Annotated in this window: 200 protein-coding genes, 9 tRNA genes and 7 pseudogenes (2 of these 216 running past the window's edge); 91 read left to right on the top strand and 125 right to left on the bottom strand. The window is 44.1% G+C overall.

Going from position 1 to position 230,686, the window contains the following annotated elements; translation table 11 throughout:
- The 4 genes from gldJ to purD form a co-directional block, all read left to right on the top strand.
- On the top strand, positions 1–863 hold the 3' portion of the coding sequence (gene gldJ / locus AXF12_RS02360) for a gliding motility lipoprotein GldJ (protein WP_449384833.1). The gene continues 790 nt to the left of window position 1, outside the view; 863 of the gene's 1,653 nt are visible here — the last part of the coding sequence; its start codon lies beyond the left edge, outside the window; the stop codon is at positions 861–863.
- Positions 864–977: 114 nt separating this feature from the next.
- Positions 978–1,517, top strand: a complete 540-nt coding sequence (locus tag AXF12_RS02355; RefSeq protein WP_066428035.1) for a class I SAM-dependent methyltransferase — start codon at positions 978–980, stop codon at positions 1,515–1,517.
- Positions 1,518–1,548: 31 nt separating this feature from the next.
- A complete protein-coding gene (gene nadE, locus AXF12_RS02350) occupies positions 1,549–2,334 on the top strand; it encodes an NAD(+) synthase (protein ID WP_066428034.1) in 786 nt (261 codons plus the stop codon).
- A gap of 30 nt (positions 2,335–2,364) precedes the next feature.
- Complete coding sequence (gene purD, locus AXF12_RS02345) at positions 2,365–3,639, top strand: phosphoribosylamine--glycine ligase (protein ID WP_066428033.1); 1,275 nt, start codon at positions 2,365–2,367, stop codon at positions 3,637–3,639.
- Here the strand turns inward: purD and AXF12_RS02340 are convergent.
- The 11 genes from AXF12_RS02340 to AXF12_RS02290 all read right to left on the bottom strand — a co-directional run bounded on the left by AXF12_RS02340 (position 3,634) and on the right by AXF12_RS02290 (position 10,335).
- Positions 3,634–4,464, bottom strand: a complete 831-nt coding sequence (locus AXF12_RS02340; protein WP_066428032.1) for a restriction endonuclease — start codon at positions 4,462–4,464, stop codon at positions 3,634–3,636. The two genes, purD and AXF12_RS02340, sit on opposite strands and share 6 nt — an antisense overlap.
- A gap of 41 nt (positions 4,465–4,505) precedes the next feature.
- Complete coding sequence (locus AXF12_RS02335; RefSeq protein WP_066428031.1) at positions 4,506–6,275, bottom strand: aminopeptidase P family protein; 1,770 nt, start codon at positions 6,273–6,275, stop codon at positions 4,506–4,508.
- A gap of 234 nt (positions 6,276–6,509) precedes the next feature.
- Positions 6,510–6,583, bottom strand: a tRNA-Trp gene (locus AXF12_RS02330).
- A gap of 76 nt (positions 6,584–6,659) precedes the next feature.
- A complete protein-coding gene (gene tuf, locus AXF12_RS02325; protein ID WP_066428030.1) occupies positions 6,660–7,847 on the bottom strand; it encodes an elongation factor Tu in 1,188 nt (395 codons plus the stop codon).
- Positions 7,848–7,910: 63 nt separating this feature from the next.
- Positions 7,911–7,982 (bottom strand) — tRNA-Thr (locus tag AXF12_RS02320).
- A gap of 72 nt (positions 7,983–8,054) precedes the next feature.
- Positions 8,055–8,127 (bottom strand) — tRNA-Gly (locus tag AXF12_RS02315).
- 7 nt (positions 8,128–8,134) lie between these two features.
- A tRNA-Tyr gene (locus AXF12_RS02310) sits at positions 8,135–8,216 on the bottom strand.
- A 36-nt stretch (positions 8,217–8,252) separates the two neighbouring features.
- Positions 8,253–8,326 (bottom strand) — tRNA-Thr (locus AXF12_RS02305).
- 227 nt (positions 8,327–8,553) lie between these two features.
- On the bottom strand, positions 8,554–9,285 hold the full coding sequence (locus AXF12_RS02300) for a tRNA threonylcarbamoyladenosine dehydratase (protein ID WP_066428029.1): 732 nt from the start codon (positions 9,283–9,285) through the stop codon (positions 8,554–8,556).
- A 13-nt stretch (positions 9,286–9,298) separates the two neighbouring features.
- A complete protein-coding gene (gene rpiB / locus AXF12_RS02295) occupies positions 9,299–9,730 on the bottom strand; it encodes a ribose 5-phosphate isomerase B (RefSeq protein WP_066428028.1) in 432 nt (143 codons plus the stop codon).
- Between the two features lie 44 nt (positions 9,731–9,774).
- Entirely contained in the window at positions 9,775–10,335 is a 561-nt protein-coding gene (locus tag AXF12_RS02290; protein ID WP_066428027.1) for a Crp/Fnr family transcriptional regulator, read from the bottom strand.
- A gap of 390 nt (positions 10,336–10,725) precedes the next feature.
- On the opposite strand from AXF12_RS02290, the gene AXF12_RS02285 reads away from it, so the two are divergent.
- The 17 genes from AXF12_RS02285 (at position 10,726) to AXF12_RS02230 (ending at position 34,958) form a co-directional block, all read left to right on the top strand.
- Positions 10,726–11,211 (top strand): hypothetical protein, encoded by a 486-nt coding sequence (locus AXF12_RS02285; protein WP_066428026.1) that lies wholly within the window; start codon positions 10,726–10,728, stop codon positions 11,209–11,211.
- A gap of 12 nt (positions 11,212–11,223) precedes the next feature.
- The gene (locus AXF12_RS02280; protein ID WP_231909864.1) at positions 11,224–12,396 is read left to right on the top strand and encodes a DUF2062 domain-containing protein; all 1,173 of its coding nucleotides are present in this window, start codon (positions 11,224–11,226) and stop codon (positions 12,394–12,396) included.
- Between the two features lie 325 nt (positions 12,397–12,721).
- Entirely contained in the window at positions 12,722–17,578 is a 4,857-nt protein-coding gene (locus AXF12_RS02275; protein WP_066428025.1) for a fibronectin type III domain-containing protein, read from the top strand.
- Position 17,579: 1 nt separating this feature from the next.
- Positions 17,580–18,089 carry a hypothetical protein gene (locus tag AXF12_RS02270; RefSeq protein WP_066428024.1) on the top strand — a complete coding sequence of 170 codons (510 nt, stop codon included), beginning with the start codon at positions 17,580–17,582 and terminating at the stop codon, positions 18,087–18,089.
- Positions 18,090–19,186: 1,097 nt separating this feature from the next.
- The gene (locus AXF12_RS02265; RefSeq protein WP_169792824.1) at positions 19,187–22,015 is read left to right on the top strand and encodes a T9SS type A sorting domain-containing protein; all 2,829 of its coding nucleotides are present in this window, start codon (positions 19,187–19,189) and stop codon (positions 22,013–22,015) included.
- Between the two features lie 77 nt (positions 22,016–22,092).
- Positions 22,093–22,857, top strand: coding sequence for a hypothetical protein (locus AXF12_RS02260; protein WP_066428022.1), 765 nt, complete (start codon positions 22,093–22,095; stop codon positions 22,855–22,857).
- 182 nt (positions 22,858–23,039) lie between these two features.
- The gene (locus AXF12_RS12485) at positions 23,040–23,537 is read left to right on the top strand and encodes a carboxypeptidase-like regulatory domain-containing protein (RefSeq protein ID WP_236853732.1); all 498 of its coding nucleotides are present in this window, start codon (positions 23,040–23,042) and stop codon (positions 23,535–23,537) included.
- A complete protein-coding gene (locus AXF12_RS12480; protein ID WP_236853729.1) occupies positions 23,531–24,043 on the top strand; it encodes a hypothetical protein in 513 nt (170 codons plus the stop codon). The genes AXF12_RS12485 and AXF12_RS12480 overlap by 7 nt, the downstream gene beginning before the upstream one ends.
- Before the next feature lie 132 nt (positions 24,044–24,175).
- Positions 24,176–24,841, top strand: coding sequence for a hypothetical protein (locus AXF12_RS12475; protein WP_231909866.1), 666 nt, complete (start codon positions 24,176–24,178; stop codon positions 24,839–24,841).
- A complete protein-coding gene (locus AXF12_RS12470) occupies positions 24,822–25,811 on the top strand; it encodes a SusC/RagA family TonB-linked outer membrane protein (RefSeq protein WP_231909867.1) in 990 nt (329 codons plus the stop codon). The genes AXF12_RS12475 and AXF12_RS12470 overlap by 20 nt, the downstream gene beginning before the upstream one ends.
- A complete protein-coding gene (locus AXF12_RS12465; RefSeq protein WP_231909868.1) occupies positions 25,812–26,165 on the top strand; it encodes a hypothetical protein in 354 nt (117 codons plus the stop codon). It begins immediately after the preceding gene.
- Between the two features lie 13 nt (positions 26,166–26,178).
- Entirely contained in the window at positions 26,179–27,114 is a 936-nt protein-coding gene (locus tag AXF12_RS12460; RefSeq protein ID WP_231909869.1) for a RagB/SusD family nutrient uptake outer membrane protein, read from the top strand.
- 51 nt (positions 27,115–27,165) lie between these two features.
- A complete protein-coding gene (locus AXF12_RS12455) occupies positions 27,166–27,726 on the top strand; it encodes a hypothetical protein (protein WP_231909870.1) in 561 nt (186 codons plus the stop codon).
- A gap of 3 nt (positions 27,727–27,729) precedes the next feature.
- Complete coding sequence (locus AXF12_RS02245) at positions 27,730–28,686, top strand: substrate import-associated zinc metallohydrolase lipoprotein (RefSeq protein ID WP_231909871.1); 957 nt, start codon at positions 27,730–27,732, stop codon at positions 28,684–28,686.
- 76 nt (positions 28,687–28,762) lie between these two features.
- Complete coding sequence (locus AXF12_RS02240) at positions 28,763–30,559, top strand: DUF4302 domain-containing protein (RefSeq protein ID WP_066428021.1); 1,797 nt, start codon at positions 28,763–28,765, stop codon at positions 30,557–30,559.
- A 156-nt stretch (positions 30,560–30,715) separates the two neighbouring features.
- Positions 30,716–33,214, top strand: coding sequence for a zinc-dependent metalloprotease (locus AXF12_RS02235; protein ID WP_082752957.1), 2,499 nt, complete (start codon positions 30,716–30,718; stop codon positions 33,212–33,214).
- A 532-nt stretch (positions 33,215–33,746) separates the two neighbouring features.
- The gene (locus tag AXF12_RS02230; protein ID WP_066431683.1) at positions 33,747–34,958 is read left to right on the top strand and encodes a Bcr/CflA family multidrug efflux MFS transporter; all 1,212 of its coding nucleotides are present in this window, start codon (positions 33,747–33,749) and stop codon (positions 34,956–34,958) included.
- 81 nt (positions 34,959–35,039) lie between these two features.
- Here the strand turns inward: AXF12_RS02230 and AXF12_RS02225 are convergent, their stop codons facing one another.
- The 15 genes and pseudogenes from AXF12_RS02225 to AXF12_RS02155 form a co-directional block, all read right to left on the bottom strand.
- Complete coding sequence (locus AXF12_RS02225) at positions 35,040–37,196, bottom strand: glycoside hydrolase family 97 protein (RefSeq protein ID WP_066428020.1); 2,157 nt, start codon at positions 37,194–37,196, stop codon at positions 35,040–35,042.
- 184 nt (positions 37,197–37,380) lie between these two features.
- A complete protein-coding gene (locus tag AXF12_RS02220) occupies positions 37,381–39,120 on the bottom strand; it encodes an endo-dextranase (protein WP_066428019.1) in 1,740 nt (579 codons plus the stop codon).
- Positions 39,121–39,193: 73 nt separating this feature from the next.
- On the bottom strand, positions 39,194–40,627 hold the full coding sequence (locus AXF12_RS02215; protein ID WP_066428018.1) for a SusE domain-containing protein: 1,434 nt from the start codon (positions 40,625–40,627) through the stop codon (positions 39,194–39,196).
- A gap of 22 nt (positions 40,628–40,649) precedes the next feature.
- Positions 40,650–42,137: a RagB/SusD family nutrient uptake outer membrane protein gene (locus AXF12_RS02210; RefSeq protein WP_066428017.1), complete on the bottom strand. Its 1,488-nt coding sequence runs from the start codon at positions 42,135–42,137 to the stop codon at positions 40,650–40,652.
- 19 nt (positions 42,138–42,156) lie between these two features.
- Entirely contained in the window at positions 42,157–45,192 is a 3,036-nt protein-coding gene (locus AXF12_RS02205; protein WP_066428016.1) for a SusC/RagA family TonB-linked outer membrane protein, read from the bottom strand.
- A 430-nt stretch (positions 45,193–45,622) separates the two neighbouring features.
- Positions 45,623–47,284, bottom strand: coding sequence for a DUF6377 domain-containing protein (locus AXF12_RS02200; protein ID WP_066428015.1), 1,662 nt, complete (start codon positions 47,282–47,284; stop codon positions 45,623–45,625).
- 159 nt (positions 47,285–47,443) lie between these two features.
- On the bottom strand, positions 47,444–48,346 hold the full coding sequence (gene porN, locus AXF12_RS02195; protein ID WP_066428014.1) for a type IX secretion system ring subunit PorN/GldN: 903 nt from the start codon (positions 48,344–48,346) through the stop codon (positions 47,444–47,446).
- 11 nt (positions 48,347–48,357) lie between these two features.
- The gene (gene porM / locus AXF12_RS02190) at positions 48,358–49,941 is read right to left on the bottom strand and encodes a type IX secretion system motor protein PorM/GldM (protein WP_066428013.1); all 1,584 of its coding nucleotides are present in this window, start codon (positions 49,939–49,941) and stop codon (positions 48,358–48,360) included.
- A gap of 38 nt (positions 49,942–49,979) precedes the next feature.
- On the bottom strand, positions 49,980–50,651 hold the full coding sequence (gene porL, locus AXF12_RS02185; RefSeq protein ID WP_066428012.1) for a type IX secretion system motor protein PorL/GldL: 672 nt from the start codon (positions 50,649–50,651) through the stop codon (positions 49,980–49,982).
- Between the two features lie 62 nt (positions 50,652–50,713).
- Positions 50,714–52,089, bottom strand: a pseudogene (porK, locus tag AXF12_RS02180) (T9SS ring complex lipoprotein PorK/GldK).
- 276 nt (positions 52,090–52,365) lie between these two features.
- The gene (locus AXF12_RS02175; protein ID WP_066428011.1) at positions 52,366–54,492 is read right to left on the bottom strand and encodes a prolyl oligopeptidase family serine peptidase; all 2,127 of its coding nucleotides are present in this window, start codon (positions 54,490–54,492) and stop codon (positions 52,366–52,368) included.
- A gap of 95 nt (positions 54,493–54,587) precedes the next feature.
- The gene (locus AXF12_RS02170; protein WP_066428010.1) at positions 54,588–55,160 is read right to left on the bottom strand and encodes an outer membrane beta-barrel protein; all 573 of its coding nucleotides are present in this window, start codon (positions 55,158–55,160) and stop codon (positions 54,588–54,590) included.
- A 213-nt stretch (positions 55,161–55,373) separates the two neighbouring features.
- Positions 55,374–55,447: transfer RNA gene (locus tag AXF12_RS02165), tRNA-Asn, on the bottom strand.
- A 128-nt stretch (positions 55,448–55,575) separates the two neighbouring features.
- Complete coding sequence (locus AXF12_RS02160; RefSeq protein WP_066428009.1) at positions 55,576–56,967, bottom strand: dipeptidase; 1,392 nt, start codon at positions 56,965–56,967, stop codon at positions 55,576–55,578.
- A 41-nt stretch (positions 56,968–57,008) separates the two neighbouring features.
- A complete protein-coding gene (locus tag AXF12_RS02155; RefSeq protein WP_066428008.1) occupies positions 57,009–59,315 on the bottom strand; it encodes a glycoside hydrolase family 20 protein in 2,307 nt (768 codons plus the stop codon).
- 378 nt (positions 59,316–59,693) lie between these two features.
- Between AXF12_RS02155 and AXF12_RS02150 the strand changes: the two genes are divergently transcribed.
- Positions 59,694–60,614 carry an ABC transporter ATP-binding protein gene (locus tag AXF12_RS02150; RefSeq protein WP_066428007.1) on the top strand — a complete coding sequence of 307 codons (921 nt, stop codon included), beginning with the start codon at positions 59,694–59,696 and terminating at the stop codon, positions 60,612–60,614.
- Here the strand turns inward: AXF12_RS02150 and trmB are convergent.
- The gene (trmB, locus tag AXF12_RS02145; RefSeq protein ID WP_066428006.1) at positions 60,587–61,264 is read right to left on the bottom strand and encodes a tRNA (guanosine(46)-N7)-methyltransferase TrmB; all 678 of its coding nucleotides are present in this window, start codon (positions 61,262–61,264) and stop codon (positions 60,587–60,589) included. The genes AXF12_RS02150 and trmB overlap by 28 nt on opposite strands.
- Positions 61,265–61,372: 108 nt before the next feature.
- Here trmB and AXF12_RS02140 point away from each other — a divergent pair, with 108 nt between their 5' ends.
- The 5 genes from AXF12_RS02140 to AXF12_RS02120 all read left to right on the top strand — a co-directional run bounded on the left by AXF12_RS02140 (position 61,373) and on the right by AXF12_RS02120 (position 64,771).
- Complete coding sequence (locus tag AXF12_RS02140) at positions 61,373–61,804, top strand: DUF2059 domain-containing protein (protein WP_066428005.1); 432 nt, start codon at positions 61,373–61,375, stop codon at positions 61,802–61,804.
- Positions 61,805–61,819: 15 nt separating this feature from the next.
- Positions 61,820–62,590 carry an alpha/beta fold hydrolase gene (locus AXF12_RS02135; protein ID WP_082753006.1) on the top strand — a complete coding sequence of 257 codons (771 nt, stop codon included), beginning with the start codon at positions 61,820–61,822 and terminating at the stop codon, positions 62,588–62,590.
- Between the two features lie 18 nt (positions 62,591–62,608).
- On the top strand, positions 62,609–62,956 hold the full coding sequence (locus tag AXF12_RS02130; RefSeq protein WP_066428003.1) for a phage holin family protein: 348 nt from the start codon (positions 62,609–62,611) through the stop codon (positions 62,954–62,956).
- An 83-nt stretch (positions 62,957–63,039) separates the two neighbouring features.
- Positions 63,040–63,648 carry a PASTA domain-containing protein gene (locus AXF12_RS02125; RefSeq protein WP_066428002.1) on the top strand — a complete coding sequence of 203 codons (609 nt, stop codon included), beginning with the start codon at positions 63,040–63,042 and terminating at the stop codon, positions 63,646–63,648.
- A gap of 49 nt (positions 63,649–63,697) precedes the next feature.
- The gene (locus AXF12_RS02120; RefSeq protein ID WP_066428001.1) at positions 63,698–64,771 is read left to right on the top strand and encodes an RluA family pseudouridine synthase; all 1,074 of its coding nucleotides are present in this window, start codon (positions 63,698–63,700) and stop codon (positions 64,769–64,771) included.
- Between the two features lie 38 nt (positions 64,772–64,809).
- On the opposite strand, the gene AXF12_RS02115 is transcribed toward AXF12_RS02120, so the two are convergent.
- The 3 genes from AXF12_RS02115 to AXF12_RS02105 all read right to left on the bottom strand — a co-directional run bounded on the left by AXF12_RS02115 (position 64,810) and on the right by AXF12_RS02105 (position 69,645).
- On the bottom strand, positions 64,810–65,964 hold the full coding sequence (locus AXF12_RS02115; protein WP_066428000.1) for a 5-(carboxyamino)imidazole ribonucleotide synthase: 1,155 nt from the start codon (positions 65,962–65,964) through the stop codon (positions 64,810–64,812).
- 82 nt (positions 65,965–66,046) lie between these two features.
- Positions 66,047–67,102: an endonuclease/exonuclease/phosphatase family protein gene (locus tag AXF12_RS02110; RefSeq protein WP_066427999.1), complete on the bottom strand. Its 1,056-nt coding sequence runs from the start codon at positions 67,100–67,102 to the stop codon at positions 66,047–66,049.
- An 11-nt stretch (positions 67,103–67,113) separates the two neighbouring features.
- Positions 67,114–69,645, bottom strand: a complete 2,532-nt coding sequence (locus AXF12_RS02105) for a transglycosylase domain-containing protein (RefSeq protein WP_417903574.1) — start codon at positions 69,643–69,645, stop codon at positions 67,114–67,116.
- A gap of 366 nt (positions 69,646–70,011) precedes the next feature.
- Here AXF12_RS02105 and AXF12_RS02100 point away from each other — a divergent pair, with 366 nt between their 5' ends.
- Positions 70,012–70,365, top strand: a complete 354-nt coding sequence (locus AXF12_RS02100; protein ID WP_066427997.1) for a DUF488 domain-containing protein — start codon at positions 70,012–70,014, stop codon at positions 70,363–70,365.
- Between the two features lie 64 nt (positions 70,366–70,429).
- Here the strand turns inward: AXF12_RS02100 and AXF12_RS02095 are convergent, their stop codons facing one another.
- The 7 genes and pseudogenes from AXF12_RS02095 to AXF12_RS02065 form a co-directional block, all read right to left on the bottom strand.
- The gene (locus AXF12_RS02095; protein ID WP_066427996.1) at positions 70,430–71,866 is read right to left on the bottom strand and encodes an alpha-amylase; all 1,437 of its coding nucleotides are present in this window, start codon (positions 71,864–71,866) and stop codon (positions 70,430–70,432) included.
- Positions 71,867–71,933: 67 nt separating this feature from the next.
- Positions 71,934–72,986, bottom strand: coding sequence for a SusE domain-containing protein (locus tag AXF12_RS02090; protein WP_066427995.1), 1,053 nt, complete (start codon positions 72,984–72,986; stop codon positions 71,934–71,936).
- Between the two features lie 13 nt (positions 72,987–72,999).
- Positions 73,000–74,559, bottom strand: a complete 1,560-nt coding sequence (locus AXF12_RS02085; protein ID WP_066427994.1) for a RagB/SusD family nutrient uptake outer membrane protein — start codon at positions 74,557–74,559, stop codon at positions 73,000–73,002.
- A gap of 4 nt (positions 74,560–74,563) precedes the next feature.
- Positions 74,564–77,509: a SusC/RagA family TonB-linked outer membrane protein gene (locus tag AXF12_RS02080; protein WP_066427993.1), complete on the bottom strand. Its 2,946-nt coding sequence runs from the start codon at positions 77,507–77,509 to the stop codon at positions 74,564–74,566.
- Between the two features lie 98 nt (positions 77,510–77,607).
- Positions 77,608–79,719 (bottom strand): glycoside hydrolase family 97 protein, encoded by a 2,112-nt coding sequence (locus AXF12_RS02075; protein ID WP_066427992.1) that lies wholly within the window; start codon positions 79,717–79,719, stop codon positions 77,608–77,610.
- Positions 79,720–79,947: 228 nt separating this feature from the next.
- Positions 79,948–80,369: pseudogene (locus AXF12_RS02070) on the bottom strand (hypothetical protein).
- A 349-nt stretch (positions 80,370–80,718) separates the two neighbouring features.
- The gene (locus tag AXF12_RS02065) at positions 80,719–82,806 is read right to left on the bottom strand and encodes a glycoside hydrolase family 97 protein (protein ID WP_066427991.1); all 2,088 of its coding nucleotides are present in this window, start codon (positions 82,804–82,806) and stop codon (positions 80,719–80,721) included.
- Between the two features lie 209 nt (positions 82,807–83,015).
- On the opposite strand from AXF12_RS02065, the gene AXF12_RS02060 reads away from it, so the two are divergent.
- A complete protein-coding gene (locus tag AXF12_RS02060; protein ID WP_066427990.1) occupies positions 83,016–83,300 on the top strand; it encodes a hypothetical protein in 285 nt (94 codons plus the stop codon).
- Positions 83,301–83,384: 84 nt separating this feature from the next.
- On the opposite strand, the gene AXF12_RS02055 is transcribed toward AXF12_RS02060, so the two are convergent.
- The 9 genes from AXF12_RS02055 to AXF12_RS02015 all read right to left on the bottom strand — a co-directional run bounded on the left by AXF12_RS02055 (position 83,385) and on the right by AXF12_RS02015 (position 93,450).
- Positions 83,385–83,963 carry a TatD family hydrolase gene (locus AXF12_RS02055; RefSeq protein ID WP_317045044.1) on the bottom strand — a complete coding sequence of 193 codons (579 nt, stop codon included), beginning with the start codon at positions 83,961–83,963 and terminating at the stop codon, positions 83,385–83,387.
- Positions 83,960–84,466 carry a CAP domain-containing protein gene (locus AXF12_RS02050; protein ID WP_066427988.1) on the bottom strand — a complete coding sequence of 169 codons (507 nt, stop codon included), beginning with the start codon at positions 84,464–84,466 and terminating at the stop codon, positions 83,960–83,962. The genes AXF12_RS02055 and AXF12_RS02050 overlap by 4 nt, the downstream gene beginning before the upstream one ends.
- Positions 84,463–85,119 (bottom strand): spermidine synthase, encoded by a 657-nt coding sequence (locus AXF12_RS02045; RefSeq protein ID WP_066427987.1) that lies wholly within the window; start codon positions 85,117–85,119, stop codon positions 84,463–84,465. Before AXF12_RS02045 ends, AXF12_RS02050 begins: the two co-directional genes overlap by 4 nt.
- A gap of 15 nt (positions 85,120–85,134) precedes the next feature.
- A complete protein-coding gene (locus AXF12_RS02040; protein WP_066427986.1) occupies positions 85,135–85,896 on the bottom strand; it encodes a UDP-2,3-diacylglucosamine diphosphatase in 762 nt (253 codons plus the stop codon).
- Entirely contained in the window at positions 85,893–86,354 is a 462-nt protein-coding gene (locus tag AXF12_RS02035; protein ID WP_066427985.1) for a hypothetical protein, read from the bottom strand. The genes AXF12_RS02040 and AXF12_RS02035 overlap by 4 nt, the downstream gene beginning before the upstream one ends.
- A 27-nt stretch (positions 86,355–86,381) precedes the next feature.
- Positions 86,382–86,834 (bottom strand): 6-pyruvoyl trahydropterin synthase family protein, encoded by a 453-nt coding sequence (locus AXF12_RS02030; protein WP_066427984.1) that lies wholly within the window; start codon positions 86,832–86,834, stop codon positions 86,382–86,384.
- A gap of 163 nt (positions 86,835–86,997) precedes the next feature.
- Positions 86,998–88,359 (bottom strand): OmpA family protein, encoded by a 1,362-nt coding sequence (locus tag AXF12_RS02025; protein WP_066427983.1) that lies wholly within the window; start codon positions 88,357–88,359, stop codon positions 86,998–87,000.
- 189 nt (positions 88,360–88,548) lie between these two features.
- Complete coding sequence (gene glgP, locus AXF12_RS02020) at positions 88,549–92,790, bottom strand: alpha-glucan family phosphorylase (protein ID WP_066427982.1); 4,242 nt, start codon at positions 92,788–92,790, stop codon at positions 88,549–88,551.
- A gap of 156 nt (positions 92,791–92,946) precedes the next feature.
- Complete coding sequence (locus tag AXF12_RS02015) at positions 92,947–93,450, bottom strand: TlpA family protein disulfide reductase (protein ID WP_066427981.1); 504 nt, start codon at positions 93,448–93,450, stop codon at positions 92,947–92,949.
- A gap of 205 nt (positions 93,451–93,655) precedes the next feature.
- Between AXF12_RS02015 and AXF12_RS02010 the strand changes: the two genes are divergently transcribed.
- Both AXF12_RS02010 and AXF12_RS02005 read left to right on the top strand, forming a co-directional pair.
- Positions 93,656–93,729: transfer RNA gene (locus tag AXF12_RS02010), tRNA-Gln, on the top strand.
- A 49-nt stretch (positions 93,730–93,778) separates the two neighbouring features.
- Positions 93,779–93,849 (top strand) — tRNA-Gln (locus AXF12_RS02005).
- Positions 93,850–93,887: 38 nt separating this feature from the next.
- Here AXF12_RS02005 and AXF12_RS02000 read toward each other — a convergent pair.
- Positions 93,888–94,313 (bottom strand): hypothetical protein, encoded by a 426-nt coding sequence (locus AXF12_RS02000; RefSeq protein ID WP_066427980.1) that lies wholly within the window; start codon positions 94,311–94,313, stop codon positions 93,888–93,890.
- A 215-nt stretch (positions 94,314–94,528) separates the two neighbouring features.
- On the opposite strand from AXF12_RS02000, the gene AXF12_RS01995 reads away from it, so the two are divergent.
- The 4 genes from AXF12_RS01995 (at position 94,529) to AXF12_RS01980 (ending at position 97,235) form a co-directional block, all read left to right on the top strand.
- Complete coding sequence (locus AXF12_RS01995) at positions 94,529–94,936, top strand: ribonuclease P protein component (protein WP_066427979.1); 408 nt, start codon at positions 94,529–94,531, stop codon at positions 94,934–94,936.
- Positions 94,933–95,499 (top strand): phosphoribosylglycinamide formyltransferase, encoded by a 567-nt coding sequence (purN, locus tag AXF12_RS01990; RefSeq protein ID WP_066427978.1) that lies wholly within the window; start codon positions 94,933–94,935, stop codon positions 95,497–95,499. The genes AXF12_RS01995 and purN overlap by 4 nt, the downstream gene beginning before the upstream one ends.
- A 148-nt stretch (positions 95,500–95,647) precedes the next feature.
- Positions 95,648–96,640, top strand: a complete 993-nt coding sequence (locus AXF12_RS01985) for a DUF4837 family protein (protein WP_066427977.1) — start codon at positions 95,648–95,650, stop codon at positions 96,638–96,640.
- Between the two features lie 181 nt (positions 96,641–96,821).
- The gene (locus AXF12_RS01980; protein WP_066427976.1) at positions 96,822–97,235 is read left to right on the top strand and encodes a hypothetical protein; all 414 of its coding nucleotides are present in this window, start codon (positions 96,822–96,824) and stop codon (positions 97,233–97,235) included.
- A gap of 198 nt (positions 97,236–97,433) precedes the next feature.
- Here AXF12_RS01980 and AXF12_RS01975 read toward each other — a convergent pair whose 3' ends face one another.
- Complete coding sequence (locus tag AXF12_RS01975) at positions 97,434–98,270, bottom strand: mechanosensitive ion channel family protein (RefSeq protein ID WP_066427975.1); 837 nt, start codon at positions 98,268–98,270, stop codon at positions 97,434–97,436.
- A 158-nt stretch (positions 98,271–98,428) separates the two neighbouring features.
- Here AXF12_RS01975 and AXF12_RS01970 point away from each other — a divergent pair, with 158 nt between their 5' ends.
- From AXF12_RS01970 to AXF12_RS01915, 12 genes are all read left to right on the top strand, one after another.
- The gene (locus AXF12_RS01970) at positions 98,429–100,747 is read left to right on the top strand and encodes a hypothetical protein (protein WP_066427974.1); all 2,319 of its coding nucleotides are present in this window, start codon (positions 98,429–98,431) and stop codon (positions 100,745–100,747) included.
- Positions 100,748–100,851: 104 nt separating this feature from the next.
- Positions 100,852–101,877, top strand: a complete 1,026-nt coding sequence (gene galE / locus AXF12_RS01965) for a UDP-glucose 4-epimerase GalE (protein ID WP_066427973.1) — start codon at positions 100,852–100,854, stop codon at positions 101,875–101,877.
- A gap of 202 nt (positions 101,878–102,079) precedes the next feature.
- Positions 102,080–102,153 (top strand) — tRNA-Ile (locus tag AXF12_RS01960).
- A 103-nt stretch (positions 102,154–102,256) separates the two neighbouring features.
- A complete protein-coding gene (locus tag AXF12_RS01955; protein ID WP_066427972.1) occupies positions 102,257–105,292 on the top strand; it encodes a tetratricopeptide repeat protein in 3,036 nt (1,011 codons plus the stop codon).
- Positions 105,293–105,678: 386 nt separating this feature from the next.
- A complete protein-coding gene (locus tag AXF12_RS01950; RefSeq protein WP_066427971.1) occupies positions 105,679–106,038 on the top strand; it encodes an EthD domain-containing protein in 360 nt (119 codons plus the stop codon).
- 43 nt (positions 106,039–106,081) lie between these two features.
- On the top strand, positions 106,082–107,827 hold the full coding sequence (locus AXF12_RS01945; RefSeq protein ID WP_066427970.1) for a TonB-dependent receptor: 1,746 nt from the start codon (positions 106,082–106,084) through the stop codon (positions 107,825–107,827).
- Between the two features lie 93 nt (positions 107,828–107,920).
- Complete coding sequence (locus tag AXF12_RS01940; protein ID WP_066427969.1) at positions 107,921–108,190, top strand: SemiSWEET family transporter; 270 nt, start codon at positions 107,921–107,923, stop codon at positions 108,188–108,190.
- Positions 108,191–108,574: 384 nt separating this feature from the next.
- Entirely contained in the window at positions 108,575–109,327 is a 753-nt protein-coding gene (locus AXF12_RS01935) for a type III pantothenate kinase (RefSeq protein ID WP_066427968.1), read from the top strand.
- Between the two features lie 19 nt (positions 109,328–109,346).
- A complete protein-coding gene (locus tag AXF12_RS01930; protein WP_066427967.1) occupies positions 109,347–110,621 on the top strand; it encodes a BamG family beta-barrel-assembly machinery protein in 1,275 nt (424 codons plus the stop codon).
- A gap of 14 nt (positions 110,622–110,635) precedes the next feature.
- Positions 110,636–111,976: a hypothetical protein gene (locus AXF12_RS01925; RefSeq protein WP_066427966.1), complete on the top strand. Its 1,341-nt coding sequence runs from the start codon at positions 110,636–110,638 to the stop codon at positions 111,974–111,976.
- An 11-nt stretch (positions 111,977–111,987) separates the two neighbouring features.
- Positions 111,988–112,551 (top strand): LPS export ABC transporter periplasmic protein LptC, encoded by a 564-nt coding sequence (gene lptC, locus AXF12_RS01920; RefSeq protein ID WP_394336583.1) that lies wholly within the window; start codon positions 111,988–111,990, stop codon positions 112,549–112,551.
- A 179-nt stretch (positions 112,552–112,730) separates the two neighbouring features.
- Positions 112,731–112,961 (top strand): uroporphyrinogen decarboxylase, encoded by a 231-nt coding sequence (locus AXF12_RS01915; RefSeq protein ID WP_066431680.1) that lies wholly within the window; start codon positions 112,731–112,733, stop codon positions 112,959–112,961.
- 4 nt (positions 112,962–112,965) lie between these two features.
- Here AXF12_RS01915 and brnQ (AXF12_RS01910) read toward each other — a convergent pair whose 3' ends face one another.
- The 3 genes from brnQ (AXF12_RS01910) to AXF12_RS01900 all read right to left on the bottom strand — a co-directional run bounded on the left by brnQ (AXF12_RS01910) (position 112,966) and on the right by AXF12_RS01900 (position 116,531).
- The gene (brnQ, locus tag AXF12_RS01910) at positions 112,966–114,270 is read right to left on the bottom strand and encodes a branched-chain amino acid transport system II carrier protein (protein ID WP_066427964.1); all 1,305 of its coding nucleotides are present in this window, start codon (positions 114,268–114,270) and stop codon (positions 112,966–112,968) included.
- 105 nt (positions 114,271–114,375) lie between these two features.
- Complete coding sequence (brnQ, locus tag AXF12_RS01905; RefSeq protein WP_066427963.1) at positions 114,376–115,707, bottom strand: branched-chain amino acid transport system II carrier protein; 1,332 nt, start codon at positions 115,705–115,707, stop codon at positions 114,376–114,378.
- A gap of 221 nt (positions 115,708–115,928) precedes the next feature.
- The gene (locus AXF12_RS01900; RefSeq protein ID WP_066427962.1) at positions 115,929–116,531 is read right to left on the bottom strand and encodes a hypothetical protein; all 603 of its coding nucleotides are present in this window, start codon (positions 116,529–116,531) and stop codon (positions 115,929–115,931) included.
- A gap of 448 nt (positions 116,532–116,979) precedes the next feature.
- On the opposite strand from AXF12_RS01900, the gene AXF12_RS01895 reads away from it, so the two are divergent.
- Positions 116,980–119,250 carry an NADP-dependent malic enzyme gene (locus tag AXF12_RS01895; protein ID WP_066427961.1) on the top strand — a complete coding sequence of 757 codons (2,271 nt, stop codon included), beginning with the start codon at positions 116,980–116,982 and terminating at the stop codon, positions 119,248–119,250.
- A gap of 139 nt (positions 119,251–119,389) precedes the next feature.
- Here the strand turns inward: AXF12_RS01895 and pyk are convergent, their stop codons facing one another.
- The 4 genes and pseudogenes from pyk to AXF12_RS01875 form a co-directional block, all read right to left on the bottom strand.
- On the bottom strand, positions 119,390–120,841 hold the full coding sequence (gene pyk / locus AXF12_RS01890) for a pyruvate kinase (RefSeq protein WP_066427960.1): 1,452 nt from the start codon (positions 120,839–120,841) through the stop codon (positions 119,390–119,392).
- Positions 120,835–121,305, bottom strand: coding sequence for an IPExxxVDY family protein (locus AXF12_RS01885; RefSeq protein WP_066427959.1), 471 nt, complete (start codon positions 121,303–121,305; stop codon positions 120,835–120,837). The genes pyk and AXF12_RS01885 overlap by 7 nt, the downstream gene beginning before the upstream one ends.
- 74 nt (positions 121,306–121,379) lie before the next feature.
- Complete coding sequence (locus AXF12_RS01880) at positions 121,380–122,648, bottom strand: nucleotide sugar dehydrogenase (RefSeq protein WP_066427958.1); 1,269 nt, start codon at positions 122,646–122,648, stop codon at positions 121,380–121,382.
- A 10-nt stretch (positions 122,649–122,658) separates the two neighbouring features.
- Positions 122,659–123,911 (bottom strand): annotated as a pseudogene (locus AXF12_RS01875) (sigma-54 interaction domain-containing protein).
- A 342-nt stretch (positions 123,912–124,253) separates the two neighbouring features.
- Here AXF12_RS01875 and AXF12_RS01870 point away from each other — a divergent pair.
- The 5 genes from AXF12_RS01870 to rpsU all read left to right on the top strand — a co-directional run bounded on the left by AXF12_RS01870 (position 124,254) and on the right by rpsU (position 128,466).
- On the top strand, positions 124,254–126,122 hold the full coding sequence (locus AXF12_RS01870; RefSeq protein WP_082752956.1) for a RagB/SusD family nutrient uptake outer membrane protein: 1,869 nt from the start codon (positions 124,254–124,256) through the stop codon (positions 126,120–126,122).
- A 152-nt stretch (positions 126,123–126,274) separates the two neighbouring features.
- Positions 126,275–126,520 (top strand): hypothetical protein, encoded by a 246-nt coding sequence (locus AXF12_RS01865; RefSeq protein ID WP_066427956.1) that lies wholly within the window; start codon positions 126,275–126,277, stop codon positions 126,518–126,520.
- Between the two features lie 8 nt (positions 126,521–126,528).
- Positions 126,529–126,825, top strand: coding sequence for a Txe/YoeB family addiction module toxin (locus AXF12_RS01860; RefSeq protein WP_066427955.1), 297 nt, complete (start codon positions 126,529–126,531; stop codon positions 126,823–126,825).
- 130 nt (positions 126,826–126,955) lie between these two features.
- On the top strand, positions 126,956–128,128 hold the full coding sequence (recA, locus tag AXF12_RS01855) for a recombinase RecA (protein ID WP_066427954.1): 1,173 nt from the start codon (positions 126,956–126,958) through the stop codon (positions 128,126–128,128).
- Positions 128,129–128,271: 143 nt separating this feature from the next.
- On the top strand, positions 128,272–128,466 hold the full coding sequence (rpsU, locus tag AXF12_RS01850) for a 30S ribosomal protein S21 (protein WP_066427953.1): 195 nt from the start codon (positions 128,272–128,274) through the stop codon (positions 128,464–128,466).
- Positions 128,467–128,549: 83 nt separating this feature from the next.
- Here rpsU and AXF12_RS01845 read toward each other — a convergent pair whose 3' ends face one another.
- The 7 genes from AXF12_RS01845 to AXF12_RS01815 all read right to left on the bottom strand — a co-directional run bounded on the left by AXF12_RS01845 (position 128,550) and on the right by AXF12_RS01815 (position 136,441).
- Positions 128,550–130,952, bottom strand: coding sequence for a TonB-dependent receptor (locus AXF12_RS01845; protein WP_066427952.1), 2,403 nt, complete (start codon positions 130,950–130,952; stop codon positions 128,550–128,552).
- A gap of 246 nt (positions 130,953–131,198) precedes the next feature.
- Positions 131,199–131,615 (bottom strand): CBS domain-containing protein, encoded by a 417-nt coding sequence (locus AXF12_RS01840; protein ID WP_066427951.1) that lies wholly within the window; start codon positions 131,613–131,615, stop codon positions 131,199–131,201.
- A 155-nt stretch (positions 131,616–131,770) separates the two neighbouring features.
- Entirely contained in the window at positions 131,771–133,255 is a 1,485-nt protein-coding gene (locus tag AXF12_RS01835) for a leucine-rich repeat protein (protein WP_074860939.1), read from the bottom strand.
- Positions 133,256–133,493: 238 nt separating this feature from the next.
- Positions 133,494–133,901: a hypothetical protein gene (locus tag AXF12_RS01830; protein ID WP_143325046.1), complete on the bottom strand. Its 408-nt coding sequence runs from the start codon at positions 133,899–133,901 to the stop codon at positions 133,494–133,496.
- A gap of 19 nt (positions 133,902–133,920) precedes the next feature.
- A complete protein-coding gene (locus AXF12_RS01825; RefSeq protein WP_074860941.1) occupies positions 133,921–134,334 on the bottom strand; it encodes a hypothetical protein in 414 nt (137 codons plus the stop codon).
- 11 nt (positions 134,335–134,345) lie between these two features.
- Positions 134,346–134,732 (bottom strand): hypothetical protein, encoded by a 387-nt coding sequence (locus tag AXF12_RS01820; protein ID WP_066427947.1) that lies wholly within the window; start codon positions 134,730–134,732, stop codon positions 134,346–134,348.
- A gap of 2 nt (positions 134,733–134,734) precedes the next feature.
- Positions 134,735–136,441, bottom strand: a complete 1,707-nt coding sequence (locus AXF12_RS01815) for a glutamine--tRNA ligase/YqeY domain fusion protein (RefSeq protein WP_066427946.1) — start codon at positions 136,439–136,441, stop codon at positions 134,735–134,737.
- A 235-nt stretch (positions 136,442–136,676) separates the two neighbouring features.
- On the opposite strand from AXF12_RS01815, the gene AXF12_RS01810 reads away from it, so the two are divergent.
- A complete protein-coding gene (locus tag AXF12_RS01810; RefSeq protein ID WP_231909872.1) occupies positions 136,677–137,393 on the top strand; it encodes a transposase in 717 nt (238 codons plus the stop codon).
- 34 nt (positions 137,394–137,427) lie between these two features.
- Here AXF12_RS01810 and AXF12_RS01805 read toward each other — a convergent pair whose 3' ends face one another.
- The 9 genes from AXF12_RS01805 to AXF12_RS01775 form a co-directional block, all read right to left on the bottom strand.
- Complete coding sequence (locus AXF12_RS01805; protein ID WP_066427944.1) at positions 137,428–137,994, bottom strand: hypothetical protein; 567 nt, start codon at positions 137,992–137,994, stop codon at positions 137,428–137,430.
- Positions 137,995–138,152: 158 nt separating this feature from the next.
- Positions 138,153–138,308: a hypothetical protein gene (locus AXF12_RS12225; RefSeq protein WP_159429727.1), complete on the bottom strand. Its 156-nt coding sequence runs from the start codon at positions 138,306–138,308 to the stop codon at positions 138,153–138,155.
- 33 nt (positions 138,309–138,341) lie between these two features.
- A complete protein-coding gene (locus tag AXF12_RS01800; RefSeq protein ID WP_066427943.1) occupies positions 138,342–138,704 on the bottom strand; it encodes a hypothetical protein in 363 nt (120 codons plus the stop codon).
- Positions 138,705–138,716: 12 nt separating this feature from the next.
- Positions 138,717–138,887, bottom strand: a complete 171-nt coding sequence (locus AXF12_RS12220; protein WP_159429726.1) for a hypothetical protein — start codon at positions 138,885–138,887, stop codon at positions 138,717–138,719.
- A 440-nt stretch (positions 138,888–139,327) separates the two neighbouring features.
- Positions 139,328–139,528 (bottom strand): hypothetical protein, encoded by a 201-nt coding sequence (locus AXF12_RS01795; RefSeq protein WP_066427942.1) that lies wholly within the window; start codon positions 139,526–139,528, stop codon positions 139,328–139,330.
- A 10-nt stretch (positions 139,529–139,538) separates the two neighbouring features.
- On the bottom strand, positions 139,539–139,724 hold the full coding sequence (locus AXF12_RS01790; RefSeq protein WP_066427941.1) for a hypothetical protein: 186 nt from the start codon (positions 139,722–139,724) through the stop codon (positions 139,539–139,541).
- Between the two features lie 555 nt (positions 139,725–140,279).
- Complete coding sequence (mnmG, locus tag AXF12_RS01785) at positions 140,280–142,151, bottom strand: tRNA uridine-5-carboxymethylaminomethyl(34) synthesis enzyme MnmG (protein ID WP_066427940.1); 1,872 nt, start codon at positions 142,149–142,151, stop codon at positions 140,280–140,282.
- 106 nt (positions 142,152–142,257) lie between these two features.
- Entirely contained in the window at positions 142,258–142,728 is a 471-nt protein-coding gene (locus AXF12_RS01780) for a hypothetical protein (RefSeq protein WP_066427939.1), read from the bottom strand.
- A gap of 251 nt (positions 142,729–142,979) precedes the next feature.
- A complete protein-coding gene (locus tag AXF12_RS01775; RefSeq protein ID WP_066427938.1) occupies positions 142,980–143,567 on the bottom strand; it encodes a TetR/AcrR family transcriptional regulator in 588 nt (195 codons plus the stop codon).
- A 233-nt stretch (positions 143,568–143,800) separates the two neighbouring features.
- Here AXF12_RS01775 and AXF12_RS01770 point away from each other — a divergent pair, with 233 nt between their 5' ends.
- Positions 143,801–144,967: an ATP-grasp domain-containing protein gene (locus AXF12_RS01770; protein WP_066427937.1), complete on the top strand. Its 1,167-nt coding sequence runs from the start codon at positions 143,801–143,803 to the stop codon at positions 144,965–144,967.
- 70 nt (positions 144,968–145,037) lie between these two features.
- Here AXF12_RS01770 and AXF12_RS01765 read toward each other — a convergent pair whose 3' ends face one another.
- The 12 genes and pseudogenes from AXF12_RS01765 to AXF12_RS01715 form a co-directional block, all read right to left on the bottom strand.
- On the bottom strand, positions 145,038–146,138 hold the full coding sequence (locus tag AXF12_RS01765) for an ABC transporter permease (protein ID WP_066427936.1): 1,101 nt from the start codon (positions 146,136–146,138) through the stop codon (positions 145,038–145,040).
- The gene (locus tag AXF12_RS01760) at positions 146,135–147,259 is read right to left on the bottom strand and encodes an ABC transporter permease (protein ID WP_066427935.1); all 1,125 of its coding nucleotides are present in this window, start codon (positions 147,257–147,259) and stop codon (positions 146,135–146,137) included. The genes AXF12_RS01765 and AXF12_RS01760 overlap by 4 nt, the downstream gene beginning before the upstream one ends.
- Before the next feature lie 16 nt (positions 147,260–147,275).
- Complete coding sequence (locus AXF12_RS01755) at positions 147,276–148,028, bottom strand: ABC transporter ATP-binding protein (RefSeq protein ID WP_074861072.1); 753 nt, start codon at positions 148,026–148,028, stop codon at positions 147,276–147,278.
- A gap of 202 nt (positions 148,029–148,230) precedes the next feature.
- Positions 148,231–149,169: an ABC transporter ATP-binding protein gene (locus AXF12_RS01750; RefSeq protein WP_066427934.1), complete on the bottom strand. Its 939-nt coding sequence runs from the start codon at positions 149,167–149,169 to the stop codon at positions 148,231–148,233.
- Positions 149,170–149,371: 202 nt separating this feature from the next.
- On the bottom strand, positions 149,372–149,791 hold the full coding sequence (locus AXF12_RS01745) for a nuclear transport factor 2 family protein (RefSeq protein ID WP_066427933.1): 420 nt from the start codon (positions 149,789–149,791) through the stop codon (positions 149,372–149,374).
- Positions 149,792–149,826: 35 nt separating this feature from the next.
- On the bottom strand, positions 149,827–150,357 hold the full coding sequence (locus tag AXF12_RS01740; protein WP_066427932.1) for an HXXEE domain-containing protein: 531 nt from the start codon (positions 150,355–150,357) through the stop codon (positions 149,827–149,829).
- Between the two features lie 92 nt (positions 150,358–150,449).
- Complete coding sequence (locus tag AXF12_RS01735) at positions 150,450–151,349, bottom strand: HlyD family secretion protein (RefSeq protein WP_066427931.1); 900 nt, start codon at positions 151,347–151,349, stop codon at positions 150,450–150,452.
- Positions 151,350–151,608: 259 nt separating this feature from the next.
- A complete protein-coding gene (locus AXF12_RS01730) occupies positions 151,609–152,874 on the bottom strand; it encodes a TolC family protein (protein ID WP_066427930.1) in 1,266 nt (421 codons plus the stop codon).
- A 270-nt stretch (positions 152,875–153,144) separates the two neighbouring features.
- A complete protein-coding gene (locus AXF12_RS01725; RefSeq protein WP_066427929.1) occupies positions 153,145–154,320 on the bottom strand; it encodes an ATP-grasp domain-containing protein in 1,176 nt (391 codons plus the stop codon).
- A gap of 277 nt (positions 154,321–154,597) precedes the next feature.
- Entirely contained in the window at positions 154,598–156,790 is a 2,193-nt protein-coding gene (locus AXF12_RS01720) for an outer membrane beta-barrel family protein (protein ID WP_066427928.1), read from the bottom strand.
- Between the two features lie 29 nt (positions 156,791–156,819).
- Positions 156,820–156,912, bottom strand: a pseudogene (locus AXF12_RS12715) (cyclic nucleotide-binding protein); the annotation flags it as partial.
- Positions 156,913–157,168: 256 nt separating this feature from the next.
- Complete coding sequence (locus AXF12_RS01715) at positions 157,169–158,485, bottom strand: DUF389 domain-containing protein (RefSeq protein WP_066427927.1); 1,317 nt, start codon at positions 158,483–158,485, stop codon at positions 157,169–157,171.
- A 306-nt stretch (positions 158,486–158,791) separates the two neighbouring features.
- Here AXF12_RS01715 and AXF12_RS01710 point away from each other — a divergent pair, with 306 nt between their 5' ends.
- Positions 158,792–159,637 carry a CPBP family intramembrane glutamic endopeptidase gene (locus AXF12_RS01710; protein WP_066427926.1) on the top strand — a complete coding sequence of 282 codons (846 nt, stop codon included), beginning with the start codon at positions 158,792–158,794 and terminating at the stop codon, positions 159,635–159,637.
- 176 nt (positions 159,638–159,813) lie between these two features.
- Here AXF12_RS01710 and AXF12_RS01705 read toward each other — a convergent pair whose 3' ends face one another.
- The 4 genes from AXF12_RS01705 to AXF12_RS01690 form a co-directional block, all read right to left on the bottom strand.
- Positions 159,814–160,527 carry a DUF4197 domain-containing protein gene (locus AXF12_RS01705; protein ID WP_066427925.1) on the bottom strand — a complete coding sequence of 238 codons (714 nt, stop codon included), beginning with the start codon at positions 160,525–160,527 and terminating at the stop codon, positions 159,814–159,816.
- Positions 160,528–160,608: 81 nt separating this feature from the next.
- On the bottom strand, positions 160,609–161,316 hold the full coding sequence (locus tag AXF12_RS01700; RefSeq protein WP_066427924.1) for a DUF2189 domain-containing protein: 708 nt from the start codon (positions 161,314–161,316) through the stop codon (positions 160,609–160,611).
- A 9-nt stretch (positions 161,317–161,325) separates the two neighbouring features.
- Positions 161,326–162,168, bottom strand: coding sequence for a DUF3822 family protein (locus AXF12_RS01695; protein WP_066427923.1), 843 nt, complete (start codon positions 162,166–162,168; stop codon positions 161,326–161,328).
- Complete coding sequence (locus AXF12_RS01690) at positions 162,143–162,724, bottom strand: hypothetical protein (protein ID WP_394336598.1); 582 nt, start codon at positions 162,722–162,724, stop codon at positions 162,143–162,145. The genes AXF12_RS01695 and AXF12_RS01690 overlap by 26 nt, the downstream gene beginning before the upstream one ends.
- Positions 162,725–162,920: 196 nt before the next feature.
- Here AXF12_RS01690 and AXF12_RS01685 point away from each other — a divergent pair, with 196 nt between their 5' ends.
- A complete protein-coding gene (locus AXF12_RS01685; RefSeq protein ID WP_066427922.1) occupies positions 162,921–164,342 on the top strand; it encodes an ATP-dependent DNA helicase in 1,422 nt (473 codons plus the stop codon).
- A 55-nt stretch (positions 164,343–164,397) separates the two neighbouring features.
- Here the strand turns inward: AXF12_RS01685 and AXF12_RS01680 are convergent, their stop codons facing one another.
- Genes AXF12_RS01680 through AXF12_RS01670 form a run of 3 tightly spaced genes read right to left on the bottom strand, consistent with a single transcriptional unit; the run spans position 164,398 to position 166,635 of the window.
- Positions 164,398–164,745: a phage holin family protein gene (locus AXF12_RS01680; protein ID WP_009420813.1), complete on the bottom strand. Its 348-nt coding sequence runs from the start codon at positions 164,743–164,745 to the stop codon at positions 164,398–164,400.
- Complete coding sequence (locus AXF12_RS01675) at positions 164,730–165,500, bottom strand: alpha/beta fold hydrolase (protein ID WP_066427921.1); 771 nt, start codon at positions 165,498–165,500, stop codon at positions 164,730–164,732. The genes AXF12_RS01680 and AXF12_RS01675 overlap by 16 nt, the downstream gene beginning before the upstream one ends.
- 19 nt (positions 165,501–165,519) lie before the next feature.
- Entirely contained in the window at positions 165,520–166,635 is a 1,116-nt protein-coding gene (locus AXF12_RS01670; protein WP_066427920.1) for a glycoside hydrolase family 6 protein, read from the bottom strand.
- Positions 166,636–166,818: 183 nt separating this feature from the next.
- Between AXF12_RS01670 and AXF12_RS01665 the strand changes: the two genes are divergently transcribed.
- Positions 166,819–167,535 carry an IS5 family transposase gene (locus tag AXF12_RS01665; protein ID WP_231909874.1) on the top strand — a complete coding sequence of 239 codons (717 nt, stop codon included), beginning with the start codon at positions 166,819–166,821 and terminating at the stop codon, positions 167,533–167,535.
- A gap of 87 nt (positions 167,536–167,622) precedes the next feature.
- On the opposite strand, the gene AXF12_RS12215 is transcribed toward AXF12_RS01665, so the two are convergent.
- Entirely contained in the window at positions 167,623–167,787 is a 165-nt protein-coding gene (locus AXF12_RS12215; RefSeq protein ID WP_159429725.1) for a hypothetical protein, read from the bottom strand.
- 598 nt (positions 167,788–168,385) lie between these two features.
- Between AXF12_RS12215 and AXF12_RS01660 the strand changes: the two genes are divergently transcribed.
- The 4 genes from AXF12_RS01660 to AXF12_RS12210 all read left to right on the top strand — a co-directional run bounded on the left by AXF12_RS01660 (position 168,386) and on the right by AXF12_RS12210 (position 169,823).
- The gene (locus tag AXF12_RS01660) at positions 168,386–168,754 is read left to right on the top strand and encodes a PadR family transcriptional regulator (protein WP_066427919.1); all 369 of its coding nucleotides are present in this window, start codon (positions 168,386–168,388) and stop codon (positions 168,752–168,754) included.
- 1 nt (position 168,755) lies between these two features.
- The gene (locus AXF12_RS01655; RefSeq protein ID WP_066427918.1) at positions 168,756–169,172 is read left to right on the top strand and encodes a hypothetical protein; all 417 of its coding nucleotides are present in this window, start codon (positions 168,756–168,758) and stop codon (positions 169,170–169,172) included.
- 116 nt (positions 169,173–169,288) lie between these two features.
- A complete protein-coding gene (locus AXF12_RS01650) occupies positions 169,289–169,693 on the top strand; it encodes a hypothetical protein (RefSeq protein ID WP_074861066.1) in 405 nt (134 codons plus the stop codon).
- The gene (locus AXF12_RS12210) at positions 169,677–169,823 is read left to right on the top strand and encodes a hypothetical protein (RefSeq protein ID WP_159429724.1); all 147 of its coding nucleotides are present in this window, start codon (positions 169,677–169,679) and stop codon (positions 169,821–169,823) included. Before AXF12_RS01650 ends, AXF12_RS12210 begins: the two co-directional genes overlap by 17 nt.
- A 181-nt stretch (positions 169,824–170,004) precedes the next feature.
- Here the strand turns inward: AXF12_RS12210 and AXF12_RS01645 are convergent, their stop codons facing one another.
- From AXF12_RS01645 to AXF12_RS01630, 4 genes are all read right to left on the bottom strand, one after another.
- On the bottom strand, positions 170,005–170,289 hold the full coding sequence (locus AXF12_RS01645) for a hypothetical protein (protein WP_143325077.1): 285 nt from the start codon (positions 170,287–170,289) through the stop codon (positions 170,005–170,007).
- A gap of 10 nt (positions 170,290–170,299) precedes the next feature.
- Positions 170,300–171,916 carry a DUF6138 family protein gene (locus AXF12_RS01640; protein ID WP_066427915.1) on the bottom strand — a complete coding sequence of 539 codons (1,617 nt, stop codon included), beginning with the start codon at positions 171,914–171,916 and terminating at the stop codon, positions 170,300–170,302.
- A 123-nt stretch (positions 171,917–172,039) separates the two neighbouring features.
- Entirely contained in the window at positions 172,040–172,777 is a 738-nt protein-coding gene (locus AXF12_RS01635) for an esterase family protein (RefSeq protein WP_066427914.1), read from the bottom strand.
- 144 nt (positions 172,778–172,921) lie between these two features.
- A complete protein-coding gene (locus AXF12_RS01630; protein WP_197697140.1) occupies positions 172,922–173,812 on the bottom strand; it encodes an alpha/beta hydrolase in 891 nt (296 codons plus the stop codon).
- A 211-nt stretch (positions 173,813–174,023) separates the two neighbouring features.
- Here AXF12_RS01630 and AXF12_RS12205 point away from each other — a divergent pair, with 211 nt between their 5' ends.
- From AXF12_RS12205 to AXF12_RS01595, 6 genes are all read left to right on the top strand, one after another.
- The gene (locus AXF12_RS12205) at positions 174,024–174,206 is read left to right on the top strand and encodes a hypothetical protein (RefSeq protein WP_066427912.1); all 183 of its coding nucleotides are present in this window, start codon (positions 174,024–174,026) and stop codon (positions 174,204–174,206) included.
- Between the two features lie 442 nt (positions 174,207–174,648).
- Positions 174,649–176,841, top strand: coding sequence for a ribonuclease R (gene rnr, locus AXF12_RS01615; RefSeq protein WP_066427910.1), 2,193 nt, complete (start codon positions 174,649–174,651; stop codon positions 176,839–176,841).
- A gap of 129 nt (positions 176,842–176,970) precedes the next feature.
- Positions 176,971–177,555, top strand: a complete 585-nt coding sequence (locus AXF12_RS01610; RefSeq protein ID WP_066427909.1) for an NAD(P)H-dependent oxidoreductase — start codon at positions 176,971–176,973, stop codon at positions 177,553–177,555.
- Between the two features lies 1 nt (position 177,556).
- Positions 177,557–178,036: a DinB family protein gene (locus AXF12_RS01605; protein WP_231909875.1), complete on the top strand. Its 480-nt coding sequence runs from the start codon at positions 177,557–177,559 to the stop codon at positions 178,034–178,036.
- A gap of 207 nt (positions 178,037–178,243) precedes the next feature.
- Positions 178,244–178,459 carry an antitoxin gene (locus tag AXF12_RS01600; protein ID WP_143325076.1) on the top strand — a complete coding sequence of 72 codons (216 nt, stop codon included), beginning with the start codon at positions 178,244–178,246 and terminating at the stop codon, positions 178,457–178,459.
- Positions 178,460–178,462: 3 nt separating this feature from the next.
- Positions 178,463–178,762 (top strand): type II toxin-antitoxin system YafQ family toxin, encoded by a 300-nt coding sequence (locus tag AXF12_RS01595; RefSeq protein WP_066427906.1) that lies wholly within the window; start codon positions 178,463–178,465, stop codon positions 178,760–178,762.
- Positions 178,763–178,977: 215 nt separating this feature from the next.
- Here AXF12_RS01595 and AXF12_RS01590 read toward each other — a convergent pair whose 3' ends face one another.
- The 3 genes and pseudogenes from AXF12_RS01590 to AXF12_RS01580 all read right to left on the bottom strand — a co-directional run bounded on the left by AXF12_RS01590 (position 178,978) and on the right by AXF12_RS01580 (position 180,505).
- Positions 178,978–179,307: a type II toxin-antitoxin system RelE/ParE family toxin gene (locus AXF12_RS01590; protein ID WP_066427905.1), complete on the bottom strand. Its 330-nt coding sequence runs from the start codon at positions 179,305–179,307 to the stop codon at positions 178,978–178,980.
- Positions 179,295–179,531 (bottom strand): hypothetical protein, encoded by a 237-nt coding sequence (locus AXF12_RS01585; RefSeq protein WP_066427904.1) that lies wholly within the window; start codon positions 179,529–179,531, stop codon positions 179,295–179,297. The genes AXF12_RS01590 and AXF12_RS01585 overlap by 13 nt, the downstream gene beginning before the upstream one ends.
- A 176-nt stretch (positions 179,532–179,707) precedes the next feature.
- Positions 179,708–180,505, bottom strand: a pseudogene (locus AXF12_RS01580) (aldo/keto reductase).
- A gap of 813 nt (positions 180,506–181,318) precedes the next feature.
- Between AXF12_RS01580 and AXF12_RS01575 the strand changes: the two are divergent.
- Entirely contained in the window at positions 181,319–182,011 is a 693-nt protein-coding gene (locus AXF12_RS01575; protein WP_066431675.1) for a LysE family translocator, read from the top strand.
- A 183-nt stretch (positions 182,012–182,194) separates the two neighbouring features.
- Here AXF12_RS01575 and AXF12_RS01570 read toward each other — a convergent pair whose 3' ends face one another.
- The 6 genes from AXF12_RS01570 to AXF12_RS01545 form a co-directional block, all read right to left on the bottom strand.
- The gene (locus tag AXF12_RS01570; RefSeq protein ID WP_066431673.1) at positions 182,195–182,701 is read right to left on the bottom strand and encodes an OmpH/Skp family outer membrane protein; all 507 of its coding nucleotides are present in this window, start codon (positions 182,699–182,701) and stop codon (positions 182,195–182,197) included.
- A 104-nt stretch (positions 182,702–182,805) separates the two neighbouring features.
- On the bottom strand, positions 182,806–183,321 hold the full coding sequence (locus AXF12_RS01565; protein ID WP_066427903.1) for an OmpH/Skp family outer membrane protein: 516 nt from the start codon (positions 183,319–183,321) through the stop codon (positions 182,806–182,808).
- 144 nt (positions 183,322–183,465) lie between these two features.
- Entirely contained in the window at positions 183,466–184,296 is an 831-nt protein-coding gene (locus AXF12_RS01560; protein WP_066427902.1) for a class I SAM-dependent methyltransferase, read from the bottom strand.
- Positions 184,297–184,405: 109 nt separating this feature from the next.
- Positions 184,406–184,963, bottom strand: a complete 558-nt coding sequence (locus AXF12_RS01555) for a hypothetical protein (RefSeq protein ID WP_066427901.1) — start codon at positions 184,961–184,963, stop codon at positions 184,406–184,408.
- A 52-nt stretch (positions 184,964–185,015) separates the two neighbouring features.
- Positions 185,016–185,513, bottom strand: a complete 498-nt coding sequence (locus AXF12_RS01550) for a hypothetical protein (RefSeq protein WP_066427900.1) — start codon at positions 185,511–185,513, stop codon at positions 185,016–185,018.
- An 18-nt stretch (positions 185,514–185,531) separates the two neighbouring features.
- Positions 185,532–185,879, bottom strand: a complete 348-nt coding sequence (locus tag AXF12_RS01545; protein WP_231909876.1) for a hypothetical protein — start codon at positions 185,877–185,879, stop codon at positions 185,532–185,534.
- A 183-nt stretch (positions 185,880–186,062) separates the two neighbouring features.
- Here AXF12_RS01545 and AXF12_RS01540 point away from each other — a divergent pair, with 183 nt between their 5' ends.
- The gene (locus AXF12_RS01540) at positions 186,063–186,800 is read left to right on the top strand and encodes a class I SAM-dependent methyltransferase (RefSeq protein ID WP_066427899.1); all 738 of its coding nucleotides are present in this window, start codon (positions 186,063–186,065) and stop codon (positions 186,798–186,800) included.
- A 160-nt stretch (positions 186,801–186,960) separates the two neighbouring features.
- On the opposite strand, the gene AXF12_RS01535 is transcribed toward AXF12_RS01540, so the two are convergent.
- From AXF12_RS01535 to AXF12_RS01525, 3 genes are all read right to left on the bottom strand, one after another.
- A complete protein-coding gene (locus tag AXF12_RS01535) occupies positions 186,961–187,692 on the bottom strand; it encodes a DNA alkylation repair protein (RefSeq protein WP_066427898.1) in 732 nt (243 codons plus the stop codon).
- Positions 187,693–187,791: 99 nt separating this feature from the next.
- Complete coding sequence (locus AXF12_RS01530) at positions 187,792–188,232, bottom strand: hypothetical protein (protein ID WP_066427897.1); 441 nt, start codon at positions 188,230–188,232, stop codon at positions 187,792–187,794.
- A 319-nt stretch (positions 188,233–188,551) separates the two neighbouring features.
- Positions 188,552–189,151, bottom strand: coding sequence for a nitroreductase family protein (locus tag AXF12_RS01525; RefSeq protein WP_066427896.1), 600 nt, complete (start codon positions 189,149–189,151; stop codon positions 188,552–188,554).
- 715 nt (positions 189,152–189,866) lie between these two features.
- Between AXF12_RS01525 and AXF12_RS12710 the strand changes: the two genes are divergently transcribed.
- Together AXF12_RS12710 and AXF12_RS01520 are read left to right on the top strand one after the other, a co-directional pair.
- On the top strand, positions 189,867–190,067 hold the full coding sequence (locus AXF12_RS12710; RefSeq protein ID WP_143325075.1) for a twin-arginine translocation signal domain-containing protein: 201 nt from the start codon (positions 189,867–189,869) through the stop codon (positions 190,065–190,067).
- Positions 189,973–190,983, top strand: coding sequence for an amidohydrolase family protein (locus AXF12_RS01520; protein ID WP_394336599.1), 1,011 nt, complete (start codon positions 189,973–189,975; stop codon positions 190,981–190,983). The genes AXF12_RS12710 and AXF12_RS01520 overlap by 95 nt, the downstream gene beginning before the upstream one ends.
- Before the next feature lie 54 nt (positions 190,984–191,037).
- On the opposite strand, the gene AXF12_RS01515 is transcribed toward AXF12_RS01520, so the two are convergent.
- Complete coding sequence (locus tag AXF12_RS01515; RefSeq protein ID WP_066427894.1) at positions 191,038–191,721, bottom strand: hypothetical protein; 684 nt, start codon at positions 191,719–191,721, stop codon at positions 191,038–191,040.
- Between the two features lie 119 nt (positions 191,722–191,840).
- On the opposite strand from AXF12_RS01515, the gene AXF12_RS01510 reads away from it, so the two are divergent.
- The gene (locus tag AXF12_RS01510; protein WP_066427893.1) at positions 191,841–192,323 is read left to right on the top strand and encodes an NADPH-dependent FMN reductase; all 483 of its coding nucleotides are present in this window, start codon (positions 191,841–191,843) and stop codon (positions 192,321–192,323) included.
- Between the two features lie 96 nt (positions 192,324–192,419).
- Here AXF12_RS01510 and AXF12_RS01505 read toward each other — a convergent pair whose 3' ends face one another.
- Together AXF12_RS01505 and AXF12_RS01500 are read right to left on the bottom strand one after the other, a co-directional pair.
- Positions 192,420–193,643, bottom strand: a complete 1,224-nt coding sequence (locus AXF12_RS01505; RefSeq protein ID WP_066427892.1) for a YncE family protein — start codon at positions 193,641–193,643, stop codon at positions 192,420–192,422.
- A 269-nt stretch (positions 193,644–193,912) separates the two neighbouring features.
- Positions 193,913–196,261, bottom strand: a pseudogene (locus AXF12_RS01500) (TonB-dependent receptor).
- Positions 196,262–196,450: 189 nt separating this feature from the next.
- On the opposite strand from AXF12_RS01500, the gene AXF12_RS01495 reads away from it, so the two are divergent.
- Entirely contained in the window at positions 196,451–197,362 is a 912-nt protein-coding gene (locus AXF12_RS01495; RefSeq protein ID WP_082752955.1) for a helix-turn-helix domain-containing protein, read from the top strand.
- 167 nt (positions 197,363–197,529) lie between these two features.
- On the opposite strand, the gene AXF12_RS01490 is transcribed toward AXF12_RS01495, so the two are convergent.
- Together AXF12_RS01490 and AXF12_RS01485 are read right to left on the bottom strand one after the other, a co-directional pair.
- A complete protein-coding gene (locus tag AXF12_RS01490) occupies positions 197,530–198,759 on the bottom strand; it encodes a YncE family protein (RefSeq protein ID WP_074861063.1) in 1,230 nt (409 codons plus the stop codon).
- Positions 198,760–199,004: 245 nt separating this feature from the next.
- On the bottom strand, positions 199,005–201,326 hold the full coding sequence (locus AXF12_RS01485) for a TonB-dependent receptor (protein WP_066431670.1): 2,322 nt from the start codon (positions 201,324–201,326) through the stop codon (positions 199,005–199,007).
- A gap of 353 nt (positions 201,327–201,679) precedes the next feature.
- Between AXF12_RS01485 and AXF12_RS01480 the strand changes: the two genes are divergently transcribed.
- The 6 genes from AXF12_RS01480 to AXF12_RS12445 all read left to right on the top strand — a co-directional run bounded on the left by AXF12_RS01480 (position 201,680) and on the right by AXF12_RS12445 (position 205,977).
- A complete protein-coding gene (locus AXF12_RS01480; RefSeq protein ID WP_066427891.1) occupies positions 201,680–202,684 on the top strand; it encodes a helix-turn-helix domain-containing protein in 1,005 nt (334 codons plus the stop codon).
- Positions 202,685–203,081: 397 nt separating this feature from the next.
- Complete coding sequence (locus tag AXF12_RS01475) at positions 203,082–203,864, top strand: acyltransferase family protein (protein WP_066427890.1); 783 nt, start codon at positions 203,082–203,084, stop codon at positions 203,862–203,864.
- Positions 203,865–204,140, top strand: a complete 276-nt coding sequence (locus tag AXF12_RS01470) for a hypothetical protein (RefSeq protein ID WP_066427889.1) — start codon at positions 203,865–203,867, stop codon at positions 204,138–204,140.
- Between the two features lie 20 nt (positions 204,141–204,160).
- Positions 204,161–205,063, top strand: a complete 903-nt coding sequence (locus tag AXF12_RS01465) for a DUF6268 family outer membrane beta-barrel protein (RefSeq protein ID WP_143325074.1) — start codon at positions 204,161–204,163, stop codon at positions 205,061–205,063.
- Between the two features lie 323 nt (positions 205,064–205,386).
- Positions 205,387–205,560, top strand: coding sequence for a type 1 glutamine amidotransferase family protein (locus AXF12_RS12450; protein ID WP_231909877.1), 174 nt, complete (start codon positions 205,387–205,389; stop codon positions 205,558–205,560).
- Entirely contained in the window at positions 205,561–205,977 is a 417-nt protein-coding gene (locus tag AXF12_RS12445) for a type 1 glutamine amidotransferase domain-containing protein (RefSeq protein ID WP_231909878.1), read from the top strand.
- Positions 205,978–206,606: 629 nt separating this feature from the next.
- Here the strand turns inward: AXF12_RS12445 and AXF12_RS01455 are convergent.
- The 4 genes and pseudogenes from AXF12_RS01455 to AXF12_RS12435 form a co-directional block, all read right to left on the bottom strand.
- Positions 206,607–206,903 (bottom strand): annotated as a pseudogene (locus AXF12_RS01455) (UDP-N-acetylglucosamine--N-acetylmuramyl-(pentapeptide) pyrophosphoryl-undecaprenol N-acetylglucosamine transferase); the annotation flags it as partial.
- 51 nt (positions 206,904–206,954) lie between these two features.
- Positions 206,955–207,905: a hypothetical protein gene (locus AXF12_RS01450; protein ID WP_066427886.1), complete on the bottom strand. Its 951-nt coding sequence runs from the start codon at positions 207,903–207,905 to the stop codon at positions 206,955–206,957.
- Positions 207,906–208,163: 258 nt separating this feature from the next.
- A complete protein-coding gene (locus tag AXF12_RS12440; protein WP_074861060.1) occupies positions 208,164–208,325 on the bottom strand; it encodes a transposase in 162 nt (53 codons plus the stop codon).
- A 45-nt stretch (positions 208,326–208,370) separates the two neighbouring features.
- Positions 208,371–208,634: a transposase gene (locus AXF12_RS12435; RefSeq protein WP_231909879.1), complete on the bottom strand. Its 264-nt coding sequence runs from the start codon at positions 208,632–208,634 to the stop codon at positions 208,371–208,373.
- 86 nt (positions 208,635–208,720) lie between these two features.
- On the opposite strand from AXF12_RS12435, the gene AXF12_RS11850 reads away from it, so the two are divergent.
- The 7 genes from AXF12_RS11850 (at position 208,721) to AXF12_RS01415 (ending at position 213,618) form a co-directional block, all read left to right on the top strand.
- Positions 208,721–209,251 (top strand): hypothetical protein, encoded by a 531-nt coding sequence (locus AXF12_RS11850; RefSeq protein WP_145955115.1) that lies wholly within the window; start codon positions 208,721–208,723, stop codon positions 209,249–209,251.
- Positions 209,252–209,258: 7 nt separating this feature from the next.
- Entirely contained in the window at positions 209,259–209,945 is a 687-nt protein-coding gene (locus AXF12_RS01440; protein WP_066427843.1) for a hypothetical protein, read from the top strand.
- 159 nt (positions 209,946–210,104) lie between these two features.
- Positions 210,105–210,995, top strand: a complete 891-nt coding sequence (locus AXF12_RS01435) for a hypothetical protein (RefSeq protein WP_066427884.1) — start codon at positions 210,105–210,107, stop codon at positions 210,993–210,995.
- Positions 210,982–211,611 carry an ATP-binding cassette domain-containing protein gene (locus AXF12_RS01430; protein ID WP_066427883.1) on the top strand — a complete coding sequence of 210 codons (630 nt, stop codon included), beginning with the start codon at positions 210,982–210,984 and terminating at the stop codon, positions 211,609–211,611. Before AXF12_RS01435 ends, AXF12_RS01430 begins: the two co-directional genes overlap by 14 nt.
- A gap of 1 nt (position 211,612) precedes the next feature.
- Positions 211,613–211,882: a hypothetical protein gene (locus AXF12_RS01425; RefSeq protein ID WP_066427882.1), complete on the top strand. Its 270-nt coding sequence runs from the start codon at positions 211,613–211,615 to the stop codon at positions 211,880–211,882.
- A 151-nt stretch (positions 211,883–212,033) separates the two neighbouring features.
- On the top strand, positions 212,034–212,426 hold the full coding sequence (gene rbfA, locus AXF12_RS01420; protein WP_066427881.1) for a 30S ribosome-binding factor RbfA: 393 nt from the start codon (positions 212,034–212,036) through the stop codon (positions 212,424–212,426).
- A 37-nt stretch (positions 212,427–212,463) separates the two neighbouring features.
- Positions 212,464–213,618 carry an ABC transporter permease gene (locus AXF12_RS01415; protein WP_082752953.1) on the top strand — a complete coding sequence of 385 codons (1,155 nt, stop codon included), beginning with the start codon at positions 212,464–212,466 and terminating at the stop codon, positions 213,616–213,618.
- A 72-nt stretch (positions 213,619–213,690) separates the two neighbouring features.
- Here AXF12_RS01415 and porW read toward each other — a convergent pair whose 3' ends face one another.
- From porW to AXF12_RS01400, 3 genes are all read right to left on the bottom strand, one after another.
- On the bottom strand, positions 213,691–216,204 hold the full coding sequence (gene porW / locus AXF12_RS01410; protein ID WP_066427879.1) for a type IX secretion system periplasmic lipoprotein PorW/SprE: 2,514 nt from the start codon (positions 216,202–216,204) through the stop codon (positions 213,691–213,693).
- Between the two features lie 23 nt (positions 216,205–216,227).
- A complete protein-coding gene (locus tag AXF12_RS01405; RefSeq protein WP_066427878.1) occupies positions 216,228–216,989 on the bottom strand; it encodes an acyl-[acyl-carrier-protein] thioesterase in 762 nt (253 codons plus the stop codon).
- Positions 216,990–217,150: 161 nt separating this feature from the next.
- Positions 217,151–218,200 (bottom strand): NAD(P)/FAD-dependent oxidoreductase, encoded by a 1,050-nt coding sequence (locus AXF12_RS01400; RefSeq protein WP_066427877.1) that lies wholly within the window; start codon positions 218,198–218,200, stop codon positions 217,151–217,153.
- Between AXF12_RS01400 and AXF12_RS12040 the strand changes: the two genes are divergently transcribed.
- The gene (locus AXF12_RS12040; protein ID WP_145955116.1) at positions 218,184–218,420 is read left to right on the top strand and encodes a hypothetical protein; all 237 of its coding nucleotides are present in this window, start codon (positions 218,184–218,186) and stop codon (positions 218,418–218,420) included. The two genes, AXF12_RS01400 and AXF12_RS12040, sit on opposite strands and share 17 nt — an antisense overlap.
- Positions 218,421–218,539: 119 nt before the next feature.
- Here the strand turns inward: AXF12_RS12040 and AXF12_RS01395 are convergent, their stop codons facing one another.
- Entirely contained in the window at positions 218,540–219,055 is a 516-nt protein-coding gene (locus tag AXF12_RS01395; RefSeq protein WP_066427876.1) for an NAD(P)H-dependent oxidoreductase, read from the bottom strand.
- Between the two features lie 189 nt (positions 219,056–219,244).
- On the opposite strand from AXF12_RS01395, the gene AXF12_RS01390 reads away from it, so the two are divergent.
- The 3 genes from AXF12_RS01390 to AXF12_RS01380 all read left to right on the top strand — a co-directional run bounded on the left by AXF12_RS01390 (position 219,245) and on the right by AXF12_RS01380 (position 222,484).
- Positions 219,245–220,696: a peptidase associated/transthyretin-like domain-containing protein gene (locus tag AXF12_RS01390; protein ID WP_066427875.1), complete on the top strand. Its 1,452-nt coding sequence runs from the start codon at positions 219,245–219,247 to the stop codon at positions 220,694–220,696.
- Between the two features lie 49 nt (positions 220,697–220,745).
- Positions 220,746–221,570 carry an outer membrane beta-barrel protein gene (locus AXF12_RS01385; protein WP_066427874.1) on the top strand — a complete coding sequence of 275 codons (825 nt, stop codon included), beginning with the start codon at positions 220,746–220,748 and terminating at the stop codon, positions 221,568–221,570.
- Positions 221,571–221,674: 104 nt separating this feature from the next.
- On the top strand, positions 221,675–222,484 hold the full coding sequence (locus tag AXF12_RS01380) for a hypothetical protein (RefSeq protein ID WP_066427873.1): 810 nt from the start codon (positions 221,675–221,677) through the stop codon (positions 222,482–222,484).
- Positions 222,485–222,561: 77 nt separating this feature from the next.
- Here the strand turns inward: AXF12_RS01380 and AXF12_RS01375 are convergent, their stop codons facing one another.
- The 5 genes from AXF12_RS01375 to AXF12_RS01355 all read right to left on the bottom strand — a co-directional run.
- The gene (locus AXF12_RS01375; protein ID WP_066427872.1) at positions 222,562–224,109 is read right to left on the bottom strand and encodes a RagB/SusD family nutrient uptake outer membrane protein; all 1,548 of its coding nucleotides are present in this window, start codon (positions 224,107–224,109) and stop codon (positions 222,562–222,564) included.
- 89 nt (positions 224,110–224,198) lie between these two features.
- Entirely contained in the window at positions 224,199–224,837 is a 639-nt protein-coding gene (locus tag AXF12_RS12430; RefSeq protein ID WP_066427871.1) for a hypothetical protein, read from the bottom strand.
- A 20-nt stretch (positions 224,838–224,857) separates the two neighbouring features.
- A complete protein-coding gene (locus AXF12_RS01365; protein WP_066427870.1) occupies positions 224,858–227,257 on the bottom strand; it encodes a SusC/RagA family TonB-linked outer membrane protein in 2,400 nt (799 codons plus the stop codon).
- Positions 227,258–227,515: 258 nt separating this feature from the next.
- Positions 227,516–229,018 carry a RagB/SusD family nutrient uptake outer membrane protein gene (locus AXF12_RS01360; RefSeq protein WP_066427869.1) on the bottom strand — a complete coding sequence of 501 codons (1,503 nt, stop codon included), beginning with the start codon at positions 229,016–229,018 and terminating at the stop codon, positions 227,516–227,518.
- Positions 229,019–229,030: 12 nt separating this feature from the next.
- On the bottom strand, positions 229,031–230,686 hold the 3' portion of the coding sequence (locus AXF12_RS01355) for a SusC/RagA family TonB-linked outer membrane protein (protein ID WP_066427868.1). The gene runs 1,401 nt beyond the window's last position; the window shows 1,656 of its 3,057 coding nt (coding positions 1,402–3,057); its start codon lies off the right edge, out of view — the gene reads right to left on this strand; it ends in the stop codon at positions 229,031–229,033.

Below are 230,686 nucleotides of genomic sequence, written 5' to 3'. Positions count from 1 at the left end.
ACGCTGCGAAATCGCTTAATGGTATCCGTGAATACAACTCACTACAAGGACGTAAAAAATATCCTTGGGATAGTCAATACACACGTTCGACTAAGCGCCGTACTCGTGGTGACCAGTTGGCTAACTTCAAGCAAGGTAAAGGTGATTATGGTGGGCTGGCAGGTTGGTCAGATGATAAAGGTGATATCACTGTAGCAGTAAAGACTTACCCACCTAATGACTTTGGTTTATATGATATGGCTGGGAACGTAGCTGAATGGGTAGCTGACGTATATCGCCCTATCATTGATGATGAGATCTCTGATTTTAACTACTATCGTGGTAATGTGTATATGAAACACGCTATTGATAAAGATGGTAAGCAAGTGGTGGTTACTACTGAAAATGTGAAGTATGATACTTTGCCTAACGGGAAGATCATCGCTCGTAACCTCCCTGGAAACTTAGCTACTATTCCTATTGACTCAAGTGAGACTTACTTGCGTTATAACTTTACACACTCTGATAACCGTAGCTATCACGATGGTGATAAGGCTTCAACCCGTAATTATCGTGGACAAGATGAGATGATGACAGCTGATGCTGACTATGTAAACTCAATGTACAACGCTCCTAAGCCTAAGAAGCAAGGAACTTCACCTAATGGTAAGGATTATGATACTTCTAACGATCGTACTTCACTTATTGACGACGAAGTTCGCGTATACAAAGGTGGTTCGTGGAGAGACCGTGCTTATTGGATTGACCCTGCTCAACGTCGTTATTTACCTCAGTACATCGCTACTGATTACATCGGATTCCGTAACGCAATGAGCCGTGTAGGTTCAAAGGCTAAGAAGAACCATAAAACTCCGAAAGGATAATTTTCAAAAAATATTCAATAAATTAATTGTACAGAACGTTGCAAATGCTTACATTTGCAACGTTTTTATTTTACAGTGAATAGGAACTGTAAAACACTAATTATCAATAAGTGTATGTATAAGCATTATCCTAAAAAACGTTATGACCGTACGCTGGCAATCCTAAAAAAGTTTGCTCCTGAGGGTTGTAGTGTGCTGGATTTAGGTGTTAGGAACCCTTTTTCAGAGGTGATGGAAGCCTCTGGCTATCGTGTGCAAAATACGCAAGGTGAGGATTTGGATTTAATGCCTGAGCATTTGCAAAGCTATGCTGCTGACTTTACCACGGCTTTGGAGATTTTGGAGCATTTGGTTAATCCTTTTGGAGTGTTGCAGAACGTCCCTTCGAGGAAGCTTCTGGTTACAGTGCCGCTTCGCTTGTGGTTCGCTTCTGCTTATCGCAATAACAAGGACCCTCGCGATTGTCATTTTCACGAGTTTGAAGATTGGCAGTTGGATATGCTTCTTGAGAAAGCGGGTTGGGAAATTCAGTACCGTGAGAAGTGGACCCACCCTGTGAAGAAACTGGGTTTTCGCCCCTTATTGCGTTATTTTACCCCTCGGTATTATGCCGTTTATGCAGAGCGATGTGAGTTCAAAAACTCTACAAAGTAAATAGATATAATAGATAAAATTTTAATACTCAATGGATACAGAAAAAGTAACTCAGTATATTGTGCAATGGATTAAGACCTATGTGGAAAATGCACACCTTAATGGTCTTGTTATAGGCGTTTCTGGTGGTGTTGATTCTGCAGTAGTTTCTACACTTTGCGCCCAAAGTAAATTGCCTACTTTATGTGTTGAGATGCCTATCCATCAGGCAGAAGCACACGTGAGCCGAGCTAAGGAACATATCGCTCAGCTAAAGAAGAAATACAAGAATGTAAGTGCTGTTGAAGTGGATTTGACGCCTACTTTCGATCAGTTCGTAGCTGCTATCCCTAAAACGGATAAGACTACCTACGAGATGGCGCTTGCCAATACAAGAGCACGTTTACGTATGACTACATTGTACTATTTTGCTGGGCTGGACGGACGTATTGTGGTAGGAACAGGAAATAAAGTCGAGGATTTCGGAGTGGGCTTTTTCACTAAGTACGGCGATGGTGGCGTTGATATAAGTCCGATTGCTGACTTGATGAAAAGTGAAGTTTATAAGCTTGCAGAGTATTTGAAAGTACCTAAATCTATTCTTGAAGCAAAGCCTTCGGACGGCCTTTTTGGGGATGACCGTTCAGACGAGGATCAACTGAAAGCCACTTATGACGAGCTTGAATGGGCTATGCAGTACATTAATAAACCTTCTGGAGATGAAACTCTTACCGATCGGCAGTACGAGGTACTTCAGATATACACTCGCTTACATCGTGCTAATCTTCATAAGATGACGCCTATCCCTACGTGCTTAATTCCTTCATCATATAAATAGAATTCTTTTATTAATAGATTGATTACGAAGATGAATATACTTATTTTAGGCTCCGGTGGGCGCGAACACGCCTTCGCATATAAAGTAGTACAAAGCCCTCACTGCGAGAGGTTGTATGTAGCTCCTGGTAATGGTGGAACTGCTGCGATAGCTACAAATGTAGATATTTCAACTACTGACTTTCAAGCAGTGAAAAGGCTTGTTATTGAGAAAGATATTAAGATGGTTATAGTTGGACCTGAAGATCCTCTTGTGCACGGTATCTATGACTTTTTTAAGCGCGACACATACCTCGCTGAAAATGTACAGATTATAGCACCCTCACAAGAAGGGGCTAAACTTGAAGGAAGTAAAGAGTTTGCTAAGCAATTTATGCAGCGACACAGTATTCCTACGGCAAAATACAATAGCTTTACGAAAGACCGGCTTGAGGAAGGTTATCGGTTCTTAGAGACTTTAAAACCTCCTTATGTTCTCAAGGCTGATGGTCTGGCAGCTGGTAAGGGAGTGCTGATTCTACCTTCAATTGATGAGGCTCGTACAGCTTTGCACGATATGCTCATTGAGGCTAAGTTTGGAGAGGCAAGTCATAAGATAGTTATTGAAGAATTTTTAGATGGTATTGAGCTAAGTTGCTTTGTGCTGACCGATGGTAAACATTATAAGATCTTGCCTACTGCAAAAGACTATAAGCGTGTAGGAGAAGGAGATACAGGACTAAATACAGGGGGAATGGGAGCAATCTCACCAGTTCCGTTTGTTGATGACCTTTTTATGCAGAAAATTGAAGAGCGTATTATCAAGCCTACAATTTTAGGATTGCAACAGGAACATATTGACTATAAAGGGTTTATTTTTATTGGACTTATCAAGGTTGGTGAAGACCCGTTTGTAATTGAGTATAATGTCCGTATGGGTGATCCTGAGACAGAGGTCATTCTCCCACGGATTGAGTCTGACCTAGTCAATATTTTCAAAGCCTTAGAAAAGCAAGAACTTGATAAAATGACATTAAAAATAACACCAAAGACTGCAGCAACAGTGATGCTTACCTCCGGTGGCTACCCAGAAACTTATCAAAAAGGATTCCCTATTACAGGATTAAAAGATGTAAATGAAAGTCTTGTATTTCACGCTGGGACAGCTATCAAAGATGGTAAAACTGTAACTACAGGAGGTCGCGTGCTTGCTGTAACATCGCTTGCAAATGATTTTCATAAAGCTCTTGCACAATCATATAAGAATATTGAGAAAATCCACTTTGAGAGACAGTACTTTCGAAGGGATATCGGGTTTGATTTATAAATAATTAGGAGTCTCAATTAGATGAGACTCCTTTTTTATTAATACATTATTGATAGCTTCTCTCAATTGAGCATCTGTAAAGAGTTTTTCTTTCTCTCCATACCTAAGGTACAACACAGGATCTCCTTTTGGTCTCGATACTATTTCTTCTAAACCAAAATCTTTATCTTTCCCTTCCTTTATACTTTTAACCTTATAAAGTCGGTTATTCAGCTTTACATATCCAACTCTACTAATACATAAATTCTCAAATTCATCAAATTCCTCTCCTTGGGTATTATACAGAATTACTTGTTCTCCTCCAATTTCATCATTTGAAATACCTTCTACATTTAAAAGTAAATCAAAAGCCTTTACCCCTCTTATCTTCAAGTGAAACTCTGCCGTTTTTTCTTCTTTATCATCCTCTGTTGAAGGGCGTATGTCAACAAGTTTAATTGGTTTCAAACGTTGATTACTTAAACTACCTTGCGCATATTTTTGGGCAGATGAAGTAAAGCCTGTAGCGGAGACTACAAATATCTCACTAATATTCTGAAGATCTAAAGTAGCCCCTTCTCTTTCTCTTAAGATACCTATTTCTAATTTCTTATTGCTATTATAAGTACGATCTTTAACTTCCACTAACACCTTTTCATCTTTCTCTATAAGGACATCTATCTGATATTTAGCTCCACTTTCTCCTATAAGCTCTTCATCGTGAATCACCTCCTCTTTAAAGAAAGTGTTAAATACAGCTGCTGTTATTATCTCAAGAGCTGCTCCTTTCTTTTTAGGAGAATACTCCATCAGTTCATAAAATAGTTTGTCTACTTCTGATCTCATAATAAAATAAAAACTGCTCTCTTGAGCAGTTTACTGTTAATTTACAACGGCTTTGTAATCTCCAAGAACCACGCTTTTACCTCGCCATCTAAGTCAGGGAGGAGTGCTGTGCGGCAGCGTTCGTGGTAATCGTTGAGCCATTGGCGTTCCTGGTAGGTAAGAAGCTCTGGTTTGATGCTATTTGGCAAAAACGGACATAAGGTTAGCGTTTCAAAATTGTAGAACGTACCAAAATCATTGCTGGTTACCTCTTTTATTGCCACAAGATTCTCGTGCCTGATGCCATACTGCCCTTCGATGTAGCAGCCAGGCTCATCTGAGCATACCATCCCAGCATAGAGCACCTGTGGATTCATCTCCTTGCGTATATTCTGCGGACCTTCGTGCACATTCATAAAACTGCCCACGCCGTGCCCTGTACCGTGCCCGTAGTCCTTAGCTTCCTTCCACAACGCCATTCGTGCAAAAGCATCGAGCTGTACCCCGCGTGTACCTCGTGGAAACTGCACCATCGCCAGCTGAATCAAGCCTTTGAGCACTAAGGTACTATCGCGCAAGAACGCATCGGATACCTTCCCTAAAGGTATCGTACGTGTAATGTCGGTAGTGCCTTCGAGGTATTGTCCTCCTGAGTCCACCAAGATGCTACCCTCGGCAAACACCTCTGCACTGCCTTCCTTCGGAGCCGAATAGTGCACAATAGCTCCGTTGCCTTTATAGCCAACAATACTGCCAAAACTTTCACCCACGAAGTTCTTACCTTCTTCACGGAAACCGCGTAACTTCTCGCCTATGCTGTACTCGGTCATCGGCTCTTTCCCCACTTGATGCGTCAGCCAATAGAGGAACTTAACCATCGCTACACCATCGCGCTGCATTACGGTGCGGAAGCCTTCTAACTCTGTTTCATTCTTCACTGCCTTCATCAAGTTGCCTGGTGCTGCGGCAACTGTTATCTTGTTATGCGCTTCTAAAGCCCCAAATATCGCCTGATTGGCATTCGGTGCCAAGAGGATGTTGTGCGCTTTCAAAGTCGCTAAATACGGGAAGAAATCTTCATAAGCGGCTACCTTCACTCCTGCTGCTTGCAAGTGCTGCTCTACTTCTGGGGTCAGTTTTGCCTTATCCACAAAGAGCGTAGCCTCATCCAAGCCAAGGGCTATATAGCCCACAAACACAGGATTGCATTCCACATCACTACCGCGCAAGTTCAGCGTCCAAGCCACATCGTCTAAGGCTGTAATGATGTGCAAGTCAGTCTCTGCTGCCTGCATTTTCGCCCTGATTGCCGCGAGCTTACTCACTACCGACTGCCCCGCCCATTTATCAGGGTGTACAAAAATCGTGTGTAGTGGATTGCGTTCGCGCGCTGTCCATACCTTGTCGAGCAAAGGTTTGTGTACGAGTTTTATACCCTTATTGCTAAGTTCACTTTCCAGCTGAGTATAGAGTGCGTGCGAAGTTGCCAACGCATTTACTGCTACCGTAGCCCCCGCTGGCAATTCACTGCTAAGCCACTGTGTATACGAAGGCGTATCCTCAAGACCGTCCTTAAAGAGGGTAATCCCCGAGTCTTTAAGTTCTATGGCTGCCTGCACAAAATAGCGCGAGTCCGTCCAAAGCCCCGCCTTATCTTTGGTAACCACCACAAAGCCTGCCGAGCCTGTAAAGCCCGAAAGCCAAGCCCTTTCCTGCCATTCTTTTGGCAAATATTCACTCAAGTGCGGATCCGCACTGAACACTACAAATGCATCTACACCCTCAGAAGCCATCTGAGCGCGCAAAGCTCTTAATTTTTCTGGTGTATTCATCTTTCTTAATGATTAAATGTTCAATGATTAGAACTGAGAACTGAGAACTGAGAACTGAGAACTGAGAACTGAGAACTGAGAACTGAGAACTGAGAACTAATCTACCCCGCAAAGTTACAAAGATTTTCCTCCCCAGCCAAATAAAAACACTACTTTTTTAAAATATTTTAGGGGTTAGCCTTTAGCATTCAGCACGATGGCTAAAAACTAAAAGCTAACCCCTAAAAGCGCTCTTGGCACGGGTGGAGGGATTCGAACCCCCATCAACGGTTTTGGAGACCGCTATTCTACCCTTGAACTACACCCGTATTTTAAAAAAGTTTTGAGATGTGCGCACCTCAAAACTTTTCTTATAAATAGTATAAACCTAAACCTTCTAAGTAATTAGTCAAGAATTTCAGTTACCTGACCAGCACCTACGGTACGTCCACCTTCGCGGATCGCAAAACGCAAACCTACGTTCAAGGCGATTGGGCTCAACAATTCTACTGTGATAGTTACGTTATCACCAGGCATTACCATTTCTACGCCAGAAGGCAATTCGATAGTACCTGTTACGTCAGTTGTACGTACGTAGAACTGTGGACGATAGTGGTTCTTGAATGGAGTGTGGCGTCCACCTTCTTCCTTAGACAAGATATACACCTCAGCTTTGAACTTAGCGTGTGGAGTTACTGAACCTGGCTTGCAGATTACCATACCACGACGGATATCCTTCTTATCAATACCACGAAGCAACAAACCTACGTTGTCACCAGCTTCACCGTGGTCAAGGATCTTGCGGAACATTTCCACACCTGTGATAGTTGAAGTCAATTTCTCAGCACCCATACCGATGATTTCCACTGCTTCACCTGTCTTAGCAACCCCAGTTTCGATACGTCCTGTGGCTACTGTACCACGACCTGTGATAGTGAACACGTCTTCAACAGGCATCAAGAAAGGCTTGTCGATGTCGCGCTGTGGCAATTCAATCCAAGTATCTACAGCGTCCATCAATTTCATTACGCTATCAACCCATTTAGGATCACCGTTAAGTGCACCCAATGCAGAACCTTGGATGATAGGACCATTATCACCGTCGTAACCGTAAGAGTTCAACAACTCACGCATTTCGAGTTCAACGAGTTCTAACAATTCAGGGTCATCAACCATATCCACCTTGTTCATAAACACAACAATACGTGGGATACCTACCTGGCGACCAAGGAGGATGTGCTCACGAGTCTGTGGCATCGGACCGTCAGTAGCGGCAACTACCAAGATAGCACCGTCCATCTGAGCAGCACCTGTAATCATATTCTTTACGTAGTCCGCGTGGCCTGGACAGTCAACGTGTGCGTAGTGACGGTTAGCGGTTTGATATTCTACGTGTGAAGTATTGATGGTGATACCTCTTTCTTTTTCCTCTGGAGCGTTATCGATCGAGTCGAAGCTTCTCAATTCTGAAAGACCTTTTTCAGCCAATACCTTAGTGATTGCAGCTGTCAAAGTAGTCTTACCGTGGTCAACGTGTCCAATAGTACCGATATTCAAGTGCGGTTTGGAACGATCAAATGTTTCTTTTGCCATTTCTAATAAATTTTAAATCTTAGTTATATAAATGAGTGTTAAATGTGTGTACTATACTTTTAGAGCCGATGACGAGATTTGAACTCGTGACCTCTTCCTTACCAAGGAAACGCTCTACCCCTGAGCTACACCGGCTTATAGCTTCCCTCTATTACAAATTAGAGCATTGTCCCCTATAAAAAAGGAATAAGGGGTATAGCCCCTTTGAGCGGGAGACGAGGTTCGAACTCGCGACATTCAGCTTGGAAGGCTGACGCTCTACCAACTGAGCTACTCCCGCATAATTGTGGGGAGAACAGGATTCGAACCTGTGAAGGTAAAACCAGCAGATTTACAGTCTGCCCTCGTTGGCCGCTTGAGTATCTCCCCTAAAATAATTATTAACCCTTTAAAACTATGAACTTGAGCCGGCAGAGGGATTCGAACCCACGACCCCGAGATTACAAATCACGTGCTCTGGCCAACTGAGCTATGCCGGCTTTTTTACTCCTATGAAAACACTCCGTTTTTTTCTAAGAGTGCGCAAATGTATAACTTATTTTCAAACCCACCAAATTTTTCCCATACTTTTTTTATCACTTTTTTGCTGAAATAAATATAACTTACTGAATAATAGTAATCTAAAAAGTAATAAAATTTTACATTTTTGCTGTGCTTTCCCCAGTGAGTAGCTACTTTTTAGCCCTCTCAGGTCTACTCAGCACCCCTATGAAGAGGTGCCTTTTTTGAGCAAAAAATTCACCACCACAGCCGCCGCCTGCAACCCAAAAACAGCAGGCATATAGCTCATCGTTCCGTAGTACGACTTCTTATAATTACTCCCATCGGTGCGCTCCATCGTGTCCTTCGAAACAATCTCTTCCGAATACACCGCCTTAATGCCCGAATAGATCCGCTCCTTCTTCAAGCGCTTGCGTATCGTCTTTGCCAGCGGACAGTTGCGCGTCTTCCTAATATCAGCCACCTTCACCTGTGAAGGGTCTAACGCACCACCAGCTCCCATACAACTAATCAACTTCACCTTCTTACCCTTAGCCGCTCTCATCAAGCTCAGCTTCGGACTAATGCTATCAATACAATCCACCACATAGTCATACACTGGGTCAACAAGCTCCTCCGCCCGCTCAGGGGTTAGAAACTCATTGATCACCCTAAGTTCCAACTCAGGATTGATATCCAGCAAACGTGCTGCCATCACCTCTGCCTTAGCCTTGCCGACAGTGCTTCGCAGCGCCAGCAGCTGTCGGTTGATATTCGTCATATCCACCGTGTCACCATCTACAATTGTAAGCCTGCTCACACCCGCGCGCACAAGAAACTCCGCCGCAAACGATCCTACACCACCCAAGCCTACTACCAGCACATTCGCCACCCGCAAGCGCGCGATACCCTCCTCCTTCACCAAAAGCCGTGTGCGTTCTAACCAGTCCTTCTCCATCTATATACCACCCTTACACACAACTAATCTTACCCACTCTACGCTCGTGGCGACCGCCCTCAAAGCTCGTTTCTATAAAGGTACGAACGATCTCCACAGCTTGTTCAATAGCCGTAAAACGCGCAGGAATACTCACCACATTAGCATCGTTATGCGCCCGTGCCAGTTCAGCGATCTCCTTTGTCCAACACAGCGCACAGCGTACAGCTGCGTGCTTATTAACCGTCATAGCAATGCCATTGCCACTACCGCAGATCACAACCCCCATTTCAGCCTCGCCACGCTCCAATGCCTGAGCCACAGCGTGTCCAAAGTCAGGGTAGTCCACACTCTCAGCCGTATCAGTGCCAAAGTTCTTCACCTCGATACCCCTACTTTCCAAAAAAGCCACTATCGCCTTCTTGTAATCCACCCCTGCGTGGTCATTTCCTATTGCAATTCTCATTAGTAAATTAACAAAATATATATTATAAAGGTACATAGCCCTCTCTACTTCCCTGCCCGTATGGAACTGAGTGTCTGCTGTGTAATCCCCAAATACGACGCTACGTGCCCCAGCGGAATGCGCAGTAATATCTGCGGATTTTCCTCCAAAAGATGCTCATAGCGCTCCTGAGCCGTACAGAACTTAAGCGAGTAAATCTGCTTAGCCAAACGCTTCAAAGTGAGTGTCAAAATAAAATTCATAAAGTTATTGAAGGCTATGTTGCCCTTAAAACGGTCATTCAACACCGAAAAGTCAGTAACACGCAGCTTACACCCTTCCATAGCCTCGTAGTTATAGGGAAAATACATCTTCAAAAAGATATTCTCAATAGGTGCATAGAACTGCCCTTCACCTATAAAGGTATAAGTTACATCCTTACCTTCTTTCTGGTAATAAAGGCGCGTAATCCCCTCTTCCACAAAGAATACCTTATGCGTTTGGCTCCCTTCCACTATCAGCGTCTCCCCCTTGGAAACCTCTACTTCCTCAAATAAATCATCTAAAATATCAACTATGTCAGCAGGCAACTGCTTATCCTTTTCTAAATATGTTCTTAATGTCATTATTTCTTTCTTTGCGGCACAAAAATACACCTTTTTTCGAACATACCAATCATTTCAATGAAAAATTATTTTCAATCTACACAGAACTTCCAACATTATCAGCACTTTACAAAATCACTTTTCAACCACCAACCCTTCCATAACAAACCCACAACGGAGCGAGAACGGAACAACAACGGAGTAGAACCCAGAGGTCAGAGAACAGAAACCAGAGAACAGATCTAAGGTATCTCAACTCACACTCCTCCCTCCCTTCTCCTCTCTCCCTTCTCCTCTTTACTCTCTACTCTCTGCTCCCTGATCTCTCCTCTCTAAAAAACTATCTCCTATCCATTGTTCATTATACATTAATTCGTATCTTTGCCGCTTTAATAGCAAAAAACAATCAGTATGAAACTGTATATATCCGTTGTGCTGCTCTGCCTGAGCTTCGCTGTGGGACAAGCACAGACCCTCAAAGAAGTACGCGAAGCCTACCCTAAGGCAGCCACTTCCAAAGAAAACGCCCAAGCCTTCGCAGCCTTGATGGCAAAAGCACCCACCACCGACCTGCTCTTGAGTGCCTATAAAGGCGCCTCACTGATGATCAACGCTAAGTACGGAGGCAACCGTGTGGCACTCCTCAGAGAGGGCAAACCCCTTATCGAAAACGCCTTGCAAAAGCACCCTGACAATGCCGAGCTACACCTGATACGCCTCAGCGTGCAGGTAGGGCTGCCTAAGGTAGTCCCTTATAAGAACGATATAAAAGCTGATAAAGCCTTCCTGCTCACCCATTACCCTGAGCAGAGCGCCCCTTTAAAGCAGTATATCGCAGCCTTCATTGCACAGTCATCTGCTTTTACCCCTGAGGAGAAAGCCTCCGTAAAACCCTAACCTCCTACCCTATTGACAACAACAATCACCGATACCATCGCCGCCCTTCGCCTCTGTGTGCTCATCCCGACGTATAACAACGCTCGTACCCTCAAGCGCGTTATCGACGGAGTGCTGCACTATACCCCTCATATTATCGTGGTAAACGACGGCGCTACCGATACTACAGCTGAGATCCTCGCTGCCTATTCCTCCCTTACAGTCATCACCCTTCCAAAGAATAAAGGCAAAGGCAACGCCCTAAAAGTAGGCTTCCGCCGTGCCCTTGCCTCAGGCTATGACTACGCCCTGACCATCGACTCCGACGGTCAGCACTACCCCGACGATATCCCTGTGTTTATCAACGCCCTAAAAGAGACCTCTACCCCTACCCTACTGGTAGGCAGCCGCGATATGAGCCACGAGAGCGTCCCCAAGAAAAGTAGCTTTGGGCACTGCGTGTCCAACTTCTGGTTTAAGTTCGAAACGGGGGTTGCCCTACCCGACACCCAGTCGGGTTACCGTCTATACCCATTGCACGCCTTGCCTAAGCGCTATTATAGTGAGAAATTCGAGTGGGAGATAGAGGTGCTGGTACGCGCCAGCTGGCGTGGTGTGACGCTGAAAAACGTGCCTATACGCGTGCTTTACGACCCCGAGGAACGCGTCTCACACTTCCGCCCCCTACGCGATTTTACCCGCATCAGCGTGCTGAATACCCTCTTAGTGCTCATCGCACTGTTCTACATCAAGCCACGCAACTTCTTCCGCGACTTCAAAAAAAAAAGCCTCTCGCGTTTCATCAAGGAGGATCTCTTAGAGAGCGATAGCACTGCTGAAGTCAAAGCCTCATCGGTAGCGCTGGGGGTCTTCTGTGGTATTGCTCCCTTCTGGGGCTTTCAAACGGTGATTACCATTGCATTGGCGGTCTTCTTTCGTCTGAATAAGTCACTCGCCTTTCTGTGCTCCAACATCAGCATTCCCCCGATGATCCCACTGATTGTATGGGGGTCGCTCAAGGTAGGTTCACTTGTAGTGGGTGGCAGTCTTCTGCCTCCCAAGGGCGAAATCACAAAGGAGTTCATTGCTAATAACCTCTTGCAATATCTCACAGGCAGCATCATATTGGCAGCACTGTGTGCCTTTCTCTTAGGTGGCATTGCTTATCTGTTCCTAAAAAACAGACATCACCCTCTTACCCACTAAAAATTATCTAAGTCAATTGCACAAAAATACGAGCTTATAAGGGTATAAAGTGTGTAAAAAGGTCGTTTTTTGTGCAATCATAATCCGTTGATTGTTCGTTGATTCCATACTAAACCTAATACTAACCTAATACCAACCTAATACTTTTCTTTGGAATGAACGGCAAGTGAGCCCCATATCCAGCCGAGATCAACCGTGCTTTATCGGGGAAATAGATGAGGAAGAGGCGTTATTTTCGTGCGATTGAGCTAAAAATTAACTGTTATCCATTGTACATTATACATTAATTTGTATCTTTGCCGTCAGAAAACCAACTGAGATAGCGATGTCTTCACTCAAACAATTTGTAAGTACCTTACTGCTCTTTTGCAGCCTGCTCATCTATGGACAGCAATACCCCGTAGAGGTGCACGTGGCTGCCACGCCCCCCTATGAACAGTCGCTGCGCGCCTATTGGAGCAGCCCCGAGCGCAAGATTCAAGTGCACCTGCTGCTGAAGGATCTCCACTCTGCCACTCAGCAAATCGCCCTGCGCTTCTCTTTGGAGAATATGCAAGGAGGCATCATCGCTCAGACCTCAGACTACGCCCTCCCCTACTTAGAAACCCTCACTCCCAGCCAGCGCATCACCCTTGATAATCAGCAGTTCCGACAGCTATTCGCCTTTGAGAACCTCACAGGCATCACTCAGCCTTTCTACGACAACCTCCTGCCCGAAGGCGGCTATTTCCTGTGTTTTAGGGCGTTCAACCCCGTCACTCAAATGCCTGTGTCCAACAAAGGGCGCGCCTACATACAGATACGACGCTTCTCCCCGCCTCTGCTCACCCTGCCTCATCGCGGCGAAGTGCTCAGCAAGCTAAGTGACTTTCAGCAACTACCCTTCCAGTGGACACCTCGTGACCCTGTGCCTTTCACACGCTACGAGTTTACCCTCAAAGAGGTCTGGGACTTATCCCTCAGCGCCGAAGAGGCTTTCCTCTCTGGGAGACTCATACACCAAGAGGAGACCTCAGCCACCTCACTGCTCTACGGTGTTGATAAGCCGCTACTGACTGATAACAAGCGCTATGTGTGGCGCGTACGGGCGTTTACCGACAACCCCAATGCTGCAATGGATACGCCTTCGTACTTTAAGAATGGGGGCACTTCTGAGGTGTTTTACTTCGACTATATCAGCCAGTGTCAGCCGCCGCAGATGCTCAGCGCTAAGGCTCAGAGCCACTCCGCCAACGTGCAATGGATAGGCAGCCTGCCCATAGGCAGCGAGGGTAGCTACAAGGTGATGTACCGCGAGAAAGGCAAAACGTGGCACTCGCAACTCGCCTCGCAGCCTTCCACCACCTTGGTAGGGCTGAAGGATGGCAAGAGGTATATCTACAAAGTGGGGGTGCCTTGTAACTTGCAAGGTGGCAATGTTGGAGTTTTTGGTGGGCAGGCGTATGCTTTTAGTCCTGAACAGGAGTTTAATACCCCGCAAAAGACTGACAAAGAGGGCAATGTACAGTGCGGCACTAAGCCTACAATACGCATCACCAACCGCGAGCCGCTACAAGACCCTCTCGCTCCTAACGACACTTTTATTGCAGGGGATTTCCCTGTGACTGTACTTGAAGCTCAAGGGGGTGGGGGTACTTACTCGGGCAAGGGTATCGTGGAGATCCCCTACCTAGCAAACTCGAAGGTGCTGGTGACCTTTAGCAACATCAAACTCAACACCAATAGGCAGCTCATCGACGGGATGCTGGTAACTACTTATGATAAGACGGAGAAAAACGTTAACTTCCTACAAGAAGGTGTAGGCGAACTCTTTGGTGATAGAGGTATCAAAGGACACAAAGTGCCTTTTGAGATTGACCATATTAAGGTTGATAATTCTACCCAACCACCGAGAATCACCATCATTGGTAAAACAGACCCCGCAACAGGCAATGCCCCTACAATGGAGCTACCCACAGGGCGTGACTACCAAATCGTCGACAGTGCAGGAAAGGTTTACTCTGTGGATGAAGGGGGAAATACTACCGATATCGGCAAACTAAGTTCCACTAAGTTAGCACATAAGCCTACTTATAAAGCCTCTACAGGCAAAGACGGTACACCTACACAGGTTGTCAGTGATAACTTTACTGTTCGCTGGGATTTTGAAGGTTCTAATTATGCTTATGACACTCGTGGCGAAGTGCCTTACAAAGCCTTGGTAAAGGATAAAGACGAGCACTTTAACGTGCTTATCTCTCAGAAAGATACGACTGCCTACCGCTTTGTATTCCGCAATGAAAAAGGGGTAGAGATCCCTTCAAAAGAGCTTGAAAAGGGAAAGTTTGAACTCAGCTGTAAAGGGCTTTACGACTTCGCCGACGAGCCGCTATGGGTGGTAGCTGTCCCTAAGAAAGGTGGCAAAGATGCTCAAGGGGAAGTCATCAGTCAGTGTGTATTAGTGCATCTGGCTGAAAAAGAGGTCAATGTGGTGTTGGTGCCTACCTCAAAGAGCGTTCGCATCACTGACGCTGCCCTTAAAGAGGTGAGTGCCATCTACCAGCGGGTAGGAGTGCAACTGCATTTTAGCGAGGAGGCTGTATTTGACATCTCTAAGTTCTTGCAAGATGGTAAGTTACCAACAGAAAATAAGCTGGGTGACCTCTCAACTTACAGTCCTGAGCAGAATGCTATCATCAGTGAGTTTAAGCAAAGCCATAGTGTAAAGAGTGATGCTTATTACCTCTTTATCACCGACAGCGGCAGTAGCACAGGGCAAGGGGGCTATATGCGGCTTAATGGTCAGTTTGGGTTTGTCTATGGGCTCAACCCCAAAGTGCTCGCCCACGAACTGGGACACGGCGCCTTCCAGCTCGAGCACCCCAAAGCCTCCGACCTGCTGATGAGCGCCAGTGGCGAGGGCACTGCCTTCGCATACGAGCAATGGAAGCAAATCAACGACCCTAAAGTAAAACTGTATGCCTTTCAAGGGCAAGGGGAAGGAGAGAAGTATCACATTCTATCTTTGTTAGAAAAAATTAAAAAAGGCTCAGGAAATGGAGACTTTAGTATAAACTTTATAAAAGATTATGAATGGAAAATAGATAAAGAGGGAAGTTATCCTATATCTTCGATTGACAAAATTGATTTAGATGGCGATCACATAGAAGAAAAGGTTGAAACAATTGTAAAAGGAGGAGTAGCTAATAAAGATTATATCATTGATCTCCGTATTACCAATGGACTTTATAATAGTTGTAGTATTGACTATGAGATAGGAGTAGAAAAGAAAAACTTCTTCTGTTTGGTTTTTAAGAACAAGAAAAATCAACAAGTATTTCAATTTAAAGTAGAAGATTTTAGTACCTACCAGAAGTTATTGACATACCTAAGTATGAAACTAACTGATAAGGCTCTTGCTTCTCTTATTCAAAAATACAAAGAAGAAATATTTTCGACAAATAACTGTAATGAATTAGATTACTTATTTGAGGCTATCGGAGATTCTATAACAACCAAACTGCCTAAAGAAACTGTGTGGAGAGCGCTTGTTTCTCTCTCTCAATGTTCAATGGGTGAAAGTTGGGGAACAAAAGAGGAAACAGCTGCTATAAATATTTTAAGAGGTATTGAAGATAAAGAATACCTTTACAATCAGTTATATAATCATCAGGAAGTTGTTTATGATTTATATCAGAGGATTGATGGAGATAACTTAATCACATACCTGACAATTTTAGCGGAGTTAGTTGATCATTATGCTGAAAAAACACCTGATAATAACTATTGTTATTTAGGAGTAGTCCCACCTGATAGGTTTATCACAGATATTGATGATATAGATGCTCATCATAAAAAAAAGCATATAAAATCTCGTGTGATAGATTCCTCAAAGGGGGTAGAACTTCAAATAACACCTCTAAGTGATTTTTATAAATCAAATTTATTGGATCTTGTATGTGCTTATAAGAATTATAGGAACTACGATCAAGGTTATGATGAACTCCCACTTATATATATTTATCATCTTTCTAAGAAGCAAGAGCAGAAAGAATTTTTAGAAGTTGTAAATTATTTCTCTACTTTTGCTGGATTATATGGTTCTGCTCGTATCTTATTTGCTAAGACAGTTGGAGTTATTGCTAAATCTATTGCAATAACAGAAATTTCTAACTTAGCTATTACAACCTATGTAAATAATCATCAGGAGGAACTCAGCAGATTAGGGAAAGAAGGCAAATGGATTGCTGAGAATTGGAATAAGATAAGCATTGGTATTGACTTAGCTACTTTTAGCACGGCTTTTTTAAATGATTTTGTTAGAAATGGAAGTGTGGTAAGTTCAAAATTGAATACCAGAGGTGCTGAAAAAGAAGCTAAAGAATTAGATGAAATAACAGAAAGTTTTCGTAAAGAATTAGCTAAAAGAGAGAAGATTTATGGTAATAAAGTAGAAAAAAATGCTTTAGGAAATGGAGAAAGTTTGAGTGAATTAGCAAAAAAAGTATCAAAAGAATATGATTTGCTGATCAAGAATGGATTAAAAATAGAGAAGAAGGCTAATACTATTATTTTTAGGAATAAACAAGGTGAGACTGTTGCTTCTGTTTTTAATAATAAACTCAGACCTAACAAATGGATTGCTAACTATAATTCTGAGAAATTAGGATATAAAAAAATCGGAGAAAAAGATGGATATTGGATATACTCAAAAGAAAATGGAGATATCCGCTTTGATATAGGATTTAGAAAGGAAAGAAAATTAGAGTCTAGAGAAGTAAATGATTATCTGGTAAACGGACAAAAGAAAGATTTAGATGGACAACCATATTGGGCAGGTACAGAAGTTGAAGAGATAATATTAGGAAATAATAACGAAATAATATATTTCGTAGAAAATTATAAAAATGGAATTCCTAATCCTGGTCAATATGCTTCAAAAGAAGCAATCACAACCATTAAGGAATTACGACAAAAATTAGCTGTAAAGGAGGCTTGGAAACCAACTTCAGAAATCCCTACTCTAAGAGCATATAAAGTTAAAACTCCTCTTAGAGTAAGAAGTGGGATAATTGGTCCTCAGATAGATAATGGTGTAAAATTACAAGGTGGTGGACATCAATATGAAATAATAGATTATTTAGGAAACGATTGGCAAAAATACTTAATTCCTATAGACACAAAAGGAGTAAAATTAAAATAAAATGATAGAAAAGTTTCAATATTTTTCATCTAACGGAATATTTCTAGATGTAAATTTAGATATAAATAGTAAAGAAGATTATTTATTTAAGAATAATCCAGAGACAGAAATTTCAAAGTTTTATCAAGCTCAGTCAAGCGGTATAAAATGGATATTTAATCAGAAAACAATTACTATTCACAGGAAAAATACTATAATAAGTGGATACCCCTTTCCTAATCTAGAAAAAGTTCTGATTATCTATCATAATAAAGCTCTGATATACAATCAAGATGGAAAACTACTTTTAGAAATAAATCCTCCCGATACTTATCTATCAGAATTAGCTAAAAAAATGAGAAATAAATTATATTTCAACAGTTATTCCATATATTTTCCTGCTTGGATAAAAAAAAATAATCACCTAATAATGCAAATACAAATAAACTATAATCAAAATTGGTATGAACTAAGAGAACTTGATTGTGAAACAGGATCTTTAGGAAATGTTACTGGAGAGGGAATGAGGTAGCGACCTTATAATAGAAAATGAATAGAAGTATGATTATTAATAACTTCCTAAATAGATTAGAACTATTTTATAGAAATTTTGGTGATGAATAGAAAATTAGTGATTTTTCAGCAAATCGTAACACCCAAAAGATATTAAAAGAGTATTTAATCACTCTTGAAGTAAAAGGAATTATTAAATTTATTGATGATAATAAATTTAAGATAATTAATCTCCCTTCTAAATACAAAGACTAAAAACTTTTTTACAAAATAAAACCATATCTTTAACTCATAAAGAAAATCAAAAAGATTGTTGTAATTATAGTTGTGGTATTGTCAGCTAATAACGGAACAATATCTTAAGCTTGGTAAGTTATCTTTTTTATATCTCATATCTAAGACCCTAATAACCAAACTAACTTTACATTTACAATATTTTTACAACAGCAAAGAACCTACGATATAAAATAAACTCGTACTTTTGCCCCATAAACGAAGATAAAGAAAATGAAAAAAATTGTTTTAATTATAGTTGTGCTGTTGTCAGTTAATAGCTGGGGACAATATATTAACCTTGAAAAATTAGAAAACTGCTTAAAAGATAGAATGAGAGATTTCAATTCTAATCTTTATATGAGAGGTTCTGGCTATAATATATTATTTCCTAAGCACTCTGAAAATGATGTTATATACAGATATGATGAATCAATTTATAAAGATGGAGTCGCTTTTCTTAATTTTTGTTATATAAGAGCTAATGGTATGTATCAGCCTTATGGAATAATAGGAGAATCAATGTATACTATTTTGATTGCGACTCCTTTCGGATGGGAACCAATGAATTATTCTGTTGCATACTTATCTAAAGATCCAGATATAACTGTCAAGGTATTGGGAAAAAAACCTTATTATGAGTGGGATGATATTCTCTTAGAATTTCATATTGGAAGTCGTGTTAATGGGTATAAAGCTAACTCGATATCTAATAATGTAGTAGCTGACTATATCACTTTTTATATACACGCTCCCCTGAGAACTGAGGTTATAAAAGATAATATAAGTAACTCTTATCTTCCTACTAATAAAAATATAATTCTACTAGATCGAATTCCATTAATGAGTAGTCCTTCTCCAGAAGATTTTAAGGAAATTTACAATTTCCAGTATCGTACAGAAAATGAACCAGACTGGAAAGATATGCCTTTTGAATATCATCTTAGAGATGGTAGAGTTGATGATATTTTTTATGGAGGTGATGGGTTTCGCTCTATTAGCTTTAAGATTTGTGCTAAAGATATATTTAGAGAAGAGACAGAAAAATATATTGGGAGAAACATATATTTCCGCGTAGCTTCGCATCCTTATCAAGGAGAATATATCTCTTGGTCAGAACCCGTAAAACTCACTATCGTCCCCTCTGCTCCCGAAATAATCAAAAAAGAACTCAATCAACCAAAGTGTGTAGGAGACAATGGCTCTATCACATTAACCTTTGATAGAAAACTCAAAGGAGAACTAAATCAATACAAAGCTAATAAAGAAATTATTAAAAATAATAACCCAAATTGTAGCTATATAGGTGAAGTTATGAACCTATCAATAGAGGATGATACTAATAAAACCGCTCTACCTTATCAGATAGACATCAATGAGACATTATTAACCACCAACACCCTAACACTAAATAACATTCCTTTTAAAGAAGGTACTAACAGATACAGCATTAAGTTTACTGGTACATACTACTATAAGGATACTGTTGGAGGATGCCATAGCATTACCCTCTACACCGACGGCACCAACCAATCCTACCACTTCTCCGTCACTATGCCCTCGGCACTCACAGCAACCGCCACAAGTGCCAATATCACCTGTCACGGTGCCAATAACGGCTCCATCTCCTTTAACATCGCAGGCGGCACGCCTCCCTATAGCTACAGCATTGCCAAAAACGGAGCCCCATTCTCGCCCTATACCCCTTTTAGCGATAGCTCCAATAAAATCACAAATCTTGCCGCGGGCAACTACAACGCTCATATTCAAGACGCTAACGGTTGCTCAGTAAAAGATGGCTTGGGCAACCCTATAAACTTCCACTTTACCATCACAGAGCCCCCTGCCCTATCCATCAAAGCTGGGACAGAAAATATTACCCATATTACTACCCCAAATGCAAATGACGGAGCTTATAACGCAACTCTTGAAGGCGGTAATGACAATACTTACACAGGCACCCTCACCAAGATTGGCAGTACTTATCAAAGCCAGCAAATAAGTAACGAATTTAACTTTAAAGGCCTCTCCGCAGGCGACTACCGCTTTGTTGCTGCCGACAGCAAGGGCTGTACGACCCAAACCACCTTTACCATAAAGGATTACGTCCCTATGCAAGTCACCATCACCGTCACTCAGCCCATCTCCTGCCATAGTGCCAACCCCGACCCCAACGACAAGGACGAGAACCTCAACGGTATCGGTGATAAAAACGAGAACGGCACCCTCTCCGCCTCAGTCACTGGCGGATTAGGCAATTACAAGTATCAGTGGTTCCAGCAAAAAAATGGAACTCCTATAAAGATGGAAAATAAACAAGAGCCTATTCTTAAAAATTGCTCAGAAGGTATATACTCTCTTCAAGTAAAGGACTTTTCTAACAATGTCGTCACCCAAACCGTCCAACTAAAATTCCCTGAAAAGCTCAACATCCGTGTGGAGGCGCCTCTGATGCAATGTTCACAGCCCAACAGTGGCACTGCCAAAGTCTTTGTCACAGGGGGGAATCCGCCCTACCACTACCGCTGGAGCAATGGCGATACCACCAACAGCATCAGCAACCTCACTGCTGGAAAGTACCTTATCACTGTTACTGACCATAACGGTTGCAGCACACAAACGCAGGTCATCCTCAAATTCCCCGACGCCATCGAGGTGCAACCTACTATCCAGCACAACCGTTGCTATGGCGTCGCCGATGGGAGTATCTCCCTAAAAATTGCTGGCGGCAAAGGCACCATCTCCATACAGTGGTTCGACAGCACTGGAAAACCTATCATTGAGCACCTTAGCGCCGATAAAAAGCAGTTGACAGGCTTAACCGCAGGTACTTATAAGGTCGTCCTCAGCGATGAGAGCGACTGCCCCACCGTCACCGAACTCATAGAGGTAAAGCCCGCCGCCGAAATCCCGTTTAGCTTCCCCGATGAGATAACCCTTTGCCAAAGCGACCACTACCTATACACCGTCAGCGACACCGATTTCTCTCATTGCCTTTGGGTTGATAGCACGGGTAAGGAAGTCGCCACTGGCAATACTTTCAGTGCAACCCTCGCAGGGGTTTACACCCTAAAAGCCACTTACAAAGGGAGTTGTCAGATCGCCAAGCAGTTCACCGTAAAGCAGAAAAACGAGACTTTCGAGATGGATTTCCTCGCTGCCACCACCTCTTATTACGATTACACCCTCAAACTCATCGACATCTCAAAACGCATTGACTCCGAGCAATGGCTTCTACCTGAGGGAGTTGAAATGATTTCACAGCAAAATCGTGAAGCTGAGATCCGTTTTCCCAAGGAGGGCGTTTACACCATCGGGCTTCAAGGCACACTCGGCGGTTGCACCAAGCGCGTCTACAAAAAATTCTGGACGGAGAAAGATCGGATCGGTATCGGAAACAGCGACGATTTTCACAAGCGCATCAGTGTGCTGGTAGTGCCCAACCCAGCAGGCAGAGGCACTGCCCCCTACATCAAAGTCGAGATGACCGAGAAAAGTCCTATCAACGTTCGTATATTCAACATCTTAGGACAAGAGCTCTTCAACAAAGACTTCCCCGCCGAAGAGCACTTCAAGATCCTCACCAACTCCCTTACCCTCTCCGCTGGCGACTACATCGTAATCGTCCAAGCCGATAAGGACGTCATCGCCGCCAAAATGGTCATAAATTAAACGAAAAAACAAAAGCGTTTTTTTCTCTCGAAAAAAATACGTACCTTTGTGCCATCAATTTCTTAAAACAGAACATTATGAGTGTCATACGAAAAGAAGATTTTACACACGATGAGCTTATCAAGCGCATCTTCAAAGCCTATGAAAAGGCTGATAAACAGAAGTATGCTAACCTTTTCCTCGCAAGTCTGAGCACTGGCGAGCTCAGTTGGCGTGGTGGTTTGGCAGTCCTCGCTGTAATGCAAACTTTCCCCAAACACAAGTTTATTCCTCGCGGGAAAGATGAGTTTTTACCAGGCTATTGCAAGATCTGTACCAACCACGAAAAATCATTCATCGGCACCCCTGAATACCTCGAATACTGCTTCGAGCACGAGGGTGGCATCTGGCCTGACGACCTGCTAAAGATGTACACTTTCCTGCTGAAAACAAATGCCTTAAAGGACAGAAAGCCTACCAAAGACGATTTTAGGATATTCTCACATATTATCAACATCCTCCTCAGTGCTGGTCAAATGGAAAACGTAAAACGCGATGTCTTCAGCCAGATACAACAAATAGGGCTGAAAAACACTCCCGTTTACAAACTGCATTATATCATAGATACTTTAGGCTATTGCAGCATCTTGGAAACCAAGCAACACAAAGGCTTCTTACATCAATACACCGACTTAACTACAGCTCCTAAAAAAGCCTATAGTGCAGCTTTTAGCTACCCTGTTGATTTCTGGTTGGGTAAAGACGGCGTTAATCAAGAGGCTCTGAAATTTTGGTTTGGTCACTGCAAAGAGTTGGAAGAATTCTGGACACGCTACCGCGTTTACGCTAAACCTCCGATATAGTGTAGCTCTAAATGCCTCAGTTAAAATCACTCTGAAAGAAAGGCCTTACCGTTACACCTATTTAGAAGTTGTATAAATAACAGACAATGTAGAAATATTTTTAGTAATTCTTTGCTTCGTATTATAAAATTTCGTAGCTTTGCCGAAAAATAACCGAAAGAAATATAAGGTGGAGATTACAGATGTGGCTTATGGTCCTCTTCTTGGGGCTCAGCCACTTGGCTCACGCTCAGCAACCAACCATTAGTGGGACTGTAAAAGATACCCAAGGGAAGGCATTAGCGGGCGTTACAATACATATTAAAAATACTGCGGAGAAAACTCAGACTGATTTAGATGGACACTTTTCCATCGCTGCAAAGGAAGGGGATATCCTTGTCTTTTCCCTAACAGGGATGCAATCTCAGGAGCAAACAGTAAAAGGAATAACCCTGAACGTAGTATTGCTCAGCGAGGCAGAAGCTCAGAAGCCCAAAGGAGAAGGCGTAGCAAGCACCAATATGCGAGGGGCAACCTCTATCACGGGGACTGCTAAACCCTTATGGGTGGTAGATGGCGTCATCTTAGACGACGATGTGCCATTAGACCCTGGAGCACTTTCTTCCTCAGATGCTAAAACCTTACTTGCCTCGGCATTAGGGGGCTTAGTGCTGATGACATCTCGGGATTTAGGGTGCTAAAGGATGCCTCAGCAACTGCTATCTACGGTCCAAGAGCCATCTCAGGGGTGATCGAAGTCACTACACGCAAGGGTAGCAAAGGAAGTAGCAGTATCTCTTACACAAATGAATCTACCTATAGGCTGATACCAATGTACAGCGATTTTAATATTATGAACTCGCAGGAGCAGATGGATCTCTATATGGAAATGATGCGCCGAGGGTGGTTTAGCTATGAGCAATTGGTAGGGAGTGATAAAGCAGGTGAGATGTGGCGTATGTACGACCAAATCAATTCTGCAGCCCCTGATGGCAGCTTCCTGTTGAAGAACACTCCTGAGGCGAAGGGAGAGTACCTAAGGCGTGCTTCACTGCGCAATACCAATTGGTTCAATAGGCTTTTCCAGTCTTCTATAATGCAGCAGCATTCTGTAAGTCTTTCCACAGGTACTGACAAGACTTCATACTACGCCTCTGTATCCGTACTCTCTGACCCAGGTTGGATGAAATACAGCAAGCAAGATTGATACAGTGGTAACCTCAATGCAAATTACAAGTTACACAAGAACTGGACGCTGAACGTAAATGTAAATGGCGAATACCGCGAAAAACATACCCCTGGAGACATTGATCCACTTACTGACAAAGTAAAATCATCAATGGACTTAAATCCTTATTCGTATGCGATGAATGCTTCACGTATGCTCGACCCTAAGGCACACTATCCTTATCGTTATACGCTGATGAATATCTTTGATGAGTTTGAGAACAACTACTCAGATATGAATGTAGCTGACATAAGGCTGCGTGCTAAACTATCGTGGAAGATCACTCCTAAATTAGAAGCTACTGCTTTGGGAGCTATACGCTACCAAGGAACCTCCATCATCAAGACAAAAACAGAGAACTCTAACTACGCACGTGCTTATCGCGAAATGAGTTCCAAAGGGATTATAAACCACAATGAATTCCTCTATGAGGACCCCTATGACCCTTATGATGAGAGGCGTACTGTACTGCCCGAAGGGGGCTTCCTCACCAATGTAAATAGGACGCTGAACCGCAAGGATTTCCGTGCAACACTTAATTATCACAACACTTTTGATAAGCTACACACAGTAAATATACTGGCTGGAGCAGAGGCTGACGATACCTATCGCAACAACAATTCAACTATTGATTATGGGGTGATTTATGGCTTGGGAGATATGGGCTATTTCTCTTATGAAGCTTTTAAGCAGTTGCAAGAGAAATCACAGAGCTATTATACAATTGAGCGTACTACCTCGCGCAACGTAGGCTTTTTTGGGAAATGCCTCTTATGAATTTGCAGGTAAGTATACACTCAGCGGTATTTTGCGATATGATGGCACCAACAGATTTGGCAAATCAGATTACATCCGCTGGATGCCCACTTGGAACATATCCTTAGCTTGGAATATCGCTCAAGAACCTTTCTTTAAGAAACAAAACATACTCTCAAGTATGTCTGCAAAAGCCTCTTTTGGGGTTACACCTCAATTCCCTTCTGTTACCAATTCACTCAATAAACTCATAGGCGATCTGCCTTGGCGTAGTAATGAGCGCACACGTGAGCTTGTCTTGAAGATAAGCGAACTTGCCAACCATAACCTTACTTACGAGAAAAACAAAGAGATCAACATAGGCACCCAAATGGGCTTCTTAAAAAACCGCATTAACCTTACCGCTGAATGGTATCATCGCAACAACTACAACTTGGTAGGAAATAGCCCAACACAAGGACTTAATGGGGTCATCATCCGCAAGGGAAATGTAGCAGAAATGAAGGCTTGGGGTGCAGAATTGACCTTGCAGACTAAAAACATCAAAACAAAGGACTTTGAGTGGACAACAACTTTCATCTACAACAAGAATGAGAATAAAATCACTAAGCTATACGTAGATGCAAGTGTCTCTGAAATGGTCTCAGGCAGTGGGTTCTCCAAGCAAGGCTATCCTGTGGAAGCAATTTTCTCTATTCCTTTTAGAGGGCTGACAGGTGATGGCTTACCTACTTTTGAGAATGCTGACGGCTCTACAACTATTGACGGAATTCGTATGGACTTGCGTAAAGGCTTAGACTTCTTAAAATACTCAGGCACCACTAAGCCTACTGATCAAGGTAGCTTTGGCAACCTATTCAAATACAAAGGTCTTTCACTGAATGTGCTGTTTACTTATGCCTTTGGAAATGTGGTGCGACTACCCACCGCTTTCAAAGCAAAGTATACCAATGAGTCATTATCCTTCCCTAAAGAGTTTAGAGATCGCTAGATGGTGCCTGGTGATGAGCATCGCACAAACATCCCTGCTGTGGCATCTGAATACCAAAATTTCTACAACGTGAACTTGGGACAGGCTTATAATGCCTATAACTATTCAGATGTACGTATAGGAAGAGGTGATTTTATTAGACTTAAAGAAATCTCACTCTCTTATGACTTTGATAATCAAACAGTCAAGCAGATGAAACTAAAACGCTTAGGATTAAAGTTGCAAGCTACTAATTTATTCTTGATTTACGCGGATAAAAAGCTTAATGGAGCGGATCCGGAACGGCTCGCTCTCGGAAGTTCATATATCCCAACTCAGAAACAAATCACCTTTAGCCTGCGCGTAGGACTTTAAAAATAAAATGATGATGAAAATACTAAGATATATTACCATAGCCACTATACTCCTAATACTGGGAAGTTGTGAAAAGTTCTTAGATAAGAATCCAGATAGTAGAGTGGAGCTTGATTCGCCAGATAAGGTAGCAAAACTACTGGTGAACGCCTATCCGAGTACCACTCCTGCTGTGATTGCTGAATTATCCTCCGATAATGTCGATGATATGATCAACCACCGCAGAGGAAATCTCTTTACTGAAGAACTTGTCTATTGGAAGAAAGAGCTACACGAGTATGGCACTAAAGATGGGCTACGTGAGTTGTGGAACGATCATTACTCAGTAATATACACCTGCAATATAGCAATAAATGCAATAAAGGAATCACAGAAGACGGCAAAGGATAAAGCAACACAAGATCAGCTAAAAGCCTCTTTAGGGGAAGCCCTTGTGTCGCGGGCTTATGCACACTTTGTGCTGGTAAATCTCTTTGGGAAGCCTTATAACCCTCAAACGAGTAGCACGGATTTAGGTGTGCCTTACGTAGAAATACCTCTTGAGGAATTTAAAGCTGAACTACCTCGTAACACAGTCGCAGAGGTGTACAAAAAGATTGCTGAAGATTTGCAACAGGGGCTTCCTTTGATTGACGACAATTCTTACAAGGTGCCTAAATTCCACTTTAATAAGAAAGCAGCAAATGCCTTTGCAGCTCGCTTCTATCTCTATCATCAAGATTTTGCTAAAGCAGAAGAGCACGCAACAAACGCAATTGGAGATAATCCTACACTGCGCAATTACAAAGCTTTCTCTGCTATCAGTGCAGACGATCCTCACGCAAAAGAGTATACACGTGATGATGTAGAAGCTAACTTGATGCTTATCGCAGTGGAGACCAACGGTTATGCAGTATTAGAGCAAAACTCACCTTTCCGATTCACTCACGGCAGACCTTTGGCACAGTGAGAAACCTTCCTCAGCGAAGGTAACCCTTGGGTAAACGAATACAAGGACAAAGTGTTTTACAAGGCAGATGCAGAAAAAGACCGCTATGTTTATACCAAATACCCTGTCTATCCAAATAAAACACAATTAGTGCTTTTCAATACAGAAGAAACGCTCTTAGTTCGTGCTGGGGCAAAAATCTTACAAGGTAAGAACACCGAAGGATTGAAGGATATGAACCTATTCCTTGGCAACTATTTAGAACAAGGAGATCAATTAGATGAAGCAAGAGTTGTTAATACTTACAAACGTTTGCCTTACTCGAGCTATGACACTAACACGCTTGTAAGCCGTGCAAATCAAAAGAAACGACTGTCACCTTCTTTTACTATTGCAGATGAAACACAAGAGTGCTTATTGCACTGTCTGCTGCAATGTCGCCGTCTTTTGACGCTCAATGAAGGGTTGCGATGGTATGACATTCGCCGCTATGGTATAGAGATCTATCGCCACGAGTTGCACTTAGACGGCTCTTCAAAGATCGTAGCCGTACTTACCAAAGATGATAATAGACGTACCTTCCCCATCCCAGCAGATGTGGTTGCGGCAGGTATGAAAGATAACCCAAGATAAGATATGAAAAAGATAGGATTAATATTTATTGCGCTTCTCTCTCTTGTAAGTTGCCAGAAAGAAAAGCTTAACGAAGGTAAAAAAATCATAGAGCTCGAACCTCCTAAAGATCAACAAGCAGAGTCGGAGTTGGATAGGTATCTATTTAATAAGTTTACCACCCCATACAACGTAAAAATAGTATATCGCTATGATGAGAGTGCTTTTAGTCGTAATAAGCTCCAATACGTAACCCCAATGAGTGAGAAAAAGGCTCTCGAAATAGCCAATTTAATACACTATATGTATTATGAGCCTTATTCTCTCAACGCTCCTAAGAATTTTATGCAGAACTACACACCTAAGATGCTTGTGTTAGTCGGCTCCAATGCTTATAAGCCCGGAGCAGGAACAGCTCTGCGAGGGCTCTCTACGGGTGGAGTGAAGATAGAGATGCTCGGGCTAAACTATGTAGACCCAAACTCTACTAATCCACAGGTGATCAAAGAAGACATTGATGAATCCATCCTTAGATTGCTCTATCACGAGTCATCACATATCTTAGAGCAAACGAAACTCTTCGACCCAGAATACCAGAAGTACTTGGTATCAGACTATAAAGGAGGTCTGTGGAATAAAGTATGGCGAGGGAATGATTATTTGAAATCAGGCTTTATCAGTGCTTATTCAAGTGATAATTTTCACGAAGATTTCGTTGAGCTTTTAGCTCGTTATATCATTTATTATCAAAAAGACCAATGTGGATGTGAGACTACCGATGCCACTAAGGACACTGATGGAGATGGCTTAGATGACACTGTATACTCAAAATGGAAGACAGAGATAGAGGCTAAAGGCTATATCTGGGAAGAAGAGTTGGCTACTGCTGCTAAAGGTTCTCCTACAGGGAGTAACCTTACAGGGAAGGATGTACTCTTAAAGAAACTGGACATCGTGCGCAAATATCTGAAAAATGAATAGAAGATAGACCTTGATGCACTTCGCAGAGAGATCGATCGTCGTCACGATTTATTACAAACTAAAGATTTTTCAAAATATGAAAAGTAAGATACTAAGAACAATATTATATATAAATACGGGACTATTGCTACTTGCTGGCTGTAAGCGAGAGGAAGATCCTTTGTATGGAAAAGATAGCAGCTATATAGAGCGTACCAGCCCAACACTCAGTGCTTATGGGAGAGAGTTGCGCTCTGCTGCGAATGGATGGCTACTGACGCTGTATGCAGGTAAAAATCAGCAATACGGAGGCTATAACGTCATCGTAAAGTTTGATACGCTCAGGGTTACAGCTGTTTCTGAGCTACAATTAGAGGCCAACAAGATTACAGAAGACAAATCGCTCTATTCAATCACCAGTAACCAACAGGCGATACTTTCCTTTGATACCTACAATAAAGTGTTACAACATTTTGTGGAGCCCTCTTATATATTCCCTGAAGGAAAGGGAGGAGATAATCAGATGGAAATACTTTCCTATAAAGATGGTGTTTTCACACTAAAAGGAACGCACTCCAACAACATAATGACACTGAGCCGATTCGAAGGAGATACGGATGCGTATCTGACAGCTATACAACAGCGGGTGAAGAAATTCAAAACGGTAGGGGTGAATCCTGTTACTATTGGAGGAAAAGAAGTGCAAATTGAAATACATCCGAGCAATCACCAACTGCTAATGCGCGATGGAGATACAAGCGTAAAAAAAGCCTTCATATACACTGAAAAAGGTTTCAAGCTCTACGAACCTATCACCATTGCAGGGAAAACTTTTGAGGAGTTCAACGTCTCTGATGATTACACAGAGCTAAGCACTCCTGATGGTAGCATTAAAACAGGATTGGTATACACCCTTCCTTATGATTTTTCAAACTATAGGAAAGTGCTGACTTTCTCCCCAATGGACTATAAATGTAGCTCAAACGAGAAGTTGCGCAATCTTTTTTACAGTAGTCTTAAGGCTTTAGAAAACAAAGGAAGCTTCACTGTCTCACCTGAGTTTAAGTTAGGTTATCTCCAAGATAAGGATTTTCTCTCAAGTGAATGGCGCGATAGACAAGGCATTAATTTTACAGCTTGGTATGAAAACGCAAGCTCAGAGGCCAATTATATCCTTGACTTCTTACCTGTAGGAGGAAAGCCTAATCAGGTGAACATCGTGATGGTAGAAAAGGGTATGCAGTGGAATTACTACGACTTGTTAGACCCTGTGATTGAGTATATCACACAGAATTCACCGTATGAAGTAATAGATGTTGATAGCGCTTATCAATATGAGCTCAGAAGTGTTAAGGACCCAAGTGTGCGCTTTAGAAGCTATGTATATCAGTGGACTTACCCATTGGTTTACGACTTTACCAGCCAAAAAGGTACCATAGAATTCGTCGATGGCAAGGTCAGCACGAGAATGCTTAAAGCCTTTACCGATGTAAAAACCTATAAGAAAACAACCAACAACACCGAAGTAACAAGAACATTGGACACTAAGGTTGTACTCGGAAAAAACAGTGTTAGGATTGGCAATAAGAATAGAAATAGAACAGGCTTCACCTTTACTATACATCAAACAGCGGGGGGTGTAGCCAATCTCACGGGGTCTTTCAATGTGGTGTGCATCTTGGATTTCATCACTACTCAGTGCAGTGAGAAACAACTTAACTTTGTCGATAACTACAACTACAACAACTACAATTGGAGTTCTAACAAGGAATTAGCTCCTTTGGTGGATATGTTCGTTGAAAATGCCCCTTACGAGACCCTCGATAATGGCGACGGAACACTCAAATACACCAGTGTGAAAGACAGCGAGGTATGGTTCATCGTTACAAAATAAAACCTCTCGCCACTGAAAATATCACTATGAACTGACAAAAGGCAGCTGTACATTCTTACAACTTTATTGCAAAGAAGAATGTACAGCTGTCTTTATTTTTTTGTACTTTTGCCGAAATTTTACAGCAAACCTCACATATCATAGCTACATATATCAATGAAAAACAAACTTTATCACATTACCAATCTGCGGAAATATGCGCTGCTTTTTACCTTTTTGTGCTTTACAATGAGTGCTTTAGCGCAGAAGACTGCCACAAAAGATACCATTGCTAAGGATACCCTCAAAGCAAAGCCCGTCGAAAAGACGCCTGAACAAAAGCGCGCCGAAGACTATGCTAAGCTCATTAAGAAAGCTACCCTCGAGCGAAAGGGGCTCTTCACTGTGCGCAAAGCCGACGAGCGTTGGTATTTTGAGATACCTGACTCGCTCATAGGGCGCTACTTCCTTTGCATCACACGTCTCAAGTCGGCACCTCAAGGCTTGGGTAAGTACGCTGGGGAAAGCGTCAACGAGCAGACCATCTATTTCGAGCAAAAGACCGATAAGACGCTTTACTTGCGTGCATTCATCAACAAGCAAGAAGCCGACTCTACCAGCAATATCTTCGCTGCCGTGCAAAACTCGAAGGCAAACCCCGTGGTTGCTGCCTTCAACGTTATCGGGCGAAACCCCCAAACCAAAGCACAGCTGATCGATATCACCGACTTCTTTAAGAAGGACAATAGCATCACCAGCTTCACTTCCAACTTTAAGTCGGATAAAAAGCTCACCGCCGCTGCCGACGACCGTAGCGCGCTGGACGACATCCACACCTATCCTATCAACGTAGAGGTGCTTACCACTAAAACCTATCCCACCTCTTCGGGCGGTACTTTTGCCGCTACCCTGGCAGGCGCCGTAAGCGTGGAGCTGAACGTTTCCATCGTTGTTTTGCCCAAAGTGCCAATGCAGAAACGCATCTTCGATCCGCGCGTAGGCTACTTTACCAAGAGTTATATCCACTTCTCCGACGCCCAACAACGCACCGAAACACAGGCGTTCATCCAGCGTTTCCGCTTAGAGCCGCGCAAAGAGGACGTGAAGAAATACCTCAGCGGTGCTTTGGTTCGCCCGAAGAAACAAATAGTTTTCTACATCGACCCCGCAACCCCCAAGCAATGGCAGCCGTACCTCATACAAGGAGTAAACGACTGGAACGCTGCTTTCGAGCAAGCGGGCTTCAAAGATGCCATCACTGCCAAGCCGTGGCCTAACGACCCTTCTATGAGTATGGAGGACGCGCGTTACTCCGTCATACGCTACCTCGCCTCCGAAACCTCGAATGCTTACGGGCCACGCATCAGCGACCCTCGCAGCGGGGAAATCATCGAAAGCCACGTAGGCTGGTATCACAACGTGATGAAGCTCGTCCAACAATGGTATATGGTACAGGCGGGAGCCATCGATAAGCGCGCACGAAAGATGCAATTCGACGAGGCACTTATGGGTGAACTCGTGCGTTTCGTATCCTCACACGAAGTGGGGCACGCCCTCGGACTACGCCACAATATGGGCGCCAGCTACGCTACTCCCGTTGAAAAGCTCCGCGACAAAGCTTGGGTGGAAGCCAACGGTCACACCGTTTCCATTATGGATTACGCCCGATTCAACTACGTAGCTCAGCCCGAGGATCACGTCTCGCCGAAAGGAATCTACCCACGCATCGGCGTGTATGACAAGTGGGCTATCGAGTGGGGATACCGCTGGTATGGCAATAAGTACCGTGATGCGCAGCAAGAGCAAGAGGCACTCGCTGAGCAGATTAGCGACCGATTGAAGAAAGATACACGTCTGTGGTTCGGAGGGGAAGGCACTAACGACGATCCTCGTAGCCAGACCGAAGACCTCAGCAACGATGTGATGAAGGCAAACACCTACGGGCTGAAGAATCTCCGATACGTGGTGGCGAACCTCCCCGAGTGGACAAAGCAGCCAAATGACAAGTACGAATACCTCAAAGATAGCCACAAATCAGCCGTAGGGCAGTATCGTCGCTACCTAAACCACGTTTTAAAGCACTTCGGTGGTCGCTACTCAGGGGTGATCAACTCGCCAGAAGTATACCAAGCCGTGCCGAAAGAAAAACTGAAAGAAGCCATCGATTACCTCGACAGAGAGCTATTCGAGCCACCGTTATGGCTTTATCCTGAGGTGATTATAAGCAAGACAGGCACCGATCCGCACAGAGAGATTAACGATTTCCAAACCAGTGCCATCGAGATGACACTCAGGGATCGCACCCTTTCTCGACTCGCAAACGACGCACTTCTCACGAAGAACGCCTACCCCGTAGAGCAATACTTAAAAGATCTCGCCGCTGCCGTGTGGAAACCTCTGGGCAGCGATCCGCAGAAAGCAGCCTACCGCCGCGACCTGCAAGGCTTATACGTCGAGGAATTGGGGAAGAGCATCAACCCCACAGCACCCAAGGATGGCAGGAAAGACAAACTGGTGCAGCACCAAGATGTACCGCTCTATGCACTGCAACACCTATTATATATAGAAGAAACCATTGGGAAGTTGATGCAAAAAGAGCCGTTGGGAAGCCTCAACCATCTGCACTATCAAACCCTTCTCAAAGAGATAAAAGAGATAAAAGACCCGAAGAAATAGTCTTTCGAAAACGCGTAACTTATCGAAACATCACCCCTCGATAAACGAAACCTCGAGGGGTCTTTTTTCATCCCTGCTGTGCCTCGGATAAAAACCACGTGTGGTTTGACTGAAAACCACGTGTGATTTTGATCAAAACCACGTGTGCTTTTCACCAAAACCACGTGTGGTTTTGACCGAAACCACACGTGGTTTTTTTTGACCTCTGCTTTGCTTTGAGTATCAGTACGTTATACTACCGAAAAAAGCACGTTTTCCCTGCTTTTAGGGCACGTGTGACCTGAAAAACACCCTGCTTTCGCTGCGAAACCACTCACACGTGAAAACGAAAGAAACCTCGTGATTTTACTCCTAAAACTTAGGGTGATTTGCCCTAAAATGACACCTATTATATATAGAAATTACACCTATAATATATATAGGTGTAAAGTAGAAAAAATGAATTTTATGTGTTGTATTTGCAGAAATGTTCGTACCTTTGCAGCCTCTTTTAATTAAAAACAAAGCCATCACAGGCGATAATTACACAAAAATGACGTCAGAACCCAAAGCAAACGCACTGTTTATCATCATCTTAGGAATGCTATCAATGCTCACTCCCTTTGCTATTGATATGTATTTATCCTCGTTCCCCACCATCGCCCAAGAGCTGAATGTATCGGAAGAGAGGGTACAAAGCACCTTGGCGCTCTTCACACTCGGGTTCGCCTTTGGGCAGCTCATCTGGGGACCCTTGTCTGATAGCTACGGACGCAAACGTGTGATTATCATAGGGGTAGTGATATCTGCGCTCATCTCACTGCTAATTACGCAAGTAACCCGCATTGAGCATTTCCATATCCTGCGGTTCTTTCAGGGTTTGTTTGGCGCCTCTCCATCGGTAGTGGGGGGTGCCCTCCTGCGAGATCTCTTTACCAAAAATGAGTTTGCACGCAAGATGTCGATGATAATGATTGTAACGATGATCGCGCCGCTCATTGCCCCCATCGTCGGCGGATACATCGCAGAGTGGTGGCACTGGCGTGGGATCTTCTACATCCTCTCGGCATTTGGCATCTTGGCTGCCGTGCTAGTGATGAGGCACATCCCTGAAACCCTCCCAGTAGCGCACAGGCAAAAGCTCAACCTACCGCATATTTTGCGTACTTATCGCAGCATCCTCAGCAACAAACTTGTGCTAGGTTACATCTTTTGCAACTCACTTTCGTATGCGGGGATGTTCTGCTTTTTAAGCTCAGGATCGCTGGTTTACACCAAAATCTTTGGTGTGGCGCCTAAGAACTTCGGGTACTTTTTCGTGCTGAACGTCATCGTAATGATGACAGCCACCTCACTCAACGGCAAATTCGTAACGAGGATCGGCACCGAGCGATCGCTGCGGATAGGGCTTAGCATACAGCTCTTGGCAGGAATCCTGCTGCTCATCAGTGGCTACTTTCACTTGGGATTGTGGGTTACTGCCTTAGGTATTGCGATGTTCGTCGGCTTGGTTTCGGTGGTGTCAAGCAACGCTAACGCTGCCATCTTGGAACTCTATCCCGAAGTGGCAGGCACCGCCAACTCGCTCACAGGTATGCTCCGCTTCGGCATTGGCTCAGTGGTGGGGGCAATCCTCGCCCTCTTCCCTATTGAGAGTGAGCGCCCAATGACCTATACCATATTTACTTGTATCGCTGTTGGGGTGATATCTTACCTATTATTAGTGCAGACACAGCTCCGCAAGAAGCCTGCTTTGGAGGCATAGCTGCGGTGCTTTTATAAATATTATGGGGATCTCTTGGTAGAGATCCCCATAGGTGTGTTGCCAAATTAAACATTGCTTTACTTATTTCTTCACGGGAACCAAGCGAATTGCATAGCCTCCACCCTCTACTGCGGGGATAGAAAGTTTGGTTTTATTGGTTACTTTTTGCTTCTTGATAATGTAGGCTTGAGGGTTAGTCTTGTAATCGGCACCCTTGGCATCCGCATAGATGGTGGCCTCATAACGCGTGTTAGGCTTTAAAAAGCTGAGTGCAATCTTTGAGGTGAAGCCTTTAATCCCTGTGGTGTTACCTATGAACCAATCGTCAGAGCCCTTAGCTTTACGGGCAACGGTAACATACGCACCTGGCTCGGCTTCCAAGTAATGACTCTCATCCCAATCGAGGGCAACGTCTTTGATAAACTGGAAAGCATCAGGGAAACGCTCGTAGTTCTCAGGGAGGTCGGCTGCCATTTGTAGGGGACTGCTCATCGTTACGTAGAGCGACAGCTGATTGGCGATGGTAGCATTGCAGTGCGAATGGTTGTTGGGATTGTTCTTACTGATGTCCATCTCGAATATGCCAGGGGTGAAGTCCATCGGTCCTCCTATCAAACGTGTGAACGGAAGCACCGTAGTGTGGTTAGGTTTGCTCCCACCAAAGGCTTGGTATTCGGTGCCCCGTGCCGACTCATTGCCAATAAGGTTGGGATAGGTGCGGCAAAGCCCCGTTGGGCGCACTGCCTCGTGTGCATTAATCATAATGTGATAGTCAGCAGCTTTCTTGATGGCATAGAGGTAGTGGTTGTTGATCCATTGGCTGTAATGGTTCTCGCCGCGCGGTACGATATTGCCTACGTAGCCACTCTTCACGGCTGGGTATTCGTACTTATTCATCAGGCGGTAAGCCTCGTCCATATAACGCTCGTAGTTGCGTATGGAGGAGGAAGTCTCGTGGTGCATTATCATCTTGACGCCTTTGGACTTAGCATAGCGGTGCACCTCGTCGATGTCAAAGTCGGGATAAGGGGTTTGGAAGTCGAATACGTGGTCTTTAGCGTGTCCAAACCAGTCTTCCCAACCGATGTTCCAGCCTTCCACTAATACGCCGTCAAAGCCGTTCTTAGCAGCGAAATCGATGTACTTCTTCACGTTCTCAGTGGTAGCACCGTGCTTGCCGTGGGGCTTGAGCTTGGTGTAGTCGGTGATGCCGATGTGCACGCTGGGCAGGTCGTAGGTGTATGACCATTCTTTCATCCCTGTGATCATCTCCCACCACACACCTACGTACTTCATAGGGTGTATCCACGAAGTGTCGGCAAGGGCGCAAGGCTCATTGAGGTTGAGGGTGATGTTAGAGGCGAGGATGTCGCGGGCATCATCACTGACGATGACGGTGCGCCAAGGGGTTTGTGTGGGGGCTTGCAGATAGCCCTTTGCACCGTTGGCATCGGGGGTAATCCACGATTGGAAGATGAGACGCTTATCATCAAGGTTGAGGTGCATTGCCCCATAGTTTACGAGTGCTGCCTCGTGGAGGTTGATGTAAAGCCCTTTGTCGGTCTTGAGCATCAATGAGGTTTGCACGCCTGTATCGGAGAAGCCCTTCTGCGAGAGGTTTGCCTGTCGCCCTTGTGCGTTTACGGCGCGTATCTCAGAGAGGCGGGTATGGTTGTAGTCATACTCCTGCGTGTCGTAATCGCCAGGTATCCACCAAGCGTAGTGGTCGCCCGTCATTGCAAACTGGGTAAGTTCGTCCTTCACAACGAAGTACACTAAGTTTTTCTGCTCAGGGAACTCATAGCGGAAGCCGAGTCCGTCGTTAAAGAGGCGAAAGCGGATGTTCATCGCGCGGTCGGTGCTCTTTTGGCGTAGGGTTACCACCAGTTCATTGTAATGATTGCGGATGGTTTTGCTCTCGCCCCATACGGGTGCCCACGTCTCGTCGGCGGTGGCTGTGGTGACTTTCTCAACTGTAAAGCCATCGTAGAGAGAGGTGTTTACGTCCGTATTCTTCTTCAATTCTTCACCAAACTGCACTTCATTGGAACTATATAGCTCCAAGCCCAAGTGGCTGGGGGCAATCACCTCTTGCCCCTTATAACTAAGGGCATAGGTAGGCTTGCCACCCTCTTGCACGCTAAAGGTGAGGATAAGGTTTTTATCGGGTGATTGCAGCGTTTGCGCGCTGAGTGCGCCTGCGGTGCAGGCAATTAACAATGTAAGTATTTTCTTCATTTGATATAAATTAGGGACATAAGACAAGAGAGCATATTTTTACAATATAGGGTTCCCCCCTTTAAAGGAGGAACCTCCATACTATATCCATATATATTCCGTTATTCTTAGTCTTATCTTCTTACTAAGGTCTTATGTGTGTCCGTACTGTGTCCGTTGTGGATTCGTATGAGATTCGTATGGCTTAGTACTCGATTACGACCATATCCCAATATTTGAGGTATGGGAGTGTAAGGGTGATTTGATTGTTTTCTTGGGTGAACTCAATCTTACGAGGTGCGCCACCATAGATATCAGGACTCGCGAACCAGACTTTTTTTACAGGTTTGGTAGTGCTTGCTGTAAGTTTTATAGTTTTAAGCTCATCAGGAGCCACTTGAGTGGCATTGGTGTCGCGCCACTCCATATTGCTTACACCTGTGAAGTTCACTAAGTGCCATATCTCTTTATCACCTAACTCGCGAACGGTGTAATTTACCTTGCCTGCTGCGTTTAGGCCTGCTGCGAGGGTAGCTCCTTCTACGGCTGTAATATTCTTAGAGGTAAGGGTTGCTCCACCTCGCAGGAGGTTTTGATAGCCTACAAGAAAGTCGTAGTAAGTGATAAGGTGCTTTTTAAGTGTGCCACACAGCACTAAGTTTTTATCAGGGAAATACTCTCTTGTGAGGTAGTGTTCACCGAGCTCTAAGTGGGCACCTCCATTAGAGAAAATCACGGCATCAGCAAGAAGAATACCAGGTTCATTGACATATCCTATACTCTTAGCTCTATCATAATTCATATAGGCAGCAAGCACAGTGCGTTTATTATTGTTGGAGAGCTGGTCATTTTCTTTAATCACAGATACTAACTGTTCGTAAGTTTTGTGGGCATCCCATACTTCGGTATAGAGAAAATCTACTTTGGTAGTAGTGATTTCCTTTTGTCCGTATTGACCTACGGCATTCATCACGAGGCGTTTGTCAGATCTTGCGGACTTCATTGCGTTGATGAAAGGAGCGTATGTCTGAGGAAGGTCTACTGCTTTCCCATCATAATCATAGACATTGCCGCGCCCACCGAGTTGGTCGATATGGTAGCCATCGAAATCAAGGGCAGCATAGACGTCGTTGTTGCGACCTGCTATATAGCTCTGCCAAGCGGTATTGGCAGGGTTTACAAGGTAGATATCGCCTGTGGCATAGTTTTTGTCGAGGGCGTGTTTATCGCGTTCCTTGTGGTCTTTATCTTTATAGAGATACCAGTTATCTTGGACACCATCGGCTGCGGCATTCTCACCGAGTACGCCGAAAGCCAAGTTATAGAACATCGCTTTGATACCTTTGTTATGAGCAGCAGTAATGTAGCCCTTCACTGTTTTGAGGTATGTTTTACGTTTGAAGAGGTCGTCCCAGACAGGAGTACTTGCGAGCGGACGGTGGTGTTGATACATCCAGTCGTAGAATTGCAGACCATTGATATGGCAGCGGCTTAGGAAGTCTATATTGCTGTTGATTTCTGCCTCACTCATTTCATCATAAGAGGAAAGGAAGCCATAGCGAGGGAAGGCTGTCCAGTCGGTGGAGACATCTACGGCAATACTACCGTAAGTATCTTCTCTTCCTTCCTCATTTTTGTAGACTTCCACGAGGTAACCACGGTAGTTATCAGAAGGCACTTTCCACGTCCACGAGGTGCCAGTCAGAGGCTCTTCTTTGATAGTTTCGCCAAGGTAGGAGTAACGTACTTTATAGGCTCCTTGAGGCATTTTGCCTAGTGTGAAATGCACTGTAGCATTAGGTTCGTAGACTGCTTTATCGGTGTTGATATCTATTTTGAGGTAGGTATCGCCATAGACGATAGGGTTACGCTCGGTGTCGTAGGGCTTTTCGCAAGCGATAGTGCTGAGCGAAATGCCGAGTAATAATGTATATAAACTTTTCATTTGCTTGTGTGGTTTAGCACCTCCCTACCCCCTTAGAGGGGGAGTCGGGTGCTTGGATTTAACATTTAAAACTTTATTGCTTTTTGATAATTATCTTTTGTGTGAGTTGGTTGAGGGTAATCTTATAAGTGCCCTCTTCGCTGATCTTCCACTTATTGTCAGGGTTAGAACCCTTCTTGCTGAAGTGCATTAACTCTTCTGAGCCTGTAGGAGTTTTGTTTTCTTCAGAAGCAAGGAAGAAGTCGCTGTCCCATTCTTTGGAAGGGTCAGTCAGGAACTTAAGTTCACCTGTTTTTAGGGTGCCTTCCCAAGTAGTGGTATAAGGATCGGTAGTAGCACTCATCTCCACAGCATCTGCGGGGCTCCATCCTGCAGGTGTTGCATTACCAATGAGGTATACCTTGGTAGGGGTGAAAGCCTCTATGCTGATCTTCATACTCTTAATATCAAGGGTAATCTTGTAAGCTCCTGGCTTTATATTCCATTTATCGTCAGGGTCGCCTGCTGATTTCACAACATCTAAGTTGGTACCTACCCCTTGTCCGTTTTTCTTAGGGCGGAAGAAGTCGGCATCATAGTTTCCTTTAACAGTACCTATCTTGAACTCACCTCCTTTGGTAAACACCGCATTGTAATGGAATGTGAATGGGTCAATAGGATCAACAGTCATTGAGGTAAAGCCCCAACTATTTTCTTCTCCTACAAAGAACAACTCAGTGTATTCAGGACCTGCCCCTTTAACGATTTTAATAGTCTTAGCGATGAGGTCTACATTGACAGTATAACGCCCAGACTCAGTAATTTTAAACTTCTCATCGTAGCTATCATCTCCCTCTACATAGCGCAGCGAAGTATCGGTATCGCCTTTGCAGTAAGCGGGTTTCCACTGATTGAGGGTAGTGATAAACTTGAATTCCCCTTTCTTTAGGGCACCTGTCCAAGTGAAGTTCTTTGCCTTTCCTGAGATGGCTTTCATCTCAGTAGCTTTGTCATTAGCCCAACCATTGGGAGTGGCATCACCAATGAGGTATAGCTTAGAGCTGATAGGTGTATGGGTGATAACCTTGATGTGCTTCACAAGTGAGATTTGCTCTACGTACTTCAAGCCAAGTACTTTGGCAACTACACGCACTTCTAAATCGACCTCACTGCCAGCGGTAGCACTAAATGTACCTGTAAGGAGGTTGTTGAGTTCTTCGTTCTTGAAGATCTTCTCGTAAACGCCACGTCCTAAGCTGTCTTTAATACCTCCAGCGAAGTTATTTCCTTGCTTATCCATCTGGAAAGTATAGGAAATACCTGCATTGGTGCCGTTATTAGAAGCGGCTGTCCAAGTGATTTTAAGGGCTTCGCCATCAGGATTGGCGGCATTGAGCTCTATGTTGCTGCTGGGCAGTGTTATCTCAAAAGTTTTACTGCCTTTATTGAGCTCCATATCGTCCTTTAGTTGGCACTGCGTAAGGCATAGTGCCGAAAGGAGGAGTGTGAATAAATGGTATATTTTCATTTCTTTGGTTATTTAATAAGGGTTAATACCCTGGGTTTTGTGCTAAGTTATGGTTTGCATCTCTATCCTTTTGAGGGATAGGGAATAGCAGGTGTTTGCGCGCTGCGTTTACCTTTCCGATAGCGTGGAAGAAGTTAAGCGCGTAGTCGCCGTTGTCCCAGCGGATAAGGTCGAACCAACGGTGCCCCTCAAAGGCGAGCTCCATACGGCGTTCGTGGCGTATCTTCTCACGCATCTCTTCTGTACTAAGGCTTTGGAGTGCAGACTTATCGGTAAGCCCTGCGCGTGCACGCACTTTATAGAGGGGTTCTACTGCTTCAGAGGTACGCCCTAACTCATTGAGAGCTTCAGCTTCCATTAGCAATACATCAGCATAGCGGAGCACTACGAAGTTGGCAGCATTGGTATTATAGTCCGCAGAAATAGAGACTGGCACTAAGAACTTACGTACATTATAGCCTGTATTGGACATATTGGCTTTATAGGTATTGCCGTAGAAGTCAGGACCTCCTTCATAAAGAATGGTGGCATCCTTGCGCTTGTCGCCTGCTTCATACTGGTCAACGAACTCTTGTGTAGGTTGGTTCCAACCATAAGAGCCTCCTACCCAGCCTGAGTTGCGAGGCCCCATAAAGGTACTCATCCAAGAAGCTTGGTTCTCATTCCCCCAAAAGTCTTCTTTTGAGAACCCTAAGTACTGTACCTCAAAGAGCGACTCCACAGTGTTCTTTTCCTTAGCAGTCTGCTTAGCGAAGTTATCACTATAGTTAGGGTTAAGAGCATACCCAAGGGCATCTACCTTTTGGCACATATCAAGCGCCTTATCATATTGTCCTAAAGTAAGGTATACTTTAGCAAGCATACCTGCAGCAGAACCTTTAGATACACGCCCCTTATTCTCATCGGTATACTGCTCACGTGGTGGCAATAGTTCATACGCTGCTTGTAGGTCTGGGATAATCACTTCGTTGTATACACGTTCTTTAGGGTCGCGAGAAGGATAGAGGTTATCCCCCTGTTTGGTAGGGGTGAGCTTAATAGGCAAATCACCAAAGAGTTGTACCAAAATAAAGTAGTAATGTGCTCTAAGAAAGCGTGCCTCACCAAGGCAGCGGTTCTTCAATTGCTCATTGATTTTCATCTTAGGCAATTGCTCAATAGCAGTATTGCAGTAGAGAATGCCTGGGTTAGGTCCGCGCCATATATCCAGCACACCAGCATTATCAGCAGTAGAGACAAAGTTAGCAAGCTGAATAGTCTCAATACCATCGGTACCACCGCCAGCCCCTACTTCACTATTGCCCGCCACAATATCCAATGCCCACATACGCAGGTTGTAAAGGTTGGGGCGTGAGAGGGGCTTATAGGCTGAATTGACCAAGGCTACAGCACTTTCCTCATCGGAGAGGATCTGTGTGCTGGGATCCTGATAGGGCTCTTTGTCAAGGAACTTAGAGCAGCCTGTAAGGGTAAGGAGTACAAAGGCTCCTATGTAATATATCTTTTTCATTATAGTTCTTGTTTTCAAGTTAAAACTGTAAGTTAAGACCAAAACTCATTGTGCGGGTTACAGGATAGGTGCCTAAGTCCACACCTGAAGTTCCTACTTCGGGATCAAAACCTGAGTAGTTAGTAAAGGTAAAGAGGTTCTGGCACGAAGCATATAGACGCACAGTGCTAAAGAATATACGTTCCGTAACATCCTTTGGCAGCGTATAGCCCAAGGTTACGTTCTTGATACGCAAGTAAGAGCCGTCTTCTATAAATCGGTTGGAATTGCGCACGTTGTCGTTAGGGTCAGAGTATACGGCACGTGGCACTGTATTGCTGGTGCCTTCACCTATCCAACGGTTGAGCACTCGCTTAGTTTGGTTCTGTGGCACTGACATCCCTTCTTGCCATACACGGTTGGCATTGAGGATATCATTGCCATAGACCCCTTGTAAGAATATCTGCAAATCAAAGTTCTTATACGCAAAGGTATTGTTCATTGAGAATGTCCACTCAGGGAATGGGTTGCCGATGTAGGTACGGTCATCAGCATTGATAACCCCATCGTTGTTTAAATCCTTGAACTTGATATCGCCAGGCGATGTACCGCCAGGCACTTGGGTCGCATAGTTATCTACCTCTGCTTGGTTCTGGAAAATTCCATTGGTAACATAGCCATAGAAGCTATTTACCGGGTGCCCTTCAGCATTGATTTGTGGCTTGGTAAGTCGGTACTCAGGCCCTGTGAAGAGTGGTGTGCCATCGTTCATTTTTACGATCTCATTCTTATTGAAAGAGATATTAAAATCCGTGTTCCATTCAAACTCCCCTTTTACGTTCTGTGAGGCGAGTGTAAGCTCCAAACCTTTATTCTCTACCTGTCCTGCATTTACACTGGGCACATCCGTATCAGAATAGCCTGTGGTGAGGGGCACTGACATAGGCACAAGCATATCACGGGTATTTTTTAGATAAGCATCAAAGATAAGATTCAAACGCTTATCGATGAGGGTAAGGTCTATCCCAGCGTTGTATTGCTCTACGGTCTCCCATTTCACATTAGGGTTAGGCATCACGTGTGGATAGAGCGTAGGCACTACTTTATTGTTAAAGACATATTGTCCTGTGCGCAAACGGGTAAAGTAAGCGTAATTATCAATACCTTCTTGATTACCTGTTAGCCCATAGCCCACACGAATTTTCGCATCATTAATCCATTTGTTTTCCTTGAAGAAAGGTTCTTTAGAAATTCTCCACGCCAAGGAGAAAGAAGGAAAAGTACCCCAACGATTTTCTTCAGAGAAGCGTGAAGAGCCATCACGGCGTATGGTAGCTGTAAGTAGATACTTATCATCATACGTATAGTTGAGCCTACCGATAAGTGAGAAAATAGACCAATCATTCATTGTACCACTAATAGTAGGATTCTGTAAGCCATTGCTCAGCTGGTTGTTCTTATCACTGAGGAAGTCCTGTACGCTACCGCCTATATTATTGTAGACATTATTCTGCGCACTGGTACCTACCATTGCATTTACAAAGTGTTTCTTAGCAAAGGTATTGGTATAAGTAAGAGTGTTATCCCAGAGATAAGTAATACTCTTATTGGAGTTTTCACTGCGCTCTGAAAGCGGTTGTGGAATAGGCTTCCAAGCATATTTAGGTGCGAAACGCTCATATTGCCAAGTCTTGAAATCAATACCACCAATGGTCTTAAACACTAAGTGCTTCACGGGGGTGATTTCAGCGAAGATATTCCCTAAGAAGTTATATCCTCGTGTATCACTATTGATCAGCTTAGCGATCCCCAGCGGGTTGCGGAAGTCTCCATACTGAGAGGCTGGAGAATCAGGCCCTGAATAGGAGCCATCATCGTTGTAGATTGGTTGTGTAGGCTGGGCTGCCATTGCCGAACGTATTTCATACTGCCCTGAGTGCTTCACGTCGTGGCTTAGGGTAAGGTTATTACCAAACTTCACCCAAGGGTGCACGCGCGATTCGCTATTAAACTGCGCTGTGTAGCGTTTGTAAGAGGTATTGATTACAATCCCATCTTGGTCAAAAACACTACCTGATACGTAGTAATTACTCTTCTCATTCCCTCCTGAATACGATAGCGAATAATTGCGCATATAAGCCGTACGCAACAAAAGGTCGAGCCAATTGGTAGTTTGAGTAAGCGCAGTAGGGTCAGCAAAGTCAGCACGTTGCATTAAGGTATTGCCATAATTGCCTTTATTATAATTGGCAATCATCTCGTTGTGCAATGAAGCAAACTCAGAGGCGTTGAGCAGCTTAGGCACTGAGGTGGCTACTTGTACCCCTACGTTGGTACTGAAGGAGAGTTTACCCTCACCCTTAGCTCCCTTTTTAGTGGTGATAAGCACTACCCCATTCGCCCCACGTGATCCATAAATAGCGGTAGCTGAGGCATCCTTAAGTACATCTACACTTTCGATGTCATTAGCATTGAGTGCATTGATACCTAAGTCGGTAGGTACCCCATCAATAACAAGTAATGGCTCGCTGTTATTGATAGTGCTAATCCCACGAATGCGGAACGATACGTTGTCGCCTGGCTTCCCTGCAGAGGTAACTTGCACCCCAGCAGCACGTCCTTGCAAGGCTTCCCCTGCACTTGCCAGCGGTTTTTCCTTGAGGGCTTTGGTGCCTACTGTTGCTACAGCACCTGTAAGGTCTTTCTTACGTACGACCCCATACCCTACTACCACCACCTCATCAAGCTGCTGCGACTCTTCCTTGAGCACAATCGCTATGTGGCTCTGATTACCCACATTCACCTGCTGGGTATGATACCCAATAAAGGAGACCGTAAGCACAGCATTCTGTGGCACATCCAAACTAAACTTCCCATCGAAGTCAGTGCTGGTACCTTTGGTAGAGCCTTTCACCACCACCGATGCGCCCATTACGGGTTGCTTCTTCTCATCTGTAACAGTACCTGTGATTTTCCTTAGGTTCTGCGCAGAAAGGAGATTGCTGGATAAGGCTAAGACAAGTAGCAAGACCACCCTCGCTACTCCTTTTAATAATAATTTTCGTTTTCCTTTCATAATACTATGACTTAAAATAAAAATGGTAAACTGATGAAAAGCCGCTCCACTGAGTTGCTTTTTCTGCCGACAAAATTACCATACCTTTACATTCCTTTAACATCACACAATATAAATATAAATTATATAATTTATAATTATTTGTTATTCAAATTCATAACAAAAATAACATCCTAAAAAATATAAATTAAATGCAAGTCGTTTTATTTCGTTTACATATCTGTAGTTGGTTGAAATGAAACTAAAACGATCTGTTTTAAAGTCATAAATATAATAAAATAACGTATCGTTTCCTATAAGAAAAAATATCTAAGACATATCTTACATAAGAAATACGAATCCCTCACGAAAGAAATACGAAAAGAGAGAGATACTGCATAAGTATAACAAAAATCTACTTATGAAGTAAAATTAGAAAGAATTACTGATTTTATAAGTTTCTACCAATCCTCATCACCCTTGCTTCAAACTCCTCACGAGGCACAAGTGCCTTGTTGCGCACGCGGGTACGGTAGTTATAGATGGTGTTCATTGAGTAGTGCAAGAAGGAAGCTATCTTGGCACTATCGGTAAAGCCTAAGCGTATGAGTGCAAAGATGCGCAACTCAGGGTTCATCTCGTTAGGCTTTACAGTGAAACGCGCCTCCGGAAGTAAGAGCGCATTAAACGCCTCCACAAAGTTAGGATAGAGATGCAAGAATACCTCATCAAAGAGGCGGTATAGCTGCTTGAGTTCTGCATCAATCATCTCATTAGAGCGCAACATCTTCAGCAGCTCGTCGTTGTTTTTATCCTTTGCCTTTTTGTAAAGCGCGTGTTGAAACTTTTCTAACTTATCAATATACATTGAACACAGGTTGAAGAATTGTGCTATGTAAGCCTCCTTCACATTGTTAGTCTCTGAGAGCTCAGCGTTTACCTCAGAGAGGGCAGTATTGGTGCTGTTGAGCTCGCTCACCACTGCTTGCAGATGCCCGTTAAGTTCTTCCAAATCGCGATTCTTATGAGCAAGCTCACGGCGTATCTTAGCAATGCGCTTCATCTGCCTATATACAAAAAAGACCGCTAAGGCTAAGCATAGAGTTACTAAGCCTACTGCTGCCAATGCCCACCTGAGGTCGGTGTTATGCTGCTGTACACGCTCTTGATAAGCCCCTTCGATAATGGGGAATATCTGCAACACCTCATCAGAGCGCAGGTTAGCATTGCAAAAGATGGCGTCTTCCATTGAGGAGCGTATGCATAGATAAGCATCTTCCACATTGCCTGTGGCGTAAAGGGCACTTGCCAACTGCCGCATTGAGGCGTTCTCTTTAATGGCATTCTTGATGTCGCAAGAGGCTGAGATAGCAAAGTATTCGATCTCTTTATCCGTGTTGCCCGCCTTCTTGTAGATAGTGCCGAGTACGTAGGCCAGTACTGCCTTTTCGTGCTCATCGGTATGAAGCTCTTGTAGCTTATGCAGCAGTAGGTCAGCTGCCTTCGCAAAGTGCCCTTCATCTGCAAGTCTATCGGCATAGAGCAGCAGATAGTGGGTGCTATTTTTGTCTAATAGTGGTAATAACTTATCGTGGTATGCTTTGCTTTTGGCAATATACACTGCCGCATTCGGATTGTTAAATGCATAGTTGTGGTAGAGCAGTTGGTAAGCATCATAATAACGGATAAGCTCCTGAGGAGATAAGCTCGCCTCATCCATTGCTTGCAGTTCTGCAAAGGCGTCCAAGTAATTACCCTCAACCGTGTACAGCGAGGTAAGTTCAAAACGTGCATCATTGCACCAGTCGGCACGTCCTAACTGCTCAGCAATGGCAAGGTTCTTCTTTACGTAGTGTACAGCCGAGTCGGAGAGGTACGTCTTATAGGCATCACTGAGCTGCTTATTCACCGCATAGTGTTGCTCAGGGGTCATATCGGGTACAAGGAGCATCCGCCTGATTTCATCAATATGATGTTGCTTCTCAGTGGTATATTTGTCTTTTTCTTTGAGGAGTTCTTTTAGTTCTACAAGAAATTTCCCTTCCTGTGATTGCGCAGGTATATATAGAAATAATAGTAATAAATACGTAATAAGTAAGTGTCTATTTATCATATAAAAGAAGTGGCTGTGAAATTGGAGCAAAATTACAACTATTATCTATAGTGTGCAAATTTTAAAATAAAAAAAACTGCCCCAAAAGAACCTCATTTCAATCTTATTAAAAGAAGGTTCTTTTGGGACAGTTCAAAAATATTTCTGTGAATTTAAAAATTAGTTCGCCCACATATCTTGCTCTCTATCACGGATCTTTTGTTTGATCTTATCAGATTCTAACAACTGGAAGAGTGCATTATCTGGTAGATACTCTTTGATCTTTCTATCTCCATATACATTAGCTTCCTTATAAATTACCGAACTAAACATTCGGGCATTTAAAAGGTGGTCAAATGACATTGGTCGAGCATCATTCTTTCTGTTAAAGGTTTTAGCCTCGTGAAGAATGTCGCGCACTTGCGGATAGAACACCCAGAACAAAGGAACTAAAGCTGACATTGTTGAATCATCAGAGTCAATAAAGTTAACATCTGGTGCTACTGGTGCCAATGCCAACAAACGATACTTCAATTCTCCTTGTCGTTTGTCAAAATACCAAATACCTCTAATGTGATATTGTGCTATATCTGCTGACTCTAAGTTTCTTCTAGTAATATATTCAGGAGAAAGAGCTTCACCAGAATTCAATTGCTCATATCCAATATCCAAAGTATCTACTTTTGACATAGAAGCTTCAATATCTTCAACAGTTTTAGTCTGAGTGAAGTAAGAATCAAGATACACATCTTTTATCTTACCATTCTTGATGTTTTTTAACAGAACATCATATAATGAACGGCGATAAGCATCAATCTCTAACGTATCAGTAGGGAAAAGCAAAGGAAAGTTAGCCCTTTCGTTCAAATCAATTACCTCCCATACTTCTACTGACCAAAGGATATCTCTATCATCTACATATCCATAAGGTAGAGGTTTATCATTATCTGCTTCTATCTGTGCTTCTGTCTTAACACCTATTTCATTTGCTGATTTTGCATTTAAAATATTTATCTGTGCAAATGAAACTTGACCAGCAAGTACAAAAAGCAGTAATATAATTACATTCTTTAAGTTTAGCATAATACTTATTCTTAGTTTGTTATTTCAATAACGATAGGTGTAAGTGGTGGTAATTTCAATGTTGAATTACCTACGATACTTGCCTTTACGTCAAATATTTGAATCTTATCACCTCTTCTCGCACGTAGTACAGCTGCTCTAGCTTGCTCATTGAACTTATTAGAGCCACGAACTACAATACTTGGCTGACCTGGAACGAATACTTTAAATTCGTTTACTTGTAATTTCAAGTCGAAATCAAAGTCTTCTAATACAGCTGAAACTGGTAATACTGCTACATTCGCCTTAGGCAATTTAGCTGTACCTATTTGTCCACCCATACTTGTTACAGGACGAGGGATACTCTTAATACGGAACATCTTAGAAGAGCTAAATTTCTGCCCACCAAGTTCACCTGTTACGTGAATAGTAACCTCTCTACCAGCCCCTGGACGCATTACCCAAGCACCTGCACCTGAAGCTTTAGACAAACCTGCAGCTGAAGCTGATATTTTATTATCAGGAACCCCTGGCATTGAAATAGTGATAGGGTTAGCAACACCACGATACACTACATTCATCTTATCAGCTGATATTACTGCCGAGTTTGGTTTTGGAATAGTTGAGAATGACTGAGCTACAGGCACAGCAATACGCTTACCATCTTCGTCAAAATAAAGGTTACCAGTGATTTTGTGGTCACCTGTATTGCCTGCTGAAATATTCAATTTCACACGACCATCTTCAATAGTAAAATCACTAGCTCCCAACTTTCTGCCGTCTAAAGATAAATCTACTTCATTAGGACGTGTAGTTGCATCTTTACGACCCAGTACAATAGCCCCATCAAACTTTTCTCCTTGATAATATGCTCCTTTACTTTGTTCAAGCAAAGTAGTATAGTTAGTCATTGAAGCTGTTGTTTTATAACTTTCTTTTAAAGCGTCATCAAAAAACCCTTGCTCAGTAGAGCGGATATCAGACTGCATCATTGAAAGTTTTGCCAATGTAGCTACGTAAGGGAAACCTTCAAAGTTATATTGTAACCATTTTACTTTGATGCCATCTTTATTTCTCACTGGCTCTGTCGTAAAGTTTACCTTTACTCTTTCTGCCAATTGCTTGTATTGAGGAGCATCACCTAAAATCTTCAATATCCCTTCTCTATAGTTATTGATCTGATCAATAAACTCCTGCCCTTTTGTATTATATCCACCATTCCCTTTGAAAAAAAGATCATCTGTATAGTCAGACTTATCCATTGCCTCATAATCTTTTTTATCTGCTGGAACACCCTTCTGACCTGTCTGATCCTCTACATCATCCTTAATCCCTTGTATGAAGGAATAAAAATTATTTGATAGTTCCTTAATTTGCTTTGATTTATCATAAATCTCAGCAAACTTATCTGGACTCTCAGAAGCCTTCATCGCCAACGCTTGAAGCGCTGCGTCATTAACTTCTGTTGCTCTCTTGTTTGACGATTCAAACTTTTGATTTACCAACCCAAATGCATTCAATACTTCCTTGCCCATATTTAATGCCATCATTGCAATGAACACCAAATACATAAGGTTGATCATCTTCTGTCTTGGACTTAATTTACCACCTGCCATAAGCTAAATTTTTAATAAGTTAATTACTCAATTAATTCTTATCTCGCACCGCCCATCGCAGATAACATTCCTCCATAGATAGTGTTTAAAGATCTTAAATTGTCTTTGAACGAAAGCATTTGTTGGTTTAGTGAATCTAAGTTATCAACAACACCTGCTTGTGCAGATACTTGTCTTTCTGTTCTTTCTAATTGTAATTTATATAAGCTATTTAGCGACTCTAAGTTAGAGGCTGCTGTTGAAAGCTCTTCACCGTATTTGTGAGCTGCAACCATCGCATTTGCCACAGGAGCAATTTCTCTACTTGCACCAGCAAAGTTTTCAATTGATTTGCCCAATGAACGCATTAAGTTAGCATCAATACGCGCCTCTGCTAAAATACCATCCAACTTTTCTGACAACGACTCTCTGAGGATCTTGTCTTCTTGTTGGTTTTGTAACAATAAGTTGTTTTGACGACGTGAGGCTGCTCCTCCTGCTAATTCAGGATATACTAATGACCAATCGTATTCTTCATCAACTGGTTCAAAGGCTGAAATCGCAAAGATGATAGCTTCAGTCACCATACCTATTGTCAATAATATACTACCGTTTAATGGTCCCAATTCCATATGGGTTAATTTGAAAAGTGCCCCTAAAATTACTACTGATGCACCTAGACCATAAACTAAGTTAAAAAACTGTTTTCTTGATTTACTAGCTGTTGCCATAAGACTTCTTTTTTTATTTGTTAAATGTTTTTAATTAATTATTTCTTGATTATAAAATTCTATTATCTGTAACCTCTTGGTGATTTACTCTTTTGCTTGTCACTAATACCCATAAAATCTTGTACGGTACGGAAACCGATATAACTACGTGCTGAATCTTGATATTCGTAATCACGGGTATTTACTTGCAACATAAAAGCAACGTCTTTCCACGAACCTCCACGGATCACTTTACGCTTGTTACTATCGTCAAGTACGTTAGGGTTCAATGTTGACATATATTCATAAGAGTTCGGATCATACGAAGTGTTTGTCCATTCCGATACGTTACCTGCCATATTATAGAGGTTGTATCCATTGGGTTCGTACGATTTAGCTTCTACTGTGTATAAAGCATTATCTGAAGCATAGTCACCACGCATCGGTTTAAAGTTTGCTAAGAAACAAGCTCTATCATCCGTAGTATACGGACCTCCCCAAGGATAAGTAGCTCCTTGAAGACCTCCACGTGCTGCGTATTCCCATTCTGATTCAATAGGAAGTCGGAAAGAGTTTACAGTATAATCTCCTTTTGATTTTTGGTAAGAGTTCTTGTTCAAGGTTCTCCATTCACAGAAAGCCTTTGCTTGAATCCAACTTACCCCTACTACTGGATAGTCTCCATAAGCCTCGTGCCAAAAATAATCATTGTGCATAGGCTCATTGTAAGAGTAATTAAAGTCACGGATCCAAACAGTAGTGTCTGGATACACCTTCACTAACTCTTCCTTAATGAAGTCTTTTCGGTTACCTTTTGCTCGTGCTGCTTTCTCCATATCCAACCATTGATACTTGAATACGAATTTGTCCACGTCCATAATACGCTTCCCGTTATAAGCCTCTTCTTCAGGTAAATAGAGCTTATCCATCACCTCTGAATAGTACTCATCTGGGAATTTATTGACGTCCCAAATCAAGGCGACCTTTTTATTGAGCTTACGCGCTTTCTCATCTCCGTAAGTATTTTGCAGATATTGCTGATATGCATTGAGCTTCTCACTGTTAGAGTCCAAGTAAGCATATTCGCCTACTCCTCCACTACCAGGGGTTGCCCTGTCTGCTCAGCCATATCTGCCAATTGTGTACGGATAATTGAATCACGTACCCAATTCACAAACTGACGATACTCGCTATTCGTAATTTCGGTCTCGTCCATATAAAATGAACCAACGCTCACAGTTTTCACCGTAGCATTAAAACTCGCAGTCTTATCATCATCGGAACTACCCATAATGAATGAACCACTCGGAATCAGCGTCATACCGTAAGGACGCGGCTGTTTCCAAGCCTTACCCTTAACGCCTACAAGCTCTCCTTTGCCATCACCACTTCCGCGCTTACACGCAGTTAGTACACAAAGTACCAGTAGCACTACAAATATTCTTCTTGCCATAAACATTGTTTAAATTCACATTTAATTAGGGTGCAAACGTACGACTATTATTTGAACCGTGCAAAATTTATTCACTTAAATTCTCTTGTGAGTATAAAATTTAACACTATTTTTACATTTGTTTAGGATTACACCCCTTTATCTCTAAAAAATCCCTAAAAACCAGAGCTCTAAAAACTCATTTTTAAAAGATATTTAATTGATATATTCAAATATTGCATATATATTTTATAATACACACTTTTGTTATTTTATATTTATTAAAATACACATTTACGCTGATTATTCTATTGATTTTACCCCCATATTCCATAGCGTGAAGCTCTGAATATCGGCTGCCTGCGCTATCTGTTTATTAATAGGTGTACCCGCTCCGTGCCCCGCATTTGTCTCTATTCTGATGAGTATCGGGTTAGTTCCTGCCTGATTTGCCTGTAACTCCGCCGCAAACTTAAAACTATGTGCTGGTACCACCCTATCATCGTGGTCGCCTGTGGTGATGAGCGTCGCTGGATACTGTACCCCTTTCTTTACATTGTGTAAAGGTGAGTAACTTTTCAGGTACTCAAACATCTCTTTGCTGTCATCAGCAGTGCCATAGTCATACGCCCAACCTGCGCCCGCAGTAAACTTGTGATACCTCAGCATATCCATCACGCCTACCGCTGGCAACGCTACCTTAAAGAGGTCGGGACGTTGGGTCATCGTTGCACCTACTAAGAGCCCACCATTCGATGCCCCTTGTATCGCCAAGTAGTCCTTAGAGGTGTAGCCCTCTTTTATCAAATACTCCGCTGCTGCAATAAAGTCCTCAAACACATTCTGCTTTTGCATCTTAGTGCCTGCATCGTGCCACTTCTTGCCATATTCACCGCCGCCTCTGAGGTTTGCCACTGCATATACACCGCCATTCTCAAACCACGTAACATTCGAGACACTAAAATAAGGTGATACGCTAATGTTGAATCCTCCATACCCATATAATATAGTAGGATTCTTGCCGTTGAGCTTCGTACCTTTCTTATAGGTGATCATCATCGGCACACGCGTACCGTCCTTAGAGGTGTAGAACACTTGCTTCGACTCGTAGGCGTTGGCATCAAAATCAATCTTAGGCTCCCAATAGAGCGTATAGCTGCTACTTGCCAAGTCGTACTTATAGGTCTTCGTTGGCGTATTGTAATTGGTAAAGGCAAAGTAAGTCTCCTTGTCCTTTTGCTTCCCACCAAAGCCGCCTGCGGTGCCTACCCCTGGTAGTTGCACCTCTTTTACCAAACGACCCTCGTAGTCATACTCCTTTATATTGGTAAGCGCATCTACTATATAATGTGCAAATATCTTATCGCCTACGGTCGATACACTCAGCACGTTCTGCGTCTCAGGGATCACATCGCGCCACTCAGCCTGTGAAGGCTTAGCAGCCTCTGCACTCACCAAGCGCATATTGGGTGCCTCTATATTCGTAAGAAAATACAACCGCGAACCCTTGTTAGTGATAAACTGTGTATCGGTACCTTCCTTATCGGCTACCACCACAAAAGACGCATTTTCCTTAGTGAGGTCTTTCATTATCAGCTTATTACCCGAAGTAGCATTCGTCAGCGATACAAATAAGTAATGCGAGTCCTCTGACAGATAGCCACCGACATACCTATATTTAGGGTCTGTATCTGCTCCATAGATGAGCTGGTCGTCCTTCTGGGCGGTACCCATCTTGTGGTAATAGAGTTTATGCTGATCGGTCTTAGCCGAGAGCTCACTGCCTTTGGGCTTGTCATAGCTCGAATAGAAGAACCCTTCATTGCCCTTCCACGCAGCACTGCTGAACTTCACGTCTACTAAGGTCTGCCCTACTTGCTTTTTGCTCGCTGCATCCAGCACGATAAGCTTGCGCCAATCGCTACCGCCCTCAGAAATAAGGTAAGCCACTAAGGAACCATCTTCGGAGAAACTCACACTGCCCAGCGAGGTAGTGCCATCGGCAGACATTGTGTTGGGGTCTAAGAACACCTCCTCTTTGCCATCTTTCCCACGGCGGTAGAGCACACTTTGGTTCTGCAAACCGTTATTCTTATAATAATAGGTGTAAGCCCCTTCCACAAAGGGAGCTCCGAGTTTCTCGTAATTCCACACCTGCTCTAAACGTTTCTTGATCGCTTCGCGGTAAGGAATTTTTTCGAGATACGCATTGGTAAAAGCGTTCTCAGCCTTTACCCACGCCGCAGTCTCTGCGCTGCGGTCATCTTCCAACCAACGGTAGGGGTCTTTTACTTCCACACCGAAAAACGTATCGGAAGCCTCTACCCTCTTAGTCTCTGGATATTTCATCTCTGTGTTCTGGGTTGTAGGTTGCAGTTTGCACGCCGCCAGCAGCAACAGCCCCCCTAGTGGTAATAATCTGTTATACATATTCATTTCTATTATCACTACATAAATAATAAATAGGTGTTTTAAATCATCTTACGAAAATCTAAAACACCTATATATAATAATCTAAATTTTTCTTAGAAGAAAATCGCTACTCCAATACCTACACCAAAAGTGCCTTTTTTAAAAGTAATATCTTTATTATCCTTATTTTTAAAATTTTGATGGTCATAATCTAAATAGCCTGTAACTGCAGCTCCGTTGTTTACAAAGTAAGCAACCCCTGCTCTACCACCTACTACCAGACCATCCGCCTTAGTCTTATTATTACCACCTGCTACTTCTGTTGATGAGTATCCATAACCTACTCTTGCACCAAGGAAAGGTTTAAAGTTAGTGTCTAATGGGAAGAAATAGTGCACTTGAGGCACTACTGCAAACGTATTGGTTGTATCACCATCTTTAACTTTTGTATTTTTATACTCCAAACCTAAACCTATTGACAGGTTATTAATCACAAAGTAGTCCAACTTAGGCGCTACCTTGAAAGTATTGGTAGTTTGACTTGTCTCATTACCTACCTTTGTTGTTACCTTTGATGTCTCGTATGAAAGCCCGAAATCGGTACCTACCATCCAATCACCTTTGTCTGTCTGTGCGTAGCCCACACTTGTCAGTGCCACTGCTACAATAAATAAAAATTTTTTCATATAAAATATAATTTTAATGATTAATTATAACGCAAAAGTAATACTATATTTCTAAACCGCCAAATCTTTTTATAAGTTTTTTTACCCCTCCTATTCTTTTGCACTGTATTAAAGTGAGTTAAACCCTCTCACAAAACATCCCTTTTGCTATAAATTTGACCTATAAAAAACAAAAAAGGCTTCACATCTCTGTAAAGCCCTGATTATCTTTTGCTCCCCCTACTGGACTTGAACCAGTGACCCTCTGATTAACAGTCAGATGCTCTAACCAACTGAGCTAAGGAGGAATGTCCTATTGTTTAATTCGGGTGCAAAGGTACAACTAATTTATTTACTGACAAGTTTTTTAGCAAAAAAAACACCTTGCAAATGAAACTTTTTTTGCAAGATGTTTATTTTCAATGTATTGTAACAACTACTTTTTTACGCTTTCTGCGTAATAGTGGTAGAACCACGGAATGGTTTCTATCCCTTTGAGGTAGTTGAATACCCCGTAGTGCTCATTAGGTGAGTGGATGGCATCGCTATCCAAACCAAAGCCTAAGAGGATGGACTTGCTGCCTAACTCCTCTTCAAAGAGTGCTACAATAGGGATACTACCCCCTGAGCGCACGGGTATCGGAGCCTTGCCAAAAGTCTGTTCGCAGGCCTTAGAGGCTGCCTGATAGGCTACAGTGTCTATTGGGGTAACATAGCCCTGCCCGCCGTGGTGTGGTTTCACCTTTACACGTACGCCTTCTGGGGCGATGCTCTCAAAGTAGTCTTGGAAGAGCTTGGTGATTTCCTCGGGGTCTTGATTGGGCACTAAGCGCATTGAGATCTTAGCAAATGCCTTGCTTGGGATTACTGTCTTAGCCCCTTCGCCTGTGTAGCCGCCCCAGATACCGTTTACGTCTAAGGTCGGACGTATAGACGCGCGCTCGGTAGTGGTGTAGCCGTCCTCACCATATACATCATCAATGTCCAACGCCTTTTTGTAAGCCTCTAATGAGAATGGTGCTTTTGCCATTTCATCGCGCTCCTCACGACTAAGCTCCTCCACCTTGTCGTAGAAGTGTGGAATGGTGATGTGTTTGTGCTCATCGTGCATTGAGGCGATCATCTTTGCCAGCACGTTGATAGGGTTCGCCACTGCGCCACCGTAAAGCCCAGAGTGCAGGTCGCGGTTGGCACCTGTTACCTCCACTTCCACATAGCTAAGTCCGCGCAAACCTGTGGTGATGCTCGGTGTGTCGTTGGCAAGCATACCCGTGTCGGAGATGAGGATCACATCGTTCTTCAGCTTGGCGTGGTTGTTCTTCACGAACCACTTGAGGCTTTCGGAGCCTACTTCTTCCTCGCCCTCAATCATAAACTTGACGTTGCAAGGCAGTTTGCCCTCCTTCACCATATACTCCAATGCCTTTACGTGCATATACATCTGCCCCTTGTCGTCGCAAGAGCCGCGTGCATAGATGGCCCCTTGTGGATGCTCTTCTGTCTTCTTGATCACAGGGTCGAAGGGGTCGGACTCCCACAGCTCGAGTGGATCGGCAGGTTGCACATCGTAGTGCCCGTACACCAACACGGTAGGCAGCTTGGGGTCGATGATCTTCTCGCCATAGACAATGGGGTTGCCTGGTGTTTCGCAAATCTCTACCTTATCGCAACCAGCGGCTGCGAGGGCGGCTTTTACGGCTTCAGCGGTGTGGAGGATATCCTGCGAGAAGGCAGGGTCGGCACTCACACTCGGCATTTTGAGTAAGTCAATCAGTTCGGCGATAAAGCGGTCTTTATGCGCCTCGATATACGTCTTAATACTATCCATATAATATGTTATTTAATAAGCTACAAAGTTACAAAAAATATTTAAAACACCAAAATCTCATCTAAAAACAACCACGCATCGCCACCATTAGGATTCTTACCTAAGTTCTTGACTGTTACCTTTATATAACGCGTTTGTACAGGAGTAAATTCCAATGAGAAATTAGCAAGTCGCGAGACTCCCTTCTGCTGGTAAGGGAACTCTTGGTCGGCTACGGTGGTAAATGTCTTCCCGTCCGTAGATACCGCTACGCTGATGTGAGTAGGCAAGAAAATAGCATCGTTGTGCTTGCGCATCGCGCCTACAATCACCTTGCTTACCTCACTAGGCGTCTGCATATCGATAGTGATAGTCGCATCTTTAAACAGCCAGCCGAGCCACTGCCCATCTTGGAAATTCTTAGTGCCACGCACCACATTGGTAAGCGTATGCGGACCCTTACCTTGGTATTTCTTATCCGCTTCGGGTTCGCACTGCACAGGTTTGCCTGCCGCCTTATGGAAGACAATCGTGTCCTTACTCACCACATTGGGCTTGCCATCTACAAACACCGCTGCCTTGCATATCGTATTGCCACTCATTGCTATCGGAGCTGTGTATCTCTGCCCTTGCTCAATCGGAGTGCCATCGAAGGCATAACGAATGTCCGCATCAGGCAATTCCGAACTGAGCGTGAGCAGCACCTTGCCGTCCTTCTCCTCAAGGGTAGGCACCACCTGATACATTGAGATGGCGTACTTTACCCCCATCACGTCGAGTCGCTGCATCTGTGCTTTTACGCGCCTTACAAAGTCCTTCCAATCCTTTTGCTCGCTGGGCGTCCACACCACTTCTGCAAAGGCAAAAAGACGCGGAAAGAGCATATACTCCGAATGTTCAGGGGTGGCGATAAACTCCGCCCATAGGTTCGCCTGCGAGCCCAGAATGTGTTTGTGTTGTTCCTCAGTGAGCTTCTCCCTTTCGAGATTGTAATGATAGACCTTGCTCAGGGTTACGTGCCCACCATTGGCTTCGGGTTCGTACTGAGGCAAACCCTGATAGCGGTTGATATACGTATCACTGGTGAGCACCATAGGGTTGCCTTGTGCTACTGCCTTCTGTGCATTGCGAATACCACGCCAATTCATCACCACCACATCGCTGGGCATTCCGCCTTCTAAGATCTCATCCCAGCCCACTAAGGTGCGCCCGTTTGCCCTTAGGAACTGCTGCATCCGCTTGATGAAATAGGTTTGTAGTTCCGCTGTATTCTTCAGCCCTTCTGTCTTCATACGCGCCTGACACTTAGGGCATTTCTCCCACTCCGAGCGGTCAGCCTCATCGCCGCCTACGTGTATGTATTTGCTGGGAAATAAAGCCATCACCTCGCGCATCACATCTTCCAAGAAAGTAAAGGTCTCTTCCTGTCCTGCACAATAGTTATCTACATTAGGCCACACAGAACCCGAAGGCACAGCGATAGGGCGTTTATGGCAAGAGAGCTCAGGGTAAGCCGCAATGCTGCTCATCGAGTGGGCAGGCATCTCCACCTCAGGCACGATAGTGATACCCCGTGCCGCTGCGTATGCCACAATTTCCTTAATATCTTCTTGGGTGTAATAGCCCCCGTAGGCATTGCTGTGATCCGCCTTTACAGCATCAGGGGCGTTGGGGGTGCGTTCCTCCCAATGCTTATCCTCCTGATTCACACGCCACGCTCCTACCTCAGTGAGCTTAGGGTACTTCTTGATTTCAATGCGCCAACCCTCATTGTCGATCAAGTGCCATTGAAAGACGTTGAGTTTGAGCATTGCCATACGGTCTAAGGTTTTGAGTACATACGCCTTACCGAAGAAGTGGCGCGCCTCATCGAGCATCAGTCCACGCCAAGCGTACTCAGGCGCATCCTTGATATGCACTGCTGGGATCACCCAATCGGCTTGCACTCTTTTAGTACTTTCGATTTCCTTAGGCAAGAGCTGCCTCAGGGTTTCCACCGCATAGATAAACCCGCTCTTAGTGCTTGCCTTGATGTGTACTCCCTCCTTGTTAGAGGTCAGGGAGTAGCCTTCACGGGCGATCTGCTTATCTACCTCAAAGCGTACACTACCTTTCTCAGCTGCCTGAGACTGCACTTTTAGTGTTAAGCCCGCTGCCGTCTGTAGCTTATCGGTGAGGAGCTGCACCACCCCTTGCAACGAGTCAGGCACTACGAAGGTCGTATTTTTGTCAAATACAAATGCTCCCTGTTGCAACTCGAGCTGCACAGGCTTGGGGATAAGCGTAATATCGTTCTCGGTAAAGTGATACTCCTTAGGGGCTGAGCACCCCATCGCTAACAAAGCAATTGTGTAAATGATCCTTTTCATAAAATAGTTTGGTTAAAATTTCAGGCGACAAAGTTACGAAATACTTTTGAATGATACTACTTTTGTACAATAAAAAAGCACCTCAAATGGCAGCACTATTAACCGCTGATCTCGGGTTCACCTACCGTTCACTTGCCGTTCACCTGCCGTTCATCTCAAAGAACAGTATTAGGTTAGTATTAGGTTAGTATTAGGTTTAGCGAAAAACCATCGAATAATCAACGAATTACGATTGCGCAAAAAACAGCCTTTTTACACGTTTTGCATAGTTATATCCGCGTGTTTTCGTGCGATTGAGCTATTTTTTCAAAGCCAACAAACCTCATCATAAAAACATTTGCTATCTTTGCCCGCTGAATTTAAATAACCATTACAAGAATGCTTCGTATCAATCATATTTCCTTCGCTTATCAAAGTGATAAACCCTTGTTAAAAGACCTGTCCTTGGAAGTGCAAACAGGCGAACACGTCTTCATTATGGGCGAAAGTGGCTGCGGCAAAAGTACGCTGCTAAAAGCTATCTACGGTTTGTTCGACCTGCCTGAGGGTACTATTCATTTTAACGATAAGAGGGTTTTCGGACCTTCCTTCCAGCTCGTGCCTGGCTATGGGGCGATGAAGTATCTTGCTCAAGATTTCGATTTGGGTCCGTATCACACCGTAGCAGAGAATGTAGGTCGTTACCTCTCGAATATAGACTTAGAGTGGAAACGAGCACGTGTGGCCGAATTGCTCGCCTTAGTAGGGATGGAGCGCTTTGCCTCACAGAAGGCTTTGGTGCTGAGTGGGGGCGAAAAACAGCGTGTAGCTTTGGCGATGGCTTTGGCGCAAGAACCCGAATTGCTACTGCTTGATGAACCTTTTAGTCAGGTGGATAGCTTCCGAAGAAACGACTTGCAACGCACTCTATTTGCCTATTTGAAAGAAAAGAATATTAGTTGTATGGTAGCTACTCACGATGGCAAAGAGGTTCTATCATTTGCTGATAAAGTATTCATTATGCGCGATGGAAGTATGCTACATTACGATACGATGATGAAGGTATACACTCAAGATACTGACCGCTACACTGCCTCACTTTTCGGTGAAGTAAGCCTGCACAACGGAAAACTGCTTCGCCCGCACCAAATCGCTATCACACCTCAATCCGATTGGCAAGTGACCGTGGAACACTCTTACTTCCAAGGGGCTCACTACCTTATTGAAGGTGTTTCAGCAGAGGGTAAAGTGTACGTGAATCACGAGAAAGCTCTACCCGAAGGGGCAATTTGCTACCTGTGTACTCTAAACCGAATATAAGTAATGGGCTTGCCTTGTGCTAAGTAGAACTGCTCGTAAAAGGTTTTAATGGCAGTAACATCCTCGGGTACCCCATCACTGTTGTATATGTTGTGGTTGGCATAGAGCACCTCGTAGCCCAAACCGTGAAGGAGCCCGAGCGTATAGCCGTGCATAAACTCACTGTCCGTCTTTAGGTGTACATAACCCTCGGTACTGAGAATGTTGTGGTATCTGTTAAGGAAAGCCTCGTTTGTCAGGCGATGCTTAGTGCGCTTGTATTTGATCTGTGGGTCGGGGAAGGTAATCCATATTTCACTGACCTCACCTGTAGTAAAGCAATGCTCAATGAGTTCAATCTGAGTGCGTAGGAAGGCTACATTAGCAATCCCTTCGTCGATAGCCGTCTTAGCACCACGCCAAAAGCGTGCGCCTTTGATGTCTATACCTATGAAGTTTTTATTGGGGTTTTTCTGAGCCAGCCCTACTGAGTACTCACCTTTGCCACAACCTAATTCCAAGACTATCGGGTGGTTGTTCTTAAAATAAAGTTCATTCCAACGTCCTTTATAAGTAAATGCGTCCGTGAGGAGTTCCTCCCTCGAAGGTTGAATGACATTGGCAAAGGTTAGGTTTTCTTTAAAGCGCTTGAGTTTGTTTTTGCTTCCCATTAAATCTGTTTTTCAATCAATCGGGCGCAAAGATACAGCAATATTTTTAAGTGCGATGAACACTATCCCAAAAAATATTCGTACCTTTGTCGCCTAAAATACTTTATTATGAGAAATTTATTCATTATCAGTCTGTTTTTGATGCTCTCTGCAACTGCTATGGCACAGAGCGCGGAGTCTAAAAAATTAGTAGAAATCCTCGTAGGTCCTTCACTCGACACGATGAGCGAGCCTATGAAAGGCTATGTGTCAGAGGCTGACATTCCTGCTTTTGAAAAAGATATTAAAGGAGTGCGCATTGAGCTTATCAATGAGTTTGCCAAGATTTATAGCTCTGAGTTTACGGCGCAGGAAATTAAAGAATTACTAAAATTCTACCAGTCGCCTGTTGGGAAAAAGCTCGCTGAGAAATCGCCTGTATTTACCCAAAAGGGTATGGCAGTAGGGCAAAAACTCTTAATGCCTATCATCCAAAAGTATATGGGTAAGCAGCTACAACAGCAAGGGGCTAACGAGTATTTTGACAAAGATAAGAAGTAAGTGTTACCAATGGAGATCTTACATTCACAAATCATTGGCGAAGGTCGCCCATTGTTCATCCTTCACGGCTTCCTCGGGATGTCGGATAATTGGAAAACCCTCGGGCTGCAATACGCCCAACAAGGCTTCCAAGTGCACCTGATCGATCAGCGCAACCACGGGCACAGTTTTCACTCCCCTGAGTTCAGCTATCCATTAATGGTGTCCGACCTGATAGCCTATGCCCAAGCACATCAGATCGCATCATTTGACCTTATGGGGCACTCTATGGGCGGTAAAACAGCAATGCTCTTTGCTACTGAGCACCCCACAATGACTCATTCGCTCATTGTGGCCGATATCGCCCCGAAGTATTACCCACAGCATCACGAAGCTTTCCTACAAGGTTTAGCCTCACTTGACTTTGATAAGCTCAAATCGCGTAGTGAAGCAGAGGCTGCCCTCGCTCACTATGTGAGTGATGTAGGTATCCGACAGTTCTTACTAAAAAACCTTTACTGGGAAACCCGCGACCGTCTTGGGCTACGCCTCAACCTCTCTGCTTTAATTGAAAATGAAAGCGAAATAGGTGCCGAGTTGCCACGCAGTAATGTCTATGAAGGAGCGACTCTCTTTCTTAAAGGGGAGTACTCTGAATATGTGATGCCTGAGGATGAGGTGCTAATTCACACCCATTTTCCACACGCTAAAATAGACACTATCAGCAAAGCTGCCCACTGGCTACACGCTCAAAATCCAAAGGAGTATTTTGAGAAAACAATCCATTTTCTAAACAACGTCTCTTAAAATTAAATTCATCATATTATGCGATATATCATTTATCTACTTGTTACGGCTGCTATTGTGTTTCTTTTAGGAACACTTAATGTAGGGGCTCACATCGGGAATTACGGCTCTGCACTACTTGTAGCCTTCGTGCTTTCTATTCTCAACGCAATAGTAAAGCCTATCCTGCAATTCATCTCTATCCCTATCACCATCTTCACTTTTGGGCTTTTCCTATTAGTGATCAATGCCGTGATAATCCTCTTAGCTGGTGAGATCGTCGAAAGCTTTATCGTACACGGATTTTGGGGTGCAATGATGTTTAGCCTCTGTCTATCCCTCTCACAAGCTATCGCCTTTGGCTTAATGGAAGGTGATAAAAAGTAAACAACTTTATTTGTAGTCTCACAAAATAGTTGTACTTTTGCAAAGAATAAAGAAGAGAATACAGCTTTAAAACATTTAGGACTATGAAAGAAAAACTAAAAACATTCTTCAGACGCTTTGGGAAGCATATCGCTTTAGCTATAGTAGCCACAATAGTATTAATATGGCTGGCGCTGAAGCTATTACAGGTATATACAGCACACGGAAAGTTCATTGTAGTACCCGATCTTACACGCAAAACCCTCACCGAAGTACAGATCATCCTTGATGAACAGAACTTACGTTTTGAGGTACTTGACTCCACTGAATACGACCCTAAATTTCCTGCTTTTTCAGTAATCAGTCAAAGTCCTGAAGCTAATGAGCGCGTAAAGAAAAATCGCAAGATTTACCTTACTATCAACCCTTCTGGCTATCATAAAGTGACTGTCCCTAAGGTAATACAAGTAACGCGCCGTAACGCTATTGCTACCCTCGAATCAGTAGGGCTAACGGTCGGCAGGGTTACTTATGTAGATAATATTGGTAAGGATATGGTGCTTGAGATGCAGTACAATGGCAAACCCGTACAACCTGGCGATAAGCTCGTAAAGACTTCACGTATTGACTTGGTATGTGGTAATGGCTTCGAACATTCAAGAGATAGTGTCCAAGAGCAAGGTGTCATCCCTGTGGAAGACTTAATGGAATAGCGAACTTATAGTGATATAAGCTAAAAGCTAACCCCTAAAAGCTATCATAATGATTGAAGATAACGATTTAGAAACTTCTGACCACTTATACGAACACTACGCTTTTACAGCAGGCAAAGGTCAAGAGCCTTTGCGCGTGGATAAGTTCTTGATGAACTTCGTAGAAAATGCCACCCGCAACAAGGTACAACAAGCTGCTAAGAGTGGCAATATCTATGTAAATGGCTCCCCAGTAAAACAAAACTACCGCGTAAAAGCAGGCGATGAGGTCAAAGTGCTCTTTGCACATCCCCCTCACGAAGATCTATTAGTGGCAGAGGATATTCCCCTTAACATTGTATATGAAGATGAAGCAGTGATGGTGGTGAATAAACCCGCAGGAATGGTTGTGCACCCAGGTCACGGCAATTACAGCGGCACATTGATCAATGGCTTAGTATATCACTTCGAAAAGAATCAGGCTACAGAAGGAGGCGGGGAAAGAAATCTCCCTAATAACAGCTCCAACCGCCCAGGGTTAGTACACCGTATTGATAAGGATACCAGTGGTTTATTGGTTATTGCTAAAACTGAGGAAGCAATGCTTTCGCTCACTACTCAATTCTTCAACAAAACCACTGAACGACAGTATATCGCTTTGGTGTGGGGCAATGTGACAGATGATGAAGGCACCATCACAGGCCATATAGGGCGCCATCTGAAAGACCGCCTCCTGATGGACGTATTCCCTGATGGTAGCCACGGCAAAGAAGCCGTCACCCATTATAAAGTATTAGAGCGCTTTGGCTATGTAACGCTGATCGCTTGTCGCTTAGAAACGGGTCGTACACACCAAATACGTGTACACCTCAAGCATATTGGGCACCCCCTTTTCAACGATGAACGCTATGGAGGAGATAAGATCCTCAAGGGCACTACCTTTGCTAAGTACAAACAGTTTGTTGAGAATTGCTTTGCAGTACTACCCCGACAGGCATTACACGCCAAAACGCTGGGCTTTACGCATCCTGTCACTGGGGTGTTTATGCGCTTTGACTCTCCCCTACCCGATGATATGACCGCTTGCATTGAGAAATGGCGCCGTTATAGCAACAATACTGCTAATGACGATCTACAAGACTAACCATAAAAAAGCACCTCTTTCAGGTGCTTTTATTTTATTTATGCAATTACTTGTATGGTCCTCTTCACCTCCTCTGCGATCCTTCGTGCTTGGTTAATATCCTCATTTACGATGGTTACGTGTCCCATCTTTCGGAAGGGGCGGGTCTCGCGTTTGCCATAGATGTGGGGCGTAACCCCTGGCAGTGCCATTATCTGTTCTATGTTTTTATAGACGACCTCGCCTGTGTAGCCCTCAGCCCCCACCAAGTTTACCATCACGGCGGCGGCTTTGCTCTCTGTACTGCCCAACGGTAACCCTAAGATAGCGCGTAGGTGCTGCTCAAACTGATTGGTATACGAGGCTTCAATGCTGTAATGACCTGAGTTGTGCGGGCGTGGTGCCACTTCATTGACTAGTACCTCCCCTTCCTTGGTTAGGAAAAACTCCACAGCCAGCAGCCCCACTACCTCAAAGCACTCCGCAGTGCGCAAGGCAAGTGCTTGGGCTTTCTCGGCAATGTCGTCTGAGATACGCGCAGGGCAGAGCACATACTCCACTTGGTTAGCCTCAGGGTGGAACTCCATTTCTACTACGGGGTAGGCAGCTATCTCACCTGTGGAGCTACGGGCTACAATCACCGCCAGCTCCTTTTCAAAAGGCACAAAATCTTCTACTACACATAGTCCTTCTGGCAGTCCTTCTAAATCATTATCATTGCGAAGCACCTTCACTCCATTGCCATCATAGCCAAAACGTGCCGATTTCCACACAAGAGGATAATTAAGCTCATACTCTAATGCTTCCTCTTGCAACACCCTTGGCGACTCAAAAACACTAAATGGAGATGTCGGTATGCCCTTCTCTCCATAAAATAACTTCTGGTCTACCTTGTCTTGCACTATTGAGAGTGTTTTCGGCGAGGGGTACACCCGTACCCCCTCAGCCTCCAAAGCCTCTAAAGCCTGTACATTCACGTGCTCTATCTCAATGGTAAGCACATCTACGCCCTTACCAAAGTTGTAGACTGTATCATAATCCGTAAGACTGCCTACAACAAACTCATTGCACGCCAAGCGCGCAGGTGCCTCGGGTGAAGGGTCGAGAACCTTAGTGGTGATATCCCACTTGCGTGTTTCAGCCAGTAGCATCTTACCAAGCTGCCCCCCACCAAGGATACCAAGGGTAAAGTCTGAGGAAAAGTAATTTGTCATAATTATTTATAGCAGTAAGAAGCAAGCAACGAGTAACGAGTACTCTCTGATTGCTTACTTCTCACTTCTTGTTTCTCATCTCTTATTTCTTGCCTCTGATCTCTCTTACCAAGTAAAGGTATACAGGGAAGTGGTCGGAGTAGCCCCAAGTGTAGTTGCCGTTGGACATACTGCGGAAGGGATAGCCTTTGTACTTCCCTTTGGGGTTGGCTAAGTAAGGCTTGTTGAAGATGCCTGCCTTCCAATAGCGGTAGGTGGACTTGTCGTCCTTGAGCAAATCGTAGGTGATGAAGAACTGGTCGAAGAGGTTCCAGCCATCCTGATAAGCCAATGTGCCCTCGCCGCGGTTGTACATACGTATCATCGGGTTGAAAAGCCCTCCCTGCTGCACGTCTTCTTTCTTCTCTTTGGTCTTCAGAACGTCCTTGATGGCAGGACTGGTGGGGTCGTCATTAAAGTCGCCCATAGAGATCACCTTGGCATTAGGGTCAATGTGTTGCAATGAGTCAAATATCTGCTTGTTCAGCTCAGCTGCTATCTTCCTAAACGGACGGCTATTCTTCTCACCACCAAGCCTTGAAGGCCAGTGATTGACGATGAAGTGTATCGTTTCACCATCTAGCTCGCCAGTTACTAAGAGCTGGTCGCGGGTACGGAAACGCTTGCCTTTATCTGTTTTTACATCTGCTGGATATGGTACAGCAACTGATGAGGAAGGTTTAAAAATTCCCATCTTGTAGATCAATGCCACGTCCACTCCGCGCATATCGGGCGACTCGTAATGAATAATCCCATAGTTATACTTCTTGAGGTAATCGGTATTGATAAGGTCGCGCACCACATTTTCATTCTCAATCTCACCCAAGCCGACAATGTCAGGAGCCTGATGTGTTACATCACTGCCTATCTCGGAGATCACCTTAGCAATCTTATTGACGTGGTCGGTATACACCTTACTCGTCCAACGATCTGCTCCGTTAGGGGTGCGATCGTCGTCGAACTTCACTGGGTCGTTAATGGTATCAAACAGGTTCTCTACGTTATAGAACGCTACGGTTCTCACCTGAAACTTCTTATCCTGTGCCTCTGCACACGATACTAACACTAAGGTTAGTGCAAGTGTAATAATCCTTTTCATTGGTTCTGTCTCTAATGGTTGTTATTATTGTTGAATATACGGTTGAGGAAGCCTTTCTTCTTCCCTTGGTCTTCCTGCCCCTCAGGGTTGGAGGCGGGCTTAGCCTCGCTGGAGGCTGGGGTAGGGTTGGTAACGTCCTCAATGGATATCTCCTCTTCTTCATCTACATTGTGGAGCTTTCTTCCACTTGATTCGTAGATGCGATAAGGCAACTCGCCCGACCTGATGGTGTCCTTTGGCGTTGAGCTGAGCAGGCGGTCGAAGAAGTCGTCGCGTACCACAGGCTCACACTCTCTAAGGGTGGTTTGTATGTCATTGCTTACTTGGAAGTATGCCTTGGTAAGCTCCTTGTACTTAGGGTTCTTATTGAGCTGTTGCACAAAGATAGCCGCTATCGGTAGGGCTGAGTTGGCACCTTGCCCCACACGTGTAGAGCGGAAGCCTATCTGCTGGTCGTTGCCTACCCAAGTTACCATCACTAAGTTGGGCAACATCCCTGCGAACCATCCGTCCTTATTATCCTGAGTGGTTCCTGTTTTCCCCGCAAGGTCGTTGGTAAGCCCGTAGGTGCCTCGCATACGCGCTGCGGTTCCTTGGTTTACGGTGCCACGTAGGTATTGAAGCATCGTCTGTGTGGTGGTCTCGTTTAGAGCCTGTGCTGCCTTAGGTGGATGCTTGTACTCCCATATCACTTCCCCTCGCTTGTTGGTGATCTTCTCAATAAAATAAGGCTTCACGGGCACTCCTTTATTGGCAAAGGTAGTGTAAGCACGTGCCATCTCTATCACTGAGAGATCGGCAGAGCCCAAGGCAATAGAGGGCACCCTTGGCAATGGCGAGGTAATACCCATCATCTGGGCTTTCTTGATCACATTTTGCAAGCCTGCATAGAAGAGCACCTGCACTGCCACCGTGTTGAGCGACTCGCGTAAGGCTTTCGCCACAGAGTAGTACACATAAGGATCCTCCTCTGTGCGTGAGGCGTTGCCAGGTGTCCACCAGCCGCCCTTATCTGGATAGGTGAGCGTACGGGGTGAGAAGTGTGAACAAGCGGGCAAGCCCTGTTCAAGAGCCGTAGCATAGACGATCGGCTTAAACACCGAACCTACTTGTCGGCGGCTTTGGAGCACGTGGTCGTACTTGAAATATTGGAAGTTAGCCCCACCAACATAGCTCCTAATGCCTCCCGTTTGCGGATCGACGGTTAGGAAGCCCGTGTTGAGCATTCGGATCATCTGCGAGATACTGTCGAGGGTGCTGTGCTTCATCACACTGTCGCGCTGGTAGAACGACAGATCCATCGGACGCTTCTCACTGAGCTTTGCCCATATCTGCGCCTCGCTTAGCCCCTTATCCTCTAACTCTTTGTAAAGGGGTAGCTTCTTCACTTCTTGCTTAAACCAATCGCTATCCAAGTTCCAAGGTGCTTTGTTGCCGTAGAGTTGTTCAAATTCTTTCTGCAAGATGGGTAAGTGCTGCTTTACAGCGTTCTCTGCGTACTTCTGCATCGTCTTATCAACAGTGGTGTAGATGCGCAGACCATCACGATAGATGTTGTAGGACGAACCGTCCTTCTTCTTCACATCCTTGAGAAGTGTTGGCAACTGTAAGCGGATCTGCTCCAACATATAAGGGGCTAAGTTTTCCACCTCACCTGCGGTACGCACTACCTTCACGGTATCCTTCTTGTGGAGCTTATAGTCCGCTTCGGTAAGCACATTGTTCTTCTTCATCTGGTTGAGCACCACATCACGGCGCTCGCGGCTGCGCTCAGGAGCCGTACGCGGGTTGTAACTACTGGTCGCTTTGAGTGAGCCGATAAGGGTCGCAGCCTCGTTGAGGGTAAGCTCACTTGCCGACTTATCGAAGAAATGCTGTGCCGCACTCTCTATGCCGTACGTGTTATCACTAAAAGGCACCGTGTTGAGGTAGAGTGTGATAATCTCTTCCTTGGTATATGCCTTCTCGAAACGCTTGGCGATGATCATCTCCCTAATCTTGTGGATAGGCATCGAGAGCTTGCCATAGCGCTTGCCACGCCCGAAGATATTCTTTGCCAACTGCATCGTGATGGTGCTACCGCCTCCTGAGGAGTCGTCCTGAAGCAGCAGGGTTTTGAAGAACACACGGAAGAGGCTTCGCACATCCACACCACCGTGCTGGAAGAACCGCTCATCCTCTGTGGATACAAGTGCCTTGATCAGATAAGGGGGGAAGTCGTCGTACTCAATACGGGTACGGTCTAAGATATAGAACTTGCCGAGTATCTGCCCCTCATAGTCGTATACCAAGCTGGACTCTGACTGTCGCAAATCCTGAAGGTCTTCCTCAGTTGGCAACTCGCCAAAGCAGCCAAAGTAAACCAGCGCAAAGAGCACCGCCACTGCCGCCACCCCTACACCTATTGGTATGCCTATCCATTTAAGGTAGAACTTGTACGTCTTGCTTCGCAGCCATTGCCAAAGCCCCTTACCCGCCCAGATGAGGAACTCCACAGGGGTGTAAAGCACTTTCAGCACCTTGCCCCAGAAGCCCTCGGGCATCTTAGATGAAAGGCTTGCGGACTTGTCGCGTTGTGAGAAACGTTGGTAGAGGTCGTACACGAAGAACGGCACGATAAGCACCACCAGCAACACGCCTTGTGCTAAGTATTTCAGCCCCACACGCAGCCACTTATAAAGATATTCACCTGCCTTGATGAGCCAACTTAGGAGTCGTGAAAAGAAGTGTGCTATGCCAAAAACCACTTTGTGCACGAGCTCCTTGAACGTTATGTTTTCAAAAAATGACTTCACGATACGTCTTGTTATTGTGTTTCAAAGTACAAAGATAAGTACTTTTCAGCTTCTGACAAATAATTAAAACATTTTTTTTGTACCTTTGCGGAAAATAAAACCATTCCAGAGATGATGACCATAACACTCAAACGCGCCTACGAAGCAGCACAACCTACCGACGGCTACCGCATCCTTGCCGACCGCCTATGGCCTCGAGGTATTAAGAAAGAAACCTTCGCCCTCGACCTATGGGCTAAGGACGTTGCTCCCAGCACTGAACTACGCAAGGAATATCATCAGCACCAAGATTTCGAGCTCTTCAAGGCTGCTTATCTCAAGGAGCTGAATGCCAACCCTGCTGTTGAGGACTTCCTTAACAATATCTCAGAACAGCCTCACATTACCCTACTGACGGCTGTGAAAGAGGTAGCACGTAGCGAACTACCCATCTTGAAGGCTTTTATAGAACAACGGTTAGGGCGTTAAAGCTAAAAAATCCTTAGTGAGAGATACTTACTAAGGATTTTTTATAGTCGTCATCACTATTGTATTACTTACCAATAGACCACACTGTGTAGCTCTTAGCGGGCACGGTAATGGTTACCTTGCCTGCCGCATTGGTTTTATAGCGCTTGATTACGTGGTTAGTATAATCAATAATTACCCTATCTTTCCAAGGTGTATCAACCGTTTGGGTTGAAGATTTTTTAGCATTATTCAGGTAAAGTATCATACCAGGACTTTTAGTGTCTCCCAAACGAAAATCAATAAACTCAGTCGGTGAAGCATAATAAAACCTTTCTTCTCCTGCTGCTAAACTGCGATGTATGAGTAATAGCTGTTGTAGCTTGGCTTTCCATTCTGATTTCTCGTAATCGGAATAGAAAATAGTAGGGTAACCGCTATGGGTAAGAATATAAGCGTATGCTAAGAGTTTATTTTCAGTATCAATGCGATTACCTTGATTAGAATCCTTCTCCGTATCGTGATTGGCAGCAAAGGTTACTGCTTTATTTGGGTTGAGCGTGCGAAGCATCCTAGGATTTTTGAGTCCTTTCAGGTTATTGCCGTCAAGAGCTTGCTCAAGTGTATAGAAGCAGGCAAAGTCAAAGGCTGAGGCACCGCTGTTGTCTGTCCAGCTTTTCAGCACGTCTGCATTGCCATCCCAGAGTTCGCCCACGGCAAACCCACCAACCGCTGCCAGCCAGTCCTTGACTACCCAAGCACCAAAGCTCTTCACGTAATCAAACCGCCAACCATCTATTTTGATAGTGTTCTTGTAGTACTTTGCTACCGAGTTATCCTGTTTCCACAGCCAGCCTTGTACGTAATCCTTCTTGTGACATAAGTCTTGCTCAGGGTAGAAGTCTGCTCCCTCATCGTGGTCTTCATCTAAGTTGGGGTGAAAATCATTGTAATTGCGCGTAAACTTACCAGAGGCGCAACCGTGAGTTTTATCAAATAAGGTGTAGGTCTCCTTGTTTCGATAAGGGTTCCACTCCTTGCCACCACCGTCGTTATGCCCTATGACAATGTCTGCCACTACCTCCAGCCCTACTTGGTGGGCTTTGGTGATAAGGCTTACAAGTTCGTCCTTTGAGCCGAAGCGTGTTTCGGTAGTACCGTGCTGCTCATACTCGCCAAGGTCAAAATAGTCAGAAGGGTCATACCCCATAGAGTAGCCACCTGAGGCGCCTTTACAGGCAGGAGGCAGCCATATGCGGTCGATACCATTTGCCTTCCAATCAGCGACCTTTTCGGATACTTTATCCCACCAACCGCCTCGTGGCTCTACATCCCAATAGAAGGCTTGCATCATCGCACGGTTGCCATTATCCATCTCAGTGAGATTGATAGGTTCTGTATCTGATGTATTTGGAAGTTCTTCTTCTGTATTAATCTGAGGCTTCTTCTCTATATTTGAATCTTGCTTATCACAAGCCCATAAGGCTAATAAAATTGTACCTAATAAATATATCTTTCTCATTCTCTTTTCATATTAATAAAATACCCCCTGAACAAACAGAGGGTATTGGTTTTTATTAAATTATTAGTTATTTAGCTATAAACTCATAAGAGCCTGTGTTGCCTTTAAACTTCATAATGACTTTGTAAGTACCGCTCTTACTAATAGGAATATCGCCTCCGCCCGATTTTAATACTCCATCAGTATCTCCCTTACCAAAATTGGTGCTCCAACTGTTGTTCAAGCGAAATTTAATACGATTATCGCCTCCTCCTGTAAGAACTACACTGTCAATTTCCCAACGGTCATAAGCACCATTGTAGGTCATTGCAATGTCATCTTTATCTCCAAATCCTTTAGCTGCATTACCAATAAGCCCCCAAGAGTATTTTTCAACAATGATGCTTGGCTTTTTATCATCAAGGATAATTCTGTAAGTGCCATCTTCAGGAACTTTTAGATTTCCACTATTGCCTGCATTTAGCAGTTCCTTTTCTTGACCAAGGATTACTTTCTCAGGGTTTGTTTGACCTCCAAGGTTACCGCCTTTATCCCAGCTGGCTCCTTTACGTATTTTGAACTCATCAGATTTCTTTAAAGTAACATAAGCCACCTTTAGGTTGTCATCAGTATCCCAAAAAGGTATATCTGGAGTATTACCCCAGCCATTGATAGTCCCTACAACTCCCCATTCAGAAGGTTGAATAACATCCTCATAGCGGGTAGCGGTAAGTTTTTTCTCAGCTGAAGCAATCTCTTTGCTAGCGCCAAGTTTAGCTAAAACTTTTACTTTAATATCTGTAGCTACACCTGCATCAAATTTTAGTTTTGCTAAGATATTATTGAGTTCCTCTCCTGTAAGAGTTAAAGGTGATTTGGTGGCTGCTACTACAGCTTTCTGATCATTATATGAAAATTCAACTGTGTAACTCTGTACGGGTACAGGTATATTAAACTCTGAAGTTTTCCAAGACACTGTAAGTGCTTCTCCACTTGCATTATCTTTGGTGAGTACTAAGCTATTAATTGACAGTGTTGTACTTATTGTAGTGGTACTATCGTCAAGTGTAGCTTTATCTTCTTTTTCACAGCTTGTTATTGCTGTAAGCGCTAACAGTGCTATTATTGCTATCTTTCTCATCTTTCAATCGTTTTTAATATCCTTTATTTTGTTTGATGACCCCTTCTGAGTTCAAAACGATGTTTTGAGGGATAGGGTATAGGTTGCGGAAATCCTCTACCGCTCTACCGTCTTTCACACCGCCTTTGAAAGGCCAGAGATAAGAGGCAGTAGTAAACTTCCCGTGACGGATCAGGTCAGTACGGCGGAAGCCTTCCCAATAGAGTTCGCGCGCGCGTTCGTCAAGTATGTTGTCCATAGTAATACTTGTCAGCGTAGGTGCACCAGCGCGAGTGCGCAGTAAATTGACGTATTGTAAGGCTTTGGCACTATCGCCTGTAGCAAGAGCAGCTTCAGCAGCATTGAGATATACTTCTGCCAAGCGAATGAGTGCTAAGTCTGTGTCTGCATAGTTACCGCTTGGGTCTTTACCTGCTTTGCCTGCTGAGGTTACGTTCTTGAACTTAGTGATAGCATAGCCTTGTACGAACTTAGTAATATCGTTGATCTCGTACTCTTGTCCATCGGTGTAGAACATAGCGCGTTTATCAGTCCAAGATGTTGGAGGTGTGCCAGAGCCTGCAAACTTATCTACCAAACCAGCAGTAGCACGAATACCTGCCCAACCACCATTTACACCAAAGTCTTCTTTTTTCATTGAACCACCAATTGCAGCGTGGATGAGGAAGGTAGTTCCTGCCCAAGTTTGAGAGCGTAAGCCATCGAAGTTAATGGTAAAGATATTTTCTTTCTCAGCGCCGTTGGTGTCGTTATCGGCTAAGAATAACTGGCTGTATTTAGGGGCTAAGCTATAGCCAGAGTTAATTGCTTTCTCTGCGTAAGTAAGACAATCAGCATAGCGTTCTGTGCCTGTGTACACTTTTGCATTGAGGTATAAGCGTGAAAGCAAAGCCCAAGCAGCAGCTTTGTCTACCCTACCATACTCATTGGTACGAGGTTCTTTCAAGTCTGCTTCGATTTCCTTGAGTTCTTTTTCAATAAATTCGAACACCTGTTTGCGAGTAGCTTTCTCTTTCTCTGTGAGTTTTTCCTTGACATCTGTTGTGATGGCTGTATCTCCAAACAAATCCATTAGATAATAGTAAGCATAAGCACGTACAAAGCGTGCTTCAGCTACACCATATTTCTTCATTTCTTCAAATGAACTGTTCTGGTTATTTACAATGAATGCATTTGCAAATGATACAGTTTGTGCCAATCGATAGTACATTGCTTCGGTAATCCCATTGCTTGAAGTCCAATTCATATTGTGGAAATCAGGTACACCTGGGTCTGACCACGCTACTACGGCTTCATCAGTAGGCAACTCTTGGTGATAGAACAGTAAGCGGCTGAACTGTGTAGTACCTTCATCAAGCCCTTGAATATCGGGTGAATCAGAAGGACCTTTTTGCCCTGTGAGCGCCAGAGAAGCATACACTTTGGCTAAGGTTTGCTTTGCATAATCAAGATTATTCTGTACAGAACTCTCGTTGATGCTATCTGGGTCAATGGACGGGTCTTGATCTAAGTCTTTGAGACAGCTTGTTAGCGAAAAAGCTAAGGCAATCCCTGTTATGATATATTTCTTCATACTCTTAAAAATTTACATTAACACCTAATAGATAGGTTCTTGGTCGTGGATATACGTTGTTATCGATGCCTGAGGTTGCTCTGTTATTAGTATCCACAGATAATACTTCTGGGTCTAATCCTTTGTATTTAGTAAGGGTAAGTACATTCTGCATTGTACCGTAAAGGCGTACGCTGATCTTATCTTCTTTAGGGAAGGTATATCCTAAAGTGATATTATCAATCTTGAAGAAGGAAGCATCGTGCAAATACATATCACTGAGCATTGTTTGGGTAGTACGTGCTGCAAGCATTGTATCGTAGTAAGTACGTGGGGTGTTACGTAGAATATTATCGCTGTATACACGGTCAAGCGAAGCATTAGCTGAGGATACGTTGTCATATACGTAGTTGCCAAGGCTTGCACGGGTAGCGATGTTCAAATCCCAATTTTTATAGTTGAGATTGGTAGTAAGCCCCATCGTTACATCAGCATAAGGTGATTTACCCATATAGCGGTCGCTCTCATCAATCTTGCCATCACCGTTGCGGTCTACATAAGCCCCTTCAATAGGCTTTCCATCGGATCCATATACTTGTTGGTACAAGTAGAATGTGTAAGGGGCATAGCCCTCTTGGTGGCGTTGTACAGTATTACCTGTACCTCCTTGAATTCCACCTACATTTTGAATGTTGGTCAACTTCGTAATTTCATTCTTGTTATAGGCAATGTTATAGGTCAGTGTCCAATTTACATTATCATTGCGCACAGGCACAATATTTACTAAGAACTCAATCCCTTTGTTTTCCATATCACCAATATTGCTTGCGATACGGCTGCTGTAGTTAGTGAAAGGTGCTACACTGCTCTCAGCTATCAAGTCCTTAGTGAGTTTGCGGTATACATCAATACTACCAGAGAGACGGTTCTTAAAGAACCCATAATCAAGACCAATATTTACGGTGTTACCCACTTCCCACTTGAGATGTCTATTCAATCCTTCAGGGCGTGCAGTTGAAATAAACTGGTTGCCAAATTGATAATAAGCTCCGTCATTCAAGCTTCCTATATAACGGGTTAAGAATAAGTAATCACCCAAGCCATTTACGTTCCCTACTTCACCATAACCTAAGCGGAGCTTTAATTCATTAACGCTTTCACTCTCTTTTAAGAAGGTTTCATTCTTAGCATTCCACGCTAAAGCTACCGATGGAAAATAGCCCCAACGGTCATCTGGGTTGAGCTTGGATGAAGCATCTGCACGTAAGGTAGCGGTAAGCATATAGCGATCATCAAAACTGTAGTTTGCCCTACCAAAAAATGAGATTAATACATTGCGGCTTTTGTCTAACACAGGTGTGTTTATAGTCGCCTTACCATTCTTAAAATATTCATTTTTATTAGAGTCATTGGTAAATTCAAATTTCTGGTAAGAATGCCCTAACATCAGTGATAGATTACTCTTGCCTATTTCTTTCATATAGTTAGCATACGCATCAAATAAACTATTGATAGCTTCATTGCTATATGATTCATCCACACCATTAAAGTCCGCTGATGTATTAGGCATTCGAGGATCTGTTATTTTAGATCCATCACTTTTGGTATAATCAACACCAGCATTGATGGTCGCTGTGATATCCTTAAAGAACGGCAATGTATAATCCAATTTCAAGTTAGATATCACTCGTTTTACAGTTGAAGTATCTTCTTTTAATTTTAATAATGCCATAGGGTTAGTTGGTGCATTATTGTTCTTAGTACCTTTGTCAAGCCAAGTATGATAGCCACCATACTGACTGCCGTTGAAGACAGGTTGCGTTGGGTCGTACTCAATTGCTGCCCCAATAGCCCCAGGATCTGCAAAGCGGTTCTTGATATATGAGCCTGAAATGTTGAACTCTGCTCGTAATGACTTGTTAAAGAACGCTGGGGTCAATGACAACTTAGCAGTACCACGCTGGAATTTATCAGTCTTTAAAATACCATCAGCATAATTATGCCCAACAGAAAGACGATAAGGTACGGACTTCAAGTTACCACTAATGCCCAATGTAGTATTAGTGGTAGGGGCTAATTGATAGATTTCTTTCTGCCAATCAGTATTAGCAGTTCCCAAAAGTGCCTTCTGTGTATCGGTACCTGTATTGTTTACCAAAGTACGAAAGTCATCAGCTGAGAGCAAATCCACATACTTAGACACCTCATTCAAGGCAATACTCGTGTTTAAGGTTACTTTGGTTTCTTGTCCCATCTTACCTTTCTTGGTAGTGATCATAATCACCCCATTAGCAGCACGTGAACCATAGATAGCCGTTGATGACGCATCTTTGAGTACCGTCATACTTTCAATATCCTCAGGGTTGATAGAGTTGAGAATGCTACGTGAACCTCCAATAGCGCCATCATTCATCGGTACACCATCTACTACCACCAAGGGGTTAGAGTTCAGTGTGAGTGAACCTGTACCACGCACACGGATATTCTGCCCACCACCTGGTGCACCACTCGCAGAGGAGATCTGTACCCCTGCTACCTTACCTTGCAAGAGCTGGTCAGCTGAGAGGTTCTGCCCCTTGTTAAAGTCCTTGTCAGTTACCAAGTTCACCGAACCTGTAACGCCTTTCTTCTTAGCCACCCCATAACCGATGACTACCACATCGTCCAATTGCTGCATATCATTCTGCAACACGACGTTCATTGCACCCGCCTTGGCAGGCACATTAGCGGTCTTGAAGCCTACTGAGGAGATGACCAGCACCGCCCCTTTGTCTACCTTCAATTCAAATTTACCATCAAAGTCAGTGGCAGTACCGTGGTTAGTGCCTTTCACTACCACACTTGCCCCCATCAAGGGCTCACCTGCACTATCTTTGACAGTCCCTTTTACAGTGATCTGCTGTGCATAGCCAAGGCTCACACAGAAAAATAACACTGCAAACCATAGATAATACATTCCTTTCCTTTTCATATATCTATACGTGTTTAAATATTAAATCCTTTGCTTAGTAGTGAGTAGTAAGTAATGAGTAGCGAGTCTGTTCCTCACGTCTTGCCTCTCACTTCTCTCTACTTGCTTCTCACTTCTTTAATGCTAATAGCATACCCTCCGCCTTGAGCGGCAGTAAGTTTCAATTTGGTTTTAGCATTTACTTTTTGTTTGGTGATGGTATATGCCTTCGGATTGGTTTTCCAGTTGGCATCTTTGGCATCAGCGTAGATAGTAGCCTCGTACTTCTTACCTTTGTCCAAGAAGTTGAGCAGAAGCTCTGAGGTATGTCCGCCTTCGTGAGCCGTACAACCTACGTACCAATCGTTGCTGTGTTTATCTTTACGCGCAATGGTGATGTAACGTCCTGGTTCTGCTTCAAGGTATACGCTCTTTTGCCAATCTACGGGTACATCTTTAATGAATTGGAAAGCGTCCATATGCTTCTCGTAGTTCTCTGGCAAGTCGGCTGCCATTTGTAGCGGACTGTACATCGTTACATACAACGCTAATTGGCGTGCCAAAGTAGTGTGTACCTGACTGGTGTTATTAGGATTTACGTTTTTCACCTCAGTTTCGAAGATACCAGGAGTATAGTCCATAGGTCCTCCTTGCAAACGAGTGAAAGGCAAAATAGTGGTGTGGAATACTTTATTACCTCCAAAAGCCTCGTACTCAGTACCGCGAGCTGATTCGTTACCTATCATATTCGGGTAAGTACGGCAGAGACCAGTAGGGCGTACTGCTTCGTGCGCATTCACCATTATTTTGTGTTTGGCTGCTTCTTTAATCACATAGAGGTAATGATTGATAGTCGATTGGCTATAGTGGTGTTCACCCACAGGGAGGATATCGCCTACATACCCAGTTTTCACTGAGTTGTAGCCGTATTGGTTCATCAACTCGTAAGCGGCTTTCATATGGCGCTCGTAGTTGCGCGTAGAGCCCGAAGTTTCGTGGTGCATCATCAGTTTTACACCTTTAGAGTGAGCGTATTCGTTGAGAGCTTTAAGGTCGAAGTCGGGGTAAGGAGTTACAAAATCGAACACATAGTCCTTTTTGTGTCCGAACCAGTCTTCCCATCCTATATTCCAACCTTCCACAAGCACTTGGTCGAAGCCGTGTTTTGCTGCAAAATCGATGTATTTGCGCACTTCTTCGTTGGTAGCGCCGTGGGTACCATTAGGTTTGGTTTTGGTGTAATCCACCGTATTAAGGTCTACTGCAGGAAGGTCGTTGGTATAACTCCAAGAGTTTTTACCGGTAATCATTTCCCACCAAACGCCCACATACTTCACAGGTTTAATCCACGAAGTATCGGCAATAGCGCAAGGTTCGTTGAGGTTGAGGATAAGGCGTGACGCCAAGATTTTACGAGCGTCATCACTCACCATAATAGTACGCCAAGGACTGTGACAAGGGGCTTGCAAATAGCCTTTAGCTCCCTGTGCATCGGGCGTTAGCCACGATTGGAAGACGAAAGTCTTGTCGTCTAAGTTTAGGTTCATTAGCGAGTAGTCTACCAAAGCCGCTTCGTGAAGATTGATATACAAGCCGTCTTTGGTTTTCATCATTAAAGAAGTTTGTACGCCGGTAGGTGAAAAAGCGAACTGCGATACGTTTTCGGTAACAGCTTCTTTCATCAATCCGCGAATTTCGGAGAGCTTACTTTCCGTATAGTCGTATTCTTGGGTATCGTAGTCCCCAGGAATCCACCAAGCGGTGTGGTCTCCGGTCATCGCAAACTGCGAGAGTTCTTCCTCTATTACAAAATAGGTGAGTTCTTTTTGTGAAGGGAACTCATAGCGGAAGCCCACTCCCTCGTTGTACACGCGAAAACGAATGTTCATTTTTCGGTTCGTGCCTTCTTGGTTAAGGCATACCAATAGCTCATTGTAGTGGTTGAGGATTTCACTTTCCTCACCCCACACGGGTTTCCAAGTCTCTTTAAAGGTCGAAGTCTTCTTCTCTACCTCTTTAAAACCTTTCGTAAGAGGTTCTGTATCCTTTAGCAAAAACCCTAATTTACTTTCGTTTACCACCGCCTTGTTTTTATAAGCCACCTTGTAGGTAGGCGTGCCATCAGCCGTAAGGGCAAAGGTCAGTGTTACATCGCCATTAGGCGATTTCTGCGTCTGAGCCATTGTTACACAGCTCATTAACAGTGTTACTAACAAAAAAATCTTTCTCATATACTACTTTTTTTAATCTTCAAAATCGGGCGTCAAAGGTACGGCGATAATTTTAACTATGCAAATATTTTTTAACTTTTTTTTATAATTTTTTTTACTTTAAATAAACGATTCTTTACGAACTCACTGATTATAAACAAAAAAGCCTTATATAAGATTTTCCTATATAAAGCTTTTTAAAATTCTAAATATTAAAAACTATAAAAATGAACTCTCCGTTTAGAAACTCTAATCAAAGAAATCATCTAACATTGTACCAAACTCAGCCTTACACTTATAAAGTAATGTCCTCGAAATAGCTAAATTTGACTTTTCTCTATCTAATGCTGTAATAGAGAAGAATTTTCCTAAAGCAGATATCATAAACATAAAGGTTATTTTATCTGTTTCAACTAAAATAAAGTCTAACTCCAAAGAGCCCACAACTTTATTAGAGGAACCTAAAACCTTCTTCACTTGATTCACAATAGTCAAGTGTGAAGCGGATTCTTCCTCTATGAACTTTGCCACGTCATCGCTAGCAGACGCTTTTGAAAGTGTCGTGCCATCGGTGCAACTCAATATCCCGTAGAAAAGGAACCCTGGCATACCAGCTTTCATCTCTTGACAATGTGCACATCAAGCATTTGTTGTAATTCTGTACCTGTCATAAATTATATTCTTAGTTTTACAATTAAAATGAGTTATATAGTAGTTATAGTACCCATTTCTTTAAAATCCTAATTTATTTCAGGGCGCAAAATTAGAACAATTAAATTACACCTCCAAATAATTTTAACATTTTTTATATTTTCGTTACATAAAATTTTCCTAAATACCCCCCTCATAAACAAAAAAATACTTATATAAAACTATATAAATCATAGTTGGTTTTTAGAAAAATTTTCTTTATGGTTCTTTATTCTCCTAACTAATTTTTCTTTTTTAACATTCATTGAATTCTACTGTCCAAAAATCTTATTTGGCTGCAAAAATACACATTTTCACATCATAACTCTTCTATCGCATTACTCGCAATGCAATGGCATAACCACCTCCTTTTGCGGCTCTGAGCTTCAACTTGCTTTTAGAGGTTACTTTTTGTTTGGTAATGGTATAAGCCTTGGGATTATGTTCATAATCAGCATTTGCAGCGTCTGCATAAATAGTTGCCTCATACTTCTTACTCTTATCCAAAAAACTGAGTGACAGTTGCGAGCTATGCCCATTTTCATTGGATGTATTGCCTATATACCAATCATCCGAATGCTTGTCCTTGCGAGCTATGGTGATGTACTGCCCTGGTTCTGCCTCTAAGTATACACTCTTCTGCCAATCCACTGGCACATCTTTGATAAATTGAAAGGCATCGGCAAACTTCTCGTAGTTCTCGGGCAGGTCAGCAGCCATCTGCAACGGACTGTACATCGTTACATATAATGCCAACTGCTTTGCCAATGTGCTACGAGCCCAACTCTTGTTATCAGGGTTGGTATACCATACTTGCGTTTCTAAGATGCCTGGTGTATAGTCCATAGGCCCTCCTTGCAAGCGCGTAAATGGCAAAATAGTGGTATGAAAAGGCTTACTGCCACCAAAGGCTTCAAACTCAGTACCTCGTGCAGCCTCATTGCCAATGAGGTTCGGATACGTCCTACACAAACCCGTAGGACGCACTGCTTCGTGTGCATTGACCATCAGGTGGTGCTTGGCCGCCTCTTTTATAGCATAGAGGTAGTGCCCTACTGCCCACTGGCTGTAATGGTATTCACCACGTGGCGTAAGATCACCCACATAACCACTTTTCACAGCATCATAGCCATACACTTTCATCAGTTTATAAGCATCACTTAGGCGTCGCTCATAGTTGCCCGCCTCACCCGAAGTCTCGTGGTGCATCATCAGTTTTATCCCTTTACTATGGGCATAGTCATTGAGTGCTTTAAGGTCAAAATCAGGATAGGACGTTACGAAATCGTAGTCGTGCCAATTCTCCCAGCCTATGTTCCAACCTTCCACCAACACTTGGTCAAACCCGTGTTTGGCAGCAAAATCAATATAGCGGCGCACATTATCATTGTTAGCACCGTGTCGTCCATTGGGTTTGAGTTTGGTGTAATCCACCTTGTTCAAGGGCTCGAGAAGAAGTTCATCCGTATATGCCCAAGTACTCTTACCTGTGATCATCTCCCACCAGACGCCTACATACTTAATAGGGTGTATCCACGAAGTATCTTTCAGAGCACAAGGCTCATTGAGGTTGAGTATAAGGCGCGATGCCAAAATATTGCGCGCATCATCGCTCACCATCACCGTACGCCAAGGAGTGCTAAAAGGCGTATGTATATCGCCTTTATCGCCCCGAGGATCAGGTGTTAGCCACGCCTGAAACACCATCTTCTTATCGTCCAAATTCAAACTCATACACGGGAAATCCACCAAAGCAGCTTCGTGTAGATTGATATAGAGACCGTTGTCAGTCTTCATCATCAGCGCCGTCTGCACCCCTGTAGGTGAGAAGGGCGTCTGTGAGGCATTGGGCGTTACAGCCTTATCGTGCAGGGTGCGTATCTGCGAAAGGCGGCTTTCGGTGTAATCATACTCCTGAGTATCATAATCCCCTGCAATCCACCACGCTTTGTAATCGCCCGTCATCGCAAACTCAGTGAGCTCCTCCTTGATGACAAAGTACTTTAATTCTGCCTGTCGTGGGAACTCATAGCGGAAGCCTACCCCTTCATCATACACTCTAAAGCGTATAAGCATCTCGCGTCCCGTATTCTTTTGCCGTAACCTTACCGCCAATTCGTTGTAGTGATTGCGAATATGGCTCTCCTCACCCCATACAGGCTGCCAAGTTTCATCAAAAGTAGTTGTTTTCGTATCGACTACTGTGAAGCCCCTATCAAAACTCTCAATATTCTTAAGGGCAAAACCCATACGGCTCTCCTTGATTACAGGCTTATGCTTGTAATCCACTCTATAGGTAGGGGCTCCCTCAGCCGTAAGTGCAAAGGTCAGCATCACCTCACCATTAGGCGACTGCTGCTGTTGTGCCATCAACCATTGCACCATTGTAATTGCTGCAAATAACAATATTTTTCTCATATTCAGGAATGTTTTTAGTTGCTAAATTTAGGGCAAAGTTAGCACTTATTTTTATAACTGACAAATTTTTATCTTACTTTTTTAAGAAGTAAATAACTGTATATGAGGTAGCTTTTGGGTGAAAATAGTTTTTTTTAAGTAATTTTATTTGCCCTTCTCGTGTGAAATTTTACTTTTGCACCGAATTTAATAATTAAAAAACAAACACTATGAGTAATAATGAAGTAAAAAACTCAGACAAGTTTATCACCATCTTAGGGTGGATCGGTACCGCCTTATCAGTGGCAATGTACGTATTTTATATTGACACAATTCAAGGTAATTTAGCCTCTCCTGAGCACGATAGGTTTCTACAACCCTTAGCCGCAAGTGTCAATTGCACCGTCTGGACTTGCTACGGGCTCTTTAAAACACCCCGCGACCTGCCTATCGCTTTTGCTAATATGCCAGGGATTATCTTTGGGGTTGCCACTGTCATTTCAGCATTAGTGTAGCGATCAACCCCTAAAAACTAAAAAAGAAAACTACCCATAGACTAATCTTTGGATGGTCTTCTTTTGTATATGTTCCCTTATCCTTTAAGTCAACAACGACTTGGCTTTCGCATAGATTTCTTTTACTGAGAAAGCCGCATCATCAGTCTCAAAGAAATAAGAACCTTCCTCAAGTGAAGTAAATACTTTCTGCACTTTTTCACTGCAAAGTAAAGCCTTACCAAAAGAAAGCACTATGCCATTCTGGGTCAATAACCTTGCCACTGCCTCATTCTTATGAAAGCCGTGTAGCACCCACAGCTGCTTAGGTTGTATTTGTTTCTTCACACTCACGATCTCACTATAAGCCCTCACACAATGGATAATCAAAGGTAGCTCCAAGCACTCGGAAAGTGCAATTTGCTCCTTAAAAATCTGCATCTGTAATGCAAAATCAGTGTCACACATCTTGTCCAAACCACATTCTCCAATAGCAAAACAATTGGGATGCCGTGCTACAAAGTGCAATGCACGCAACTGCTCTTGCCAATCCTCACAATACCAAGGGTGTATCCCTACCGAGAAAGGCTCTTCAACCTCACAAGAAAGTGGGTATTGATTACGAATGACCAACGTACAAGCGTCAGAATGCTGCCTATGCGAATGAACATCTAAATACATCATTGCTTAGGAGTGGCAAAGAGTTGCGTCCAATAGTTACCTTTGCGCCCTATGCCCATCTCCTGAAGATTGGGGTTCATAATATTCGCACAATGTGGAGGACTGCTCAACCAAGACTTTATCACCTCACGCTCATTCTTTTGCCCTGCTGCTACATTCTCTGCCCAAGTAGTATACTTATACCCTCCCTCTCTCAATCTTCTACCTGGGGCATCCATTCCATCGCCGTGTGTAAGCTCTTGTTTCTCGTACATATATTCACTGTGCTTCTGTGCTATCTTTTCTAATTGATTACTCCATACAAGCGCTGGAGCAGGTCGGAATCTCGTACTCCCACAATTACACCCCTTAGCGCGCTGCTCATTCACTAACTTTAATAACAGATCATTACCCTTTAAGGTAGTTGTTTGCTGTTTTTGCTGAGGATTATCCTCCTTGTTGTCCTGCGCCTTGCTGCATTGCAAAGCACTTACCAAAATAACTGTGATGAATAAAAATTTTTTCATTTATATAAAAATATTAACTGATTTGTTCCATTGACATCGTCCATCGTCTTTACGTGGCACAAGAGGCGGCTTTGTTCGATAAATTTTTCATTCCTCAGCCTGTCCTCTTGTGAAATACAGATAGTGTTGAAGAGTATGCAACCCTTTCGGGTAAGGCGTTGCAGGAGAATGTTTGAAAAACTTCTGCGGAGGACGAACGGCGGTATTTTATCGTCCTGAAAAACATCTACGATGATGAGCTCGTAGCGCGATTTGTCTTCCTTGGCAAAGCGATAGGCATCGGCACATATTATTTGCAAGTTTTCGATTTCATCTAAGTGAAATACGCGCTTGCTGAGCAGTATCATTTCCGGATCGATATCCACACCGGTGATTTTCCCCCTACAACGGATCTCTTCAGTAAGGCTTCGCACAACGCTGCCCCCCGCCAGCCCGAGCACCAAAATATTGTCCATCATTCGCACTCTGTCGGTGCCGATCTGCTGTAATCCTCTGAGGAGAATCCGTTGCAGACTTCCGTAGGAATAATTTGTGTGGGCGGTGTCCAAAACCAACTTCCCACGGTGTAAATTTAGCTCAATTTTGCCACTAAATGCCGAATCGACTGTCTCGATATTGATAGGAAATAGATAACTGAGTAATTTTCGTAACATTTTTAGTTTATTTTCTTAATTATATGTTTTAAGGGACAGCTGATCGCCGTTAAATTCCCCGTAAGTGTAGTAATTGATCCAATCGCCTGTATTAATATAGGTAGAATGGGGTTCCAATGTGATTTCTAAGGGCAAATGTCGGTGTCCGAAGAGGAAAAAGTCGTAATGTTTTGTTTTTAATTTCTCTTTGCAGTATTGCACGAGCCATTCTTGGTCGTCACCGAGGTATTTTACATCTTCTTTGCCTGAAATGAGCTTGTTTTTTACCGAAAGATACTGTGCGAGGCGCACTCCTACGTCAGGATGAAGCCAACGGAAAAGCCAACGGCAGAAAGGATTGGTAAAAATCTTCTTCATACGTTTGTAACCTTTATCTCCTGGACCAAGACCGTCCCCGTGGCCAATGAGGAAGGTTTTCCCTGCGCATTCTACCTCTAACGGGCGGCGAAACACGGGGATGTTCAGCTCTTTTTCGAAGTAATCGTCCATCCACAGGTCGTGATTTCCTACGAAGAAGTAAATCGGAATGCCACTGTCGCGTATTTCGGCGAGTTTGCCCAAAGTGCGAACGAAACCTTTCGGCACCACTGTTTTATATTCAAACCAGAAGTCGAAAAGGTCGCCCAGCAGGAAAATGGCCTCTGCATCGGGCTTTATTTCGTCTAAAAACCGCACAAATTTCTCTTCACGAGGTCTGCTCAAGGCTGCTGTGGGCGCGCCGAGGTGATTATCGGAAGCGAAGTAGAGTTTTTTGCCGTTTTTAAGTTCTATTTTCATTGCAGTTCTTGAATGTCTTTATTTAGAAAGTCAAGGTCAATTCTGAATCTACCTTTTCCATTTGTATATACTATTACAAAACCTTGTACATTAATCTTAGCTTGTATTACATTAGCATCTATACCATAAATATCAGCCCAGTAACGTGGTAGACGTTTATTCTTTTTATCATAATAACAGAGATAAGCGTGCTGCTTAGTAGCTTCCGATGTTGGTGGCAAACTATATGGATATGGTGACGCCGTTACTTCCTTATCAAAAACAAGCACACCATATTTACCTCTATTTTCTAATTTATATAAATCATATTTATTGATCACCTTCCATTTCTCTGCTTCAATGCTGAACGCTTTCCAGTTCTTACGTATTTCCTCCATACTAATCTCCTCATTCCCTTTTTGATAAATGACCCAACAAATCAGAAGAAAGAGTATTGCGAAATAAATGATGTAAATCATCTTCCTAACTCCTAATTTCTACTTTCCTTACTCATTATCCCTTGCATACCACTCTGCATACGAACTATCCGTCTCTTGTAGTCTCACTGAAAAGAGCGTAATATGTGATGGTAGTTCTTCAGCAATGCGCTGAGCAAAGTCAACTACTAAGTTCTCACTCGTTGGCTGGTAGTCTACCTTTATAATACGATGCCCTTTGGCTTGTAGCTCATCAGCGAGCACCCTGTGTGGCGACTGAGCGTTAAATACCATAGCGTGGTCAAATTGCTCAATAATCTTATCATTGACAATACGTTTGAGATCGCCAAAATCAATTACCATACCACACTTTATATTTTCAGCATCAGCAATAGGCTCTCCTATCACCGTTACCCACAGTTTATAACTGTGTCCGTGAAGGTTCTTACACTTACCATCATAGCCGTATAATGCGTGCCCTGCCTCAAAGTCAAATTTCTTAGTGATGCGTATTTTTGCCATTCTTCAACTTGTTTTAGGTTGCAAAGATACAATAAATATCGCAATACAGAAAAGGTGGGACTTGTAAATATATTAAAAATCTATATTTGCCATTATATAATAAGGTGTATAAATAAAAAAGGATGCCCTTCCGAGCATCCTTTCTTATTTAAATTTTAATTAACTATTTTATCAAGTTAATTTCTACACGTCTGTTGAGTTCTCTACCTTTCTTAGTCTTGTTAGACGCAATTGGTTTGTCAGGACCGAAACCTTTTGCAGTAAGGCGACCTTCATCAATACCTTTTTCAATCAAGTAAGCCTTAACAGAGTAAGCTCTGTCTTCAGAAAGCTTAATGTTCTTAGCTCTCTTACCTGTGATGTCAGTATAACCTTCAATTGAGAACTTAGAGTTTTTGTATTTGTTCAATACATCAACGATTTGGTTCAAGATAGTTGCTGACTGTGGTTTGATAGTTGCTTTACCTACATCAAACAAGATTGTCTTAGCATAAGAGTTCAATTGATCTTGAACTTCCTTAGTTACTTCAGGGCAACCTTTGTTTTCAACAGTACCAGGAACATCTGGACATTCGTCATCTTTGTCAAGAACGCCGTCACCATCTGTATCTGGCCAAGGGCAACCGTTGTTTTCCTTAGGACCTGCTACATCTTTACATTGGTCGAGGTTATCTGGTACACCATCACCATCTGTGTCAGGGCAACCGTTGAATTCAGCAAGACCTGCTTCATCTGGACAAGCATCGTCTTTATCAGCGATACCGTCACCATCACGGTCAGGACAACCTTTCAATTCTGGCTTACCTGCTTCATCTGGGCAAAGATCGTCTTTGTCAGCTACACCATCACCATCACGGTCTGGGCAACCTTGAAGTTCTTTCTTACCTGGTTCATCAGGACAAGCGTCATCTTTATCAGGCACACCGTCTTTATCACGGTCTTTCACACCAAACTTAATAGTGATACCTGCTGCGTGTTGGAAGTAATCCTCAGTAGATTTTGACTTAAATGTAGGGTTGTAAGTAGTCTGTAAGTTCAAACCGATGTTCTGGGTCAACCAAAGGTTCAAACCACCACCGCCTAAGCCGCGTAGTTTCCCTTCATCATCAATTGAAGCATAACCACCACCTACTTGCAAGTAAGGGTCAAACCATCTTGCACCTTTCCAAAGAGAGTTCAAGTGATACTGTACTCTTAAATCTGCAGCCCAGAATGAGTAGTCTACTTTCTCAGCATCTTTTACATAACCATAGCCTTTTTCGATCTTGTTCAATGATCCTGCTATTTCTGCCGAGAAACCTTTCCCAATATATCTACCTACTGAAAGACGTGATACAGCAGGAAGAATATTGATATCACTCGGTCCACCCCAGTCCTTTAATACTTCTCCAAAATCTTCTGGAGTACGAATATCAACTGAGTTAACTCCAAATCCTATTTGCCAAGGATTGTTTTCATCTTGCGCTTGAACTGCTACTGTAAAGGTGGCAGCCAAAGCAAATAAAGTTACTTTGATTTTCTTCATACTTAAAAATGAATTTGATTACTATTTTAATTTTGGCGCAAATATAGGCATTATTTTAATACAAATACAATTTATGCCAATTTTTTTTTATAAATTTAATTTTTTTTGAAATTTAATAAGTCGCTTACACAGTGCTTTTTACTTGTATAAAAATATGATAATCAATTTAATACAATCAAAAAAGACACTTTACAGCCACTTCACTAAGGCAAAATCTTGTCGGTGAGGCAAGAGTGCATTTTTAGGGAAGATGCGTATTGCCAGCTGCAATGCCCCTGGTATTTCGGAAGCTGCTTCCAGCTCGTAGGTGGCTTTGTTGCCTTCTACACTCATCACTTTAAACTCTTCGGTGTTGATTACCTTGATTTTATCGTCTTTCTTCTGGGCTACTACCAGCTCTACGCCTACATCTTCGGCGCGTAAGCCTGCCACATCGAGGGTAACTTCACCGCGATAGGTTTTCCCTATGGAGATGAGTTGCTCAGAGCGGTTTGGCACGGAGATGCCTACTACCTTGATATTGTCCCACTCCTGAGTTACCTTGCGTTTCCAATCAGAGATCTCAATAGCGCGGGCGAAGTTGTTTTCCTTGAGGCTCGCTACGCGGTCGCGCATTGGGAAGTAGTATTGGTTTTCGTAGTCGGTGAGCATACGGGTGGTGGTGAAGTTCACTGCCACTTTGGCTATGGTGTTCTTGATCATAGCACACCAGCGCGATGAGATGCCTTCCTTATTCTGGTCGTAGAATATAGGGGCAATGTCGTCCTCGATGATGTTGTAGATCATCTCGGCGTCCATTTCGTCTTGATATTCTTGGTTTTCGTAAGCGCGTTCCATAGGTAACATCCAGCCTGCATCTTCACGATAGCCTTCTACCCACCAGCCATCAAGTACACTGAAGTGCATTACACCATTCATTGCTGCCTTCTCACCGCTGGTGCCTGAGGCTTCCAATGGGCGTGTTGGGGTGTTCATCCACACGTCTACCCCTTGCACTAAGTGGCGGGCGAGTTCCATATCGTAGTTAGGTACAAAGAGGATTTTGCCTAAGAACTGTGGCAGTTTGGATATTTCCACGATGTTCTTTATCAAGTCCTGACCTGCTTTGTCTGCGGGGTGTGCTTTCCCAGCAAAGATGAACTGCACGGGGCGTTCGGGGTTGTTAATAATCTGGTCTAAACGCTCCAAATTGGTGAAGAGCAAGTGTGCACGCTTGTAAGTGGCAAAGCGACGGGCGAAGCCTATGGTGAGGATGTCCTCACGTAGGTTCTCTTTGATTTCTACCAATTGGCGTGGTGAGAAGTAAGGGGTGTTTTTCTCTAAACGCAATTTCTGTTCTACGCGGCGCAGGAGCTTAGCCCTTAGCGCGTTGCGTATCTCCCACACGCGCTTGTCGGATACTTTGTAGATACCCTCGAAGCTCTTAGGGTCAAAGTGGTGCTCTTTAAAATCCTTGCCAAACACCTCTTCTTCTACTTCTTTCCAAGAGCCGCCTGTCCAGGTAGGTTGGTGCACGCCGTTGGTTACGTAGCTGATGTGCAGTTCTTCGGGCATATAGCCAGGCCATAGGTCTTTAAGGATTTCCTTGCTGACCTCGCCGTGTAGCCAGCTTACGCCGTTCACCTCTTGTGAGAGGTTGGCTGCGAGGTTGCTCATTGAGAACTTCTCTTTAGGGTCTTGCAAGTTGATTTTACCCAAGGCGAGTATCTGTTCCCAATTTACGTGGAGCTTATCGGTGTAGTACTCGATGTAGTTGCGCAGCATTCCTTCTTCAAAGGCGTCGTGCCCAGCAGGCACAGGGGTGTGGGTGGTGAATAGCGATGAGGCGCGCACCACTTCCATAGCCTCGGAGAAGCTCAGATGATCTTGCTCGATGTACTCACTCAGGCGTTCCAGCCCGATGAAGGCTGCGTGCCCTTCGTTGCAGTGGTACACCTCGCTGTTGATGCCGAGTTTGCGCAACATCTTGATACCCCCCATACCGAGTAGCATCTCTTGTTTGAGACGGTTCTCCCAATCGCCACCATAGAGATGGTGGGTGATGGAGCGGTCGTCTTCACGGTTATCCTCAAAATCAGTATCTAAAAGGTAAAGTTCAACGCGACCAACGTCTACGCGCCATACACGAGCGTTGAGCGTACGTCCTGGCAGCGGCAACGATATGATTAGCCATTTACCACTTTCGTCAGTTATGGGGGTTACAGGTATCTTTGAGAAGTCCTGAGCTTCGTAATCAGCCTCTTGGTTGCCCGCAGCTGAGAGCTTTTGGGTGAAATAGCCATAGCGATACAGCAATCCCACACCGGTGATCTTAGTAGCCTTATCGCTCGCCTCTTTCAGGTAGTCGCCTGCTAATACACCCAAGCCACCAGAATAGATCTTCAGGGAGGAGTGCAAGCCGTATTCCATACTGAAATAGGACACTGATGGGCTTACCATCTCGTCTTTCTTAGCCATATACGCTTGGAAATCTGCATACACCTTGCCTAAGTTAGCCATAAAGGTGCGGTCGCTTTCCAGCTCTTTGTAGCGTTTGAGTGAGATGGTATCCAGCAGGGCGATAGGGTTTTTGCGCATCTCAATCCAGCGATCTTTATCAATGTACTTAAAGAGTTCGTAAGCCTCGTCGTTCCAGCTCCACCATATATTCTTTGCTAACTCTTCGAGTGGTTGTAAGGCATCGGGTATGGCACGGTGGATAATCACACTGCGCCAGTTAGGGGTATTGACCACTTTGGTCTTTTCCATATAGGCCACCCCGTCCACTTCCATTGGTGGCAATGCTTCAACGCGCTCTTCGATGTTCTCGAGCGTCTTTTTGTAGCATTCGAGGTAGTACTTCACTAAGTTCTTCCACAGGGCGATCTGAGCTACTTTGGCAGCTGCTTCGCGCAGTGCGTTAAACTCTGTTTCCTTAGCGTCAAGCACATTCTGGAAGTTCTTGGTAACAGCGGCTACTACCTCGCCATAATTGCTATCAGTACGCTTTACCACTTCAATCGCCTTTTGCTTTTCAGGGTAATAATCGTTTACCCATTTGCCAAAGCCTGCCAAATTAGTGGTGATGGTAGGCACCTTGAATGCCAAACTTTCGAGCGGTGTATAGCCCCAAGGTTCGTAGTACGAAGGGAAGGCTGTAGCGTCGAGCCCGATGAGCAGGTCGTAGTACGGCAAACCGAATACACCATCACTCCCATTGAGGTAACTTGGGCAGAAGACTACCTTTACCTTGTCTTCTTTGCGGTTAAAGAGCTGCTGCTCAGAGAGGCGGCGCAGGATAGGGTCGTTGTCAGGGCTTGGCAGGTTGTGCGTCAAGCGGTTCTGCACTGATGGGCGCGCCTGCTGAGGTGTTTTGAGGTTGTGCAATAAGTCCTCATTTACCCCATCGTATGCTGTTGGGATGAGGATATATGCCAACAACTCCTTCTTGTTCTTCGTATTGCGATTCAGTGCACCGAGGGCATCGATGAAGGCATCAATGCCCTTGTTGCGAAACTCATAACGCCCACTGATGGCTACCATCTTAATGTCCTCAGGCAGCGTATAGCCCAAGAGAGCCTGCGCTACGCGATGCAGTTGCTTTTTAGCCTCTGTGCGTTTCTTGTCAAAAGCCTTATCAGCGGGCACTATGCTGTCCTCAAAGCCGTTAGGGGTGATGATATCCACCTTTCTGCCTAAGAAGTGCTCAGCCTCTGCAGCCGTGATTTCGCTCACTGTAGTGAAGCAGTCTGCCACCTTAGTTGCCTCTCTCTCAAGGAAGTACTTGTGCTGTACCCCAAAGCGGTAAGCGGTTTGTTCAGGCTCATAGCCCTTCATATTGTTGTAGAGTGGCAACCCATTGCCTGCTACAGACCTACCCACTACGGTGGCGTGGGTGGTGAACACCGAACCTACCTTAGGCATTTGATTCTCAATATACAGCAACCCACTACCTGTCTGCCATTCGTGGAAATGGCATATCACATTCTCGCGTGAGGCGGTGTTGAACTTCACAAAACTCTCAATTACCTTCCCTGCGGCATAACCAAAGAGCACGGACTCGATGTAGTCCCAAGAGCTATTGTAGGAGTCGAGCTTATAGTTATCCCAATAGAAGCGCAGGATGTCGTTTTTGTTGCTCACATAGTGTGAGAAATCGACCAATATAGCGATCGGTGTGCCAGGGATATTCCAATTCCCTACGCGCACACGTAGCCCCTCGTTGGCAGCCTTAGCACGCCACGACTTAAAGAGGTCGGGATTTTCCACAAATTCCGCATTTTCAGCGTGTTGCCATATATCAGGACCAATAGTGATGTACTTGCTCCTGAACTGCTTTGACATACTCAAAGCCTTGGTAGCAATCACGGTGTGGATACCGCCCACCTTGTTGCAAACCTCCCAACTGGTTTCAAATACATAGTCAGGATTGAATTTCTTGGTAATACTCATTATTTATATCAGCTTTGAGCTTTGAGCTTTGAGCTTTGAGTGCCCAAACCCTTCGCTCGTGAATTATTCCATATTAGTTTTCAGGGGTCAGATGTAAGGTATCAAGCGTCAACTTTACTCTCTGCTCTCTGACCTCTACTCTCTGTTCTCTACCCCCTATTGTACATACTTTTTCAGTGTTTCTGCAAGTGCTTTGCCAAGTAGGGCATCGCCTTGTGCTATAACCTCTCCTTGGGGGTCAATAAGGATAGGGGCAGGGATCTCGCGTATACCATAGGTGTCCGATGCCTTGCCATCGACATCGCGCACGTGGTGCCAGCTGAGCCCATCGTCTTTGATCGCCTTCAGCCACTTGCTGGCATCTTTATCCACCGATACCGAGTAGATGGTAAAGCCCTTGTTCTTATAGGTTTCATAGGCTTTTTTCAAGTGCTTGCTCTCCTTGCGGCAGGGCGGGCACCAGCTTGCCCAAAAGTCGATAAGCACATACTTCCCTTTGAGGGAAGAGAGCGCAAGCGGCATGCCATCGGGCTGCGGCAACACGATCTCAGGAGCTGGCGTATGGCGTGGCAGTGGGTTCTGCTTTGTTCGGCTGCTAAACCCATAGGTAAGTCCTAAAAAAAGAATCACTACAACTACTAAAATACTTTGTTTTTTCATTTAAAAAAATCGTTGATTTGAAAGCGTAAAAGTACGGCAATAATTTTAACTGGCAAAGAAAAAAGTAAATAATTTTTCAACAAAAAATACTGCATTGAAATTCAGTGAGATAAAAACTCTCAAAAAACTTTTTTACAAAAATATTACAAAAATATTTGTGAGATTTGAAAATAGTCGTACCTTTGCACCGCAAAAATGAAGAGATTGGCTTATGGTGTAATGGTAACACAGCAGATTTTGGTTCTGTTATTCAAGGTTCGAGTCCTTGTAAGCCAACCAATAAAACTTCAAAGCTACTCAGCTGAGTAGCTTTTTTCAGATCTTTTTCTGGCCTATGGTGTAATGGTAACACAGCAGATTCTGGTTCTGTTTTTCAGGGTTCGAGTCCTTGTAGGCCAACAACGTAGCTACCTATTTTAAGGTAGCTTTTTTTATACCTACACCTCTACTCTCTTTACCACGATCATCCCCTTGCGTTTAAAAAGTTGCACATACACTAATATCATAAAAGGTACGACCATAAAACCTTCCAGCCAAAGTAAAATATCAGGTTTACTATGCCAAAATTCTAAACATAAGAAACCAAAGAACAACACATACGCCACCACATAAAAAGCATTGCTCACCCTGCTGCGTACCTTAAAATAATGCGTCTGGTTTTCGGGCAAATTTGCAACAGCAATAGGCATAGAACTGTACTTTTCTATTGTTAAAACAAGCTCCTTAGCCCCCTCAGGAAGCTCCACTCGTTTTTCCTTCACCTTCTCTTTAAAGATGGTCAACCGCTGCCCATCAACCCACACTGCTCCTTGCATCAAACGGAACATATAGTTGTTATCAAATTGAAATACAAGTGTTTTCATAAGCTACTCAATTTACTTCTTTCCCGCAAAGTTACAAAATAATAACCGAAAAACACCCCTTCAAGCCCCTTGTTTAACGAAACTTTAACACTTTACCTATCCTTAGTTCAGCTCTTTAAACCAAAAAATATTTCAGTCTTTTATCTCTCCTAAACGATTTTTTTACTACTTTTGCACCTTATTTGCATCACTACCTACAAAGGCAACCTATCAATTTGGAACCATCAAACTACTCATTCCCAAAGGCTGAAAAACTCTGCAAACACAAGTACATTCAGCAGCTATTTACCGAAGGAGACAGCGTCCAGAGCTATCCCCTACGCCTCGTATTCACCCCTATTCCCGCCTTGGAAGTCCCTTTCCAAATGCTCGTAAGCGTACCCAGACGCAGCTTTAAGCGCGCCGTACATCGCAACAGACTAAAACGCCTCATCCGCGAGTGCTACCGCCTCCAAAAACACACCCTTAGCACCATCACCAGCGAGCCTTATGCACTGGCTTTCGTATATATAGGTAAAGAAATCGCCGACTATCCCCTCATCTATCAAAAAGTAACCCGATGCTTCGAAAAATTCCAAGCCAAACTCAAAGGAGAAACACCCATAGAACCCACTGAAGAATGAAAAAAATCATCATTTTCGCCTCAGGATCAGGCACTAATGCCGAACGTATCACCACCTATTTCCAAGAAAAAGGCAACGCAGAGGTAACCCTCATCATCACCAACAACCCACAAGCGGGAGTACTTTCACGTGCCAAACACCTCGGAGTTCCCACCTTAGTTGCCGATCGCAATGTCTTATACCACAGCGAGATAGTCCTTTCACTAATGAAGCAATTACAGCCCGATCTCATTGTGTTAGCGGGCTTCCTCTGGAAATTCCCTACACCCATCATCGAGGCATTCCCCAACCGCATCATCAACATCCACCCTGCCCTACTGCCTAAATACGGTGGCAAAGGAATGTACGGACACTTTGTGCACGAAGCCGTTATAGCCCACGGCGAAAGTGAAAGCGGCATCACCATACACTACGTCAATGAGCACTATGATCAAGGCACCATCATCTACCAAGCAAAAACGGAAGTGGAACGAAGCGATAACGCAGAGCGCTTAGCCGAGAAAATACACTCCCTCGAATATCGCCACCTCCCAGAAGTGATTGAGCGTCTTCTCTTTCCCTAAAAAATAGAGAAACACTAAAATATATCTACACTGTAAATCAGCATACTATAGTTATATTGCTTAAAAAAAACACTTTTTTTTGCCGTAAAACACAGTTTGGAACGATTTTCGCTGTATGCTTTTTACATTAAAAACAATTAGATTTTTTATGAAACGCCTATTATACATATTCGTTGCGCTAACCCTATTGATGAGCTCCTGCAATCCTAACAAAAAAGGACAGGGACAAATATACCTACCCGAATCTGTGGGGCAACTCAATTCCTTAGCCGTAGTGATTGATAATGAGCTATGGGAAGGTTCCGTGGGCGATACCATCCGCAAGTACTTCGCAGCCCCTGTCGATGGGCTCCCTACCGAAGAACCTACCTTCTCACTTCACCAAGTGCCCCCTCAGGTATTCGAGGGCAATACGCGCAATAGCCGCAATATCCTACTAATCCGCAAAGAAGAGCCCTGCAAGGCTTACATCAAAGACAATGCCTTTGCCCGTCCCCAAGTAGTAGGGATCGTACAAGGCAAAACCCACCGAGAGATCGCCTGCAAAGTAGAAGAGTATGCCGAGCAGTTCATCTATGCCTTTAAAAATAACGACCTTGCCGAAGCACAAAAACGATTTACCTCCTCACTGAATAACGACCCTCAGGTAGAGCAGGCTTTAGGCTTTAGCTTTACAATGCCCTCAGTATATAAGGTAGTGAAGAAAGAAAATAACTTCTTCTGGATTGAGCGCCCTATCAAGGGAGGAACTGCAAACATCATCCTCTACGAGATGCCAGCCCAACCCTTCATCACTCCTGATGACAAAGCCCAGAGTATCGTAAAAATGCGCGACTCCATAGGCAAACGCTACATACCAGGTCCCAAAGAGGGAATGTATATGGTCACCGAAACCTACTTAGCACCAAGCATCTTCGAAACACAACTCAAAGGGCACCGCACCATTGAAAGCAAAGGGCTTTGGGAGGTAAAAGACTTCCCTTTAGGAGGCCCCTACGTCAACTATATGATTGAAGATAAAAACAACAAGCGTTGGGTAGTAGCCGAAGGCTTCGTCTCAGCACCAATGGTGCCCAAGCGCGACTTCCTTTTTGAGCTCGAAGCAATCATCAAGTCTATAAAATTCACCACTAAAAAATAAATTTTTACTTCCATATTCTAAGTGCGCCGCGCTAAAGCGCGGCGCACTTCGTTATATTATATGCTAAATATCTCAATTACACACTTCTTCTGCCCTTTTTGAGAAAATAAACCTGAAAAACACTTGCTGTTTATCCAAAAAATATTACCTTTGCACCTCATTTAAATAAAAACCATATACTGTGAAAGAAATTACTATTAATGAACTAAAAAAACACAAAAGTAGCAGTGGTGCTTATCGTTTAGAGACCACCCTAAAAAAGAGAAAAATTGAAGTGGAGGTAGAGCCTGATGGTGAAGATCTCTCCGAGGTGCTCCCGCTGGTGAACAACGTCCTTAACAAGTTAGAACTCTTGGATGTAAAGGCAAAGAAATTCTTAGCTGACCAGCACACCGAAACTTATAACGACGAAATCCGCGATGGTGATGAGCCTTATCTCGATGAAAAAGCTTTTGAAAAGCATCTTAAATTGAACAATATCTCGGTGGTGGGCGATCAGTTGATGTTCTTCTACGGAGGGGTTGTAGAGGATATCGTCTTTATGGCTTGCTCCTCCGATGGTGAGGTGTTCGACGAGAGCGAAATCTTGGATTAGTGCGATTTTTAGGCTTAATATATTAATTAGAGATCATACTATAAAAAGCGCAAAACTCTAAAAAACATTTCCAAAAAGAATTGTTTTTAGAGTTTTGCGCTTTCTATTTTTTGTGGAATTACCTATGCATTACCTATGCTTTATCTATGCATTAACCTTGCTTTATCTCCTATTTAGGAAAATTTTTTGTAGCGTATTTTAGGTTTTGTGCAGGTATACGTCCGTTTGTGGGAAAGGTATTTCAATGCCCTCAGCATCGAAACGATATTTGATTTCCTCCAGAGTGCGGTAGTAGCAAGTGCCATAGTCAGTTGATTTACACCAATAGCGCAAGGCAATATTCACCGAGCTATCGGCAAGTTCCTCAACAATCACACTCGGTGCGACATCGCTTTCTTTCAGGGAGAGTGGTTCCTTAGCGGCGATGTCTAAGAGTATTTCGCGCGCTTTTTGTATGTCCGAGGTATAGCCTATGCCCACAGGAACCCGCACGCGCCGCTTCTCCTCACGTGTGTAGTTGATGATGCTATTGCTGGTAAGCTGCGTATTAGGGATAATCACCTGCTCATTATCGCCTTTATTGAGCGTAGTGGCGAATAAGCCGATATTCTTCACCACACCCTTTTCGCCATTACCTTCGATAGTGTCACCTACACGGAAGGGCTTGAACACCAATATCATAATGCCACTGGCAAAGTTCGATAGCGAACCTTGCAACGCCAGGCCTACCGCTACAAAGCCCGAAGTGATGATGGCAATAAACTGAGTGGCAGGCAGCCCAATGATCTGCACAATGGTTAGGAAAAGTGCGATGTAGAGAATCCAACGCACCACCTGCAACAGGAATCCCTCCAAAGCGGTATCGACATTACGCCGCTCCATCAGGCTCTTTAACACTTTGGTAATAAATCGGATAAGATAACGCCCTGCAATGTACAAGGCAATGGTAGCCAGCAAAGTAGGGATGTACTTGATAAGATTCGTAATCCACTCCTTAAGTACGGCTTCAAAATCTAAGGTTGTAAACTCATTCATAAGTCTTCTCTTCTTTAAGTTATTTTGTTACAAATGCCTTACTGTGCTGCCTTACAGCACATTCGCATTATTTTTAGATTGCAAAGGTATCTTTTTTTTAGAAATAAATTGTACTTTGGAAAGAAAATTGTACTTTTGCGGGAAATAATTCAAAATTTATGAAGCGAGTTTTATTTTTGGGGGCGATGGTGCTTTCAACGGCTGTGATGGCACAGAATGAGGCAGTAGCAGGGCAGTACACCACAGAGCCCAATCCTTCAGGTTTGGAGATACGGATGAAGCCCGATGGCACCTTTGAGTTTGTTGCCTTCTCGGGCACTTACACTGTGAAAGACCAACGCATAAGTCTGCAACCCAAAAGCGTAAACGCCTTTCAGGTAAAGCGCAAAGAAGGCTCCTCGGCAGTGCTACAACTCACCTTCAAAGGCGGTGAGGAATTAGATCCACGCTATATCTACCTCGGCTACGAGAACGCAAAAGGAGGCATTGATTACGTATGCCTATACAATAAAATCACCAACATCGATGAACGCAAGCCCGTAGACAGCGGCAACCCCTACCCACTTTACGCCTTAGAGACCGTTGAGATCCCCAAGACGGAAAACCTCTACTTGGTAGATGCCTCGCGCGTACAAGCGATGGGCAAAGGTGCCGAAGTGCATATCGAGAAGATACCCGTAGGCAAGACAACCTCAGCCGTAGAGGTGCTCTACACAGGGGTGCTGCGCAGTGGCTTGGGCAAAATGGAGGGCGTTTACAAGGCGGACAAGCAAGAGTTGGTACTCAAACCCGAGAGGGGTGCGGACATCGTTATCAAGAAGATAGACGCACAAAAGGACAATGAGGTGCTTACCCATAGCAGTGCAGAGGAAGTAAAAGGCTGGAAACACCTGATAGCCTTCGATGAGGAGAACGACATTCCCGATTACAATCCTGAGAAGAAAAAAGCCTCACAAGCTGTGGTAAAGGCAGCTCGCTCGCTCAACGAAGCTATAGCACAGGCTAAGAAGAACAACCGCTTAGTGATGGTGTTCTACCAGCCACAGAACAAAGAGGCTGAAAAGGTTTTTGAGGAACTGCTCAAAAGCTATCAAGAGATACTTTCAGCTTATGACCAATCCGCTGGGCGCGAGCAGGCGATCACCCCTAAGGACTTGATAAGCTATGAGTTTTACTTAACGGGTAAGAAAGATGCGAAGTGGGTAAAGGCAAACAAGCTGAGCGATACGGATCAGTATGTAGTACTCGATGGGCAAGGAGCAATCGTATACAAAGAAGAGACGACTATCAATACCTTAGAGGCGGGCGACTTGATCTCCGACAACACGCGCTACCGCGTATTCCATACGGCAGCAAAGGCAAAGGAAATAGACCAAGTGCTCACCAATGCAAAAGCACCCCTAAAAGCAGTTGAAAAAGCCTTTACGACCATCACAGGCGATGAGGATTACCTGCCGTTTCTCTTGGTAAAAGAAGAGAAGAAGGAGGGTGAAGAAACCCCTGATGGCAGCTATGAACGCGAAGGTTACTTTCAGAATTTAAAGAATACCGATCGCCTTTACACTGTGAAACTTACCCCTGAGCAACTTACCGCCCAATGGACGCGCCTGATAGAGGCTCATAAGGGTGATAAGAAGCTCGATGTAGACTACGCAAGGGTGTTGGTAAACAATTTTGGCGAGAACAACTACTACAAGCAGTATTTTCTCAAAGAAAAAGAACCTCAGACAGCCGATTTGGGCGCAATCGTGTATTTGGTGAATTTCTATAAGGACATCGAGGCACATAACAAGGTTTTGCTCAAAAAGGAAGGCGTTGATTTGGAGACAGCTTATCAGGACGGAGAGGATTATTACCCATTGTCCATAAGGAATAAGAAGGACTTTATCCCACTGCGCAAGCAGAGTATTCAAACGCTGCTGCTTTTCGCTAATTTTGTCGATAAACCTGAGCAACAAGCCGTGCTGAATAAGGCATTGCACAAGGCTCTTGAAGTAGGGGTGCTTTCCTTAGGTGATTACATCGATTTGGCGTATGAAAGGCAACCTCAGGAGGCAATACAGCTCTTTAGAGATTATTACAAAGGACTGTTGAAGAAGGACGGCAACCTCATCTCGGGCTTAGATGCAGCTTTCAGCACTGAGACTACTGATGCAGACGACAGCTGGAAGTACTACAAGATGAAGTTTGCCAATCGTGCGAATAATGTCGCTTGGAAGGTGTATGAGACTGAGCGCAACAACCCTGAGTTGCTCAAGGAAGCCCTCGCTTGGAGTCAGGTGGCCGTACAGATGGAAAAGCGCGCACCCTACCTCGATACGCTAGCGCACTTGCTTTTTGTCAGTGGTGAGAAGAAGAAAGCCCTTGAAATACAAGAAGAAGCCGTAAAGCTATTAGAGACTTCAAAGGACGAAGACGAACGGGCAATGCTCAAAGAGCTCAGAGAGAATCTCAATAAGATGAGGAGTGAGAAGTGAGGGGTCAGAGGTCAGTGATCAGCTCATACTGCTATTACTCTCTACTCTTTACTCTCTGTTGATTTCTAATTCCTATTTTTCTAATTTCTAAAATAACATATATAATGAAAAAAATAGTAGTAACAGGTGGATTGGGTTTTATTGGCTCACACACCGTAGTAGAATTGCAACAAGCGGGGTTTGAGGTGGTGATCATCGACAATCTCTCGAACTCGCAAGAGAGTGTGCTTGACGGTATCACTAAGATTACGGGCAAGAAGCCTGTATTTGAAAAGTTTGACTTGCGCAATAAGGCAGATGTGCAGGATTTCTTCCGTCGCCATCAGGATGTGCAGGGGTTGATACACTTTGCGGCTTCAAAGGCAGTAGGCGAAAGCGTACATAAGCCTTTGCTGTATTATGAAAACAACCTTACCAGCCTCATTTACCTCTTAGAGGAGCTCAGCAAGCTGGGGCGTGCGAACTTTATCTTCAGCTCGTCGTGCACTGTGTACGGACAGGCAGATGAGTTGCCTATTACTGAGAATGCCCCTGTAAAGAAGGCAGAGTCGCCTTATGGGAACACTAAGCAGATCAGTGAGGAAATCATCAGCGACACCTGCCACGTAACCCCACAGCTCAACGCTATTGCGCTGCGCTATTTCAACCCTATTGGAGCGCACCCTTCGGCAGAGATAGGCGAGTTGCCTATCGGTATGCCACAGAACTTAGTGCCTTACATCACTCAAACGGGTATTGGGCTGAGAGCACAGCTTTCAGTTTTCGGAGGCGACTATCCAACCTCTGATGGCACTTGCATTCGCGACTATATCCACGTGGTGGATTTGGCAAAAGCGCACGTCGTGGCACTGCAAAGGCTTATTGGCGAGAAGAATAAGGAGAACTACGAAGTTTTCAACATCGGTACAGGCAAGGGCAGTACGGTGTTGGAAGTAATTCAAAGTTTTGAACGCGTATCGGGCAAGAAGCTCAACTACCAGATTGTCGGCAGACGTGCGGGGGACATCACCGCTGCGTATGCCAACACAGACAAGGCAAACAATGAACTCGGCTGGAAAGCACTTTCTACCTTAGACGATGCGATGGCATCAGCGTGGAAATGGGAGCAGAAAGTACGAGCTAATAAGTAAGTTTTTCCATAACACCGCTCCCCTATGAAGCAGCTACATAGCCCGCCAGTAGGGGAGTTTTTTCTGCCCTTTTGAAACTTACAATCCTTTGAAATACAATATTTATCCTATTTTATGAAAAAATCTTTTTCCAAAAAATACACTCAAAATTTGCGCATATCAATATTTTGTTATACTTTTGCGCCGTCATAATAAAAATGGAGGTCTCATAGCTCAGTCGGTTAGAGCACCTGACTCATAATCAGGGAGTCGTTGGTTCGAGCCCAACTGGGACCACTTTTATTCACAAGGCTTTACAATGTATGTAGAGCCTTTATTTTTTCAAAATACTTGCTATTTCAGATTTTATTTGTACTTTTGTCCATTAAATAAAAAGTCTATGAAAAAAACACTTCTTTCAGTTGCCTTCCTAATAGGAGTCGCATCTACCCTATGGGGTCAAGAAACGGCAGCCTTCACCCACCCCTCTACGGATTTTGAGAAGGCTATCGCTTTATATAACAGACAGTTATACGCACCTGCGCAGAACCTCTTTAGAAAGGTGTTGAGCAGCACGCCCCTGCCCCTTTCAATGGGGGAACTTCACCCGACTGATCGCGATGTACGCACACAGAGCGAGTATTACATCGCTACCATTGCTGTGCGCTTAGGTCAGGAGGGGGCAGATGCTTTGGTGAATGACTTCATTGTGAATCACCCTGAGTCGCCCCTGAGCAGTGAGGCATATATGGAGATGGCGCATTTGTATTTTCAGCAGGGCGACTTTGAGCAGGCATTGGCTTGGTATGAGGCTATCGACGAGCTAACAGTTGCCCCTCGCGATGAGGAGCGGTTTAACTTTGAGAAAGGTTATAGCCTCTTCGCCACAGGCAAACAGGCTGAGAGCAAGCCCTATCTCGAGGCAGCACAGACCAGCAAGGAGTACGGGGCGAGCGCGAAGTATTACCTCGGCTATATCGCTTACGACAGTGAGGATTACGCCAAGGCAGAGGCTTACTTTAAGGAGGTGCCTGAGGAAGAGAAGGTAGGGCAGAATGTGGCGTACTTCCAAGCGAATATGTACTTTAAGCAATCGCTGTATGAGGAGGCTATCGCTGAGGGTAAGAAACAGCTCGGCATTACCAAGAATGCTGAGGAGATTTCAGAGCTTAACAAGATTATCGGGGAGAGTTATTTTAACCTGAAACAGTATAAAGAGGCATTGCCTTACTTGATGAATTACAAGGGCAAGAAGGGCAAGTACTCCAACACGGATTATTACTATATTGGTTATGCCTACTACAAAGAGGGCAACTATACGGCAGCTATAGGGCAGTTTAACAAGATCGTTGGGGGGAACGATAGTGTGGCTCAGAATGCCTATTATCACTTGGCTGAGTGTTACCTCAAAACGGGGCAGAAGCAGCAGGCACTCAATGCCTTTCGCAATGCCTCGCAGATGGATTTCGAGCCTAAGATAAAGCAAGATGCGATGCTCAACTACGCGCGTCTCGGCTATGAGATCGGTAACCCTTATGAGAGTGTGCCTGAGGTGTTGCAGATGTATGCCTCGGTGTATCCTACGAGTCATACCGAAGAGATACAAGGGCTGTTGGTGGATTCGTACATCTCGTCTGGGAACTATGCAGCGGCTTTAAATCTCTTGGAGAAGAGCACGAGCGCGAAGGACAAGGAGATTTATAAGAAAGTGGCGTTCTATCGTGGGTTGGAGCTCTTCAATGAGCGTCAGTACGCCAATGCGCTGAGTTATCTTCAAAAAGCACAAGGCGGCAACGATGCCACAGCGGTGCGTGCTGCCTATTGGGCTGGTGAGGCGGCTTATGCTTTACAGGATTACAAGGGGGCGGCGAACTTCTTTACCCAATACCTCAATAGCCCCACAGCACCGAAGACGGAGGAGTACGCCAAGGGCTATTATGGGCTGGCGTATGCTTATTTCAACGATAAGAACTACGCAGGGGCGATTGCCAACTTTGAGAAATACCTCAAACAGAGTCCTAAGAACAAGGAGTGGAAGCACGATGCACAGCTGCGCTTGGCGGATTGCTATTTTGTAACGGGCAAGTATTGGCCAGCGATGGAGGGCTATAACAAGCTCGTGGAAGAGAAGGCGCAGGATGTGGACTATGCTGCGTATCAGAAGGCGATCAGCTATGGCTTTGTCGATAGGCAGCAAAGCAAGATAGAGGATTTAGAGAAGTTTATCAAGAACTATAAAGGTTCCTCTCTTAGACCCAATGCCCTCTATGAGCTCGCGAGTGCTTATATTTCCGCAGGCAATACCGAGAAGGGGATTGCGCTCTACCAGCAGCTCAAAAACGAATACAAGGGCAACATCTTAGTGCCTAAGGCGATGCTGCGTGAGGGCTTGGTGTATTACAACAAGGGTGAGAATCAGAAGGCGTTGCAGCTCTTTAAGCAAATCGCTAAGGACTACCCTAATAGTACAGAGGCAAACCAAGCGGTGGCATCGGCGAAGCTCATCTATGTGGATACGGGCAAAGTAGCTGAATATGCTGGTTGGGCTAAGAGTTTGGGCTATGTGGAAGTCAGCGATATAGAACTCGAGGGAGCGAGCTATGAGGCTGCCGAACGCCAATATATGCAGAATAACAACAAGGAGGCGATAGCTGCCTTTGAGAAATATCTCAAGGACTACCCAAGGGGAATGCGCCGTGCAAGTGCTGAGTTTCAGTTGGCACAGCTCTACTTTGAGGCAGGGCAGAAGGGCAAGGCTTTGCCGCTGTTTGAGAGCGTGGCGAAGAGCAGTGCAAATGAGCACGCCGAGCAGTCGCTCACGCGTGTGTGTCAAATCTTGCTCGATGCGGGCAGCTACCTGAAAGCCAAGCCTTACTTAGAGGAGTTGGAGAAGACAGCAACCGTAGCGCAGAATAAGGTCTATGCACAGAGCAACCTGATGCGCGTATGTTACAATGAGAAGCTCTATGACAATGCCATTGCCTATGCAAACAAGGTGCTTGAGGAGAAGAGTATCGACACGCGCATTAAGAACGATGCTTACATAGTGCTGGCACGCGCTTATAGTGCCACAGGCAAGGACGCGGATGCGCGCAAGTACTACGCCGAGGTACAGAAGACTGCCAGCGGTAGCCTGATGGCTGAGGCTTTGTACTATGAGGCACTTTATAAACATCAGGATAAGGACTATAAAGGCTCTAACGAGGTGGTACAGCGTATTGCTAAGGAATACGGCGGACATAAGGAGTTTGCTGCGAAGAGTCTCATCGTGATGGCTAAGAACTTTGCGGGCTTAAAGGATAGCTATCAAGCGAGCTATATCTTGGAGAGCGTAGTGAAGAACTTTAAGGAATATCCCGCAGTAGTAGCTGAGGCAAAGAAGGAACTCGTAGCAGTGAAGGCAGAAGCTGCGAAGAGCAATTCGTCGGTGAAGTAAGAGATAGAGGGCAAAGGGCAATTCAGCACATTAGCCCTAAAAGCTGAGAGCTGACTTATCCCAGATTACGCATTAGCCATCTACTCCACAGGAGAGGAAGTGCTTTATTGCGTATTGGGATTTGATATGTTTTTCTAAATAGATGGCGTTTTGTAGATATATTTTTTTTGAGTTTTTTGTTCTCTGTGTTCGAGATGACTTCGAGATGAGTAGGTGAGGAACGTTTTCTATAAAAATAGGGTTTGGTAGTAAAATATGAGAATTGTAAATGGTATACTTGTTGCCATCCCTCAGTGAACTCATAACGATGCTATAGCCTACCCTAATGCAATGTAGAAGTCTACTGCGAAATTTGGAATTATTAACTATTAATCATAAAAAAAGAGATGTTTAAGATTATTATGTTTGTGCGCAAGAAAGCACATTTGAGTAAAGAGGAGTTTATCAAATTATGGGAAGCACATTCTGCAAAGGTGTTGCAGTATAAGGATGTGCTCAACATCAAGGGCTATGCCAAGAGTTTCCCTATTGAAGCGGATTCGCAGGCAAGTACCCAACGCGTAACACAGCCCTTCACTTATGACGCTATGGGTGAACTGTGGTACGACAGCAAAGAGGACTTTCTCAACGCAAGAACTACTCCCGAAGGACAGAAAGCCTTAGCCGACATTCGTGCCGATGAGTTGAACCTCGTTGATATGGAGCAGTCCGTAATGTGGTTGGCTGAGGAAGAGCGCATCGTGTGATGGCTTCTTAAAGAGAGATTAAGATTTATAGCAATAAACAAATATGAAAAAACTTATTACCATAGCACTTTTGGTGTGCACTGCCACTGTGTTTGCCCAACATCGCAAGGACACCATTTCCACTAAGGTGGTGGATGTGGTCAAATCGTACGTGCCGACGATTGCCGATGCGCAGAAGAAGATCGAAGATGCCAAGGTGAAGGATTCGCTAACGGTGCGCAAGAAGAAGATCAACTACACCATCTACTCCGTGCCTGTTGCCTCAACCTTTGTGCCTGAGAAAGGCAAAGCGAGTGCCGTGCGCCAGCGTATCACCCGTGAGGATTATTTAGACTCATACGTGGGTGGCGGTTTTGGTATGCTCGGTACTTTCTATGGCGATGCCAATATCACCCTACCAGTGAATGACAACAGCAATGCCTCCTTCCTCGTAAACCACATTTCGGCAGCTGACCCTGTGAGAGATGTAATCCCTGAGTCGGCTTACTCGCTAAGCTCAGCAGAGGCACATTACGACTTCCTCAATCAGGATCTCGCTTGGGGCTTAGGCGTAGATGTGGGCAGGCGTATGCACAATTGGTATGGTGTGAAGACGGGTGCTTTCAGTCAGCAAGTGATTAGCGACCTTGATGATGTGCGTCAGACTTATATGGACTATGGTTTTGCGGGCTACGTAAAGCTCTCGAACCCTTATTTTAAAGGCTTAGACCTCAGCGTGCGCGGGCTCTCCGATCACTTTGATAGCAAGGAACTCAATGTGCGTGCTTTGCCCTCATTTGAAGTGCCTGTTGACGACACTCAGAAGGTGCGTGCTAACGTGATATTGGATTACTACAACGGCACTTTTGCCCGCGATAAGGCTTATACGCTCAATCGCATTGAGAACCGTTGGATGCTCTTTGGTGTAAACCCTTCGTATATCTTTTCTATTGATAATTTCGACTTAAAGCTCGGGGCTGCCATCTACTATGCCGATGCAAATAAATCGAATGAGAGCAAGTTCAAAGCCTATCCCGATGTGGAGGCTACCTACACCTTCAACAGCGATTTCATAGTCAATGCAGGGCTGCGGGGTGCTTTGGAGCAGAACACTGTGGAGCGTCTTAGCAAAGCCAACCCCTTCATTGCACCGATGCAGGAGGTAAAGCCTACCAATGTGCAAGCCGATGCTTTTGTGGGTTTGCGTGGCAAGGTGAGTAGCGACCTACTCTATCGTGCGCAACTGAGCTATCGCCAATACAAGGAGATGCCTATTTTCACCACCAATAACGAGGAACCTACCTCGGGTGTAGAACGCTTGGCATACCAATACAAGAACTCATTTACTGCCCTCTACGACGATGTGAGCGACTTTGAGTTTATGGCGGGTATCAACGGCAATGTGAAGGATATCCTCAGCTTCGACCTCAAAGGGCAGTACAATGCCTATGCAGCACTCAATCAGATAGATAAGACGGCGTGGAACCTGCCCAGTGTAAGAGTATCGCTCTTCACTGATTTCAAGATATTGTATAACCTCTTTGCGGGCTTGGATATGTTCTATGTAGGCAAACGCTACGATCTGGATTACACCACTGCGGTGGGAGTAGAGCCAGCCAAGCTCACCCTCGACGGTTACTTCGATCTGAATTTCCACGTAGATTACACCTATAAAAAGCATTGGCAGTTCTTCCTCAAAGCCAACAACCTTGCAGGCAAGAGCTACGACCTTTGGGCGTATTACCCTTCGCAAAGCGTACAAGCCTTTGTGGGTCTGCGCTATTTATTTAACAGTATTTCAGGGAGATAAGAGTAGAGCAATCAGAGGGTAGATAGCAGAGGGCAGAAGTGAGGGGACTATGTGGCTGATTGTTACTCTTTGTTTCCTAATCATTAAGAAACGATGAGCAGTTTAAAGCAGAAGATAAACATATTTGTAGGCTCCATTGGCGCTTTCATCGGGGTGGTGGTGTTTGTGGCGTATATCCCACAGATTATCGCCAACTTAGAAGGGCATAAGGCGCAACCGTGGCAACCACTATTTGCAGCGGTGTCTTGCTTGATATGGGTCGTCTATGGGTGGACTAAAGAGCCCAAGCGCGATTGGATACTCATCATCCCGAACTTAGTGGGGGTAATACTGGGGTTCCTTACGTTCTTAACTTCTTTATAATGAGATATAAAAGTGTATTTCACAGGCCTACCTCTCCCCTACTCTTTCAAACCAGGAAGTAACCTCCAACAATCGAAAGGAAAACCGATCTGAGTTCGTTCTGAGTTCGTTCTGACTTCGTTGTGTGTTTTCCTTTTGTTTTCCCTTTGGCTTCTGTGTGTTTTCCCTCTGCCCTGCATTGATGGGGCAGAGGGGTTCTTTTTTCTCGAGTGAAGAAAGGGTTGTCTTCAGGAGAAATAGGCGAAAAGTTAAGGGCTTATTAAGGCATTTTTAAGGTGATAAACTCGAAAAAATCGTTTTTTCTCAAAAAAAATAACTGTAAAAGTACGCAGTTGAAATTTTTTTTGTACCTTTGCCCCTCAGTAAGCGTTACTGACGGTGCCAATGAAGAACCTAATTATCGACGAAGGGAATAGTTTTACCAAAGTAGCTGTGTACGAAAATGGTGTGCAGTTGTGGTACGAGCGCTTCGAGAGGGGTTCTTTCGAGGAAGGGCTACGGCAAGCGGTAACTCTCAGTGAAATAGGGGCTTGCATCGTGGCTTCGGTAGTGGAAGGGGCTGAGGAACGGCTTTCTTTTTTAAGGAGAGAGGTCGGGCGAGTGTACTTTGTAAGTAACGCAATGCCAATGCCTTTCACAAATCGATATGCGACGCCCGAGACTTTGGGTGTGGATCGCTTAGCGGTAATGGCAGCGGCGGTAAGGCGCTTCCCTAAGAGGAATGTGCTGGTGATTGATGCAGGCACTTGTATTACTTTTGATGTGATGACCTCGGGGGGTGATTATCTCGGGGGGGCGATTGCTCCTGGGCTGGCGATGCGGTTGCGCGCTATGCACGAGTTTACTGCTAAATTGCCTCACGTTGCTGAGCAGGACTTTGATATTGAACATTTTATAGGTGATACTACCGTTGGGTGTATGCTCTCGGGGGTGTATCACAATGTGGTGTGTGAGATTGATGGTGTGGTGGAGCGGTATCGGGAGCGGTTTGGTGATCTGGTGGTGGTGCTTACGGGTGGGAATTATTTTTATTTGGAGAAAAGAATAAAAAGTTGCAATTTTGCAAGCTCGTTCTTCTTGCTTGAGGGGCTAAATGTGATTTTGGAGTATCAGGAGCAAGGGGAAGGGCGTTATTGAATTAGAGGATAATTAGTATATGAATAGACGGTTTATAGTATTTATTACTGCCTTATTTACAGCCACTTGTGGTGTTTTTGCTCAGCAAACTGCGGAGTCGCCATACTCGTATTACGGGGTTGGTGAGCGCAATTTTGGCGGGATTGCTGAGGAAAGTGCGATGGGTGGAATGACGGTTTACGCAGATAGTACGCGTGTAAATATGACAAATCCTGCGACGTTGTCGGGGCTTAAATACACGGCTTTTGGGGCTGGGTATACGCTTCAGCGGAAAAATATTGTTACAAATGCAACAAGTTTTAATGCGAAGGCTTCGGGGTTTGACTATTTAGCGCTGGGCTTGCCTATTGCAAAGGGCTTCGGGCTATCGCTGGGGCTGCAACCTTACTCAACAGTGGGCTATAAGCTCAAGAACAGTAGCGCCAGCAAGGTAAATCAGTTTGAGGGAAGTGGTAATGTAAATCGTTTTTTTCTCTCGGCGGGTTTTAGGATTTTCGAGGGGCTGAATGTGGGGGCGTCGTTCCGCTACCATTTTGGTGCTATTGAGATGACTGATTTGGAGCAGCAAAGTGGTATTCAGTTCTATACGCAGGAGGCGAGCAAATCGACGTTGAAAGGAGCGTCGGTTAATTTTGGTTTGTATCTTGAACAGACGCTGAGACATCGGCTGAGGTTGTACTCGTCGTTGGTGTTTACGCCTGAGAGTAAACTCAGTTCGGAGAATGAGCGCACGATATCGACTTTGGGCTATGCGTCGAGCCGCTCGGGTAGCCCTGTGCTAACGGTGCGTGACTCGCAAAAGAAGGATCTGGCAGCGCTGGGCTTGGAGAAGACGAAGCTGGTAATACCTACGGAGGTGGCTTTTGGGTTGGGTATTGGCGAGCATCAGCAGTGGTTTTTGGGGGCTCAGTACACATACGCAAATACGAAAGATTTTTCAAATCCTTTTCTGACTACTAATGGCGTAACGTATAATAACGGTTATAGATTGTCCATCGGTGGGTTTTGGGTGCCTAACTATAATTCTATATCAAGTTATTGGAGCAGAGTTACTTACCGTATAGGTTTGCGGTATGAAGATACAGGGATTGTGTTAAATGGTGAGAAGATTAACGACTTTGGCACGTCTTTTGGGGTAAGTTTACCAGTGAAGGGGTTCTCGAATGTTACGGCGGTGTTTGAATATGGCAGTAAGGGGACGAAAGCGGGGAACTTGGTTAAGGAAAATTATTATAATTTAAAAATAGGATTCACTTTAAACGATAAGTGGTTCCAACGAACAAAGTATCAATAAAAACAATCGTAAAAATGAAAAGAAGAATTTTACTAATCACATTAGTTGCAGGTCTTTTCGCGACAGGCGTAAAGGCGCAAGATTGCGGGAACAACCCTGAGTTAAAGCAGAAACTGTCGATCTTCAGTGAGTATGCTAAGGCTCGTAATTACAAGGAGGCTTACCCTGTATGGAAGGAAGTGTATACGCAATGTCCTACCTTGCACTATGCTACTTTTGCTTATGGAGAGAGAATCTTACAGGATAAAATAAAGAATAGTACAGGGGCAGAGAAGACTCAGTTTGTTAAGGATTTATCGAAGCTCTATGAGGACTATAACAAGCTTTTTCCTGCACGCTTAAGCACTACTGAGATGCGTATTCGTCAGGCATTGCTTCTTTTTGATGAGAAGGCTGGTAGTGACCAAGAGATCTATAACTTACTACACAAAGCCTTCACTGAGGATAAGGCTAACTTCAAGAATGAGAAAGCTTTGTACTTGTATTTCTCTGAGTTGGTAACCTTACACGAAAAAGGTCAGAAGGAGCTTCAGGAGGTATTTGATGCTTATGACAACGTATCGGACAAGATACAGGATGAGAAGAATGAGCTCTCTAATATTATCAACCAATATCTATCAAAAGAAGAGGCTGGTACTCTTACTGAACAAGAGAAGAAGATCTTAGACGCTAACCGTAAGCGCGTGGATAACTACGAAACAATTGCTGAGAGTGTAGACGCTAAGTTGGGTCAGTTGGCTGACTGTAAGAACCTTATTCCATTGTACACTAAGAACTATGAGGCCAACAAGACCAACGAAGAATGGCTACGCCGTGCTGCTGGTAAGATGGCTGATAAGGACTGCTCAAAGGATCCATTGTTCGTGAAGATTGTAACCTCATTGCACAGTGTAGCTCCTTCAGCTTCATCAGCTTACTATTTGGGCGTCTTGAATGACAAGAAAGGAAATAGTGCTAAGGCAATCCAATACTATAATGAGGCTGTGAACCTTGAAAAGGACAACTTTAAGAAGTCGAAGATACTTATCAGTATTGCCTCTAAGAGTTCAAAAGCAACTGCTGTAAACTATGCGCAGAAAGCATTGACTTATAACCCTTCGAACTCTGATGCTTACCGCATTATGGCGCACGCTTACGCAAGCTCTGCTAATGAGTGTGGTAGCACTCCGTTTGAGAAACGCGCTATCTACTGGTTAGCTGCTAAAACTGCTCGCAAAGGTGGTTTGGAAAGTTTAGCTGCTCGCTACGATGCCTTAGCTCCTTCAAAGGTAGACGTATTTGAATCAGGCTTAGCTGGTAAAACCATTAGCTTCAAATGCTGGGTAGGTCAATCTGTAACCGTTCCTCGTTTATAATACAAATGAAGATGTACAGAATACATCACATAGCAAAAAGCGTTGCCGTACTTTTCAGTATGGCAATGCTTTTTTCTTGTAATAATGATATGAAGAGCCTTCAACAGCTCAATATTAGAAAGAAATTTCCACAGGGTCAGGCTTATGATTTTAGGCTTGTATACACTGACTCTACCAAAGTAGTTGCTGTGCTGACCAGCCCTCTTAATGAGGACTACTCGAACCAGCACGTACCCTACTCTGAATTCCCAAAAGGTTTAAAGGTAGATTTCTACGATGACAACCGCAATAAGAATACCATCAAAGCTAACTACGGTATTATCTACCCCAACTCGGATATGGTAGAGCTAAGAGATAGTGTGGAACTTACTACCTATGACGGTAAGAAACTGAAAACCTCACAACTCTTCTGGGATCAGAAAGAAGACTGGATTTTTACTGAGAAAGATTTCACCTTTACTGATGCTACTAAAGGTACCGTTACCAAGGGGATCGGAATGGACTTCGACAAGCAGTTTACAAATGTAAAAGCCCATAAAACAACAGGAATCTTAGCCATCGAAGAAAAAGAATAAACAATGAAAGCACAAATATTTTTCGAATACGCCTACTTAGCTGTTGCTATCTACTGTACTTATGAGGCGTATACCCTCTGGAATACTCCCTCCCGTAATGAACTGTATATGAATATCATATTTGCAGTGGCTGCCTTGTGTATGTATTTTATCAGAAGAACCTCAAGACTAAGAAGAAAATGATTGACTTAATAGGATATACTGCTTCTCTATTTGTTGTCCTTAGCTTCTTGATTAAGGACAATATTAGCTACATACGCTTTACAAACCTGATTGGGTGTATACTTTTTGTTATCTATGGGATGTATATTAATAGTATCCCTGTAATTCTGCCCAATGCCTTCTTAGTAGGTGTACAAATCTTCTACCTATACAAAGAGATTTATAAAAAGAAAAACAACACTCTTTGAATGTTTAACGCTTTCGCAGCGAGTTGACAATAAATGCACTGACGACAAACACTACAAACGACGGCAATAACCACTCAAGAGAGTAACTACTCAGTGGAATACTTGCTTTCATCTGTGAAAGCCACTCAGGGCATACACCAAAGTTCTGTAGTACAGCCACAGACGAGATCAGCGCCGTAGTAATCACACTTAGCAAATAAGGCACCCTATCATTCACATACTTATTAAAGAACAACACATAGAGTATCACTGTGAAGACAATCGGGTAAATAAACAGCAATATATTCCCTGCATACTTGATAATCGCATCAACTTCGTTGATGGACAGTACTAAAGATATAAGTGTGCAAATCACTACCCCCACCTTATAGGATATCCATCCTTTGGTGAGCTGTTGTGCAAAGCTACCCATAGCCGAAGTAAGCGCAATAGCCGTAGTAAGACACGCAAAGGCAATCGCACAAGCAATCACTATCGTGCCATACCTGCCCAGCACCGTATGTGAGATATGTAGCAGCAACTGTGTACGCGCTACCTGCCCTTCTGCAACATAATCTGTTGTGGCGCCCAAGTAGATCAAACCTCCATAAATAAACAGAAGGCACAGTGTTGATACCACTCCCGACCATATCGCAAGTCGCATTCGCTCGTGATGCGTAGTATAGCCTTTATTGGTAATAGCCGAAATAATAATCCCTGCAAAGATCACTGAAGCCAATACATCGAGCGTTTGGTAGCCCTCCTTAAAGCTAAATACAAAAGCATCAACCCCTGTAAAGGAAGTAGGCTCTACCTCATTGATAGGGAATAGAATACCACAGCATACCAAGAGCACTAAGAACAAAAGCAACACAGGCGTCAAATACTTCCCAATTACATCTACAATTCTTGATTTTGAAATAGATAACACCAAGACTACAGCAAAGAAAATCACTGCAAACACTACGTTGGAGATCTCAGGGAAGAGAGGTCGTACTCCCACCTCATAAGTCGTCGCTCCTGTGCGTGGGATTGCCACTAGCGGACCTATACATAATATCACTAAGAAATGGATTGCTACCGTAAGCCACATTGGAAACTTCGCCATCAAATCTGAAAAGCCTGTGCCTACACGTGCTACTGTCAGCACCCCTACAAAGGGTGCTAAGATAGCCGTAACGAAGAATCCCACAAGCGCCATCGCCCATTCACTGCCCGAAAGCAAACCAATATAAGGAGGTAAAATGAGGTTGCCTGCCCCGAAGAACATCGCAAAAAGGGCGAACCCCACTGTAATAACTGTAACTAATTTGTGCTCTTTCTTACTCATATTATATAAAAAGCTTTGGTTGTAAAGACAATTAATAAGCGCAAAAGTATGAAACCTTTCGCTATTCACCAAATATTTTCGTAATTATTTTCTCTATAACAGTAACTACTCTCTATTACTCTTGCTAAACCATTTTACCCAGTACTTCTCAGTGAAAGCAAAGAAGACAAACGCCAAAAAGGACGGCACTAACCACTCTAACAGGTAGTCCATTAGTGGCATTGCACTTTTGACGGCGGTCATCCAATAAATACCTTGGAAGACATCCCATTGGTTATAGATAGCTGTCCAAGTTACCACTACTGCTGTGGTAAGCACCGCCATCACATAAGGTAACTTGCTTTTTACATATTTTGAGAACAATAGTACATATAAGATAATCGTAAAAACAATAGGGTAGATAAACAGTAGTATACTCCCTGCATAGGCGATGATAGTATCCACCTTGTTCAGCGAGAGTACAAACGAGACCACACAGCAGGCTACAACGCCTAATTTATACGACATCTTGCCTTTGGTTGTCTGTTCTAATATTTCTCCCATCCCTGAAGCAAGCGCAATAGCACTCGTAAGACAGGCAACGCCTATAGCTGAAGCCATCACCAGCGAGCCCCAACTACCTAAAATAGCATCTGAGATATATTTCAATAGCTGAGAGCGCTCTACTTCACCGCCTCCTGCGTAATCAGTAGTAACGCCTAAGTACATCAGCCCTGTATAGATAAGCATCAAGCTCACCGCCGCTACTAAGCCACTCTTCAGACTCATCTCTATCCGTTGTCGATCCGTAGTGTAACCCTTCATCGTCAATGCTACAATGATAAGCCCTGCAAAAGGAATGGCAGCCAAGACATCGAGCGTTTGATACCCTTCCTTGAAGCCCAATCTAAAGGCATCGCCTGCACTGACTGCTGATTGTTGATCGATCGCCTCTGCATTAAGGACTCCTTTAACAATTAATATCGCCAAACACAGCAGTAACAGAGGTGTAAGCCATCGCCCGATGATATCAACAATCTTCGATTTGGAAATAGAAAGCACTAACACTAAGACAAAGTAAAAGAGCTCAAATACCCATAGGGGTACTTGTGGCAATATAGGGGCTACAGCCACCTCATAGGTCAGTGCTCCCGTCCGAGGAATACATATCAGCGGACCAATACTAATAATAATCAGCAAATTAAGCGTATCTACTACCCATTTTGGCATAAATTGCCTTAAGTCGGCAAAACTGGTTCCTACCCGAGCAATCATTATCACAGCTAAGAAAGAGGTAATGACAGTGGTTAAAAGGAAACCCAATAGCGCATAGACCCACTGGCTACCTACTTGCAACCCAATATAAGGGGGTACTACCAAGTTGCCTGCCCCAAAAAACATTGAAAAGAGCGCAAAGCCCACCGTAGTAATCGTAAGAAGTTTAGTTTCTTTTTTCATTAAAAAACAGATGTTATAAAATTACAGCGCAAAACTACGAAAGTAATCGTAAATAAGCAAATATTTTCTAAAGAAAAATTAAGGTGTGAGGAAAATAGAAGGATAAAATATATAGAAAATCAGCATGTTAAAATTAATAAGACATTAAAAGTCAGAGAGCAAAAAACTGTAGAACAGTGTTGCTCTCTGACTTTTAATGTCTGACTTTTGGTTACAGGTTTTTATTTAAGTGCTTTCTCAATGAGTTTACCCAGCGTCTTGCCTGTTTTAGCATAACCTTCTGCTAAGCGTGATTCGTCATTAAAGTTACTGCCATACTGATCGCCAGGGGCTTCCTCACTGAGGAGTTTGCACAGCACCTTGCCGCTCTTATCGGTGAAGACAAGTGATGTAGTTACCTTTGCGGGTTGCTTCATCACCCCTGCATCCCAACCTTGGTAGATCCATAAGGTATTTACTGTCAATGTGATAGGAGCTTCACTGTCACCTTCTTTGAAGACGATATCCTTCTTCGCTTTCTTCATTATCACATTCACCAGCTCGATAAACTTAGGCTGCCAAAGCATCTCTTTGGCTATTGCCCACGACTTTGCCCAGCTATCGCCTTTCCCTACACTTTTTTTATTGAGCCACTCGGTGTGCTCCGCAACATACGCTTTCTCTGTAAGGTTATCTTTACCGATATGCATTTGTGTATAGTCGAACACTACATTGATTTGTTTCGTACCTGCAAGGCTTTTTAAGTTGCCTTCTTCTACGGTAACGCGTTGTGCAAAACCTTGCGTTGCCACCATTGCAGTCAGTAATAAAAATAATCGTTTCATATGATAATAATTTTAGTAATTAGTAATCTGCGTTCACTTTGCAAAATTACAAAACTTGTGAAATGTAGCAAATATTTCTTAAAAAAACTGTACCTTTGCCACGGCGAAAGATTCAAAGAATACAGCGAATAATACTTATTTACCTCTTTACTTTTGGCTTTCTAATGAGCTGTAAAACAAAATCTTTTACTTGTATACCTCTCTTGATGCGAGCAACAAAAAACAAGATGGTTACTCGAAAGATAAATGGGAAGAAGACTCCTACAAGAATGGTTTAAAAGAAGGTTTTTGGATAGAAACCTTTGAGCGGATACCCTCTCCGATAGACACACTGTTTATGAGTAAATTATAATTATTACAACTAAATTATATATTACACATTACGCATTACTCATTAAAAAGTCGTACTTTTGCCGCGCAGAATTCAGATACTAAAATATAAGAAATTATGTCAGATACACGTAAAAAACAAGAGGCACTCGACTATCACGAGTTTCCCCAACCTGGGAAAATCGCTATCGTGCCTACTAAAAAACACTCAACACAACACGATTTGGCACTCGCTTACTCCCCCGGAGTAGCTGAGCCTTGCCTCGAAATTGCAAAAGATAAGGCCAATGCCTACCGCTACACCTCTAAGAGTAATCTCGTTGCGGTGATTTCCAACGGTACGGCAGTGCTCGGGCTGGGCGACATCGGTGCCGATGCGGCTAAGCCCGTGATGGAAGGCAAAGGATTGTTATTCAAGATATTCGCAGGGATTGATGTATTCGATATCGAGGTAGATTCCACTGACGTGGATAAGTTCATCGAAACCGTAAAGGCTATCGCACCTACCTTTGGGGGTATCAACTTGGAGGACATCAAGGCTCCTGAGGCTTTTGAAATCGAACGCCGCCTTAAAGAAGAATTAGACATCCCCGTGATGCACGACGACCAGCACGGTACGGCTATTATCTCGGCAGCGGCTTTAGTAAACGCTTTGGAGATTGTAGGCAAAGATATTAGCAAGGCGCGGATAGTGGTCAATGGGGCTGGTGCAGCAGCGATCTCGTGTACACGCCTTTATGTGGCACTCGGTGCACGCCCTGAGAACATCGTGATGTGCGACAGCAAAGGGGTTATCCGCAAGGACGCCCCCAACCTCACCGAGCAGAAAGCTGAGTTCGCCACCGCCCGCGATATACGCACCCTCGAAGAGGCAGTCAAAGGCTCTGACGTCTTCATCGGCCTATCCAAAGGCGATGTGCTCACCCCTGAGATGCTGCTAACAATGGAGAAAGATGCAATCGTCTTTGCAATGGCCAACCCCAACCCAGAGATCGACTATAATTTGGCAATCAAAACGCGTCCCGACATCATTATGGCCACAGGCCGCAGTGATTATCCCAACCAAGTCAACAACGTCCTTGGCTTCCCTTACATCTTCCGTGGGGCACTCGATGTGCGCGCCACTAAAATCAACGAAGAGATGAAGCTCGCTGCCGTCCACGCTATCGCCGACTTGGCCAAGAAGACCGTACCTGCACAGGTGAGCTTGGCGTACGGCGGGGAGGAGATTACCTTTGGGCGCAACTATATCATCCCTAAGCCTTTCGACCCACGTCTTATCAGCGAAGTGCCGCCAGCCATTGCCCGTGCGGCTATGGAAAGCGGGGTGGCACAAGAGCCTATCACCGATTGGGAAGCGTACAAGTCTGAACTTTTAGAGCGCATCGGTGCGGGTAGCAAAGAATTGCGCCTCTTGCAAGACCGTGCTAAGAAAGACCCGAAACGGGTAGTATTTGCAGAAGCCGACCAATTAGAGGTGCTCAAGGCAGCGCAACGCATTTACGAAGACGGTATCGGTATCCCGATTTTGTTGGGTAGAAAAGATGTTATCACAGCGCTGAAACACGAAATAGGCTTTACGGGTGATGTGGCGATCATCGACCCTAAAAGCGATGAGGAAAAGGCACGTTGTAGCGCGTATGCACAGCAGTATTGGAAAGCGCGCGAACGGCGTGGGGTAACGCTCCACACCGCAGAGCGATTGATGGTAGAGCGCAACTACTTTGGCACAATGATGGTGCAGCGCGGTGAGGCCGATGCGATGATTACTGGTTACTCACGTGCCTACCCAGCAGCCATCAAGCCTGTACTGGAAATCATCGACAAACAGCCTGGCGTAGAGCGTATTGCCGCCACCAGCATAATGATTACCAAGCAAGGACCACTATTCCTCTCTGATGCCACTATCAACATCAACCCTACAGCTGAGGATTTGGTAAACATCGCCTTGCTCACCGCTAAGGCAGTGAAGTTCTTTGGTTTAGAGCCTTCAGTAGCGATGCTTTCGTACTCCAACTTTGGGTCGGCAGTCTCAGAAAGCAGTCAGAAGGTACGCAAGGCGGTGGAATACCTGCACCAGCATCACCCCGAACTCATAGTAGACGGCGAAATACAGCCCGACTTTGCGCTCAACCCAGATAAGCTCGCCAAGACATTCCCGTTCTCTAAGCTCAACAACGGCAAAGGGGCTAATGTGCTTATCTTCCCTAACTTGGATGCGGCGAATATCACCTACAAGATTATGAAGGAACTACAGCACTTAGAGACCGTAGGGCCTATCATCTTAGGGCTACAGAAGCCTATCCACATAGCCACTGTAGGCAGCACCACTGATGAGATGGTGAACCTTGCTACTTTGGCTGTAGTAGATGCACAGGATAGAGAGTAGGGCTCAAAGAGTAGAAATTAAATAGTAAAGCTAACCTATTGAGATAATCGATAGGTTAGTTTTTTTATATATATAAATCAAAAGGATCCTCTATTAAGTCAAATTAATAGAGGATCCTTAATAATATAGAAAATATAGATTATCTCAGCTTAATAGCACACGAGTCTATTTCAGTAATCCTAAGTGTATTTACTCTGCCATTACCTTGTGAAGGCATTGCCGCTAAGCTAATCATAAAATCACCCATATTCACATAGCCCTCAGCATTAGCAAGGTGGTTAATGTCCTCAATCACCTCATCTGTAGATGCCAGACGATCGTAATAAAAAGTCGTAACCCCCCATAACAAACTCAAACTTGTAAGTATCCTCCTGTTAGAGGTAAACACCAAGATGTGTGCATTAGGGCGGTATGATGATATGCGAAACGCTGTATAGCCACTATTAGTAAGTGTAGAAATCACCTTTGCGTTTGTTTCATTGGCCATAAGCGTTGCGTGATAGCATATCTGGTTGGTTATATAGCGAGGCGATACCACAAAAGGCGACATCGATGGCATCTTAATCAGCTCAGAGTTCTCCACACTACGGATAATACGCGCCATCTGCTCAATCACTTGCACAGGGTACTTCCCTACTGAGGTCTCCCCTGAAAGCATCACAGCATCAGCCCCGTCCATTACTGAGTTACCAACGTCGTTTACCTCAGCACGTGTTGGTGTCAGACTGGTGATCATACTCTCCATCATTTGAGTAGCGATAATCACTGGTATATGGTGATTCTTAGCCTTACGCACCAATTCCTTTTGGATCAGCGGTACCTCTTCAGCAGGTATTTCAACCCCCAAATCACCACGAGCGACCATAATACCGTCGCAGTTCGCCATAATCTTATCTATATTGTCAAGCGCCTCTGGTTTCTCTATCTTAGCAATGATAGGGATCTTATGTCCCGCATTCTCCTCAATGAGGTCTTTCAAGTCTTGTATATCCTCAGGGTGACGCACAAACGAGAGTGCAAACCAGTCAATATCTTGAGTCATCGCAAAGAGAGCATCGCGGATATCCTTCTCAGTAAGTGCTGGCAATGACACCTTTGTGTTAGGCAAGTTCACACCTTTCTTTGACTTCAAAGGGCCTCCTTGCACTACCACAGCCTTCACTTCATCCTCACGATTGGTCTCTACTACCTCAAAGATCAGCTTTCCATCATCAAGCAAGATGCGCTCCCCTGGGTTTACATCCATCGGAAAGGCTTTATAATTCATATACACACGCTCTTTGGTCCCTTCGAAAGCCTCTCCTGTTACGAAGGTGATATGGTCGCCTGGCGCTACCTCTACACCTTCTGCCATTACCCCTACGCGGAGTTTTGGTCCTTGAAGGTCTGCCAAAATCGCTGTGTTATAACCTAACTCTTTATTCAATGCACGGATCATCTCAATTCGCTGACGAACATCATCGTAATCAGCGTGCGAGAAATTGATACGGAATACATTTACCCCTGCGATCATCATATCCTTGATCACCTCAGGAGTGGAAGTAGCAGGACCTAAGGTTGCTACAATCTTCGTTTTTTTAGTACTTAACATTCTTGAAATAGTAATTTATGTTTTACGTTTAACCCTTCTGTTTCTATCGTATAAGCCATTGATACATAAGGCACCCCCTTGATAGCCGTGAGTATCCCCTGTACATCGAGGCGCCCCTCAGTATCTATCTTTAAGAAGTAATCCACCTTCTTCTTATCCTCTATCAGATAATGAATTGTGCTTGTCTTGCCAAAGAGCATCCCTTCTGTTTCCTCTTCACATACCAGCTTATTCGCAACGCAATGCCAATCTATCTGTAGCAACTTGTTCTCCCAATGGTAGTAGGAAAAACCTCCTCCTTTGCCCCCATCTACAGCAAAGCACTCCTTGTCATAGCGCTTTGCCAACTGAAGGCTCAGTGCGCTATTGAGCATATAAACCAAACGATAATCCTCTAAGGGAGTGTGTATTGCGATAAGTTTATAATCACAAAAGGACGCTATGGATAACTTATGCCTTGCCATATACCTGCTTTCGGGGGCAAATGTACAAAAAATAAACCACACCGCACCACAAAAGCCTATTCTTTTTAACTTTTTTACAACCTATCCTCCGTAAGCGCTGTAAATTTAGCCTTTACGTCGTATATCACCGCCTCAGGATTTGCATAGCTGGCAATATCAAGCGCAAAGAAGGCACTGTGGGGCACACATATCGCTATCACATCATTGCCTTTGCGCACACGCTCCCAGTCCGTTTCAATGTCAATGCCATACACCTGCTTTGCCTTGAGCTTATCCACCCAAGGGTCGTACACCACAATATCCTCCGTAAAACGCTCCAAAGTGCGGTAGATATCAATCACCTTCGTATTGCGCATATCAGGGCAATCCTCCTTAAAGGTAAAACCCATTATCAGCACCTTGCAGTCCTTTACTTTGATATTGCGAACGCACAGTCTATCAATGATTTCATAAGCCACATACCCACCCATTGAGTCGTTGATCTTACGCGCTTCGGTCAGCAGGCGAGGTGCCACCCCGTGCAACTTCGCCTTCTGGATAAGATAATACGGATCTACACCGATGCAATGCCCTCCCACCAATCCAGGGCGGAAAGGCAGAAAGTTCCACTTGCTCGAAGCCGCCTCAATCACCGCATTGGTATCAATCTCTAAACTGTGGAATATCTTTGCCACCTCATTCATAAAGGCAATATTCACATCGCGCTGCGCATTCTCAATCACTTTAGCCGCCTCAGCCACCTTTATCGAAGGCGCGAGGTGCGTCCCTCCTAAAAGCACCGAGTTGTACAGCGCATCGACCTCCTGCGCCACCTCAGGCGTCGAACCCGAAATAATCTTGCGAATCGTCTCCACCGTATGCTGCTTATCCCCAGGGTTGATACGCTCTGGCGAGTAACCCACGAAGAAGCCCTCATTGAGCCTTAGCCCCGACTGCAGCTCCAAGATAGGCACACAGAAGTCCTCCGTCACCCCAGGGTACACCGTCGATTCATAAACCACAATATCTCCTGCACCGAGCACACTCCCCACACTGATGCTCGCCTCGCGTAGCGCCGTCAAGTCGGGTTGTTGATACATATCTATCGGCGTCGGCACCCCCACGATGTACACATTGCACGAGCGCAAATCCTCTATGTGCGCCGTACATTGCAGACCTTGAGAAAGACGCTCCTCAATCACAGCACTATCCACCTCGCCCGTGCGATCTACTCCTGCACTCAACTCTCGAACCCGTGTCTCATTCAGGTCGAACCCCACCACAGGATAGCGCTTCGCAAACAAGCACGCCAGCGGAAACCCCACATAGCCCAAACCGATAATCCCTATACGATAATCCTTCATAGTCAATTGCTTACGCGTCTAAATCATACTGCTTCAGCTTTCGGTAAAGCGTCCGCTCCGAGATGCCAAGCTCTTGAGCTGCCTCCCTACGCCGATTCTGATGCCTTTCCAACGCCTTGGCGATCACCTCCTTCTCCTGATTCTCTAAGAGCAAACTCTCCTCCTCAGTCGCATCCTCATAGGCATACGGCTCCTCCTCCGCAGGACGCTCCTCTACCTTACTCTCAAGCGAAATCACTGGGTAAGACGCCACTTCCTCAGCATATCCCCTACCCTTATCGCCATAAATACGCCGTATCAAGCTCTGATTGTCCTCCTGCACTTGGGGCGAATTGCCGTGCTGCAACAGCTCTAAGGTCAGCTTCTTAAGGTCATTCAAGTCATTCTTCATATCAAAAAGCACCTTGTAGAGTATCTCACGCTCATTGCTAAAATCACCCTCTGCCCTACCCTGCGGCACCACCGATGGCAACGGATTGCCCTCCTCAGGCAAATAACTGCGCAACACCTGAGCCGTAATCTCGCGCTTCGACTCCAGCACCGAGATCTGTTCTGCTATATTCCTCAGCTGACGGATATTACCCCCCATCGATAGCTCAGCAACAAGCGCACCGCATCCTCAGTCAGCCTGACAGCAGGCATACGGTACTTCTCAGCAAAATCAGCCGCAAATTTCCTAAATAGCAGGTGGATATCCTCCTTGCGCTCCCTGAGCGACGGCAGGTGAATCTCCACAGTGCTAAGGCGGTAATACAAATCCTCACGAAAACGACCCTTCTTGATCGCCTCCTGCATATGCACATTTGTAGCCGCCACAATGCGCACATTCGTCTTCTGCACTACCGACGAGCCTACCTTGAGGTACTCGCCATTTTCCAGCACGCGCAGCAATCGCACCTGTGTCGTTAGCGGAAGCTCACCCACCTCATCCAAGAAGATAGTCCCTCCGTTCGCCTCCTCGAAATATCCATTACGCGAAGCAGTAGCTCCCGTGAAGGCGCCCTTCTCGTGCCCAAAGAGCTCCGAATCGATCGTCCCTTCGGGGATAGCCCCACAGTTCACCGCGATGTACTTGCCGTGCTTGCGCATCGATAGTGCGTGGATAATCCGCGGGATCACCTCCTTACCCACACCGCTCTCACCTGTCACCAACACCGAAATATCAGTAGGTGCCACCGCAATCGCCTTCTCAATAGCGCGGTTCAGCTGAGGGTCGCCCCCTATAATGCCAAACCGCTGTTTTATAGCCTGTATACTTTCCATTATCAACAAATTAAAAATCCATATCCTTCCTCTTTTGGGGTGCTATCCTTCACAAAAAAGAACCCCTTCCCTCTCACAATCTGCAAAGGTACAACATTTCACCCAACTACGCAAAAAAATTCTCCCATAAAATCAGAACATTTTTCTTATCCCTATCGAACACCGAACGGACACACAACGGACGCCGAACGGATCCCCATCGAAGATTTAACGCGAGCACCCACAGCGGCAACCGAATGGATATCGAAAGAATGCCGAAGGATCACTGAAGGATCACTGAAGGATAGTATTACCTCAGTATTAAGTTAGTATTAGGCTAGTATTAGGTTTAAGGAAGGACGTATGAGTATCAATTACTCCACAAACTTCCGACTTAGTGAACCAACACGGCTGCCTAATATGTTAGATTCAGAAACCTTCGCTTACTATTGGAATGACGCTGCTGCCAATGCAGGTGAGCAAGCGCAGTTCAGCGATGAAGTGATTGAGAAAATCAAATTACACAAAGCAGGTGTGCTCAAAGATGGTACTGAATGGGATACTACCAATAATAATTGGAGAATGTATACCACCAGCTTTGCCAACACGAATTGGTTTAAGCAATTTTATCGCAAATGGGCTCCTGCACAAGAGCATAACCTGAGTGTGCGTGGGGGTAGTGAAAAGATGAGTTACTACTTCTCAGCAGGTTGGCTCAATCAAGAAGGCTTAATCCGTTACAATACTGATATTTTTGACCGTTACTCACTTAATGGCAAGATATCTGCACAGATATTACCTTACTATGAAGTAGCACACTTTATCTTAGAGGATTTGGACAAAGCCATCTCAATGCTCAAAAGCAGTCCTGTAGAGGGGAAAAACCGCATCAGCAAAGAGGTAGCACAGCTATGCTCGCGTGTAGCGCTCTACGAAGGCACTTGGCTTAAATATCATAAAGGCACTGCCCGTGTACCAGGAGGTCCTGGCTGGCCTGGCGCTAAGATGGATTATCTTTCAGGCTTTACTATCAATATCGATAGTGAGATTGATTATTTTCTTACCGAAGCAATGGCTTCGGCAAAAGAAGTTGCGGAAAAGTTTTCACTAACAGATAATAATCATAATGTAGATTGGACTAATACCAATATTTTTGACAATCCCTACTTTAAAATGTTCGGTGATGTGAATATGACAGGTTATAGTGAGATCCTTTTATGGCGCCAATACAATAGTCAGTTTATCGGACATCACACAATGGGATATCTTACACAAGGGGCAAACTCGGGTTATACTAAGGGTTTTGTAGATACCTTCTTGATGAAAAGTGGCTTGCCTTACTATGCCGCAGGCACTGATTACAAAGGCGATGTACTTATTAAAAATGTAAGAGAAAACCGTGATGAACGTTTACAACTCTTTATGCGTGCTCCTGGTGATTACATAGTAACAAAAAATCCTAACAAAATAGCTCCAGACCCAGGGCTCTTAGAGATAAAGGAAAATCGCTCCGTAACGGGTTATGATGTTGTTAAGGGGGTTTACAATGATATAGCTGCAAGTTCTGCAGAAATATTAAGTACTTCGGGGTGTATTATATTCAGGGCAACAGAGGCCTACCTCAACTATATAGAGGCTTCCTACGAAAAAGAAGGGGCTCTTAATGGTACTGCACTTAACTATTGGGGGCAATTGCGCACCCGTGCAGGATTGCCTGCCGACCCTAACGTAACCATTGCCGTTACCGACCTTGATAAAGAAAATGACTGGGCAGTGTATTCCGCAGGGGCAAAGGTAGACCCTACGCTTTACAATATCCGTCGCGAGCGACGTTGTGAACTCATCGCAGAAGGAATGCGCTGGGCTGACCTACGTCGTTGGTGTGCCCTCGATCAAGTAAAAAACTATCAAATAGAGGGAGTAAACCTATGGGCTGAACTCTATAAGAGTACAAGATATAAAGATAAAAAAACAGGTAAGGATCTATTGGTAACTTTACCTAATGCCAACCCTACTGTATCAGCAAAATCGGTAAGCACTTACCTACGCCCTTATCAAATAGTACAAGCCAATAACCTGTACTACAATGCTTATACTTGGACACCAGCACACTACCTCTCCCCTATCCCTTATGATAATTTCTGGCTGGCAAGCCATACCAACAGTGCCGATAACTCAGTTATCTATCAAAACCCTGGTTGGCCAGTAGCTCCTAACCGAGGTGCATTGTAAAACAATTTATTCCATTAACAAACCCAAATGAGAAATCCCTTGGCTGGCATCTGTACCATCCAAGGGGTTTTAATTTCTCACTTCTAAATCATCATTTCTCAAAAAATATACGTATCTTTGCACTCTGAAACCCACTTATCAAATAATTAAAGATGCAAACACAAACAGTAAAAGCAGATATCAACAGTGCTCATATACCAGTCATTGAGGCTATTTTACGACAGTTCAAAGCTAAAAATATCTCTTTTGAAGAAGTGAAAAAACAAAAAAAACAACAGAAAGATGATACTCTAATGACAAAAGAGGCCTATTTTGCTATGCTTGATGAAGCAAGTGTTGGTAAAAAAACAAGAATGAGTCTTGAAGAAATGAAAGCCTATTTAAAAACTATGAAATAGGGAGTACTATGGAAAATAATGAGAATAAATATGCTCTTGATTTTTCTGATAAGTATTTTGATCATATTAAAGAACACAGTAAATCTGGTCAGAAGAAGCTAATTGACAAAATAGAAATTCTCCTATCTGAAATTGAAATAGCTCCTAAGCAAGGTACAGGACACCCTGAGCCTTTGTTAGGCTACGGAGTACGTGATGTATGGTCACGTAGAATTGATGGAAAACACCGATTAACCTATGAAATTTTAGAAGATAAAAAAGAAGTCTTCATTATGGCAGCTTATGGACATTATAATGATAAGTAAAATTATAATATCAGCCCCACACTTCTAACCTTCAAATTTCTCAAAAAGAATTTGCACAGTAAAAAAACTTTACCTATCTTTGCAGTCCGTAACAAATAAAGTGAAACATTAATTAAAACAAAAAGCATATATGGCTAAAAAAGATGAAAAAGAAAAAGAGCTAAGCCCAGAAGAGGCAAAACGCAAAGCGCTAAAGCTCGCATTAGAGAAAATCGACAAAACCTTCGGTAAGGGCACTGTACGTGCCTTAGGCGATACCACAGTTGAGGATGTTGAGGTATACCCCACAGGCTCTATCGGTTTAGATGCTGCCTTAGGTGTAGGTGGCTACCCAAAAGGGCGTATTATTGAGATATTCGGCCCTGAGTCATCAGGAAAAACAACCCTTACCCTCCACGCTATTGCCGAGGTCCAAAAGCACAAAGGTACAGCCGCCTTTATCGACGCTGAGCACGCCTTCGACCGCATTTACGCACAGAAGCTCGGGGTGGACATCAAGACCCTACTGGTAACCCAACCCGATAACGGGGAACAGGCACTCGAAATCGCCGACACGATGATACGCTCAGGCGCTATCGACCTAATCGTTATTGACTCCGTAGCCGCACTGACACCAAAAGGTGAAATCGAAGGTGATATGGGTGACTCAAAGATGGGACTGCACGCCCGCCTGATGTCGCAAGCCCTACGCAAAATCACAGGTAGTGTGAGCAAAGCTAACTGCATTGTGATCTTCATCAATCAGTTGCGCGATAAATTAGGCTCTATGTACGGTCCTACCGAGACTACCACGGGAGGTAATGCGCTGAAGTTCTACGCCTCAGTACGCTTGGATATCCGAAGAGCTGGTGGGGCGCAAACAAGTGCTGCTATCAAAAATAGCGATGGTGAAATCATCGGTAATAAAACCCGTGTAAAAGTAGTAAAGAATAAAGTTGCTCCACCGTTTAGGTCTGCTGAGTTTGATATTATGTTTGGAACGGGGATATCAAGGATAGGTGAGCTGCTCGATATAGGTGTTGAATCTAATATAGTAACCAAGAGTGGCTCATTCTACAGCTATAATGGCTCAAGGTTAGCACAAGGTCGTGATGCCACTATTGCCATACTGAACGATAACCCTGAAACAGCAGAAGCCATAGAGGCTGATGTACGTGAGTGGCTTAAACATAACGAATTAGGGGCAAAACCTAAGAAAAGTAAAAAAGGCAAAGGTAAAGACAAAGCCTCAAAAGCCACTGAGTACGACGATGAAGATGTGGAGGAAGTAGATGATGACGACTACACAGAAACAGACGAATAAGCAAATACATTTATTTTATTAAGAAAAAGCTACCCAAAAACATTCGGGTAGCTTTTTTATTAAAAAATAGTTTATAAAACGCTTGCACATTCAGAAAATAGTCGTACCTTTGCCGCCGTTAAATGAGAGGAGGTGTATCAAATATGCTAATTATTCCAATAAAAGACGGTGAAACCATCGACAAGGCGCTTAAACGCTACAAACGCAAATTCGACAGAACTGGGGTTGTTCGTAAGTTACGCGAAAAACAACATTATACCAAAGCATCAGTAAAGCGTAGAAATGAAATTCAAAAAGCGCAGTATATTCAGCATTTGCGCGACTTAGAACAAATATAGCTTCATTGTATTTAAGATTAAGATGAGAAAAGCGGCGCCTTTTAGGCAGCCGCTTTTCGTTAATAGTAGTAATCAATGAGAAGTTATATCTTGATCTTTATACCAGCAAACACAGTGCGTGGCAAAGCAGGTCCGTAGATATAATCAGAGTCTCTAGTTTTGCCTGTGTCAAAATCATTCTGGTATTGGTTGAAAAGGTTCTTTACCCCTACACTCAGCTCCGTTTTGAAGAACTTGTTGGAAGTGATTTCGTAGGTGGTATTCAACCCAAAATCAAAGAATCCTTTGCTCTTTACCAAAGCGTTGAGTGCTTCATCTTCATTCTTGTGTATCAACTTCATCGGACCTGTATAAACCGTTACTAAGTTGATATCCCAATTCTCAAGAGGCTTATACGTAGCAATCAGATTGCCATATACATCAGGTGTACGCAAAATGGCATCAGAGGTTACATTAGGCTCTGGGGTCTGCACACTGTTGTACTTCGCACTTTGTACGGTAGCCCCTAATTGCATTATATACTTGCGGTTAGGGCTGTATTTAAACTCAACATTTACCCCTTTTACCACTGCCCCATCTGAGTTTACTTTTTGTCTGATGGCTAAGCCATTTTCCTCTCCTGCATCTTCATAAGTGAAGCGGTCGTGCAAAGCTGTGTAAAACCCTTCAATCATCGCTACAATCTGGTGATCATCGTGTGCGTGATTGTATTCAAACGAGGCGGTAAAGCTATCCGAGGTTTCTTTCTTCAGGTTATCAGCTAACTTCACCTTGCGCACCTCACCTGTGTTGAGCTCAGCGTGTACGTCTTCTGCAAAGAAGAAAGGTGCACGGAAGCCTCGTGCGTACGATCCACGGGCTATAAAGCTATCAGCGATATTCCAAAGCACACTCGCACGGGGGTTTAAGGCTGTAATAGTATTATTTACGCTGGGCTCTGTGCCTTGCCCTTCGATGTGGTATTTCACATTATCCAAACGCAAGCCCACTAGAAATTTAAACTTAGGACTAAGTCGCCAATCTGCTTGTGTGAACAGCCCAAAGCTATTCGAATGCTGATTTACGGCAAGGATATCAGGGTTCTCGCGTTTCTCATTGATTTTGTCATATTGGTACTCCGTTCCTGAAGTCCATTGCAGGTTGCCTTCTCCTATGGGAAAATAGCCTGTATGCTGTCCTCCTGCCAATACGGTTTTTTCCTTAGTAACGCCATACAATAGCGAGGATGCATAATAATCAGGCTTTGTGAGGTCGTCCTCAGTGATTTTATTGCCATCGTCATCTACTTTGGGAAGTCCTGTGTTAGGGTCTATCACATCCTTTTGTTCATAGAGCAATCCCCCATAGAAGTTATCAGCTCGCGTATATTGCCCACTGGCGTATACAGAGAACTTATTGTTATAGCTTGGGGTAAAATAGTCGTAAGTAGCATTGCCCCCAATCATATCAGTACGGATAGATTCAGCCACACCTACAGTATGCTCAGGGCGATCGAGTTGGTCGCCTCCTCGACGGTTCTCGTTGCTTACATTCAGCTCAGCAGTAAGTTTCTTCCTATCAGTGAAGTCGTTGAAAAACTTACCTCCTGCGTTCACATTCTTGAGACGGGTGATTTCCGAAAATCCATCGCCATTCGCATCATAAGCCTGACGCTGACGACTCATCGCATGGAACGATAATCCTCGCATATAATTCTCATTCACTAACGAGCCGTTAAAAGAAGAAATGTAATCCGCAGCTTCACCCCCGATGAGGCTTGCTGTAACGCCCGCTTGTGCTTCATTAGCAGTGGGCTCTTTAGTGATTACGTTGATAGTACCTGCAATAGCGTTTGAGCCAAACAGTGCTGAGCCTCCCCCGCGAGTTACCTCAATCCGGTCGATCATATTGCTGGGGATCTGCTCCAGCCCGTACACTCCATTGAGCGACCCAAAAATCGGGCGGCTATCAATCAATATCTGTGAGTAAGCTCCTTCCAAACCATTGATGCGCACCTGCGAGAAACCACAGTTTTGGCAATTGACCTCAGGGCGTAACCCTGGTTGGAATACCAAACCCTCCATCAGTGTGTGAGCTCTTACCTTGGCTAATTCTTTATTGGTGGTTACCGTCACCAGCACAGGAGCATTCTTGCGTGTTTCCTTGGTTTTGGTAGCCGTAACTACCACTTCATCAATCCCAAGCACATCTTCCTTAAGACTGATATCCTTCACTAATGTGTCATTCTCAGCAATATTCACCTTATCATTATAAGGGATATAACCTAAGCCTTGCACCTTAAAGCGGTACTCACCTGCTGGTAGGTTGAGTTCATAATTACCATTGCGGTCAGATACCGTCCATTTCTTGTGTCCTCTTGCCTCTAAGAGAATTGATACAGCCTCCACCGCTTGGTTGTCCGAGGTAATTCTCCCCCTAATTGTAGCATTCTGGGTAAATCCTAACGTGCTGATCAACATCACAGCACCTATTAAATACGTCTTCATATAACTCAGTTCTTTATGATTGTTAAACTTAATTCGCAGCAAAGGTAAAACATTTTTAGATAATGCTAAAATTATTTATTAGATATTTTATAAAATTATTTTTAAAACTAATAGCTATACATCTGTTTTTACAACATAACTCACTCATTATACGTATAATACAATGCTACAAATCTTTTAAAAAGACCCGTAAAAAAAGCTACACCCAACAATGAGTATAGCCTTAAAATCAATGATTATTACTAATTAATACTGCTCTAAAAGGTAACGTATCAAGTCGGTAGTGGTTACCAAACCTACCAACTTACCTTTATCAAGCACTGGGATAGAGTGGAAACTCTGTTTAGCGAGTATTTCAGCTACTTCCTTAATAGAAGTGTCTGCCTCAACGGTTAAGGGTGTCTTAGCCATTATCTGCGGGATTGTGTACATATCGTACACCACCGAAGTTACCTCTTCCTCGCCATCGGTCATATCAGCAAAGCTAATGCGCAATAGGTCGGAATAACTTACAATACCAATAATCCTATCGCCTTCCACTACGGGTATATGGCGGATGTTGTGTTTCTTAAACAAACGCTCTGCCTCATAGAGCGAATCGGTAGGAGAGAGCGTTACCAACTCTCGGGTCATAATCTGTGATACGGGTACTCTTTGTTTCATAATACAATTTATTCTTGATTTCTATCCCACAAAGGTACAACAATAAATTATACAAAGCAAGCAAAAGCTGATTTATTTTCACCTAATATATTATAAAGAACAGCGCGATGAGCTTACTCATCGCGCTGTAAGTATTTAGTAATTAAAATTCTTTATTATAACCTTGTAAGTGGTAAAACACTTTTATCCGCAGTACCGCCTCCTCTAAAGTTAGAAGCTGCTTGTAGCTGCCTGCTATACTCTCCTATTGAAGACTCTTGTACATATAAATATCTATTATTAGCATTACTTGAATCAAAAGCTCCCGCTGCATTAGCTAATTCTTGTACCTCTCTCTTTACACCTGGTATAATTGTTTGAGGCAGTGAAGTTAAACCTTTCGGTGGGGTAGCTCCTCTAAAAACAACCTTTTGTAAGATTGTACATCCGTGAAGAGATTCATTACCTAAGTGTGTTAATGTAGCAGGAAAGTCAATAACTTTTAACTGCTTTGCGTTTCTAAATGTATCATAGCCCACTTTTTGTACCTTAGGCATTGTTACAGAAGTAAGTTGAATCCCTATAGGGTTAGCTTTATTATTAAATAAGCTACCTACTATCTCAGTAACATTATTAAAGTTGATAGTCTTTACTTCTGGGTGCCCCTGAAAGGCAAACTCAGCTACTTTGGTCACTTCTGCTGGGATAGTAACATCTGTAGGTAATGTTACACCTGCTTTTATTTTAAGCAATACGCCATCTTTAATGTCAAAGTATTTATCCCCACTTGGTTGTACTACTTTCAGTCTTAGTTCACACGTCTGCTCATCACCATTCTTAATTGTGATAATAGCATTGCCCACACTTAACCCTTTTACTGTTATACCTGTATAATCATACTGGTCTGGTATAACCTGTCCTGTTTGATTTTTCTTAGGAGTACGGATATAATTTACTTGTGCATAACCGTTTGTTTCGATATCACCTATTTTCTCATAAATACCATTAAAAGAAATCTGATACTCAACGCCTACTTCAATAGTGCTTGGCGCATTTAATGGTTCAAAAGGTATAGTTACATACACAGGTATCTCAAAGCCGTCTTTATAAAGTTTCTCATCTGAGATACGTATTTTACCTGAAACTCCTTTGGCAATGCCTGTTACGAACAACTTTCCTCCATCTTGTCTTACAGTAGTAGCTGCACTTGATAGTGATTCAATCTTGTAATTGCCTGAGCCTTTCAGTACTCTATCGGTTATCTCTTTTTCTACTCTTTCTTTGAGAAATAGCATCTTAGCCTCTACTTCAAAGCCATTTTTCTCTTCCTTGGTTTTAGGAGTTACAGTTACCTCAATAGTAGCCTTATTACCCAATAAGTCATAGACATCCACATTAGCAGTCCCTACCTTTTTACCAGTGATTTTAAGTTGTGTAGCAACCCCAGTAAAGTCAGCAGTCGCTATCTCTTTTTTAGATGAAATAGGTTGCTTTAAGTTTGTCTGTGAGGACACCTTTACAAAAGCAGTTTCCCCCTCAGCCACTTTTACCTTATCTGGTAATAACCCTAAAGCCGATTCCCTATCATTGTCTTTTTTGCAAGACAACAGCCCAATGCATAGCATTGCCACAGTTAGAACGATTAATTTACATTTTTTCATTGCTAGATTAGATACTTCTTATTAAATTTCGGGACAAAGATAGATCTATTTCTCTTTATATGCAAGATTTTTATATAATTATTTTGTTATAAATATAACGTTGTTTCAAGAAATATCTCTATATTATTTATTTACAACAAATTACGATATAACATTTATATAATACTCTTTCGCTAAAATTTAATAATTAATTATAAAAAGAGTGCTTTTCTTACAAATAATCAGTCGCTTACCACTATTAATACTCTCTAAATCGACCCCATATTTCTTTGAAAAGCCAGTCCCAAAGTTTATTGTCATTGCCATTCATCTTTGAGTATTCTCCCCTATCAGTAATTACAAAAATAATTTTATCCATATCAGGACTGCGACTCGGTCCCTCTTCTATCGCTTTGAACTGATCCACATCAATACTCTTTACCAATATATTCCACCCCTTAGTAGGCTTCTTAACTTTATCAATTGACACAGTGCGACATATCGTTGAATCCTTATCAACAATATAAATAGGGTACGACTTTGACCTACCTCCTAAAAAAGCAAGCGATATAGACCTTATTTCTTCTTTTGTGGGTTGCTTCGATTCATCTTGTGCATAGGTAGCAAAGGTGCAAACTAAACAGAATGCTAAAAAAAACTTTTTCATATTGTTAATTATTTTAATATTATTCTTTTTCTTCTTCAAACCGCCCCGTGATCTCCCAATAAAGCTGGTTCCAATAGCCACTCCGTGCCCCGTTGCGCTTGCGATACTCACCTCTATCTGTCTCAATCACAATGGTCTTATCCATTCCGTTATAAGCACTTTCGCTCTCACCCTCTCTCACCGCTTTAAACGCCACAATGTCAATCTGCTTTACAAGTCCCCACCAATTCACTGTGCTCTTCACAGTGGTTACAGGCTTGCTATTGTGCTTGCCTTTATAAACCATCTTGTAGGCAGTGGTGTCCTTATCAATAAAATACCGCGCTTCATACATCGCTCGCCCGCCTTCCAATTCAAGACCGACTGCTCGCACCACCTCTTTCTCCTGCGCCCTCACTCCAAAAGCACTCAACACCAGCACTATGTAAAACATTTTAACCCTATTTATAAGCGTTTCCGGCAAGCATCTACATACTTTGTAATCCACTCCCATTGAGCACCATTCCCATTATCCTTACTATACGTACCCTTATTGGTCTTAATGGTAATAGTAACAGATGCGTCGTATATAACCTTTCCCTTTATCTGTTTAAATGCTTCTAAATCAATTCCCTTTACAAACTCATCCCACCCCTTAGTGCACCTCTCCTTATAATTATCCTCTCCTGCTCTCATATATGAAATAGATGTAAAGACTGTTTTTTTCTCATCAATAATAATAGAGCTGTAACCCATATCTCCTGAAAAAGTCCTGCTAATTTCTATAATTCGTTCCTGCGCCTTTACTCCAAAAGCACTCAGCACCAGCACTATGTAAAACAGCCTCCTCATTATTAATTCGGTGTGCGCGTCGCACCCCAAGTGTCTTTCAGTCCTACGGTCTTGTTAAACACCAACTTTTCAGTACTGCTATCAGGATCTACACAGAAGTAGCCCAAACGCTGAAACTGTACCGTATCGCCTACCTTCAACTCCTTCAAGCTCGGTTCAGCATACCCCTTTACCACTTTTAAGGAATCGGGATTGATAAAAGTCAAGAAATCCTGCTCCTGCCTATCGGGTTCTGCTACAGTAAACAGGCGATCGTAGAGCCGTACCTCTGCCTCCACAGCGTGCGCTGCCGATACCCAATGCAGCGTGCCCTTCACCTTACGCGTGCTCGCCTCAGTGCCGCTACCGCTCTTGCTGTCAGGTTCGTAAGTGCAGTGTATCGCTGTGATATTGCCCTGTGCATCTTTCTCTACGCTTTCTGCCTTGATGATATACGCCCCCTTGAGCCGCACCTCACCACCGAGTTTCAAGCGGAAATACTTCTTGTCCGCCTCCTCTCTAAAATCCTCACACTCAATATATAGCTCACGGCTGAAAGGCACTTGCCTATAAGTCATTTCCTCCGCCTCAGGATTATTCTCAATGCTAAGCCACTCCTCCCCTCCTTCTGGGTAATTGTCAATGACAACCTTCACAGGGTCGAGCACTGCCATCACACGGTTCGCCTTCTTGTTCAAGTCCTCACGCACGCAGAACTCCAACAGCGACACGTCGATGAGGTTCTCGCGCTTAGCAATCCCAATAGTGTCGGCAAACTTGCGAATCGCCGCTGCGGTGTAGCCTCTGCGTCTCAAGCCTGAGATGGTGGGCATACGCGGATCGTCCCACCCGCTGACGTAGCCCTCAGTTACCAATTGCAGCAACTTGCGCTTGCTCACTATGGTATGACTGAGATTCCTGCGGGCAAACTCGCGCTGCTTAGGGCGTACTTTTGCCTCGTCGTAAAGCTGATCTAAAAACCAATCGTAGAGCTCCCTATGGGGCAGAAACTCCAACGTACAAAGCGAGTGGCTTATTTGCTCGAGGTAGTCGCTCTCGCCGTGTGCCCAATCATACATCGGGTAGATATGCCATTTGTCGCCCGTACGGTGATGCGAAGCGTGCATAATGCGATACATTATTGGGTCGCGCATCAGCATATTGGGCGATGCCATATCTATCTTAGCGCGCAGCACGTATTTGCCAGCCTCAAATTCGCCATTCTTCATACGCTCAAAGAGTGCCAAGTTCTCCTCCACACTCGTGTTGCGATACGGGCTCTCAGTGCCCGCCTGCGTAGGCGTACCCTTCTGCGCTGCAATCGCCTCCGAAGTCTGCCCGTCTACGTACGCTTTGCCTTTCTCAATGAGCAACACCGCCCAGTCGTACAACTCCTGAAAATAATCGGAAGCGTAGCATTCTTTGTCCCACTCAAAGCCCAACCAAGCCACATCGTGCTTGATAGCATCGACGTACTCCTGCTCCTCCTTGCTGGGGTTGGTATCGTCAAAACGCAGATTTACAGGCGCTCCATAGCGCAATCCGAGCCCAAAGTTCAGGCATATCGCGCTGGCGTGCCCCAAGTGCAAATACCCATTCGGCTCAGGGGGAAAACGAAATCGCAACTTTTTATAATCCAGACCGTTAGCAAGGTCTTCTTCGATGATATTCTCTATAAAATTATTCGAGCGCTCAGTCTCGGTAGTTGTTGGTTTATTCTCTTCTTGCATCTATTAAAATCGTTTACGAACTGCAAAGATACAAAATATATTTTAATCTCACAAAGTATTTTGTAAATATGTAAACTTTTCAAAAATAAAGAAGTTCCAGAATTTTTAGTACTTTTGTATTGTCAAACTAAAAATCTAAAAAAAAACTGGAACTATGTGCAAAGATACAATAATTAATTGGATTATACCTTTTTTGAGTGTAGGAAAACGAGGATTTTCTTCAAAATTCTGTCTTATGAAAATTATTACACTGATTTTTAAGAGATTAAAAACAGGATGTCAGTGGAGAGAAATTCCTATAAAAGAGCAATTTGAAGAGGGAGAAATCTCTTGGAACACCATCTATTACTACTTTAACAAGTGGAGCAAAGACGGCTCATTTCAGAGGGTATGGCTTAATATTTTAGAGAAAAACAAGAGTAAGTTAGATCTTTCTTGTGCTCAAATAGATGGTAGCCATAGTAAGACAAAAGGAGGAGAAAGTAGAGGGTTTCAAGGTAGAAAAGTAGCTAATACGACAAATGCTATTTTCCTTTGTGATAATCAGAGACAAATGTTAGCAATGAGTCCTCCAATGGCAGGAAATCATAATGACCTGTACGAAATAGAGAAGAATCTAAAGGCTATTTTTGAGTTCTTAGAACAGGCTGATATAAATACAGAGGGACTATTTATAAATGCAGATGCAGGTTTTGATAGTCAGTCAGTTAGAGATTATTTAGAGAGTAAAGATATTGTTGCTAATATCAAGGGAAACCCAAGAAATGGAGGTGAAAGAGATAATTATTTTGATGAAAAGTTATACGAAAGAAGATTTACAATAGAAAGGGCTAATGCTTGGATAGATGGGCAAAAAGCTTTATTGGTCAGATATGAAAAGTTAGGTGTCAATTGGGTGGCGATGCATCTATTAGCATTCAGTTTTTTCTTCCTTAGAAAAATAAAAGTTTAAACAGGTTCATATTTTAAACCCTTTAACAGCCATATCATCCTAATTTATAAATGTTTGTCTCTTTCAATTCATAATTATTTACTTGTAATTCTATTTTGGAATCACTCTTATATTCTTCAATAAATTTAGATATCTCTTTTTCTATTTGATTTCTACGAAAGTCAAAATTCCCCTGATCATATTTGTTTCTAACATTAAAAGCAATCACTTTCTCACAAATGTAAAAAGTAAGTTCATAGGTTTTCCTTCCCTTACACATTGTAAAATAAGTATATTCTAAATCTGGAGATTCTTGAATATCCTTAAGTTTCATTTGTTTTTTATTTATTAGTTCCGATAAAATAGCTTTATTTTCTTCTTTTGAGTGAGAGATATGATAGATTATTTCACTCTTTCTATACATACTTCTGACAAAAAACCAAACTGCAAAAACCAAAAAAAATGATAGAAATATTACTATACCTGTCTTATATCCACTATCATAATATATTACAAAAACACATTGTAGAGATACTAAGGAAAATATCACTAAGGATAGTACAAAGTAATTATATTTATTAATATCCAATCTCCCCAAAGAAAAAATCTTATAATGTTCCATAAATATTTATTTTTAAACTTAGGGAGAAACAAAATTCTCTTTATAGCGTATTTTTTTTTGTATTGTGCTCTTCTCCTTGTGAAAGACTGCAAGGAGAAGAGCAGGTTAATATTATACTAAGTAAGATTCTTATTCAAGAACCAAGTCTAAGGAAAATTTTAACTATTCCAACAATCTCCTATATAACTTTTGCCATCTATTACATCAATAAGATTAAAAATTATACCAGGAGTTGTCAGTGAAAAAGCTCCCCATAAAAAACAATTTACGCCTCCTTTTACAGAAACCATTCGATTAAAATCTATTCTTTTCATACTTTACTGATTTAATATTTTAGTAAAACTTTCTCATCTCATATTGTTACTACTTTTTTTCTCTTTTAAAATTGTTGTAATAAAAGAAGATACAGTAATAATCAATATTGGCAAAATGAAGACTCTTCTTATAGCTTCTATATTCAACATGCCGTTTTCCAAGAAGATATATGAAGATAGAAGAAATAAGCTACTTACTGCTGAGTACCTTGTAATTTCTTTCATCTCAATACTCTGAATAAGGTAATATAGTGTGATAATTAATGCTGGCAAAATAAATATTCCTTTTATTGTTGCTAGATCAAGTATATCACTTCCTAAAAAAATATACGAAGATAGAAGAAATAAGCCATTCGCTATCAAGTACACTTTGATTTCTTTTCTACCTGTTCTCATTTTTGTACAATACTAAAAACAATGAGCACTATCTGCGACAATACCTGCTGAAACCTCCCAAAAACCAGCACTAATAAATCCTAAGGCAATGGTTGCAGTTAAAGCAGCTCCACGAAGTAGGCACTCACGTCCTTTGCCTCCTCCCTGCACATTTTCCATTTGTTTTAAATTAAGTCTTTTCATACTCTTTAATAATTTAAAAGTGAAACATTAACTCTAATCACTCTATAAAGTATCCATTTAGCTAGCATAAACTCCTCTTTATAAAGTAAGTTTTCAGGTATTGCGCTCTTCTCCTTGCAATCTCTCACAAGGAGAAGAGCAAGTTAATTTATAATCCTAACGGATGAAGAAACTCTCTTAAAATAGAATTGTAACAATATCTTTTAGAAAATATTCTAAAACTCTTTCTCTACTACTAATATCCCTTTTCGCTGAAATGTTTGCTTATAAGCAAATAACAGAAAAGGAATAAAGAAAGCTAAGTCAAGATACGGATTCCAGCTATACCCCAATGCAAAAGCAACACTTGGATAAAGAGCAAATATCAATACAAAAATATAGGCAAATGTAAAAAACACATTTGTTATTTTACTGTATACTTTTGCCTTTGTAACCTCTTCTTATTTTAGCTCTTGCAAAGAAATAGGCATTGAAGTATACTTAGCAATTTTCAATTGTACCTCATTCGCATTCTCAGGAAGTCGCAATCGCTTCTCCCTGTCCCTAACTTTAAAAGAATCATATAACTTACCGTCTACCCAAACTTCACCATTGAGCAAATAAATCAAATAATTCTTATCAAAATGAAGTGCTAAATCCATAGGCTTAGTTTTAGCATCCTAATAATTCAGCAGTAAATCCAGCAGCAAAAACGCTTGCTGAAATTACAGCACCAAATCCTGTTACAGCTGTTGCTATACTCATTATAGTCGCAGCTCCTTTTAAGCCCTTTGATAGTCCAACGCAGTTATATCCGCCCTGCACATTTTCCATTTGTTTAAAATCTAACTTTCTCATACGTCTTTAAAATTATAAAAGTGAAACATTAACTCTAATCACTTTATGAAGTATCCATTTAGCTAGCATAAACTCCTCTCCATAAAGTAATTTTAACGATGCAAATGTAATAACATAAACATACTTTTGTCAAATATTTAATCAAATTTAACAAATATTTTAACATATTTAGTTTATAAAACGACTGTAATTCAGTAATATATAAATAACTATGTTAATATATTTAACAAATAAAATAATAGCTAAAACAGTATATATATATATATATATGAATTTAATAGAAATTAAATATAGTACAAATGCATTTTAATAGAATTAAAATCTTTTACAATATATTAATAACACGACACAAAGTATTATTTTATTAATGAAATAATAATAATTTATATAAATTATTATTAATAAATCAATAAAAGAAGTATTTTAATAAACACAAAAACAGCCCCCTACTTCCAACGCTTATATACAAATAATAAACGCGCTGAAAGAACCTCTCTCAGCGCGTTAGCTTATGATACATTATTCATTATGCATTATACATTATTCATTATCCTATCATCTCCCCATATAGATGAGCAAGATACTGACATCCGCTGGCGACACCCCGCTAATGCGCCCTGCCTGTGCCAAGGTAGTAGGGCGTATCTTCTTGAGCTTCTCACGTGCCTCAAAAGAGAGCGAAGTCAGACGGTCATAATCAAAGCTCTCAGGAATGCGGATATGCTCTAACCTGCTGAGCTTATCGGCATTGTGCTTCTCTTTCTCAATATAGCCGGCGTACTTCACTTCTATCTCTGCGCGCTCCTTTACCTCCGCTGTGATATGATGCTCGGCAATATAGCTTGCTACGGCAGGTATCGTCTCAAAATCCTCCAAGGTTACATCGGGGCGCGAAAGTACTTTCTGCATCTTATCACCCTGCTTCATCGGTGAGGACTGATACCGTTCCAATATGGGGTTTACCTCTTCGGGCTTTACACTTAGTTCTTGTATAAACGCGATAAAGTCCCTCGCCTGAGCTTCCTTAGCCTCAAAGGCGCGCATACGCTCCTCTGTTACTGTCCCGAGCTGATACCCCAGCGGCGTAAGCCTGCTATCGGCATTGTCTTGCCTGAGCAACGTGCGATATTCCGCCCGCGAGGTAAACATACGATAGGGCTCTTCTGTGCCCTTAGTGATGAGGTCGTCAATGAGTACCCCAATGTACGCCTCATCGCGGCGTAGCACAAAAGGCTCCTGTTCGCGCAATTTGAGTACCGCATTGATGCCTGCCATCAGCCCTTGCGCGGCTGCCTCCTCATAACCTGTAGTCCCGTTGATTTGCCCCGCAAAGTAAAGATGCTCCACGAGCTTGGTCTCTAAGCTATGCCGCAACTGTGTCGGAGGGAAGTAGTCGTATTCAATGGCGTAACCTGGGCGCAAGAACTTCACCCGCTCAAAGCCTTCCACTGCTCTCAGTGCCGCAAACTGCACGTCCTCAGGCAGCGAGGTCGAAAACCCATTCACATACATCTCCACCGTATGCCAGCCCTCGGGTTCGATAAAGAGCTGATGCCTATCCTTATCCGCAAAGCGATTGATTTTATCTTCTATTGAGGGGCAATAGCGAGGTCCCACGCCTTGTATGCGTCCTGTGAACATCGGCGAGCGGTCAAAGCCCGTGCGCAATAGCGCGTGCACGCGCTCGCTCGTGTAAGCCATATAGCAATCCTTTTGCACAGCGAGCGGCTGAGTTTCTGCTGAAAAAGAAAACTTCTGTGGGTGCGCATCGCCAGGTTGGGGGATCATCTTCGTAAAATCGAGTGAGCGGGCATCTACCCGTGGCGGGGTGCCTGTCTTCATACGCCCAGCCTCAAAGCCCTCTGCTACGAGCCGTTCGGTAATGCCACGCGCAGCGCCTTCGCCTGCTCTCCCACCGCCAAACTGTTTCAGCCCAATGTGGATCACCCCATTGAGGAATGTACCATTGGTGAGCACCACAGCCCGCGCTTTGATAGTTACGCCCAAGGCGGTTACTACCCCGCACACCTTGCCGTGCTCAATCACCAAGTCGGTTACCATATCCTGAAATAAATCAAGCATCGGCAAACTCTCCAAGCGCAGTCGCCACGCTTCCGAGAAACGCATCCGATCACTCTGTGCGCGCAGACTCCACATCGCGGGTCCTTTCGATTGGTTGAGCATCTTAAATTGGATCGCCGTTTTATCGGTGATAATACCGCTATAGCCGCCCAGCGCATCGATTTCGCGCACGATTTGCCCCTTGGCAATCCCGCCCATAGCAGGGTTGCACGACATCTGTGCGATATGCTGTAAGTTCATCGTGATGAGCAGCGTACGCGCTCCCATATTCGCCGCAGCCGCAGCCGCCTCGCTTCCCGCGTGCCCTGCGCCTACTACGATCACATCATAAATATCTGTAAACAATGTATAATAAATAATGTATAATGAATAATGTGCAGTAATAATATATAGAAAAATAATGTATAATTGCGGATAAAATCATTATCAATTATACATTATACACTATACATTATTTTAAGCATTGGTAAAGTTCCTTCATCGAACGCTCGAAGCGCTTGATGAGCTTAGGGTTGGTTACCTCACGCCTGAGGATAGGCTGCTCATACCACGTAGTGTCGGCACCCGCTTTGCTATGGCTGAGCTCCAACTGGTTATCAATGCTCACGATAAAGTAATAATCCGAAGGGAAGTAAGCATCCTTCTCGTCAAAGAAAACGATCGCCTTTGGCAGGTAGAAATCACCATACTCGTAAGTGGTATGAGGCTTCTCGTTGTTCCAAATCACAGCGTACTTAAAGCCTTTCTCACGCCGCCAAAACAGCAGGCCACCACTCTTCTGTGGCAGCTCAAAAATATGCAAAGCATCCTCAGCAATGTAAGACGCCTTATCGATAATTCGGTTGAAAAAGTTCGGCGTAATCACGTCATTCTTAAAGGGAAGCCCGTGAAGTTTACGCTCTCTGTAATAAATCCTCGGCATAGTAATGTAGCTTTTAATAAATCAACATTAGCGATTTGAGGGGCAAAGGTATAACAAAAATCCGTAATAAAAAAACATTTCACACATAAAATACTTTTTATCGCGCTCCACCCCTACCAAACAAACAAAAAATACAGCCTCAATTCGCACACACAGGGTAGTTTCTCCAATTCTTTTGCTTTGGTGCTGCCTACAAGTCCTGTTGTACCAATGACTATAATTTTACTCATAAATACACTATCATTCTCAACTCACTGACTATCAAGCATCATCTTCCCCCATTTATATATAAGTTCCTTGCGTTTTAGCATCTCTGCTTTAAACTCCTTAGCCTTAAAGATCGTACTGCGCGCCATAAAAGGGAAGATCACCATACCCAACAGTGCCGTAACAAACTGCCTGACATCCATCAAAGGGTTTACCTCCTTAATCTGCCCTGCGAGAGACGACCGTTCCAGCACCTCACGCACATCAATCAGTCCCCCCACAAAGTGAGGATTGCTGTCAATGATATGCATTATAAACATCGGCATACGAGGGTTCTCCAGCAGTAGCCCGATATAGTTATCGATCAGTGTTTTCAGTTTCTCATCAAGGCTCATCGTCTCATTATTGATAACAGGCGCAATCACCCCAAAGAACGTCTGCATACTCTCCTGCACCACCCGCTGAAAGAGCAGCTCCTTACTCTTAAAGTGATAATTCAGTAGCGCGAGGTTTGTGCCCGCCTCCACAGCAATATCACGTGCGGTAGTCGCCGCATAGCCCCGCTCAATAAAGAGTTTGCGTGCTGCCTCAAGTATCTTCTCCTGCGTACTTAAATCCGTTTTCTTACTCATAACAAAGTATCTTTCAGACGGCAAAGGTACAAAATAATAAATTAATGAGCAAAGAGTAGAGAGTAAAGCTATGCACTGCTCTCTAACCTCTAAACAAAAAAATTGCTCTCTACTTATTGCTCTCTACTCATTATTTACTACTTTTGCCGTGAAATAGGCTTAAGGTTTTAGGCGTCAGGCTTGAGATCTTAGTGACTCATACCCCATACCTCAAGCCTCAAACCTAATTACTTATGAATTACATCATTATTTCTCCTTATTTTCCGCAGAACTTTCAAAAGTTCGCTATAGAGCTTCACAAGGCAGGCGTAAATGTCCTTGGTATAGGACAGGAATCTTATGAGCAACTCGATGCCCCTCTGAAGGCTGCCCTTACGGAGTACTTTCGCGTGCAGAATCTCGAAGACATAACGGAAGTGAAACGGGCAGTCGCTTACCTCTTCTACAAACACGGAGCGATCGACCGCATTGAGTCGCAGAACGAACATTGGCTTACCCTTGATGCCCAACTCCGAGAGCAGTTCAACATCTTCGGACTTAAGGAGGCTGAGCTGAGAAAAACTAAATACAAGTCGGAGATGAAGAAGTGCTTTATCAAGGCAGGGGTACCTGTTGCCGCAGGTCGCTTGGTAACTTCGCGTGCGGAGATCGCTGAGGCAGTGGCGGCACTCGGCTTACCGCTGATTGCCAAGCCCGACAGTGGAGTAGGGGCGGCAGCTACTTACAAGCTGAGTTCGCAGGAAGATGTCGCACACTTCGCTACCTCTTGGGGCGAGCAGCATCCTTACTTCTTAGAACAGTTTATCACCGATGGAGTTATCACCACTTACGACGGCATTTTAGACCGTGAGGGCAACATCGTCTACGAGTGCGGAATGACCTATTACCACACCCCGCTCGACTTGCTCACTAACCCCGATTTGGATTGCGGCTACTACATCGAGAAAGACCTCGATCCACAGCTTGTAGCCTACGGACGTGCGGATATTAAGGCTTTTGGTATGCGCGAGCGGTTCTTCCACATCGAGTTCTTCAAGCGTCCCGATGGCAGCTATATTGCCATTGAGTACAACAATCGCCCCGCAGGTACTTACTCTTTAGATGTGTATAACTACACCCACGCACAGGATCAGTTCGCCATATACGCCAAAGTGGTTACTGACAGCCTGCAAACCCCTGTGGAGAAAGCCCATCGCTATGGCTTAGCCACCACACGCCGCGACTGCAATACCTACCGTTACAGCGATGCCGAACTGCGCTCACGCTATGGTGATGCCTTCAAGGCTGCCCTACGCCTGCCAGAGGTCTTTGCTGCCCTCCAAGGCGATGTGATGTATATCTACGCAGCCGACACTTTCGAGGAAATCACCACAATGCGTGAAGAAACGTCTTTAAAATAGAAAGTAATGAGTAGAGAGTAAATAGCTAACGCGCCGTGCTCATTACTCTTTACTCATTGCTCTCTGCTCTCTAATTCGTCTTTTTATAATTGCGTATTGCCCAAGTGTTTAAGAGGAGGGCAAAGGCTATGAGCATTGCGAAATTTACCCACAGGTCTTTAAAGCCGCTGCCTTTGAGTACTATGCTGCGCACCACTTCGATAAAGTAACTCACAGGATTGGCACGTGCAATCGCTTTTGCCCATAGTGGCATACTATCGATGGAGGTGAACATACCGCTCATCAGGATGAAGATCATCATAAAGAAATAAGCCACCGACATCGCCTGTTGCTGCGTCTCAGAGTAGGTGGATATGAGCAGGGCAAAGCCCAAAAGTGCCACCAAATATACCGCCAAATAGCCGTAGAGCAACAGCACATTGCCCACAGGCACAATACCATACACTAAATAGCCCACCCCAAAGAGTCCGAGGGTGAAGACGAACATACCGATACACCAAAAGGGCACGAGCTTTGCCAAGATAAATTGCCATTTCTTCACGGGCGTTACGTTGATTTGCTCCATAGTGCCGACCTCTTTCTCCTTGACGATATTCAGCGCGCACATATAGCCACAGACCATCGTAACGAGCATACCAAGGATCGCAGGCACGATAAAGAGACGGAAGTTCAGCGTGGGGTTAAACCAATAAGCAGGCACTACCTCTACCCTATTCCCCCCAGCGGAGGACTGCAACTGAGCGTTATATCGTTGCACAATCTGCCCAAGATAGGCATTACCCATTGTAGCTTTTACCCCATTGATAGAGTTCACCGCGAGGGCGAGCGTAGCCTTCCCTTCACGCACCAGGTCGCGCTCGAAGCCTTGGGGAATGCTCAGCACCACATCGGAACGGTCGGTTTCTACATCGCCCAATGCCTCATCATACGAACTGCTATAACGCTCCAAGATAAAATAACCTGAGGCAGTGATACGCTCCAAGAGGTCTTGCGAATAGGTACTCCTATCGTTATCCACCACAGAGAGGTGGATATTCTTCACCTCGTAATTGGCTGCCAGCGGCAAAATAAGCAACTGCATAATCGGGGCAATGAGCATCATCGCCACAATCGACCTGTTGCGGAATATCTGTCGGAACTCCTTGCGGAGTAAAAAACGTAAGGTTCTCATTCTAATCTCTTTTTAAATTTAACCACACTTACCCCAACCAGCACCACTGCCATAGCGGCGAGGATAAGCGTCTCTTTCCATATCGCACCAAAGCCTAATCCCTTGAGCATTATGCTCTTGACGATGACGTAATACCAGCGTGTAGGCACTATATTGGAGATGTATTGCAAGGCTACGGGCATATTCTCTATGGGGAACATAAAGCCCGTGAAGAGCAGCGTGGGAATCATCATACCCATTAGGGAGAGCAACATCGCCGTTTGCTGACTCTCGGTGCTATTGGAGATGAGCAGCCCCAGTGAGAGGGCTACAAATATCAGCAGTACGCTCTCAAAGAAGAGCAGCCCTACACTGCCGCGCACAGGCATATCGAGCAGGGTTACGCTGATGAGCAGTATCACCAGAAAGTTCACCACTGAGATGAGCAGATAAGGCACTGCCTTTGCCAAGATGAGCGTCAGTGGGCGCACGGGCGAGACGAGCAGCACCTCCATTGTGCCCATTTCCTTTTCGCGCACTATGGATACGGAGGTCATCAGTACGCATATCAGCATCAATATCAGCGAAAGCACCCCAGGCACAAAGTTGTACGACTCTTTCAGCTCGGGATTGTAGAGCAGCGTGGTGAGTACGCCTATCGACTTGCCTCCGCTCACCAACTCCACCTGCGCTTGATTCACAGGAGGCACTACCTCCTTCAGATAGCTGGCAATCACCGCCGAGGCGTAGCTCACTAAGGTCGATGCCTCATTAGGATTGCTGGCATCGGTGATAAGGGCTATCTGCACGTGCTCGCCGCGCATAAGTCGCCGCTCGATGCCCTGAGGCAGCACCACAGCGAGCTTTGCCTTATTCGCTCGAAACGCCGCCCCTACTTCCTCAGTGGTAGCGAGGTAGTCCTTTACGGCGAACTGCCGACTGTGGGCAAACCGCTCACCGAGTGTGCGTACTACCGCATCGCGCCCCTCACTGACGATAACCGTAGGGGTATCCTTCACCTCATTGGTCAGCGCAAAGCCAAAGAGCAGTATCTGCGCCACAGGCATACCGATGAGCATCAGCAGCGTCTTGCGATCGCGCAGTATATGGTAAAATTCCTTTCGTATAAATGATAATAACATAGCTTGTCGTTGTTAGTTACTCACTCCTTTCTGCCCCACGTGCCAGCTCGTAGAACACCTCGTCCATTGTGGTTTTGCCAAATTGCTGCTTGAGTGCGGCGGGACTGTCGAGGGCTTTCATCACCCCATCGACCATCATTGAGATACGGTTGCAGTACTCCGCCTCGTCCATATAGTGAGTAGTTACGAAGACGGTGATGCCGCGGTCGGAGACCTCGTAAATCAAGTCCCAGAACTGCCGCCGTGTGATGGGGTCTACCCCGCCCGTAGGTTCGTCTAAGAAGACGATTTTAGGGTCGTGTAGCACTGCCACCGAGAAGGCGAGCTTCTGCTTCCAACCTAATGGCAGGGAGGCGACTAAGGTCTTTGCCTCACGCTCCAACTGCAAGCGGGTGAGCAAGGCGCGACTCTTCTCTTTTAGCTCCTTATCTGTTAGCCCATAGATGCCGCCGAAAAGCTCGATGTTCTCCCGCACGGTAAGGTCTTCATAGAGCGAAAACTTCTGACTCATATAGCCGATATTCTTCTTGATTTCCTCCGCTTGGGTGTATACGTCAAAGCCCGCCACCTGCGCCTCGCCAGAGGAAGGCGTGGAGAGCCCGCAGAGCATCTTCATCGCAGTGGTTTTGCCTGCACCATTCGCCCCGAGGAACCCAAAGATCTCCCCTGCATACACCTCAAAGCTGATGGCATTGGTCGCAATAAAATCCCCAAAGCGTTTGGTGAGGTTATGGGTTTTGATGACTATTTTGCTATCTTTTGTTTGCATATTTATAACCTTTAAGTAGGCATTTTTGTAGGTTTATAATTCGTTCATCTTTCGAGGATTATTCGCTAAACCTAATACTAACCTAATACTAACTTAATACTGTGGTAATACTAAACTCCGATCAGTGTTCGTAATGAATCCGTACAGCGTCCGATCAGTGTCCGTATTAGAGGTGCGTTCCTCATACCTCAGACCCCACACCTCACGCCTGCCTCATCAGCTTCATAAAACAATCCTCCACCGTAGGGGTGATTTCCTTTGCCGCTACCCCCTGCAAGCCTTGTGTCTCGGCGTACTGCACTACCTCATCAATAGTCGCCCCTGTGGCAAGAGTGATGTGGTGATACTCCCCAAAGGCGTTGGCACTGCTCACTTTGGGGCAACTGCTGAGCGTGCGTAGGAGGACACTCATCTCGGTTGCCTTTACGGCGTAAAGCCGCTCGCCATAGCCCTTAATGATGCCCTGAGGGGTGTTGATACCCAGCAATTTGCCTCCTTGTATGAGCGCAATGCGCTGGCAGAGCGAAGCCTCATCCATATAGGGGGTAGAGACCACGATGGTGATGCCTTCCTTTTTCAGGCGGCGCAGCATCTCCCAGAACTCTTGTCGCGAAACGCTGTCCACCCCTGTAGTGGGCTCGTCTAAGAGCAGCAGGCGCGGACGGTGGATAAGCGCGCAACAGAGGGCGAGCTTCTGCTTCATACCCCCCGAGAGCTTGCCCGCGCGCCGTGTTTTGAAGGGCGCAATCTGCTCGTAGATGTCCTTGATAAGCCCGTAATTTGCCTCGACTGTCGTGCCAAAGACGGCGGCAAAGAAGCGCAGGTTTTCCTCCACGCTGAGGTCTTGGTAGAGGGAGAACTTCCCAGGCATATAGCCCACGATGTTGCGTATCGCCTGCATATCATTGAGCACATCGTAGCCGCATACGCGCACCGTGCCGCTATCGGGCAAGAGCAGCGTAGCGATAATGCGGAAGAGGGTTGTCTTGCCCGCCCCGTCAGCACCGATAAGCCCAAAGAGCTCGCCGTCTTCCACTTTTAAGGAAATATCACTAAGGGCTTGTACAGGCTCTTTATTACCCGTTTTATACTGCTTGCTTACCCCCTCGATGATGAGGTCGTTAGATGTATGTGTGTTCATATTTTGCCGTTATTCTAAGGTTTTCTCGAACAGAAATATTTTCTGTTAGGGAGGATATGGGGTTCACTTGGGGTTCAAGTGCCGTTCACGTGGGGTTCATTTTTTTGGTTTTTCGACTGGCTGATTTCTGTGGAAATGAGGTTTATTTGTGTTTTATACTATAAAAATGGGAGTTTATAGGAAACTGATATGCCTTCTTTGTTTAGAAAAACACGCCTTCTTCAGTGGGTTTGAATACAGGGGTTGCCCCGTACTCGTAAGGGTCGTAGTGGGCTGTATTGCAGCCAAACTCTTGCCAAAAGCAGATTTTTTCCTCCGCATCAAAACGCACTAAGGAAAGCCCTTCGAACGATTGCGCTGCCTCGCCTTTCATCTCACAGCTAAAAATCCATTGTACCACGGTTTGGTCCTCTTTATGGAAAAACTGCTTTGCCTTCCACTGCGTTACTCGTCCGCGTATGTTCCACTCATTAAACCAGTGTTGTATCTTTGCTAAGCCTACGTATTTGGGTCGCCAGCACTCTATATACACGGCGTTAGGGGTGAAAATATCGCTGATACCCTCTGCCTTTTGCTCTAACCACATCGCAAACCATCGGATGATTGTCTGTTCTCTTTTCATTGTTATACTTATTTTAAGGGACAAAGATAGTAGTTTTAATACTTCTGTACATATTTTCTAAAAAGTCTTGCCAACCCAAAAGCTGAAGGAAAACTTAGCAGGGCGATTATAACGCCTACAAGAGTAAAAAGGCACATTTCACCAATGCTAAGCCATTGTTGTTCACAGAACAACCACAGCGTATAGCCACAGTAAGGCAGTGATGCCAGCGAGGTGATAATCACAGGCACATAACGCTTAAAAACCAGCCATTGGACGATGTGCATAAGTAGGTGTAGGAAGTACGCCATAAAGCCCGCAAACCACCACTCATAAGCTCCTGTGTAGATGCTAATGTAGCTCACTGCGGAGAGCAGTACAAACTCGTGTGCCACAGCCACAGCAAAGGTAGCCGTACGCCACTCAAATAAGCCTTGTTTTTCTACAAAAACCGCCACCTTAGGGAAGCGTTTATGCAACTCTTCACGGTGGGCTGCAAGCCATTGCTCAAACATAATCACCTCCTCAAAATCGTGCACCATAAACACTATTGGGAGTAAAACCATTAAAAATAGTATTATTGTCATAATTTAGAAATGAGAAGTTAGGAGGCAGTGAATAGTGTGTAGTATATATCTATTTGCCTGTCTCCTATCCATTATGCACTATTGATTATGCACTAAAAAACTGTCTCTCCATACATCCCTATCTTGAGTTTTCCTTCTGGGTTGGGCACACGCACTTTTATGGCATATACCTTGTTCTGTCGTTCCTCTTTGGTGAGGATCGTCTTAGGGGTAAACTCCGCCTCAGCACTCACCCAGCTGATCGTCCCCTCCGCCTCGTTATAGCCGCCTGCGCCGTTATCCGTACGCACCTTCACCCGCTGACCAATTTGCACCTGTGGCAACTGATCCCCCGTGATGTACGCCCGCAGCGTGAGGGTCGAGAGGTCGGCGATTTTGTAGAGCGGCTTGCCTGTGGCGACCATCTCGTAAGGCTGGGCGTACTTGCTGAGCACCGTCCCTGCGAGGGGATTCACTACGCGACACTTGCGCAGCTGGTCGGCTACCTGCTCTATCTGCACTTGCAGTGGCACTGCCTCCTTACTCAGGCTCCCGCTGTTGATATTCAACGACGACGCCTGTGCTGCTATCTGCCGCTTGATTACCGCCACTTGCGAACGCGCATCATCGAGCTGCTTAGGGGTAGCCGCATCCCCTTGGGCGAGATTTTCCACGCGCCTCAGTTCGCGCTCTGCGGTGGTAAGCTGCTCCTGCAATGCCGAGAGTTGCACCCCCACATCAGGACGCCTACCCAGCACCGCCGTGATCTGTGCCTCGAGTTGCTTTTTCTTCAGGTACAGCGGCAAGCTATCAATCGCGCCCACCTGCTGCCCCTCAGCAAGCACCTGCCCCTCTTCTAAGTCAAAAGACTTCAGCACCCCTGTAGCTTCCGCCGATATAAGCGTTTCTTCCGCCTCAAACGTCCCCTGAGCCGTCTGAGTATCACCCTTGCCTCCACAAGCCACCAATAAGGCTGTAACAAGGCTTATAGTTATAACATTTCTTACTTTCATTGTTTATTATTTTACGATTAAATTTAGTACACTAACTATTGAATAAGCATCCTAATCTGCACCCTTACCTTTTTCCCGATCTGCGGTGGCCTTGGAGGCGTGGCTGAGAAAGGCAAAGACACGAGCGTGGAAAATTCCTACTGTTTGAGCGACCGTAGGGAGCGAGTTTAGGAATTTTCAGCGAGGAGCTTCTGCCTTTCTCGCCTAAGCATCCAGAGCCTTGATTTTTTGGTTCTTTTGTATCAAGACAAAAGAACTATTATTTAGCTCCAAGCTGAAAGCTAACCTCATACTCCGCCATTAGCAGTTGTATCTCGTGCAGGGCTTTCTCCTCGCGTGCCTCGTCTTCGGCGTTGAGGTGCGTCAAGTAGTCGGTAGTGGTGCCTGTGCCGTACTCCAATTGCTTAGCAGCGGTTGCCGTTACGCGTCCTCTGAGGGCGATAAGCTCCTCATCCGTGGTGATGAGAGCCCTGAGCCGCGCGATCTCCGTCTGCTGCTGCGTTACTGCGAGCTGCTGTTGCAATTCGAAAAGCCGCTTTTGCACCGCCACGCCACTCTGTTGGTTGCGCAAGAGTGCCTTGTCCTTGTGAAGGGTATAGAGCGGCGTCAAGCTCCACGAGAGCCGCACCCCACCGATGTAGTACGTCTTTGCCTCCGTGGCGAGCATATTCAGCGCAGGACGCCCATAGCCTCCTTGCACAAAGAGTGCCAGCTGTGGCAATAGGCGGTCGCTGAGCGTGCGTTCTTGGGCGGCAAGTGTCTCACTTTGTGCCGCATAAGCCTCCTGCTCAGGGCGTACCGCTGGGGTGAGTGCCGCCTCTGTGGGTACTTCTAACACTGCCTCCTCAGCGATCGCCTCGCCCGTGTATTGCGATAGCAACGATAGTGCCCCCGCACGAGACGTCCTCAGCACAATCTCCCGTTGCTGTAGCTTTATCTGCTGTGCTCGCAGCTCCTCTGCACTGCTCTTGAGGGCAACCCCACTCTTTACGGCTACCGCATTGCGCTCAATAGCCAAGGCGAGGTCTTTCTGCGTAAGTGCTAACTGCTCCCGCTGCTTTTCCAAGAGTAAGATGTTGAAATACAGCTGTTGCACCCCTCGCCGCAGCCCGTAGAGCGACACCTCCACTTGCTTGCTTTGGGCAAGGCTATTCGCTTGCACCACCTTCTTCTGATGCCCTAAGGTGAGCAGAGGCGTCAGTGGCTGAGCGACCTCCCCATAGATGCGGTATTGCTCCTTACTTAGTTCGGGCAACTGCACAGGCAACGCTATAGGCAGGGCTATCTTGGTAACATCACTCTGATAGGTGTACTGCCCTGCTACACTCAGCTGTGGCAGGTAACCCTTATTGAGGTTTTCGGTAGTGAGCTCAGCCTGCTCGGCGATGAGCTTCCCCTGTGCCGATAGCGGGTAATGCGCTGCCGCCTTCTCTTGTACGGCAGCGAGCGTCAGTCGCTGCTGCGCCCATACCCCACTGCTGAGCAGTACTGCCGCCATTATTGCGATATGATATTTTCTCTTCATACTTTAGCGATTTATTTCACGCTGCAAAGATACAACTATTATTTTGAATTAAACAAATGTTTAATATAGAAAAGTGAGATTAAAATAGTTTTATTGTTGTATAACGCTTATTATTAAGTATTTATAAAAAAATGCTATTTTTACGGTTATGCTCCCCACAGATCTTATTGTAGCTTCGTAGATGGTGTGGAGAAGAAGAAACACCTCCACCAGCGATTTACCGTTATTACTGAGTAATCTCACTAAGACACCGCATAAAAACCCTATACCTCAAACCTGCTCACTCACATACCGCTCCATCGCCTGCATTGCCTCAAGGGTAGGAGCTGTGAGCACGTACATCACGTCGCCTTGTAAGCCTGCAAAAGCCTGTGGCATACGCAGTACCGCTTTGAGGGCATCACCATAGTGTGCACGTATATCCGCCTCGCTATGCGCATAGTGCTTGTAGTCGCGGCGTGTTACTGCCAAGCCGTATTGCTCGGTACGGGCGGCTACCGCAGGGCGTATGTCCTCACCGCATACCATACGGGCATAGAGGGCGTAGAGATCCAGCGAGTGGGTATAGTTGTACACGTCTACCGCAAAAGCCCCCGCAGGGCGGTTGTTGTACTCAATGACGATGTATTCGCCGTTTGCCTTCTTAAAAAACTCAATGTGGAAAAACCGCTCGCGCATTCCGAAAGCCTTTACAATCTTATGCCCATAGTCCACCAGTTGTGGGTCGAGCGTCTTTTCGATGTAGTACGTCCAGTCGAGTGCAGGGTTGTCAAAGAGGTCAATAGGCGTGTAGTAGTAGGTAATTCCTGTTTGGTAGACGATCTCCCCTTGGGCGTTGATAAGTCCATCGAAGGTGGTGATAGCGGCATTCTCCACAAAAGGCTCTAAGAAGTAAGGGTGTGCGCCGTCCCACGCCTCAGCGAAGTGTGCCACATCAGCCTCAGAGGTGAGCTTGTAAGTCGCTGCCGCCCCTACCCCACTGTCGGGCTTGGCAATGAGCGGTGAGCCGAGTTCTGCCACACCTTTAGCGATGTCCTTGTGGGTTTTTACGAGATAACCAGGCACCACGGGTACGCCTGCCTTGATGAAGAGGGCTTTCATTGCCGACTTATAGCGCGTTTTGCGAAGGTCGCTCTCGCGCATTCCAAAGACGTTGAACTGCTCTCGGAGCTGTGCATCTAAGGGCAACCAATACTCGTTCTGCGACTCAATGCGGTCAATCGCTCCGTGTTTGTAAAAGAGGTAAGCGACTGCCCGTTTCACCTCTGCTGCGTCTTCGAGGTTCTGCACGCGAAAGTACTCGGTAAGAGCAGCCTTTAGTGGCGTATCGAGCTGCTCATAAGGTTCCTGTCCTATACCAAGGACGTTTACCCCCGCCTTGTGAAGCTCTATGGCGAACTTCTGGAAGTTCTGCGGGAAGTACGGAGAGGTTACGATGTAATTCATAAGTAATTAGGTTTGAGGCTTGAGGTATGGGGTATGAGGCTTTAGTGCTTATTCAGGGTAGCTATCTCAAGCCTGATGCCTCACACCTCAGACCTATTTCACGGCAAAAGTAGTAAATAATGTATAATGCACAATGTATAATGTATAATTTTTTGAGGGAGTATAAGTGCTCAAGTCTGTTTCTCTGAGTTCTGAGCCGTTATTTTTAACTTTAAAGAAAGGGTAGTAATTGAAAACTTATTTGCTGTCTTTTAGGAGGTTTTTGAGGAAAATATCATTATCTCAACCTATTTTTCTCATTCTCAGCCCCACTGCTCCTTATATCATCGTCTACCTCTTTCCCTTTTGAGAAATCATAAGTGAGCGATACCCCAAAAGAACGCGTATCAAATTTGTTAAAACTATGCTGATAGATATTATTAAAATCATACTCCGACTCCGAGCGCGATGTATTGAAAATATCATTTACAAACGCACTTAACTTAAAAGATTTCGACAAAGGATAAAACAAACGCATATTTAAAGAATGATCGTAATAGTTCTTCGTATATAAGAATTTACGATCAGAAGTATACGAATAATCCAATCTCATTTGTATATGCCAAGGGAGATTAAAATTCTGGGTTAATTGTACTTCTCCATACAAGGAACTAAACCGCTCCTCAGGGAGTTTAAAACCCAAATGTCCGTCTGTCAATTTTAAGTTGAGTTCCCACCAATCTGTAAACTTCTGGAAGGTAGAAGCAAAGGCATAAAACTCATTCCGATACCCCACATTCTCAGGGCGCGTAGTTACAACCCCATTGATGTTATTGGGTCTGTACAACACATTATGCTCATAATAACGATACACCAAAGCCAAGTTTACATCGCCAATCTTGTAACCCGTCTGCAATTGGTAAACATCAATTGGCTTTAAGTCCTTACTTCCCGAATAAGCTGAGGTAGGTGTATCCTTTATATAGGTGGGGTTAAACGAGTAATAATTTACTCTGTTAAAGCGTTTTACCGCCGAGATATAAAAATTATTGCCCCATAATTTAGTGTTGTATTGCCCATTGAGCATCCATTGGGTGCTATGGTTATTAAAACGTTCCATCGTATTGGTGAAATCATTGTAATTATATTCAGAGCGAACCCCTAAGGTGATATTCGATTTTGCTCCAAGAGGAAAATTATAGCTCGAATAAACCGCAAAGATGTATTCTTTTAAGAAAAAATCATTTGAAAAGCGCGTATTCCTTATCTTCTGATTATTTATTATATCTAAATGTTCAAAATAATCTTTATTATCTACTAACGACAAACGCGTACCTAATGAAATCTGTTGCTTATTGGAAAACTTTTTATTCCAAGAAGTATTAAACACATAAACAAAGCTATTTGAATGAGAGTTCTGTTCTCTTTTTTCCTTAATAATAGGCATTTGATGGTGTGTTTCCTCTTCCCAAACAGGGTTTATGTATTTCTTATTCATAAAGTCTAACGCTATTTTTACATTTGAACCCAGCGTATCCAACTCGCTATTAAAATTCAGTGAAAACGAGTGGTCTTTAGAGGTCTGATCAAATAACCTTTTGTAAGTGAGTAAATGGTCAAAATGCTTATTTTTAAGGACATCCGTATGAATATCTCGGTCGTGGTTAGCATCTACATCGTAATCGTAAACATAGAGAAAACTCAGGTCAGAATTTTCATTCAAATAGTAGTCAGCCTCCAACATAAAGCTATTTTCCTTTCTTTTAAGCGATGCCTCTGTGGTGCTGTTATAAGCGATATTTTGAGATTTCAACAATTGGTTTTCAGTGCTCTCTGAAAAAGTTTTACCTCTTGAGTGATAAAAGGTGCCAAAAATACGAAAGTCGTCATTAGCATAAAACAGATCGGCATCATCACTATAGCCAATTCTTTTCTTATAAAAAACATTCTGCGACAAAGAGCCTGTCCAACCGTCCTTTTGAAGGGTATTAATCTTAATAACCCCCGATTTTGAAGTGTCAAAACTAACGTCAGCCCTATCAATCACCTCAATGGTTTGAATGCTTTTTACAGGGATTTTACTCAAAAACTGCTCTAATTTATCTTTGCTCAAATGAAGTTCCTTCCCGTCTAAGATGAGTAGAATATCATCACTTCCAAAGATCTTTAGCCCACTTGCTGTCGAGATACTGGGGGCATAGTTTAAAATGGAAAACACATCATTTTGGTTGCTCAATCGCGAGCCTGCTACCTCTATTAAGGTACCTGTATCAGTCGGGGTTATGGGGTTTCTACGCCCTGTAATGGTTACCTCTTTTAGGTTTTGCGTCTTCTCTGAAATGGTAACAACCCCCAGCGATACATCCGATGTTACGCTTATATCCCGAAAATAAGCCTCATAGAAGATAGAAACAACCTCAATGCGACAGTTCCCCTCTGCAACATCTTGGAACGCAAAACTTCCATCCTCAGCTGAAATGGCAGTTTTCACAACGCGATCCCCTTGGGTGAGTTTTACAGCGCAATAGGCTGATGGGCTTTTTGTATTTGTTGTAGTTCTTGCGCCCCTATCAGAGGGTGTTTGTAGATATTTTGAAATAAGTTATGCATCATTGTTATTCTTTGATATTTGCATTTGTTAAGTCTGCTAGGTGTTACTTATGGAGCTTTCATCATCTAAGTCTAATAATAGTGTAAAAACATCTGTCTAATCACTACTGAATAAGTGGAAGATGAAGCTATTTACTGTTGTGCTACTGTAAAGATAATAATTAGTTAATTTACAAGTTAGCTAATAAACTCTTGATAGCGACAGCCTATGTGGCTCGCACCACGCGGAGTTTTTACTTATCGCTTGTCGTGCTACGACCTAATCTGCTAATCTGCAAATCACTTTCTTATCGCCAAACTTCTCAGCGAGCCATTGTTGCAACTTTTGGCGATCCACTTCTTTGGCGATTTCTTTACCCTTCACAGTTTCTTTTTTAGGCGTGTAGAGCATCACCGTAGTAAGAGAAGAGTTGCCTTTCCCCGAAAAATCTGTCAGTTTTCCAAAATAAAAACTCTCAATATTAGGGAACAATACTTTTATTTCTTTGGCAAAAGTAGGGTCGGTATATTTGTATTGCGCCAACTCTTCTTTTAGCTGATTTATCTTTATGTCTTTATTAGAAAGCGATGCCTTGTTTTTGTTGATTTCCGATAGCATCTCTTTGTCAATATCCGACTCTTTTTGTCTGATGATGAGTTCGGTATTATGTAATTTGAAGTTTTTGAGGTTGCTTTGTAGTGTTTTTACTTCTTCATCGGTAAATTTCTTGTCTAAAAAAGCCAATTCAATGGTTTTAGGCGAGGCATTGTAGTGTATTTTCTTGTAAATAATGGTATAACCGCTGTTTTCAAACTCGGCAGTGATATAATGAGCTACATTCTCGTGGAATTCCTTCTCTTTCAAAAGGCTATATGCCAAATACAAACTAGGGGTAACAATAAGGATAACCAATGTGGTGATAGCAACGCGCAAACGCTTGTTGAGCGCTTCGTTACCCGTGTTTTTAGGAGTGTATTTTAGGTATTTGATGATGAGGAAAGTAGCAATCCCAATGAAGAAACAGTTGATGCTATATAGATAGAAAGCTCCTAAAAAAAAACTAATATTGCCCGTAGCCAAGCCAAATCCAGCTGTACAAAGCGGTGGCATCAAAGCGGTAGCAATTGCCACCCCTGGTATAGGGTTACCTTTATCCTCGCGCGTTAGCGAGATAGCCCCTACCAACCCACCCACAAAGGCAATAAGCACATCGTAAATGGTAGGCGAAGTACGCGCCAAAAGCTCTGACTGTACATCTTTAAACGGACTGATATAGAAGTAGATAAACGATACTATAAGACTCACCACAGTAGCGATGAGCAAACTCTTGCCAGTTTTCTTCAACAGGTCGAAATCATAAGTAGCCAATGCAAATCCTGCTCCCACGATAGGTCCCATCAAAGGAGAAATAAGCATCGCCCCAATGATTACAGCGGTAGAGTTCACGTTTAACCCAATAGAAGCAATAAGGATAGCACAAGCCAAAATCCATAGATTAGCGCCACGAAAAGAGATATTGCTAAGGATATCTTCAATTACTTTTTCCTTTTTCTCTTCCCCCTGATGTAAATTAAAAAGCTTTTTCAAAAAACTCATAATGTAAGATATTAGATGTTAGTTTTTAGTCATTAGTACAAACTACTAATGTTTTTTATGTGAAGTGCAAAGATAAGCATAATTTATCAATTAACCAATATGTCAATTTGTCGATTAGTGGTGCAAAGCTGTAAAATATTAGATGAAGTAGCAAATGTATTCGTCTGCTATTCAGTTTAATACCTATTATTGTTCGGTGTAGAGCCACTGTAGAGCCACTGAAGGCTAACATATTAATTAGCACATTTGTAAATTTACTAATTTGCTATTTTTTCTTATCTTTGTACTTTCAAAACTTCTTCTATTATGACAAAGAACAAGAAGATAAATGTATGCATTTTTATTCTCGTTGCCCTCAGTTGTGGCTGGGTAGGCGTATGGGTAGATTCCCTTACGGGGGAAACAGCAGGCGATTTCAGCAATACCAGCAATGGTACTAAAGGAATGGGTATTTTTATAGCTGCCCCAGTGCTGACTTGGCTCGTGTTGCGCGCCTTTATGGGCGATGGTTGGCGCGATGCAGGACTGCGCCCACTTATCAAGAAAAACCTGCGGTGGTATGGGGTGGCTACGCTTATTTATCCTACGGTGATTGCCCTTACTCTGCTTATTGGAGAACTTTTTGGGTGGCTGAAAGTGCAAATCCATTGGACAAACTACTTCGCGGGTTTTGGTATTTTTGTATTAGCGGAATTTGTAAAGAATTTCTTTGAAGAATCGTCGTGGCGGGGGTACCTCACCGCTCGTTTGCTCAGTTTGAAGCTGAAAGATATATGGCTCTACCTCATTGTGGGGGTAGTGTGGTGTTCGTGGCATTGGCCTTACTTTTTCTACTTCATAAAACCCGAACGCCTAATTGCTTTATTCCCTTACGACAAAGTAACCTTTTGCGTGTTGGCATTAGTGAGCTGCACCTTGTGGACGGTAATGTATACCGAGATTTTCCGCCTTACGGGCTCTATCTGGCCTGGGGTGTGGATGCACGCTATTGAGGATACTACCATCTACAGCTTGATGTACGACAAGCATATTTTCATTGAAACGGGTAAAGATATACTCATTTCACCCGTTTCAGGGATTATTCCTTGTCTGTTGTATCTTGGTGTCGGTTTATGGTTACGCAAAATCAGGATTGCCAAAGAGAAACAGTAGGAATAAAACTCTCCGTGCGGTACTTATATACTACACAGGGATTATTATTGCCTGTCGTGCTACAACTGCCTGTGTGGCTCGCAATTTGCTAATTTAACAGTCCGTACAGCTCGCACGTGCTACGTTAACAGTTAAACAACAAAAAATCCCTTTCTCTGTGAGAAAGGGATTTGCTATTATTTATTATCCTGCATCGCAAACACCGATTTTAGTAAGGGGGTAGTGCGCGCCGCTATGTTCGTGCGTATTTCCTTCTCCTTATCGCCCACCTTCACAAACAACCCATTGATAGCCTGTTGGGTAACGTATTTAGTAAGGTTCGGTTCAACGGGCTTTACCAAAGGTATTTGGTTATATTTGTTGATAATGTTCTCCCATACCTTATCGGCACCTACTTCACTAAGTGAGGCTTGCACTTTGGGAGCAAAAGCGGTCTCCAAAGAACTATAAGTGCTGTTTTTTAGGTAGGTAGTCGCTGCGGTATCGTCACCTTTTAAGATGTTCATCGCATCGGTAAAGGTCATATTTCGTATCGCCGATAAAAAGATAGGCTTCGCCTGACTCACAGCATTTTCGGCTGCTTCGTTTAGTACTTTTAGCCCTTGGTCAGCCAAAGAACCTAACCCCACCGAACGCAAAGTTTTATCTACCTTCTGGAGTTCTTCGGGTAAGAGAATCCGTACCGCTTGGTCTTTAAAATAACCACCGTCTTTGCTCAGCAAATCCACCCCACTACTTACCCCCATTTCAAGGGCTTGTTTGAGTCCGCTGGCTACATTAAATCCGCTACCGCCTTGGGTAGTGTTGCCCATAACTTGTTGCAATTCATCGCAACTGTTCAGAGTAAAAGAGCCCATTGTTAAGAGCCCCAAAAGCATTACTTTTTTCATATATTTGTTTTATTAATTTTTAACTGTCTTTTTCTTATTTCATCTGTATAAGTAGTGTAAATAGTAGCAGAAAATTATTATTTACCTTTTATTTATTGAAAGATATATACTGAAAATGCTCGCAAAAAGTATCGGGAAGGTAATCACAATGCCTATACCAAAAGAAAGAAAGCCTGCTAATACAAAAACACAACCCAAAAAGGTAATGATAAGGGCAGTGAAAGGTGCGAGCATTATTCTTCTATAACTCTCTCCCATAGCTTTGAAAAGAGGTTTGCTTTCCAAAATAATAATCGGGATAGTGAGCACAAATACTAACGAGATGATAGTGTTAAAGGCAAGTCCTAACGAGTACATTCCTACGGCAGAAAAGCCTACTAATATAAAAGTTTTAAGGCACATTTGCAGAATAACGTGGCTTAAAATAGCACTTGTTTCAGGAGCGCGATAATAAGTGAATAGGTTGCCCAAAGTAGCGCGTTCCCCTTGGATTACCGTCGCGTAGTTCTTGTAAATACCTGCTGTAAAAGGGGTAATAATGCCATCTACAAGTAACGAGAAGAACCAAAATTTAATAACAAAACTCCGGCTACTGACTAAAGCGATGAGCTTTTCGGGGTTGCTTTGTAGAGCAATGATATCCTCTAAAGGCATTCCGAAGATAGTAGTAATAAGAGAAGCGTAAACTAAAAACACTACTGTAAATAAAATAAGAGAGCCCAAAAGGTGTACTCCGAAAGTACTTTGGTATAGTTTAAAAGTATTGCGCAATATGTTCAAAAATTTCATAGCAATAGGTTAAAAAGATTGGGTGAGCACAAAATTCCGACGAATGAGCTCTTCGTCCATTCCTGCAGCAAAATGTTCCTTATGGTATTTCAGGAGGTAAATATACCTCACATAACGCCTTACCTTATTATAAAACAGTGCTGTAGGGTCTACTTCCCCTGTGATATAAAGAGGCACTTGCTCAGTATCGATATCCAATTGTTCAATAGAGAAAAGAATGTAATACAAGAAGTCTTCAATGGTTTCATAACTGAACCTATTGAAGTAATACAGTTTTTTACCTCTGAACACTACAAAATAAAAAGAGCCTACTTCGGCATAGATATACATTACTTCGAAAGCGTGCGAAGAGTAGTGTTTGAGGAACATACGTAGTAGTGAGGTAGCAAAGTGTTGGTAGTCGAACCTACCGTAATAAGAAAGTAGTGAATTATTTACTATTGTATTGGGCAAATAAGCATTCACCGTTTCAATAGATATGATTCTATCAATTTCCACGGTATAGGGTTCCGCCTCCGATACATCTATACTGTATTTGAGGTATTCCAGCATTTCGTCTTTTCCGCCGTAAAGAGACTGTGGGATAAAAGCAAAGGAAGGGGTATTGTGTAAAACCTTAATAGTATCGAAATCTTGGCGGAGGTCGTCTTCACTTTGTATCACAAAATAGATTTGCCTATCGATATCTTCTTTGCTCTTATAGCTGAAGTTGATAGGAAAATTATAAATAGCTTCTACACACAGGAGCACAGGGTTAAACACACAAAAAGAAAGTCCATCCAAGTTTATTTGAATGGACAATTCCTTAAAGTACGTTTTAAACTGATTATTGCTTTGCAATTTTTGCGTCATAAGAAGTTGGCCAGTTACCGTTTACAGTAAGCTCTTCGAGTGAACCTACTTTAATATTAGGACCTCTTACATCTTCTACCGATGTTTTTGCAATTTCTTTTTCTACTAAGTCTTCATCAAGACCTTGTAGCACCACTCTCTTAGGCACATACGCTTCAAAAACGGAAGATTTTACATTGTTCTTGTCGGTAATTTCTCCTGTTTTCATTATAAACTGACCAGGAATTTTACCTTTGATAGGAGGTAAATCGCGCAAATGCAAATAACGATTATCGTTTTTAAACAATGAATCTTTTACTGATACGTGCCCCAAAGTATCAATAACTACACCTTGGCGCATTACCGTAATTTTAAAAGTCTCATCGAAAGCATTCCAGCTTGTGTCGCGTTGTGAAGTAATAGTAAATTGTGCAGTTTCGATAAACTTAGTAAGCTCATCAAAATTATCGGCATATTTGCCGTTGAGTCTCAAATAAGCATCTTGCGCTGCACGGATATCTTTCAGTTTCTTAATTACCTCGGTGTAGCGTTCCTCTTTAATTTTTTTGAACTCAATAGGGCCTGTGATAGACCTGTAAATTAGGTAGCAAAATACTAAACCTAATAATAGTTACAATTTTTTTCATCGTTTTAATTCTATAAATTAATAATAACTTTCTTGACTGGTATTGCGCAAAACTACAATCTTTTTTTGAAACAAAAAAATTATTTTAACTTTTTTTTATAATTTTGCTCTCAGAACTGTTTTTATTATGAACGAAAAAGCCTTTTTTAGTGCCCTTATTAGTGTCTTTAAACACGAGCCTACTCCTTCGCAAAATATTGTTTTACAAAAGATTACAGAATATCTATTCTCGGTGAATGCTTCTGATAAACTTTTTTTACTAAAAGGTTTTGCTGGAACTGGAAAAACTTCTATCACCAACTGTCTTATCCGTACTTTACCGCTCATAAACCACCAATCGGTGTTATTAGCACCTACCGGTAGGGCAGCCAAAGTGATGACCTATTTCACCCAAAGGCAGGCTTTCACTATTCACAAATATATTTATTATTCCAAAGCTGATGGTATTGATGTATCTTTCAAACTGCGTGCCAATAAGCTCCAAAATACTTTATTTATAGTAGATGAGGCTTCAATGATTGCTGATAACGACTATCAACTCTTTGAGCGCCCTTCATTATTAAACGACTTAATGCGCTTTGTGTATTCTGGGAAAAACTGCAAACTATTACTTATAGGCGATACTGCGCAATTGCCTCCTGTTAATACCCTCGAAAGTCCTGCACTGAATATTCCTTATTTAGAATATCAGTTTCAAAAAGAAGTACTCACGGTTACGCTTACTGAGGTGGTACGCCAGCGACGGAAGTCGGGCATATTGCGCAATGCTACCCGTTTGCGCAAGCACATTTTCTCTTCGCTTGCTGAAAAACAGTTCGCTTTTAAGATAAATCATCACCCTGATATAATACGACTCACTGACGGGGCTGAAATACAAGACGCTATCAGTGAGGCGTATGACGATTATGGCTCAGAAGAAACTACGGTGATAGTGCGCTCCAACAAGCGTGCGGTGGCTTGGAACAACCAAATACGCAGGGTGATTTTAGACGTTGAAGACGAAATAGCTGCCGGAGACTTGCTAATGGTGGTTAAGAATAATTACTTTTGGTGTAAGGATAATTCGCAAGTGAGTTTTATTGCCAATGGTGATACTATAGAGGTATTACAACTTTATGACTTTACAGAAGCTTATGGTTTCTGCTTTGCTGAGGTATCGGCTCAGCTTATTGATTATCCCGAAGTACCTCCGTTTGATACGGTTATATTATTAGATACCTTAAACAGTGAAGCTCCTGCTTTATCACCGGCTCAAAGCAATCAGCTTTATGAAGAAGTACTCGCTGATTACGCTGATGAACCTACGGCTTATAAAAGATATCAGAAAGTGAAAGAAAACCCTTATTTCAATGCTTTGCAGGTGAAGTTTTCGTATGCGATTACCTGCCATAAGAGTCAAGGGGGGCAATGGGACGCCGTGTTTGTGGAGAAACCTTACTTACCTGATGATATCATAGATGAAGGTTACTTGCGATGGCTTTATACGGCTATCACTCGTGCTAAAGAAAGGGTGTACTTGGTAGGATTTAAAGACGAGGATTTTGGTTGAGAATTAAGAGTTGAAGAAAGATGAGTTTTTTGAGTGACTTCAACTTTGGCAATAATTAGTTTCTTACTTTCCCAAGAGGAGCGAGAGCTAATGCCTGAGCTAACGAAAGACAAGTGCTGAACATCAGTCCGCCCCAGAAGCCGTGTACTACAAAGCCACCTACTAATTTGCTTGCCAGAAGCACAATTACAGTGTTGATGATAAATAAAAAGAGCCCAAAAGTCATAAAGGTAATAGGGAAGGCAATGAACTCTAATATAGGGCGTACAATACCATTGAGAAGTGAGAGCACAAAGGCTACCACGAGTGCTGTGAAGAAGTTCTCGATATGAGCACCTACATTTAGGTAGCCCAATACAAAAACAAGGGTTGCGGAGATGAATAAGCTTATAAAGTATCGCATAGAAAATGTATGGTTTTATTGTAAAATTCAGTAGGGTTTTGAGCGTGTAACCAGTGTCCTGCCTTGCTCACTGTATCGATAATAGCGTGCGGAAAGTGAGTGTGAATAAGGGCTTCGTCTTCGGGCATCACATACTCAGAATACTCTCCTTTTAGAAAGAGTGTTTTACCTTCGAACACGTTGCTATCGGGGAGTTCAGCACCTATCTCGCTTTCATTCTCAATTAAAGCAGGGAGATTCAGGCGCAAGCCCAATCGGTCTTTGGTTTCCCAATAAAGGTTTTTCAGTAGGAACTGTCGCACTCCTATATCACTTACATAAGCCGAGAGCGCTTCATCGGCTTCGGTACGTGAATGTATCACATCGAAATTTAAGGACGCTAAACCTTGTAAACAAGCTCCGTGATGCTCAGGAAAGTATTTAGGCGACATATCAGCAACGATAAGAGAAAGCACTCTATCGGGGTGTTCGGTAGCGAAAAGCATTGCTGTTTTGCCTCCCATAGAATGCCCCATCAGGTGAAAGACTTTCAATCCGTGAGCATCAGCATATGCAAGCAAATCTTGTGCCATTAGAGGATAGCTGAAATCGGGGCTGTGAAAACTACGACCGTGGTTGCGTTGGTCTACTAAATGCACTTGAAAGCCCGCTTCGGCATATTTGAGCCCCAAAGTACGCCAGTTATCTGACATACCCAAAAAGCCGTGCAGGATAATGAAGGGAGTGCCTTCGCCTATAATTTGAGAATGTAACATAGTTATTTAGTAAGATAATTTAAAAGTTGTTAGGGACTTTCCACTCTTCTATAATTCCTTTTTCAATAGCTTTTTGCACTAATGATTTTGCTACTGCAGGATACCAAGAGCCTGCCTCAGGATCGCCATTGGCACAAGTACCATCGGATAAGCCAGGATGTTTAATCCACAAATAAGCGTCGGCGTGAGGAGCAGAGGTTTTGGTGGTAGGGCGTACTCCTAAAGCAGCGTTGAAATTGTTACAACTGTAATAATAAGCCTTATTGGTTTGTTTAGGGCTATCGATACCATTGCGGGAGGTGTCTATCACGTAGTATTTTGTGCCTAAGTTTTTCTTTTGGAGCGTTTGTACGAACTCTTCGCTCCACTTTTCAGCCCGAGGAGTCCCTCTATGGTCGGCGACGTTGGTAACAAAGCCACGCATATACCGGATACCGCCATCTATTACCGCTTGGGCAGCTTCTTCTTGTTTGAGTTCTGTTCCGCCAATATGCAAATACAGCAACGCATTTGGGTTGTTATCAGTAAAAGTCTTTCCTACATAAGTGAGGAGTTCAGCGCGTTCTTTGTATTTTGCATCGTTGTATTTCCAGCCTTTCTTTAAACAAAAGTTATGGGCATCGGGTTCTACAATCACTATTATAGGGGTTTTGCCAATAATAGCACTGGTGCGATTTATCCACTCTTTATAAGAAGCAGCCGTTTTATGACCTCCGGTTGAATACGAACCACAATCTCTATAAGGAATACCGTAGAGTGTGATGATAGGTGTTTTTTGTTGTGCCTTTGCGCCTTCGATGAGGCGTTTTAAGGTACTATCGTCGAAGGCTTTTACGCCTTCGAACCATTCAGCTGTGGGAGTAGCGGCTATTTGGTAATAGAGTTTTTTTAAGAAAGGGTCTTTTTCTTGCTTAGTCATTTCATAAGCCTTAGTTTCAGTAAAGAGATAGAAAGGCTTGGAATAAGCTAATAAAGAACTGTCTCCTTTTTTAGGTTCTTCCTTTTTAGGGTTCTCTTTTTTAGGATTTTCTTTTTGTGGAATCTCTTCAGTGTTACTGTTTTTGTTACAAGAGATGATTGCGAAGGATATCGCAATGATGAGATAAACATACGTTAAAATAATATTCTTTTTCATTTGATAATATAAAACCTGTTTAAACTTTTCAAAAATAAAGGAGTTCCAGAATTTTTAGTACTTTTGTATTGTCAAACTAAAAATCTAAAAAAAACTGGAACTATGTGCAAAGATACAATAATTAATTGGATTATACCTTTTTTGAGTGTAGGAAAACGAGGATTTTCTTCAAAATTCTGTCTTATGAAAATTATTACACTGATTTTTAAGAGATTAAAAACAGGATGTCAGTGGAGAGAAATTCCTATAAAAGAGCAATTTGAAGAGGGAGAAAGCTCTTGGAACACCATCTATTACTACTTTAACAAGTGGAGCAAAGACGGCTCATTTCAGAGGGTATGGCTTAATATTTTAGAGAAAAACAAGAGTAAGTTAGATCTTTCTTGTGCTCAAATAGATGGTAGCCATAGTAAGACAAAAGGAGGAGAAAGTAGAGGGTTTCAAGGTAGAAAAGCAGCTAATACGACAAATGCTATTTTCCTTTGTGATAATCAGGGACAAATGTTAGCAATGAGTCCTCCAATGGCAGGAAATCATAATGACCTGTACGAAATAGAGAAGAATCTAAAGGCTATTTTTGAGTTCTTAGAACAGGCTGATATAAATACAGAGGGACTATTTATAAATGCAGATGCAGGTTTTGATAGTAAGTCTCTTAGAGATTATTTAGAGAGTAAAGATATTGTTGCTAATATCAAGGGAAACCCAAGAAATGGAGGTGAAAGAGATAATTATTTTGATGAAAAGTTATACGAAAGAAGATTTACAATAGAAAGGGCTAATGCTTGGATAGATGGGCAAAAAGCTTTATTGGTCAGATATGAAAAGTTAGATGTCAATTGGGTGGCGATGCATCTATTAGCATTCAGTTTTTTCTTCCTTAGAAAGATAAAAGTTTAAACAGGTTCAATTTCAAGTACTATATAAAATCTTCAGGGTGTTCTTTCTCGTATGCTTCCCATTCACGAAGAAAGTCCTCATCAGTAATCAGCACAGAAAGATGAGGACTAATGCTGCTAACAATCCAAGCCTACTCCCTTTAACATTATAACTACTGTGGTATTCAGCTCTTTTTATAGTGTTTTCTAAGTTAGGATATTGCAGGCGGTATCGTTCAGCAATAGATATAGCCTCTTTCTCGGTATGTTTCATACTGTTCTAATTATCACTATTCGCTATGCACTGTAAACTATTCACTATGCTCTGAGTACCCCTATTCTTGCTGCAAATATACAAAATATTCCGTAACCACAAAGCCCGTGCCCTCCTGTGCCCTAACCCCTAATTGGGTTCACTTAGGGTTTAGATAGGGTTCACTACGAACACAGATCGAACACAGAACGGACACAGATCGAAGGATAGTAAGACCTTAGTAAGAGGATAGTAAGAAGATAAGCGAATTTTAATGCTATAAAAACCCTATTTTCAAGGGATCACAAAAGAAGAAAAATCAGTAATTAGAAGCGAGTAGCAAGTAGCCCACCTGCGCCCCTGAAGCCTCAGGCCTCAAGCCTAAAACCTGAGTGCAAAAGTACAAAATAATTTTCAATAAGCAATGTGCTATCTGCCCAAAAAGCGATATATGGCGCATTAGCACCTCATACCCCAGACCTCAAACCTAAAAAATATATACCTGATTATCTGTACATTATAATTTATGTATAAAAATAATCGCAAAAATATTTGGCAGTATAAATAAATAGTAGTTCCTTTGCACTATACAAGTTGATTAATACCAATAGTGTAACATATGGAACAAAGTAAATTATTGACAGAATTGTTACAATCGTGGGAGGATACCTACAAGAAAGGACAACTGACCTTGTGGATATTCCTCGCCTTGAAACACGCTCCTAAGTACGTCGATGAAATCAAAGCTTTCATCAGCGAGAAAACGCGTGGCACGCTCCTCTGCGAAGAGCAAAGTCTTTACAGAGCACTCCGTAAGTATGAGTATATCAATGTGGTTAGCTTTGAGTTGCGCAAAGGCAACAAAGGACCCGACCGCAAATACTATCTCCTTACGCCTTTGGGTGAAGCCCTCTTCAGTGAGTTCGTACAGAGGAATATCACCCTTTTTTATCAAGAAGAAATTATAAACCTTTTAAAAGAGAAATAAAATGAAAATCACAAAGTATTTATTAGTTTTTGCACTTGTAGCCGCCGTGCTTTCGCTGTGCTACAGAGAGGTATTGAGTTTTGGGGTAGCACACCACTATACCGGCATTATAGGGCTTGTTTCCTTGCTCTATTTTGTAACAATGTTCGCTGCAGGGTGGATCACAGGTTATAGAGAAGCCCGTTATTTGCCTATCGCCGATATAGGCTTCCGTTGGCATTTGACTACCTATCTTATCTTTATGGCAGTGGGAATACTCTGGCATACCTTGGGATGTGCAGCCCCTAATGAAAGCATTGTAGCACTATGGCGCACAGCCCTCTCTTGGGGAATATTACTGCTTATCCACTTCGTCTTTTATCTATGGAGAAGACGCAAGAGCATCAACGGCTTAAAGAAAGACGAAATCTTTGAGTGAAAGTTTACTTTCTGCACTCTGACCCTTTGATGATCACCACTTCAAAGGGGTCAGAGCTCAGGAGTAACCCGTAACACTACCCTCTGGCACCCACCAAAAATTATCCACTATACACTATGCACTATTCATTAAAATCAATCTTATTATCCTTTCTTATTTTGCTTAGTTTTCTCAGTTTTAAAACTACTGACAAAGTCAATTCTTATGTTGAGTTTTGTCTCATTACAGGCGTTGCCCTAAAAGATGCTACAGCACAAATCTCCAAAGAAGGTACCGCCACACTTCCGCTTTACGTAAAGGTACTTTCCGTACACCAAGCAGGCAGAGCAGATAGCGGCTGTCTTTCCCCTAAAGCACAAGAAGAAGTGTTTTTTAGCATTGACAGCCCTCCCATGCGCGCTGTAAAGAAAGGCACAAAGGTGTATATCCTCAGTGAAACAAAAACTTGGAATGAAGGTGGTTGGAGCAAAACCAGCCTCCTTACTGAAGAAGAGGCAAAGCAATATGTATTTAGCAAATAGCCTTACAGCTTCAATTCTCATCCCTCAAAACCCTCTTAAGTCCCTCTATATCAGGCAGCACTTCCCTAAGTCGCTGAGGCATATCGGCAGTGGTGCTATAGCGCGCTACGTCCAAAATATTGGCACCTGAAGAAACTCACTCTGTTGCAGCACCTCAAAAGCAGGCAACCGAATGGCATTACCAGCCTGTTGCAATTCGTCAGTCGCAACTGACGAATTGAGATCTAAACCTATAAACCCCACAGATTACCAACCTTTTGTAATTGGGAAACAAGTTGTTTCCCAATTCATTATACATTGTGCAATATACATTATACATTATCAATTACTTTCCTTGCCTCCTCTTCCTTCAGCCCTTTATACTGCAATAAATGACCTTCAAAAGGATTGTATACAACACTCAATGAGCCATTTTTGTAGGTAAAGCTATAAAAATCCACCTTGGGGGCAGCTGCTTTATGGGCAAGGGTAACCGTTATTTTATCTACAAAAGTAACCTCTGGGTGTGCTTTCAGCCGCTCTATAAACGCCAGCACGCCCTTATCATCCAACCTATAAAAAGGATGTGAGTAATCTAATACGATGTCTCTATTCATACCCCATACCTCAAACCTTCACACCTACTGCATACCGCACTGCCTCCTGCTCATAATCCTCATACTTAGCGAGCTCTTTTTCCAATAGCGGTAAGTTAGCCTTGTCCTTAAAGAACGCTTTGAGTGCCTTATACTTGCGCTCAGATTGTGAGGATAGTATCCCCGCACAAATCACCGCAAAGGACGCTTCCGTGATGCCATACCGCTCAATGAAGTTGTCGATGTAGTGCAACTGTGCCATCTGGTGCTCCTCGTCTACGGTCTCAAAGTAAGTTGTCAAGAGCGGAAAATACGCCTCACTCACTAACCCCAAGCCCATTACGGCATACGTACCAGGGAGCACTGCCTTCTCACCGTCCTCCACGTCCTCATACCACGCAAACTCCTGCATCGCTACTCGCGCATAAGCCTCCAACGCAGGGTATAGCTCAGGGTATTGCAACGCATTAGCAAAAAAGCGATGCGTAGCCGACTTTGCCAAGCCTTTTACAGGCAGATAGCACTTCGCCCCCTTGCCCTTGAGTGCTATGTGATAACTCGCAGGGAAGCCTCTCTGCAACAGGTTCGTGATATATGCTAAACCCTTGCGATACGCTTCTGCGCCTTCTTGCTTTACGGTAAGGGTCATACAAGCAAATATATCGTTCGCTGTAGCCTTTAGGTCAGCATCGTCATAATGGAGTTCCTCCGCTGGGATTACCCCCGTACCTTCTTTCAAGTAGCGCGCTGCTGTCTCGGAGTGGAACTCCTTAGCCGCCAGCTCCAAATTGTCCTTAGCAGCGAGCTCCCCATTCTTGTAGCGAATCGAGATATAAGCACTGTAAACAAAGAAGTCGAGCATTGCAGCATCTACTGCACTCGGGTCAAAGTCCGCTTTAAGGGTATAGCTATCGCTCCAATCGCCTTTTTCTATATCAAAGTACAGCGGACGAAAGACTTCTCTTTCCCACGCTCTGAGATAGTACGTAGCGGAGTTCACAAGATAGTCTTTCTTCTCCTGATAATGCTTCTCCTTTGGCAACACCTCAAGGATATGGTTTATAATCTCCTTTACCCTATCGTAAGAGTACCCCATAAGCGGAAAGTCTACCAAACACTGCATAAGGATATATATTTCAAAACCTTGTTTTATAGGTCTCGTCCCGAAGATAACTTCTTCTACATACCTATTCACACGTGCTTTAAGTTCCTCGCGCAGCGGCTCATTCACCAAAGTAAACTCCTCATAGTAAGTACACCCCCTCAGACGAAAGTCAAGAATTGCCTTTACCTGATAGCGGAAAAGTCCCTCATACTCCTTAGCAAACACGAGCGAGTATAGCACTTCTTTCAGCGCAGGGACAATCTCCTCCGTTAGCTGCTCGCGGGTAGGCGTCTCTTCTAAGGCAATGCGTATATTCTTAGTCGGCTTGCTATGCCACGAAGGAGCCGAATCCCAGAGGTTCAGCAGCTCGGGGTTATACCGCAGTTTGAGGTAATCCACTACCCCCTCCTGTATCTCACAGCGGATAAAAGGAGCCAAGTCCTCTGTCTTGACGATCTCCTCTGTAAAATCTTTCTTTCGCTTATCCAGCACTTCTCTAAAACCTTGCAGCACCTGCTGTGTCATTGTTGCTGTTATATTCATCTTTTTTAGTGTATAGTTTTATAGTGAATAGTGAAAAGTGTATAGTTCGCAGTGCTGAGCACTTTTCTCTTTTCACTGTACACTGAGTTCTGACAGCTGACACCTCCCCTCATACCCCATACCTCAAACCTCAAACCTCAAAAAATACGGCATCTGCACGCGCCACCAAGGCCAGTCGTGTGCCACATCATAGCCCCACTCGTCAAACCACGCAGGGATATGCTTCTCTTCAAAAGCTGCTTTTAGGTTGTAGAACGAAGGCAAGCCGTCCTGTTCCCACGCCCCTAAGCCTGTGCATACGATGATATCCGCCTCACGATAGCGGTCGATAAACCACGAGTCGTTCTGTAGCCAAATATTGTCGCTGGGCGAATTGCGAAAGACAGCCGCATCATCGCCGTACTCCCCACAGAAGAAACGCGCATCGTACACCCCACTGAGCGCAATCACCTTGTTGAACACATCAGGGTGTTGCAAAAAGATATTCAGCGCGTGGTAAGCACCCATACTGCAACCCGTGGTCATCATCGGGTCAAACCAACCCGTATGGTGCTTGATAAAAGGGATTGCCTCCTCAATCACGTACTTCTCAAAGCGCGTATGCGCCTCCGCCTTGTCGTGCGCACTTTTGCTCTGGCAGAGCCAACTCTCATTGTCGATGCTGTCGAGGGTGAAGAACTGCACTTTACCGCTGTCGATAAACCACTGGCAGGCTTCAATCATCCCAAAGTCAGCATACTCGTAATACCGCCCCCCAGAGGACGGAAATACCACTATCGGCAGTCCCGCGTGCCCATAACGGTTCAACGGCATCTCTCTGCCCAAATTTCCACTGTAATGATGTAAATGTTCGAAATTCATATGGTTGTCTTTTTAGGTATTGTTTTCTTATATTCTAACAATTTATTTCGTTCTTTGTACATCCATACAAAAAACGAGAAACAAACTTTGGCATTGCTGTCCGTTCTTTCTTCGTTCTTTATCCGTTATCACCTGTCCTACCCCCTACTCTCCCCACATCTCACTTAAAAACCGCAGACATTCGGGCAGGAAGGCTGCCCAGCATTCCTCGCTGTGGGTACCTTCGGCGATGACGTTCAGCGAGATGTTCTCGGTGGGCATCCCTGCGTCAATCAGCTGACGGTAATAGTCCAGCGAGGCACTGATGTACGACTGCTTTACGTTGCCGTAGGTAAGCCCTTTGTCGGTGTCGTCACCCTCCTGCGTACCTACCTCGATGTATACGCGCTGATGTTCGTCGAGGGTAAACTTCTTGATATAACGCTCGAACTGCTCTAAATTCAGCCAGTTAGCTGAGGAAAACACCCCCAGACCGCCGATCTTATCCTTGTATGCCAGCCCCATATACTGAGTGATGTTCGCCCCGAGCGAGCTGCCTATCATCACCGTATGCGCCTTGTCGGTCTTGGTGCGATACTCACTGTCGATAAAGGGCTTTATCACCTGCATCACAAAGGCGGCGTACTCACTGCCCACTCCACCCACGGAGTAGTCGAAGGAGAGCTCAGGAAGGTCGGTAAAGCGCCACGGAGCGTACTCATTCATACGGTTGTCCTCATCGTTGTCAATACCCACCACGATCATCTTGGGCATATCAGGATTGCGGCGAATGGTCTCCACCACCTTCCACGAATGACCGCTGTATGCCTCACGACTGTGGAAAACGTTCTGCCCGTCGTGCATATACACCACGGGGTAAGCCGCATCGGGGTGCTCGTCGTAGTCGGCAGGCAAAAGCACCCTCACGCGCCGCATCTTGCCCGTATAGGGCACTTTCAGTTGATGTGTCTTCATTTCTAAATAGAGCAAACTTTGCTTTCTGTCTTTCATAACCACCAATATAATCTTCGCGCAAAGGTACACAATTTTTGCCATATAACGGCTATCTTAAAGAAAAATAAGTTTTTAGATACGAATGACCACAGAAGTAATGCAAGGTACAAAATTATCAACAAGGCAACTGATAAGTTTTTGTAATCGGCTCAAAATAAAGCCACTCAAAATAGGCGGTTTTGTGGATAACTTTTTCAATAAAAAGTACTAAAAAATTTGGAAGAATCCGTCGGGTGTATATACAGCAAGGGAGATGAAAAAAGCAAATTTATTTATCATAAAATATCCACTGCAAGAGGCAGAGTTATCAACAAGGACAGCGATAAAAAGTTATCGACAATCGGTTGTTGATAGCGCAAAAAAGGTTATTAACAGTTTTGATTATACCGCTGTAAAACAAGGATTTTACGGGGGTAATAGTGTTAGTAAATATTGATAAAAAAGTATAAACGAGATAAGCAAATTTTAAGCGAAAAAGTTTTGTGTAATTTGCACCCGATAATAATAATAACCCTTCTTTTTTATAAAAAAATTTCTTTTATTTTTATTTATAGAATTGTTGAAATCTCAGCAACGAGCGAGAAAAATTTTGCGGATTGTTTGGCAGATAGCGTAGAATAGTGTAATTTTGTATTTTTACAAACTCCTGCGATTAGGAACAACCCCCTATAGACATACTCCTGCTTTGCGCCCGCGCAGGACTACCTTCAAAGGGGAGGTTAACGTACCGCAATCTACCTAACATATTGAAAAAGTGCTTTTGCTCACTGCAAATCCCCCTTTGAAGAGGGTAGGGGGTGTAAAGAATAGTATGTGAAGGGTTGTAAATTAATAAGTTATAAAAAAGAATTGTATATAAATATTTTAATTAAAGAATTATGAAAAGAAATCGTAAAAAACAAGCTAAGAAAAAGCAATACGAACTCACCAGAGGGATTTTTGAGGTGCTGGAAAAACACCCTAATGAGAGTTTTAATTACAAACAAATCGCTGCCAAATTGGGGGCTGATGAGCCTTCCAAGCGCGATATGATCATCAAGAAGCTCGTGCAGCTGAAAGAGAAAAAGAAAATCGTGGAGGTGGAGCGCGGCAAGTATCAAGCCTTGTCTTCGCAGCACTACTATACCGGTACGCTCGATGTGAACCACAAGGGCAGCGGCTATGTGATTGTAGAAGGATTGGATCACGACATCTACATCGCGCCCAACTTTTTGAACAAGGCACTCCACGGCGATTTGGTGGAGGTGTATGTATTTCCGCGCTTTCGGGGTCGTAAGAAGCTCGAAGGAGAGATTACCAAAGTGTTGGAACGCAATAAGATGCGCTTTGTCGGTACGGTGCAGCTGAGCAAGAACTTCGCCTTTGTGCTGCCTACCGATCACCGTATGTATACGGATATCTTTGTGCGCAAGAGCGACCTGGGCGGGGCAGAGAATGGCGACCGTGTGATTGTGCGTATCGATGCGTGGGAAGGCAAATCGCAGTCGCCAATGGGCGTGGTAGAGCAGATATTGGGCAAACCAGGGGAACAGGATACCGAAATGCACTCTATTTTGGTGGAATACGGGCTGCCGATTTCTTTCCCTGTCGAGGTAGAGGAGTACGCCAAAGGCTTGGACGTAAGTATCAAACCCGAAGAGATAGCTAAACGAAGAGATATGCGAGAGGTGCTTACCTTTACTATCGATCCTAAGGACGCGAAGGACTTTGACGATGCGCTGTCGTTCAGAGTGTTAGAGAACGGCAATTACGAGGTAGGCGTACACATTGCGGACGTGTCGCACTACGTAAAAGAAGGCACGATATTAGACGATGAGGCATACGAGCGGGCAACCTCCGTCTATTTGGTGGATAGGGTAGTGCCGATGCTACCAGAGGTGCTCTCCAACTTTGCTTGCTCCTTGCGCCCTAATGAAGAGAAATATACCTTTTCGGCAGTCTTTGAGATGAACAAGAATGCACAGGTGCTCAATACGTGGATAGGGCGGACGGTAACGCTCTCCGACCAGCGATTTGCCTACGAAGAGGCACAGGAAATCATCGAAAGAGCAACAGTGGGGTCGGAATACCTTATGAGTGCAGCAACCTCGCTTACGGGCTTGGAATATAGGGTAGGGGAGGAGATAGTAGATGCCACCCTCACGCTGAACGACTTGGCAGTACAGCTCAGGGAACGCCGTATGAAGCACGGGGCTATCTCCTTTGACAAGGTAGAAGTGAAGTTCGATTTGGACGAGAATAGCAATCCGATAGGGGTGTATTTCAAAGAGGCGAAGGAGGCAAATAAGCTCATTGAGGAGTTTATGCTCTTGGCAAACCGCAAGGTGGCGGAGTTTATCGCTAAGCAGAAGAAGACCTTTGTCTACCGTATCCACGATGAGCCTGATGGTGAGAAGCTGACCATCCTCAACGGCATAGTGCATAACTTCGGTTATAGCATCGATATGAAGGATAAGAAGACGATTAGTCATTCCCTGAATAACCTATTGGAAAGCGTCAAAGGCAAGCGCGAACAGAACTTGGTGGATACTTTGGCGATACGCTCGATGGCAAAGGCGGCGTACTCTACTAAGAACATCGGGCACTATGGGCTGGCTTTTGATGATTACACCCACTTTACTTCGCCCATACGCCGCTACCCTGATGTGATGGTGCATAGGCTGTTGCAACTCTATTTAGACGGGGCACCCTCGCAGAGTGAAGAGCACTATGAGGAGAAGTGTAAGCACTCCTCACAAATGGAGAGCTTGGCAGCCCAAGCCGAGCGCGACTCTATCAAGTATATGCAGGTAAAGTATATGGAGCAGCACAAGAACCAAGTGTTTGCAGGTACCATCTCAGGGGTAACCGAGTGGGGTATCTATGTGGAAATCAATGAGAACAAGTGCGAAGGCTTGGTACGGGCGCGCTCGTTAAAGGACGATTACTACGTCTTTGATGAGACGACTTATTCCTTAGTGGGCGAGGTAACTAAGAACGCTTACCAGCTCGGCGATGAGGTGATGATACGGGTGGTGAACACCGACCTGATGAAGAAACAAATGGACTTTGAGTTAGTGAATAACGAATAGGTCGTAGGACGACAGGTGCGAGCCGCACGGGCAATTAAATAGGAGAGGGGTTTATAAACTTCTCTCTTTTTTATTTGGTGGAATGGGAGAAATGTTGTAGTTTTGCGGGGTAAATTAATTTGTAATATAATGAAAATACTTTTAATTAATGGAGGTAAGGAATTTGGACCTTCAGGAGGTAGGTTGAATACTACTTTACAAGAGCAAGCACGTGAGGTACTTACGGCTATGGGGCACAAGATACGTGAAACAGTGATTGACAGGGGATATGACATAGAAGAGGAAGTAGAGAAGTTACTATGGATGGATGTAGTAATATGGCAAATGCCTGCTTGGTGGATGGCTGAGCCGTGGATAGTAAAACAATACGTGGATTATGTGTTTTCTCGGGGTTCTGGGAAGTTATATAACAACGATGGTAGGCATAGGGTGACACCTACAGAAGGATATGGCACGGGCGGCTTATTGCAAGGTAAGAAGTATATGATTTCAGGTACTTGGAATGCTCCAATAGAGGCATTTACCCGTGAAAATGATTTTTTTGATAGAGCAGGTATTGATGGTGTGTATTTGCATTTTCACAAGGCAAATCAGTTTTTAGGTATGAAGCCTTTACCTACTTTTGTGTGTATGGATGTGGTTAAGAACCCGCAAATAGCGCAGTACTTAAATGATTATAAGTTACATTTAGAAAGTATATTTAATAACGAATAATATGCAACATTTAATGATGACCACAGAAGAGTGGTTTAAGGAGTGGGAAGGCAATCGCCGCTTAACGCGCAAGGTGATAGAGACGTTCCCTGAGAAAGAACTTTTTGAGTTTTCTATCGGCGGTATGCGTACGTTTGCTGAAATGGTTTATGAACTTATACAATTTTCAGTAGAAGTAACAGAACAGCTTATTGATAATAAGCCTTTTCCTCTTGATAGAGAACACCGTAAAGATTATGGAGTTACTAAGATTGCTTTGTTAGCTTCGTGGGATAAGTCAGTATTGTTAGCAGCAGAGAATTGGAAGAAGATTCCACAAGAGCGTTTTCAAGAGATGTTTAATATGTATGAGAAATTGAATGCTCCTGCTTGGAAGAATTTGCTTTATGTTTTGGAGAATGAGATACACCACCGCGCTCAAGGCTATGTCTACCTCAGAGCATTAGGCATTGAGCCGCCTGTGTTTTACGATAGGAGTTAAAATAGTGCATAACGAATAGTGTATAGTGTATAGTGGCGGTGCGACTGCACGGGCAATAAAAGAGAGTAGGAGAGGGGTTTATAAAACTTCTCTCTTTTTTATTTGGTCGTAGGACGACAGCCAATTTTTATATTTGGTGGAATGGAATAAATGTTGTACCTTTGTGCTTTAAATACTATAAGAATTTGATTTATGAATACAACTTTAATGAGAGCAGAGATAAACAATGTAGATATACCTATCATTGAGGCTATACTTCAAAAATTTAGTGCAAGGAATATCTATTTCGAGAATGTAGATAAAGAAGAACGCCCTAATGCGGTAACTTTACAGGCAATGAAAGAAGTAGAGCAGTTGCGCAAAGATAAAAATAGAAAGCGTTTTACCAATGTTGATGATTTAATGGCTTACCTAAATGATTAACCTATGGAAAAACCGCTTTATATACTGACTCCTTCAGGGCAGTTCAAGAAGGATTACAAGAAATACAAGAATAATCCTACTAAGGTTGAAAAGATAGCTAAGACACTTTTACTATTGGAAGAAGGAGGGGTTGATAACCTTCCTGCTTCTATGAAAGCACATTTCTTAACAGGTAATTACAAAGGACATTTAGAGTGCCATATAGAACCTGATTTACTCATTATCTGGTTACAATATGATGAGGAAGAAAAGGAAATCTTTTTAGTGCGTTTAGGTTCTCATTCTGAATTGTTTAGTAAATAGTGTTTGTAATGGAAAATAAAATACTTATATTCACTTGTATTGACTACATAAAAGACAATTGTATTTACGATTTTCTTGACGACTTTTTTCAAGAATACGCCTCTTACGATTATGAGAGTTTTATCGATAAATTATGTAAGATAGACAAGGGATTAAATAGGTGCGAGCCGCACAAGCGACATAACAATTGCTTGTGCGGCTCGGGTTTGTTTGTGCTAATTTGTTGCTGTATTTCGTCTGTTGTCGCGGAAGGAGATAATGCTAATATGGTCTTTATGTACTTGGTAATAAAGGCTAAAGTTTTTGAGTATTACAGCTCTTCGTACTTGTAAATTGGTATCTCTGTTGGTGATAAATTCACCGCCTACGACACTGAAAATTTCGGGAAATCTTGCTATGAGTGTTGTAATCTCACTTACTTTATTGTCTAACTTTTCGGGAAACTCATAAGAATAAGTATAGCCGTACCAAAAGTCGAGAATAAAGTCATATTCTGTAGAGGCTTCATCAGCCCATAGTACTTTTAATGGCTTTATTTCTTCCATTGTTCGAACTTTTTGGCAATTTTCTCTCTAAGTGCTTCATTTGTGATATAACGCCCTGCTTTCATATCTTCAATGCCTCTTAGAATAGATTGTTGATGTGCTACGGGAATGATTTCTACCTCATCGTTAAGGGTTATTTCGAGTACATCACTTGTTGTGAGCAGTTCTGAAATGCGATAAGTTTCGCTCTTGGGTACTTTTATTGTGAGTGTGTCTACTTCCATATATTTATTTTTGTGGCGGTATGACCGCAGCGAATGATGCGGCAAAGGTACGAAATACTATTTAATGAGCAATGATTGATGAGTAATTTTGTGTGAGCCGTATAGACAATTAAAACGAGCCGCACAAGTGATTGTTATATTGCTTGTGCGGCTCGGGTTTTTATGAGGTATTTTGTTTAATCGGTGATGACGTAGTTTTCACGGAGCATTTGCTCTATGCCTAGGGCTTCTGGGTCGAAGGCTCCTTTACCTGTGTCGAGGGCGCGAAGGGTGTTCATTTCGGCTTCTGTGAGGGCAAAGTTGAAAAGGTCAATATTGCCTTTAATACGCCCTTCATTGGTTGATTTTGGTAGGGTAACAACTCCTTCTTGGTACTCAAAGCGCAAGATGATTTGTCCTGTATTTTTGCCGTATTTCTCTGCCAATCGTACGATTTCGGGCTGTTGGAGTAGTTTAGCATCACCGTGCCCAAGTGGATACCACGCTTCGAGTTTTACATCGTCTGCTTCCATCAGTTTGCGAAGTTCTTTCTGTTGGAAGAAGGGATTGAATTCCATCTGATTGACAGCGGGTTTGGTTTTGAATTGTGGTATAAACTCGCGGTAAAACTTAGGTGTCATATTGCTAACACCTATGGAGCAGAGTTGTCCTGCTGCTTTGGCTTCTTCCATAGCGCGCCACGTGCCGAGTATATCGCCATAGGGCTGGTGTATGAGGTAGAGGTCGATGTAGCCGTGGTCTTGTATCTATATTTTGCTGGTAACGAATATTTCCTCACGTGGGATACCGCTATCGCGTACAGCTTTTCCCACAGAGGCTTCGTTAAAAAATCCTGCTGCCGTATCGATATGTCGATAGCCAGCACGCAACGCAGTAAGCGTTGCTTCGTAGGTCTCTTTCCCTTCTGGAATGAAGGGAACACCAAATCCAACCGCAGGAATGCGATTGCCATCATTAAGTTTGATATAATTCATTTTTTTATGTTTTTAGATGATGCTACAAAGGTACAAATTAATTTTTAATGAGCAATGATTAATGAGTAATTTTTGGTGCGAGCCGTGTGAGGACAATAAAAGCGAGCTGCGACAAATAACGAGCACTAACCGAAGACTGAGGTTGTTATTCGGTTGGTGTTCGGTTTTTAACTACAAACATTTAGCGAAAAGTGTGTGGTAATTTGTGGTGTTTATTAGGTGATAGCTACTGCCTGCTCATTGCTATAGGTTTGTTGTTGAGGTCTTTATGTTTTTGGTTAGATATTAAATACTTAAAAATTGCTTTTTTCTTGTTTTATATCGTTTTTTATTGCTAATTTTGCAGCGTGAAAAATCAGGGGTGTAGCAGCAGAATATAACACTTATTTTTTAATCTTGCAAGTATTTGCTGTACTTTTTTTAGGGCTTTTTATACTTTTTTTGTCCCTTGATTTTCAATGGTTTGTTCTATTAAAATTCCCTTATCTTCTTACTATCCTCTTACTATCTTCTTACTAAGTTCTTACTATCCTTTTATATGTGTTCGTATTGCCTTCGGATATTGTTCGGATATTGTTCGGTGATCCTTCGTGTTTTTTTCGGGGGTGATAGGGTGTTTTTTCGGGGTGGTAGATGTTGTGATTTTGTTAATGATTATGGGTATTTTTTGATAATTATGGAATAAGGAGTAGGGTATAGTTCATAGTGCATAGTGAGCGTATTATTATGCACTTTTCTCTGTGCACTATGCACTAATTAAAAATTATTTTGTACTTTTGTGCACTTAAATGCTTTGAGATGTTTTCGGATATATTGATAGCTGATGTGTTGCTGGCCTTGCCGATGGGTTTGTTGCTGGCCTTTACCATTGGGCCTGTGTTCTTTGTGCTGATAGAAACCGCTATTACTAAGGGGTTTAGGGCAGCTATTGCCTTTAATTCGGGGGTGGTGCTGGCCGATGTGGTCTTCATACTGATTGTGTATTTCACTACGAGTAGTTTGCTCAATGAGCTCAAAGATGAGCCTGCACTGTTCGTCTTTGGGGGACTGATAATGGTGGGTTATGGGCTTATTTCGTTTATCAAGTTGAAGAAGGATTTTAGGCTTACGATGGCACAAAAGGAGCGTGGTGAGGACGCGGCTTTGTATATGAAGCGTGTGAATTATATTGCACTGGCAATCAAGGGGTTTCTATTGAACTTTATCAACATTGGGGTGCTCGGGTTTTGGCTTGGGGTGATTATCGTCTTTGCCCCTAAGTTGGATATGAATCCGCATCGTATTACGGTGTTCTTTGGGTCGATTATCTTGGTGTATTTTGCTATTGACCTCATTAAGATACTGATTGCTAAACGTTTGAAGAATAAGCTCACGGCGTATCATATTTATAAGATTAAGAGAACTATAAGCATTATACTGCTCGTCTTTGGGGTGTTTTTGATAGTGCAGGGGTTCTTCCCTAATGCAAAGAAAGGGTTGCAACAAGAGCTGCATATTACTGAATAGTGCACAGTGAATAGTGCATAGTTCACAGTTAGTGTATAGTAAAAGGGTCGTATAGCAATTGCCGTACGACCCTTTTGTTATTCGTTATGCACTATTCACTGTGCGTTATGCACTATTCACTGTGCGCTATGCACTATTCACTGTGCGCTATGCACTATTCACTGTGCACTGTACACTATAAAACTATTTCTTGTACTTACTATTGAGGTATTTTACAACGTCTTCGGTGATGTCTTTGTTGTCTTTTCCGTAGAGGACGCTACCGCCGTCATTGGCTCCGAGTATAAAGGAATAGCCTTTGTCTTTGCCGTATTCTTTGATAGTTTTCTTTACTTTGCTCAGCAGACTATCCATTTGGCTTTGGCTTTCTTGCTGTATGCGCATTTCCTCCTGTTGTAAGTGTTGTTGTAATATTTGGCTCTTTTGCATCAGTTCGTTGTACTTTTTCTGAGCCACGTTCTGTGGTAAGGTTTTCGACTGTGCATCAAAGGCTTGCGCTTCGGCTTGGAAGGCTTTGGAGATGCTGTCGCGCTTCATTTGGTAAGCATCTACTTGTTTTTTGAGGGTAGCCTCGATGTCTTTTTTCTCTTGATAGTCGTCAAGAAGCTTAGTGTTGTTCACAAAAACGATCTTGTCCTGACAAGCGGTAAGGCTTAGTAATGCTACGCCTGCTATAACTAATTTTTTCAGCCGTAGGACGGCAGCCAATTTATTATTTTTCTTCATTGTAAAATATATTTTATTAATTCGGGGGCAAAGATACGAATTAATGTTTAATGATTAATGTTTAATAATTAATTTTTTTTGTATTGCTGGTTGAGGTAGCGAATTAGCTCATCGGTGATGTCTTTGTTGTCTTTTCCGTAGAGGACGCTTCCACCCTCATTGGCACCGAGTATAAAGGTGTAGTTATTTTCTTTGCCGTATTGCCTGATAGCTTCTTTGAGTTTGGTTGTTAATTCTGCTAATTTTTTATTGCTCATTTGAGTAAGCTGATACTCTTCATTTTGCAGGTATTGTTGTAGTATTTGCTGTTTTTCCATCAATTTGTTGTACTTTGTACTACGGATATTTTCTGATAGTGTTTTTACCTCTTCGTCGAATTTACGGACTTCTACTTGAAAGGCTCGTGAGATGCTGTCGCGTTTTGCTTGGTGTGCGTCTGCTTGTTTTTTGAGTATAGCTTCGAGGTCTTTTTTTTCTTGCCACGCATCAAAGAGGCGTTTGTTGTCTACAAAGGCAATTTTTTCCTGTGCACTTATGGTGAGTGTAAAAAGTGCTGCGATACTTAGTGTTATGATTCTTTTCATTGTATATAAATTTTATTGATATAATTTATCATATTTATAGTTTTTACTTATTAAAAACAGCTCTCAGAAATAGGGCTATTTTGCATTATTTTATTTTTCTGAAGCTCGTATATGTTTACGGTTAGGATATGCGGTTATTGGGGCTTATTTTAAGTTTTTGTCTTTTTTGAGTACGTAAATATGGGATGAATACTCTTTTTTGCGTATTCCGTAGGCGTTGGAGCGCAATCCGTTGATGATTCCTTTGAGGAAGGACTTTTTGCCTGTGCGATATTGTTCGGAGAGCATCGAGACGTAGAAGGCGTCAAAGAGCATCGGTTTGGTGGCGATGAGGGTGAAGACTCGTGGGGTGAAGATGCGCTCGATGCTCGTCTTGGAGAAGTGGTGCAGGTGTCGGGGTACGTCGTAGGCTGCCCAATAGGCTCCGTAGTGTTGGGCGTCCCAAGAGCGGTAGTTGGGCACGGCGATGATGAGCGTGCCGCCGTCTTTGAGGAGGGCGGTGATTTTGTCGAGCTCGGTTTGTAGATTGGGAATGTGTTCGAGTACGTGCCACAGGGTGATAACGTCGTAGGAGTGGGGGAGGAGCTGCTCATAACTCTCGGTGAGGGCGATGCCTTTCTCGGCGGCGCGTGCACGTGCTTTGGCGTTGGGCTCTACACCTTCAGCGGTGATGCGGGGGTGGGCATTGCAGATACGGACAAAGTCGCCTGTACCTGCCCCGATGTCTAAGAGGCGGATATTGCCCTGCACAGTGGTGGTAACCAGGCGGCGTTTTTGCCTGAGTTGGTAGTTTTTCACGAGTTGATAGATACGCTCAAAGAGGGTACGCTTGCCATCGGTGTGTGAGATATAGTCGGGGCTTTCGTAATAAGCGGCGAGGTTATGGGGTGGGGGAGTGGTCTCATAGAGGTCGAGAGCCTCGTTATAGACAAGGGTAAAGGACTGGTGCGATACGCTGTAATCGGTTATTTTCATTAGCTTTTAGGTCTCAGCTTTTAGCTTTTAGACGCGATTAATTATTTGATTCATAGTTTATTATGAGTGGTTAGGGATTGGTGGTTAGTAAATAATGTTCCACGTGAAACTATTCATAGATTCTTCCCATTTCGAGGAAGAAGCCAAGCGTCTCCCAACTCATAAGGAGGAAAGTATCTTCGTCATCGCTGTTGTCAGCAAGTCCGCAGGCACCGCATTCTAAATAGGTAAAGGGGTCGAAGTTATACCAGCGGTTGCCTGTCTCGGAGTTGATACCATAGTAACGCTGGTCGTCTTCTAATTGCTTACCGATCATACGATGGAGGTTGGCTATTTGGAAGAGTAGTGTTGCCTCAGCAAACTCATAGCCCGATAGTTCAGTAACGATACTGCGGTCTACCTTATCGCGAATGGTATCGGCAGTAAGTTTCTTCTGCATTACGTTTAAGTCTGGGGGAGCGGTATAGCTAAACCATTCTTCTTTAAAGGCGGGAGCCTTAGCACTGAAAGCGGTTTCCAGCAAGGTGAGGAGTTGTTCGGCGGTAATGTTACTCTCCTTGTAGGGTTGCAACAGTTGGTATAGAGTGCGGAGATAGGTTTCTAAATCGCGCTCTTGAAATTGGTTGCGGAATGATGCTACGGCATCGTGAAATTCTTTGTAAGTCACGGCAATAATGTTTAATTATTAATTATTAATTATTAATGTTTCACGTGGAACGTTATTTAATATACCCCTTATATTCTATGGATGTATCGTTATGCTTAATAGAAAGTATCCATTTACCAAATTCAGTAATTTCAATATCTATTATGTCTCCTTCTTTAAGAGAGTGGTAGGTTTTAACACCTACAATGTAACTGTGGAGATAATCATTAGGCTCAAAGAAGAGTCGGTAGTCATTGTCTATTCCTGATGCGCATTGCATTTTTTCGATATGTAAGCTAACGCATATTTTGTTTTTATGTAGAAGATCTTGTTTTATACTATTCTCACTAAAGAGTAGTTTAAAAATGCCAATATATATCATTATTGTGCAAATTATAAAAGCGACAAAGAATATATACATAAGGGTACTATCTAAATTTTGATGAATAGCATAACAAAAGAAACTAAAGCATATACCTACAAATATTGCTAAGGTGAGTGAGCGATGATATTTACGCTTAGCCTTTGTAAGTTCTGCTGCTGTCATTGGTTTTCTTGCGATATTTGTCATAATCAATAATGATAAATTTTATTTTCTCTTTCTCAAATACGCATACCATTTACGGGTTTTGAGGTAATTGAGATTGCTGTCGTTGTTGTATGCTTCGCGTTCGAAGAGGATATAACGATAGGCGGTGTACCAATTGCGGTATTTACAATAGTTGATGAGCAAGGCAAGGAGGTACCAGATATAAAAGGGCAGTACCAAGAGCTCGCGCTGTTGGGCGAGGTGGATACGCTCGTGGTTGATGAGGTAGGGGTCGTGGAGGTACTTTTCGTGAGTGACGAACACAAAAGGGTAGAGGGTAATACCTCCCTCACGAAAAGGCACTAAGCGCGGACAAACATAAAAACCCTTGGGTGATGTATAATTCATAATGCATAATGTATAATTACCAACGTTCCACGTGGAACGTTTAGAGTGCAAAAGTACAATTTTTTAGTGAATAGTGCATAGTGAATAACGGATAATTTTAGCGAGTTGGAAATTATGCACTATACGTTATACACTATTCACTAAAAAGTACTATCTTTGCAGTGATTTTAAATTATAACTGTGATGAAAGATAATAGCATACTTTGGAATGAGACGCTGCAAATGTATGTGCAGCATAGGGTGAGTCCTGATGGGAGGGATACTTTTGAGAGTACGCCCCAACTAACGGAAGCGTTGCAGGTGTTTGCTACCCATAAGACAGGGGACTGTCTTTTGGATTTAGGTTGTGGCTGGGGTGCATCGCTACAGCCTTTTGTAGGGCACTTTAAGCAGCTCATCGGCGTAGATGTCAGTACGGAGAACTTACAGAAGGCGCAGGCACTTTACGCAGCACAACCGCAAGTGCACTTTTTGCAAGGTGAGTTGCAAGACCTTCCCATAACGCCGCACTCAGTGGATTTGCTCATTTCATCATTGGTGCTGCATCAAGTGCCAGAGGAGAAGCAAGCGGCACTATTTTGCAAAATAGCCGAGACACTCAAACCAGAGGGGGAGATGGTTTTTGCAGATGAGTTGCTACTCTTTGACCCTGAAGCAGACCCTATGCGATTTAACGAGGTATACCGCTACTTGCTGGCCAATACGCTCCCAGCAACTATCTATGAGCAGCACATCAAGCCTTACCTTGTCGAGGGTTATACCTACACTTGGCAGGATATGAAAGAGAACACCCCACCACAGTTCTGGTTTCATTCTTTAAACGACCTACGAATAAAACTCTCAGCAGCGGGATTGGTGCTTAAAGAAGTAAAAGAGCTTACACCGTTCTTTGGAATGCTAAGGGTAGTGCACAGTGTATAGTGCATAGTGCACAGTGTATAGTGCATAGCGTATAGTACATAGTGAAGTATAGTTAAATATAAAAAGTCCTATTGCACAACGCAGCAGGACTTTTTTGTTATTCATTATGCACTATACATTATTAGTTATGCACTATACACTATGCACTATTAGTTATGCACTATTCTTTGTATTTTCGTTTAGCGTGTTTGATGATCCAATGGCGGTGCGGAGTAGCGTTAGGGTCTGCTGCCCAGCGGTCTAAGAGCAATAGGGCAGGGGAAGGGTTCAGTTTGAGATAGTCGGCAAGGTGATTGCCTACGGATTTCATCACAAACTTGATAGGGTCGTCTTTTAGGAGTTCTAAGATAGCGAATACAGGTGTAGGGTTTTCGGTAAAGAGGTCTAACTTCTTTGCCCAAGGAAGTTTAGGGCGCAATCCCTCAGAGGAGAGACGCCGCAAATGGAAGTTATCGGATTGTGCCCAGTGGGTCATCTGTGGCAGCATTTTATCAGTATAACGAGTGATGAAAGGGCGTACGGCATACTCTGCGGTATTGCGTTTGGTGATCGCCTCTAAGGCTTGCATCGATAGCTGAAAGTTGTCTAAGCCATATACTTCTACATATTTGGCTATGGGCATTACCCAATAGTAGTCAGTAAACATACCCGTCTCTTTGGGGTTTTCGTCTCCTAATATTTGCAACAGGACGCCAATGCCGTGCTCATAGTTGCCAAATACTGTATATAGTGCATCGGTGATACAAGCCACTCTACCTGTCAGGGCATAGTCTAAGAATTGAGCTGAGAGGGCTTTTTTAAAGTTATTACGAGAAAAAGTAGCATCTACCGCATTGATTTTATCCGATAATAAATCGACTAAGTTATACCCAAAATGGTCTTTTAATTGCATCTGTTTAGAAATTTAGAAGTTAGAAAAAAAGAAAAGCAGCGAGTAACGAGACTACCCTCACTACTCACTGCTTTAATTTGTTGTGCTCATAGCATCTTACTACTTGCTACTTGCTTCCTTCTTAAAGGCTTCTTTGCCGTCAATGTAAAGAACGCCTTCGGCACTGTCGTACTTGAAGTTACCGCCCTCGTAAAGGTTATCGCCTTTCTTGTCGAGGATAGTGTTTTCCTTCATTGAGGTAAAGATTTCCACCTTGCTCTTGTCGGTGTTGAAGAGCGCAAAAGCACTGATGACGGTGCCATTGTCCTCTATAGGGTTGAGGCGTTCACCCTTATCGAATACGCGGAGGCAGCGCTGTTGGAGTTCACTCCAGCTTTCACCTGTGGAAGGTTTACAGCCGTGCTCGTCTTCATCACCGCCCATTAGCGGTTCTTCGGTCATTGCCTGAGCCTCGTCGCTGGCTTCCTCAGGAGTCTTGGGTGTGTTGTTGCCGCACGCCATCAAGGCTGCTGCACTGAATAAAAAGATAATTTTTTTCATTGTAAATTATTATTTTAGGGGTTAGTGATCAGGGGTTAGTGCAAGCCAAAGTCCACGAGTGCTCATTGGCGAGTATATCTGGCAATTTTGGGCTTACTTCTGACCTCTGATTACTGACCTCTAACCTGATTAATACTGCTGCAAAGATAGTAAATAATGTGTAATGAGCAATGATTAATTTTAAGCTACTTACACCCTGTGTTTCACGTGTCAGGAATATACTTAAAATTCTGTAAATCAATAAGTAAAGTATAAAAATATGCCTCTTACACACTTAGATTGTAAGAGGCGTATTTTCTAAAAGCTACTCCCTAAAAAACTATAACTTAAACTCCTTTACCACATCGGTGAGAGGCAAGCGCGTTTTAGGTCGTTGTGATGGCTGGTTACGGTCGTCGTCACTGCGGTAGCCGATTGCCACAGCAAAGAGGGTTTTGTAACCATCGACTTTCAGTAGGCGGTCGTACTCCTCAATGAGGATACCCTCCATAGGGGTGCTATCAATACCCATCGCGGCACACGCACTGAGGAAAAACCCAAGGGCGATGTACACCTGTCGGTCGATCCACTCCTGTACGAAGGCAGCTCCTCGGGGCTTTTGTATCTTCTCGTAGAAGCCATAACCCATCTCAGAGGTTTTGTGGAGGTGCGCCTCGAAGGCACTGTCGTTATTGTGGGCGAGGAATACCACTAAGTGGCTCGCTTCATTTATGCGTTGCTCATTGATGTACGAGATGCGCGCAAACTGCTCCTTAGTAGCCTTGTCGTCAATGAAGACAAACTGCCAAGGTTGCGAGTTGATCGATGAGGGGGTAAGACGAAGTATCTCCTTGAGGCTCTGTATCTTATCCTCACTTACGAACTGTGAGCGATACGCCTTAGTGGTATATCGGCTCTGTGCTAATTCTAAAAAATTCATACGCTTTATTGTTAAATGTTTCTGCAAAGATAGTACTTTTTTAGAAATGAGAAATTAGAAAAAGAGAAATTAGAAAGGAGAAGTCGGAAATTAGAAAAGAGCTATATGCACTAATCTCGCAGCTTATCTGCTGTTCAAGTGGGGTTCACTACGGATGCAGTACGGACACAGAACGGACACAGATCGAACAAAAGTAAAAGGATAGTGGGAGGATAGTAAGAAGATAGTAGGAGGATAGTAAGAAGATAAGCGGATGCTAATTGAATAAAACCCTATTTTTCAATAGGTTACAAAAGAAGAAAAATCAGTAATCAGAAGCGAGCAGCAAGTAGCCAGTTCGCACCCCTGAAGCCTCAAGCCTAATGCCTAAAACCTAAGTGCAAAAGTACAAAGAATATTCCACACCACCAAAAAAATACGCGCTACTCATTGCTCATTACGCATTAATTTGTATCTTTGTACCCTAAAACTGCCTATGCAGATGATCCTCTAAACTAAAGACAATGTATAAAGTATTATTTTTAATTTTTCTCCAAAATAATTTGGTAAACTGCATTATTTTTCGTCACTTTGCCCCCATAAACATAAAAACATAATTGTAAATTTAAATAGGTCATTATTATGAAGAAACTTTTAATCGTGATGTGCGCCTTTGTAGGGCTGATGGGTTGCAATATCACTAATCCTTAATCACTAATCCCTAACAACTAAACAAATGAACAGACGTAATTTTATTGCAGCCTCAGCCTTAGCAACGGCGGGTATGGGGCTACCCTATCGCAATGGAAGCGAAGACCAAAAAACACCCTTTAAAGCGGCTTATAGCCCTCGAAGAGCACTTTACCTTGCCCGACCTATCTGCACGCGTAATAAAGTACCTTACTGGGCTAAATGGAGGTGTTTCTCCTGTCAGTGATACGCAACGCAAGTTGATGCAAATAGTCCTCCCCGATGATGCTATTAGCGAGATAGGCGCGCGCCGCTTGGCGTATATGGACGCGGCGGGCATCAGCGTGCAGGTGCTCTCTTACGGACCAATGTCGCCACAGAACCTGCCCGATACGGTGCTGGCAGCAGAATTATGCGCTGAGGCTAACGACCGCCTCTCGAAGCTCATTGCCGAGCACCCTACGCGCTTTGCAGGCTTTGCCCTCTTGCCTATGTCTGCCCCCGATAAGGCAGCCGCCGAATTGGAGCGTGCGGTTAGGCAGTTGGGCTTTAAGGGTGCGATGATTTCAGGCTCGATGAATGGCACTTTCTTTGATGCGCCGCAGTTTATGCCCGTCTTTGAGAAAGACGCCGACTTGGGTGTGCCACTCTTTATGCACCCTGCCATTATCAGCAATAAGGTGGTGGTAGATTACTACTTTAAGAGCGATGCGTGGAGCGATGTGGCTGGGACGATGTTTGCTACGGCAGGCTACGGTTGGCACGCCGACAGCGGTATAGCCCTCTTGCGGCTTATCCTCTCAGGACTGTTTGACAAGCTGCCTACACTTAAAATCATCTCAGGGCATTGGGGCGAACTCTTGCCATTCTACCTCAACCGCTTGGACGACCAGCAGAGCAAGACGCTGAGCCTCAATCAGCCTATTAGTGCGTATTTCAAGCAGAATATCTACGTATGCCCCAGTGGCTTTTTCAATGAACACCAGTTGGTGTATTGCGCCAACGAATTAGGAGCTGGCCGTATCCTCTTTGCCTGCGACTACCCCTTCTTGCAGCCCACTGACGGTAAGGCGTTCTTAGAGAAGTCGCCACTGAGCAAAGAAGATAAAGAGCGGATTGCCTATAAGAATGCGGAGAAACTGCCTTTAGTGCATAGTGCATAGCAAAAAACAGCCTGAGCACACGCTCAGGCTGTTTCTTTTATGATGATAAAACGTTTATAACTTTATATTAGGCGCAAGGAAAGCTCCTGAGGCAGTAACTTCCTTAAGCACCTTATCGCCTTCTAATACTTGTAGGGTAAGGGTAGCGTTCTTATCCTGATTTCTCGATACAGCACCTACTTGAACAAAATCAAAGGCTTTATCCATTGTCCTTGTATAGCCATTTCCAACAAGTTGGTCAACCTGTATGTTGGTTGTTGTATTATCAGTAAATGAGAAAGTCAGAGTTTTTAATTCAACATTGTTTGAGGCGTATATCCTAACCGTATGAGCACTTTTACCTACTGCATTGCTATCAGTATTGATTAAATGTATATTAGGGGCAAGGACAGCTCCTGAGGCACTCACTTCTTTAAGCACCTTATCGCCTTCTAATACTTGCAGGGTAAGGGTTGCGTTCTTATCATTACTTTTTGATACAGCGCCTACTTGCACAAAGTCGAATGCTTTATCCATTGTTTTTGTATAGCCATTGCCAACAAGCTCATCAACCTCTATGTTAGCTGTTGTGCCATCCGTAAACGAGAATGTCAGGCTTTTTAACACTACATCGCCTGAGGCTTGTATCTTAACCGTATGAGCTCCTCCATTACTTCCACTATTACTGTTACTGTCGCTGTCTTTGCTGCAAGACATTAGCCCTAAAAAGGCTACCATTACAATTAAAATTCTTTTCATAAAATATACTTTTTTAAAATTCAGGCGGCAAAAGTACAAAATAATTTATAATGAACAACAGATAATGGATGTTTTTGAGTAATCAAGGCTACACCAGAGGTTAGTACTCAGTTCACAAAATTACGTGCTACCCTCTGATCGGAACGCTCTCGAACACATCTCGAACGAACGCCGAAGTATTAGACCTCAACGATTATGAGGCACCGCTCTACCAATACCAGCGCGAAGAGCGCGAGGGTATCCCACAAGTAATCAAGTCTTTGGCAGCAAAGATTGACGCTGCCGACCTCTTGGTGATTTCGCTGGCAGAGCACAATGGCAACTTCAGCACAGCCTTCAAAAACACTATGGACTGGCTTTCGCGTGTGCCTAATCGCAAGGCGTGGGGTGATCGCCGTGTGTTGCTCTTAGCCACCTCTCCTGGTCCGCGTGGGGCACAAAGCGTGCTCAACATCGCTGTAAACGAGTTCCCTTTCCGTGGAGCCACCGTAGTAGGGAGTTTTTCATTGCCTTCTTTCGGCGATACCTTCGACACCGAAAAGGGCTGTATCAAAGACCCTGCTAAGGACGCTGAATTAAAGCAGTTAGTAAACTCCTTGTAAGGAGAGAAAATAGAAAAGTAGAAGCCAGCCGTCAGTAGGGTATATCTTACTGGCGGCTGGCTTTATTCGGTGTGCACATTGCACTCGTCCTACGACCTAAAACTGATGCAATACCGTAGGCACGCCCACAGTGCTCAGCGCAAAGTTGGCTTTGCCTGTGGCGGGGTCGTAAAGGTAAAAGCCCACCCGCTCGGTGCTGAGGCTCGCAAGGGCTACCTTGTTGCCGTAGTGGAAAATCCCCGTAGCAAAAGGCACGGAGTAAGGCACGCCAGCGATGGGGGTAATAGTCTTAGCCTTTAAATCCATAAGCACTGCCAACGCATTCTTAGAGGCAAAGGGGTTCTGCGCATCTACCAATTCAGCAAGGGCTACATACGCCACTACCTTCCCGTTGCCGATGTACTGGCAGTTGTAGATAGACGCTGGTTTATACGCTGTCCCTGCTATGGTAGTCTGTGAGATGTCCCACGTGCGCGCCGTGTCAAAGGTGGTATCGGAAATGGTATCAACAGCTGGTATGCACACAAAACCGTTCTGCTTATGGGCAGGATTTAGCCCAAAATAGCCCGTACAAGCGATGTGTATATCCCCCTGCTCATCGGTGAATATCATTCCCTCATTAGTAGGGCGCGTAGCCATCAACAGACCGCTGCTCTTCTCTGAGAGTACCTTTACGACCTTATCGGTACGCGTATCAATAACTGCCACATCTACCTGCAAATAATCATCGTAAGGCTGATATTGCTTCACTACCTGATGCAATGGCAGATAAAAATAATTGCCCCTGACGATGCCATAGCTCGCCTCGGGGTTGTTATCGCTATGGGAGTATGGTTTTAGGTCAATACTACCTGTCTTTTGCATCGTTTGCGGATTGACAATCGTTACCTCACCAATGCCGTAATGGGGTACATACGCCTTGCTGTCGCTTACTTTGATGAGGCTAAAGCTCATCGACTGAGTAGGTAGTTTCAGGCTTGCTCCCTTGCGAAGTGTAGCTGTGGTGGGGTCGTACTGATAGGCGGTAATCACATCCTTAGAATCGCCGTGCCCTGCATCGAAGCTATACATCGTATTGCCGTAGAAGTTCGCACTTTCCGCAATGGGGATCTGTTGTGCGTTGCTGTTGTCGATACTGCCCTCAAGCGATTTGAGGAGTTGCAAGTACGACACCCCTGTAGTGCCATCAGGGCTATCGACATTGGTTTGCAAAAGGATATTACCTCCTTTGGGGTTCTCATCAGGGCTGTTGTCATCATCTTTCTTACAGCCCGCAAGTAGCACCAAGCTACACAGTGGTAAAATGAATTTGTTGAACATATCTATTTAGAAATTAGGAGTTAGGAATTAGAAAATAGAAGTTTTCTAAAGCTAACTCTGGTTAATTACTTGGTTATTTTTACAAGCCATATATTACAACCCCCCGCCCCCTTCAAAGGGGGAGAGTCCAAAGTAAGTTATATTCTCCGGGGTTGTTTTATATAGTCAGAAATCGGAGATTAAACGGGTTCGGTACGGACACATAACGAAGTCAGACGCTCGAGTTCGTTGTGTGTTCGTATTTTGTCCGTTCTTTCTGACCTCTGTCATTAAAATATAACTCGCAGTTTCACTGCCCAGTTGATACCAGGTAGGGGGCGATTGAGTTCGGTGTAGGTTTCGGCGTTGGTGAGGTTGCGCACTTTGCCCGAGAGGAATAGGTGCCGATCGCGAAGGCTGTGCTCAAAACCTACATCGAGAGTGGTATGGCGGGGGATACGGCGTTTCTGTAAACGGGTGAGCTCAAAATCGTAGTAGTATTCTTCCACAAAAGCGAGGTCAAGCATTAGGCGCGTGTTCTTTCCGCGTCCGCCAAAGAGGTTTTCACGGTGATACTCCACCCCTGCATTGGCAAGCAGATAAGGGATATTGGGCATACGCTTATTGTAGGTAGGATTGGCCATGTGGCTCAGCGGCTCTGTTTCGCGCTTATCGCGCAAGTCTTGATAGGTAGTATTGCCATAGACGTACAGTGAGGGGGATACGTCCGCTTTGGCTTCAAACTCCACGCCTATGGTGCGCATCTGCCCAAAATTGACGTACTGTGCGCCGAGTAAGCCTTCTGTGTAGCGAATCATATCCTCTAAGTGATTGTAAAAGAAATTTAGCTCTATCTGGGCATTGGTAGGATGTTTGGCTGTGAGGTCGTACAGCAGCCCTACATTCGCAGAGGTATTGCGCTCAGGGGTGAGTGCTTCTGAGGGGGTGATGCTGACCCCATCGCCAAGGAGTTCGCTCTCAGAGGGGATACGCACATCATAACCTGCCGAGAGCTTGCCCATCAGCGTAGGAGTGAAGCGATAGCGCAGCGCATTGCTGAGTCCTATCTCGCTTTTGTCGAGGTCGATATAGCGGCGTATACCCGTGTGGGGGTGAGCTTTCTCGGTGTGCATTGTGTAGCGATAGTAGCGCAACGTGAAGGAGTTTAAGAATTTATCTTTTGGGGAGCGATAGTCGTAAGAGAGGCCTGCCACAAGGCTGCGCATTCGTGATGGGAAAGCGGTTTGCCTGCCGAGGGCTTGCTCGCGCAGTGCGTCGTGGGGGTAGCCATTGGCGAGGGTAAAAAGGGTGTTAAGACTCAGCGAATATTGCTCACTAAGCAGGTACTCGAGGTTAGTGCGATTCGCAAAAAGCGTCTTGCGGTCGTCAGAGTCGGTGGGGTAATCCAAGCCGAGTTCGCCGCCATAGCGCGAGGGCGATAAGTAGGAAGAGCCGTCCCACTCATAGCGGCGTAGGGCTTTATCCACTAAGGATAAGCGCAAGGCAGAGAGGTTGCTGTAGCTGTCAAGCGATAGCCCCGCAGTGAGGAAGTCGTGCTTTTTGAGTTTGAGCACCACTCCATACACCTCTGTGCGGCTATGTGCCTCGCGCACATCGTGCTCAATGCCTTGTATTTCTTTGTAGGTACGCACGTATATCGGTTCGAGTTCTATAGCGTTAAAATACCACTTCTTTGCCTTAAGGCTCCCCCCGATGATGTACTTCTCAAAGCCATCGTGAGTGCGGCGCACCTTTGCACCCTTGCGATTGGGGAGGGTCATCTCATAGTCGTTGTCGGCGTGGGTGTAGCTCGCTCCGAGCCCGAAAGTGAGTCCCCGCGCTTTGAGGTTACACTTGAATACTCCCTGCGCCTTGTGGGTATTAAAGGACTCTAATCCGTAGCTCTAATCAGCATAGCGGTCGGGATACTCACGGATAACGATATTCACCGCTCCACCCAGCGCACTACCCCCGAGGCGAGCAGGCACCACTCCTTTGTAGATCTCAATGCGGTTGATCATATCCACGGGAATATCGTTGATATCCACATAATCGGTTTGGTCGCCAAGCGGGAAGTCATCTACAAAGAAACCGATGCGCCTGCCCTCTAAGCCTCGCACCGAGATACGTGAGGCACTACCCACACCGCCTGTGGAGCGGAGGGTAACCCCTACCGTCTTGGTAAGGATATCCTGCACATTGGAAGCCGTGCCACGCAGCGAAGCCATATCCAGCACTGTTACCGGCATAGCTTGCTCCTTCATCGCGCGGGCTTTGCTCTTTGCCGATACCACCACCTCACCGATGTTTTCAGCTGATTCCTCTAAAGCAATATTGAGAACTGTATTACCACGCACTGCAAAAAGGCGTTTTTGAGAGGTATAACCCACGAAAGAGACGTGTAAGGTATATTGCCCCCTTGAAATATTTTTAAAGCTAAAAAAGCCCTTATTATCGGCAGAGGTACCTTTTTGGAGTTCTTCTATATAAACGTCAGCCCCTGAGAGCGGGGTGTGGGTGGTGCGGTCGGTGATAAGCCCGCTGAGAGATTGAGCAAAGCAGGAGATAGAGAGTAAAGAGAAGAGAGTAAATAGTAATGTGCAGAGAGAGGTACTTATTTCTGACTCCTGACTTCTCATTTCTAATTTCTTATCCCTCTGTAAGTTAATGAATGGTGTTGGCATAATCTTCACTAATTATTTTGTCAGTTCGGAGATTTTATTTACTTTTGTTCTAAATTACAGAACTGCGGGGCAAAAGTACTGCCTTTGCCTCGGACAGGTTTCAAGCTGAATGGCTATTTTTTTAATCTGATTAGCAAAGTGATTATGACAAGGATTAATGACGTAGATATGAGCGAGTTGCTCGCTATACAATCCTTTGAGAGTGAGGAGGCTATAGCGTCGGTATACACTGGGTTGGAAGTGCTTTCGGGTCAGTTCTCCGTAGCGGCATCACCCGTAGGGGGATACCATCTTTACCAGTGGCATTCTGAGTTCGAAAGAGATTTGTGCATCGAAGAGGTGATGCGCGTGCCCTCGGTGCGCTTTTATCTGAGCGATAGCACCTCAAAAGGTTTTCAAATAGACTTAGGGAAGGACTACCACACGGTGATGCAACAAGGGATGTGTAATGTGCTTTTTTGTGGAGAGGAGCACATAGGGCGACAGTATTTTGCAGCAGAAGACTCCACGGTCATCACCACGTTGGCTATTGCCGCCGATGATTTTAAGCAGATAGCCGGGCGGTATCCTAGTGTCTTTATGGCAGACTACAAGCGATATGAGTGCGGCGAGCAGTTTTTGCTGTCGCCTGCGCAGCACCTTTGTGCTAATGCTGCCGTACGCGAGGTGCTTGGGCAGCTCAGTAGGGCAGAGGCTTTGGGCAATGCTTCACAGCCTTATGCCGAGCTCAAGGTGATAGAACTCTTGCTGTTGCTCTTCACTCAACGCGATAATGCCATAACTCACCCACAGCAATACTGCAAAACCCCCGCCGACCGCGAGCGCATTGCTCAAGCGGCACAGCTCATCACTGCCGACCTGCTGCATACACCTTCCATTACGGAGCTGGCGCGTGCCGTAGGACTCAATGAAAAGAAGTTATGCTATGGCTTTAAAGAAGTATACGGCAACACTGTTTACGGCTATCTCTTTGAGTATAAGATGCAACGAGCACAACAGCTGCTGGTAGCAGGTGGACTCACCATCAGCGAAGTGGCGTGGCAATGCGGCTATTAGCACCTTTCACATTTCTCCACAGCTTTTAAGAGGCGATGGGGTGTTACTGCCTCAGAGGTTAGGTCGTAGGACGAGTACAACGTGCACACCGAATTAAAAAGCCAGCCGTTTGTGGGATATTCCCACAAACGGCTGGCTTCTTGTTTCTGATTACTAACTTCTGGCTCTTACTTCTTAAATTGATGAATAAAGTTGGGTAAGCCTTCAGTAGCAAAGGCAAAGGTGGCTTTGCCTGTAGAGGGGTCGTAGCGGTAGAAACCTCGCTTACTTGCGGAGGAGTTGCCGATGAGGTAATAGCGATCTGCAGGGCGCAGGCTGATAGCTTCCTGACTGCTGGGCTCTATACCCTCAATCTTCTTGATGCTCTTAGCGTTGAGGTCGACGAGCACAGCTACGGCGTTCTTAGAGGTCATTAGATTCTTAGGGTCGATGAGTTCACCGACAGCCACATACGCTAAGGCTTTGCCCCCACCAATGTACCAGCAGTTGTAGATAGAAGTCGGTTTGTAGCCCAAGCCTTCAATGGCGGTGGTGGATATATCCCAGCTGCGCGCCGTGTTGAAGTCCTTGCTGCCACTCGGGATACAGATAAAGCCGCATTTGGTGTTTGCGGGGTTGTAACCAAAATAGCCCGCACAAGCGATGTAGATGTCGTGGCTTTCGTTCTGGAACACCATTCCTTCTTCCATTTGCAGACTTGGGAAGGCAAGCCCTGTGGTTTTCTCAGCGATAAGGCTCTCTACCTTGTCGGTTGTGGTATTGATAACGAGCACATCGCTTTGCTGGTAATCGTCGTAAGGCATCCACTGGTCGGTTATTTGGTTGAGTGGCAGGTAGAAATAGCCATCGCGCACGATGCCATACCCTGGTTTAGGGGTATTGCCTTGGTGGGCATAGCTGCTTATATCAATCTCGCCTGTCTTTTGCATCGTCTGCGGATTGATAATCCACACAGTACCCGTAGTATAGAGTGGCATATACGCCTTGGTATCGCTTGCCTTTACGAGGTTAAAAGCCATTGTTTGAGGCACTTTAAGCTCCCCGCTCTTAGCAAAGGTATTGGTAGCGGGGTTGTAGAGGTACTTGCTTACCGCACTCTTGGAATCGGGGCTGGGGGCTACATCAAACACGTACACCTCATTGCCATAAGCGCAACGCCCTGAGGAGAGCCCTACTTGCTCTGCCTTCTTGTTGTCTATAACTCCTGAGGGGTTGGTGATAAGTTGCAGGTAGCTGGCACCACTGCGGTGTTGGTCGCCATTCTTCACTGAGGTTTCAAGAAAGAAACTTCCTGTGAGTGTCTCGCCTTTATTAGGATCTGGGCTGTTGTTGTCGTCTTTCTTACAGCCTACGAGTAGCGCAAGGCTACATACGGATAAAATGAATTTGTTGAACATATCTATTGTGATTAGTGATCAGTGGTCAGAGGTCAGGGATCAGACGCATACCTGATATATACCGCAAATACTGATCTGGTTAATTACTTAATTTCAGGGGTCAGAAATCAGAGATTAGACGGTTTCGGTACGGACACATAACGAAGTCAGACAGCCTAACTTCGTTGCGTGTCCGTATTTTTTCCGTTCTTTCTTTCTGACCTCTGATCTCTGGCGAAGCCCTGACCTCTAATTTCTGGCGAAGCCTAAAATATTACCCGCAGCTTTACTGCCCAACTGAGTCCTGGTAGGGGTCTGTTGAACTCGGTTACGACCTTTTTGTCGGTGAGGTTGCGCACTTTGCCTGAGAGGAATAGGTGTTGGTGTTTAAAACTGTGCTCGAAGCCTGCATCGAGGGTGAGGTTGCGCGGGATACGGCGTTTGTCGAGTTGGGTGAGCTCAAAGTCGTAGTAATATTCCTCGATGAAGGCAGCATCAAGCATCAGGCGGGTGTTCTGTCCTGTGCCTCCGAAGAGGTTTTCGTGGTGGTACTCCACACCTGCGTTGGCAAGCAAATAGGGGATGTTAGGCATACGCTTGCCCTTGGTGGGGTTGGGCACAGTGCTGCTGTGCTCATACTGCCGAATATCGCGCAGGTCTTGATAGGTGGTGTTCAGATAGCCATAGAGCGAGGGGGAGAGGTCGGCTTTGGCGTCAAACTCCACGCCTATGGTGCGCATCTGCCCAAAGTTCTGGTACTGCGAACCCAATACGCCTTGGGTAAAGCGGATCACGTCTTCTATCTGCATATAGAAGAAATTGAGCTCTATTTGGGCATTGGTGGCGTGCGCCCCCGTAAGGTCGTAAAGCACCCCAAGGTTGGCACTGAGGTTGCGCTCAGGCAGTAGTTCCTCAGCAGCTATGGTGTTTACCCCATCGCCCAGCAGTTCGTTCTCTGAAGGGATACGCACTTCATAGCCTGCGGAGACTTTCCCCATCAGTGTGGGCAGAAAGCGGTAGCGCAGGGCATCGCTGAAGCCAAAGTCGCTCTTGTGAAGGTCAATGTCCTTCACACCACTGCCAAAGACAAAGCCCTTGCGGGTGTTGAGATGGTAGTTGTAATAGCGCGCAGAGAGGCTATTGAGCAGGTGATCGGTACGGTCGCGATAATCGTAAGAGAGCCCTGCTACCCAGCTGTACATATCGGAATCGAAGTCGGTTTGCTTGCCCATACTCAGCTCTTTTAGCGGGTTGTGGGGTTCACCTTTGGCGTAGTTGAATTGTGAGTTGAGGTTGAGCGAATGCTGCTCGCTGAGGATATACTCGAGGTTGATGCGATTGGCATAAGTGAGCTTGCGGTCGTCTGAGTCGGAGGCATAGCCCAAACCGAGTTCGCCGCCATAACGTGAAGTACTGGGATAAGAAGAGCCGTCCCATTGGTAAATGCGCTGTGCCTTATCGACCACATTGGCTTTTAGCGAGGCAAAATTGTGGTACATCGTCAGTGAAAGTCCGTCTGTAAGAAAGCCTTCTTTCTCGAATTTGGTAACCACGCCCAGCATATCAAGGTAAGAATGTGCCTCGCGCACGTCGTGCTCAATGCCCTGCACTTCTTTGTAGGTACGCACGTAGATGGGCTCTACTTCTATTTCGTTAAAATACCACTTCTTCGCCTTAAAGCTACCGCCGACCATATACTTGCGATAGGCATCGTGGTTGCGGCGCACTTTAAGTCCTTGGTGGTTAGGGATTTCCATCTCATAGTCGTTGTCTGATGAGGCATATACGCCCCCAATGCCCAAGAGGAGACCGCGCTTTGGGTCGCTGCGCTTGAAGACCGCTTGTGCCTTGTGGGTATTAAAACGCTCGAGGGTATAGCTCAGGTCGGCATAGCGGCTGGGGTATTCGCGCAGGACGATATTCACCGCTCCACCCATTGCTGAGCCGCCAAAGCGCGCAGGCACAACGCCCTTGTAAATCTCAATGCGGTCGATCATATCCACGGGTATGTCGTTGATGTCCACATAATCGGATTGCTCGCCCATAGGGAAGTCGTCTATAAAGAAGCCGATGCGCTTGCCCTCGAGTCCACGTACGGAAATACGCGCCGCACTGCCCACACCACCTGTGGAGCGGAGGGTAACGCCGACCGTCTTGGCGATAATGTCCTGCACATTGGAGGTAGTGCCGCGCAGGGAAGCCATATCAATCACCGTGATGGGCATTGCCTGCTCTTTGATAGCACGGGCTTTGGCTTTAGCTGAGACCACCACTTCACCAATGGACTGGGTTTCTTCCTCAAGGGCAAGGTTGAGGACGGTCTCGCCACTGACGCGTAAAGGGCGTTTTTGAGATTTATAGCCGATGTAACTCACGCGGAGGGTGTAAGTGCCTGCTGGGATATTTTTAAGCGTGTAAAACCCCTTATTATCGGTGGAAGTACCTTTTTGGAGTTCTTGGATATAGACATCTGCCCCGATGAGCGGGGTGTGGGTGGCGCGGTCGGTGATAGTGCCGCTGAGAGACTGAGAAAAAGAGAGTAGAGAGAAGAGAGTAAAGAGTAATGTGCAGAGCTGTTTATTGCACATTTGGGTGTTATAATGGTTGTCTACACATATAAACACCCCCTGCCCCCCCTCAAGGGGGGAAGTGCATACCGCATTACTTTTCTCATTTTCTATTTTCCTGATTTTCTTTATATTGTGGAATGCTATTCTCATAATCTTGTGAAAATATTTTGTCAGTTCAGATGGTTTATTTACTTTTGTTCTAAATTATGCTATCAGAGTGCAAAAGTAGGGCGATTAATGAAGTATGTGTTATACCTCATTGGCTTATTTTTATACCTGATTAGATTTGAGGTGTGGGGTGTGGGGTGTAAGGTGTGAGCCTCCCTCATACCCCAGAGCCCAGAGCTCAAACCTATTAAAATAGAAAATGTATGCGAAATATCAACGATGAAGATATACAGGAGTTGCTGATTGAGGGTATGCAGCAGCGGGTCAGTAGTGAGGAGCAGATGCAGGGTCTACTTAAGGAGCTGGAGGCTCGTACGCAGGCGATGCGTTTCGAGGTGGTGCCTACGGGGGCTTATTACCTCTACAAATGGCAGACGTGCTTTACTGAGGACACCGCCATTACTTCGCATATGGACGTGTCTTCGCTGCGTATCTACTTAGCAAGCCACTGCCCTAAGGGTTTTATGGCGCGGGATAGTCAGGGTAATGAAGGACATATCAGTGAGGGGACTTGCAATGTGGCGTTCTGCAAGGAGGGCTATGGCGGGCGTCTCGCCTTTGCTGGAGGTGCGCCTACGCAGATTGAGACAGTGGCACTCTCTGAGGAGGGTTTTAGGCGTATTGCCGAGCGATACCCGCAAGTGTTTATGTCGCACTTTTTGCGCTATGAGCGCGGCGAGCCTTTTGCGCACAATGCGGCTGCGTATCAGCATAAGGGAGCTGCGATACAGCAACTGATGCACCAGATGGAGCAGTCGCCGCTGATGGGGGCTGCTGGGCAGGTGTATGCGGAGGTGAAACTGACGGAGTTGCTGTTGCTGCTCTTTGGCGATGTGGAGTGTGCCGCTCCTCAGCACTTTAAGTCGGCGGCGGAGCGTGAGCGTTTAGAAGAGGTGTGTAGGCTTATTACTGAGGATTTGTTGCATACGCCTTCTATCGCGGAGCTAGCACGTGCGGTGGGCACGAATGAGAAGAAGCTGTGTTACAGTTTTAAGGAGGCGTATGGCACTACGGTCTACGGCTATCTCTTTGAGCACAAGATGCAGCTGGCACGCCGCTTGCTCGCAGAGGCGGATATGAACGTGAGCGAAGTGGCGTGGCAGTGTGGGTATACGTATGTGTCGCACTTCTCAAAGGCATTTAAGAGACGCTGGGGGGAGGTGCCTTCTTTAATGAGTAAAGAGGTGCAACGTGCACACCGGTTGTAGGACGAGTGCAACGTGCACACCGAATAAAGCCAGCCGTCAGTAAGGCATACCCCTACTGACGGCTGGCTTCTTGTTTCTGGTTATTGACTTCTAATTTTCTAATTTCTCTCTTCTAATTCCTAAAAAAGTGTGTAAAATGGTGGTTTTTGGGTGGCTTTGTAATCCGTTGATTGTTCGGTGGTTATTCGCTAAACCTAATACTAACCTAATACTATCGTAATACTGTGGTAATACTGAACTATGTTGTGTGTTCGGGATGTGTTCGAGAAGGGTTCGAGATGTGTCCGTACTGAACGGCAGTTAGGAGGCGGGGGAGAGTTATGCAATTCTAATTTCTCCCTTTCTCATTTCTTAAAAAGCTGTATTTTTGCCCCCTGAAAACTTAAATAATAATCGTATGAATGCAACAACAGTAAACGCCTCGGGACGTGCTTTTGAATTGGATTTTGCCAAGGCATTGGCTATCGTTTTTATGGTGCTGGTGCACTGCTTTGAGACCTCGCCTATTGGGCATAGTGAGGCGTACCCCATCTTTGGGACGGTGGTGGAGTTCTTGGGGTCGCAACCAGCGGCGGCGGTCTTTATGTTTTGTATGGGGGTCGGTATGGTCTATACGCGGCACAGTGCCCCTGCGCTGTTGGCACGGCGCGGGGTGAAGCTGCTCATCATCGGCTATGGGCTGAATCTCTATCGTGCTATAGTCGAGGTGTTGGGGTATTTTATCGGCACAAGCGATGCGGGGGAGCTCCTTGGCGACTTTATCACCTCGCTGCTCATCGTGGACATCTTGCAGTTTGCGGGTTTGGCGTTTCTCTTCTTTGCGCTGATGAAGCGATTAGGCTTGTCGGATAAGGCGACTGGCGTTGTGGTGCTGGGCTTGCTGGTATTGGCTCCTTACTTGTCGCGCTTTGGCGAGGGGTGGTACAGCTATCTCATTGGCGACTTTTGGTATCAGAATGAGGAGACTGCCTTTCCGCTCTTTCAGTGGCTGCCCTTCCCAATGGCGGGGATATACTTTGGCAAATACTTGAAGGAGGCAACTGATAAGCAGCGGTTTTATGGCTATACCGCAGCAGTGGGAGCTGTGCTCTTTGCCCTCAGCACAGCAATAGCCCTCTATACTGACCGCTCCGTACAGGACTTCTTTGATGAGAATTACTACAATATGAACCTCTTGTAGGTGCTTTGGAGCTTGGGGGTTATCCTCTTGTTGCTCGCGCTGTACTACTTTGCAGTGGGCACGATGCGCGACAATGCCCTCACCGAAACAGCGACTTTTTGCAGCAAGAACATCAACCAGATATACCTCTGGCAGTGGGTGCTCATCACTCCGCTGGCACTGCTCACGGCTGTATACCTCCCTGTGGATACGCCTCTGCTGTTGCTCGTGGAAACGGCGTTAGTGCTGTTTATTTGTGTGCTTATTGCAAGGAAAACGAGTTGGCTGAGGATATAATAATTTTAACCATTTAAGCAATGAAAAAGATACTTTTGTTAATGGCTTTTATGCCTTTGTTTGCCGCAGCGCAAATCATCGTGAGGACAGACCTTACTACTAACACCAAACTTAAAGACCACAAAGTGCCTGATGATCAAAAACCTATAGAATTGGGGTCGGGTGATATGCTCAAATACTCAGTGCAGGGGATGTTGCCAATTTCCTTTGAGCAAAATGAGGCGGGGCAGCCTACTGCTTGGATGGTGGGCTTTTCGGCGTCTTATGCTACGCTGAGCAACAAGGGCGAGGCGGTAAAACTTATGCCTTCAAAGCTCTTTGGGGCAGGACTGAATGTGATGCACTTGCGCCCTATCTCAGATCGGTGGTTACTGATGTGCTCTCTTGGTGCGGGGTTCTACTCTGATACGCAACATACTACTTGGCAACAGGTATTGGGCAATGGGGGTGCTATCTTTGCTTACCAATGGAAACCTAATCTGCTTATAGGGGCAGGGGGCGGTGTGAGCAATGCTTTTGGTCTGCCGATGCTTATGCCGATGTTCTACCTAAAATACAGCCTTGAGGGGAAGTATGAACTCACTACGGAGCTTACCAACACGGCTAAGATTACGGCTGCACGCCGCTTTGGTGAGCACTTTAAACTTGAACTAAACGCCCTTGAGATGGACGGCTCTACGGCTATCATCAAGCACAATGATGATTGGAAACTCTTCGGTATGATGGAGATGAACCACAGTCTTTCGCCTGTGTATTACCTGAGTAAGAATGCGTCTGTTTTTGGCAGTGTAGGGCTTACCAGCGTGCGTTCGCCTAAAACCACTGACCGCAAGCTCTCTTTGAAGAATATGTTCGGTGGTGATAATGAATACCGTTTTAATGCTGCTATGCACTTTGCTATAGGGTTTCGCTATGGAATGTAGGGGGGGTAGGACGAGTGCAACGTGCACACCGAGTTTAAAAGCCAGCCTTTTGTAGGTATATCCTGCAAGGAGCTGTCTTTTCTTTTCTAACTTCTCCATTTCTCATTTCTAAAAAAGCTGTATCTTTGCGAACGAACTTAATAAATAATCACGTATGAAAAGAAATGTATTCGCTGCGGTCGTACCGCTTATTTTCAGCCTTATGGTAGGTGTAAATGCTTCAGCACAACAGAGAAACCATCTCACTAAAAAAGTGCTATTTGTAGTAACAAGCCACAGCAAGTTGGGCAATACGGGGAAGTCCACAGGTTTACCTCAGCGAGGTGGCGCATCCGTGGGCGGTGCTCACCGAGGAGGGTTATACGGTAGACTTTGTAAGTCCTAAGGGCGGTACGCCACCTGTTGATGGGGTAAAGCTCGATGATCCTACAAATAAGCAGTTTTGGGATAGCCCTGAGGGTAAGGCAAAGCTCAACCGCTCACTTAAACCTTCGTAAGTGAAAGCAGCTGATTATAAGGCTATCTACTATGCAGGCGGACACGGCGCAATGTGGGACTTCCCTAATGACAAAGCCCTTGCGAAGATAGCTGCCAGCATTTATGAGCGCGGGGGTGTGGTAGCCGCTGTATGCCACGGTCCTGCGGGTTTGGTGAATATCAAACTTAAAAACGGTAGTTACCTCATCAAAGGAAAGCGGGTCAATGGTTTTAGCAATGCTGAAGAAGAAGCCATACAGCTGACTAAGGTGGTGCCTTTCTCACTTGAGAACACGCTAAAGGAGCGCGGGGCACTTTATGAGTCATCGCCGTTGTGGCAAACGCACGTAGTAAGCGACCAGCGTGTTATCACAGGGCAGAACCCCCAATCGGCAACGGTAGTGGAGGAAGCTATTAAAGAGGCACTCAGCAAATAGGCGTTAGGAATTAGAAAGTAGAAATTAGAAAAGCGAAGTCAGCCGTTGCGGGTAGTACTGCAAGGGCTGGCTTCTAATTTCTGGCTACTAACTTCTGATTTCTCTTAATTGTGAATGGCGTATGTGGGTTTCTTATATTCCTTCCCATTTCCATTTGCGGGTGTATTCTTTTGTGTTGTTATAATCCATAATTCTACTATTTTTCACTCTCCTATTACGTCATTGGTTGATATAAAGTAAGGTTTTCGCTCTCGCCCAATGATTTTGCCCGCACGATTGATATATAAGATATAGAGTATCTTGGGTTTTTGATAAACATACGTTGTATTTTGAGAGACTGAAAACTGCCATACGGCAGAAATGCACCTCTGCACTTGATAGTTGAACCTACCCTGCCACTAATTTCTCCAAAAAAAATTGCTCATTTCTAAAATAATTCGTATCTTTGCGGTCTAATAATCTTAAAAAAGAATTTTAAAATGGCAGCAATTGCAAATTATGAAAAGGCTTATACGCCTGAGCAGAGACAGTTAGCCGATCACCTCATCGGCTTAGAACGCTCCGCCCTTGACAAGTGGTTCAAAGGCGATACTTCGGGCTATGCTAACCTATGGTCGCAGCACAGCTTTACCTATTACGGCATCGGGTTTAAAACGCTTGATAATGCTCCGAGATTTCAGCAAGCTACTGATGAATTTCAAGGGAAATAGCAAGTTCTGCAAGGTAATTTTACGCTGAATGCCCGAAATCCAAAGCCCTTCAATAGGATAACCCGCCTGTGGTACCTTTTGCATCTCCATACGGTCTTTGGCGCCCACAAACAGAATGTCGGCATCTGGAATACGTCTTTTCAATTCATCGGCAATAGCGATAGCAGGAAAAATATGCCCGCCTGTACCTCCTCCTGATATGATAAACTTTTTCATTTCTCGTTCTAATTTGGTGCAAAGGTACGCAAATCTTCACAAAAAGCAATATTATTTAAGCGTTTGCTTAATACTGCTGTTGATAGCCTTAAAAACTTCACTGTTTTGATGAGGCACACAGTCCTGCACCCAATACCACCAAAAATAACCGCCCACGTAGTTCTTTACATATTTAGGCATCGCATAATAGTGCTTAGCTCTTTCCACTTTACTCTGTACAGAGTACTTCTTATAATCGTTATTGCCACACTCCCCTATGCCTAATTTAACCTTCGGAAAAATAGACTCTAAATTGTTAAATACCTCTTGCCAATTAGGCTGATAATTGCCGTTATCATCTTCGTAATAGCTTACTAACACGTAATCCAACTGCTTTTTCATATCTTCGGGAATATATCTTTTTAGCCAATCCTCCATCGTCACCTTTTGGTCACCTGGTTTAAAATAGTAGCTCACAAGTACTGTTTTCGCATTTTTACTACGGATAAACTTATAAGCACCATAGGCTTTATCGGCAATAAACTGAGGGTTGTCACCCATCCAACCTTCTCCGTTAATTTCATTGCCCACTTCCCAAAAATCCGTATATGCCGATAGTTCTTTATACGAATCCTGAAATCTCTTTACATAACTATCTACGTTAGTGTATTTTTTCATATCTTCGGAATCGGCAGGTGTTGCCATCACATAAGCTACTTGATGAACAGCCGAAAAAAGTGGTTTGTAATTAGCTATCGCTGTACCCTTGGACATCACAATGCGCACCGTAGGCTTTACAGGCATTGCCTTGATAGCACTTACAATCTGCTGAACAGTAACCCCAGTTTCCTCCCAACTGTCGTCTATAGTAATGCCATATAAATAGGCATTTGTAGGATTGTTTGGTGTAGGTTTATCAGGCTTAGGATTGTCTGGAATTGGCTTATCAGGGGTAGGTTTATTAGGGTCTGGTTGGGGAACTTCGTCATTGTTTTTATGGCAAGCTATAAAAATGATTGCCATACACACTAAACATAATTTTCTTTTCATTGTACAAAATCTTTTTAATTACTCGGCAAAAGTACAATATTCTTGCCAAACTACCAAACAAATCCAAAATTAATTAGAATTTTGCTTAAATCCTTGTACTGTATGTCTTTCACACCCTCCCTTTCTACTCTCCCCTGCCTACAACAGCCACACCTCCACAGCCTTGATTTTTGTATCAAGACAAAAGAAGTTAAATTAAAGAAAACCAACTAATTTTGAATAAAAACGTGTTTAAACTTTTTTGAGGAACTTGGAGATAGACCCTAATAGGAGCACTCCAATCCAAGTTACATCAAGATACTCGTATCTCATTATCAAACCTTTATATCCGTCAAGCCAACCTCCTTTTTGCCGACAACGTGTATGACTACCATCCAATTGAACGCAAGACATATCTAACTTTATTTTCTTCTTACTTAATAGATTTAACCATACTCGCTAAAAACTACCGTCTTTACTCCATTTATTGAAGTAGTAATAGACATTTTGCCAAGAGATTTCTCCTTTTTCAAAATAGCTTTCAATTGGAAGTTCTCTCCATTGTACCTCTGTTTTTAACCTCTTGAGAATCAATAAAAATATTGAAGCCAAATCAAAATTACTTTTAAATCCTCTTTTTCCTACACTTAAAAAGGGAATAATCCAATTATTTATTGTATCTTTGCCCAAAATTCCTGAATTTTGGTGTTCTTTTTTTTGCAAACACAAAATTACTAATTTTCGGGAACTTTTATTTTATTATAAGAAAAAGTTTAAACAGCTTCATTGATAACCAGCAAGAGGGTAAGGTGCAACATCTCACAGGGCACTTTCTCATCTCATCAAACCTTTATAAAGCTAAAGAGTGTGTTTTCACTCCTTCAGACCCTCGAAAAGAAGAACAGAGAAAATCCTCTTTAAGTGCGTTAACCCTAAAAGCAGTCTTTATCTGTAAATTTTTGAACAAAGCAGAGCACTTAGAGTATTTTACAGTAGAGAAAGTAGCATCTAATACCTATAAATTATCGCCTGCAAATACTCAGGCTGAGCAATTATTGAAATTAGTGAAGGATGAAAAGGCTCATTTCATTATAAAACTTAATGAAAAAGGTGAGATATACTATACAGAGTCCTATCTTTCAGGTAAACAGAATGTTTCTATAAAAACGTGGTATAACTTTACTCTAATGGGAGATACTTTTGATTGGATGTTTGAAAATGAAAAGAATAGAGACGTTCCCAAAGATGAGATAGTTACTTATTTTACCAAAGCAGAAGGTAAAATCACAAATAAGGAAAATCAGGATTACATCAATTTTAAATTTGAAGTAAAAGAATAACACCTTTATGAAGCATCTTTCGACTATAATCTTTATCATACTAACAACACTTTGCCAAGCACAAGAGCAAGACACAATCGTTAAAGAACTTCCTAAGTATATAGAACCCATATCCGACATCACTCCCGCCGATGGCTTCTATGCTCTCTGGGATACTTCTGGGGGTTATAGCACTCGCAATGACGACCCTATCAGTTGGGTGTTAGATATAGGCTTGGGGGCTGGCGTAAGGCAGTACGGCTTTTCGGCAAATATATTCATTGGCAGTATCTCTAATAAAGTAACCCAGCCCTTATGGGTATATTACCCCAATTACGACAATGCCCCTCAAGGGCGTAAGATGGCAGAAAGTGAAGGCAAAGAGACTTATATGGCAATGTTAGAGCTGGGCTATAGCGTCTACACTCTTGGCAGGTATACCTTTGATGTGCAAACAGGGTTAGGCTACGGAGAGCGGCAGTATCGTTCGCGTGATGGTTTAGCCAGTAATGGTAAACGTCTCTCGCGCAGTAAAGGCAGTTTTATTTTCCGCCCTACACTTTCAGTAACACGTTGGTGGCGCGATGGTTCTTTCCTACGACTCAAAGCAATCTATAGCCTTGCCGATTATCGTTTAGGAGACGAGAGCACACCTATCAAAGGTGATTACATTGGGATAGGTATTGCCTTTGGCAATGTATTTTGGAAGTTTTAATTATAATATTTGTGATATGAAAGAACAACAAGATTACCGTAGAAAGTACCTTAGATTGCGCACGTTATTCGTTGTTGTAATACTTATGTAGCATTCATCTATTTGTACAATAATGCTGGTGATTTTATAGAAGGATTTAAGCAAGGAGTTTCAAAGTAAATGCTCAAAGCCCCTCTACATTTAGTCTACGTCTTCTACCGAAGACTACACGTAAAAGGTGATTATCTCGCACTCGGCTTAGTGCTTGGTGGCGAGGCAGTAGTGCTATGGGCTATATACAACCATTATGCAACGGCTTTTTATGCACTATTTGCCTTCCTACTGCTGACGCTACAGCACCATTACAGTCGCGAGGATCTGTCATTGCTCAGACTGCGCAAAAACTACAAAGTCCTTATCACGATGGAATACTTGCTGCTGAACTTACCCGCACTGCTTATCTTTGCCCTAAAAGGAGATGTGCTTTGGGGTGGACTTTATCTCTTGGGAGTGCTATTCATCTCTTGGGTGCCTCAGCGTGCTTTGCGTATGCCTTATCCCTTTTTGCTATTCGACCCATGGTGGCACGGTACATTCAGAAAGTATAGGCTCTGGGTGATGCTGCCACTATGCCTTACCCTGATAGTGATTGCAGGGGTATACCAAAACAGCCATTTAGGGTTATTTGCACTGCTAAGTATAGCAATAATGAGCAGCGTGCCGAGTTTTGAGCGAGAGTATAGAGCACATATTGCTATTTCTGCATATCAGGGTAGTAACTATCTAAGGAAACAATTGCAGGTGAATGTTATCAATGCACTATGGTGTATACTACCTCCTTACGCTTTATTTGTAATTGTATTCAAAGGAGTGTTTTGGTGGGTATTGCCTTTGCTTTTGTTGCTCCCCACACTTGGGGTGCTGACTAAATATGCCTTTTGGAGCACACCACTCACCCAAGCCATTGTGCTGGGGCTTATCGCGGAAGCAGTGCAGTATGGAGCACCGCTGATAGCTCTACCCCTGCTGTATTATTATATCATTTATAAAGGAAAATATGTTAGAGGTTAGTATCCATAAGAAATCTTACGGCAATAAAGTCATTTTAGAAGAGGCTGAGCTACACATCGCTGAGCAAGGCTTGTATGGTGTAGTTGGCAAAAATGGTGCAGGCAAGACGAGCCTATTTGCTTGTATGTTGGGGCTTACGGATTTCAAAGGACAGGTGCTATACAACGGCACACCTCTTCGAGCTGAGCAAGTGGGGTTTATCCCCACAGAGCCTTATCTGTATGACTACCTCACTGTGGGTGAGTTCTACCGCTTTTACGCCGCTTTGATGCAATTGAAGCTACGGGACTCCTATCTATTTGAGATTGACAAAGAGTTACTCATCAAAGAACTCTCAACAGGGATGCGTCGCAAAGTATACCTCAATGTTGTGTTACAAAAGGAAAGCGACCTCTACATCTTTGATGAGCCTTTCAATGGTTTGGATATTGAAACCGTGTACACACTACGCCGCCTTATCAAAAACCTTGCAGAAGAGCACATTGTGCTAATGGCAAGCCATCTGTTAGAGAGCCTACAAAGCTGCAAAATGATATTTGTGGTAAAGGACAGAAAAGTAACAGCGGTCGCTCCACCAGATTACAATACGATAGAAACAATACTTTTTCAAGACTGATATGAAAAACAAACTTTACCTATTCTATTTTCTCGCGCTTTATATCGCGATGGTTATCATAGCAAGAATATTTTACCTGCCAGTGATAAGTTACTTTATTCCGCTGGTAGTATTCTTAGGCTATGCGGTGCGTAAAGGAGCTCAGGCTCATAATGCTCGCCAACAAGTGCGTTATCTCACTGAAATGGTAGCTTGTGCAGCTCTGTTGTTCCTTGTTATCAGCGCTATTGAATACCCTGAAGAGTTTGTAAAAGGCTTTTTGGGGCGATAGTGCTCAAAAATGTGCTTCGGCACCTATCAAAGTTATATTCATAACTATTTACAATAAAAGCCCTCTGGCATTCAGGGGGCTTTTTGCTTTTATTTTCTTAAAATTCTCCACTTCTTATGCCTCATTTCTAAAAAAGTCGTACCTTTGCCCTATGGAAAGTAATAGACAGAAGAAAATAGCGGGTATCATTCAAGAAGAATTAGCTAAAGTGTTGCAACAGTCCATCCGCGATGCGGGGCAGCACAACCTCCTCATTTCAGTGACCAAAGTAAACGTAACAGTCGACCTCTCAGTAGCTAAGGTTTACTTGAGTATCTTCCCTGAGGGACAAGCTGCTGAGATGCTCAAAGGGCTGACCTCAAATGCACCACTACTCAAGCACCAGCTATCGCAAATCACTAAGAACCAGTTCCGACGTATGCCTGAACTGCTCTTTTATCTCGACGACTCGCTGCAATACATCGAGGGCATTGAGAAATCGCTTAAAGAGGAAGAGAACCCTATTGAGCAGCGCGAGTTGCTGCTCCGCCGCAAGAAATCATAGACAGATGAAAGCCGTCTTTTACATTGCAAGGCGCTATATGTTCGCCAAAAGTTCGCAGAACGTGATTAATATCATCAACAGGGTTACGGCTTTTGTGGTGGTGTTAGGCACTGCTGCACTGTTTATCGTGCTGGCAGGCTTTGCGGGGCTGAAGAGCTTTACGGTGTCATTCTCAACCACATTTGACCCCGACTTGAAGATTTTTCCTAAAACGGGAAAGTATCTGAACTTCTCCGAAGCGGATTCAATAGCGCTTCGTCAGGTGGTGAGCATCGCACATTACAGCAAAGTAATTGAGGAACAGGTGTTCCTCACACACAATCAGAAGAACCATATCGCTTACATCAAAGGCGTTGATGAGGAATACCCTTTGGTGAATGAAGTCGACAGCCTCTTAGTGCTCGGGGGCTGGGAGCTTTCGCCGCCTAATGTGGTGGTAGGGGCTACCATCTTTAATAACTTAGGGCTTAACTTTGCCGATCCTTCTTCTCCGTTGCAAATTGTGGTACCGAAGTCGGGCAAGGGCAGTATTCTCAATGAGAAGATGCCTTATCGCGAGGCACTTTCGGTAGTGCAAGGGGTGTATCAGCTCACCGAAGAGCTCGATAAGAAGTACGTATTTTCTTCTTTGGACGAGGCGCGCTTTGTGCTGGGGCTATCTCCAAGACAAGTATCGGCTATTGAGGTGAAGTTAGAGCCCAATGCTACGGAAGCGCAGGCTGTCTCGGAGATAGAAAGCATTTTCAACCATCAGGTAGTGGTTAAGAACCGCGTACAGCTCAACGATGCTCTCTATCGGATGCTTAACACTGAGAACATTGCAGTGTATCTCATCTTTATCTTAGTGTTGGTGATTGCGCTTTTTAACCTCGTTGGCGCCATCATAATGATGATTTTGGACAAGGGCGACGACCTACATACGCTTTTTGCCTTAGGGATGACCCCTCGGCAGTTAGAAAGTGTTTTCTTCTGGCAAGGCACGATGGCTTCTGTGGTAGGGGCTGTTATTGGCATTGTGTTGGGGACGGTCGTTGTGGTTTTACAGCAGCATTTTGGTTTTGTGAGGATAAGCCCTACGCTGTCTTATCCTGTGGCTATTGAGCCTTTAAATGTGGTGGTGGTGTTTATTACGATCGTTGTTCTGGGGCTTATTGCCTCGTGGATTGCTTCGTCACGGGTGAAACTCAGGTAGGAAGAACTGTTATAATATAAAGAGAAGAGGCTGTGTAATCTTACACAGCCCCTTCTCTTTATGATAAAACCGCTACTTCGAGGCGTTCGTCACGGGTTTTTGCGTCTCTAAGTACTTATCCTTGTCTTTGCGCATCTGCACCAAGCGATAGTTCTCGGTGGCAATAGCAAAGGCTGATAAGTGGTATTTTGCCAATAGCTCTTTAAGGTCTCTGATCACTGTTTCCGCGGTATGGGCGTCTCTAAGGTGGTGTACTACCAACCACGTTTCTTCTTTGTTGTAGACGTCTTCGGAAAGGGTCATCGCCTCGGATATCGACTTGAGCTTATCCGTCAGCTTTTTGGCTATTTCAGTCCTCTGTACGGGGTCAACACGGGTGATCACTACCTTCCATTTAGTAGTTTTCTCTACAGGCACAAAAGGCTCTGTTTCTACTTCTTTAAGCTCTTCTAATAAATCTTTAGCCTCTTCACTTTCGGGAGTTGCTGGGTACGCGGTTACGATTCTATCCAATTGCTCACGGTAAGGAGTTACCCCCTGCAAGCGTCCTGTGGTTTTCGCTTGTAAAAGGGCTATTTTAGGTGCTACTGCCGTCTCACGGTATTGCAGTCCTTCTGCCTCTAATCGGGTGGCTGTGGTGACGAAATCGCCTTTCTCATAAGCTACCATCAGGGTGTCTAAGAACTGCTGTGCTTGCTGGTTCTGTTCCTGTCGGGTAGTGGCAGCGCCTTGTAGCAACTTGGCGTAGTCGGTATTGCCATAGCTGGCTAAGAGCCTTGTTTTGATAGCCTCGGCTTGCGGGTCGTTGCTTTCCTGATAGTTCTTATACAGTTCGTAGAGCGTCGCTACCTCTACCTCAGGCGAAGGGTGCTGCTCAAGTACTCGCTTCAAGCGCTGTATTGCCAGCTCGTGATCGCTGAACTTAGCGCGGTAAAGCACACCCAACTGGTATAACGCCTGATTACGCTCTTCCTCTAACTGACGGATTTCATCTTGCGAGGTAGGCAGCTTAGCGATGTACTGTTCAGGCGTAAGTTGCTCTTTAGGTTGCACAACTTCGGTAGCCGCCTGAGCGTTCAGATCGGGCACCGTAGCTTCAGTAGCCGACCAACGCCAATTGTCCTCTAACTTCCTATCACCCCAATACTGCTGAAACTGCTGCTTGCCATAAGCCACTGCCATCGGGTTGTAGAAATAGAATTTACCGCCCTTAGCAGGCTCAGCAGCCTGAGGCGAGATGCCCATACCTGTGTTCTTGCGTGTGTCCTTCACCACTTTGGCAGAGGCTACCTGCTGCATCGAGTCGATGTGCTTTTGGTAGTAAGCCACTTGGGCATCCTTAGGCAAACGCACTACTTTGAGGATACTGTCGTTGTGCTTCACGGCGTATTCCAGCTCGGTAATCTTGGCTAAGTTATCCTTCTTTCTACGGATATACAAATGCTCAAAAGTGTGTTCAGGGATGTAGGTCAGCGTGCTATCCAAATGGTGATAAGCGCTGGTGTAGTCTTTCTTCTCGAAGTAGATGTCAGCCAAGCGCTCGTGGGCTTTGGCTTTTAAAGGGTTGTTATCTTTATTCTTGCTAAGCGAATTACGGTAAAAGGCTATTGCCGATGCCTTGTCTTTGTCTTTGAGTAGTTCAGCGTGTTGGTAATAAAGCACATCTAAGAAGTCCTTGTGCTCATAGCGGTTCTCCAGCTTAGTCAGGTAGGCTAAGTACTCCGCCTTTTCCTCAGGGGTAAACACCTTATTGCGTGCCATACCCGCCTGCGCTTCTATCCACAGCCTGCGAGGGATCTTCCAGTTTTGCTTAATGACCTTCTCATAAGCCACCACTGCCGAGTCACGCTGTTTCTGCTTTTCGTAGAGCTGAGCTGCGATGAAGTAATACCGCCCCCGCAAAGCCCTATTACGCGTGTACTTACCAGCTGTGTATAGCGCATCGGCAGCTTGTGGATACTGCTCTTGGTTGATGTACGCCTGCCCCAAAGTAGCATAAGCCTCTGCCTTGTCGTTGCGACGTATCTTAGGGGTTTCTTCCAGAAAAGTATTGAGCTTTTCAATAGCTACCTTATCACGCCCCAGTCGTAGGTTCGTCTTCTGAGCCCATACTGCTGCCGCAGGGATATGCTCACTCTTGCCATAGTTGGTCAGTAGGTGGTTAAAAGCCTCTAAGGCAGGAAAGAAGCGCTCGTTGTAATACCGCGCCTTGCCCAGCAGCATATACGCATCGTCGATCTTATAATTGCGTTGCTCGCCTTTATACACCATCGAGTGCCGCTGAATGGTCTTGATAGCCTTCTCCTCAGCACGCTCAAAGTTGGGGTTCTCCATACCGTCAAGCTGCACCTTGCCACTCATCCCTATGGGCTCTACAGGCAATACGTCGCTGAAATCATCGTGATACTTTTGCTGCAACTCTGTATAGCCCTTATCAAAGGCTTCCTCACCGTTGAAAAGCACGTTGTATTTCGTTACGATAGGCTGCATCTGTCGGTTGTAGTACGTATTGGCATTAGGCGTACAGCCCGCCAATAGCAACAAACCCAACCCTACAAAACCACTGTGGTGTATTCTTCTTTCCATCTGATACTTTTGCTTGATTTGTATTAAAGGCGCTCTGCTATCCACTTAGCGATGAACGCAGGTTTTGCCCCACCGATCTTCTGAGCGTAGAGGTACGTCTCCACCAAGGTCTTTTCAGCATTGAGGTACCTGCCTTTGCTCTTGAAGCCCTCCATCTCATCGCCTAAGAAAGTTTCCGAGAGAAAATTAATATCGTACTCATTGACCACAAACTCACGGTGATTGCGCTCAGTCATCATATCCAGCGCCCATTGCGTATACTTCACATTGTTCACGTGCGAGTTCACATCTAAGTCACTCACCTTTACGGGGAACGTATTCACCAAGTGCATATCTTCAGGCAGGGCTATGCGCTCCGTCTTGAACGATAGTCCTCCCTCTGTACGCGGGTGAAACATCGCCTGTTCAGCGGTCAAGTCTATCGGGCGGCGCGAGGCAATGTCCAGCGTAATCCACGTGCTGGCACACTCGCCTATCTTCCTGTCGTCACTGTAAATCTCAAACTCGCGAAAAGCATACACCCCCTGCGGAGGAAGCGACCATGTGCTTACCCTGATGCGTTCATTCCATTCAGGCCAATAATCCATCTTGAGCTTCTGCTGTATCAATGCCCAAAAGAACCCCTTCTCCACCAACTGCTTATAGCCAAAACCCAAGATAGCAGCGTGTTCCGCCGCTATATCCTGCAAAATGCCCAAAATACCGTACAACCCCAACTGATTGTTTAGGTTCATTTGCGTACTACGCACTTTGTAAGTCTCCGAGAAAATACACTTATCATCCATTGTAAATCGTCTATTAATATTCGCTTTTCGCGCTAAGAAAGTGCAAAGATACAACTCTTATGCAAAAAACAAAAGCATTTACACGTTATTTAATATATTTTTTAACACTACGCACTCCAATCTACAAGCAAACGCACTCCCCATAGGTATTCTCCTGTATCCTATCTCATCCGCTTAGCAAACCGCCCTATATCCATCTCACGGGCTACCGCCTCCCCCTCGAATACCGCCCCGTAGAGTACCTCAGCGAGATACGGCGCTCCCAGCACCCCACGCGTACCCAGCCCGTTGAGTATCCAAACATTGTCATATACAGGATGATGCCCCACCAGTGGACGCCTATCGATCACCGTAGGGCGTATCCCAGCCTCGTGCGCCGTAATCGTATACCCACAAGTGATGAGCTTCTTGAGTCGCTCTATGAGCTCCTCACGTCCCGCCTCAGTGATCGTATCACTCAGGTCGTCGCGGTTATACGTAGCGCCTATCTTGTAGCAGTCACCACCTTCAGGATAAATCACCCCATCGCCCTTCAAGATAACCTCCACCGATAGTTCAGGGGCACAAAACGTGAGCAACTCGCCCTTGCAAGGCGCCATTGGCAGTGCCTTAAAAAACGGATTAGCAGACACCCCACAACCCTCGCAGAACACAATATGTCGCGCCTCAACACCTTTGTAACTCACAGAACCCTTGCCAACCGATAGCGCTTCGTACTGAAACCGATAAGGATGATATACCCCCTCGCTACCCCAGCGCTGCAAACTCAGTGAGAGATATCGCTTCACATCCATACGCCCCGTATGCAGCACCTGCCCAAAGCCAAAAGGTGCAGGCACATAAGGGCTTACCCTACCTACCAACTCCCCACTGAGATACTCCGAGAGCACAGGCTTATCCGAAGCGGCAAACCAGTTGTTCTGCTCCTCCACCGAAGCAAACCTACGTAATACCGCCATTGGATGCAGCAGTTGCGTACCCAGCTTTGCCTCCACTCCGCCGTAAAAATCGTGCAAGCAGTGTATCTGCTCCGTCGCCATCCATATCGGTGTGAAACGCTTGAGCACCACAGGGTTATACGCCCCCGCAGCCACAAGGCTCGCTGCCTGCGACCGATCGCTTATAAGGCAAAAACTCCTTCCGTACCGCTCCAAAGTATGAGCGAACGTAACCCCAGCCAAACCACCTCCGACAATGATAAAATCAAACATACGCTCTAAACCTAAATCACGCCGCAAAGATAACACTTTCCAACGATTAAACTATCATAAAGAAATCAGAAATTGGGGAACAGAGGACAGGAAGCAGAGGGCAGAGGTCAGCAATCAAAAGTCAGGAGCTCAGAGAGCAGAAATCAAAGGACAGCCCTCCCCTATCCCAAACGGAGCGGTAACGGATCGCTATCGAAGAAACCCTACACAAACCGTATAAGATGATAAGAAAACAAGAGGGAGAGTGGTTAGTAGTCAGCGATTAAAAAAACAGAGGTCAGGGGTCAGCTTGTGCAATACGCACCTGACCCCTGACCTCTGACTACTGATCCCTAATCCCTAAAGTGCCAATTTGCGATAGGCTTCTTTGGCTTTTTTGAGTTCCTCAGGAATAAACGCCTGAAAGGTCTTGTCCCTTCCTAAATAAACCAGCCCTATAAACTTACCTTTCACATAGCTTATAGAAGCTTTCATTGGAAGTACAATCTCTTCAATAGTAAAGCCTAAAACCTCCTTACTGTAATTCGTTACAGGCTGCCCTACTGTGGTTACAATACCGAACTCCTTGCCTTTAAGTGCCTCACCGCCACCGTACGCCCAGCCATAAGCAAACACCTCGTCGAGGTACTGCTTGAGGAAGGCAGGCACGTTGAACCAATAGGTAGGATACTGAAAGATGATACGATCGTGTGCCTCTAAGAGCTTCTGCTCGGCCGCCACATCGATCTTACCGCCTTTAGCTGCTTCACATACGTTGTGAAGAGTTACTTCGCCTGTGTTAAAGGCTTCTAATAAGGCTTTGTTAGCCACCGACGCCCCATAGTTAGGGTGCACCAAAAGAATAAGTGTCTTCATATAAAATTACTTTTAAATTTGCCGACAAAGGTAAGAAATATTTTATAATGCACAAGGAATAATGGATAATTTTATAGAGATGAGGGGTCAGAGATCAGGAATCAGAAAGCAGTTTACACCTGATCTCTGATCTCTGATCTCTGACCTCTGATTACTGCTCCCTGATCTCTAATTAAAACATTTAAACCAATGAAAGCAAAGTTATGTATGCTGCTGACGCTCTCTGTCAGCATTGCCTTTGGGCAAAATACCATTAAGGGCACGCTTATAAGCCCTGAGCAAAAGCCTGTGGACGGCGCGAATGTGCTCCTCCTATCCCTCCCCGACTCCACTTTGGTCAAAGGAGCCATCTCAGGCAAAGACGGCACTTTTGAGCTGCCTATCCCTCAGACCTCAAATCCCACACCCCAGACCTCTCTTCTTAAAGTTACCCATTTATCCTATCGTGATAAGTACGTACCCAATCCCGCAGGCAACTTAGGCCTCCTCACTATGGACGCCGCTGCCAATGAGCTGGGCGAGGTAGTGGTAAAGGCATATCGCCCTGTGCTGAAGCAAGAAGGCACGCGCATCATCACCAACGTGGCACAATCCACGCTGAGCAAGCTGCCTACCGCCGAGCACCTGATAGCCTTCCTGCCTGGCGTCAGTCGCTCATATACCACACAAGAGCCCTTCCTCGTCTTCGGCAAAGGAGCCCCTATCTTCTACATCAACAACCGCCGCATTCGCAATGTCGAAGAGGTAATGCGTATCTCGCCTAGCGAGGTAGAGAGCGTAAACATCGAAACGCAGCCAGGGGCGGAGTTCGATAACTCCGTTGGTGCGGTGATCTATATCAAGCTGAAGAAGAAACAAGATGATGGACTCAGTGGTTCGCTCTTCAACGCAGAAGACGTCAAGCAAGGACAGTCCGTAGAGGCAGGGGTCGAACTCAATTACCGCAAGGGTAAGACGGATGTTTTCTTGGTAACAGAAGCCAACTTAAACTTCGCCACACGCCGCAATAGCACTGAGGAACTTACCGTCAGCACCCCTTTGCAGCAGTGGCAGGTGCAAACCAGCAACGAGGCAAAGAACAACCGCCGTGGCCTCATCACTCACTTAGGTCTCAACCACGAGCTCAGTGATAAGCATTCTGTAGGTTTTAAGCTCTCGGCAAGGACTTCACCCCTTGGCGGGCACGACCGCACTACTCAAGAGACTGCTACCTATCGCAATGCACTGCTCACCGTACAAAGTGCCAATGCTTACGACCGCCTCTACAAAGATTACAATATTGACGGTAATGTCTATTACGATGGGCAACTCTCCCCTAACTTAAAGATGCAAACCGACCTCGATTACCGCTATGCACAAAGCGACCACCATACCACCATTGAGGAACGCGATCTGCTTGGGGGTATGGGTCCTCTGCAAATGCGCAACCTTGCCACACAGAGCGATGCTGAGTTGCGCTGGGGGGCAGTGAAGACAACTTTCAATCAGTCCTTGGGTAAGACGATGCTCACCTACGGGGTAGAGGCAAGCACCTTAGGGCGCGATGACGCCTACGCCGACCACCGCGGGGCATCGCCTGCTATTCGCAATAAAGAGACGCAATCCGCAGGCTTTGTGAGCGTGTCGTTCCCTTCGCTTTAAGCTCGGTACGCGCTATGAATATGCCGACTTCGGCTACTACGAAAATGAGGTGAAGAACACCGTAAAGAGTCGCACCTACCGCGACTTCCTGCCTAATGTGTCAGTAACTTTCCCTTGGGATAAGCTAAACTTCTCGCTCTCGTATGCCCGCAAGATACGCCGTCCTGCTTATTACCAGCTCAGCGACTACGACACTTACATCACCTCCTACCTCTACAACCGCGGCAATGCCGAACTTGCGCCACAGCTCAGCAGCGATTTCAACCTGCTGACCTCCTACAAGCACTACGCGCTTTCACTGCAATACAGCCTTATTGACGATGCAGCCTATACGCTCTACCGCCTCTCATCTAACCCAGCGGTAGTGGAGAATACGCTGGTGAATGCAAGGCGATTTGAGACCTTCAAGGCGGTGTTCACCGCACAGGGGCAGATAGGGCGTTGGATGCCCAAGCTAACCGCCTCTTTGGGTAAGCAGTTTAGCCACGGTATCTTTGAGGCAGATAACCCGATATGCACCATTAGCTGGGAGAATACCTATATGCTCTCTAAGAGTTGGATAGCTATGGGCAGCCTTGAGTACAGCACTACGGGTAATAACAAGAACGTTTACCGCTATGGCTCAGGCGGCGGCTTGGGGCTCTTCCTCATCCACACGATGTGCGAGGGCAGGCTCACCCTCTTCGGCGGAGTGATCGACATCTTTGATACCTACAAGAATAAGACGATGGAACAAAGTCCTTATGTGAGTCAGCGCAACTACGGCGACACCAATATGCGAGCACTGCGCGTTGGGGTAGAATACAAGTTCAACCCCACCCAGAGCAAGTACAAAGGACAAGGGGCAGGTGGAGAACAGAAAGAGCGAATGTAGCTTTTGGCACGCTTTTTGTGTAAATGTTTTTGTTAAGAGCTGCAGTTTAGAAAAAAAGAACTATCTTTGCAGCCTCATAACTTAAAACTAAACATTTATATCAGATGAGAAAAATTGCATTACTATTGTGCTTGGCATCGGCAGTGGCTTTTGGTCAGCACGGAAACAATGGCTGGAAAAACGCAAAGTTGAATGGAAAGGTAAAGACCTTCCGCGTATCAGGCAACGCATTTAATGAAGATGGGCAACCTGAGGAAAACTCAGATTACACCTATACCGAATTCAATAACAAAGGTTTGGTAACTAAGATGGAAGTACAAACAGGGCGCTCCTTTATTACGTATAAAGATATCTTTGACAAGAAAGGCAACCGCATTGAAACACAATCAAAGGATCGCAGTGGTGTGGTGCTATCGACAAACAAGTATGCTTACGACGATCGAGGCAACCGTATCAAGTACGAGGTGCTCACCTCTGATGGTAAGGTGTTTATGCAGCGCAATTATAAGTTCGACGACAAGAACAGGGTAACTGAGCGCGAGGCTTGTGTAGGAGGTCTTTGTGATGAGAAGATCACTTATGTGTATGACAACAACGGCTACCTCACTGAGGAGAGCAAGTTCGATAAAGGGATGCTCATCAGCAAAACAGTCTACACCAACAACCCTAAAGGGCAAGCAGTAGAGCGCTTGGTATACGACTTAAATGATAAGCTAAAACAGAAGGTCGTTGTGGTGTTTGATGCCAATGGCAATGAGGTAGAAGAGTCCACTTACGACCCAGAAGGAGTGCTTTTAGAAAAGAAGACTACTATCTATGTGTATGATAAAGCTAAGAACTGGACGAAGAAAACGGCTTATGTAGATGGTAAACCTGTATTAGAAACAAAGCAAGAGTTTTCTTACTACAAATAATAAATTATACATTAAAAAAGCATTGAGCGGGTGCTATCAGCACCCGCTCAATGCTTTTTTATAGGAACATATTAGACTTACGGTGTAGTAAACTGTATTTCCCAACCTGGATTTTGCAGAATTTTCCCGCGTTCATAACTAATATCCGCGGCAGGAATAGGCCAAACAATCTTATGGTAGTTTCTGCCTCTATAAGGGATATTGAGCTCACTGTATTGTGCTGCAGGATCCGTAATAACGAGACTTTGTAGCTGTGGTGTGCCTCGCACTACTCCTTCTTTCCAGCGTTGTAAGTCGAAAAGGCGAAAGCCTTCAAAGGCTAACTCACGGGCACGTTCTTCCTTAACCGTAGCTAATGAGTAAGTAACTGTGGTACTAGCCCCACGAGCGGTGCGCAGTGCGTTGAAGTAGGTCTCACCATCGCTACCGCCGCCATTAGCCCCTGCTTCTGCTGCAATGAGGTAAAGTTCTGCAATGCGGAACACCTTAGGTGCGTGTGCATAAGTAGGGTTGTCTGTAGCAGCTCTTAATGCTGGGTAGTCGGGGTATTTGTTCACTAAGTAAGCAGTGTCACCAAAGAGGCCTTCGCCCCCTATATCGGTAAATTGCTTGTAGTAAACACTCTTTCGGATATCCGTATTCTCATACTTATCCAGCAAAGCTTGTGTAGGGATGACTTCAGGTGCCGAATAGGCTTCAGTTTCACCTGTAAAGAGGTTAATTTCGACTGCATAACCAATATATGGGTCGTTGTTTCCTCTTGGAAGCTCATTGCCAGCACTGGAGTATAAGGTAGTGAGCTGCATTATAGTCTCATCGGTTTTGTCTTCAGCCCAAATAGCGGCAAAGCTATCCGCATCGCTCAGCAAAGGATATTTACCTGAGTCAATCACTTCCTTAGCAGCAGCATAAGCCCCTGACCAATTCTGTTGGTAAAGCAACACACGTGCTTTGAGAGCTTTGGCAGCATCTATTGTAAAACCATTGGCACCGAGGCTCCCTGTTTTGCTGGCTAAAAGGGTTTCAGCCGTACTGATATCGCTAAGGATACGCTCATAAGTTTCCTTTAAGCTACTGCGCTGAGGGGTTACATCGTATGCTACATCGTCGATGAGTTGCAGTCCTAAGTCAGTATCGGCAGTAGCAGGGTCGTAGGCTACGCAATAGTGTGTAGCTAAGTAAGTGCGGTAATAAGCTCTCCCCATTAGTAGCTCACCTTTGAAAGCTTGCCATTGTACGCGTTCAGCATCACTTTTTAAGGGTATCTCATCAAAGCGTTCTAAGGCTGTGTTTATGTAGCGGATAGCCAGATTCATCTCTTTGTAGATAGCGGCTGTATACTCATCTGAGGTAGTAAAATCTGTCCAAATATACTGGTTGTTATATTTGTAGCGTTTGCGCTGGTTGCGCAAGTCCAAGAAATCGGCTTGCACCTCTGTTAAGTACATCTTAGGACCATAGACATTGTCGCGGAGGGTGCTATACATCCCCACCACCCAGCGTTCGGCGTCTTTGATATCTTTAAAAGCCTTATTTTTATCGACAGTATCGTAAGGGCTTTGATCGAGCTTTGCACAACTGCTAAGTGCTACAAGGGCTATGAGTGTTATTATGATTCTCTTCATTGTCTTTCTGATTTTAGTTTGTTTCTTCTACGGGATATGGGTTGTTGCCTTCCGTAGTGTGTCCGTTTCTGCTCCGTATTGACACTGGTTTAAAATTTCATCTCTATTCCCATTGAGTACTCACGTGATGGTGGATAACCTCCCGTAGCTATTGATTGTGGGAACTCAGGGTCTGCCCCTGTAAACTTAGTAAAAGTTAGGATGTTGTGAACTGCAACGTAAAAGCGTAAGTTACTAAAGAACTTCAATTGATCTAAGGCTACCTGTGGCAAGCTGTAGCTCAAGTTCACATTCTTAAGGCGGATATATGACGCATCTTCAAGCATACGGGTGTCGTCTCCGCTGTTGTTGAATACGGTAGTGCCTCTACTTGGTAGATGTACTTTGTCGCCTTTCTGCTTCCAAAAGTCTGTTACATTCCTGCTTAGATTGTGTATCCCGAGCGCATTGTAGGCATTTTCTGTTTGTCGGAGGTCTTCATTGAGTATATAACGCCCGTAGGAGAATGAGAAGTTAGTTTCTAAACTTAGTGTTTTGTAGGTTGCAGAGAAGCCAAAGCCACCATTGAGAGGTGCTTGGCGCTTCTTGCCTGTGTTCTGCTTTAGGGTTTCATAGTCGTAACTATTGCTGAGATCGTTGTCGTCAGTATGGGTTGTCATACGGTCTTCTCCTGGTTTATAGAACTCGCGCAGACCTGTCTCAGGGTTAATTCCTTTGAATATAGGCATCACCCAATAGATAGGGCTTCCTATGGCATAACCCCAATTGTTCGTACTACCCCCAGATAGCTATCTCTATTTTCATAGAGCGAAAGCACCTTCTGCGAGTTATAGTTGAAGTTTAGGTAAGGACGAATACTCACATTATGCTCCTTGTTGCGGTATACCACTGAGGAAAGGGTAACATCTACCCCTGCATTGCGCAAGCTGCCGACATTGGTGTTATAGCTATCGTAGCCTACGGCTGTGTTGAGCTGCTTGCTGAAAAGCATATCACGGGTTTCGCGGTAGTAGTATTCTACGTTAAAGGAAGTGCTACCAAATAGATAGCCGCTAAGCCCAACCGTAGTTTTGTTTTGGCGTTCCCATCTTAAATTGGGGTTACCTATACCATACGAACGTCTGTCAAGCCCATAGCCCCAACTGCCATTGTAACGCAGCATATTTAGCTGTGTGATATTAGAGTAGCTGCTCGGTGCATTACCAGCACTACCCGTACTCACACGTAGGCTTAAGTCTGAAAGCCACGACGCATCTTTTAGGAAAGCCTCATTTGAGAGCTTCCACATTCCTCCAATAGCCCAAAAGGTAGCATAGCGATTGTTTTGTCCAAATGATGACGACCCATCACGGCGTGCCGATACATCCAAAAAGTAGCGATTATTGTACTCATAATCCACACGAGCAAAGAATGAATTAAATGTATCCACCCCTTTAGTGTCTATGACATTAAAGTTATCTCCTTTACTCAGCATCATCAACTCGTCTGTAGGCTGATTGTATGAGCTAACTGACACTGATTGAGAGCTATTTTCTATCGACTCTTGCCCGAGCAATGCTGTAAGATAATGTTTGTTGAGCAATGAGAACTTATACTCTAAAGTATTCGTAAAGTTCTTGCGGGTAGCCATTGATTGTGTGCGGGTAAGATGTATATTGGGTCTGGGGATAATCACCGATGGCAGTTCGCTATCAGTTGAGTTGTATACGCTATGCTGCAAGCCTACCTGTGTTTTAAACACTAAGTTCTTAATAGGTTCTAATTGTGCGTAGATGGTAGGGATGATCTCTTGCCCTTGTGTTCCTCCTGGGTGGGTATCTGCTAAGTATTTAGGGTGGTAGAATGTGTTATCCTTGTATTTATTTATAATTGCAGGGTCACTACTTTCTATTCCTATCAGTTGCTTATCTTGCCCGTTGCTATCTTTAGGACGATAGTAAGGCATCGCAAGCACTCTTGCCGAGCCTACGGTAGCAGCCCCCATGGCGCTATCGTCAACGTCATTATGGCTCAAACTAATGTTAGCCCCAACTTTAAGCCAACTTGATACATCGGCATCTACATTTGAGTTGAGGGTGTAGCGCTTGTAGCCTGAACCATATTTTACGCCTTCTTGATCGAGGTAGCTGGCAGAAAGGTAATAACTTACTTTCTCTCCTCCTCCTGAAACAGACACATTGGTGCGGTACATTGGCACAAAGTTGCGGAAATAGACCTTATCCCAAGCGGTGTGATAAGGGTTCTCTTCTAAGATTTTATTTGCCAACTCAGGGGTCATTTTCTTCTGATCAGTATCTGCCAAGTTTGAAGTGTAGTCAATCCAAAAGTCCATATACTCTCTTGGTGACATCAGGTTGTCGAAGAACTTCCTATTAGCAATAGTTGAAAAGCCCAACTGGTGATTGATGCTCACCGTTGTGCGCTCATTCTTATGTCCTCGTTTTGTGGTTATGTAGATTACCCCATTAGCTGCTCGTGATCCGTAGATAGAGGTTGACGCAGCATCCTTAAGCACTGTGATGCTCTCTATATCCTCTGGGTTGTAATTTACCATCACTGAGCCACTCACTGGCACTCCATCTATCACATATAACGGACTTGATATATCATCACCTCCTAAGAAGCCTCCTATGGTATTAAGCCCGTGGATAGTGATTTTTGAGCTACTACCTGGTGAGCCACTCGAAGTAGTGATCACCGCTCCTGCTACCTTTCCTTGTAGTGCGTCGAGGGCATTAGATGTAGGTACTTCTTTTATTTCTTTGCCACCTACTACTGCGGCAAGCCCCACCGTTTTACTGGCTACTTTCTTCTGCCCATAGCCCATTACCACGGTACCTTCGAGTTCTTGCACGTCGTCCTGAAGCACAATGTCGAGGTGGGTAGTATTAGTTCCTACTTTACGTTCTACGGTTTTCATCCCTAAATACGAAAAAACCAACGTTTGCCCTACTTGGGCGCTGAGGCTGTACTTACCGTCCATATCAGTGGAGGTGCCGTGTTGAGTACCTTTGATAAGTACGAATACGCCAAAGATAGGCTGCCCTTGAGCGTCCTTTACTGTACCTGTGATGACATTGGTTTGAGCTAAGGCTATTTGCACTAAGGCGAGCGCTAAGGTGAGTGTGTAAATAAATCTTATTGTCATATTTCACGTTAAAAATGCGGCAAAGTTTTCTAAAAATATTTGACTTATGCAAATTATATTTGTTATTTATGATGAAATTAACGTTTTTGTCTTTCTGATAAAAACCTATGGGAGTTGCGTAGAGCTTCTTTAAAAACTTATTATCAGTAAGTTAACTAATGATTATTATATATACAACAGTTTGTTGCTCTTTTGTGATTACAAAGAAAAACTCCCTTGACATTGTGCCAAGGGAGTTTTATTATTTTAAGAGGAGGGTTACCAGCCTGGGTTTTGCTGGAGCCTACCTTCTTCACCTTCTATATCTTTTGGAGATAATGGCCATACAATTTTAAAATCTGTGTACGGACGATTGAGTTGATAGGTAAGACTCGGATTGTTTGAATTAATCAAACGGAGCGATTGAGGGGTTCCTCGTACAACATCTTGCTGCCAACGTTGTAGGTCGTAAAGACGGAAGCCCTCAAAAGCAAGCTCACGAGTACGCTCATCTTTGATCTCTGTATAAAGATCATTTCCAGTGCTGGTAACGGAGTTTGCTCCATAGCCGCGTGCTTCTCTAAGCTCATTAAGGTATTTCTTGGCATTCGTCTCATCTCCATTTTTATATGCGGCTTCAGCAGCAATTAGGTATTGTTCTGCAATACGAAATATCTTAGGTTGGTGGAGATAAGAGGGGGTATTTGCATTTGTCTTAAACAATTCATTATCTGCATATTTATTTACAAGTATCCCTTTTACTCCTCGCACACCACTTATATTCCCTTCTATAAAATATACATCCTTACGAATATCATTTGCTCCATATAAATCTATCGCACTTTTCGTAGGAAGGAAACTCGCTGAATAATTTAGCATACTTTTGTTATATGAGAGGTAAATATCATTTGCCCCAGAAAGAGGCTCATCTACATAGCCCGCAAATTGGGTAATACTCTCTTTAGAACCATCAGTATGCCACTCACTAGTCAATTGCTCTTTAGTGGTAATCAATGGGTATTTTGCCCGTGTTCCCTCTATCAATGTTGAGGATACTGCATAAGCATTTGCCCAATCTTGCTTGTAGAGCAATACTCTTGCTTTTAGGGCTTTTACAGCATCCACATTAAAGTATTTTATGGTGGTGTAATTCTTTGTTGTAGTTGCAGTACCACTAAGGATATTCTCTGCTTTGGCTATATCATCAAGGATCTTGTTATAGGTGACTTCCAACGAACTTCTGGAAGGAAATTGTTTGAAAAGGACATCATCAAACAATGCCAAACCCAAATCTGTGTTAGCAGTGGATGGGTTGTACGCCTTGCAAAAGTGGGTAACTAAATAGGTCTGATAATAAGCACGCCCTAAGTATAATTCTCCTCTATACTGCTCAATAGCTGTTGTTTGCTGAGGAATCTTATTAAAGCCCTCTAATGCCGAGTTGATATTACGAATCCCCAAATACATTGCTGTCCAAACTGATGAAACATTGTTATTTGTTGATGTAAAATCGTTCCAGCCGTGTATACCAGCTAAAGGATGTGTTTCTGGTGATCTGAGATTGAGCATATCCGCTTGTACATCTGTCATATACATTGGTAGTCCATATACCCTATTACGCATATAGTTATACATCCCATTGCGCCAAAAAAGAGCGTCTTTCTCATCTTTAAATGAGTTGGGTTCAGCAAACCTTCCATAAGGCTCTTGGTCTAAACTATAACAGCTGTTCAGTAGTAAGGTAACTCCTATAATCGCTATGATATTTCTAACTATTTTCATAATTATCATTGTTTAAAATTTAACTTCTACCCCAAAAGTATATTCTCTTGTTGGAGGAGTGCCTCCCCCTGCAATACTATTAGGATATTCAGGGTCTGCCCCTGTGTATTTGGTAATTGTCCACAAGTTACGGGCACTACCATAAATTCTTATGCCATTGAAAAATTTAATCTTATCAATTGTTTCTTTTGAAAATCGATAACTCAAGCTGAGATTTTTCATACGTATAAAAGAAGCGTCTTCTAATATACGAGTGTCTTGTTCTACAAATCTCGGATAATTAGCACGATCAATCAATGGCTGACGTGAGTTTCTGTTTTCAGGTGTCCAATAGTCTAAGGCTTTTCTGCTGAGATTATTGATCCCAAAAGAACCTGGGTTTTCCATTGCTCTCCTATCTAAATTCAGCATATACTTGCCATAAGTAAAGGCAAAGCCCATATCTAATGTAAATCCTTCATAAGTAACATTCAAGCCAAAACCACCATTAAGTGGTGCAGCTTTACGTTTCCCTGTATTCTGTATTAAAGCAGTCCCATTATTGCCATATTTGTCTGTAACAGCATTATCATCAGTACGTGTGTCCATCCTATCTGTATTGGGTAAATACCATTCAGGATGTCCATTATCAGGATTGATACCTTTGAATATAGGCAATGCCCAATACACTGGTGAGCCTGTCTGATAGGCATAATTCCCACTATTGACCCCCACAAGTTGATCCTTCCCATCAGCTAATGCACGTACACGTTGGTCATTGTAGTTGAGATTCAGATAAGGACGTATGGAGACATTATGCTCTCTATTCTGATATACAGTTGAATTGATTGTAAGGTCAAAACCTCTATTCTCAAAATCTCCTGCATTATCTGTAAAATTAGCACTTGCCCCTGACATACTATTGATGTATGATGCTAAGAGCATCCCTCGGGTGATACGACTATAATATTCTATACTAAAAGAAGTATTGTCAAACAATCGCCCACTGAGTCCAATAGTTGTCTTTTGTTGCTTCTCCCAAGCCAAATCAGGGTTACCTATCGCACTACCTAAGATGCTGTAACTTGTCCCCCCATTATATATTGCCGTGTTTACAATCGTTAAATGAGCATAGTCTCCTCCTGCTGGATTCCCTGAAAGACCTGTACTAGCACGCAAACTCAAATTTGTGAGCCACTTTACATCCTTTAGGAAAGGTTCACTTGATATCTTCCACATCCCTCCAATAGCCCAAAAATTAGCATATCTATTGTTGCGTCCAAAAATAGAAGAGCCATCTCTACGCCCTGAAATATCTAAGAAATATTTGTTATTATACTCATATTCTATACGCCCAAAGAGTGAGTTAAAGGTACGTACACTTTTACTATCATTAACAGGCGTCCCAAATGACCTTGTCCCATTACTGAGCATTGATAGTTCATCTAAAGGCATTCCATACCTTACTGCATCAAACCACTTTATCATTTGTCTTACTGATTCCTGTCCCATAAGTGCTGTAAAATAATGCTTATTTTGCAGGTTAAAGCGGTACTCCATCGTATTGGTGAATGTATTGTTTATCTTTTTAGTGCTTCCTCTTCGTGTATAAGAAGTGCTTCCTACAGGTTGCCCTGTTTGTATCAATACAAAAGAAGGTAAGGTTTTCTGTTCACTCTCATTAACACC

The sequence above is a fragment of the Capnocytophaga haemolytica genome, from assembly GCF_001553545.1.
GTDB classification, from domain to species: Bacteria; Bacteroidota; Bacteroidia; order Flavobacteriales; family Flavobacteriaceae; genus Capnocytophaga; species Capnocytophaga haemolytica.
This window is presented reverse-complemented; position numbering and strand designations above follow the sequence as displayed.

What these genes read in the sequence shown, in the direction of transcription:
- AXF12_RS01450 (WP_066427886.1), bottom strand. Translation starts at nt 207,905, where the DNA reads ATGGCAATCATTTTTATAGCTTGCCATAAAAACAATGACGAAGTTCCC.
- AXF12_RS01425 (WP_066427882.1), top strand. Translation starts at nt 211,613, where the DNA reads ATGAAAAACAAACTTTACCTATTCTATTTTCTCGCGCTTTATATCGCG.
- AXF12_RS02205 (WP_066428016.1), bottom strand. Translation starts at nt 45,192, where the DNA reads ATGAAAGGAAAACGAAAATTATTATTAAAAGGAGTAGCGAGGGTGGTC.
- AXF12_RS01730 (WP_066427930.1), bottom strand. Translation starts at nt 152,874, where the DNA reads ATGAAGAGAAAATATCATATCGCAATAATGGCGGCAGTACTGCTCAGC.
- recA (WP_066427954.1), top strand. Translation starts at nt 126,956, where the DNA reads ATGGCTAAAAAAGATGAAAAAGAAAAAGAGCTAAGCCCAGAAGAGGCA.
- AXF12_RS01365 (WP_066427870.1), bottom strand. Translation starts at nt 227,257, where the DNA reads ATGACAATAAGATTTATTTACACACTCACCTTAGCGCTCGCCTTAGTG.
- AXF12_RS01495 (WP_082752955.1), top strand. Translation starts at nt 196,451, where the DNA reads ATGACAAGGATTAATGACGTAGATATGAGCGAGTTGCTCGCTATACAA.
- AXF12_RS01395 (WP_066427876.1), bottom strand. Translation starts at nt 219,055, where the DNA reads ATGAAGACACTTATTCTTTTGGTGCACCCTAACTATGGGGCGTCGGTG.
- AXF12_RS12205 (WP_066427912.1), top strand. Translation starts at nt 174,024, where the DNA reads ATGAAAAAAGCAAATTTATTTATCATAAAATATCCACTGCAAGAGGCA.
- AXF12_RS01560 (WP_066427902.1), bottom strand. Translation starts at nt 184,296, where the DNA reads ATGAAAATAACCGATTACAGCGTATCGCACCAGTCCTTTACCCTTGTC.
- AXF12_RS01775 (WP_066427938.1), bottom strand. Translation starts at nt 143,567, where the DNA reads ATGAGTAAGAAAACGGATTTAAGTACGCAGGAGAAGATACTTGAGGCA.
- AXF12_RS01595 (WP_066427906.1), top strand. Translation starts at nt 178,463, where the DNA reads ATGGAAAAACCGCTTTATATACTGACTCCTTCAGGGCAGTTCAAGAAG.
- AXF12_RS01970 (WP_066427974.1), top strand. Translation starts at nt 98,429, where the DNA reads ATGAAGCGAGTTTTATTTTTGGGGGCGATGGTGCTTTCAACGGCTGTG.
- AXF12_RS01430 (WP_066427883.1), top strand. Translation starts at nt 210,982, where the DNA reads ATGTTAGAGGTTAGTATCCATAAGAAATCTTACGGCAATAAAGTCATT.
- AXF12_RS02335 (WP_066428031.1), bottom strand. Translation starts at nt 6,275, where the DNA reads ATGAATACACCAGAAAAATTAAGAGCTTTGCGCGCTCAGATGGCTTCT.
- AXF12_RS12460 (WP_231909869.1), top strand. Translation starts at nt 26,179, where the DNA reads ATGAAAATACTAAGATATATTACCATAGCCACTATACTCCTAATACTG.
- AXF12_RS01655 (WP_066427918.1), top strand. Translation starts at nt 168,756, where the DNA reads ATGAAAATCACAAAGTATTTATTAGTTTTTGCACTTGTAGCCGCCGTG.
- AXF12_RS01415 (WP_082752953.1), top strand. Translation starts at nt 212,464, where the DNA reads ATGTTCGCCAAAAGTTCGCAGAACGTGATTAATATCATCAACAGGGTT.
- AXF12_RS01650 (WP_074861066.1), top strand. Translation starts at nt 169,289, where the DNA reads ATGCACTATTCATTAAAATCAATCTTATTATCCTTTCTTATTTTGCTT.
- purD (WP_066428033.1), top strand. Translation starts at nt 2,365, where the DNA reads ATGAATATACTTATTTTAGGCTCCGGTGGGCGCGAACACGCCTTCGCA.
- AXF12_RS01685 (WP_066427922.1), top strand. Translation starts at nt 162,921, where the DNA reads ATGAACGAAAAAGCCTTTTTTAGTGCCCTTATTAGTGTCTTTAAACAC.
- AXF12_RS01490 (WP_074861063.1), bottom strand. Translation starts at nt 198,759, where the DNA reads ATGTTCAACAAATTCATTTTATCCGTATGTAGCCTTGCGCTACTCGTA.
- AXF12_RS02155 (WP_066428008.1), bottom strand. Translation starts at nt 59,315, where the DNA reads ATGAAAAGGATCATTTACACAATTGCTTTGTTAGCGATGGGGTGCTCA.
- AXF12_RS01515 (WP_066427894.1), bottom strand. Translation starts at nt 191,721, where the DNA reads ATGAAAAGAATTTTAATTGTAATGGTAGCCTTTTTAGGGCTAATGTCT.
- AXF12_RS01760 (WP_066427935.1), bottom strand. Translation starts at nt 147,259, where the DNA reads ATGTTATTATCATTTATACGAAAGGAATTTTACCATATACTGCGCGAT.
- porW (WP_066427879.1), bottom strand. Translation starts at nt 216,204, where the DNA reads ATGGAAAGAAGAATACACCACAGTGGTTTTGTAGGGTTGGGTTTGTTG.
- AXF12_RS01550 (WP_066427900.1), bottom strand. Translation starts at nt 185,513, where the DNA reads ATGACAAATATCGCAAGAAAACCAATGACAGCAGCAGAACTTACAAAG.
- AXF12_RS01790 (WP_066427941.1), bottom strand. Translation starts at nt 139,724, where the DNA reads ATGAGAAAGTTAGATTTTAAACAAATGGAAAATGTGCAGGGCGGATAT.
- porN (WP_066428014.1), bottom strand. Translation starts at nt 48,346, where the DNA reads ATGCTAAACTTAAAGAATGTAATTATATTACTGCTTTTTGTACTTGCT.
- AXF12_RS01900 (WP_066427962.1), bottom strand. Translation starts at nt 116,531, where the DNA reads ATGAAACGATTATTTTTATTACTGACTGCAATGGTGGCAACGCAAGGT.
- AXF12_RS02270 (WP_066428024.1), top strand. Translation starts at nt 17,580, where the DNA reads ATGATAGAAAAGTTTCAATATTTTTCATCTAACGGAATATTTCTAGAT.
- AXF12_RS12430 (WP_066427871.1), bottom strand. Translation starts at nt 224,837, where the DNA reads ATGCCTATATTCAAAGGAATTAACCCTGAGACAGGTCTGCGCGAGTTC.
- AXF12_RS02290 (WP_066428027.1), bottom strand. Translation starts at nt 10,335, where the DNA reads ATGACATTAAGAACATATTTAGAAAAGGATAAGCAGTTGCCTGCTGAC.
- AXF12_RS02035 (WP_066427985.1), bottom strand. Translation starts at nt 86,354, where the DNA reads ATGATTTACATCATTTATTTCGCAATACTCTTTCTTCTGATTTGTTGG.
- AXF12_RS01505 (WP_066427892.1), bottom strand. Translation starts at nt 193,643, where the DNA reads ATGTTCAACAAATTCATTTTACCACTGTGTAGCTTGGTGCTACTTGCG.
- AXF12_RS02285 (WP_066428026.1), top strand. Translation starts at nt 10,726, where the DNA reads ATGAAACTGTATATATCCGTTGTGCTGCTCTGCCTGAGCTTCGCTGTG.
- AXF12_RS02025 (WP_066427983.1), bottom strand. Translation starts at nt 88,359, where the DNA reads ATGAAGAAAATCAAAGTAACTTTATTTGCTTTGGCTGCCACCTTTACA.
- AXF12_RS02300 (WP_066428029.1), bottom strand. Translation starts at nt 9,285, where the DNA reads ATGGAGAAGGACTGGTTAGAACGCACACGGCTTTTGGTGAAGGAGGAG.
- brnQ (WP_066427964.1), bottom strand. Translation starts at nt 114,270, where the DNA reads ATGAGTAAGAAAGAGCACAAATTAGTTACAGTTATTACAGTGGGGTTC.
- AXF12_RS01840 (WP_066427951.1), bottom strand. Translation starts at nt 131,615, where the DNA reads ATGAAACAAAGAGTACCCGTATCACAGATTATGACCCGAGAGTTGGTA.
- AXF12_RS02275 (WP_066428025.1), top strand. Translation starts at nt 12,722, where the DNA reads ATGTCTTCACTCAAACAATTTGTAAGTACCTTACTGCTCTTTTGCAGC.
- AXF12_RS01735 (WP_066427931.1), bottom strand. Translation starts at nt 151,349, where the DNA reads ATGAAAGTAAGAAATGTTATAACTATAAGCCTTGTTACAGCCTTATTG.
- AXF12_RS02200 (WP_066428015.1), bottom strand. Translation starts at nt 47,284, where the DNA reads ATGATAAATAGACACTTACTTATTACGTATTTATTACTATTATTTCTA.
- AXF12_RS12710 (WP_143325075.1), top strand. Translation starts at nt 189,867, where the DNA reads ATGAACAGACGTAATTTTATTGCAGCCTCAGCCTTAGCAACGGCGGGT.
- AXF12_RS02110 (WP_066427999.1), bottom strand. Translation starts at nt 67,102, where the DNA reads ATGAAAAGGATTATTACACTTGCACTAACCTTAGTGTTAGTATCGTGT.
- AXF12_RS02240 (WP_066428021.1), top strand. Translation starts at nt 28,763, where the DNA reads ATGAAAAGTAAGATACTAAGAACAATATTATATATAAATACGGGACTA.
- AXF12_RS02050 (WP_066427988.1), bottom strand. Translation starts at nt 84,466, where the DNA reads ATGAAAAAATTTTTATTCATCACAGTTATTTTGGTAAGTGCTTTGCAA.
- AXF12_RS02115 (WP_066428000.1), bottom strand. Translation starts at nt 65,964, where the DNA reads ATGACAAATTACTTTTCCTCAGACTTTACCCTTGGTATCCTTGGTGGG.
- AXF12_RS12475 (WP_231909866.1), top strand. Translation starts at nt 24,176, where the DNA reads ATGGACTTAAATCCTTATTCGTATGCGATGAATGCTTCACGTATGCTC.
- AXF12_RS02090 (WP_066427995.1), bottom strand. Translation starts at nt 72,986, where the DNA reads ATGAGAAAGATAGCAATAATAGCACTGTTAGCGCTTACAGCAATAACA.
- AXF12_RS01630 (WP_197697140.1), bottom strand. Translation starts at nt 173,812, where the DNA reads ATGGCAAAAATTGTGTACCTTTGCGCGAAGATTATATTGGTGGTTATG.
- AXF12_RS01680 (WP_009420813.1), bottom strand. Translation starts at nt 164,745, where the DNA reads ATGCGATACTTTATAAGCTTATTCATCTCCGCAACCCTTGTTTTTGTA.
- AXF12_RS01830 (WP_143325046.1), bottom strand. Translation starts at nt 133,901, where the DNA reads ATGAAAAAGTTTTTTTTAGCATTCTGTTTAGTTTGCACCTTTGCTACC.
- AXF12_RS02340 (WP_066428032.1), bottom strand. Translation starts at nt 4,464, where the DNA reads ATGAGATCAGAAGTAGACAAACTATTTTATGAACTGATGGAGTATTCT.
- AXF12_RS02055 (WP_317045044.1), bottom strand. Translation starts at nt 83,963, where the DNA reads ATGATGTATTTAGATGTTCATTCGCATAGGCAGCATTCTGACGCTTGT.
- AXF12_RS01770 (WP_066427937.1), top strand. Translation starts at nt 143,801, where the DNA reads ATGAATTACATCATTATTTCTCCTTATTTTCCGCAGAACTTTCAAAAG.
- AXF12_RS01530 (WP_066427897.1), bottom strand. Translation starts at nt 188,232, where the DNA reads ATGAAAAAAATTATCTTTTTATTCAGTGCAGCAGCCTTGATGGCGTGC.
- rpsU (WP_066427953.1), top strand. Translation starts at nt 128,272, where the DNA reads ATGCTAATTATTCCAATAAAAGACGGTGAAACCATCGACAAGGCGCTT.
- AXF12_RS01645 (WP_143325077.1), bottom strand. Translation starts at nt 170,289, where the DNA reads ATGAATAGAGACATCGTATTAGATTACTCACATCCTTTTTATAGGTTG.
- rnr (WP_066427910.1), top strand. Translation starts at nt 174,649, where the DNA reads ATGAAAAGAAATCGTAAAAAACAAGCTAAGAAAAAGCAATACGAACTC.
- AXF12_RS02095 (WP_066427996.1), bottom strand. Translation starts at nt 71,866, where the DNA reads ATGAGAAAGATATATTTATTAGGTACAATTTTATTAGCCTTATGGGCT.
- AXF12_RS01605 (WP_231909875.1), top strand. Translation starts at nt 177,557, where the DNA reads ATGCAACATTTAATGATGACCACAGAAGAGTGGTTTAAGGAGTGGGAA.
- AXF12_RS01870 (WP_082752956.1), top strand. Translation starts at nt 124,254, where the DNA reads ATGAGTATCAATTACTCCACAAACTTCCGACTTAGTGAACCAACACGG.
- AXF12_RS01695 (WP_066427923.1), bottom strand. Translation starts at nt 162,168, where the DNA reads ATGACGCAAAAATTGCAAAGCAATAATCAGTTTAAAACGTACTTTAAG.
- AXF12_RS01715 (WP_066427927.1), bottom strand. Translation starts at nt 158,485, where the DNA reads ATGAGTTTTTTGAAAAAGCTTTTTAATTTACATCAGGGGGAAGAGAAA.
- AXF12_RS02045 (WP_066427987.1), bottom strand. Translation starts at nt 85,119, where the DNA reads ATGTTACGAAAATTACTCAGTTATCTATTTCCTATCAATATCGAGACA.
- AXF12_RS01975 (WP_066427975.1), bottom strand. Translation starts at nt 98,270, where the DNA reads ATGAATGAGTTTACAACCTTAGATTTTGAAGCCGTACTTAAGGAGTGG.
- AXF12_RS02220 (WP_066428019.1), bottom strand. Translation starts at nt 39,120, where the DNA reads ATGAAAAGTTTATATACATTATTACTCGGCATTTCGCTCAGCACTATC.
- brnQ (WP_066427963.1), bottom strand. Translation starts at nt 115,707, where the DNA reads ATGAAAAAAGAAACTAAACTTCTTACGATTACTACGGTGGGCTTTGCG.
- AXF12_RS01585 (WP_066427904.1), bottom strand. Translation starts at nt 179,531, where the DNA reads ATGGAAGTAGACACACTCACAATAAAAGTACCCAAGAGCGAAACTTAT.
- AXF12_RS02120 (WP_066428001.1), top strand. Translation starts at nt 63,698, where the DNA reads ATGATTGAAGATAACGATTTAGAAACTTCTGACCACTTATACGAACAC.
- AXF12_RS02230 (WP_066431683.1), top strand. Translation starts at nt 33,747, where the DNA reads ATGACGTCAGAACCCAAAGCAAACGCACTGTTTATCATCATCTTAGGA.
- AXF12_RS01710 (WP_066427926.1), top strand. Translation starts at nt 158,792, where the DNA reads ATGACAAAGAACAAGAAGATAAATGTATGCATTTTTATTCTCGTTGCC.
- AXF12_RS01400 (WP_066427877.1), bottom strand. Translation starts at nt 218,200, where the DNA reads ATGTTTGATTTTATCATTGTCGGAGGTGGTTTGGCTGGGGTTACGTTC.
- AXF12_RS02175 (WP_066428011.1), bottom strand. Translation starts at nt 54,492, where the DNA reads ATGTATAACAGATTATTACCACTAGGGGGGCTGTTGCTGCTGGCGGCG.
- AXF12_RS01810 (WP_231909872.1), top strand. Translation starts at nt 136,677, where the DNA reads ATGAAAATTATTACACTGATTTTTAAGAGATTAAAAACAGGATGTCAG.
- AXF12_RS02235 (WP_082752957.1), top strand. Translation starts at nt 30,716, where the DNA reads ATGAAAAACAAACTTTATCACATTACCAATCTGCGGAAATATGCGCTG.
- AXF12_RS01675 (WP_066427921.1), bottom strand. Translation starts at nt 165,500, where the DNA reads ATGTTACATTCTCAAATTATAGGCGAAGGCACTCCCTTCATTATCCTG.
- AXF12_RS01375 (WP_066427872.1), bottom strand. Translation starts at nt 224,109, where the DNA reads ATGAAGAGAATCATAATAACACTCATAGCCCTTGTAGCACTTAGCAGT.
- AXF12_RS01435 (WP_066427884.1), top strand. Translation starts at nt 210,105, where the DNA reads ATGCTCAAAGCCCCTCTACATTTAGTCTACGTCTTCTACCGAAGACTA.
- AXF12_RS01705 (WP_066427925.1), bottom strand. Translation starts at nt 160,527, where the DNA reads ATGAAAAAAGTAATGCTTTTGGGGCTCTTAACAATGGGCTCTTTTACT.
- AXF12_RS01465 (WP_143325074.1), top strand. Translation starts at nt 204,161, where the DNA reads ATGAAAAAGATACTTTTGTTAATGGCTTTTATGCCTTTGTTTGCCGCA.
- AXF12_RS01885 (WP_066427959.1), bottom strand. Translation starts at nt 121,305, where the DNA reads ATGGCAAGGCATAAGTTATCCATAGCGTCCTTTTGTGATTATAAACTT.
- porL (WP_066428012.1), bottom strand. Translation starts at nt 50,651, where the DNA reads ATGGCAACAGCTAGTAAATCAAGAAAACAGTTTTTTAACTTAGTTTAT.
- AXF12_RS02265 (WP_169792824.1), top strand. Translation starts at nt 19,187, where the DNA reads ATGAGTAGTCCTTCTCCAGAAGATTTTAAGGAAATTTACAATTTCCAG.
- AXF12_RS01815 (WP_066427946.1), bottom strand. Translation starts at nt 136,441, where the DNA reads ATGCAAGAAGAGAATAAACCAACAACTACCGAGACTGAGCGCTCGAAT.
- AXF12_RS02040 (WP_066427986.1), bottom strand. Translation starts at nt 85,896, where the DNA reads ATGAAAATAGAACTTAAAAACGGCAAAAAACTCTACTTCGCTTCCGAT.
- AXF12_RS01940 (WP_066427969.1), top strand. Translation starts at nt 107,921, where the DNA reads ATGAGCAGTTTAAAGCAGAAGATAAACATATTTGTAGGCTCCATTGGC.
- AXF12_RS02080 (WP_066427993.1), bottom strand. Translation starts at nt 77,509, where the DNA reads ATGAAAAGGAAAGGAATGTATTATCTATGGTTTGCAGTGTTATTTTTC.
- rbfA (WP_066427881.1), top strand. Translation starts at nt 212,034, where the DNA reads ATGGAAAGTAATAGACAGAAGAAAATAGCGGGTATCATTCAAGAAGAA.
- AXF12_RS01860 (WP_066427955.1), top strand. Translation starts at nt 126,529, where the DNA reads ATGGAAAATAATGAGAATAAATATGCTCTTGATTTTTCTGATAAGTAT.
- AXF12_RS02075 (WP_066427992.1), bottom strand. Translation starts at nt 79,719, where the DNA reads ATGAGAAAGATTTTTTTGTTAGTAACACTGTTAATGAGCTGTGTAACA.
- rpiB (WP_066428028.1), bottom strand. Translation starts at nt 9,730, where the DNA reads ATGAGAATTGCAATAGGAAATGACCACGCAGGGGTGGATTACAAGAAG.
- AXF12_RS01740 (WP_066427932.1), bottom strand. Translation starts at nt 150,357, where the DNA reads ATGACAATAATACTATTTTTAATGGTTTTACTCCCAATAGTGTTTATG.
- AXF12_RS01880 (WP_066427958.1), bottom strand. Translation starts at nt 122,648, where the DNA reads ATGAAGGATTATCGTATAGGGATTATCGGTTTGGGCTATGTGGGGTTT.
- lptC (WP_394336583.1), top strand. Translation starts at nt 111,988, where the DNA reads ATGTACAGAATACATCACATAGCAAAAAGCGTTGCCGTACTTTTCAGT.
- AXF12_RS01755 (WP_074861072.1), bottom strand. Translation starts at nt 148,028, where the DNA reads ATGCAAACAAAAGATAGCAAAATAGTCATCAAAACCCATAACCTCACC.
- AXF12_RS01725 (WP_066427929.1), bottom strand. Translation starts at nt 154,320, where the DNA reads ATGAATTACATCGTAACCTCTCCGTACTTCCCGCAGAACTTCCAGAAG.
- AXF12_RS12485 (WP_236853732.1), top strand. Translation starts at nt 23,040, where the DNA reads ATGTGGCTTATGGTCCTCTTCTTGGGGCTCAGCCACTTGGCTCACGCT.
- AXF12_RS01950 (WP_066427971.1), top strand. Translation starts at nt 105,679, where the DNA reads ATGTTTAAGATTATTATGTTTGTGCGCAAGAAAGCACATTTGAGTAAA.
- AXF12_RS01390 (WP_066427875.1), top strand. Translation starts at nt 219,245, where the DNA reads ATGAAAGCAAAGTTATGTATGCTGCTGACGCTCTCTGTCAGCATTGCC.
- AXF12_RS02100 (WP_066427997.1), top strand. Translation starts at nt 70,012, where the DNA reads ATGACCATAACACTCAAACGCGCCTACGAAGCAGCACAACCTACCGAC.
- AXF12_RS01535 (WP_066427898.1), bottom strand. Translation starts at nt 187,692, where the DNA reads ATGCAATTAAAAGACCATTTTGGGTATAACTTAGTCGATTTATTATCG.
- AXF12_RS01930 (WP_066427967.1), top strand. Translation starts at nt 109,347, where the DNA reads ATGAATAGACGGTTTATAGTATTTATTACTGCCTTATTTACAGCCACT.
- AXF12_RS02060 (WP_066427990.1), top strand. Translation starts at nt 83,016, where the DNA reads ATGAGTAATAATGAAGTAAAAAACTCAGACAAGTTTATCACCATCTTA.
- AXF12_RS01865 (WP_066427956.1), top strand. Translation starts at nt 126,275, where the DNA reads ATGCAAACACAAACAGTAAAAGCAGATATCAACAGTGCTCATATACCA.
- AXF12_RS02215 (WP_066428018.1), bottom strand. Translation starts at nt 40,627, where the DNA reads ATGAAAATATACCATTTATTCACACTCCTCCTTTCGGCACTATGCCTT.
- AXF12_RS01745 (WP_066427933.1), bottom strand. Translation starts at nt 149,791, where the DNA reads ATGAAAAGAGAACAGACAATCATCCGATGGTTTGCGATGTGGTTAGAG.
- AXF12_RS12210 (WP_159429724.1), top strand. Translation starts at nt 169,677, where the DNA reads ATGTATTTAGCAAATAGCCTTACAGCTTCAATTCTCATCCCTCAAAAC.
- AXF12_RS12040 (WP_145955116.1), top strand. Translation starts at nt 218,184, where the DNA reads ATGATAAAATCAAACATACGCTCTAAACCTAAATCACGCCGCAAAGAT.
- AXF12_RS01835 (WP_074860939.1), bottom strand. Translation starts at nt 133,255, where the DNA reads ATGAAAAAATGTAAATTAATCGTTCTAACTGTGGCAATGCTATGCATT.
- AXF12_RS01380 (WP_066427873.1), top strand. Translation starts at nt 221,675, where the DNA reads ATGAGAAAAATTGCATTACTATTGTGCTTGGCATCGGCAGTGGCTTTT.
- AXF12_RS02225 (WP_066428020.1), bottom strand. Translation starts at nt 37,196, where the DNA reads ATGAAGAAAATACTTACATTGTTAATTGCCTGCACCGCAGGCGCACTC.
- AXF12_RS01635 (WP_066427914.1), bottom strand. Translation starts at nt 172,777, where the DNA reads ATGAATTTCGAACATTTACATCATTACAGTGGAAATTTGGGCAGAGAG.
- AXF12_RS01915 (WP_066431680.1), top strand. Translation starts at nt 112,731, where the DNA reads ATGATTGACTTAATAGGATATACTGCTTCTCTATTTGTTGTCCTTAGC.
- AXF12_RS02140 (WP_066428005.1), top strand. Translation starts at nt 61,373, where the DNA reads ATGAGAAATTTATTCATTATCAGTCTGTTTTTGATGCTCTCTGCAACT.
- AXF12_RS01475 (WP_066427890.1), top strand. Translation starts at nt 203,082, where the DNA reads ATGAATGCAACAACAGTAAACGCCTCGGGACGTGCTTTTGAATTGGAT.
- AXF12_RS01820 (WP_066427947.1), bottom strand. Translation starts at nt 134,732, where the DNA reads ATGAGGAGGCTGTTTTACATAGTGCTGGTGCTGAGTGCTTTTGGAGTA.
- AXF12_RS02130 (WP_066428003.1), top strand. Translation starts at nt 62,609, where the DNA reads ATGCGATATATCATTTATCTACTTGTTACGGCTGCTATTGTGTTTCTT.
- AXF12_RS01825 (WP_074860941.1), bottom strand. Translation starts at nt 134,334, where the DNA reads ATGTTTTACATAGTGCTGGTGTTGAGTGCTTTTGGAGTGAGGGCGCAG.
- AXF12_RS01600 (WP_143325076.1), top strand. Translation starts at nt 178,244, where the DNA reads ATGAGAGCAGAGATAAACAATGTAGATATACCTATCATTGAGGCTATA.
- tuf (WP_066428030.1), bottom strand. Translation starts at nt 7,847, where the DNA reads ATGGCAAAAGAAACATTTGATCGTTCCAAACCGCACTTGAATATCGGT.
- porM (WP_066428013.1), bottom strand. Translation starts at nt 49,941, where the DNA reads ATGGCAGGTGGTAAATTAAGTCCAAGACAGAAGATGATCAACCTTATG.
- AXF12_RS01405 (WP_066427878.1), bottom strand. Translation starts at nt 216,989, where the DNA reads ATGGATGATAAGTGTATTTTCTCGGAGACTTACAAAGTGCGTAGTACG.
- nadE (WP_066428034.1), top strand. Translation starts at nt 1,549, where the DNA reads ATGGATACAGAAAAAGTAACTCAGTATATTGTGCAATGGATTAAGACC.
- AXF12_RS01565 (WP_066427903.1), bottom strand. Translation starts at nt 183,321, where the DNA reads ATGAAAAGAATCATAACACTAAGTATCGCAGCACTTTTTACACTCACC.
- AXF12_RS02105 (WP_417903574.1), bottom strand. Translation starts at nt 69,645, where the DNA reads ATGCCCGAGGGCTTCTGGGGCAAGGTGCTGAAAGTGCTTTACACCCCT.
- AXF12_RS02170 (WP_066428010.1), bottom strand. Translation starts at nt 55,160, where the DNA reads ATGAAAAAATTTTTATTTATTGTAGCAGTGGCACTGACAAGTGTGGGC.
- AXF12_RS01845 (WP_066427952.1), bottom strand. Translation starts at nt 130,952, where the DNA reads ATGAAGACGTATTTAATAGGTGCTGTGATGTTGATCAGCACGTTAGGA.
- AXF12_RS01985 (WP_066427977.1), top strand. Translation starts at nt 95,648, where the DNA reads ATGAAACGCCTATTATACATATTCGTTGCGCTAACCCTATTGATGAGC.
- AXF12_RS12220 (WP_159429726.1), bottom strand. Translation starts at nt 138,887, where the DNA reads ATGAAAAGACTTAATTTAAAACAAATGGAAAATGTGCAGGGAGGAGGC.
- glgP (WP_066427982.1), bottom strand. Translation starts at nt 92,790, where the DNA reads ATGAGTATTACCAAGAAATTCAATCCTGACTATGTATTTGAAACCAGT.
- AXF12_RS02150 (WP_066428007.1), top strand. Translation starts at nt 59,694, where the DNA reads ATGCTTCGTATCAATCATATTTCCTTCGCTTATCAAAGTGATAAACCC.
- purN (WP_066427978.1), top strand. Translation starts at nt 94,933, where the DNA reads ATGAAAAAAATCATCATTTTCGCCTCAGGATCAGGCACTAATGCCGAA.
- AXF12_RS01935 (WP_066427968.1), top strand. Translation starts at nt 108,575, where the DNA reads ATGAAGAACCTAATTATCGACGAAGGGAATAGTTTTACCAAAGTAGCT.
- AXF12_RS01360 (WP_066427869.1), bottom strand. Translation starts at nt 229,018, where the DNA reads ATGAAAATAGTTAGAAATATCATAGCGATTATAGGAGTTACCTTACTA.
- AXF12_RS01765 (WP_066427936.1), bottom strand. Translation starts at nt 146,138, where the DNA reads ATGAGAACCTTACGTTTTTTACTCCGCAAGGAGTTCCGACAGATATTC.
- AXF12_RS12440 (WP_074861060.1), bottom strand. Translation starts at nt 208,325, where the DNA reads ATGTCTTGCGTTCAATTGGATGGTAGTCATACACGTTGTCGGCAAAAA.
- AXF12_RS01485 (WP_066431670.1), bottom strand. Translation starts at nt 201,326, where the DNA reads ATGTGCAATAAACAGCTCTGCACATTACTCTTTACTCTCTTCTCTCTA.
- AXF12_RS01700 (WP_066427924.1), bottom strand. Translation starts at nt 161,316, where the DNA reads ATGAAATTTTTGAACATATTGCGCAATACTTTTAAACTATACCAAAGT.
- AXF12_RS02210 (WP_066428017.1), bottom strand. Translation starts at nt 42,137, where the DNA reads ATGAAAAAGATATATTACATAGGAGCCTTTGTACTCCTTACCCTTACA.
- trmB (WP_066428006.1), bottom strand. Translation starts at nt 61,264, where the DNA reads ATGGGAAGCAAAAACAAACTCAAGCGCTTTAAAGAAAACCTAACCTTT.
- AXF12_RS12465 (WP_231909868.1), top strand. Translation starts at nt 25,812, where the DNA reads ATGGTGCCTGGTGATGAGCATCGCACAAACATCCCTGCTGTGGCATCT.
- AXF12_RS02245 (WP_231909871.1), top strand. Translation starts at nt 27,730, where the DNA reads ATGAAAAAGATAGGATTAATATTTATTGCGCTTCTCTCTCTTGTAAGT.
- AXF12_RS01670 (WP_066427920.1), bottom strand. Translation starts at nt 166,635, where the DNA reads ATGAAAAAGAATATTATTTTAACGTATGTTTATCTCATCATTGCGATA.
- AXF12_RS02000 (WP_066427980.1), bottom strand. Translation starts at nt 94,313, where the DNA reads ATGAAAACACTTGTATTTCAATTTGATAACAACTATATGTTCCGTTTG.
- AXF12_RS02015 (WP_066427981.1), bottom strand. Translation starts at nt 93,450, where the DNA reads ATGAAAAAACAAAGTATTTTAGTAGTTGTAGTGATTCTTTTTTTAGGA.
- AXF12_RS01545 (WP_231909876.1), bottom strand. Translation starts at nt 185,879, where the DNA reads ATGAATTATACATCACCCAAGGGTTTTTATGTTTGTCCGCGCTTAGTG.
- AXF12_RS02125 (WP_066428002.1), top strand. Translation starts at nt 63,040, where the DNA reads ATGAAAGAAAAACTAAAAACATTCTTCAGACGCTTTGGGAAGCATATC.
- AXF12_RS02065 (WP_066427991.1), bottom strand. Translation starts at nt 82,806, where the DNA reads ATGAGAAAAATATTGTTATTTGCAGCAATTACAATGGTGCAATGGTTG.
- AXF12_RS01805 (WP_066427944.1), bottom strand. Translation starts at nt 137,994, where the DNA reads ATGGAACATTATAAGATTTTTTCTTTGGGGAGATTGGATATTAATAAA.
- AXF12_RS01665 (WP_231909874.1), top strand. Translation starts at nt 166,819, where the DNA reads ATGAAAATTATTACACTGATTTTTAAGAGATTAAAAACAGGATGTCAG.
- AXF12_RS01955 (WP_066427972.1), top strand. Translation starts at nt 102,257, where the DNA reads ATGAAAAAAACACTTCTTTCAGTTGCCTTCCTAATAGGAGTCGCATCT.
- AXF12_RS12225 (WP_159429727.1), bottom strand. Translation starts at nt 138,308, where the DNA reads ATGAAAAGAATAGATTTTAATCGAATGGTTTCTGTAAAAGGAGGCGTA.
- AXF12_RS02355 (WP_066428035.1), top strand. Translation starts at nt 978, where the DNA reads ATGTATAAGCATTATCCTAAAAAACGTTATGACCGTACGCTGGCAATC.
- AXF12_RS01945 (WP_066427970.1), top strand. Translation starts at nt 106,082, where the DNA reads ATGAAAAAACTTATTACCATAGCACTTTTGGTGTGCACTGCCACTGTG.
- AXF12_RS01780 (WP_066427939.1), bottom strand. Translation starts at nt 142,728, where the DNA reads ATGCCGAGGATTTATTACAGAGAGCGTAAACTTCACGGGCTTCCCTTT.
- AXF12_RS01795 (WP_066427942.1), bottom strand. Translation starts at nt 139,528, where the DNA reads ATGGATTTAGCACTTCATTTTGATAAGAATTATTTGATTTATTTGCTC.
- AXF12_RS01525 (WP_066427896.1), bottom strand. Translation starts at nt 189,151, where the DNA reads ATGAATTTTTTAGAATTAGCACAGAGCCGATATACCACTAAGGCGTAT.
- AXF12_RS01660 (WP_066427919.1), top strand. Translation starts at nt 168,386, where the DNA reads ATGGAACAAAGTAAATTATTGACAGAATTGTTACAATCGTGGGAGGAT.
- AXF12_RS12215 (WP_159429725.1), bottom strand. Translation starts at nt 167,787, where the DNA reads ATGAAACATACCGAGAAAGAGGCTATATCTATTGCTGAACGATACCGC.
- AXF12_RS01800 (WP_066427943.1), bottom strand. Translation starts at nt 138,704, where the DNA reads ATGAGAACAGGTAGAAAAGAAATCAAAGTGTACTTGATAGCGAATGGC.
- AXF12_RS02160 (WP_066428009.1), bottom strand. Translation starts at nt 56,967, where the DNA reads ATGGATAGTATTAAGACGTATATCGAGGCGCATAAAGACCGCTTTATC.
- pyk (WP_066427960.1), bottom strand. Translation starts at nt 120,841, where the DNA reads ATGTTAAGTACTAAAAAAACGAAGATTGTAGCAACCTTAGGTCCTGCT.
- AXF12_RS01590 (WP_066427905.1), bottom strand. Translation starts at nt 179,307, where the DNA reads ATGGAAGAAATAAAGCCATTAAAAGTACTATGGGCTGATGAAGCCTCT.
- AXF12_RS01895 (WP_066427961.1), top strand. Translation starts at nt 116,980, where the DNA reads ATGTCAGATACACGTAAAAAACAAGAGGCACTCGACTATCACGAGTTT.
- AXF12_RS01540 (WP_066427899.1), top strand. Translation starts at nt 186,063, where the DNA reads ATGAAAGATAATAGCATACTTTGGAATGAGACGCTGCAAATGTATGTG.
- AXF12_RS01610 (WP_066427909.1), top strand. Translation starts at nt 176,971, where the DNA reads ATGAAAATACTTTTAATTAATGGAGGTAAGGAATTTGGACCTTCAGGA.
- AXF12_RS01750 (WP_066427934.1), bottom strand. Translation starts at nt 149,169, where the DNA reads ATGAACACACATACATCTAACGACCTCATCATCGAGGGGGTAAGCAAG.
- AXF12_RS01925 (WP_066427966.1), top strand. Translation starts at nt 110,636, where the DNA reads ATGAAAAGAAGAATTTTACTAATCACATTAGTTGCAGGTCTTTTCGCG.
- AXF12_RS02085 (WP_066427994.1), bottom strand. Translation starts at nt 74,559, where the DNA reads ATGAAGAAATATATCATAACAGGGATTGCCTTAGCTTTTTCGCTAACA.
- AXF12_RS02030 (WP_066427984.1), bottom strand. Translation starts at nt 86,834, where the DNA reads ATGGCAAAAATACGCATCACTAAGAAATTTGACTTTGAGGCAGGGCAC.
- AXF12_RS01440 (WP_066427843.1), top strand. Translation starts at nt 209,259, where the DNA reads ATGAAGCATCTTTCGACTATAATCTTTATCATACTAACAACACTTTGC.
- AXF12_RS01640 (WP_066427915.1), bottom strand. Translation starts at nt 171,916, where the DNA reads ATGAATATAACAGCAACAATGACACAGCAGGTGCTGCAAGGTTTTAGA.
- galE (WP_066427973.1), top strand. Translation starts at nt 100,852, where the DNA reads ATGAAAAAAATAGTAGTAACAGGTGGATTGGGTTTTATTGGCTCACAC.
- AXF12_RS01480 (WP_066427891.1), top strand. Translation starts at nt 201,680, where the DNA reads ATGCGAAATATCAACGATGAAGATATACAGGAGTTGCTGATTGAGGGT.
- AXF12_RS02260 (WP_066428022.1), top strand. Translation starts at nt 22,093, where the DNA reads ATGAGTGTCATACGAAAAGAAGATTTTACACACGATGAGCTTATCAAG.